The organism is Pseudomonas sp. BJP69, assembly GCF_007633355.1.
GTDB classification, from domain to species: domain Bacteria; phylum Pseudomonadota; class Gammaproteobacteria; order Pseudomonadales; family Pseudomonadaceae; genus Aquipseudomonas; species Aquipseudomonas juntendi.
In genome coordinates this window covers 1,435,356-1,660,212 of the sequence record NZ_CP041933.1, presented here as the reverse complement: position 1 = coordinate 1,660,212, position 224,857 = coordinate 1,435,356, and the positions used below count along the sequence as shown (strand labels likewise).

214 protein-coding genes, 7 tRNA genes and 5 pseudogenes (2 of these 226 only partly in view) are annotated in these 224,857 nt (G+C 62.9%); 93 read left to right on the top strand and 133 right to left on the bottom strand.

Going from position 1 to position 224,857, the window contains the following annotated elements; translation table 11 throughout:
• The 18 genes from fliD to FPB55_RS07665 all read right to left on the bottom strand — a co-directional run.
• On the bottom strand, positions 1-331 hold the beginning of the coding sequence (gene fliD / locus FPB55_RS07755) for a flagellar filament capping protein FliD (RefSeq protein WP_144187915.1). 1,058 nt of this gene lie to the left of the window's left edge; the window shows 331 of its 1,389 coding nt (coding positions 1-331); its start codon is at positions 329-331; the stop codon falls past the left edge of the window.
• Between the two features lie 83 nt (positions 332-414).
• The gene (locus tag FPB55_RS07750; RefSeq protein WP_054881824.1) at positions 415-765 is read right to left on the bottom strand and encodes a flagellar protein FlaG; all 351 of its coding nucleotides are present in this window, start codon (positions 763-765) and stop codon (positions 415-417) included.
• Between the two features lie 76 nt (positions 766-841).
• Entirely contained in the window at positions 842-2,314 is a 1,473-nt protein-coding gene (locus FPB55_RS07745) for a flagellin (RefSeq protein ID WP_054881823.1), read from the bottom strand.
• 404 nt (positions 2,315-2,718) lie between these two features.
• Positions 2,719-3,648, bottom strand: coding sequence for a ketoacyl-ACP synthase III (locus FPB55_RS07740; RefSeq protein ID WP_054881822.1), 930 nt, complete (start codon positions 3,646-3,648; stop codon positions 2,719-2,721).
• Between the two features lie 351 nt (positions 3,649-3,999).
• Positions 4,000-5,562, bottom strand: a complete 1,563-nt coding sequence (locus FPB55_RS07730) for a flagellar hook-associated protein 3 (protein ID WP_144187913.1) — start codon at positions 5,560-5,562, stop codon at positions 4,000-4,002.
• A gap of 13 nt (positions 5,563-5,575) precedes the next feature.
• Entirely contained in the window at positions 5,576-7,618 is a 2,043-nt protein-coding gene (gene flgK, locus FPB55_RS07725) for a flagellar hook-associated protein FlgK (protein ID WP_054881820.1), read from the bottom strand.
• A gap of 12 nt (positions 7,619-7,630) precedes the next feature.
• Positions 7,631-8,785, bottom strand: a complete 1,155-nt coding sequence (flgJ, locus tag FPB55_RS07720; protein WP_009684237.1) for a flagellar assembly peptidoglycan hydrolase FlgJ — start codon at positions 8,783-8,785, stop codon at positions 7,631-7,633.
• 11 nt (positions 8,786-8,796) lie between these two features.
• A complete protein-coding gene (locus tag FPB55_RS07715; RefSeq protein ID WP_161891729.1) occupies positions 8,797-9,912 on the bottom strand; it encodes a flagellar basal body P-ring protein FlgI in 1,116 nt (371 codons plus the stop codon).
• A gap of 6 nt (positions 9,913-9,918) precedes the next feature.
• Positions 9,919-10,614: a flagellar basal body L-ring protein FlgH gene (flgH, locus tag FPB55_RS07710; protein WP_029887007.1), complete on the bottom strand. Its 696-nt coding sequence runs from the start codon at positions 10,612-10,614 to the stop codon at positions 9,919-9,921.
• A 45-nt stretch (positions 10,615-10,659) separates the two neighbouring features.
• The gene (gene flgG, locus FPB55_RS07705) at positions 10,660-11,445 is read right to left on the bottom strand and encodes a flagellar basal-body rod protein FlgG (protein ID WP_009684240.1); all 786 of its coding nucleotides are present in this window, start codon (positions 11,443-11,445) and stop codon (positions 10,660-10,662) included.
• Positions 11,446-11,492: 47 nt separating this feature from the next.
• Positions 11,493-12,233 carry a flagellar basal body rod protein FlgF gene (locus FPB55_RS07700; RefSeq protein ID WP_009684241.1) on the bottom strand — a complete coding sequence of 247 codons (741 nt, stop codon included), beginning with the start codon at positions 12,231-12,233 and terminating at the stop codon, positions 11,493-11,495.
• Positions 12,234-12,393: 160 nt separating this feature from the next.
• The gene (locus tag FPB55_RS07695; RefSeq protein ID WP_054881819.1) at positions 12,394-12,576 is read right to left on the bottom strand and encodes a hypothetical protein; all 183 of its coding nucleotides are present in this window, start codon (positions 12,574-12,576) and stop codon (positions 12,394-12,396) included.
• A 132-nt stretch (positions 12,577-12,708) separates the two neighbouring features.
• Positions 12,709-14,031 carry a flagellar hook protein FlgE gene (flgE, locus tag FPB55_RS07690; RefSeq protein WP_009684243.1) on the bottom strand — a complete coding sequence of 441 codons (1,323 nt, stop codon included), beginning with the start codon at positions 14,029-14,031 and terminating at the stop codon, positions 12,709-12,711.
• A gap of 28 nt (positions 14,032-14,059) precedes the next feature.
• A complete protein-coding gene (gene flgD / locus FPB55_RS07685) occupies positions 14,060-14,761 on the bottom strand; it encodes a flagellar hook assembly protein FlgD (RefSeq protein WP_009684244.1) in 702 nt (233 codons plus the stop codon).
• 12 nt (positions 14,762-14,773) lie between these two features.
• Positions 14,774-15,217 (bottom strand): flagellar basal body rod protein FlgC, encoded by a 444-nt coding sequence (gene flgC / locus FPB55_RS07680; protein ID WP_025340101.1) that lies wholly within the window; start codon positions 15,215-15,217, stop codon positions 14,774-14,776.
• Between the two features lie 2 nt (positions 15,218-15,219).
• On the bottom strand, positions 15,220-15,630 hold the full coding sequence (flgB, locus tag FPB55_RS07675) for a flagellar basal body rod protein FlgB (protein ID WP_009684247.1): 411 nt from the start codon (positions 15,628-15,630) through the stop codon (positions 15,220-15,222).
• 324 nt (positions 15,631-15,954) lie between these two features.
• Positions 15,955-16,782 (bottom strand): protein-glutamate O-methyltransferase CheR, encoded by an 828-nt coding sequence (gene cheR / locus FPB55_RS07670; RefSeq protein WP_009684248.1) that lies wholly within the window; start codon positions 16,780-16,782, stop codon positions 15,955-15,957.
• A gap of 49 nt (positions 16,783-16,831) precedes the next feature.
• On the bottom strand, positions 16,832-17,761 hold the full coding sequence (locus FPB55_RS07665; RefSeq protein ID WP_009684249.1) for a chemotaxis protein CheV: 930 nt from the start codon (positions 17,759-17,761) through the stop codon (positions 16,832-16,834).
• Positions 17,762-17,838: 77 nt separating this feature from the next.
• Here FPB55_RS07665 and flgA point away from each other — a divergent pair, with 77 nt between their 5' ends.
• The 4 genes from flgA (at position 17,839) to FPB55_RS07645 (ending at position 20,409) form a co-directional block, all read left to right on the top strand.
• The gene (gene flgA / locus FPB55_RS07660) at positions 17,839-18,591 is read left to right on the top strand and encodes a flagellar basal body P-ring formation chaperone FlgA (protein ID WP_029887005.1); all 753 of its coding nucleotides are present in this window, start codon (positions 17,839-17,841) and stop codon (positions 18,589-18,591) included.
• 163 nt (positions 18,592-18,754) lie between these two features.
• Positions 18,755-19,069, top strand: coding sequence for a flagellar biosynthesis anti-sigma factor FlgM (gene flgM, locus FPB55_RS07655; RefSeq protein WP_144187911.1), 315 nt, complete (start codon positions 18,755-18,757; stop codon positions 19,067-19,069).
• Positions 19,070-19,118: 49 nt separating this feature from the next.
• Positions 19,119-19,586, top strand: coding sequence for a flagellar protein FlgN (locus tag FPB55_RS07650; RefSeq protein WP_144187909.1), 468 nt, complete (start codon positions 19,119-19,121; stop codon positions 19,584-19,586).
• A gap of 79 nt (positions 19,587-19,665) precedes the next feature.
• Positions 19,666-20,409 (top strand): flagellar brake protein, encoded by a 744-nt coding sequence (locus FPB55_RS07645; protein WP_009684253.1) that lies wholly within the window; start codon positions 19,666-19,668, stop codon positions 20,407-20,409.
• Between the two features lie 171 nt (positions 20,410-20,580).
• On the opposite strand, the gene FPB55_RS07635 is transcribed toward FPB55_RS07645, so the two are convergent.
• Positions 20,581-21,921, bottom strand: coding sequence for an MFS transporter (locus FPB55_RS07635; protein WP_054904782.1), 1,341 nt, complete (start codon positions 21,919-21,921; stop codon positions 20,581-20,583).
• Between the two features lie 230 nt (positions 21,922-22,151).
• On the bottom strand, positions 22,152-22,637 hold the full coding sequence (gene bkdR, locus FPB55_RS07630; protein WP_003254485.1) for a Bkd operon transcriptional regulator BkdR: 486 nt from the start codon (positions 22,635-22,637) through the stop codon (positions 22,152-22,154).
• 198 nt (positions 22,638-22,835) lie between these two features.
• On the opposite strand from bkdR, the gene FPB55_RS07625 reads away from it, so the two are divergent.
• From FPB55_RS07625 to lpdA, 4 genes are read left to right on the top strand one after another with little or no spacing between them, the layout of a single operon-like run.
• The gene (locus tag FPB55_RS07625) at positions 22,836-24,068 is read left to right on the top strand and encodes a 3-methyl-2-oxobutanoate dehydrogenase (2-methylpropanoyl-transferring) subunit alpha (protein ID WP_029887003.1); all 1,233 of its coding nucleotides are present in this window, start codon (positions 22,836-22,838) and stop codon (positions 24,066-24,068) included.
• Between the two features lies 1 nt (position 24,069).
• Entirely contained in the window at positions 24,070-25,128 is a 1,059-nt protein-coding gene (locus FPB55_RS07620) for an alpha-ketoacid dehydrogenase subunit beta (RefSeq protein ID WP_009684256.1), read from the top strand.
• Positions 25,129-26,388: a dihydrolipoamide acetyltransferase family protein gene (locus tag FPB55_RS07615; protein ID WP_054904781.1), complete on the top strand. Its 1,260-nt coding sequence runs from the start codon at positions 25,129-25,131 to the stop codon at positions 26,386-26,388.
• A 2-nt stretch (positions 26,389-26,390) separates the two neighbouring features.
• Positions 26,391-27,770: a dihydrolipoyl dehydrogenase gene (gene lpdA / locus FPB55_RS07610; RefSeq protein WP_144187907.1), complete on the top strand. Its 1,380-nt coding sequence runs from the start codon at positions 26,391-26,393 to the stop codon at positions 27,768-27,770.
• 82 nt (positions 27,771-27,852) lie between these two features.
• Here the strand turns inward: lpdA and FPB55_RS07605 are convergent, their stop codons facing one another.
• The 3 genes from FPB55_RS07605 to phnN all read right to left on the bottom strand — a co-directional run bounded on the left by FPB55_RS07605 (position 27,853) and on the right by phnN (position 29,849).
• The gene (locus FPB55_RS07605) at positions 27,853-28,851 is read right to left on the bottom strand and encodes a sensor domain-containing diguanylate cyclase (RefSeq protein WP_054881816.1); all 999 of its coding nucleotides are present in this window, start codon (positions 28,849-28,851) and stop codon (positions 27,853-27,855) included.
• 216 nt (positions 28,852-29,067) lie between these two features.
• A tRNA-Arg gene (locus FPB55_RS07600) sits at positions 29,068-29,144 on the bottom strand.
• Positions 29,145-29,252: 108 nt separating this feature from the next.
• A complete protein-coding gene (gene phnN, locus FPB55_RS07595) occupies positions 29,253-29,849 on the bottom strand; it encodes a phosphonate metabolism protein/1,5-bisphosphokinase (PRPP-forming) PhnN (protein WP_029887000.1) in 597 nt (198 codons plus the stop codon).
• A gap of 346 nt (positions 29,850-30,195) precedes the next feature.
• Here phnN and FPB55_RS07590 point away from each other — a divergent pair, with 346 nt between their 5' ends.
• Positions 30,196-30,522: an Arc family DNA-binding protein gene (locus FPB55_RS07590; protein WP_009681471.1), complete on the top strand. Its 327-nt coding sequence runs from the start codon at positions 30,196-30,198 to the stop codon at positions 30,520-30,522.
• A gap of 212 nt (positions 30,523-30,734) precedes the next feature.
• On the opposite strand, the gene mgtE is transcribed toward FPB55_RS07590, so the two are convergent.
• From mgtE to alaS, 9 genes are all read right to left on the bottom strand, one after another.
• On the bottom strand, positions 30,735-32,177 hold the full coding sequence (mgtE, locus tag FPB55_RS07585) for a magnesium transporter (RefSeq protein ID WP_009681472.1): 1,443 nt from the start codon (positions 32,175-32,177) through the stop codon (positions 30,735-30,737).
• 420 nt (positions 32,178-32,597) lie between these two features.
• Positions 32,598-32,674, bottom strand: a tRNA-Arg gene (locus tag FPB55_RS07580).
• Between the two features lie 72 nt (positions 32,675-32,746).
• Positions 32,747-32,823, bottom strand: a tRNA-Arg gene (locus FPB55_RS07575).
• 72 nt (positions 32,824-32,895) lie between these two features.
• Positions 32,896-32,972, bottom strand: a tRNA-Arg gene (locus tag FPB55_RS07570).
• A gap of 71 nt (positions 32,973-33,043) precedes the next feature.
• Positions 33,044-33,120, bottom strand: a tRNA-Arg gene (locus tag FPB55_RS07565).
• A 106-nt stretch (positions 33,121-33,226) separates the two neighbouring features.
• Positions 33,227-33,317, bottom strand: a tRNA-Ser gene (locus FPB55_RS07560).
• 72 nt (positions 33,318-33,389) lie between these two features.
• On the bottom strand, positions 33,390-33,578 hold the full coding sequence (csrA, locus tag FPB55_RS07555) for a carbon storage regulator CsrA (RefSeq protein WP_003254503.1): 189 nt from the start codon (positions 33,576-33,578) through the stop codon (positions 33,390-33,392).
• Positions 33,579-33,743: 165 nt separating this feature from the next.
• Complete coding sequence (locus FPB55_RS07550) at positions 33,744-34,979, bottom strand: aspartate kinase (RefSeq protein ID WP_009681473.1); 1,236 nt, start codon at positions 34,977-34,979, stop codon at positions 33,744-33,746.
• 145 nt (positions 34,980-35,124) lie between these two features.
• On the bottom strand, positions 35,125-37,749 hold the full coding sequence (gene alaS / locus FPB55_RS07545; RefSeq protein WP_009681474.1) for an alanine--tRNA ligase: 2,625 nt from the start codon (positions 37,747-37,749) through the stop codon (positions 35,125-35,127).
• A 136-nt stretch (positions 37,750-37,885) separates the two neighbouring features.
• Here alaS and FPB55_RS07540 point away from each other — a divergent pair, with 136 nt between their 5' ends.
• A complete protein-coding gene (locus FPB55_RS07540) occupies positions 37,886-39,292 on the top strand; it encodes a M91 family zinc metallopeptidase (protein ID WP_225785746.1) in 1,407 nt (468 codons plus the stop codon).
• A gap of 8 nt (positions 39,293-39,300) precedes the next feature.
• Here the strand turns inward: FPB55_RS07540 and astE are convergent, their stop codons facing one another.
• From astE to acs, 13 genes are all read right to left on the bottom strand, one after another.
• Positions 39,301-40,308 (bottom strand): succinylglutamate desuccinylase, encoded by a 1,008-nt coding sequence (gene astE / locus FPB55_RS07535; protein WP_009681476.1) that lies wholly within the window; start codon positions 40,306-40,308, stop codon positions 39,301-39,303.
• Between the two features lie 10 nt (positions 40,309-40,318).
• A complete protein-coding gene (locus tag FPB55_RS07530; RefSeq protein ID WP_009681477.1) occupies positions 40,319-40,609 on the bottom strand; it encodes a hypothetical protein in 291 nt (96 codons plus the stop codon).
• Positions 40,610-40,622: 13 nt separating this feature from the next.
• Positions 40,623-41,972 carry an N-succinylarginine dihydrolase gene (astB, locus tag FPB55_RS07525; RefSeq protein WP_144187905.1) on the bottom strand — a complete coding sequence of 450 codons (1,350 nt, stop codon included), beginning with the start codon at positions 41,970-41,972 and terminating at the stop codon, positions 40,623-40,625.
• A gap of 23 nt (positions 41,973-41,995) precedes the next feature.
• Positions 41,996-43,459, bottom strand: a complete 1,464-nt coding sequence (gene astD, locus FPB55_RS07520; RefSeq protein WP_115293602.1) for a succinylglutamate-semialdehyde dehydrogenase — start codon at positions 43,457-43,459, stop codon at positions 41,996-41,998.
• Positions 43,460-43,462: 3 nt separating this feature from the next.
• On the bottom strand, positions 43,463-44,488 hold the full coding sequence (gene astA / locus FPB55_RS07515) for an arginine N-succinyltransferase (protein WP_029887201.1): 1,026 nt from the start codon (positions 44,486-44,488) through the stop codon (positions 43,463-43,465).
• Between the two features lie 78 nt (positions 44,489-44,566).
• Complete coding sequence (gene aruF / locus FPB55_RS07510; RefSeq protein ID WP_009681482.1) at positions 44,567-45,586, bottom strand: arginine/ornithine succinyltransferase subunit alpha; 1,020 nt, start codon at positions 45,584-45,586, stop codon at positions 44,567-44,569.
• A 135-nt stretch (positions 45,587-45,721) separates the two neighbouring features.
• Positions 45,722-46,942 (bottom strand): aspartate aminotransferase family protein, encoded by a 1,221-nt coding sequence (locus FPB55_RS07505; protein ID WP_054881942.1) that lies wholly within the window; start codon positions 46,940-46,942, stop codon positions 45,722-45,724.
• A gap of 372 nt (positions 46,943-47,314) precedes the next feature.
• On the bottom strand, positions 47,315-48,295 hold the full coding sequence (argR, locus tag FPB55_RS07500; RefSeq protein WP_009681484.1) for a transcriptional regulator ArgR: 981 nt from the start codon (positions 48,293-48,295) through the stop codon (positions 47,315-47,317).
• 98 nt (positions 48,296-48,393) lie between these two features.
• Positions 48,394-49,158: an ATP-binding cassette domain-containing protein gene (locus FPB55_RS07495; protein WP_009681485.1), complete on the bottom strand. Its 765-nt coding sequence runs from the start codon at positions 49,156-49,158 to the stop codon at positions 48,394-48,396.
• A gap of 22 nt (positions 49,159-49,180) precedes the next feature.
• On the bottom strand, positions 49,181-49,879 hold the full coding sequence (locus FPB55_RS07490) for an ABC transporter permease (RefSeq protein WP_144187903.1): 699 nt from the start codon (positions 49,877-49,879) through the stop codon (positions 49,181-49,183).
• Positions 49,876-50,565 (bottom strand): ABC transporter permease, encoded by a 690-nt coding sequence (locus tag FPB55_RS07485; RefSeq protein WP_054881940.1) that lies wholly within the window; start codon positions 50,563-50,565, stop codon positions 49,876-49,878. The genes FPB55_RS07490 and FPB55_RS07485 overlap by 4 nt, the downstream gene beginning before the upstream one ends.
• Positions 50,566-50,652: 87 nt before the next feature.
• On the bottom strand, positions 50,653-51,438 hold the full coding sequence (locus FPB55_RS07480) for an ABC transporter substrate-binding protein (RefSeq protein WP_009681488.1): 786 nt from the start codon (positions 51,436-51,438) through the stop codon (positions 50,653-50,655).
• Between the two features lie 536 nt (positions 51,439-51,974).
• Positions 51,975-53,936: an acetate--CoA ligase gene (gene acs / locus FPB55_RS07475; protein WP_009681489.1), complete on the bottom strand. Its 1,962-nt coding sequence runs from the start codon at positions 53,934-53,936 to the stop codon at positions 51,975-51,977.
• A gap of 397 nt (positions 53,937-54,333) precedes the next feature.
• On the opposite strand from acs, the gene FPB55_RS07470 reads away from it, so the two are divergent.
• Complete coding sequence (locus tag FPB55_RS07470; RefSeq protein WP_009681490.1) at positions 54,334-54,588, top strand: DUF2790 domain-containing protein; 255 nt, start codon at positions 54,334-54,336, stop codon at positions 54,586-54,588.
• An 83-nt stretch (positions 54,589-54,671) separates the two neighbouring features.
• Here the strand turns inward: FPB55_RS07470 and FPB55_RS07465 are convergent, their stop codons facing one another.
• Complete coding sequence (locus tag FPB55_RS07465) at positions 54,672-56,231, bottom strand: sigma-54-dependent transcriptional regulator (protein WP_144187901.1); 1,560 nt, start codon at positions 56,229-56,231, stop codon at positions 54,672-54,674.
• A 254-nt stretch (positions 56,232-56,485) separates the two neighbouring features.
• Here FPB55_RS07465 and phhA point away from each other — a divergent pair, with 254 nt between their 5' ends.
• The 4 genes from phhA to FPB55_RS07450 all read left to right on the top strand — a co-directional run bounded on the left by phhA (position 56,486) and on the right by FPB55_RS07450 (position 59,322).
• The gene (gene phhA / locus FPB55_RS07460; RefSeq protein WP_009681492.1) at positions 56,486-57,274 is read left to right on the top strand and encodes a phenylalanine 4-monooxygenase; all 789 of its coding nucleotides are present in this window, start codon (positions 56,486-56,488) and stop codon (positions 57,272-57,274) included.
• A 39-nt stretch (positions 57,275-57,313) separates the two neighbouring features.
• Positions 57,314-57,670, top strand: a complete 357-nt coding sequence (locus tag FPB55_RS07455) for a 4a-hydroxytetrahydrobiopterin dehydratase (protein ID WP_009681493.1) — start codon at positions 57,314-57,316, stop codon at positions 57,668-57,670.
• A gap of 245 nt (positions 57,671-57,915) precedes the next feature.
• Complete coding sequence (locus FPB55_RS26825; RefSeq protein ID WP_009681494.1) at positions 57,916-58,044, top strand: hypothetical protein; 129 nt, start codon at positions 57,916-57,918, stop codon at positions 58,042-58,044.
• Between the two features lie 90 nt (positions 58,045-58,134).
• Positions 58,135-59,322, top strand: coding sequence for an MFS transporter (locus FPB55_RS07450; protein ID WP_054881938.1), 1,188 nt, complete (start codon positions 58,135-58,137; stop codon positions 59,320-59,322).
• A gap of 44 nt (positions 59,323-59,366) precedes the next feature.
• On the opposite strand, the gene FPB55_RS07445 is transcribed toward FPB55_RS07450, so the two are convergent.
• Positions 59,367-62,387 (bottom strand): FAD-binding and (Fe-S)-binding domain-containing protein, encoded by a 3,021-nt coding sequence (locus tag FPB55_RS07445; protein ID WP_009681496.1) that lies wholly within the window; start codon positions 62,385-62,387, stop codon positions 59,367-59,369.
• A gap of 151 nt (positions 62,388-62,538) precedes the next feature.
• Between FPB55_RS07445 and FPB55_RS07440 the strand changes: the two genes are divergently transcribed.
• The 3 genes from FPB55_RS07440 (at position 62,539) to FPB55_RS07435 (ending at position 65,694) form a co-directional block, all read left to right on the top strand.
• Positions 62,539-63,423 (top strand): LysR substrate-binding domain-containing protein, encoded by an 885-nt coding sequence (locus tag FPB55_RS07440; protein ID WP_054881936.1) that lies wholly within the window; start codon positions 62,539-62,541, stop codon positions 63,421-63,423.
• Between the two features lie 1,069 nt (positions 63,424-64,492).
• The gene (locus tag FPB55_RS26505; RefSeq protein ID WP_009685034.1) at positions 64,493-64,852 is read left to right on the top strand and encodes a transposase; all 360 of its coding nucleotides are present in this window, start codon (positions 64,493-64,495) and stop codon (positions 64,850-64,852) included.
• Positions 64,849-65,694: an IS3 family transposase gene (locus FPB55_RS07435; protein ID WP_033690846.1), complete on the top strand. Its 846-nt coding sequence runs from the start codon at positions 64,849-64,851 to the stop codon at positions 65,692-65,694. The genes FPB55_RS26505 and FPB55_RS07435 overlap by 4 nt, the downstream gene beginning before the upstream one ends.
• A gap of 121 nt (positions 65,695-65,815) precedes the next feature.
• Here the strand turns inward: FPB55_RS07435 and FPB55_RS07430 are convergent, their stop codons facing one another.
• Positions 65,816-67,234, bottom strand: a complete 1,419-nt coding sequence (locus tag FPB55_RS07430) for an amino acid permease (protein WP_165944134.1) — start codon at positions 67,232-67,234, stop codon at positions 65,816-65,818.
• Between FPB55_RS07430 and FPB55_RS26185 the strand changes: the two genes are divergently transcribed.
• Positions 67,233-67,565, top strand: coding sequence for a hypothetical protein (locus FPB55_RS26185; RefSeq protein WP_155273767.1), 333 nt, complete (start codon positions 67,233-67,235; stop codon positions 67,563-67,565). The two genes, FPB55_RS07430 and FPB55_RS26185, sit on opposite strands and share 2 nt — an antisense overlap.
• Positions 67,566-67,907: 342 nt before the next feature.
• Here FPB55_RS26185 and rluB read toward each other — a convergent pair whose 3' ends face one another.
• The 5 genes from rluB to FPB55_RS07405 form a co-directional block, all read right to left on the bottom strand.
• Positions 67,908-68,975: a 23S rRNA pseudouridine(2605) synthase RluB gene (gene rluB / locus FPB55_RS07425; RefSeq protein WP_009683647.1), complete on the bottom strand. Its 1,068-nt coding sequence runs from the start codon at positions 68,973-68,975 to the stop codon at positions 67,908-67,910.
• Positions 68,976-69,160: 185 nt separating this feature from the next.
• Entirely contained in the window at positions 69,161-69,931 is a 771-nt protein-coding gene (gene scpB / locus FPB55_RS07420) for an SMC-Scp complex subunit ScpB (protein WP_009683648.1), read from the bottom strand.
• Positions 69,918-70,643: a ScpA family protein gene (locus FPB55_RS07415; RefSeq protein ID WP_177433821.1), complete on the bottom strand. Its 726-nt coding sequence runs from the start codon at positions 70,641-70,643 to the stop codon at positions 69,918-69,920. Before FPB55_RS07415 ends, scpB begins: the two co-directional genes overlap by 14 nt.
• A 125-nt stretch (positions 70,644-70,768) precedes the next feature.
• Entirely contained in the window at positions 70,769-71,398 is a 630-nt protein-coding gene (locus FPB55_RS07410; RefSeq protein ID WP_054881895.1) for an L-threonylcarbamoyladenylate synthase, read from the bottom strand.
• 13 nt (positions 71,399-71,411) lie between these two features.
• A complete protein-coding gene (locus FPB55_RS07405; RefSeq protein ID WP_029887819.1) occupies positions 71,412-72,272 on the bottom strand; it encodes a PHP domain-containing protein in 861 nt (286 codons plus the stop codon).
• 67 nt (positions 72,273-72,339) lie between these two features.
• On the opposite strand from FPB55_RS07405, the gene FPB55_RS07400 reads away from it, so the two are divergent.
• From FPB55_RS07400 to FPB55_RS07380, 5 genes are all read left to right on the top strand, one after another.
• Positions 72,340-72,933: a septation protein A gene (locus FPB55_RS07400; RefSeq protein ID WP_029887818.1), complete on the top strand. Its 594-nt coding sequence runs from the start codon at positions 72,340-72,342 to the stop codon at positions 72,931-72,933.
• Position 72,934: 1 nt separating this feature from the next.
• Entirely contained in the window at positions 72,935-73,234 is a 300-nt protein-coding gene (locus tag FPB55_RS07395; RefSeq protein WP_009683653.1) for a YciI family protein, read from the top strand.
• Positions 73,235-73,359: 125 nt separating this feature from the next.
• The gene (locus FPB55_RS07390; RefSeq protein WP_029887817.1) at positions 73,360-74,037 is read left to right on the top strand and encodes a response regulator transcription factor; all 678 of its coding nucleotides are present in this window, start codon (positions 73,360-73,362) and stop codon (positions 74,035-74,037) included.
• Positions 74,038-74,253: 216 nt separating this feature from the next.
• Entirely contained in the window at positions 74,254-74,670 is a 417-nt protein-coding gene (locus tag FPB55_RS07385; RefSeq protein WP_009683655.1) for a hypothetical protein, read from the top strand.
• 59 nt (positions 74,671-74,729) lie between these two features.
• On the top strand, positions 74,730-76,067 hold the full coding sequence (locus FPB55_RS07380) for a HAMP domain-containing sensor histidine kinase (protein WP_054881892.1): 1,338 nt from the start codon (positions 74,730-74,732) through the stop codon (positions 76,065-76,067).
• 56 nt (positions 76,068-76,123) lie between these two features.
• On the opposite strand, the gene FPB55_RS07375 is transcribed toward FPB55_RS07380, so the two are convergent.
• Positions 76,124-76,681 carry an NAD(P)H nitroreductase gene (locus FPB55_RS07375; RefSeq protein WP_144187899.1) on the bottom strand — a complete coding sequence of 186 codons (558 nt, stop codon included), beginning with the start codon at positions 76,679-76,681 and terminating at the stop codon, positions 76,124-76,126.
• 171 nt (positions 76,682-76,852) lie between these two features.
• Between FPB55_RS07375 and FPB55_RS07370 the strand changes: the two genes are divergently transcribed.
• A complete protein-coding gene (locus FPB55_RS07370) occupies positions 76,853-78,307 on the top strand; it encodes a TrkH family potassium uptake protein (RefSeq protein ID WP_054881891.1) in 1,455 nt (484 codons plus the stop codon).
• Here FPB55_RS07370 and FPB55_RS07365 read toward each other — a convergent pair.
• Entirely contained in the window at positions 78,261-79,325 is a 1,065-nt protein-coding gene (locus FPB55_RS07365) for an AraC family transcriptional regulator (protein ID WP_144187897.1), read from the bottom strand. The two genes, FPB55_RS07370 and FPB55_RS07365, sit on opposite strands and share 47 nt — an antisense overlap.
• Before the next feature lie 152 nt (positions 79,326-79,477).
• Here FPB55_RS07365 and FPB55_RS07360 point away from each other — a divergent pair, with 152 nt between their 5' ends.
• Together FPB55_RS07360 and FPB55_RS07355 are read left to right on the top strand one after the other, a co-directional pair.
• Entirely contained in the window at positions 79,478-79,789 is a 312-nt protein-coding gene (locus FPB55_RS07360; RefSeq protein WP_009683661.1) for a DUF962 domain-containing protein, read from the top strand.
• An 89-nt stretch (positions 79,790-79,878) separates the two neighbouring features.
• On the top strand, positions 79,879-80,763 hold the full coding sequence (locus tag FPB55_RS07355) for a DMT family transporter (protein ID WP_125855406.1): 885 nt from the start codon (positions 79,879-79,881) through the stop codon (positions 80,761-80,763).
• Position 80,764: 1 nt separating this feature from the next.
• Here FPB55_RS07355 and FPB55_RS07350 read toward each other — a convergent pair whose 3' ends face one another.
• Positions 80,765-81,046 carry a SelT/SelW/SelH family protein gene (locus FPB55_RS07350; RefSeq protein ID WP_144187895.1) on the bottom strand — a complete coding sequence of 94 codons (282 nt, stop codon included), beginning with the start codon at positions 81,044-81,046 and terminating at the stop codon, positions 80,765-80,767.
• Positions 81,047-81,113: 67 nt separating this feature from the next.
• On the opposite strand from FPB55_RS07350, the gene FPB55_RS07345 reads away from it, so the two are divergent.
• A complete protein-coding gene (locus tag FPB55_RS07345; protein ID WP_144187893.1) occupies positions 81,114-83,300 on the top strand; it encodes a patatin-like phospholipase family protein in 2,187 nt (728 codons plus the stop codon).
• A gap of 80 nt (positions 83,301-83,380) precedes the next feature.
• Here FPB55_RS07345 and FPB55_RS07340 read toward each other — a convergent pair whose 3' ends face one another.
• The gene (locus FPB55_RS07340; protein WP_009683666.1) at positions 83,381-83,818 is read right to left on the bottom strand and encodes a MarR family transcriptional regulator; all 438 of its coding nucleotides are present in this window, start codon (positions 83,816-83,818) and stop codon (positions 83,381-83,383) included.
• A 150-nt stretch (positions 83,819-83,968) separates the two neighbouring features.
• Entirely contained in the window at positions 83,969-86,116 is a 2,148-nt protein-coding gene (recQ, locus tag FPB55_RS07335) for a DNA helicase RecQ (RefSeq protein WP_054881887.1), read from the bottom strand.
• Between the two features lie 241 nt (positions 86,117-86,357).
• Here recQ and FPB55_RS07330 point away from each other — a divergent pair, with 241 nt between their 5' ends.
• From FPB55_RS07330 to FPB55_RS07320, 3 genes are all read left to right on the top strand, one after another.
• A complete protein-coding gene (locus FPB55_RS07330) occupies positions 86,358-86,945 on the top strand; it encodes a YecA family protein (protein ID WP_009683669.1) in 588 nt (195 codons plus the stop codon).
• A 7-nt stretch (positions 86,946-86,952) separates the two neighbouring features.
• The gene (locus FPB55_RS07325; RefSeq protein WP_009683670.1) at positions 86,953-87,318 is read left to right on the top strand and encodes a YbaN family protein; all 366 of its coding nucleotides are present in this window, start codon (positions 86,953-86,955) and stop codon (positions 87,316-87,318) included.
• A gap of 310 nt (positions 87,319-87,628) precedes the next feature.
• On the top strand, positions 87,629-88,987 hold the full coding sequence (locus tag FPB55_RS07320; RefSeq protein WP_009683671.1) for a TolC family outer membrane protein: 1,359 nt from the start codon (positions 87,629-87,631) through the stop codon (positions 88,985-88,987).
• A 143-nt stretch (positions 88,988-89,130) separates the two neighbouring features.
• Here FPB55_RS07320 and FPB55_RS07315 read toward each other — a convergent pair whose 3' ends face one another.
• The 3 genes from FPB55_RS07315 to FPB55_RS07305 all read right to left on the bottom strand — a co-directional run bounded on the left by FPB55_RS07315 (position 89,131) and on the right by FPB55_RS07305 (position 92,422).
• A complete protein-coding gene (locus FPB55_RS07315; RefSeq protein ID WP_144187891.1) occupies positions 89,131-89,730 on the bottom strand; it encodes a DTW domain-containing protein in 600 nt (199 codons plus the stop codon).
• A 94-nt stretch (positions 89,731-89,824) separates the two neighbouring features.
• On the bottom strand, positions 89,825-91,390 hold the full coding sequence (locus FPB55_RS07310; RefSeq protein ID WP_009683673.1) for a PAS domain-containing methyl-accepting chemotaxis protein: 1,566 nt from the start codon (positions 91,388-91,390) through the stop codon (positions 89,825-89,827).
• A gap of 138 nt (positions 91,391-91,528) precedes the next feature.
• Positions 91,529-92,422 carry a LysR family transcriptional regulator gene (locus FPB55_RS07305; RefSeq protein WP_054881883.1) on the bottom strand — a complete coding sequence of 298 codons (894 nt, stop codon included), beginning with the start codon at positions 92,420-92,422 and terminating at the stop codon, positions 91,529-91,531.
• 223 nt (positions 92,423-92,645) lie between these two features.
• Between FPB55_RS07305 and speB the strand changes: the two genes are divergently transcribed.
• Together speB and FPB55_RS07295 are read left to right on the top strand one after the other, a co-directional pair.
• On the top strand, positions 92,646-93,596 hold the full coding sequence (speB, locus tag FPB55_RS07300) for an agmatinase (protein ID WP_054881882.1): 951 nt from the start codon (positions 92,646-92,648) through the stop codon (positions 93,594-93,596).
• Between the two features lie 105 nt (positions 93,597-93,701).
• Positions 93,702-95,081: a sodium:solute symporter gene (locus FPB55_RS07295; RefSeq protein WP_054914019.1), complete on the top strand. Its 1,380-nt coding sequence runs from the start codon at positions 93,702-93,704 to the stop codon at positions 95,079-95,081.
• A gap of 129 nt (positions 95,082-95,210) precedes the next feature.
• On the opposite strand, the gene FPB55_RS26820 is transcribed toward FPB55_RS07295, so the two are convergent.
• The 3 genes from FPB55_RS26820 to FPB55_RS07285 form a co-directional block, all read right to left on the bottom strand.
• Positions 95,211-95,339 carry a PA1414 family protein gene (locus tag FPB55_RS26820; RefSeq protein WP_009683677.1) on the bottom strand — a complete coding sequence of 43 codons (129 nt, stop codon included), beginning with the start codon at positions 95,337-95,339 and terminating at the stop codon, positions 95,211-95,213.
• Positions 95,340-95,525: 186 nt separating this feature from the next.
• On the bottom strand, positions 95,526-96,452 hold the full coding sequence (locus FPB55_RS07290; RefSeq protein WP_144187889.1) for a DMT family transporter: 927 nt from the start codon (positions 96,450-96,452) through the stop codon (positions 95,526-95,528).
• Between the two features lie 106 nt (positions 96,453-96,558).
• Positions 96,559-96,954: a hypothetical protein gene (locus FPB55_RS07285; protein ID WP_009683679.1), complete on the bottom strand. Its 396-nt coding sequence runs from the start codon at positions 96,952-96,954 to the stop codon at positions 96,559-96,561.
• Between the two features lie 188 nt (positions 96,955-97,142).
• On the opposite strand from FPB55_RS07285, the gene FPB55_RS07280 reads away from it, so the two are divergent.
• The 3 genes from FPB55_RS07280 to FPB55_RS07270 all read left to right on the top strand — a co-directional run bounded on the left by FPB55_RS07280 (position 97,143) and on the right by FPB55_RS07270 (position 98,188).
• Positions 97,143-97,448, top strand: coding sequence for a type II toxin-antitoxin system RelE/ParE family toxin (locus FPB55_RS07280; RefSeq protein ID WP_144189605.1), 306 nt, complete (start codon positions 97,143-97,145; stop codon positions 97,446-97,448).
• Entirely contained in the window at positions 97,429-97,722 is a 294-nt protein-coding gene (locus tag FPB55_RS07275) for an addiction module antidote protein (RefSeq protein ID WP_009683681.1), read from the top strand. The genes FPB55_RS07280 and FPB55_RS07275 overlap by 20 nt, the downstream gene beginning before the upstream one ends.
• Before the next feature lie 190 nt (positions 97,723-97,912).
• Complete coding sequence (locus FPB55_RS07270; RefSeq protein ID WP_054914022.1) at positions 97,913-98,188, top strand: hypothetical protein; 276 nt, start codon at positions 97,913-97,915, stop codon at positions 98,186-98,188.
• A gap of 375 nt (positions 98,189-98,563) precedes the next feature.
• Here FPB55_RS07270 and FPB55_RS07265 read toward each other — a convergent pair whose 3' ends face one another.
• Positions 98,564-99,925: a DEAD/DEAH box helicase gene (locus FPB55_RS07265; RefSeq protein WP_144187887.1), complete on the bottom strand. Its 1,362-nt coding sequence runs from the start codon at positions 99,923-99,925 to the stop codon at positions 98,564-98,566.
• 103 nt (positions 99,926-100,028) lie between these two features.
• On the opposite strand from FPB55_RS07265, the gene FPB55_RS07260 reads away from it, so the two are divergent.
• Positions 100,029-101,330, top strand: a complete 1,302-nt coding sequence (locus FPB55_RS07260) for a mechanosensitive ion channel family protein (protein ID WP_009683094.1) — start codon at positions 100,029-100,031, stop codon at positions 101,328-101,330.
• A gap of 79 nt (positions 101,331-101,409) precedes the next feature.
• Here FPB55_RS07260 and arfB read toward each other — a convergent pair whose 3' ends face one another.
• The 4 genes from arfB to FPB55_RS07240 all read right to left on the bottom strand — a co-directional run bounded on the left by arfB (position 101,410) and on the right by FPB55_RS07240 (position 103,948).
• A complete protein-coding gene (gene arfB, locus FPB55_RS07255) occupies positions 101,410-101,823 on the bottom strand; it encodes an alternative ribosome rescue aminoacyl-tRNA hydrolase ArfB (protein WP_009683095.1) in 414 nt (137 codons plus the stop codon).
• 1 nt (position 101,824) lies between these two features.
• Positions 101,825-102,700: a carboxylate/amino acid/amine transporter gene (locus FPB55_RS07250; RefSeq protein ID WP_064314548.1), complete on the bottom strand. Its 876-nt coding sequence runs from the start codon at positions 102,698-102,700 to the stop codon at positions 101,825-101,827.
• Between the two features lie 223 nt (positions 102,701-102,923).
• Complete coding sequence (locus tag FPB55_RS07245; RefSeq protein ID WP_009683098.1) at positions 102,924-103,523, bottom strand: FMN-dependent NADH-azoreductase; 600 nt, start codon at positions 103,521-103,523, stop codon at positions 102,924-102,926.
• Between the two features lie 110 nt (positions 103,524-103,633).
• On the bottom strand, positions 103,634-103,948 hold the full coding sequence (locus tag FPB55_RS07240; RefSeq protein ID WP_009683099.1) for a hypothetical protein: 315 nt from the start codon (positions 103,946-103,948) through the stop codon (positions 103,634-103,636).
• Between the two features lie 48 nt (positions 103,949-103,996).
• On the opposite strand from FPB55_RS07240, the gene FPB55_RS07235 reads away from it, so the two are divergent.
• The 4 genes from FPB55_RS07235 (at position 103,997) to FPB55_RS07220 (ending at position 108,193) form a co-directional block, all read left to right on the top strand.
• Complete coding sequence (locus FPB55_RS07235; RefSeq protein ID WP_115293586.1) at positions 103,997-104,920, top strand: LysR family transcriptional regulator; 924 nt, start codon at positions 103,997-103,999, stop codon at positions 104,918-104,920.
• 13 nt (positions 104,921-104,933) lie between these two features.
• On the top strand, positions 104,934-105,746 hold the full coding sequence (locus FPB55_RS07230) for an alpha/beta hydrolase (RefSeq protein WP_009683101.1): 813 nt from the start codon (positions 104,934-104,936) through the stop codon (positions 105,744-105,746).
• Positions 105,740-106,297: a peptidylprolyl isomerase A gene (locus tag FPB55_RS07225; protein ID WP_009683102.1), complete on the top strand. Its 558-nt coding sequence runs from the start codon at positions 105,740-105,742 to the stop codon at positions 106,295-106,297. Before FPB55_RS07230 ends, FPB55_RS07225 begins: the two co-directional genes overlap by 7 nt.
• 63 nt (positions 106,298-106,360) lie before the next feature.
• On the top strand, positions 106,361-108,193 hold the full coding sequence (locus tag FPB55_RS07220) for an ABC transporter ATP-binding protein (RefSeq protein WP_054882187.1): 1,833 nt from the start codon (positions 106,361-106,363) through the stop codon (positions 108,191-108,193).
• A 412-nt stretch (positions 108,194-108,605) separates the two neighbouring features.
• Here the strand turns inward: FPB55_RS07220 and FPB55_RS07215 are convergent, their stop codons facing one another.
• Entirely contained in the window at positions 108,606-109,733 is a 1,128-nt protein-coding gene (locus tag FPB55_RS07215) for a GNAT family N-acetyltransferase (protein ID WP_009686754.1), read from the bottom strand.
• Between the two features lie 262 nt (positions 109,734-109,995).
• On the opposite strand from FPB55_RS07215, the gene FPB55_RS07210 reads away from it, so the two are divergent.
• Positions 109,996-111,240 (top strand): putative porin, encoded by a 1,245-nt coding sequence (locus tag FPB55_RS07210; RefSeq protein WP_033691274.1) that lies wholly within the window; start codon positions 109,996-109,998, stop codon positions 111,238-111,240.
• Between the two features lie 164 nt (positions 111,241-111,404).
• Here the strand turns inward: FPB55_RS07210 and FPB55_RS07205 are convergent, their stop codons facing one another.
• Together FPB55_RS07205 and hrpA are read right to left on the bottom strand one after the other, a co-directional pair.
• Entirely contained in the window at positions 111,405-112,526 is a 1,122-nt protein-coding gene (locus FPB55_RS07205) for a beta-ketoacyl-ACP synthase III (protein ID WP_009686756.1), read from the bottom strand.
• A 156-nt stretch (positions 112,527-112,682) separates the two neighbouring features.
• Complete coding sequence (hrpA, locus tag FPB55_RS07200) at positions 112,683-116,588, bottom strand: ATP-dependent RNA helicase HrpA (RefSeq protein ID WP_144187885.1); 3,906 nt, start codon at positions 116,586-116,588, stop codon at positions 112,683-112,685.
• A 320-nt stretch (positions 116,589-116,908) separates the two neighbouring features.
• Here hrpA and FPB55_RS26180 point away from each other — a divergent pair, with 320 nt between their 5' ends.
• The 3 genes from FPB55_RS26180 to FPB55_RS07190 all read left to right on the top strand — a co-directional run bounded on the left by FPB55_RS26180 (position 116,909) and on the right by FPB55_RS07190 (position 119,856).
• A complete protein-coding gene (locus tag FPB55_RS26180) occupies positions 116,909-117,073 on the top strand; it encodes a hypothetical protein (protein WP_009686760.1) in 165 nt (54 codons plus the stop codon).
• Positions 117,074-117,158: 85 nt separating this feature from the next.
• A complete protein-coding gene (locus FPB55_RS07195; RefSeq protein WP_144187883.1) occupies positions 117,159-118,523 on the top strand; it encodes a glutamine synthetase family protein in 1,365 nt (454 codons plus the stop codon).
• 25 nt (positions 118,524-118,548) lie between these two features.
• Positions 118,549-119,856 (top strand): FAD-binding oxidoreductase, encoded by a 1,308-nt coding sequence (locus tag FPB55_RS07190; protein ID WP_029885384.1) that lies wholly within the window; start codon positions 118,549-118,551, stop codon positions 119,854-119,856.
• Positions 119,857-120,006: 150 nt separating this feature from the next.
• On the opposite strand, the gene fadD1 is transcribed toward FPB55_RS07190, so the two are convergent.
• Both fadD1 and fadD2 read right to left on the bottom strand, forming a co-directional pair.
• The gene (fadD1, locus tag FPB55_RS07185) at positions 120,007-121,704 is read right to left on the bottom strand and encodes a long-chain-fatty-acid--CoA ligase FadD1 (RefSeq protein ID WP_115293580.1); all 1,698 of its coding nucleotides are present in this window, start codon (positions 121,702-121,704) and stop codon (positions 120,007-120,009) included.
• Positions 121,705-122,010: 306 nt separating this feature from the next.
• Complete coding sequence (fadD2, locus tag FPB55_RS07180) at positions 122,011-123,699, bottom strand: long-chain-fatty-acid--CoA ligase FadD2 (RefSeq protein WP_125920310.1); 1,689 nt, start codon at positions 123,697-123,699, stop codon at positions 122,011-122,013.
• 219 nt (positions 123,700-123,918) lie between these two features.
• Here fadD2 and FPB55_RS07175 point away from each other — a divergent pair, with 219 nt between their 5' ends.
• Positions 123,919-124,863, top strand: a complete 945-nt coding sequence (locus FPB55_RS07175; RefSeq protein ID WP_029885386.1) for an alpha/beta hydrolase — start codon at positions 123,919-123,921, stop codon at positions 124,861-124,863.
• A 34-nt stretch (positions 124,864-124,897) separates the two neighbouring features.
• Complete coding sequence (locus tag FPB55_RS07170) at positions 124,898-125,368, top strand: MaoC family dehydratase (RefSeq protein ID WP_009686767.1); 471 nt, start codon at positions 124,898-124,900, stop codon at positions 125,366-125,368.
• A 57-nt stretch (positions 125,369-125,425) separates the two neighbouring features.
• On the opposite strand, the gene FPB55_RS07165 is transcribed toward FPB55_RS07170, so the two are convergent.
• Together FPB55_RS07165 and FPB55_RS07160 are read right to left on the bottom strand one after the other, a co-directional pair.
• Positions 125,426-125,911, bottom strand: a complete 486-nt coding sequence (locus tag FPB55_RS07165; protein ID WP_009686768.1) for an SRPBCC family protein — start codon at positions 125,909-125,911, stop codon at positions 125,426-125,428.
• Positions 125,912-126,098: 187 nt separating this feature from the next.
• Positions 126,099-126,356 (bottom strand): DUF2790 domain-containing protein, encoded by a 258-nt coding sequence (locus tag FPB55_RS07160; RefSeq protein WP_009686769.1) that lies wholly within the window; start codon positions 126,354-126,356, stop codon positions 126,099-126,101.
• Between the two features lie 316 nt (positions 126,357-126,672).
• Here FPB55_RS07160 and FPB55_RS07155 point away from each other — a divergent pair, with 316 nt between their 5' ends.
• Positions 126,673-127,077 carry a GNAT family N-acetyltransferase gene (locus FPB55_RS07155; RefSeq protein ID WP_256673377.1) on the top strand — a complete coding sequence of 135 codons (405 nt, stop codon included), beginning with the start codon at positions 126,673-126,675 and terminating at the stop codon, positions 127,075-127,077.
• Here FPB55_RS07155 and def read toward each other — a convergent pair.
• From def to FPB55_RS07140, 3 genes are all read right to left on the bottom strand, one after another.
• On the bottom strand, positions 127,032-127,568 hold the full coding sequence (def, locus tag FPB55_RS07150) for a peptide deformylase (RefSeq protein WP_054881623.1): 537 nt from the start codon (positions 127,566-127,568) through the stop codon (positions 127,032-127,034). The two genes, FPB55_RS07155 and def, sit on opposite strands and share 46 nt — an antisense overlap.
• On the bottom strand, positions 127,565-128,524 hold the full coding sequence (locus FPB55_RS07145; protein WP_009686772.1) for a YihY/virulence factor BrkB family protein: 960 nt from the start codon (positions 128,522-128,524) through the stop codon (positions 127,565-127,567). The genes def and FPB55_RS07145 overlap by 4 nt, the downstream gene beginning before the upstream one ends.
• Positions 128,525-128,676: 152 nt before the next feature.
• On the bottom strand, positions 128,677-128,856 hold the full coding sequence (locus tag FPB55_RS07140; RefSeq protein ID WP_029885390.1) for a CsbD family protein: 180 nt from the start codon (positions 128,854-128,856) through the stop codon (positions 128,677-128,679).
• 140 nt (positions 128,857-128,996) lie between these two features.
• Here FPB55_RS07140 and FPB55_RS26890 point away from each other — a divergent pair.
• Both FPB55_RS26890 and FPB55_RS07130 read left to right on the top strand, forming a co-directional pair.
• A pseudogene (locus tag FPB55_RS26890) lies at positions 128,997-129,979 on the top strand (hypothetical protein).
• A 164-nt stretch (positions 129,980-130,143) separates the two neighbouring features.
• On the top strand, positions 130,144-130,524 hold the full coding sequence (locus FPB55_RS07130; RefSeq protein ID WP_009686775.1) for a hypothetical protein: 381 nt from the start codon (positions 130,144-130,146) through the stop codon (positions 130,522-130,524).
• Here the strand turns inward: FPB55_RS07130 and FPB55_RS07125 are convergent, their stop codons facing one another.
• Positions 130,525-131,361 carry a S1-like domain-containing RNA-binding protein gene (locus FPB55_RS07125; protein WP_009686776.1) on the bottom strand — a complete coding sequence of 279 codons (837 nt, stop codon included), beginning with the start codon at positions 131,359-131,361 and terminating at the stop codon, positions 130,525-130,527.
• 130 nt (positions 131,362-131,491) lie between these two features.
• Here FPB55_RS07125 and FPB55_RS07120 point away from each other — a divergent pair, with 130 nt between their 5' ends.
• Positions 131,492-132,355 (top strand): DUF6279 family lipoprotein, encoded by an 864-nt coding sequence (locus FPB55_RS07120; RefSeq protein ID WP_115293577.1) that lies wholly within the window; start codon positions 131,492-131,494, stop codon positions 132,353-132,355.
• A 32-nt stretch (positions 132,356-132,387) separates the two neighbouring features.
• Here the strand turns inward: FPB55_RS07120 and aceK are convergent, their stop codons facing one another.
• Complete coding sequence (aceK, locus tag FPB55_RS07115; protein ID WP_144187881.1) at positions 132,388-134,103, bottom strand: bifunctional isocitrate dehydrogenase kinase/phosphatase; 1,716 nt, start codon at positions 134,101-134,103, stop codon at positions 132,388-132,390.
• Positions 134,104-134,247: 144 nt separating this feature from the next.
• Here aceK and FPB55_RS07110 point away from each other — a divergent pair, with 144 nt between their 5' ends.
• Together FPB55_RS07110 and FPB55_RS07105 are read left to right on the top strand one after the other, a co-directional pair.
• Positions 134,248-135,123: a DMT family transporter gene (locus FPB55_RS07110; RefSeq protein ID WP_054881626.1), complete on the top strand. Its 876-nt coding sequence runs from the start codon at positions 134,248-134,250 to the stop codon at positions 135,121-135,123.
• A 13-nt stretch (positions 135,124-135,136) separates the two neighbouring features.
• Positions 135,137-135,595 carry a DUF4265 domain-containing protein gene (locus FPB55_RS07105; RefSeq protein ID WP_115293575.1) on the top strand — a complete coding sequence of 153 codons (459 nt, stop codon included), beginning with the start codon at positions 135,137-135,139 and terminating at the stop codon, positions 135,593-135,595.
• 3 nt (positions 135,596-135,598) lie between these two features.
• On the opposite strand, the gene FPB55_RS07100 is transcribed toward FPB55_RS07105, so the two are convergent.
• The 4 genes from FPB55_RS07100 to cysK form a co-directional block, all read right to left on the bottom strand.
• A complete protein-coding gene (locus FPB55_RS07100; protein WP_144187879.1) occupies positions 135,599-136,480 on the bottom strand; it encodes a DMT family transporter in 882 nt (293 codons plus the stop codon).
• Between the two features lie 115 nt (positions 136,481-136,595).
• Complete coding sequence (locus FPB55_RS26175) at positions 136,596-136,757, bottom strand: hypothetical protein (RefSeq protein ID WP_009686782.1); 162 nt, start codon at positions 136,755-136,757, stop codon at positions 136,596-136,598.
• A 127-nt stretch (positions 136,758-136,884) separates the two neighbouring features.
• Positions 136,885-137,820: an aspartyl/asparaginyl beta-hydroxylase domain-containing protein gene (locus FPB55_RS07090; protein WP_009686783.1), complete on the bottom strand. Its 936-nt coding sequence runs from the start codon at positions 137,818-137,820 to the stop codon at positions 136,885-136,887.
• A 172-nt stretch (positions 137,821-137,992) separates the two neighbouring features.
• Positions 137,993-138,967, bottom strand: coding sequence for a cysteine synthase A (cysK, locus tag FPB55_RS07085; RefSeq protein ID WP_009686784.1), 975 nt, complete (start codon positions 138,965-138,967; stop codon positions 137,993-137,995).
• Positions 138,968-139,100: 133 nt separating this feature from the next.
• On the opposite strand from cysK, the gene FPB55_RS07080 reads away from it, so the two are divergent.
• The 3 genes from FPB55_RS07080 (at position 139,101) to FPB55_RS07070 (ending at position 142,433) form a co-directional block, all read left to right on the top strand.
• Positions 139,101-140,174, top strand: a complete 1,074-nt coding sequence (locus tag FPB55_RS07080; RefSeq protein ID WP_144187877.1) for a DUF748 domain-containing protein — start codon at positions 139,101-139,103, stop codon at positions 140,172-140,174.
• A gap of 221 nt (positions 140,175-140,395) precedes the next feature.
• Entirely contained in the window at positions 140,396-141,241 is an 846-nt protein-coding gene (locus FPB55_RS07075) for a MoxR family ATPase (protein WP_009686786.1), read from the top strand.
• 13 nt (positions 141,242-141,254) lie between these two features.
• Positions 141,255-142,433, top strand: a complete 1,179-nt coding sequence (locus FPB55_RS07070; RefSeq protein WP_009686787.1) for a VWA domain-containing protein — start codon at positions 141,255-141,257, stop codon at positions 142,431-142,433.
• Positions 142,434-142,550: 117 nt separating this feature from the next.
• Here FPB55_RS07070 and FPB55_RS07065 read toward each other — a convergent pair whose 3' ends face one another.
• From FPB55_RS07065 to FPB55_RS07055, 3 genes are read right to left on the bottom strand one after another with little or no spacing between them, the layout of a single operon-like run.
• Positions 142,551-143,468: a biotin-dependent carboxyltransferase family protein gene (locus FPB55_RS07065; RefSeq protein ID WP_144187875.1), complete on the bottom strand. Its 918-nt coding sequence runs from the start codon at positions 143,466-143,468 to the stop codon at positions 142,551-142,553.
• On the bottom strand, positions 143,465-144,151 hold the full coding sequence (gene pxpB, locus FPB55_RS07060; RefSeq protein ID WP_125855098.1) for a 5-oxoprolinase subunit PxpB: 687 nt from the start codon (positions 144,149-144,151) through the stop codon (positions 143,465-143,467). The genes FPB55_RS07065 and pxpB overlap by 4 nt, the downstream gene beginning before the upstream one ends.
• Complete coding sequence (locus FPB55_RS07055; protein ID WP_125855099.1) at positions 144,151-144,927, bottom strand: 5-oxoprolinase subunit PxpA; 777 nt, start codon at positions 144,925-144,927, stop codon at positions 144,151-144,153. Before FPB55_RS07055 ends, pxpB begins: the two co-directional genes overlap by 1 nt.
• A gap of 260 nt (positions 144,928-145,187) precedes the next feature.
• Here FPB55_RS07055 and FPB55_RS07050 point away from each other — a divergent pair, with 260 nt between their 5' ends.
• Both FPB55_RS07050 and FPB55_RS07045 read left to right on the top strand, forming a co-directional pair.
• Complete coding sequence (locus tag FPB55_RS07050) at positions 145,188-145,673, top strand: Hcp family type VI secretion system effector (protein WP_054881630.1); 486 nt, start codon at positions 145,188-145,190, stop codon at positions 145,671-145,673.
• 104 nt (positions 145,674-145,777) lie between these two features.
• Positions 145,778-146,386, top strand: a complete 609-nt coding sequence (locus FPB55_RS07045; RefSeq protein ID WP_158622672.1) for a DUF4225 domain-containing protein — start codon at positions 145,778-145,780, stop codon at positions 146,384-146,386.
• A gap of 345 nt (positions 146,387-146,731) precedes the next feature.
• Here FPB55_RS07045 and FPB55_RS07040 read toward each other — a convergent pair whose 3' ends face one another.
• From FPB55_RS07040 to FPB55_RS07030, 3 genes are read right to left on the bottom strand one after another with little or no spacing between them, the layout of a single operon-like run.
• Positions 146,732-147,253: a DUF2937 family protein gene (locus FPB55_RS07040; RefSeq protein WP_144187873.1), complete on the bottom strand. Its 522-nt coding sequence runs from the start codon at positions 147,251-147,253 to the stop codon at positions 146,732-146,734.
• A gap of 9 nt (positions 147,254-147,262) precedes the next feature.
• Positions 147,263-148,036 carry a class II glutamine amidotransferase gene (locus FPB55_RS07035; protein ID WP_054881632.1) on the bottom strand — a complete coding sequence of 258 codons (774 nt, stop codon included), beginning with the start codon at positions 148,034-148,036 and terminating at the stop codon, positions 147,263-147,265.
• Positions 148,037-148,050: 14 nt separating this feature from the next.
• Positions 148,051-148,548: a hypothetical protein gene (locus FPB55_RS07030; RefSeq protein ID WP_009686795.1), complete on the bottom strand. Its 498-nt coding sequence runs from the start codon at positions 148,546-148,548 to the stop codon at positions 148,051-148,053.
• A gap of 122 nt (positions 148,549-148,670) precedes the next feature.
• Here FPB55_RS07030 and FPB55_RS07025 point away from each other — a divergent pair, with 122 nt between their 5' ends.
• Positions 148,671-150,713, top strand: a complete 2,043-nt coding sequence (locus FPB55_RS07025; protein ID WP_115293568.1) for a S9 family peptidase — start codon at positions 148,671-148,673, stop codon at positions 150,711-150,713.
• 288 nt (positions 150,714-151,001) lie between these two features.
• Here FPB55_RS07025 and FPB55_RS07020 read toward each other — a convergent pair whose 3' ends face one another.
• Positions 151,002-151,280 (bottom strand): hypothetical protein, encoded by a 279-nt coding sequence (locus tag FPB55_RS07020; RefSeq protein ID WP_054881634.1) that lies wholly within the window; start codon positions 151,278-151,280, stop codon positions 151,002-151,004.
• A gap of 132 nt (positions 151,281-151,412) precedes the next feature.
• On the opposite strand from FPB55_RS07020, the gene FPB55_RS07015 reads away from it, so the two are divergent.
• Together FPB55_RS07015 and FPB55_RS07010 are read left to right on the top strand one after the other, a co-directional pair.
• Entirely contained in the window at positions 151,413-151,784 is a 372-nt protein-coding gene (locus FPB55_RS07015) for a YajD family HNH nuclease (protein ID WP_009686798.1), read from the top strand.
• Between the two features lie 73 nt (positions 151,785-151,857).
• A complete protein-coding gene (locus FPB55_RS07010; protein WP_009686799.1) occupies positions 151,858-152,328 on the top strand; it encodes an RNA methyltransferase in 471 nt (156 codons plus the stop codon).
• Positions 152,329-152,347: 19 nt separating this feature from the next.
• Here FPB55_RS07010 and FPB55_RS07005 read toward each other — a convergent pair.
• Positions 152,348-152,527: pseudogene (locus tag FPB55_RS07005) on the bottom strand (aldehyde dehydrogenase family protein); the annotation flags it as partial.
• Positions 152,527-152,703: pseudogene (locus FPB55_RS07000) on the bottom strand (GntR family transcriptional regulator); the annotation flags it as partial. The pseudogenes FPB55_RS07000 and FPB55_RS07005, both read right to left, overlap by 1 nt.
• A gap of 251 nt (positions 152,704-152,954) precedes the next feature.
• Between FPB55_RS07000 and FPB55_RS06995 the strand changes: the two are divergent.
• On the top strand, positions 152,955-153,293 hold the full coding sequence (locus FPB55_RS06995) for a YgaP-like transmembrane domain (RefSeq protein ID WP_144187871.1): 339 nt from the start codon (positions 152,955-152,957) through the stop codon (positions 153,291-153,293).
• Positions 153,294-153,413: 120 nt separating this feature from the next.
• Here FPB55_RS06995 and FPB55_RS06990 read toward each other — a convergent pair whose 3' ends face one another.
• Together FPB55_RS06990 and FPB55_RS06985 are read right to left on the bottom strand one after the other, a co-directional pair.
• Positions 153,414-154,622, bottom strand: a complete 1,209-nt coding sequence (locus FPB55_RS06990; protein WP_054881635.1) for a hypothetical protein — start codon at positions 154,620-154,622, stop codon at positions 153,414-153,416.
• A gap of 40 nt (positions 154,623-154,662) precedes the next feature.
• Positions 154,663-155,112, bottom strand: a complete 450-nt coding sequence (locus FPB55_RS06985; protein WP_009686804.1) for a YcgN family cysteine cluster protein — start codon at positions 155,110-155,112, stop codon at positions 154,663-154,665.
• Between the two features lie 143 nt (positions 155,113-155,255).
• Here FPB55_RS06985 and FPB55_RS06980 point away from each other — a divergent pair, with 143 nt between their 5' ends.
• On the top strand, positions 155,256-155,849 hold the full coding sequence (locus FPB55_RS06980; protein WP_009686805.1) for a nitroreductase family protein: 594 nt from the start codon (positions 155,256-155,258) through the stop codon (positions 155,847-155,849).
• 68 nt (positions 155,850-155,917) lie between these two features.
• Here FPB55_RS06980 and FPB55_RS06975 read toward each other — a convergent pair whose 3' ends face one another.
• From FPB55_RS06975 to FPB55_RS06960, 4 genes are all read right to left on the bottom strand, one after another.
• A complete protein-coding gene (locus tag FPB55_RS06975; RefSeq protein ID WP_144187869.1) occupies positions 155,918-156,850 on the bottom strand; it encodes a D-2-hydroxyacid dehydrogenase in 933 nt (310 codons plus the stop codon).
• 2 nt (positions 156,851-156,852) lie between these two features.
• Positions 156,853-157,146 (bottom strand): YcgL domain-containing protein, encoded by a 294-nt coding sequence (locus tag FPB55_RS06970; RefSeq protein ID WP_009686808.1) that lies wholly within the window; start codon positions 157,144-157,146, stop codon positions 156,853-156,855.
• Complete coding sequence (rnd, locus tag FPB55_RS06965; protein WP_054881637.1) at positions 157,143-158,276, bottom strand: ribonuclease D; 1,134 nt, start codon at positions 158,274-158,276, stop codon at positions 157,143-157,145. Before rnd ends, FPB55_RS06970 begins: the two co-directional genes overlap by 4 nt.
• 112 nt (positions 158,277-158,388) lie before the next feature.
• Positions 158,389-160,026 (bottom strand): phosphoethanolamine--lipid A transferase, encoded by a 1,638-nt coding sequence (locus tag FPB55_RS06960; RefSeq protein WP_054881638.1) that lies wholly within the window; start codon positions 160,024-160,026, stop codon positions 158,389-158,391.
• A gap of 252 nt (positions 160,027-160,278) precedes the next feature.
• Here FPB55_RS06960 and FPB55_RS06955 point away from each other — a divergent pair, with 252 nt between their 5' ends.
• Positions 160,279-160,515, top strand: coding sequence for a YdcH family protein (locus FPB55_RS06955; RefSeq protein WP_029886178.1), 237 nt, complete (start codon positions 160,279-160,281; stop codon positions 160,513-160,515).
• 126 nt (positions 160,516-160,641) lie between these two features.
• Here FPB55_RS06955 and FPB55_RS06950 read toward each other — a convergent pair whose 3' ends face one another.
• On the bottom strand, positions 160,642-161,823 hold the full coding sequence (locus FPB55_RS06950) for an aminotransferase class I/II-fold pyridoxal phosphate-dependent enzyme (RefSeq protein ID WP_125855104.1): 1,182 nt from the start codon (positions 161,821-161,823) through the stop codon (positions 160,642-160,644).
• A gap of 92 nt (positions 161,824-161,915) precedes the next feature.
• Between FPB55_RS06950 and FPB55_RS06945 the strand changes: the two genes are divergently transcribed.
• Complete coding sequence (locus tag FPB55_RS06945; RefSeq protein WP_009686813.1) at positions 161,916-162,377, top strand: Lrp/AsnC family transcriptional regulator; 462 nt, start codon at positions 161,916-161,918, stop codon at positions 162,375-162,377.
• 370 nt (positions 162,378-162,747) lie between these two features.
• Here FPB55_RS06945 and FPB55_RS06940 read toward each other — a convergent pair whose 3' ends face one another.
• Positions 162,748-165,078: an FdhF/YdeP family oxidoreductase gene (locus tag FPB55_RS06940; RefSeq protein ID WP_144187867.1), complete on the bottom strand. Its 2,331-nt coding sequence runs from the start codon at positions 165,076-165,078 to the stop codon at positions 162,748-162,750.
• A gap of 236 nt (positions 165,079-165,314) precedes the next feature.
• Between FPB55_RS06940 and moaA the strand changes: the two genes are divergently transcribed.
• On the top strand, positions 165,315-166,319 hold the full coding sequence (moaA, locus tag FPB55_RS06935) for a GTP 3',8-cyclase MoaA (RefSeq protein WP_009686815.1): 1,005 nt from the start codon (positions 165,315-165,317) through the stop codon (positions 166,317-166,319).
• Positions 166,320-166,339: 20 nt separating this feature from the next.
• Positions 166,340-167,239, top strand: a complete 900-nt coding sequence (locus tag FPB55_RS06930) for a bestrophin family protein (protein ID WP_144187865.1) — start codon at positions 166,340-166,342, stop codon at positions 167,237-167,239.
• Positions 167,240-167,683: 444 nt separating this feature from the next.
• On the opposite strand, the gene moaB is transcribed toward FPB55_RS06930, so the two are convergent.
• Entirely contained in the window at positions 167,684-168,223 is a 540-nt protein-coding gene (moaB, locus tag FPB55_RS06925) for a molybdenum cofactor biosynthesis protein B (protein ID WP_009681692.1), read from the bottom strand.
• Positions 168,224-168,849: 626 nt separating this feature from the next.
• Here moaB and FPB55_RS06920 point away from each other — a divergent pair.
• Complete coding sequence (locus FPB55_RS06920) at positions 168,850-169,737, top strand: LysR family transcriptional regulator (protein WP_144187863.1); 888 nt, start codon at positions 168,850-168,852, stop codon at positions 169,735-169,737.
• Here FPB55_RS06920 and FPB55_RS06915 read toward each other — a convergent pair.
• A complete protein-coding gene (locus FPB55_RS06915; RefSeq protein ID WP_144187861.1) occupies positions 169,725-170,507 on the bottom strand; it encodes an AraC family transcriptional regulator in 783 nt (260 codons plus the stop codon). The two genes, FPB55_RS06920 and FPB55_RS06915, sit on opposite strands and share 13 nt — an antisense overlap.
• A gap of 376 nt (positions 170,508-170,883) precedes the next feature.
• On the opposite strand from FPB55_RS06915, the gene FPB55_RS06905 reads away from it, so the two are divergent.
• The 5 genes from FPB55_RS06905 (at position 170,884) to FPB55_RS06885 (ending at position 177,487) form a co-directional block, all read left to right on the top strand.
• Positions 170,884-172,500, top strand: coding sequence for an APC family permease (locus FPB55_RS06905; protein ID WP_144187859.1), 1,617 nt, complete (start codon positions 170,884-170,886; stop codon positions 172,498-172,500).
• 86 nt (positions 172,501-172,586) lie between these two features.
• Entirely contained in the window at positions 172,587-173,513 is a 927-nt protein-coding gene (locus FPB55_RS06900; protein WP_144187857.1) for a 4-hydroxyproline epimerase, read from the top strand.
• Between the two features lie 44 nt (positions 173,514-173,557).
• Entirely contained in the window at positions 173,558-174,505 is a 948-nt protein-coding gene (locus FPB55_RS06895; protein WP_009683314.1) for a dihydrodipicolinate synthase family protein, read from the top strand.
• Between the two features lie 145 nt (positions 174,506-174,650).
• A complete protein-coding gene (locus FPB55_RS06890) occupies positions 174,651-176,228 on the top strand; it encodes an aldehyde dehydrogenase (NADP(+)) (protein ID WP_144187855.1) in 1,578 nt (525 codons plus the stop codon).
• A 2-nt stretch (positions 176,229-176,230) separates the two neighbouring features.
• Entirely contained in the window at positions 176,231-177,487 is a 1,257-nt protein-coding gene (locus FPB55_RS06885) for an FAD-dependent oxidoreductase (RefSeq protein ID WP_029886569.1), read from the top strand.
• Positions 177,488-177,758: 271 nt separating this feature from the next.
• Here FPB55_RS06885 and xenA read toward each other — a convergent pair whose 3' ends face one another.
• Complete coding sequence (xenA, locus tag FPB55_RS06880; protein ID WP_029886570.1) at positions 177,759-178,850, bottom strand: xenobiotic reductase XenA; 1,092 nt, start codon at positions 178,848-178,850, stop codon at positions 177,759-177,761.
• A gap of 49 nt (positions 178,851-178,899) precedes the next feature.
• On the opposite strand from xenA, the gene FPB55_RS06875 reads away from it, so the two are divergent.
• The gene (locus FPB55_RS06875) at positions 178,900-179,235 is read left to right on the top strand and encodes a helix-turn-helix domain-containing protein (RefSeq protein WP_029886571.1); all 336 of its coding nucleotides are present in this window, start codon (positions 178,900-178,902) and stop codon (positions 179,233-179,235) included.
• A gap of 90 nt (positions 179,236-179,325) precedes the next feature.
• Here FPB55_RS06875 and mqo read toward each other — a convergent pair whose 3' ends face one another.
• Positions 179,326-180,963 (bottom strand): malate dehydrogenase (quinone), encoded by a 1,638-nt coding sequence (gene mqo / locus FPB55_RS06870; protein ID WP_009681756.1) that lies wholly within the window; start codon positions 180,961-180,963, stop codon positions 179,326-179,328.
• A gap of 266 nt (positions 180,964-181,229) precedes the next feature.
• On the opposite strand from mqo, the pseudogene FPB55_RS06865 reads away from it, so the two are divergent.
• Positions 181,230-181,451: pseudogene (locus tag FPB55_RS06865) on the top strand (iron dicitrate transport regulator FecR); the annotation flags it as partial.
• A gap of 247 nt (positions 181,452-181,698) precedes the next feature.
• Positions 181,699-183,706: pseudogene (locus FPB55_RS06860) on the top strand (TonB-dependent receptor).
• 91 nt (positions 183,707-183,797) lie between these two features.
• Here FPB55_RS06860 and FPB55_RS06855 read toward each other — a convergent pair.
• The 9 genes from FPB55_RS06855 to dapA all read right to left on the bottom strand — a co-directional run bounded on the left by FPB55_RS06855 (position 183,798) and on the right by dapA (position 192,261).
• Positions 183,798-183,989, bottom strand: a complete 192-nt coding sequence (locus FPB55_RS06855; protein ID WP_003254720.1) for a YhfL family protein — start codon at positions 183,987-183,989, stop codon at positions 183,798-183,800.
• A gap of 113 nt (positions 183,990-184,102) precedes the next feature.
• On the bottom strand, positions 184,103-185,311 hold the full coding sequence (locus FPB55_RS06850) for a hypothetical protein (RefSeq protein WP_144187853.1): 1,209 nt from the start codon (positions 185,309-185,311) through the stop codon (positions 184,103-184,105).
• A gap of 10 nt (positions 185,312-185,321) precedes the next feature.
• Positions 185,322-187,124 (bottom strand): hypothetical protein, encoded by a 1,803-nt coding sequence (locus FPB55_RS06845; protein WP_144187851.1) that lies wholly within the window; start codon positions 187,122-187,124, stop codon positions 185,322-185,324.
• A gap of 7 nt (positions 187,125-187,131) precedes the next feature.
• A complete protein-coding gene (locus FPB55_RS06840) occupies positions 187,132-187,992 on the bottom strand; it encodes an SH3 domain-containing protein (RefSeq protein ID WP_009681801.1) in 861 nt (286 codons plus the stop codon).
• A gap of 563 nt (positions 187,993-188,555) precedes the next feature.
• Positions 188,556-188,645 (bottom strand) — tRNA-Ser (locus tag FPB55_RS06830).
• 91 nt (positions 188,646-188,736) lie between these two features.
• Positions 188,737-189,447 (bottom strand): phosphoribosylaminoimidazolesuccinocarboxamide synthase, encoded by a 711-nt coding sequence (gene purC, locus FPB55_RS06825; RefSeq protein WP_004375217.1) that lies wholly within the window; start codon positions 189,445-189,447, stop codon positions 188,737-188,739.
• Between the two features lie 30 nt (positions 189,448-189,477).
• Complete coding sequence (locus FPB55_RS06820; RefSeq protein ID WP_009682009.1) at positions 189,478-190,236, bottom strand: MBL fold metallo-hydrolase; 759 nt, start codon at positions 190,234-190,236, stop codon at positions 189,478-189,480.
• On the bottom strand, positions 190,237-191,358 hold the full coding sequence (gene bamC, locus FPB55_RS06815; protein ID WP_009682010.1) for an outer membrane protein assembly factor BamC: 1,122 nt from the start codon (positions 191,356-191,358) through the stop codon (positions 190,237-190,239).
• A 15-nt stretch (positions 191,359-191,373) separates the two neighbouring features.
• Positions 191,374-192,261: a 4-hydroxy-tetrahydrodipicolinate synthase gene (gene dapA / locus FPB55_RS06810; protein WP_009682011.1), complete on the bottom strand. Its 888-nt coding sequence runs from the start codon at positions 192,259-192,261 to the stop codon at positions 191,374-191,376.
• A gap of 259 nt (positions 192,262-192,520) precedes the next feature.
• Here dapA and FPB55_RS06805 point away from each other — a divergent pair, with 259 nt between their 5' ends.
• Together FPB55_RS06805 and FPB55_RS06800 are read left to right on the top strand one after the other, a co-directional pair.
• Complete coding sequence (locus FPB55_RS06805) at positions 192,521-193,081, top strand: glycine cleavage system protein R (RefSeq protein ID WP_009682012.1); 561 nt, start codon at positions 192,521-192,523, stop codon at positions 193,079-193,081.
• A gap of 10 nt (positions 193,082-193,091) precedes the next feature.
• Positions 193,092-193,565 carry a peroxiredoxin gene (locus FPB55_RS06800; protein ID WP_009682013.1) on the top strand — a complete coding sequence of 158 codons (474 nt, stop codon included), beginning with the start codon at positions 193,092-193,094 and terminating at the stop codon, positions 193,563-193,565.
• A gap of 160 nt (positions 193,566-193,725) precedes the next feature.
• Here the strand turns inward: FPB55_RS06800 and FPB55_RS06795 are convergent, their stop codons facing one another.
• Together FPB55_RS06795 and FPB55_RS06790 are read right to left on the bottom strand one after the other, a co-directional pair.
• A complete protein-coding gene (locus FPB55_RS06795; RefSeq protein WP_029887111.1) occupies positions 193,726-194,796 on the bottom strand; it encodes an AI-2E family transporter in 1,071 nt (356 codons plus the stop codon).
• A 20-nt stretch (positions 194,797-194,816) separates the two neighbouring features.
• A complete protein-coding gene (locus FPB55_RS06790; RefSeq protein ID WP_009682015.1) occupies positions 194,817-195,056 on the bottom strand; it encodes a sulfurtransferase TusA family protein in 240 nt (79 codons plus the stop codon).
• A gap of 123 nt (positions 195,057-195,179) precedes the next feature.
• Here FPB55_RS06790 and FPB55_RS06785 point away from each other — a divergent pair, with 123 nt between their 5' ends.
• Positions 195,180-196,616, top strand: a complete 1,437-nt coding sequence (locus FPB55_RS06785; protein ID WP_029887110.1) for a M48 family metalloprotease — start codon at positions 195,180-195,182, stop codon at positions 196,614-196,616.
• A 54-nt stretch (positions 196,617-196,670) separates the two neighbouring features.
• On the opposite strand, the gene FPB55_RS06780 is transcribed toward FPB55_RS06785, so the two are convergent.
• Complete coding sequence (locus FPB55_RS06780) at positions 196,671-197,402, bottom strand: amidotransferase (RefSeq protein ID WP_029887109.1); 732 nt, start codon at positions 197,400-197,402, stop codon at positions 196,671-196,673.
• A 218-nt stretch (positions 197,403-197,620) separates the two neighbouring features.
• On the opposite strand from FPB55_RS06780, the gene FPB55_RS06775 reads away from it, so the two are divergent.
• Both FPB55_RS06775 and FPB55_RS06770 read left to right on the top strand, forming a co-directional pair.
• The gene (locus FPB55_RS06775) at positions 197,621-197,863 is read left to right on the top strand and encodes a hypothetical protein (protein WP_144187849.1); all 243 of its coding nucleotides are present in this window, start codon (positions 197,621-197,623) and stop codon (positions 197,861-197,863) included.
• A 66-nt stretch (positions 197,864-197,929) separates the two neighbouring features.
• Positions 197,930-198,730: a cytochrome c gene (locus tag FPB55_RS06770; protein WP_144187847.1), complete on the top strand. Its 801-nt coding sequence runs from the start codon at positions 197,930-197,932 to the stop codon at positions 198,728-198,730.
• A gap of 68 nt (positions 198,731-198,798) precedes the next feature.
• Here the strand turns inward: FPB55_RS06770 and FPB55_RS06765 are convergent, their stop codons facing one another.
• From FPB55_RS06765 to FPB55_RS06750, 4 genes are all read right to left on the bottom strand, one after another.
• A complete protein-coding gene (locus tag FPB55_RS06765) occupies positions 198,799-199,128 on the bottom strand; it encodes a ribonuclease E inhibitor RraB (protein WP_054881731.1) in 330 nt (109 codons plus the stop codon).
• A 177-nt stretch (positions 199,129-199,305) separates the two neighbouring features.
• Positions 199,306-199,542, bottom strand: coding sequence for a hypothetical protein (locus FPB55_RS06760; protein WP_009682021.1), 237 nt, complete (start codon positions 199,540-199,542; stop codon positions 199,306-199,308).
• Positions 199,543-199,742: 200 nt separating this feature from the next.
• Positions 199,743-201,800, bottom strand: coding sequence for an LTA synthase family protein (locus FPB55_RS06755; RefSeq protein ID WP_115293549.1), 2,058 nt, complete (start codon positions 201,798-201,800; stop codon positions 199,743-199,745).
• A 261-nt stretch (positions 201,801-202,061) separates the two neighbouring features.
• Positions 202,062-202,253 (bottom strand): PLD nuclease N-terminal domain-containing protein, encoded by a 192-nt coding sequence (locus FPB55_RS06750; protein WP_009683250.1) that lies wholly within the window; start codon positions 202,251-202,253, stop codon positions 202,062-202,064.
• Positions 202,254-202,379: 126 nt separating this feature from the next.
• Here FPB55_RS06750 and FPB55_RS06745 point away from each other — a divergent pair, with 126 nt between their 5' ends.
• Entirely contained in the window at positions 202,380-203,318 is a 939-nt protein-coding gene (locus FPB55_RS06745; protein WP_144187845.1) for a ZIP family metal transporter, read from the top strand.
• Between the two features lie 554 nt (positions 203,319-203,872).
• Here FPB55_RS06745 and FPB55_RS06740 read toward each other — a convergent pair.
• Positions 203,873-204,403 (bottom strand): hypothetical protein, encoded by a 531-nt coding sequence (locus FPB55_RS06740; protein WP_125855613.1) that lies wholly within the window; start codon positions 204,401-204,403, stop codon positions 203,873-203,875.
• A gap of 58 nt (positions 204,404-204,461) precedes the next feature.
• Complete coding sequence (locus FPB55_RS06735; protein ID WP_054881728.1) at positions 204,462-204,986, bottom strand: ankyrin repeat domain-containing protein; 525 nt, start codon at positions 204,984-204,986, stop codon at positions 204,462-204,464.
• Positions 204,987-205,252: 266 nt separating this feature from the next.
• On the opposite strand from FPB55_RS06735, the gene FPB55_RS06725 reads away from it, so the two are divergent.
• On the top strand, positions 205,253-205,525 hold the full coding sequence (locus FPB55_RS06725; protein ID WP_009683246.1) for a DUF3509 domain-containing protein: 273 nt from the start codon (positions 205,253-205,255) through the stop codon (positions 205,523-205,525).
• A 105-nt stretch (positions 205,526-205,630) separates the two neighbouring features.
• Here FPB55_RS06725 and FPB55_RS06720 read toward each other — a convergent pair whose 3' ends face one another.
• The 3 genes from FPB55_RS06720 to aroC all read right to left on the bottom strand — a co-directional run bounded on the left by FPB55_RS06720 (position 205,631) and on the right by aroC (position 208,878).
• On the bottom strand, positions 205,631-206,167 hold the full coding sequence (locus FPB55_RS06720; RefSeq protein WP_070085750.1) for an oxidase: 537 nt from the start codon (positions 206,165-206,167) through the stop codon (positions 205,631-205,633).
• Positions 206,167-207,321 (bottom strand): MFS transporter, encoded by a 1,155-nt coding sequence (locus FPB55_RS06715; protein ID WP_054890616.1) that lies wholly within the window; start codon positions 207,319-207,321, stop codon positions 206,167-206,169. Before FPB55_RS06715 ends, FPB55_RS06720 begins: the two co-directional genes overlap by 1 nt.
• 465 nt (positions 207,322-207,786) lie before the next feature.
• Positions 207,787-208,878 (bottom strand): chorismate synthase, encoded by a 1,092-nt coding sequence (aroC, locus tag FPB55_RS06710; RefSeq protein WP_029887408.1) that lies wholly within the window; start codon positions 208,876-208,878, stop codon positions 207,787-207,789.
• 210 nt (positions 208,879-209,088) lie between these two features.
• Here aroC and FPB55_RS06705 point away from each other — a divergent pair, with 210 nt between their 5' ends.
• Positions 209,089-210,051, top strand: coding sequence for an alpha/beta hydrolase (locus FPB55_RS06705; protein ID WP_054890590.1), 963 nt, complete (start codon positions 209,089-209,091; stop codon positions 210,049-210,051).
• 64 nt (positions 210,052-210,115) lie between these two features.
• On the top strand, positions 210,116-210,898 hold the full coding sequence (locus FPB55_RS06700; RefSeq protein ID WP_144187843.1) for a hypothetical protein: 783 nt from the start codon (positions 210,116-210,118) through the stop codon (positions 210,896-210,898).
• Between the two features lie 90 nt (positions 210,899-210,988).
• On the opposite strand, the gene prmB is transcribed toward FPB55_RS06700, so the two are convergent.
• Positions 210,989-211,897 carry a 50S ribosomal protein L3 N(5)-glutamine methyltransferase gene (gene prmB, locus FPB55_RS06695; RefSeq protein ID WP_009683238.1) on the bottom strand — a complete coding sequence of 303 codons (909 nt, stop codon included), beginning with the start codon at positions 211,895-211,897 and terminating at the stop codon, positions 210,989-210,991.
• Positions 211,898-212,076: 179 nt separating this feature from the next.
• On the opposite strand from prmB, the gene FPB55_RS06690 reads away from it, so the two are divergent.
• From FPB55_RS06690 to FPB55_RS06670, 5 genes are all read left to right on the top strand, one after another.
• Positions 212,077-212,667 (top strand): cysteine hydrolase family protein, encoded by a 591-nt coding sequence (locus tag FPB55_RS06690; RefSeq protein ID WP_009683237.1) that lies wholly within the window; start codon positions 212,077-212,079, stop codon positions 212,665-212,667.
• A gap of 85 nt (positions 212,668-212,752) precedes the next feature.
• Positions 212,753-213,073 (top strand): hypothetical protein, encoded by a 321-nt coding sequence (locus FPB55_RS06685; RefSeq protein ID WP_009683236.1) that lies wholly within the window; start codon positions 212,753-212,755, stop codon positions 213,071-213,073.
• A gap of 66 nt (positions 213,074-213,139) precedes the next feature.
• Positions 213,140-213,700, top strand: coding sequence for a Smr/MutS family protein (locus FPB55_RS06680; protein ID WP_009683235.1), 561 nt, complete (start codon positions 213,140-213,142; stop codon positions 213,698-213,700).
• A gap of 69 nt (positions 213,701-213,769) precedes the next feature.
• A complete protein-coding gene (gene folE, locus FPB55_RS06675) occupies positions 213,770-214,315 on the top strand; it encodes a GTP cyclohydrolase I FolE (RefSeq protein WP_009683234.1) in 546 nt (181 codons plus the stop codon).
• A 59-nt stretch (positions 214,316-214,374) separates the two neighbouring features.
• Complete coding sequence (locus tag FPB55_RS06670) at positions 214,375-214,746, top strand: glutaredoxin (protein WP_125855607.1); 372 nt, start codon at positions 214,375-214,377, stop codon at positions 214,744-214,746.
• Between the two features lie 455 nt (positions 214,747-215,201).
• Here the strand turns inward: FPB55_RS06670 and FPB55_RS06665 are convergent, their stop codons facing one another.
• On the bottom strand, positions 215,202-215,804 hold the full coding sequence (locus tag FPB55_RS06665; RefSeq protein ID WP_054890623.1) for a glutathione S-transferase family protein: 603 nt from the start codon (positions 215,802-215,804) through the stop codon (positions 215,202-215,204).
• Between the two features lie 144 nt (positions 215,805-215,948).
• On the opposite strand from FPB55_RS06665, the gene FPB55_RS06660 reads away from it, so the two are divergent.
• Complete coding sequence (locus FPB55_RS06660) at positions 215,949-217,139, top strand: benzoate/H(+) symporter BenE family transporter (RefSeq protein WP_029887246.1); 1,191 nt, start codon at positions 215,949-215,951, stop codon at positions 217,137-217,139.
• Between the two features lie 81 nt (positions 217,140-217,220).
• Here the strand turns inward: FPB55_RS06660 and FPB55_RS06655 are convergent.
• The 3 genes from FPB55_RS06655 to FPB55_RS06645 all read right to left on the bottom strand — a co-directional run bounded on the left by FPB55_RS06655 (position 217,221) and on the right by FPB55_RS06645 (position 221,821).
• Positions 217,221-218,581 (bottom strand): IS3 family transposase gene (locus FPB55_RS06655; protein WP_225786126.1). Its coding sequence is split into 2 segments (ribosomal slippage): positions 217,221-218,113 and positions 218,113-218,581, totalling 1,362 coding nucleotides; the frame shifts between segments, so codons are not numbered across the junction.
• Positions 218,582-218,978: 397 nt separating this feature from the next.
• A complete protein-coding gene (locus tag FPB55_RS06650; protein WP_009685944.1) occupies positions 218,979-220,919 on the bottom strand; it encodes a methyl-accepting chemotaxis protein in 1,941 nt (646 codons plus the stop codon).
• A gap of 140 nt (positions 220,920-221,059) precedes the next feature.
• A complete protein-coding gene (locus tag FPB55_RS06645) occupies positions 221,060-221,821 on the bottom strand; it encodes an SDR family oxidoreductase (protein ID WP_144187841.1) in 762 nt (253 codons plus the stop codon).
• 177 nt (positions 221,822-221,998) lie between these two features.
• Here FPB55_RS06645 and FPB55_RS06640 point away from each other — a divergent pair, with 177 nt between their 5' ends.
• A complete protein-coding gene (locus tag FPB55_RS06640) occupies positions 221,999-223,000 on the top strand; it encodes an NADP-dependent oxidoreductase (RefSeq protein ID WP_144187839.1) in 1,002 nt (333 codons plus the stop codon).
• A 315-nt stretch (positions 223,001-223,315) separates the two neighbouring features.
• Positions 223,316-224,206 (top strand): glycosyltransferase, encoded by an 891-nt coding sequence (locus tag FPB55_RS06635; protein ID WP_029887676.1) that lies wholly within the window; start codon positions 223,316-223,318, stop codon positions 224,204-224,206.
• On the opposite strand, the gene FPB55_RS06630 is transcribed toward FPB55_RS06635, so the two are convergent.
• Positions 224,203-224,857, bottom strand: the 3' portion of a protein-coding gene (locus FPB55_RS06630) for an O-antigen ligase family protein (protein ID WP_054890038.1). 542 nt of this gene lie beyond the right edge of the window; 655 of the gene's 1,197 nt are visible here — the last part of the coding sequence; the start codon falls outside the window, past its right edge; it ends in the stop codon at positions 224,203-224,205. The genes FPB55_RS06635 and FPB55_RS06630 overlap by 4 nt on opposite strands.

Genomic DNA, 224,857 nt, shown 5'->3' with positions numbered 1-224,857 from the left:
ACACCTTCGACGCGGTCGCCAGCTTGTCCACTATCAGCTTGAACGAGCCGTTGGCAGCCCCCGTGCCCATGGTCACGGTAGCGACCTTCTCATCCGAAGACTTCAGGCTCAGGCCACCAAAGCTGTTGGTGTCGGTCATGTTGGTCAAGGCGCCGCGGAACGCATCCAGGGCCGCCTGAATCTTGCCGATCGAGGACAACGTGGTGGTTGCCTTCAGCGTTTGGGTATTGATCTGCGCCTGCTTGGGCGCTTTTTGCGCGGCCACCAGGGATTCGACGATCGCCTGGGTATCGATGCCCGAGCCAATACCGCTGACTGTTGTACCTGCCATCATTGCTCTCCTTGTTCAGTAGCTGCCGAATCCCTGGCGGAAAAATCCATCAATTCATCAACAGCAACAAAAATCGTGCCAGCCTATACCTGATCATCGAACAGCAGGCTGCTGGCTTCACTGAGGCTTTGCGCCAGTTTCAGCGCAAGTTCCGACGGAAGTTGCCGGATCACCTCGCCGGACTGGGTGGCAATTACCTTGACCACTACCCGACCGGTGGAATCATCAATGGAAAAGTCCAGCTGGCGCTGGCTCGACTGGACGAAATCACGAATCTCGCCAACCGCCTTTTCCAGGTCTTCGAGCGAGTGCGGCTGTTTTTCGGGGGCAGCTACTTCCTGCACTTTGGCAGGTGCAGCAGGATCGCGATCAGCTACTGGCGCCTGGGGTAACACAGACGGATACACCTGGCTCAGCTTGACACTCATGTCCATGTTTCGAAATCCTCATGTCAAAAACGGCAAAAGGGCACGTAAACGCGCCCTTTCACCCTTTACTCAGGCGCCTGAATTACTGGAGCAGTTTCAGGACCGAGGACGGCAGCTGGTTGGCCTGCGACAGGATCGCAGTCGAAGCCTGCTGCAGGGTCTGCTGCTTGGTCAGCTCGGCAGTTTCCGAAGCGAAGTCCACGTCCTGCACGGTGGAACGGGCAGCGGTGGAGTTCTTCTGGATGTTCTGCAGGTTGTCGACGGTGGTCTGCAGACGGTTCTGGGTAGCACCCAGGCCCGAACGGACGCTGTCGATGGAGCCGATGGCCTTGTCGATAACTGCCAATGCGTTTTGGGCAGTGGTGGCATCAGTCACGTTAGTTTCAGAAATGGAGGTCTTCTGAGAAGTAACAGATGCGCCAGTATCGAACAAGCCGGTAACACCCGCTCCGGTGAGAGAGTAGCCCTTGGCAGAATCTAGAGAAATTGCGCCAGTCACTACAGTTTTGCCGGTAACAGGAGGAGTAGCTGTAGCATCAGCCTCCTGCATCTTGATAGCTGCGGTGCCGTACTTACCATCGCCGCCTTTGACGTTCATAGTCAAAGCATCTACAGAGCCTTTATCTGCAGCACTGAATTCGATGTTCTCACCGGTATCCGATTTAATCGACAGCGAACCACCTTTGGATTCGTCATAGTTCACGCTGATGCCCAGCTTAGCAGCGTTAGACTTCAGTTGATCGGCCAGGCTAGCGGTGTCAGTCACACCGACAAACTCTACAGTCTGTCCACCAACAGTCATCGAGAAATTGGCCGATGGATCCGTTGTGGTGAATTTAGTTGTATCTACAGCAAACTTAACCTCGGTGCTTGCGGTTGCAGTCAAGCCCCCGATCGCGCCGTTCAGGCTAGCCGCAACGGCCTTGGCGGAGTCGCCAGCTTTGATTGCAACGTCGGTATTCTGACCATTACCGGTCACTGTAATAGTGTTTGCCTCCAAGCCCGTCGGGCTTGCAGTAACGGCAAGACTTTTGATCTGCTGCGAACCAATGCTCTTGGCCGAAACGTTGTCCAGGGTCAGGTTGATGGTTTCGTTGGCGTTGGCGCCGACCTGGATGGCCTTGGTGCCGTACGAACCGTCCAGCAGCTTCTGGCCACCGAAGGTGGTGGTATCGGAAATACGGTTCAGCTCAGCGGTCAGAGCCTGATATTCATCGTTGTTCGACTTGCGGTCTTCGGCGCTCAGCGAGCCAGTAGCCGAGGACAGGGCCAGGGTACGCATTTTTTGCAGAATGTCGGTCGAAGCCTGCATCGCGCCTTCAGCGGTCTGGGCGATCGAGATGCCGTCGTTGGCATTCTTCACAGCCTGACCCAGGCCGTTGATCTGGCTGGTCAGACGGTTGGCGATCTGCAGGCCGGCAGCGTCGTCTTTAGCGCTGTTGATACGCAGACCCGAGGACAGACGCTGCATCGAAGTGGTCTGGGCGTTGCTCGCCTTGGTCAGGTTGCCCTGGGTGGTGATCGACGCAATGTTGGTGTTTACAGTTAAAGCCATGACGAAATCCTCGTTGGATGGGTACTGCGGCTTCCGGCCTTGGCAACCGCCGGATTGGCCTAGAGAACCTTCGTAATAGTTATCGTCGGGTGCGCGAGTTGCTTGAGGGTTTTTTCGAAAAAAAAATGCTGGCAGGAGGCCAGCCCTGAGAAATCAAGGGGTTAAGGGCGGTTTATTGGCGTCAAATTCCGCTGCTGAACTGGCTTAATGGCATTGCCAGCCCCCTCCCCTGTGGGAGCGGGCGCGCCCGCGAACACCGGCGATGCCGGTGCCATCCACCGAGTTGATTTTTTCGCGGGCATGCCCGCTCCCACAGGGACCTGGTGAGGCCCGTGCCTGTTGGTTCAGGAATAAAAAAAGCGCCGGGCGGTGGCCGCCGGGCGCTTTTGGGAACGGACTGAGGGTCAGTCGCGATAGAGAATGGCCGAGCCCCACGACAGGCCTACGCCAAAGCCGCTGATCGCCACGCGCTTCCAGCTGCCATCGAGCATGTGCTTCTGCAGCAGCAGTGGCACGCTGGACGACACAGTGTTGCCGGTTTCGAGCATGTCCTTGACGAACTTCTCGGGGTGCTGCTCTTCGAAACGGCGCGCGACCGCGTCGACAATCGCCGCGCTACCCTGGTGGATGCAGAAGGCGTCGATATCCGATGACTGCAGGCCGCTGGCGTCCAGCAACTCATGCAGGTGCGCCGGCACCTTGATCAAGGCGAAGTTGAATACCTGGCGGCCGTTCATGAAGAACTTGCCATCGCTGACCTTGAGGTGTTCAGCGCCGGACCCGTCGGTGCCGAAACGCGCCTGGCCCAACTTCCAGACCGCGTCTTCGCCCATCCAGGTGGCCGTGGCGGCGTCGCCAAACAGCATGGTGGTGTTACGGTCTTCCGGGTCGACGATCTTCGAGTAAGGGTCGGCGGTGATCAGCAAGCCATTCTTCAGCCCTGCCGCTTCCATGAAGCCCTTGATCGCATACAAGCCATACACATAGCCCGAGCAGCCCAGCGACACATCGAACGCCGCTACCCGGGTAGACAGGCCCAGCTTGCTCTGAACGATGGCAGCGGTGTGCGGCAGGCCTTCTTCGTCACCGTTCTGGGTAACCACGATCAACGCATCGATCGACTGCGGATCCAGGTCAGGGTTGCTGGCGAACAGGGCCTGGGCGGCTTCTACGCACAGGTCGGAGGTTTCCTGTTCTGCGGCCTTGCGCGGCAGGAAAGAGGCGCCGATCTTGCCGAACATGAACTCTTCGTCCTTGCCGAACTTCGCACCCTGGACATAGTTGTCCAGGCCAGCGGTAGGCACGTAACTCGCGATGCTTTTGATGCCAATCATTCTGGCTTCCCAATGAAAACAGCCAAAGACCACCACTCGATGAATTGAGGGCGCCAAATACCGGCAGCGCTCGCCTGCGCACCGGTAACAAAATGCTGCAACAGCTGCTGCATAGAATACAGGGAAGATGACCGTTTTGACTCATTGGTCACATTGAAATGCTACGAAAGCCTTGCAGAGGGTGCGGGGACTGGGTTTTCGCGGGCATAAAAGCTGGGGCCGCTTTGCGCCCCTTCGCGGGCTTGCCCGCTCCCACAGGTTTTGCGCGTGCTTGAAGGCCTGCGAATGCCCTGTGGGAGCGGGCAAGCCCGCGAAGGGCCGCAAAGCGGCCCCAGCGATCGAAAAGCCAGCTTAGAGTTTGTTGAACAGGCTCAACTGCGAGATGCGCGAGAAGGCCAGCTGCGAGGCCTCCAGCATGGCCTGCTGCAAGGTCAGGGTAATGGCAGCCTGCGACATGTCGGTGTTGCCGATGGCGTTCTGGGTCGTCTTGTTGGCCAGGCCCAGGCTGGTGTTCTCCTGCCGCTGGATCTCCAGCGAGTTACCACGAGCACCAATCGAGCCACGGGTAATATCGACCTGCTCGCGGGCACTGGCCAGGTTGGCGATGGCCGAGGCAGCCGCGTCTTTCAGTGCGTTGGCTTCGCCCGTGCCGGTGACCGGGGTATCCAGGGCAGCACGCAACTGGCTGATGGTTTCCAGCACGTTCTGGTTCTGGTGGGTATTGGCGGTGATCGCGAATTGGTCACCGGCCTCTGGCGAGCCGGACATCTCGTAGGTCACCCCGGCCACCGTCAGCGAAGGCGCCGTGAAGGTGCCGCTGGCAATCGCCTTGCTATCGGCGGTCAATGGCTGGGCGTACAGCTCATAGGCGCCGGGGCCGGTGAACTTGATCACCGCACCATTGCTGGGGAAGGTACTGCGGTAGGCGGTTTCATCGGTAACGCTGCTGCCGGTGATCTGGGCGCTGGAGCTGTTGCTACCGTTGCGGGTGGCATTGAACGAGTCCGGACGCGCTTCCAGCGAGAACTCACGCCCCGCCACGGCCGCATCGGCATCGGCGCCCTCTTCCAGGGTGACGGTGATTTCGAACTCAACGCCACGCAGGGCAATCTTGTTGGCACCCTCGGTGTTGCTGTCGAAGGTCCCGTTGGTGGCAGTTTCGGAGGTGATGTCCCTGCCGCTGGCGTCGGTGATGGTGTACTGGGTCGCGCTGGTGAAGGTCAGCTTGTAGGGCTGGCCCGCCGTGAAGCTGTTGTTGTAGGTGGTGCTCGATGTCAACAGCCCCGACGATACGCCGACCACGTGGTCGTCGGTGGCGGGCACCAGCAAGCTCGACTGGGTGCGGCTTTTGTTGCTGGCCGAGTCGAAGATGCTGAAACCGGTGTCGTTGGTGGCCAGGTTCAGGGTATCGGAGACCTGCAGGCTGAGCTGGGTCTGGTCACCGTGGTAGCTGTAGGTACCATCGGAATTACGAACGTAAGGCGGCGTGGTGCTTTTCGAGCCGCCGAACATGTAGTCGCCATTGGCGTCGCGCGAGTTGAGCAGGCCGAAGATGTTGGCTTCGATTTCCTTCAACTCGGTACTGATGGCCACGCGATCGGAGTCGGTGACGCCGGCGCCACCGGCGCGGATCGCCAACTCGCTGGCGCGCTGCATCGCATCGTTGATGGTGGAGAGCACGCTCTCTTCCTGCAGCAGCGCATTGCTGACCGTATTGATGTTGCCGCTGTACTGGTCCAGCAACGACTGCTGCTGTTGCAGCAGCAACAGGCGCGCAGCACCGACCGGGTCATCAGCCGCTGTCTGGATGCGGATACCCGAAGTCACCTGGTCGTTGGTCTTGTTCATGCTGGAGAAGTTCTTGGAGTAGCTACTGGCGCTGGCCTCATAGAACTGAGCAGTGGAAATACGCACGATAGTCTACTCCTTACAAAGCGTTGATCAGGGTGCTGAAGGTTTCTTGCGCCGCCTTGATGATCTGCGAAGACGCCGTGTAGTAATGCTGGAACTTGACCAGGCTGGCCGCTTCGTCATCCAGGTTGACCCCGGACACCGCGCTGCGGCTTTCGCTGGCGGACTTGAGCACCGCTTCGGTGGCGGTGGTGTCGATGGACGCCTGGTTGGCCTTGGCCCCCACGCGCTCGACCAGCGAGGCGTAGGCAGACGTGAAGCTGGTACCGCCACCCGAGCCGGTATTGACCGTCGACTTGGTCTGCAGCTCCAGGAGCGCCGTGGCATTGCGGTTATCCGCCTTGCCGTCGGCATTGAACGACAGGGTAAAGCTGTCGTTGGCGGCAGGGCTGCCGCCGATGGTGGTCTCGACACTGAAGGTACGCGGGTTGCCGCTGCCATCCAGAATCGGGTTGCCCGAACCATCCAGCATTGGCACCGCGATGGACAGCTTGTTGTCCTGCCCTGGCACCACACTGCCCGTGCCGATCTGGGTGCCCTTGGCATCGAACAGCTTGTAGCCCTGCGAACCGCTACTGGCGGCGTCGAACACCACGCGCACCGGCATCGAGTCGCGAATCGACTGCTGGATCAACGCGGTGTCGGCACCGCCGTAAATGTCCAGCGCTTCACCCAGCGTCGGCTGGGTGATGGTGCCGGTGCCGCTGTTGCCACTGCCCGCGTTGGCACTGATCGGCCCGGCGAAAGCCAGCTTGTTGGCGTCGGTCAGGGTGGTGGTGATGCTACCGGCAGCGGCACGGGTCGGGATGACCTTGAAGCTGTCGCCGGCCGCCAGGCCACCGCCTTTCAACGCCAGGCTGAACCCGTCGATCACCGGCGCCGGGTCGGCATTGAGGTCAAAGCTGCCCATGTCGGTACCGTCGGAGCGGCGCACGCTGTACTGGTTGGCGCTGGTGAACTTCACTTCGTAGTCGTAGGTGGTCAGTGCCCCGCTGTCGGCGATGGTGACATCCAGGTTGCCGGAGCCGGCACTGTTGTTCGACGACGCGAGGCTGCGCTGGGCAATGGCGGTGGCACTGTTGATGCTGGAAAACAGCGAGCTGCCGAACTGGCCATTGGCATCCAGGCCCTGCCCCAACTGGCTGTTGATGCTGTCGGCGACCACCAGGGCAACACGGCCGAGCTCGTTCATCGACGGCGTCAGCACATCCTGGCGATAGCGCAGCAAACCGCCGATGGCGCCACCAGAAATCACCGAGGTCACGTCCGAGCTGAACGAGTCATAGTTGATACGCAGGCCAACCTGGCTCTTGTCGGCCACCCCCGGCTCCACCGACAAGGTATTGGCCTTGGTGCCGGTAACCAGCGACTGGCCACTGCCCAGGTACACGTCGTAGTTGCCGTCGCGCTCCTGCACCGTCACCCCCACCAGCTCATTGAGCTGGCGTACCGCTTCACCGCGCGCATCCAGCAGGCTGTTGGGGGTGTTGCCAGAGGCACTGGCCGCCGTGATCTGCTTGTTGTACTCGGCAATGCTGGCGGTGAGCTTGTTCACCTGCCCGGCCATGGTATCGAGCTGGGAGTTGATCGTGGCGTTCTGCTGGGACAACTGGGTGCTCACCGCGTTGAACCGGTTGCTCAGGGTTTGCGCCTGAGTCAGCAACAGCTGCCGCGAGGCGACATCACCCGGCTTGGCTGCGGCCGTCTGCATGGCCGCGAAAAATGCCGTAAGCACCGAGCTGATACCCGTGTCACGGTCGGCCAACAGTTTGTCGACACTGGTGATCTGGTCCTGAAAGGTGGCCGAGTCCGCCTGCAGCGAGGTGGCCGTCTGCAGTTGGTTGTCCAGGTAGGAGCTGTAGATGCGGCGCACATCGGCCAGCGTGGTGCCGGTGCCCAGGAACCCCGCGCCGATGTTGTGCGAAGGCCCCGCAGCCTGCAGCGTCTGCTGGCGCGAATAGCCACTGGTCGCGGCGTTGGCGATGTTGTTACTGGTTACCGACAATGCCGCCTGGCTGGCATTCAGGCCACTCAGGCCAATCGAAATCAGGCTCGACATGCTTTAGTCCTTTTATAAATTCGTGGTTCTGCCAGCCATGGCGTATTGCGGGGTTGACTGCATTTGCTGGGCGATGCTGATGATCTTGCGCGCATAGCCCGGGTCGGTCGCATAACCTGCCTTTTGCAGCTCTCTTGCAAACTGCTCTGGGTTATCGGCCGAATCCAGTGCACCTTGATAGCGGGAATTACTCTGCAACAAGGTCACCAGGTCGTGGAAGCTGTCCTGGTACGAGTCGTAGCTGCGGAACGCTGCGGTTTCCTTGACGAACTGGCCATCGCGGAACTCGCTGGTGATCGCGCGCGCCTGCTCGCCCTGCCAGTTGCCGGTGGCCTTGATGCCAAACAGGTTGTGGCTGCTGCTGCCGTCGCTATTGCGCATGACCGATTTGCCCCAACCGGTTTCCAGTGCAGCCTGGGCCACCAGGTAGCGCGGGTCGATGCCGATGCGCTTGGCTGCCTGCTCAGCCATCGGCAGCATGGTGGCGACGAATTCGTCGCTGTCGGCAAAGGCTTTTTTCGGTGCCAGTGGCGGCTGGGCCACGGCGCGACCGACAATGCGCAGCCCCGAGTCCGGCACGGCGAAAGCCTTGGCCACTTGCTGGCCTTCACGCGCCGGCACGGCAGCAGCGTTGGCAGTAGCCGCCGAGGGCACGATACCGGCCAGCAGGCGGTCGGTGAGCTTGCTGGGCAGGGCCAGGCGCCGCGAATTGAGCGCAGCCACGTCGTTGCGGGCGCTGGCCGGCGGGGTGGCATGTGCCGGCTCTGCCACCTTGTTGCCCCACAAGGCCGGGCCTGCGTTATCCACCCGCGGGAATGGGCTGGTGTTGATCGAAGCGCTGCGGCCCTTGGTCAGCTGGCGCACCAGCACGTCCTGCAAGCCGATGCCGCCCCCCTCGCGGGACATGCTTACGGCCAGTTGCTGGTCGTACATGTCTCGGTACTGCTTGACCGTTTCGGTGTTCATCGGGTTGTCGTCAGCCAGCACATCGCTGGCCTTGCGCGAGGCCTTGAGCATTTCGCTGATGAATAGCGACTCGAACTCCTGGGCCACCTTGCGCACATTGGCTTCGCTGTCGCGGTCACCCTGCTTGAGCGCGTTGAGGCGGTTGAGGTCGGTGTAGGCGCCGCTGTCGGCACTACCGGAAACCAGGCTTTTGCTGTTCATTGGCGGCGGCCTCAGATCACGATCAGGTCGGCTTGCAGGGCGCCGGCCTGTTTCAGGGCTTCGAGAATGGCCATGAGGTCACCGGGCGCTGCGCCCACCTGGTTCACCGCGCGGACGATTTCATCCAGCGTGGTGCCTGGGCCGAACTTGAACATCGGCTTGGCCTCCTGCTCCGCATTGACCCGCGAGCGTGGCACCACGGCAGTCTGGCCGTTGGAGAGCGGGCCCGGCTGGCTGACGATCGGGTCTTCGGTAATGGTCACGGTCAGGCTGCCGTGGGTCACCGCCGCTGGCGAAACCTTCACGTTCTGGCCAATGACGATGGTACCGGTACGCGAATTGATGATGACTTTGGCCACCGCCTGGCCGGGATCGATTTCCAGGTTTTCCAGGACCGACAGGTAGTCCACGCGCTGGCTTGGGTCCATCGGCGCACTGACCCGCACCGAGCCACCGTCCACCGCCTGGGCCACACCCGGGCCCAGCAGGTCGTTGACTTTGTCGACGATACGTTTGGCAGTGGTGAAATCGGGGCGGTTCAGGTTCAAGGTCAGGGTATTGCCCTGGTTGAAGCCGCTTGGCACGGCCCGCTCCACGCTGGCACCACCTGGAATCCTACCCGCCGACGGAACGTTGACGGTGATCTTCGAGCCGTCGCGGCCCTCGGCGTCGAAGCCGCCGACCACCAGGTTGCCCTGGGCGATGGCGTAGACGTTACCGTCAATCCCCTTGAGCGGGGTCATCAGCAGGCTGCCGCCGCGTAGGCTCTTCGAGTTACCGATCGAGGACACGGTAATGTCGACCACCTGGCCCGGCTTGGCGAACGGCGGCAAGTCGGCATGCACCGACACGGCAGCGACGTTTTTCAACTGCACGTTGCCGGAGCCTGGCGGCACCTTGATGCCGAACTGCGACAGCATGTTGTTGAAGGTTTGCAGGGTAAACGGGGTCTGGGTGGTCTGGTCACCCGTACCGTTCAGGCCAACCACCAGGCCATAGCCAATCAACTGGTTGGAGCGCACGCCAGAAATACTGGCGATATCCTTCAGGCGCTCGGCCTGGGCCACACAGGCACAGGACAGGAGCAGGGTTGCGGCAATCAGCTGCCTCACGTTGAACATGGTCATCCGTACTCAGAAAGGCCAAAGCGGGCTGAGGAAGAAGCGGTCCAGCCAACCAGGCTGGCTGGCATCGGCGAACGAGCCGGTACCGGAATAGGTAATGCGCGCGTCGGCCACACGGGTGGACGGTACGGTGTTATCGGTGGCGATGTCGTCGGCACGGACCATGCCGGCAATACGCACCAACTCTTCGCCGGTGTTCAGGGTCAGCCACTTTTCACCGCGCACAGCGATGATGCCGTTGGGCAGTACTTCGGCCACCGTTACGGTGATCGAGCCGGTCAGGGTGTTGCCCTGGGTCGCCTTGCTATCGCCCTTGGTGGCGCGGTCACCGCTGTAGCCCGCCTCCAGCGAGAGGTCGCCGCCGCCAAACGGGTTGTTGGTGTTCGGTGTGCCACCGAACAGCGACGTCAGGCCGATATTGGTCTTGCTGTTCTTGGCAATCTGCGACCCGGCGTTCTTGCTGGCCGAGGTTTTCTCGTTGAGGGTGATGGTGATGATGTCACCCACCCGGAACGCCTTGCGGTCGCTGTAAAGGTTCTGCTCGAAACCGGCCTGGTAGATCGAACCGTTGTTGGCCGCTGCCGGCAATGGGGTGCGCGGCAACACCGGCGCATAGTACGGGTCGTTGGGCTTGGGCGTCGGCGCGACGCAACCTGCCAGCAACACCGCCCCCCCCAGGGCGAAAACGGACAACAGACGATTCATGACGCTTACCTCACGGGCACGGGTGTAACGAAAGTACAAGGCGGCTTAGAGCTGCTGGGTAACGAACGACAGCATCTGGTCGGCGGTGGAGATGACCTTGGAGTTCATCTCGTAGGCGCGCTGGGTGGTGATCATGTTCACCAGCTCTTCCACGGTGCTGACGTTGGAGTTTTCCAAGGTCTGCTGCTGGGTTGTGCCGAAACCGTTCAGCCCCGGGGTGCCGACTTGCGGCGCGCCACTGGCGGCGGTTTCCAGGAACAGGTTGTCGCCAATTGCTTGCAGGCCGGCCGGGTTGATGAAGTCGGCGGTCTGGATGTTGCCGATCACCTGCGCAGCCGGGTTGCCGGCCGTGGTGATCGAGACAGTGCCGTCGGTGCCCACGGTGAAGGTCTGAGCATCGTTGGGCACGACAATCGCGGGTTCCAGGGCATAGCCGTTGGCGGTAACGATCTGGCCGTCGGAATTGAGGTGGAAGGTACCGTCACGGGTATAGGAAACGGTGCCATCCGGCTGCAGGATCTGGAAGAAGCCACGCCCGTTGACCGCCATGTCCAGCGGGTTTTCGGTAGTTTGCAGGCTGCCGGCGACGAAGCTTTTCTGGGTACCGACAATGCGCACACCTGTACCTACCTGCAGGCCCGAGGGTAGCTCGCTGTCCTGGGTAGACTGGGCGCCAGGCTGGCGTTTCACCTGGTAGAGCAGGTCGGCGAATTCGGCACGATCACGCTTGAAGCCGGTGGTCGAGACGTTGGCCAGGTTGTTGGAAATGACCGTCAGGTTGGTGTCCTGTGCGGACAGGCCGGTTTTAGCGACCCAAAGAGCCGGAAGCATGTAATTTCTCCTCGTGCGCCTGTTTTACGGCACGCGTTCAAAAGTGATTAGCCGATTTGCAAAACCCGAGCCATGGCTTCGTCGCCTTCCTTGGCCGTGTTCATCATCTTGACGTGCAGTTCGAACTGGCGTGACAACGCCAGCACCGAGGTCATTTCCTCGACCGCGTTGACGTTGCTGCCTTCCAGAAAGCCCGACACGACCCGTACATTCACGTCGGCATCGGCCGGCTGGCCAGACGTGGTGTGGATCAAGCCGTCCAGGCCCTTCTTCAGGCCCTTGATGTCGGGGTTGACCAGCTTGATGCGGTCAACCTCGGCAATCACCCGCGGGTCTTCGCCCATGGAGCGGATACTGAGGGTGCCATCAGCGCCGACCTCCACCTTCTGCTCGGGCGGTACGGCGATCGGGCCACCGTTGCCGATCACCGGCATGCCATTGCCGGCGCGCAGCACGCCAAGGGCATCGATGTTCAAGCTACCGGTGCGCACATAGGCTTCGCTGCCGTCGGGGGCCTGTACCGCGATGAAACCGTTGCCGGTCACCGCCACGTCCAGGTCACGGCCGGTTTCCACCAGGGGCCCCTGGGTGAAATCGGTCGCAGGCCGTTCGGTCATGGCGAATGCGCGCGCCGGGAAGCTGTCACCGAACACCGGCATCGAGCGGGCCTGTTCCAGGTCGCGCTGAAAACCATTGGTGGAAACGTTCGCCAGGTTGTTGGCGTGGGCCTTCTGCGCCAGCGCGTTCTGGCTGGCACCGGTCATGGCCACATAAAGCAACTTGTCCACAGTATCTCCTTCTGCGCGTCGCTGCCGCGCTGTCACTGGGCAGGTTCAAAGCAATAATCGAACCAAGTCTGAAACAGCCGGTTTACGGGGCTTGCAGCGTGCCACGGGGCAGTAACCGTCAGTTTGTCGGCGGATAATTGCCGCCTGCGGCAAGGTAGGCTCAATGGCTGCGGCAAGCTGCGTTGTTGTAGGGGCCGGCATGGCGTACCCAGCCCTTGCCCGGGTTGTGGGGCACACACAGGTAGCGGCCGGTGACCAGGCTTTGCCATAAGTAGAACGGGGCGGGAGCGGCCGAAAGCGGCAAAGCCATGGCCAGCAGGGCTATCAGCATTAGCCTTGTCATGAGCGTCAACCTTTCAGAATGTGGGACCGCCTTGCGGCCCATCGCGATAAAAGGCTGCGCCTCCAGGGAATCGCGATCACCTGTAGGCGCAGCCTTTTGTCGCGCAGGGCTGCTGTGCAGCCCCAGGCATCATCAAGTCATCTGGATGATGGTCTGCATGATGGTGCTTTCGGTGGAAATGGTCTTGGCGTTGGCCTGGTAGTTGCTCTGCGCCTTGATCAGGTTGACCAGCTCGCCGGTCAGGTCGACGTTGGAATCTTCCAACGCGCCACCCGTAATCTGACCCAAAGTACCGGTATCAGGGGCGCCGATCACCGGCACGCCCGAGGCGTAGGATTCCTTCCAGTTGGTGCCGCCAATCGGCGTCAGGCCTTGCAGGTTGGCGAAATTGGCAATCGCCACCTGGCCGATCACCTTGTCCTTGCCGTTGGTGAAGCTGGCGAACAGGTAGCCGTTCTGGTCGATACTCAACCCGGACAGCTCGCCTGTGGCGAAGCCGTCCTGGGTCTTGGCGATTTCAGCGGATGAGGCGTTGTACTGGGTGGCGCCGAGCATGTCCAGCTTGACGCCATCGGCGTTGGCGACGGCGCCATTGGCCGACCACTCGCCAGCGGCATTTTTCTGCGCCGGAATCCAGTCGTTGAGCTGGAAGATCTTGTCTTCACCAATGCTCAGGCCGCCGACCACGTCACCCGCAGCCATGGCGTCCTTGTCCAGCGTGCCATCGGACTTGAACGGCACGGCGTTGACCAAGGGCGTGGTAGAAGCCGGGTTAGCCGGGTTGCGCCCATCGATGGTGGTGTGCATGGACCAGGTATTGGTAACGTCGTCCTTGATGAAGTACTGATTCATCTGGTGTTCGTTGCCCTGGCTGTCATACACCGGGGTATTGAAGGTGAAGTTGTAGGAACTGGCGTTGGTCGGATCGAACGGCGTGACCGACGGGGCGGTGGCACCCGAGTTGAGGTTGATCTTCTCGGTGATGAGGCTGGTCGGCTTCGGCGTCAGGTTGGACGTGTCGATTTGCAGGTCGGTCAGAACACCCTGGATGATCTTGCCGTCCTCACCGACCGCATAGCCCTGCAGGTTTGCCCCGCCGGCATTGACCACATAGCCTTCCTTATCGCTGTAGAACGCGCCGGCACGGGTGTAGATCTTCGAACCGTTGTCATTCAGGGCGAAGAAACCGTTGCCATCGATGGCCATGTCCAGCGCCTGGCCGGTGGCATTGATGTTGCCCGGGGTGAACAGCTGGGAAACCGCGGCGGTCTTGACGCCGGTGCCGATCACGCTCTTGCCGGCACTGGTACCCCGAATGGAGTTGGAGTACTGGTCGGCGAACTCGGCACGCGACGATTTGAAACCGGTGGTGGCGACGTTGGCAATGTTGTTGCCGGTAACGTTAAGGGCCTTGTTCGCTGCATAGAGGCCGCTAAGGCCGATGTTGAAAGACATGTGTAACTCCTGTCGTTTTGCTCAGGCCCTAGATGCCGATGCTTTGAATTTTGGAAAGCGCAACACTGCCCAGCCCGGCCAGGTTGAGCATCATTTCCGATCCGTTGGTACCCATGGTCACGCTGGTCACCGACGCTGGCAGGTTGGTGGTCATGCTGGTGGCCTGGCCATCGATCGAGGCCGTGGCCTTGAAGGTATAGGTCCCGGCAGCCGCGACTTCACCGTCATCGTCCAGGCCGTCCCAGGTAAAGTCGATACTGCCGGCTTTCTGGGTACCCAGGTCGATGGTCCGCACCAGCTTGTCGTCCTTGTCGTAGATGCCCACCGAAGTCGAAGTACTGGACGAGGTCAGGTTGACCGAACCTCGCAGGTCCTTGCTGGTGTCGACAACGGCTTTGTCGGTCTGCACGACCACATTGCGCCCCACCAGGGAAGAAGCCTGCAGGGCTTGGGAAGACTGCAGCCCAGCGGCGATGTAGGTCACTGCATCATTGAGCGACTGCATGCTTTCCAGGCTGCTGAACTGCGCCAACTGGGCGACGAACTCGCCGTTTTCCTGCGGGTCGAGCGGGTTCTGGTTCTGCATCTGGGTTACCAGCAACTGCAGAAACGCATCCTTGCCCAGTGCACTGCCGGCAGCACCGGTTGAGCTGTCGGTTTTCGACGTCTGCTTCTGCAGCGAGGTGAGGTACGCGCTGCCAGCGTCTGTCGTGGAATTGGTGGTGGTCATGTCGGCTTCCTATCACTGCCCCAGGGTCAGCACTTTCTGCATCATGCTCTTGGCCGTGTTCATCAGCTCGGCGTTGGTCTGGAACGCGCGGCTGGCCGAGATCATGTCAGCCATCTCCTCGACCACGTTGACGTTCGGGTAGTAGACATAGCCGTCCTTGTTCGCCGCCGGGTGGTTCGGCTCGTAGCGGGCTTCAAGGTTGCTCTGGTCTTCGACGATGCCCTTTACCTGCACGCCCTGCCCGGCTTCACCCTGGTCCTCGAACAGCGACTGGCTGCCGCCAGCCTGTGCATCTTGGAAGGTCGTGGCGAACACCGGATGGCGAGCGCGGTAGGTCTGGTCGATGCTCGACGAGACTGTCTCGGCGTTGGCGATGTTGGAAGCGACGGTGTTCAGGCGCGTGTTCTGCGCGCTCATGCCGCTACCGGCAATATTGAAGACACTGGAAAGGGACATGGTCATTCTCCCCGCAGGGCGGAAACCAGCCCTTTGAATTTACTGTTGAGCAAGGTGAAGCTGGCCTGGAAGCCAATGGCGTTTTCGGTGTAGTTCGACTGCTCGATCTGCGCGTCGACGGTGTTCTGGTCGATCGAAGGCTGCAGCGGCGTGCGGTATTTGAGCGTGTCGTCAGCAGCGACGGCCAGGCCTTCGGCTTCGATGTGCCGGCTGTTGGTCCGCTCCATGGCAAAGCGGCCACTTTGCTGCTTGCTGGTTTCGGCGGCGAGCACCGAAGAGAAGTCCATGTCACGCGCCTTGTAGTTGGGCGTGTCGGCGTTGGCAATGTTGTTGGCCAACACTTCGGCGCGCTGGGCGCGGAAGCCCAGGGCCTTTTCGTGAATGCCAAGCGCCTTGTCGAAACTGATGCTCATATCGGGGAAACCTTCAGAGGTTGACCGGAGTTTTGTTGAGCAAGCTATAGCAAGGGCTGTGCCAACCCCCCCTGCCCCCCGAAAATATAGGGTATGCGCGCGGCATGCTGTCAGCGTGATGCCAGAAAAGCGGCAAAGGCCTTCCGCCTTTGGCAGTGAAAGCGGCAATTGCCGGTTGGCAAAAGCGGCAAAACAAAAATTTGACGTCAGGGTTTTCCTGAGCCGGCCTCTTCGCGGGCATGCCCGCTCCCACAGGGGCCATGCAAGCCTGAAGGCGGTACAGGCAAACAAAAAGGCCGGCAACTTTCGTCGCCGGCCTTCTGCTTACTTGGCCTGGTAGATAATCCCCGGGCTGCATTGCACCATCTGGTAATGGTCCGGCAACCCGTTCAACGCCTCCGAGGCGCCGAGGAACAAGTAGCCACCCGGCTTCAGCGTGCTGTGGATACGCAGCAGGATGTCGCGCTTCACCTGCGCCGAGAAGTAGATCAACACGTTGCGGCAGAACACGATGTCGAACTTGCCCAGGCTGGCATAGCTGTCGAGCAGGTTGAAGGCACGAAACTCGACGCGGCTGCGGATCGCCGGCTTGACCGCCCAGCGCCCAGGCCCCTTGGGGTCGAAATAACGCTGCAGGCGCTCCTGGGACAAACCGCGGGCAATCGCCAGGCTGTCGTACTCACCGGTCTTGCAGTTGGTCAGCATGGTACCGGAGAGGTCGGTAGCCACGATTTGCGCACCCATCTTCAGCTGGCCGAGGTTGCTGCGCTCGAACTCGTCAATGGCCATCGAGATGGAATACGGCTCCTGGCCCGACGAGCAGGCGGCGGACCACATGCGCAGCCGCTGCCCAGGGTTGTTGCGAATGAACTCGGGGATAACCTTGTTCTTCAGCACTTCGAACGGATAGGTGTCGCGAAACCACAAGGTCTCGTTGGTGGTCATGGCATCGACCACCTGCTCGCGCAGGCCGCCGCGCGGCTGGGTCTGGATGCGCTGCACCAGCTCACCCAGGCTCTTGATGCCCTGTTGCTCCATCAGCTTGTTGAGACGGCTGGAAACCAGGTACTGCTTATTTTCCCCCAGCAGGATGCCACAGGCTTTCTCCAGGAAGACCCGGAACTGTTCGAAATCCAAATTACCCGTAGACACTACTGCCGCCTCTTTTCAATCACTGGTGCCAGGGCTTGCCCCGGCTGCTTCAATGCGCTGCCTTGATCCGGTCGACCACCCGCTGGGCCAGGTCGTCCGGCTTGAACTTGGCCAGGAAGTCATCAGCGCCGACCTTCTTGACCATCGCCTGGTTGAACACCCCGGAAAGCGAAGTATGCAGGCAGATGTGCAGTTTTTGCATGCGCGGGTCACTGCGAATTTCCGCGGTAAGCGTATAGCCGTCCATTTCCGGCATTTCAATGTCGGAGATCATCATCAGGAACTCCTCTTCCGGCTTCTTGCCCTCCTCTACCAGCTGGCGCAGGTAGTTCAAGGCCTGGCGGCCGTCATTGAGCGCCACCACTTCCACCCCGACGGTCTGCAGGCAGCGGCTGACCTGCTTGCGTGCCACCGACGAATCGTCGACGGTCAGCACCCGCAGCAGCACGGCCTTGTCCTGCACCTCGGCATCGACCACCCCGGCCGATACCGATTCGGAAGAAGGTGCCACCTCGGCCAGCACTTTCTCCACGTCGATGATCTCGACCATGCGGTTATCCACCCGGGTGACGGCGGTCAGGTAGTGGTCCCGGCCGGTACCCTTGGGTGGTGGGTGGATCTCTTCCCAGTTCATGTTGACGATGCGTTCGACCGAATGCACCAGAAAGCCCTGGGTCTTGGTGTTGTACTCGGTGATGATCACGAAACTCTTGCGCGTGTCTTCCTGCAGCGGTCGCAGCCCGGTCGCCATCGACAAGTCGAGGATCGGGATGGTCGCCCCACGAATGTTGGCCACCCCGCGCACCACCGGGTGCGCCTTGGGCAGCAGGGTCAGCGCAGGGCATTGCAGCACTTCCCTGACCTTGAATACGTTGATGCCGTAAAGCTGTTCGCCATTGAGGCGGAACAGCAGCAACTCCAGGCGATTCTGCCCCACCAGCTGCGTGCGCTGGTTGACCGAATCCATCACACCCGCCATGCCAGACTCCTTAACATTTCAGCCTTACGTTGCAACTCGAACAGTGAGTCGGCACGGGCTTTGCTTTTTTGAGCGTCATGTACACGAAAACGACATTTTTCCGACGATTGACGCGCCTGCTGACTGGCTCGCTGGCCACGCTGTGCCTGCTGATGCCCGGCGTTCGCACGCTAGCGGACGCGTTCACCTTGCCTGAACAGCTTATCGGTGTCACCCAAGGGTTTCTTGAATTTACCGTCGAAGATTATCTGACCAGTACCCAGACCGCCGGCCGCTATGAAATCGAGGTCAGCTCGCTGGACCCGCGCCTGCGCATGCCGTTGTGCAGCCAGCAACTGGACGCCTCGCTGGAAAGCCCCGCGCAGCCACTGGGCCGGGTGACCGTGCGGGTGCGCTGCAATGGCGCCGCGCCGTGGACGGTATTCGTTCCCGCCACGGTGCGGCTGTTCCGCGACGTGGTGGTGGTAACCCGCCCGCTCAAGCGTGACAACGTCGTTGGTGAAGGCGACGTGGCCCTGCGCGAACGGGATGTCGGCACCCTGGGCCAGGGCTTCCTCAGCGAACTAGACCAAGCCGTGGGCATGAAGATGCTGCGCCCCACGGTGATCGACCAGGTGCTCACCCCGCAGCACCTGGAGCAGGCCGAGGTGGTGCGCAAGGGTGATCAGGTGGTCATCGTGGCGCGCAGCGGTAGCCTGAGCGTGCGCATGCCAGGCGAAGCCCTGAGCAAGGGCGGCCTCAGCGAGCAGATAAGGGTACGCAACCTCAATTCGAAACGGGTGGTCAAGGCCAGGGTCACCGGCCCTGGCCAGGTCGAGGTCAGCATGTAGACCAATCGCCAGAAGGCGCTGGCGGTGCGGAACCGCATTTCCTAAACTGTGTCAGAAAACGGGTGGCGAGCTTGCTGACAGGCGGCAACGCATTTGTGCCTAAAGTTTCTATCGGGTTGGCCGAAAACAAGGCAAGCGTCCAAATACCCAGAGGTTTCTGATCATGGTCATCGACTTCAGTCGTTTGAATAACTCTCCGTCCGTCACGGGCGGCGTGCGCGGTAACAGCGCCACCGGCGGCGCCGAAAAACCGGCAGCCAGCCAGGAAGCGGTGAAAGACACCGGCGCCAGCGGAGAAGCGGTACACCTCAGCCAAGAGGCCCAGCAGTTGCAGAAGATCAGCGACAAGCTGCGCGACGAACCGGTGGTCAACAGCGCCCGTGTGGCTCAGTTGAAACAGGCTATCGCCGACGGCAGCTACCAGGTCGATGCCGGCCGGGTCGCCAGCAAACTGCTTGATTTCGAAGCCCAGCGCTGACCGAGCGGCGCGCTGACTTCACGGACGCTAGAAAAGCCAAGAGTTAGCCATGCACGACACCACTTTGCTGCAACTGATCGAAGATGACATTGCCCCGATGCAGGAACTGCTAGACCTTCTGCACAAGGAAGCGATCGCCCTGCACGGCCGCGACATGCCGCTGCTGGAGCAGATCCTGGCGCGCAAGCAGTCGCTGATCATCTTGCTCGAACAGCATGGCCAGCGCCGCAGCCAGTTGCTTGCCAGCCTGGGGCTGAGTGCCGATCGCAGCGGCGTGCAGGCCATGGCCGCGCAGTCGCCGCACGGTGATGTGCTGTTGCAGCGGCTGGATATGCTGGCGCAACTGATGGATGAGTGCCAACAGATCAACCAGACCAATGGCCGTATCATCCAGGTGCAGCAACACGTCACCAATAACCAGATCCGCATCCTTCAAGGCGGCGATTCACCGTCGCTGTACAATAGCCGTGGCGGCACATCGCTGCTGAGCAAGCCACGCGCCCTCAGCCAAGTCTGATTTTTCTATCAAGGCACGGAACATACTGGCAAAATGCCGTTACTTGCGTGAGTCGCTTTTGCCTGGAGAACGATAAGCCGTGTTCAATGAATCAGATGCCCCGCAACCGCCAAAGGTGCTGAGCACCCCTTTGGAGATTGCGGCCAACTTGCGGCAACTGCAAGAAAGCCACGACCCGCTGATCATCACCTTCCATGACCGCAGCCACCGCTTCCAGAGCTACGTGACGCACGTGGACCGTGAAAGCAACACCCTGGCGCTGGATGAAATGATCCCCCGTGACGGCGAGAAGTTCATCGAGAGCGGTGAACACTTCCGTGTCGAAGGCTTCCACGACGGCGTGCGTATTGCCTGGGAATGCAACCACGCACTGAAGATCAGCGAAGTCAACGGCCACCGCTGCTACAGCGGCCCCTTGCCAGTCGAGATGACCTACCACCAGCGCCGCAATGCCTTCCGCGCCGCGCTTAAGCTGTCGCAACTGGTCGACGTGATCCTTGACGGTACCCACCTCAAAGGCAACGGTGCCCTGCGCGGCAAGCTGCTGGACATCTCCGCCACCGGCTGCAAACTGCGCTTCGAGGGCGATGTCGAAAGCCGCCTGCAACTGGGCCAGGTGTATGAGCGCTTCAAGGCGGGTAACCCGCTGGGCCTGGTCGACACCATGGTCGAGCTGCGCCACCTGCATTACGAAGAGCGCATCAACACCACCTTTGCCGGCGTACGCTTCCACAACCTCAGCGGCCCGGCACAGCGCAAGGTCGAGAGTTTCGTGTACCAGCTGCAGCGTGAGGCGCGGCGGTTCGACAAAGACGACTACTGACCGTCGGCTGGTTGAAGCAGAAACGCCACCTTTCGAGGTGGCGTTTTCGTTTGTGTTTCTCCAGTGCTGGCCCCTTCGCGGGCTCGCCCGCTCCCACAGGTATTGCACTGCCCTTGAGGCTGGCGGTGACCCTGTGGGAGCGGGCAAGCCCGCGAAGAGGCCAGCACAGGCTTACACTGACTTGCTCGCGTCTTCAGCCTCGGGCGCCTGTTGCTCGGCCCCCTTCTCTTCCGCCTCGGTATCCTCTGCCGCCACCGGTGCCTGCATTACATCCTGCACGGTCTGCTCATCCACGCGCGGGTCCAGGGCCGCCGACAATGGCGAACCGGCCGCCGGCATCGCCACGTGACCAAGCGGTGCGTCCTGCACCTGGTGTAAGCCGGTAACCGCCTTCGGCCGGATGCGCCACACCAGCACCAGCGCAAAGAACACGAAGAAGGCATACAGCATCTGCGCGCCCAGCACCTTCATCAGCACGCCAGCCGCCAATGGCCCGATACAGGCGCCAACGCCGTAAGTCACCAGCAGCATCGCGGTCAACGACACCCGCCGCTCACTTTCCACGTGGTCGTTGGAAAACGCCACCGCCAGCGGATACAGGCAGAACTGCAACAGCGAAATCACGAAGCCGATGCCGAACAGCAACTCCAGCGGCACGCTGGGCAGTACCGCCAACGGCGCTGCCGCCAGTGCCAGGCCCACCGCCACGCTGCGGATCAGTACCGCCCGGTCGTAACGGTCGGACAACCAGCCCAGCGGCCACTGCACCAGCAGGCCGGCAAAGATGCAGCTACCCATGAACAAACCGATCTGCTCCGTACTCATGCCCTGGCTGGAGGCATACAACGGCGCCAGGCCGTAGAACGAACCCACGATCAGCCCCGAGCCGAGCACGGTGCTGAGCGACTGCGGCACGCGCTTGATGAAGAATTTCGGCTCCATCGGGGCCGGGCGCAAGGGTGCCGGGTGAATACGCCGGGTCATGGCCACCGGCACCAGGCACAGGGCAAAGCACATAGCCACCAGCATCAGTAATTCCGGGCCAAGCGCCGGGTGCACCACCAAAATCAGCTGGCCGAGCACCAGGCCCAGGTACGAGGCAATCATGTACCCGCTGAACACCGCGCCGCGGTGCTTCACATCCGCCTGCTCGTTGAGCCAACTCTCGATGACCATGTACTGGCACATCATGCCCAGGCCAACAATCATGCGCAGGCCGACCCACGCCGGCAGCCAGTCGGTCAGGCCATGGCCGAGCACCGCCGCGCCAACGATGCCGGCGCAGGTGGCATAGGCACGTATGTGCCCGACCCGACCGATCAGCCGGTGGCCGACCTTGCCGCCCACTGCCAGGCCAAAGTAGTTGGCCGCCATCAAGGCACCGACCCACAGGCTGTCGACGTGGTCGGCAGCCAGGCGCAAGGCGAGGTAGGTACTGAGCAGACCCGAGCCGATCAACATCATCAGCGCGGCGAAATACAACGACTGAAACGGCTTCCATACATTTCGCATAGGTACCGAGGAGCTCCCTGGTCAGGTGGCGGGCTGCTAGCAGCATAAGGGCAAAACCCGCTCGGCGCAGGCCCCCTTGAGCGATTTGCCGCCATGGCGGCGTGTCCGGTGCAGGTGGTGTCGCGATCAGGCTGGTACTGCCAGCACGCGCTGTTTGGCACGGCTGCTGGCGACCTAGCCTTCGATGAATTCGCAGTTCAACAGTTCCCACGCCAACGGCGCTGCATGGCTCACTCGCGCAAGGTCATGCCATTGGCTGGCAGCGGCAGGGCGGTTTTATAGCGCACCTGCTTCAGGGCAAAACTCGAGCGAATATTGGCCACCCCCGGCAACCGGGTCAGGTAATCGAGAAACCGCTCCAGCGCCTGGATGCTTGGCAGCAGTACCCGCAGCAGGTAGTCCGGGTCACCGGTCATCAGGTAGCACTCCATCACCTCGGGTCGCTCGGCGATTTCTTCCTCGAAGCGATGCAGCGACTGCTCCACCTGTTTCTCCAGGCTGACATGAATGAACACGTTCACATCCAGCCCCAGCACTTCGGGCGACAACAACGTCACCTGCTGCCGAATCACGCCAAGCTCTTCCATGGCCCGCACCCGGTTGAAACAGGGCGTGGGCGACAGGTTCACCGAGCGTGCCAGCTCGGCGTTGGTGATGCGGGCGTTCTCCTGCAGGCTGTTGAGAATGCCGATATCGGTACGATCGAGTTTGCGCATGAGACAAAATCACCGGTTTTTTTTGGTTATACGGAATGTTTATCTGCCGCGCACAGCAAAGGCAATCAACTTGAGAGAAAAATTCTCCTGCCGGGCCACTAAGATGTAGGTGACGCTGACCTGCCAGTCACAAGCCGGCACTCAGCGGCGGCCGCTTCAAAGCTCACAAAAACAAATACCCGAGCGAGCGTAAAAAGCATGAACGAGTACGCCCCCCTGCGTTTGCATGTGCCCGAGCCCACCGGCCGGCCAGGCTGCCAGACCGATTTTTCCTACCTGCGCCTGAACGACGCAGGTCAAGCCCGCAAGCCTCCTGTGGATGTCGATGCTGCCGACACCGCCGACCTTTCCTACAGCCTGGTCCGCGTCCTTGACGAGCAAGGTAACGCTCAGGGCCCGTGGGCTGCAGACATCGACCCGCAGGTCCTGCGCCAGGGCATGCGCGCCATGCTCAAGACCCGGGTGTTCGACAGCCGCATGGTGGTTGCCCAGCGCCAGAAGAAGATGTCTTTCTACATGCAGAGCCTGGGCGAGGAAGCCATCGGCAGCGGCCAGGCACTGGCATTGAACCGCACCGACATGTGCTTCCCCACCTACCGCCAGCAAAGCATCCTGATGGCCCGCGACGTGTCACTGGTGGACATGATCTGCCAGTTGCTGTCCAACGAGCGCGATCCGCTCAAGGGCCGCCAGCTGCCGATCATGTACTCGGTACGCGAGGCCGGCTTCTTCACCATCAGCGGCAACCTGGCCACCCAGTTCGTGCAAGCCGTCGGCTGGGCGATGGCCTCGGCGATCAAGGGCGATACCAAGATCGCCTCGGCGTGGATCGGCGACGGCGCCACCGCCGAGTCGGACTTCCACACCGCCCTGACCTTCGCTCACGTGTACCGGGCGCCGGTCATTCTCAACGTGGTCAACAACCAGTGGGCCATCTCGACCTTCCAGGCCATTGCCGGTGGCGAATCGACCACCTTCGCCGGCCGCGGCGTGGGCTGCGGCATCGCCTCGCTGAGGGTCGACGGCAACGACTTCGTCGCGGTGTATGCCGCCTCGCGCTGGGCCGCCGAACGCGCGCGCCGTGGCATGGGCCCCAGCCTGATCGAGTGGGTCACCTACCGCGCCGGCCCGCACTCGACCTCTGACGACCCGTCCAAGTACCGCCCCGCCGATGACTGGAGCCACTTCCCGCTGGGTGACCCGATCGCCCGGCTTAAGCAGCACCTGATCAAGATCGGCCACTGGTCCGAAGAAGAACACCAGGCCACCACCGCCGAATTTGAAGCGGCGGTGATCGCCGCGCAGAAAGAGGCCGAGCAATACGGCACCCTGGCCAACGGTCATATCCCGAGCGCTGCCTCGATGTTCGAGGACGTGTACAAAGAAATGCCCGACCACCTGCGCCGCCAACGCCAGGAACTGGGGGTTTGACATGAACGACCACAACAACAGCATCAACCCGGAAACCGCCATGGCCACCACCACCATGACCATGATCCAGGCCCTGCGCTCGGCCATGGATGTCATGCTTGAACGCGACGACAATGTAGTGGTGTACGGCCAGGACGTCGGCTACTTTGGCGGCGTGTTCCGCTGCACCGAGGGCCTGCAGGCCAAGTACGGCAAGTCGCGCGTATTCGACGCGCCGATCTCCGAGAGTGGTATCGTCGGCACCGCGGTAGGCATGGGCGCCTACGGTTTGCGCCCGGTGGTGGAAATCCAGTTTGCCGACTACTTCTACCCTGCCTCTGACCAGATCGTTTCCGAAATGGCCCGCCTGCGTTACCGCTCGGCCGGTGAATTCATCGCCCCGCTGACCCTGCGCATGCCCTGCGGCGGCGGCATTTACGGTGGCCAGACCCACAGCCAGAGCCCGGAAGCCATGTTCACCCAGGTGTGCGGCCTGCGTACGGTCATGCCATCGAACCCGTACGACGCCAAGGGCCTGCTGATCGCCTCGATCGAATGCGACGACCCGGTGATTTTCCTGGAGCCCAAGCGCCTGTACAACGGCCCGTTCGACGGCCACCACGACCGCCCCGTGACACCCTGGTCGAAACACCCGCACAGTGCCGTGCCCGACGGCTACTACAGCGTACCGCTGGACAAGGCCGCCATTGCCCGGCCAGGCAATGACGTGACCGTGTTGACGTACGGCACCACCGTGTACGTCGCCCAGGTGGCAGCCGAAGAGAGCGGCGTCGATGCCGAAGTGATCGACCTGCGCAGCCTCTGGCCGCTGGACCTCGAGGCCATTGTCACATCGGTGAAAAAAACCGGCCGCTGCGTGGTAGTGCACGAGGCCACCCGCACCTGTGGCTTTGGTGCCGAACTGGTGTCGCTGGTGCAGGAGCACTGCTTCCACCACCTGGAGGCGCCAATCGAGCGTGTCACCGGCTGGGACACCCCCTACCCTCACGCACAGGAATGGGCTTACTTCCCTGGGCCTTCGCGGGTAGGCGCGGCATTGAAAAAGGTCATGGAGGTCTGAATGGGCACGCACGTCATCAAGATGCCGGACATTGGCGAAGGCATTGCGCAGGTCGAGTTGGTGGAATGGTTCGTCAAGGTCGGCGACACCATCGCCGAAGACCAGGTGGTGGCCGATGTCATGACCGACAAGGCAACTGTGGAAATCCCTTCGCCGGTCAGTGGCAAAGTATTGGCCTTGGGCGGCCAACCCGGGGAAGTGATGGCGGTCGGCAGCGAGCTGATCCGCATCGAGGTGGAAGGCAGCGGTAACCATGTGGATGTGCCGCAGGCCAAACAGGTGGAAACTGCAGCTGCGCCGGCAGCGCCGCAGGAACCCGTTAAACCGGTCGCCTGCCAGGCACCGGCCAACCATGAAACCGCGCCCATCGTGCCGCGTCAGCCGGGCGACAAGCCGCTGGCTTCGCCCGCCGTGCGCAAGCGCGCCCTGGATGCGGGTATCGAACTGCGCTACGTGCATGGCAGCGGCCCGGCCGGGCGCATTCTGCACGAAGACCTCGACGCCTTCATGAGCAAGCCGCAAAGCAGCACTGGGCAGGCGCCGAATGGCTATGCCAAGCGCACCGACAGCCAGCAGGTGCCGGTGATCGGCCTGCGCCGCAAGATTGCCCAGCGCATGCAGGACGCCAAGCGCCGGGTCGCGCACTTCAGCTACGTGGAAGAAATCGACGTCACGGCCCTCGAAGCCCTGCGCCAGCAACTCAACAGCAAGCACGGCGACAGCCGCGGCAAACTCACCCTGCTGCCGTTCCTGGTGCGTGCGCTGGTGGTGGCGCTGCGTGATTTCCCGCAGATCAACGCGACCTACGACGACGAAGCGCAGGTCATCACCCGCCATGGTGCGGTGCATGTCGGCATCGCTACGCAAGGGGACAACGGGCTGATGGTGCCGGTGCTGCGCCACGCCGAAGCAGGCAGCCTGTGGGCCAACGCCAGCGAGATCACACGCCTGGCCCATGCCGCGCGCAACAACAAGGCCAACCGCGAAGAACTGTCCGGTTCGACCATCACCCTGACCAGCCTCGGAGCGCTGGGCGGTATCGTCAGCACGCCCGTGGTGAACACGCCGGAGGTGGCGATCGTCGGCGTCAACCGCATGGTCGAGCGGCCGGTGGTGATCGACGGCCAGATCGTCGTGCGCAAGATGATGAACCTGTCCAGCTCGTTCGACCACCGGGTGGTCGATGGCATGGACGCCGCCCTGTTCATCCAGGCCGTGCGTGGCCTGCTCGAACAACCTGCCTGCCTGTTCGTGGAGTGATCATGCAACAAACCCTACAAACCACCTTGCTGATCATCGGCGGCGGCCCTGGCGGCTATGTCGCGGCCATCCGCGCCGGGCAACTGGGCATACCCACGGTGCTGGTCGAGGGCCAGGCGCTGGGCGGCACTTGCCTGAACATCGGCTGCATCCCGTCCAAGGCACTGATCCACGTGGCCGAGCAGTACCACCAGGCCACCCGCTACACCGAAGCCTCGCCGCTGGGCATCAGCGTGGCTTCGGCGCGCCTGGACATCGGCCAGAGCGTGTCCTGGAAGGACGGCATCGTCGACCGCCTGACCACCGGGGTCGCCGCCTTGCTGAAAAAAAACGGAGTCAAGGTTGTGCATGGCTGGGCCAAGCTGCTCGACGGCAAGCAGGTCGAGGTCGATGGCCAACGTATCCAGTGCGAACACCTGCTACTGGCCACCGGCTCCAGCAGCGTTGAACTGCCGATGCTGCCGCTGGGTGGCGCGGTCATTTCCTCCACCGAAGCGCTGGCACCCAAAGCCCTGCCCCAACACCTGGTGGTGGTGGGCGGTGGTTACATCGGCCTGGAGCTGGGTATCGCCTATCGCAAACTGGGCGCGCGGGTCAGCGTGGTGGAAGCGCGCGAGCGCATTATGCCGACTTACGACACTGAACTGACGGCACCGGTGGCCGAGTCGCTGAAAAAGCTGGGCATCGCCTTGCACCTGGGCCATACCGTCGAGGGTTACCGAGATGGCTGCCTGCTGGCCAATGATGGCCAGGGTGGGCAGTTGCGCCTGGAGGCTGACCAGGTACTGGTGGCGGTCGGCCGCCGACCACGCACCCGCGGCTTCAACCTGGAATGCCTGGACCTGAAGATGAACGGCGCCGGCATCGCCATCGACGAGCGCTGCCAGACCAGCATGCACAATGTCTGGGCCATCGGTGACGTGGCTGGCGAGCCGATGCTGGCGCATCGGGCCATGGCCCAAGGCGAGATGGTGGCCGAGATCATCGCCGGCAAAACCCGCCGTTTCGAGCCGGCAGCCATTGCCGCCGTGTGCTTCACCGACCCGGAAGTGGTGGTAGTCGGCAAAACCCCGGAGCAGGCCAGCCAGCAGGGCCTGGACTGCATCGTCGCGCAGTTCCCGTTTGCTGCCAATGGCCGGGCCATGAGCCTGGAGTCGAAAAGCGGTTTCGTGCGCGTGGTGGCGCGCCGTGACAACCATCTGATCGTGGGTTGGCAGGCGGTTGGCGTGGCCGTTTCCGAGCTGTCCACGGCGTTTGCCCAGTCGCTGGAGATGGGCGCATGCCTGGAGGATGTGGCCGGTACCATCCATGCCCACCCGACACTGGGTGAGGCGGTACAGGAAGCGGCACTGCGCGCCTTGGGGCACGCCCTGCATATCTGACACTGAAGCGGCCAAGGCCGATTTGGCCCGCTGCGCCGTGAGGCGCCGCGGGTCTTTTTTTTACTCACGGGGTCGGCACAGGCTACTCGGCTATGGCGTTCTTGCCATTGCCCTTGGCCCGGTACAGCGCCTGGTCCGCCCGCGCCAGCAGCTCGACCTGGTCTTCCCCGCCGCGCCGCTGTACCACGCCGTAGCTCATGGTCAGCTGGCAGTCGCCCACCGGCTCCAGCTGCTGTACGGCCTGGCGCAGGCGCGTTGCCACGTCCAACGCTTCGCTCAGGGCGGTCTGCGGCAGCACGATGATGAACTCGTCACCCCCCCAACGCGCCAACAGGTCAAAATCACGCAGGCAGCTGCGCAGGTTTTCCGCCACCTGCACCAATGCCCTGTCACCCTGCGCGTGGCCATAGCGGTCATTGATCGGCTTGAAATCATCCATGTCCATGGCAATCAGCGACAACGGCTGGCGAAAGCGCTGAGCGCGCTGACACTCCAGTTGCAGCTCCTTTTCCAGACGGTAGCGACTGGCGACGCGGGTCAGGGCATCGCGTTCGGCCAGCTCGCGGTTTTCATCCAGCTGGCGCTGCAACTGCTGGTTGACCCAGGACAATTCGCGGGTGCGTTCGGCAACCAGGCTCTCCAGTGATTGGTTCTTCTGTTGCAGCTGCGCAACCAGGCGCTTGCCAGCGTCAATGTTGCGGTGCGCACCGAGCATGCGTGCCACCGAGCCATCGGCGTTGCGGTCGATGATGTAGCCAGTGTCCTCGATCCACAGGTAACTGCCATCCTGGCAGCGGCAACGGTACTCGATAAGGTAACGCTCGGTGCGCTGCTCGATGTAGGCCTCGAAATGCGCCATCACCCGGGGGTAGTCTTCGGGATGGATCACACTTTCCCAGGTGAATACCGAGTTGGCCTTGGAATGGTTGGCATAGCCCAGCATGGCGTACCAACCGGGGTTGCGATAAACGTAGCCGGTGTTGGCGTTCCAGTCCCAGATGCCATCGCTGACCAACTCGAACAAGGTGTGCAACTGCTGCTCGCTGAAGCCGGGGGGCGCCGGCCTGGTTTCCTGATTCATGCGCTCTCCCTGATGCCCAGCAACTGCGTGCCCATCAAGGGGCTGCCGACATTATGTGTTTGCCGCAGGCGGCAAGATCATGTCTGTCAGTGGCAAGCATAAGCCTGGCGCTGGGAGACCGGAAGAGATCCAACGGCGTATATTTTTACCGGCCATGACGGCCTGATCGGGGGCAAGCCTCAGGGCTTTGGAGAGGTAGGCAAACAGAGGGGGAAATGGCGTCCCAGGCAGGAATTGAACCTGCAACCTTCCCCTTAGGAGGGGGATGCTCTATCCAATTGAGCTACTGAGACGCAAACACCGGCAGCGAGCGCTGCACAGCGGGACGGCGAGCATGTTAACCAGCATGCCAGCGTTTGTCATGCCTGTACCGGGCTTTTTCGCGTAATCCTTTTCTGGCACTACGTTGCCCCGGGCAGCACGCCCGTTTCGCGCAGCAGTGTGAACAGGCCGGCGACGGCTGTTTCCAGGCGGTTGGAATTGTCCAGCACATGCACGGTGGGGTCGCTGGTGTGCTGTAAACGTGCATTACGGGCCAGGCGCTGCTCGATTTGCGCCGCCGTTTCCCGCCCGCGGGCCAACAAGCGCTCGCGCAGCACTTCGGGGCTGACTTCGACCAGCACCGCCAACAGGTCCGGGTAACGCGCACGGGCTTCGGCCAAATAGGCGCGCGAGCCATTGACCAGCACCGGCCTGCCCGCCTGCAGCCAGGCGTCCACCTGCACCGCAATGCCATAGTCCAGCCCATTGGCCTGCCAATGCATGGCGAACGCGCCCTGCGCGAGCAGGGCCGCAAATTGCTGCGGGGTAACGCCATGGGCCGCTTCGCCCCGCGCTTCTGCCGAGCGGGTAATGACCCTGCGGGCGATTTCCACGCCGGCGGCAGCCAGTTGCTCACGGGAAGCTTCCAGGATGGAATCCTTCCCGGACCCTGACGGGCCCATCAAAAATATCAGCCGCCCTGCCCCTGATCGGCGGTCGCTTGCGTCATGTTGCATAGCCACTATGCTCTATGGAGGGAACCCGGCGCATTCTAGGGGTTTTCCTGGTCTTTTGCTGTTTTTTACCAGTTTTTGACGGCAAAAGGCTGACGGTCAGGCGAGCCGGAGCATGTAAAACTTTTCAAACCAGTACTCATTTCTGATAATTGGTACTGGCACAAAGCCTTTACCCGGCTCACTATTTGTCACAGAATTGACGCCAAGGAAACGGCGACCTTGAGGCAAGATGAGCATCCAATTTTCACTGACGGTTGAACATTTTGTCGCCACGACGGTCGTATTTTCACCCCCGTGCGGCCAATTTGAGAACCGCTTCCCCTGAACCAAAATCCGGTCAATTTATATGCGCCCAATGAAACAGGCTATTTATTCGAGCCGCACCGCTGACAAGTTCGTCGTCCGCCTGCCAGACGGAATGCGTGAGCGCATTGCCGAGGTAGCGCGCAACCATCACCGCAGCATGAACTCCGAAATCATCGCACGCCTGGAGCAGAGCCTTATCCAGGAAGGCGCGTTGGGTGACGAGCTGAGCATGCGCCTGGACAGCCCGGAGCTGTCCCTGCATGAACGCGAGTTGCTGCAACGTTTCCGTCAGCTGTCCCACCGCCAGCAAAACGCCTTGGTTGCGCTGATCGCGCACGATGCAGAGATGGCAGCCGACGCTTCCTGAAGGTTGCCAGCGGATACAAAAAAGCCAGCGTCAGCTGGCTTTTTTGTGGGTCACTACAGGGAATTCGCCCCCGGTAGGAGCGGCCTTGTGTCGCGATGGGGCGCGCAGCGGCCCCGGGTTCTGGCGTCACAGCCGACATTGCCGGGGCCGCGCTGCGACCCTTTCGCGACACAAGGCCGCTCCTACAGGGATCGCGTAAGGCAAGAAAGGGGTTACAGCAAGAATAGCGTCGCCAGCCCCAGGAAGATGAAGAACCCGCCACTGTCGGTCACAGCCGTGATCATCACACTCGCGCCCATCGCCGGGTCCCGCCCCAGTCGCGCAAGGGTCATCGGGATAAGCACGCCCATCAGCGCGGCCAGCAACAGGTTGAGGGTCATCGCTGCGGTCATCACCACCCCCAATGACCAGCTGCCATACAGCCAGAAAGCCACCGCACCGATCACCCCGCCCCACACCAGGCCGTTGATCAGCGATACCGCCAGCTCTTTACGCATCAAACGGCTGGTATTGCCGGGCGACACCTGATCCAGCGCCATGGCACGGACGATCATGGTGATGGTCTGGTTACCGGAGTTGCCACCAATACCGGCAACGATCGGCATCAACGCGGCCAAGGCTACCAGTTTTTCAATCGAACCCTCGAACACGCCGATCACCCGCGAAGCCAGAAACGCGGTGATCAGGTTGATCGCCAGCCAGGCCCAGCGGTTGCGGAACGAACGCCAGACCGAGGCGAAGATGTCCTCTTCTTCGCGCAGACCGGCCATGTTGAGGACTTCGCTCTCGCTTTCCTCACGAATCAGGTCGACCATTTCGTCGATGGTCAAACGGCCGATCAGGCGCTCGCTCTTGTCGACCACCGGCGCCGATACCAGGTCGTAACGCTCAAAGGCCTGCGCGGCATCGTAGGCATCTTCCTCGGGCTGGAAAGACACGGGGTCGGTCGCCATGACCTCCGCGACTTTCTTCTCCGGGTCGTTGACCAACAGGCGCTTGATCGGCAACACCCCTTTGAGGATGCCGTCGTAATCGACCACGAACAGTTTGTCGGTATGGTTGGGCAGTTCTTTGAGGCGGCGCAGGTAGCGCAGCACCACTTCCAGGCTGACGTCTTCGCGGATGGTGACCATCTCGAAGTCCATCAGCGCACCGACCTGCTCCTCGTCGTAGCTCAGCGCGGAACGCACCCGCTCGCGTTGCTGGGCATCCAGCGTTTCCATCAGCTCGTGGACAACGTCACGCGGCAACTCAGGCGCCAGGTCAGCCAGTTCGTCGGCGTCCATTTCCTTGGCCGCCGCCAGCAGCTCGTGGTCGTCCATGTCGGCAATCAGCGACTGACGTACGGAGTCGGAGACTTCGAGCAGGATGTCGCCGTCGCGATCCGAGCGCACCAGCTGCCAGACCGTCAGGCGGTCTTCCAGGGGCAAGGCTTCGAGGATGTAGGCGACGTCGGCGGGGTGAAGGTCATCGAGCTTGCGCTGCAACTCGACGAGGTTCTGGCGGTGGACCAGGTTCTCGACCAGGTCGTTGTGCGCACCTTCCTGGCGGTGGGTCAGGTCTTCGACCACACGCTGGCGCTGCAGCAACTCGATCACCTGGGCTAGGCGATCCTGCAGGCTGTCCTGTGCTTTTTTTACTTCTACTTCGGTCATAGGCGAACTCCACTCCCAGCAGCGGAGCACGCCGGGAGAATCAATCGGTCAGATCTTTCGGTATGAATCGTGTTAGCGAGTAACTACTGGGTAAGTCCATGGTGGTTTTCCACAAGCCCCGGCGGGGCTGACGGGCGCAATCATACACTGCTAAAGCTGTCAGATCGCTTAAATTTTTGGCTAGAACAATCGTTTGCGCGATAAAGCTGGGACAACGCACGAAGCCAACAGTGCGACGGTTGTCACGGGTACGAAAGCACATTGAATTTCGCATATGTCGCGGCAGTGCGGCCTTGGGGCTGCGAAGCGCCACGGCCACGGCACAACCTTTACAGGAAAGCTTAGATGGCCATGGTCGACAATTCTGTGACACGCAGAAACAAAAAGCCCGCTCTGTTGAGCGGGCTTTTTGATGGGGTATGGCGGACTCAGCAGGATTCGAACCTGCGACCGCTCGGTTCGTAGCCGAGTACTCTATCCAGCTGAGCTATGAGTCCGTAATGGTAGTTTTAGACCAGATTACCACTGGTTGACTGAAGTAGCCTTGCAAGCAAAACCACTTCAAAAAGTGGCGGACTCAGCAGGATTCGAACCTGCGACCGCTCGGTTCGTAGCCGAGTACTCTATCCAGCTGAGCTATGAGTCCGCGATTGGCAGTTTTAGACCAGATACCGCTGGTTGACTGAAGCAGCCTTGCAAGCAAAACCACTTCAAAAAGTGGCGGACTCAGCAGGATTCGAACCTGCGACCGCTCGGTTCGTAGCCGAGTACTCTATCCAGCTGAGCTATGAGTCCGCGATTGGCAGTTTTAGACCAGATACCGCTGGTTGATTGAAGCAGCCTTGAAAACAAAGCCACTTCAAAAGTGGCGGACTCAGCAGGATTCGAACCTGCGACCGCTCGGTTCGTAGCCGAGTACTCTATCCAGCTGAGCTATGAGTCCGTGTCTTGCCGCGCATTATAGGTCGCTGAAACATTTTTGCAAGAACGTTTTCGTTTAAAATCAACTACTTAGCGTTCCTACCCGTTACAGCGCCCTACGCAAATAATGGCGGTGAAGGGGGGATTCGAACCCCCGATACCCTTATGAGGTATACTCCCTTAGCAGGGGAGCGCCTTCGGCCACTCGGCCACCTCACCGCAACACGAGGCGAATATTAAAGAACCTCTTTCACCTTTGCAACCCTTTTTTTGAAAAAAACTTCAAAAAAATTAAAGGCTTGGCTCTTCATCCTTCTCTTTCTTGATCCGCAGGTAGATTTCCTCGCGGTGAACAGCCACTTCCTTCGGCGCGCTAACGCCTATACGTACCTGGTTGCCCTTCACGCCGAGCACCGTCACGGTAATCTCGCCGTCTCCAATGATCAGGCTCTCGGCGCACCGACGAGTCAGAATCAACATAGCTTTCTCCTTACGCAAAACATTCAGGGGTAACAGTCTTGGGGTCAGGGCCGGCCGCGGACGACGACCAGCCCGGTCGCACGCTGCACAGGGCAGGACAGGGCCTGCGCAGCGAGCAGAAACACGAAGGGCGCGGCTGGTGCCGCGCCCTTGCAGTGCAGCGCCTTACTCGCCCTGTCGGGCAGGGGCGTCAAGCTCGAACGCGGTGTGCAGCGCGCGCACGGCCAGCTCCAGGTACTTTTCTTCGATCACGACCGAAACCTTGATCTCGGAGGTGGAGATCATCTGGATGTTGATGCTCTCCTTGGCCAGCGCCTCGAACATGCGGCTGGCAACCCCGGCGTGCGAGCGCATGCCGACGCCAACGATGGAGACCTTGGCGATCTTGGTGTCGCCGATCACTTCGCGGGCACCGATTTCGCGGGCGGTGTTTTCCAGCACGCTCTGCGCCTTCTCGTACTCGTTGCGGTGCACGGTGAAGGTGAAGTCGGTGGTGTTATCGTGGGCAACGTTCTGCACGATCATGTCCACTTCGATGTTCGAAGCACTGATCGGGCCGAGGATCTTGAAGGCCACGCCCGGGGTGTCCGGCACGCCGCGAATGGTCAGCTTGGCTTCATCACGGTTGAAGGCGATACCGGAAATGATCGGCTGTTCCATGGATTCCTCTTCATCAATGGTAATGAGGGTACCCGGACCCTCCTTGAAGCTGTGCAGCACGCGCAGCGGAACGTTGTACTTGCCGGCGAACTCCACCGAACGGATCTGCAGCACCTTGGAACCGAGGCTGGCCATTTCCAGCATCTCTTCGAAGGTGATCTTCTCCAGGCGACGGGCCTGCGGCACTACGCGCGGGTCGGTGGTGTAGACGCCATCCACATCGGTGTAGATCTGGCACTCGTCAGCTTTCAGCGCCGCCGCCAGGGCCACGCCGGTGGTGTCGGAGCCGCCGCGACCGAGGGTGGTGATGCTGCCGTGCTCGTCGACCCCCTGGAAGCCCGCAACCACGACCACGCGGCCTTCCTTGAGGTCGGCACGAATCTTGTGGTCGTCGATTTGCAGGATGCGCGCCTTGTTGTGCGCGCTGTCAGTGAGAATGCGCACCTGGTTGCCGGTGTAGGACACCGCTGGCACACCACGCTTGATCAAGGCCATGGTCAGCAAGGCAATGGTCACCTGCTCCCCGGTCGACACGATCACGTCCAGTTCACGCGGAACCGGCTGATCGGTGATCTGCTTGGCCAGGTCGATCAGGCGATTGGTTTCACCGCTCATGGCCGACAGCACGACGACCAGGTCGTCGCCCGCTTCACGGTGTTTCTTGACCTTATCGGCTACCTGCTCGATCCGCTCGATGGAACCGACAGAGGTGCCGCCAAATTTCTGTACGATCAACGCCATTTCAATGGTGCCTCAGCCCATACAGGGCCCCAAAAAACAATCCAACATGAAGGGGTGGCGGAAGTGGCCGGTGACGCTGCTGCCTGCCCCCGGGTGCGGCACCCGGGGGCTTCGCACCCGCCACTGAACCGCCTACCCCTTCATCTCAAAGTCCCTGCTCTGCGAATGGCACGGCCAGCGCCAGGGCCTTGTCCAGCGCAGCGACGTCGACGCCACCGCCCTGGGCCATGTCCGGACGGCCACCGCCTTTGCCACCCACCGCCGCAGCGGCTTGCTTCATCAGATCGCCAGCCTTGAGTTGGCTGGAGAGGTCCTTGGTCACGCCGGCCACCAACACGACCTTGCCCTCATGCTCGCTGCCCAGCAGGATCACTGCGTGGCCGAGCTTGTTCTTCAACTGATCGACCAGGGCCAGCAGGGCCTTGCCATCCTGCCCATCCAGGCGGGCGGCGAGGACCTTGGCACCCTTGACCTCAACAGCCGCGTTGGAGAGATCGTCCCCTGCGGCGCTGGCGGCCTTGGCCTGCAGCTGTTCCAACTGCTTCTCCAGCTGACGGTTGCGCTCAAGCACAGCCGACAACTTGTCGATCAGGTTGTCACGGTTACCCTTGACCAGTTGCGCGGCTTCCTTGACCTGCTCTTCGGCAGCGTTCAGGTAGGCCAGCGCAGCGGCGCCGGTGACTGCTTCGATACGGCGTACGCCAGAGGCCACGCCGCCTTCGCTGATGATCTTGAACAGGCTGATGTCACCGGTACGCTTGGCGTGGATACCGCCACACAGCTCTACCGAGAAATCGCCACCCATGGTCAGCACGCGCACGGTATCGCCGTATTTCTCACCGAACAGCGCCATGGCACCTTTGGCCTTGGCGGTTTCGATGTCGGTCAGTTCGGTCTCGACCGGCGTGTTCTTGCGCACTTCGCGGTTGACGATGTCTTCCAGCTGCTTGAGCTGCTCCGGCTTCACCGCTTCGAAGTGGCTGAAGTCGAAACGCAGGCGCTGGCTGTCGACCAGCGAGCCCTTCTGTTGCACGTGCTCGCCCAGCACCTGACGCAACGCTTCGTGCAGCAGGTGGGTAGCCGAGTGGTTCAGCGAGGTGGCGTGCTGAACGTCTGCATCGACCTTGGCCTCCACCGGCGCACCGATCAGCAGCGCACCGCTGGTGACCACACCGTGGTGCAGGAAGGCCCCGCCGGTCTTGGTGGTATCACGTACGTCGAAGCGTGCAGCACCCGCCTGCAGGTACCCGCTGTCACCCACCTGGCCGCCGGACTCGGCGTAGAACGGCGTGCGGTCCAGCACCACTACGCCCTGCTCGCCCACCCCCAGCTGGTCGACCGATTGGCCGTCCTTGTACAGGGCGATGATCTTGCCCTGGCCTTCGGTTGCGTCGTAACCGAGGAACTCGGTGGCGCTGTCGACCTTGACCAGGCTGTTGTAGTCCATGCCGAAGGCGCTGGCAGAACGGGCGCGCTCACGCTGGGCGTCCATTTCACGCTCGAAGCCGGCTTCGTCGATGGTCAACTCGCGCTCACGGGCAATGTCGGCCGTCAGGTCCATCGGGAAACCGTAGGTGTCATACAGCTTGAACACCACATCGCCGGGTACCACGGCGCCTTGCAACTGGGCCAGATCTTGCTCGAGGATGCGCAGGCCCTGCTCCAGGGTCTTGGCGAACTGCTCTTCTTCGGCCTTGAGCACGCGCTCGATGTGCGCTTGCTGGCTGGTCAGCTCGGGGAAGGCTTCGCCCATTTCGGCCACCAGGGCAGCAACGATCTGGTAGAAGAAGCTGCCCTTGGCGCCCAGCTTGTTACCGTGGCGGCAAGCGCGGCGGATGATGCGACGCAGTACATAGCCACGGCCTTCGTTGGATGGCAGCACGCCGTCGGCAATCAGGAAGCCGCAGGAGCGGATGTGGTCGGCCACCACTTTCAGCGAAGCCTGGCCGTCATTGCTGCAACCGATGGCCTTGGCCGCCGCTGCCAGCAGGTTCTGGAACAGGTCGATCTCGTAGTTGGAGTGCACGTGCTGCAGCACGGCGCTGACACGCTCCAGGCCCATGCCGGTGTCCACCGACGGCGCTGGCAGCGGGTGCAGCACGCCATCGGCAGTGCGGTTGAACTGCATGAAGACGTTGTTCCAGATCTCGATGTAGCGGTCACCGTCTTCTTCCGGCGAACCAGGCGGGCCACCCCAGATGTCCGGGCCGTGGTCGTAGAAGATCTCGGTGCATGGGCCGCACGGGCCAGTATCGCCCATGGTCCAGAAGTTGTCGGATGCGTAGGGGGCGCCCTTGTTGTCACCGATGCGCACCATGCGCTCGGCAGGCACGCCGACTTCCTTGGTCCAGATGTCGTAGGCTTCGTCGTCGGTGGCGTAGACCGTGACCCAGAGCTTTTCCTTGGGCAGGTTCAGCCATTTTTCCGAGGTCAGGAAGGTCCAGGCGAAGGTGATGGCGTCGCGCTTGAAGTAGTCGCCGAAGCTGAAGTTGCCCAGCATTTCGAAGAACGTGTGGTGACGCGCGGTGTAACCGACGTTTTCCAGGTCGTTGTGCTTGCCGCCCGCGCGCACGCACTTCTGGCTGCTGACCGCACGGGTATAGGCACGCTTCTCGGCACCGAGGAAGCAGTCCTTGAACTGGTTCATGCCTGCGTTGGTGAACAGCAGGGTGGGGTCGTTGTTCGGGATCAGCGAACTGGAGGCAACTCGGGTATGGCCCTGCTCTTCGAAGAAGCGAAGGAAGGCTTCACGGATTTCTGCGCTTTTCATAGGTTCTTCCACGGAAACGGCGGCCGTTTGGGCTAATACGTCGAATCGACGAAACGACGGCAAAGGGCGCCATTATAGCCAGCCTGAACAGGAGATACAGTGTGTTTGTACACCAGAACGGCATTGCGCGGATGAAATGCCGTTCATCGACACTGTCAAGGTCGCCTGGCAGCGCTGCACGGCCACGCTGGCGGTACATAAGCAACACCTGGGCACCCAGCCCAAAGGGGATGCTGCGCCTTTCTTCTCGATACCGGAATGCGCCATGCCTGAGCTGAACCTGTCCAAACTGCACTCGGACCCACACCCGCTCCCCCACCCTACGCCATTGATCAATGCCAGCCCCGTCTATTACCTCGACGATCGACAGGCTGGCAGCCACCACACCGCATTCATCAACAAGGACCACCCCCAGCAGCAGACAGAGGTGAAGTACATCCAGGCTGATGGCAATGTGCGTATCACCCTGGAACGCGCCTATGCGCTGGGGCGACGCTACCGTCGCCTGGCGCCCAGCACCGAGCTGCTGGTGTTCAATGTCGCCCCGCGCGCCACAGGTTCGGACGCACGGCAAAAACGCGTGCAGATCGCGACCCACGACTGCTTGCTGGAAGTCACGGTCAACGGCGCGGTATTCATGGTCGCCCAGCATACCGCTGAAGCCATTGCCATTCGCCTGACCGATGGCGGGCACCAGGTGGTCATTACCGGGCAGGTCCGCAAGCCGGTACTGATCGACATGATCGGCAGCGGCAACAGCATCGAGACAGGGGCCGGCATGGTGCACATCGATGCGCACACCGGCACGCACCAGGTAGTCGTCGGTAGCGGCCCTGTCCTGATCGACAAAGGCAATGCGGTGGTCAATGTCACCGGCCACTGCCTGCTTGGCCAGGCCAATTCCAGCACCGTGCTCTACCGCAACACGGCGTACGATGCGCACCTGGCCCAGCCTGTAGCGGCCGAGCATCAGGCGCTAGGCCGCATCGGTGTGCAAGTGACGGGTGATGAGGCGTTCCGCCAGGCGGTAGAAGATGCGCTGGTGCTGATGCGCAAATTGCCGTGCGGCCAAGCACTGCTGGCAGGCCTGGACAACAAGGCCGGGCATACCGGAAAACCGATCAGGGTGAGCGAAGCGGCCAGGCAACAGTTCACTTGCTACACGCCCAGCGATGACGAGCAGGACGAAGACGAAGGCCACTTCATCATCAACGAAAACCAGAGCAGCTGGGGCTACAGCGGTGGCATGCTGGCCTACAACCCGAACTGGTCGACGGCAACCCAATTGCCGCTGCTGGACCTGTACCGCTGCCTGTGCCAGGGCTGGAATTCCATGACCGGCACCGTGTTCCCAGGCCAGACAGAGGTTCAGGGCACTTACGGCGCCTACCCGGTAGACAACCTGTTACTGCAAAGCATCGGCTTGCCCACCGACTGCAGATTCAACTTTGGGGGCGCTACTGCGCTTAACACCAACCCCGCCGCTTTCACTGAAAACGGATTACGCCAGGCACTGCAACTGGAACTGCGCACGCAACTGTAAGCAACGCCTCAGCTCAACCGCTGCCCTGCATCGGGCACGATCAGAAGCCCTGCCCTGAGGCCATTCTTGACCTTGGGGTTGGGGAAGATGATGCGCGCGCCCTCTTCCTCGACCACCCAACGCATCTCGGCCAGGTCTTCAGCCAGCAGGTAACCTTTGCTCAGTTCGGAAAAATTCTCGATATCCGCCGGCAGGTGCAGGTGAAAGCTGTCGCTGTGCTTGATGATTTCGCGGGAGACACTGAACAGCTGCAGGCCTTCCAGCGAGTCTTCGTCTTCGGGTTCTTCAGCCGTGATGATCCTGATCAGGCGGTCTTCGAGCTTGTCGAGGTTGACTTGCTCGTTCTGGCCGAACGGGCGGGCCTTGCCCAGCTCCAGGGTGAACGCTTCAGCCTCCAGCTGTTCGTAGGTAAAGGCGCTGAAGGTGATGGAAGGCTTGCTTTGCAGCAATACCGCCTGCATGCCCGCCGCTGCCAGGCGTGCCAGTTGGCGACGAGAGTGCTGGCGCCCCTCTTTATAGGGGTACAAGGCAAACTGCTCGATCTTCGAACCGCGGATGGCAGTATGCAGATCGTAATGCAGGCGGCTGCGCCCCGGCTTGCTGAAGAACACCCGGGCGAACTGCTCGAGCTCGGCCGCACGCAACGCCTCGAAACCGCTGGACAGCTCGTGGCGCCCGTTGAACAGGCGGTTGATGTCCTGTTCGATGAAACGCTCACCCTTGCGCATCGCCACCGGGTTGCCGAACAGGAACAACACCCGCGCCTTGGGCTTGATCGACCCGTCGGCCACGCCATGCAGCAGCCGTTCGAGCAACTCGATCGGCGCTGTCTCGTTACCATGAATACCGGCAGACAACAGCAAGTCCAGGCCGCAATCCTCGCTGTCGGGTGGGCGCACTTCGAGCGCCCCCTCCCCTAGCCAGCGCAAACGCGTGCCCTTGGTGGTCACTTGGGTCTTCTCGGCCGGTTCGTGATCGGTGAGGGTCAGCTCAAGCAATTTACCAAGGGCGAGCATAGGAACTTCCTTAGTGGGTGTGGCCGCAGTCGGGGCCATGGACGTGATCGTCGTCTTCGCCAAGCTCTGCAGGTTCCATTTCCAGCTGCAGGCTGACCAGGTTGGTGGCCATGGGCCGCAGCAGCAGGTTGGCGTACTCGGCGTCGCCTTCCTCGACATCCACACCGATCAACAGCTGGCCGCGGCCATCCTGCTGGATCCACACTTCCTTGCCTTGCCAAACCACGGCAAAACGGGTGCAGGAGGTTTCGAGCTGGGTGCCGTCTTCATCTTCGAGGATCAGGCGCAGGGCGTCGGTCATTACAATTCTCTCTTCAAGGTTGGCGTTGGAACGGGTACACCGAGCCCAACTTCAGAATCTGGGTCAATTCATCCAGTGCGCTACGGCACTCCACCAGCAGTTGCGGGTCGGCCAGGTCCGCCTCGACCAGGCGATCACGGTAGTGCTTGTCGACCCATTGCAGCAGGGTGTCGTACAGCGGGGCGGTCATGATAACGCCTTGGTTGACCGCCGCCAGTTCCGTTTCATTCAAGGCCACGCGCAAACGCAGGCAAGCCGGGCCACCGCCGTTCTGCATGCTCTGCTTGAGGTCGAACACCTTGACCTCCTTCACCGGGCCGCCCTGGCGGGTCAACTGCCCAAGGTACGCCCAGACGCGTTCATTGTTGCGGCACTCTTCCGGCACCACCAGCAGCATGGAGCCGTCGTCACGGCTGAGCAACTGGCTGTTGAACAGGTAGGAACGCACTGCATCCTCTACCGCCACTGCCGAGCGCGGCACGCAGATGGCCTGGAAACGGCCGCCCTTGCTGGCCAGTTTAGCGCGCAACTGGCCCAGTACCGTGTCAGTCTCGAGGAAAGCGTCCTCGTGGTAGAACAGCACCTCGCCATTGCCCACCGCAATCACGTCATTGTGGAACACGCCCTGGTCGATCACCGCCGGGTTCTGTTGAGCGTAGACCACCCCGTCCTCATGCAGGCCATGCAAACGGGCCACGGCCTGCGAGGCCTCCAGGGTCTGCCGGGCGGGGTATTTCTGCGGTGCCGGGTAACGGCTGTCGAATGCACTGCGGCCGTAGACGAAGAACTCCACGCCAGCCTCCCCATAGGCGCGGCAGAAGCGCGTATGGTTGGCAGCGCCCTCATCACCGAACTGCGCCACGGCAGGCAACGCCGGGTGGTGGGCGAAACGTTGTTCGTCGTTGAACATCGCGGCCAGCACGCGGCTGGTGGTCGGGTGCTCGATGCTGCGGTGGTATTTGCAATTGAGGTTGGCGGCAGTGAAGTGCACGCGGCCATCGGCGGTGTCGGCACTGGGGCTGACCGTGGCAGCGTTGGCCACCCACATGCTCGAAGCCGAACAGGTGGCCACCAGCAACGGCATGGCCTCTTTGGCAGCGCGCTGGATCACGTCGGCATCGCTGCCGCTGAAGCCCAGACGGCGGAGCGCGGCCACATCCGGGCGCTCCTGCGGCGCCAGCACCCCTTGCTTGAAGCCCATGTCGGCCAATGCCTTCATCTTCGCCAGGCCCTGGCGTGCAGCTTCGCGCGGGCTGGAGCCTTGCTGGCTGTTGCTTTGCGAAGCCACGTTACCGTAGGACAGGCCGCCGTAGTTGTGGGTAGGCCCCACCAGGCCATCAAAATTCACTTCATAGGATTTCATCGGCAAGGCTCCGTGACCTGTTGTTATAGGGTGACGCCCGGCGTAAGGGTGGCCGGCAAGGCAAGGCTGGCAGTCTCCAGCGAAGCCACGGGGTAAGCGCAATAGTCGGCCGCGTAATAGGCACTGGCGCGATGGTTGCCACTGGCGCCGACGCCACCGAAGGGTGCGCTGCTGGCTGCACCGGTCAGTTGCTTGTTCCAGTTGACGATGCCGGCGCGGCTGCGCAGCCAGAAATGCTGGTAGCGGGCGCGCGAATCGGACAGCAAGCCGGCAGCCAGGCCGTACTGGGTGTTGTTGGCTTCATCGATGGCCGCATCGAAATCGGCATAGCGGACCACTTGCAGCAGCGGCCCGAAGAACTCTTCATCCGGGCGCTGCGCCACGTCGCTGACATCGATGATGCCAGGGGTAAGCAATGCGGCATCGGCTTGCGGCTGCGTCATTTCCAGCAGTTTCACCCCGCCCTTGGCGGCCAGTTCGGCCTGGGCAGCCAGCAGCGCCTGCGCGGCCTGCAGCGAAATCACCGAGCCCATGAACGGTGCCGGCTGTTCATCGAACGCCCCCACCGTGATGGTTCTGCACACCTCGACCAGGCGCGCGAGCAGCGCATCGCCCCAGGCACCCTGGGGCACCAGCAGGCGACGTGCGCAGGTGCAGCGCTGGCCGGCGGAAATGAACGCCGACTGAATGATGGTGTAAACCGCAGCGTCGAGGTCCTTGACCTCGTCTACCAGCAATGGGTTGTTGCCGCCCATTTCCAGCGCCAGGATCTTGTCTGGGCGCCCGGCAAACTGCTGGTGCAACAGGTTGCCAGTGCGGCTGGAACCGGTAAAGAACACGCCATCGATACCTGGGTCGCCAGCCAGTGCCACGCCGGTTTCACGCCCGCCCTGAACCAGGTTCAGCACACCCGCCGGCAGGCCGGCGGCGATCCAGCAGTGCACCGTCAGTTCCGCCACCTTGGGGGTCAGCTCACTCGGTTTGAACACCACGCAGTTGCCCGCCAGCAGCGCCGGAACGATATGCCCGTTCGGCAGGTGGCCTGGGAAGTTGTAAGGGCCGAACACCGCGACCACACCATGGGGCTTGTGCCGCAGCACTGCCGTAGCATCGGCCAGCGGGCCGCTCTTTTCACCGGTACGCTCGCGGTAACTTTGTACGGAAATGGCCACCTTGTTGATCATGCTGGTCACTTCGGTGGCCGACTCCCACAGCGGTTTGCCGGTTTCCTCGCCAATGCACTGGGCCATGGCTTCGGCATGCGCCTTCAACTGTGCGGCAAATTGCTCCAGCACACCGATGCGCGCGTCCAGGCTCAGTTGCGCCCAGGCTGGGAACGCCTGGCGCGCAGCCTTTACGGCGGCGCCGACCTGGCTGGCGTCGGCGCCCTGCCCCTGCCAGATCACGGCCTGGGTGACCGGGTTCAGCGATTGCAGGGGCTCGCCCTGGCCGGCCTGCCAATTGCCGGCGATGTAGTGCGTGGTCATTTATTAGCCCTCCCGGCTCGCCGACATGGGCACAGCGCGCACATTGTCGCCAGCGCCCATGCGCAGGCGTTTGGCGGTCAGCGGGTCGACCACCAGGGTTCCGGCGGCCAGACGCGCAGGTGCAGCGGTGATACGGCAGTCGTCGCGCTTGCGGTTGTGGATGATGTAGGGGGTGGCGTCATCGCCCGGCGTGCCAACCGCCAGCACCAGCGTCTGGCTGTCGCGCACGGCGCGGATCCTGCCGGTGTCACACTCGATGGCGGGGCCGGCGTCGAAAATGTCGACATAGCCCTGGTAAGTGAAACCTTCCTGCTTGAGCATGGCCAGTGCCGGCTCGGTGTCCTTGTGCACACGGCCGATCACGTTGCGCGCCGCGTCTGACAGGAAGCAGGTGTACAGCGGGAACTTCGGCATCAGCTCGGCGATGAACGACTTGTTGCCCACGCCGGTCAGGTAGTCCGCCTGGCTGAACTCCATCTTGAAGAAGTGCCGGCCCAGGCTTTCCCAGAACGGCGAACGCCCCTGCTCATCCGACATGCCGCGCATTTCGGCGATGATCTTCTTGCCGAACAACTCGGGGAACTCGGCAATGAACAGCATGCGCGCCCGCGACAGCAAGCGGCCGTTGAGCCCGGCACGGTAGTCGCTGCGCAGGAACAGCGAGCACAGCTCGGAGTTGCCGGTCAGGTCGTTGGCCAGAAACAGCGTAGGGATTTCGCGGTAGATCTTCAGCTCCTGCGAGGCGCTGACGGTCAGGCCGACCCGGTAGTTGTACCAAGGCTCGCGCAAGCCAACGGCACCGGCGATGGCACTGATGCCTACCACCAGGCCTTCGTCGTTTTCCAGCACGAACAGGTAGTCGGTGTCGCCGCGCTCGGCCTCGCCCCGAAAGCTCTTTTCCGCCCAACCTACGCGATGCTCCAGGCGCTCTTCGTTGGCCGGCAGCGTGGTCAGCCCGGTGGTGCCGGTGCTGCGTGCCAATTCGATCAACGCAGGCAAATCGCTGCTGCGTACAGGACGAACGATCATGCTATCTCCTTGTGCGGCGGCATGGGCCGGCGCGAAACTCTGCTAACGCATCAATCCCGAAACGCCTGTTGCCAGGCCTCAGGCCGCCACCAGGCGCACGCTGGCGCCCTCGCCCACGCCCAGCGCCTCGGCTGCTGCAACGCTCAGGCTGACCGGCTTGCCGGGCACCCAATCCAGCTCCAGCAGCACTGCCCGGTAGTCCTGCAACAGGCCGTTGCACACCAGGTACGGGCGCCCGCCCTTGGTTGGCACGTCGTCGATTTTCACTGGGGCCACCCGGCTCTGGGCGATCGAGCGGATGCCCGAGGTACGCGCATGCAGGGTTGGGCCGCCGTCGAATATGTCGATGTAGTGCTCGGTCTCGAAGCCCTCACGCATGAGGATGTCGAAGGTGATCTGCGCCCGCGGGTGCACCTGGCCCATGGCTTCCTGCGCCAGGTCTGGCAGCAGCGGCACGTAGATCGGGTAGTGCGGCATGAGTTCGGCGAGAAAGGTGCGGCTCTTCAGGCCGCACAGGCGCTCGGCATCGGCATAGTTGAGGTCGAAGAAATTGCGCCCAATGGCGTCCCAGAACGGCGATTCGCCCTTTTCGTCGCTGTAACCGACGATCTCGGTCACCACCGAGTCAGCGAAGCGTTCCGGGTGCGCAGCCATGAACAGCAGGCGGCCGCGGGAATTGAGTTCGGCCCAGCCGCTGTTCACCAGCTCTGGCAACACGTAGAAACTGGTCAGCAGGCTGTTGCCGGTCAGGTCATGGCACAGCGAGAGCACGTGGATCTTGTTGTGGATCTTCAGCTCGCGCGAGGCGTGCACGAAGGTCTCGTTGCGAAAACTGTAGAACGGCTCGGAATAGCCAGCCGAGGCCACGATGGCCGAGCAGCCGGCGAGCTTGCCGGTTTCGCTGTCTTCGAGCACGAAGAAGTAGCTTTCCTCGCCATTGAAGCTGACCTCCGCGGCGAAGGACGTCTCGGAGGCGGCAATCTTGTCGCCCAGGCGAGCAGAGTCGTCCGGCAGCGAGGTGACACCAATGGGGCTGTCGGCAGCCATGCGCTGCACTTCGTTCAGGTCAGCCATTTGCGCGGGGCGCATCACCAGCATGGTGTCACTCCTTTGGAATACGGGCCGCTCATGGCGGCACGGAAAAACGGCAGGCGCATGGGCACCTGCTGTGGAATCGCAAATCGCCGGCCTGGTACAACCTTGGCTGCGGCCGGCGAAGGGACCGCAGGCGGATCAGCCTTGGGTCAGCGTGGCAACGGCGCGCTCGAAGCGGTCCAGGCCTGCATCGATATCGGCGTCTTCAACCACCAGGCTTGGCGCGAAGCGGACCACGTCCGGACCGGCCTGCAGCACCATCACGCCTTCTTTCTCGGCGGCATTGAGTACGTCCTTGGCCTTGCCTTGCCAGGCCTCGGCCAACACGCAACCCAGCAGCAGGCCAACACCACGCACCTGGCTGAACAGGCTGTACTTCTGCCCGATCTGCTCCAGGCGGGCCTTGAACCGCGCGTGCTTGGCCTTGATGCCGGCCAGGGTTTCCGGGGTGTTGACCACGTCCAGCACCGCGCAGGCAACCGCGCAGCCCAGCGGGTTGCCGCCGTAGGTGGTGCCGTGGGTGCCCACAGCCAGGTGCTTGGCCAGCTCGGTGGTGGTCAGCATGGCGCCGATCGGGAAGCCACCGCCCAGGCTCTTGGCGCTGGTGAGGATATCCGGGGTCACGCCGTAGTGCTGGTAGGCATACAGCGAGCCGGTACGGCCCACACCCGTCTGCACTTCGTCGAAGATCAGCAGGGCATTGTGCTCGTCACACAGCTTGCGAGCGCCTTCCAGGTAAGCCTTGTCGGCCGGCACCACGCCGCTCTCACCCTGGATCGGCTCGATCACCACGGCGCACGTCTTGTCGGAAATCTGTGCCTTCAACGCTTCCAGGTCGTTGTACGGCACGTGGCTGATGCCGGTGATCTTCGGGCCGAAGCCATCGGAGTACTTCGGCTGGCCGCCGACGCTGACGGTAAACAGGGTACGACCGTGGAAACTGTTCACGGTGGCGATGATTTCGTGCTTTTCAGGGCCGAAGCGGTCATGGGCAACCCGGCGGGCCAGCTTGAAGGCAGCCTCGTTGGCCTCGGCGCCGGAGTTGCAGAAGAACGCACGGTCGGCAAAGGTGGCGCTTACCAGCTTGTGGGCCAGGCGCAGTGCCGGTTCGTTGGTGAATACGTTGGAGACGTGCCAGAGGGTGTTGGCCTGCTCGGTCAGGGCCTTGACCAGCGCCGGGTGGCAGTGGCCCAGGGCGTTTACCGCGATGCCGCCGGCAAAGTCGATCAACTCGCGACCGGACTGGTCCCAGACACGGGAACCCTCGCCTCGCACAGGAATGAAGGCCGCCGGAGAATAGTTGGGGACCATGACCTGGTCGAAATCGGCACGTTGCACCGGGGCTTGCTCAACGGACATCTGAGTCTCCTGAAGAGGAACGCTGGCCTGGAAGTGGCGAGCGATGGGGGGGATTGTAAGGACTGATCTGCGCCTGTCCTTGCGGCCAAGCGACAACTTGTTACAGCGCAAAACCCAGTTTTAGCAAGGTTTTCGGCAATGCGACAAACACTGTCGCAATCGCGCAGTGTACGGGAGAGAGGGGGCTGGGTGAACGGGTGTTCACCTGGAGATGAAGGAGTAGAAGGTGCAAGCCGATATTTTTATGCCGTAGCGGGTGTGAGGCGTTGGTATCGCGCCGTGGCGGGTGCATGGCGTTGTTCTAGTAGCGCGGCGCACGATATCCGCCCCACCATCACCCTCAAGGCATACACCCCGGCCCCAACCGAGCTATCAACCCTTTTCAGCCGGCGCCGAACTCAACTCGAACGGGCTGCTGCTACGCCGCTGGTTACGGTCTTCCCGCGGCGTAGCACCAAAGAAATTGCGGTACGCACTGGAAAAATGCGGCCCCGACGAGAAACCACAGGAAAGCCCGATCTGGATGATCGATTTGCTGGTCTGCATCAGCATCTGCCGCGCCTTGTTCAGCCGCAGCTCCAGGTAGTACTGGCTCGGCACGCGGTTCAGGTACTGCTTGAAAATGCGCTCCAACTGCCGGCGCGAGACGCATACGTGCTGGGCAATTTCGTCGGTGGTCAGCGGTTCTTCGATATTGGCTTCCATCAGCAACACCGCCTGGGTCAGCTTGGGGTGGCTGGAGCCGAGACGATTCTGCAGCGGAATACGTTGGCGCTCGCCCCCCTCGCGGATACGCTCGACCACCAGTTCCTCCGACACCGCACCGGCAAGCTCGGCGCCGTGATCGCGGGCCAGCACCGCCAGCAGCAGGTCGGTAACGGCCATGCCGCCGCACGCCGTGAGGCGGTCACGATCCCAGTCAAACAGGTGGCTGGTGGCGATGACCCTGGGGAAGCGCTCGGCAAAATCATCCTGCCAACGCCAGTGCACGGCAGCCCGGTAACCATCGAGCAAACCCAGCATCGCCAGCGGGTACACACCGGCTGCAAGCCCCCCGATCATGCAGCCGCTGCGCGCCAGCTGCTTGAGCGCGGCCGACAACGCAGCCCCTACCGCCACGGGTGGCTCGTCTGCCAGCAGGAACAGCTTGTGACAACCTTCCAGGCCACCGTTCCAGGGCTCGCCTGGCAGGCGCCAGGCACCTTCCGGCGCAGGCTCGGCCTGCAGGAACGACAGTTCGTAGACCACGTCCGGATGCACCCGCTGCGCCACCTGCAACACTTCCTCGGCCAGTGCCAGGGTCAAGGGCCTGGTGCTGGGCCAGATGAGAAAACCGATTCGCTGGGTGGTCATAAGGTACGGTCCGAAACCTGAGGTCGTTCGAGTCTGTGCGCCGGGTCAGGCCGCGCTCGCCGCGCAGCATGCCCTATTCTGGTGCAAAAATGCAGCTTTTACTTCAGGCTGCCGGAGAGGAACTGCTTCAGGCGTTCCGACTGCGGGTTGGCCAGCACTTCACGCGGGCAGCCGGTCTCTTCCACCAGCCCCTTGTGCAAGAACACCAACTGGTTGGACACCTCGCGGGCAAAGCCCATTTCGTGGGTGACCACGACCATGGTCCGGCCTTCCTGGGCCAGCGCCTGCATTACCTTCAGCACATCGCCGACCAGCTCGGGGTCGAGTGCCGAGGTCGGCTCGTCGAACAGCATAACCTCCGGCTCCACCGCCAGGGCGCGGGCAATTGCCACACGTTGTTGCTCCCCGCCAGACATGTGCCCCGGGAAGGCGTCCTTGCGGTGGGCGACACCCACCTTGGCCAGGTAGTGCTCGGCCTTTTCCAGGGCTTCCTTGCGGTTCACGCCCAACACATGCACCGGCGCCTCGATGATGTTCTCCAGCGCGGTCATGTGCGACCACAGGTTGAAATGCTGAAACACCATCGACAGCCGCGAGCGCATGCGCTGCAACTGACGCGGGTCTGCGGCCTTCAGCGCGCCGTCCTTGCCAGCGACCAGCCTGAGCTCTTCGTTGTTGAGCAGGATCTTGCCGGCGTGCGGCTGCTCCAGCAGGTTGATGCAACGCAGGAAGGTCGACTTGCCCGAACCGCTGGAGCCGATGATGCTGATGACGTCGCCGGCCTTGGCCGCCAGCGACACGCCCTTGAGTACTTCATGGCTGCCGTAGCGCTTGTGCAGGTCTTGGACTTCGAGTTTGTACATGCTGTCGATTCTCACAAAGCGGTCAGTGCTTGCGTGGCGCCAGGTAGCCGAGCCAGCGGCGTTCGGCCATCTTGAACAGGCGCACCAGGATGAAGGTCAGGCACAGGTAGAACACGCCCGCCGTGATATAGGCCTCGAAAGGCAGATAGTACTGCGCATTGACCGTGCGTGCGGCGCCGGTTATGTCGATCAGGGTGACGATCGACGCCAGGCTGGTGGTCTGCAGCATCATGATCACTTCGTTGCTGTACTGCGGCAGCGCCCGGCGCAGGGCCGAAGGCAGCAGGATGCGGCGGTACATCTTAATGCGTGACATGCCCACGGCCTTGGCCGCCTCGATCTCGCCATGCGGCGTGGCCTTGAGGCTGCCGGCGATGATTTCTGCGGTGTAGGCACTGGTGTTGATGCCGAACGCCAGGCACGCACAGAAGGTGGCGCTGGACAACAGCGGCCAGACGACACTGTCGCGCACCGCTTCGAACTGGGCCAGGCCGTAGTAGATCAGAAACAGCTGCACCAGCATCGGCGTCCCGCGGATCACATAGGTATAGAGCCAGGCGGTGAAGTTGACCACCGGCTGCCGCGACACCCGCATCAAGCCCAACGGAATAGCCCCCAGCAAGCCGAAGAACAACGAAATGGCCAGCAGCTTGAGGGTGGTCAGCAGGCCGCCGAAGTACATCGGCAACGCCTCCCAGATGACGTTGTAGTCGAAGATCATAGTTCAGCCACCTTGACGCCCACCGAGTAGCGGCGCTCCAGAAACTTCAGGGCCAGCAGCGAAACACTGGTCAGCACCAGGTACAACGCGGCCACCGCCAGGAAGAAGGTGAACGGCTCGCGCGTGGCGTCGGCCGCCTGTTTGGCCTTGAACATCATGTCCTGCAGGCCGACCACCGAAATCAGCGCGGTGGCTTTGGTCAGCACCAGCCAGTTGTTGGTGAAACCAGGAATCGCCAGGCGGATCATTTGCGGAACCTGGATACGGAAGAACACCTGGCGCGCGCTCATGCCATAGGCGAACCCCGCCTCGGCCTGCCCCTTGGGAATGCCGAGGAAGGCGCCGCGGAAGGTTTCCGACAGGTAGGCACCGAAGATGAAGCCCAGGGTACCGATACCCGCGATCAGCGGGTTGAGGTCGATGTAGTCTTCGTAGCCGAGCAGCGGCGCCACCCGGTTGATGATGTCTTGCCCGCCGTAGAAGATCAGCAGGATCAGGACCAGGTCCGGAATGCCACGGATGACCGTGGAATACAGGTCGCCAAGCCAGGCCAGCCAGCGCACCGGCGACAAGCGCAGCGCCACACCGATCAGGCCGAGCACGATGGCCAGGGCCATCGACGACAGGGCAAGCTGCAGCGTCAGCCACGCCCCGTCGAGGATGACTGCCCCGTAGCCTTTCAACATGATGAGGTCCTCGACCTAGAGAATGAAAAATGGTGCAAACCTCAGAGCCTCTGCTGTTTGCACCATTGCACAGGTAAACCCGACGTCTTAGTTCGAGTCTGGACCGTAGATGTCGAAGTTGAAGTACTTCTTCTCGATTTCCTGGTACTTGCCGTTGGCGCGGATGGCGTCGATGGCCTTGTTGATGCGCTCGCGGTTGGCGTCGTCGCCCTTGCGTACGGCAATGCCGATACCGTCACCGAAGTACTTGGCGTCGGTGAAGGCCGGGCCTACGAAGGCAAAGCCCTTGCCGGCGTCGGTTTTCAGGAAACCGTCTTCCAGCAGGGTGGCGTCAGCCACGGTGCCATCGAGGCGACCGGCTGCCACGTCCAGGTAGATTTCGTTCTGGGTGCCGTAAGGCACGACGGTGGCACCTTTGGCGCCCAGCACTTCCTTGGCGAAGCGGTCGTGGATCGAGCCGCGCTGTACGCCGATCTTCTTGCCCTTGAGTTCGTCCAGGCTGTCGCTGACGGTGGTGCCTTCCTTCATGACCAGGCGCGCCGGCGTCAGGTAGTAGCGCTTGGTGAAGTCGACCGACTTCTTGCGGTCTTCGGTGATCGACATCGACGACAGGATGGCGTCGATCTTGCGCACCTTCAGCGCCGGAATCAGGCCATCGAATTCTTGCTCGACCCAGGTGCACTTGGCCTTCATCTCTTCGCACAAGGCGTTGCCGATGTCGTAGTCGAAGCCAGCGATGCTGCCGTCGGGCTGTTTGAAGGCGAAAGGTGGGTATGCGGCCTCGATGCCGATTTTCAACGGCTTTTCATCGGCCTGCGACACCAGGGAAAACACGGACAGCGCCAGGGCGCCAAGCAGTGCAAGCTTCTTCATCAGGTAACTCCATCGGTACGGGGCAATACAAGGCAGATCACGGCTGCCCGATATGCGAATGAGTACAACGCGAGCCGCGCAGGGTTCGACCAAGGCCGCATACCACGAGCGAGTGTGTGGCATTCTAACGACAGCCCGGTAGTCGATATTTCTTCAAAGCGACAACTACTTATAGAAGCGCCTGAAACCGCCGCGGGCGATGTTGACAGCCATTGCAAAATATGCAAAAGCGCAAGAAATAGAACCTATAGAACTAGCAATTCCTGGGCCTATTATTGGCAAAGCCTCGAATTACGGCAAGTGGGGCGAGCGGCACGGCTGCAAATGCCATGAAGCTGCACTGGAATGGGCCGGTTTTGTTTCCGCGCGCCCCGCCATTGTGCGGCACCGGTGACAGAACGGTTACCGATGATTGTCGGGTAACAGTAAAGCAAAAACCCCGCCGGTTGCCCGGGCAGGGTTTCTGTAGGAGCGGCCTTGCGTCGCGATGGGTCGCAAAGCGGCCCCTGTCATTCAGCGCACACGCCGGCCCGCCATCACGCCGAAGCCAGGCTCATCGCCTTGTGGGTATCGATCAGGTGCTGCACCACCCCCGGGTCGGCCAGGGTCGAGATATCGCCCAACGCATCGTACTCACCGGTAGCAATCTTGCGCAGGATGCGGCGCATGATCTTGCCGGAGCGGGTCTTGGGCAACCCGGGCGCCCACTGGATCACATCCGGGGAAGCGATAGGGCCGATCTCCTTGCGCACCCAGTTCTTCAATTCCAGGCGCAACTGCTCGCTGGCCTCGACACCCGCATTGAGGGTGACATACACGTAAATGCCCTGCCCCTTGATGTCGTGCGGCACACCCACCACTGCAGCTTCGGCCACCTTGGCGTGCGCCACCATGGCACTCTCGATCTCGGCCGTGCCCATGCGGTGGCCCGACACGTTGAGCACGTCATCCACGCGACCGGTGATCCAGTAGTAACCGTCCTCGTCCCGGCGCGCGCCGTCGCCGGTGAAGTACATGCCGCGGAAGGTCTTGAAATAGGTATCCACGAAACGGTCGTGGTCGCCATACAGCGAACGCGACTGGCCAGGCCAGGAATCGAGGATCACCAGGTTGCCCTCGGCCGCACCGTCGATCAGGTTGCCCAGGTTGTCCACCAGTGCCGGCACCACGCCGAAGAACGGCCGGGTCGCAGACCCTGGTTTCAGGCCGGTGGCACCCGGCAGCGGGCTGATCAGGATGCCGCCGGTTTCGGTCTGCCACCAGGTGTCGACGATCGGGCAGCGTTCCTTGCCCACGGCCTTGTAGTACCAGCTCCACGCTTCCGGGTTGATCGGCTCGCCCACCGACCCCAGCAGGCGGAGGCTGGAGCCATCGGCCCCGGCTACAGCGGCCTGCCCTTCGGCCATCATGGCGCGGATGGCGGTTGGTGCGGTGTAGAGGATGTTGACCTTGTGCTTGTCGATGATCTTCGACACCCGGGTGATGTCCGGGTAGTTCGGCACGCCCTCGAACAGCAAGGTGGTGGCGCCGTTGGCCAGCGGGCCGTAGACGATATAGCTGTGGCCAGTGACCCAGCCCACGTCCGCGGTGCACCAGTACACCTCACCGGGGCGGTAGTCGAACACGCGCTCATGGGTCAGCGCGGCATATACCAGGTAACCGCCCGTGGTGTGCAGCACCCCTTTTGGCTTGCCGGTGGAACCCGAGGTGTACAGGATGAACAGCGCCTCTTCGGCGCCCATTTCTTTCGGCGCGCAATGGCTGGAAGCCACCTTCATCAGGTCTTCGTACCAGATGTCGCGGTGCTGGTGCCAGGCGATGTCGCCACCGGTGCGCTTGCACACGATGATTTTCTGCACGCTGTTGGTTTCAGGGTTGGTCAACGCCAGGTCGACGTTGGCCTTGAGTGGGGTACGACGACCACCGCGCAGGCCCTCGTCGGCAGTGATCACCACCTTGGACTTGCAGTCGATGATCCGGCCGGCCAGCGCCTCGGGCGAGAAGCCGCCGAACACCACCGAATGGATCGCCCCGATGCGTGCACAGGCCAGCATGGCGACCACGGCTTCGGGGATCATCGGCATGTAGATGGTGACCACGTCACCACGGTGCACGTCCTGGCCACGCAGGGCGTTGGCAAACTTGCAGACCTGCTCGTGCAGTTCGCGGTAGGTAATGTTGCGGTGCTCGGAAGGGTCGTCACCTTCCCAGATGATCGCCAGCTGGTCGCCGCGCTCTTCGAGGTGACGGTCCAGGCAGTTGGAGGAAACGTTCAGAGTGCCGTCGGCGAACCATTTGATATCGACGTGGTGGTCGTCGAACGAGGTCTGCTTGACCTTGGTGAACGGCTTGATCCAGTCGATACGCTGGGCCTGCTCGCGCCAGAAGCCGTCCGGGTTGATCACCGATTGCTGGTACATGGCCTTGTAAGTGGCCTCGTCGGTCAGCGTAGTGGCCGCAACCTCGGGACGAACGGGATACAGTGGAGCCGCACTCATCTGTGTTACCTCGGTGTAATAGTTGTTTTTGTATGGGACCGTTTGTAACTGTACCAGAGCAACAAAAGCCATTCGACGTTGGTAGTAATTTGGTACGGCCGTACCGGCAGAAGGCTCTGGCGCAGGCCTTACAGCTTGCCTGGCATGCCGCTGAACGCACGGACCGATGGATTGTTACAGATTCTGTTAAAAGACTTTATCAAAACACCCCCTGTTTCGGCCCGGGTGGCGGCCATAAAATTCACTTCGCCAGCAACGGCAAGGCGATTAACAACTGGTAACAGCCCCCACGAAGGCGCACGTTGATCTCCCTTTATCTGGTTAGTTGAAACTTGATGTACACGCGGCGCCACAAGCGCCGCGCGCCCCCTCACGACCTTAGACAGGTATATTTGAAATGAAAGCTTTACTGGTATTGGTACTGGGTAGTCTTTGCGGCGCGGCACTGGCCGATGAAGCCAAAGATGCCGAGCAGATTCCGGTTGAACAATACAGTTACTCTCAGCACCTGGACATCGCCCGCGTCATTTCCATGAGCGAAGTGCCCAATGTGTGCGAAGTCGTGCCAGCGCGCATGACCTACGAGGACTCCCAAGGGCAGAAGCATATCCTCGAATACCGCGTGATGGGGAACGGCTGCTCTAACGGGTGAAGATCTTGAATCGGGGCCCTGCGGGGCCCCTTCGCGACACAATACCTGTAACTTTAAAGCAGTGCCAAAGTTGTTGCCCGCCCCTAATCGCCCGACTTGTTAAGTGAATAATCTCTCAACTTGTTGGCAATGGTGGTATGTGAAACACCCAATCTTTTTCCCAGTGCCCGGCTACTGGAAAACTCGCCCATCAAACTTTCCAGCACCGCTTTTTCAAAGCGCCCGACGATCTGCGAAAGATCCCCTTCCAGCGAAAAATCACCCAGCGGTTGGCGCACGCCATAATCCGGCAAACGAATATGCTCGCTCTTGACCACGCCGCCTTCGCATAATGAAACCGCCTGGAACAAAACGTTCTCCAACTGCCTTACATTACCCGGCCAATGATACTGCCCAAGTTTGTCCATGGCTGCCGGCGCCAAACGTGGCAAGGCGCAGCCGATCTGCCGGCTGGCCTGATCAATAAAATGCTGCACCAGCCCTTCCAGGCCATCCATGCACTCGCGCAAAGGCGGAATGTGCAGCGACAATACGTTGAGGCGGTGATACAAGTCCTGGCGGAATTCACCACGGGCACACAATTCGGACAAGTCCACCTGGGTGGCGCAGATCACCCGTACATCCAGGTATACCTCTTCATCGCTGCCGACCCGGCGGAAGCACCCGTCCTGCAGGAAGCGCAGCAGCTTGACCTGCAGGCGCGGGCTCATCTCCCCCACCCCGTCAAGGAACAAGGTGCCCCCCGCAGTCAGTTCCAGTAACCCAAGCTTGCCCTCGGCCCGCGCCCCTTCGAATGCCCCCGGGCCATAGCCGAACAGCTCGGTCTCGGCCATCGACTCTGGCAACCCGGCACAGTTGAGTGCCATCAATGGCGACTGCCCGCGCGGGCTGGCCAGGTGGCACGCCCGCGCCAGCAGCTCCTTGCCGGTGCCGGTCTCGCCCTCGATCAGCAACGGCGCATCCAGCGGCGCCATGCGCCGCGCTTCACGCACCACGGCTGCCATCACCCGCGAACTCTGGAAGATGCTGTCGAACCCCCGCAACTCCTGCTTGCGCACGTTGTAGATGCGCTCGCCAATGCGGTCGGCACGGTGCAGGGTAAGCACGGCACCAGCAAGCGCCTCGCTCTCGTCATGCTCGGACTGCAGCGGCGCGATATCGGCCAGGAACACATCACCCTTGACCTGGATGCGCAGGCCGTTGATACGCGACTTGTTGGCCCGCACCAGCTCCGGCAAGTCGAAATCTTCGACGTAGCGGGCCAATGGCATGCCCGGCACCTCGTCCACGCGTACCCCCAACAGCTGCGCTGCGGCACGGTTGGCCGCAACGATGCTGCCGCCCATGTCTACCGACAGCACCGGGAAGTCCAGGGCCCCCAGTAGCGCATTCAGCTCCATGTGCCGGCGCTCGCTGGGCATCAGCCCCACGCGCTTTACGCCGAACACCCCGGCAATGGCCTCGAACTTCGGGCGCAGGGCCTGGAACTGCAAATTGACCAGGTTCGGGCAGTGCAGGTAGATGGCGTTGCCATGGTCACCCCCCACCTCGCCGCGCAGCACGTTGATGCCGTACCCGACCAGCAGGTTGAGGATGTCCCGCAGGATGCCAATGCGATTCTGGCAGTGCACTTTGATACGCATGAGGGCTCTCGCAACGCCGATGTTTTTCAACACAGCGCAGAAAATTCGTAAAGATAAGCTGACAAAAACCGAACAAACGCCAGCCGAATACGGCGTATTTTCCGCGCTCTCGTGAAATTTGTAAAATTTTCGTTACGATCTTCACCCCGTGAGGGATTTCAACGCAGCCAGGCCCCCGTGCAAAGCGGTGAGCAAAAGCCTAATGCTTGGGTATGTGCCGTACATAACAAGAAAGCCCTCACCAGGAGAGCCCTATGAAACAGACGCACTACGTGGCCCGCGAGCCCGATGCGCATGGTTTTATCGATTATCCCCAGCAAGAGCACGCTGTGTGGAATACCCTGATCACTCGCCAGCTGAAGGTGATCGAAGGCCGCGCGTGCCAGGAATACCTCGACGGTATCGAGCAACTCAACCTACCCCATGAGCGCATTCCGCAGCTGGGTGAAATCAACAAGGTGCTGGGCGCCACCACCGGTTGGCAGGTGGCTCGGGTACCTGCCCTGATCCCTTTCCAGACCTTTTTCGAGCTGCTGGCCAGCAAGCGCTTCCCGGTCGCGACCTTCATTCGCACTCCGCAGGAGTTGGACTACCTGCAGGAACCAGACATCTTCCACGAGATCTTTGGCCACTGCCCGCTGCTGACCAACCCCTGGTTCGCTGAATTCACCCACACCTATGGCAAGCTGGGCCTGGCCGCGACCAAGGAACAACGGGTGTACCTGGCCCGCCTGTACTGGATGACCATCGAATTCGGCCTGATGGAAACCGCCCAAGGCTGCAAAATCTACGGTGGCGGCATTCTTTCATCGCCCAAAGAGACCGTATATTGCTTGTCTGGTGAACCCGAGCACCAGGCCTTCGACCCCGTCGAAGCCATGCGTACACCGTACCGCATCGACATCCTGCAGCCCCTGTACTTCGTGCTGCCGAACATGAAGCGCCTGTTCGACCTGGCCCACGAGGACATCATGGGCATGGTCCACACCGCCATGCAGCTGGGCCTGCATGCGCCTAAATTTCCACCCAAGGTTGCTGCCTGAGCGACCTTGCCGATAACAACTCGAAGCGGAAACTATTCCATGAATGCCTTGAACCAAGCCCACTGCGAAGCCTGCCGCGCCGACGCGCCGAAAGTCACCGACGAAGAGCTGGCAGAACTGATTCGCGAGATCCCGGACTGGAACATCGAAGTACGTGACGGCCATATGGAGCTGGAGCGCGTCTTCCTGTTCAAGAACTTCAAGCACGCCTTGGCGTTCACCAATGCCGTTGGCGAAATCGCCGAAGCCGAAGGCCACCACCCTGGGCTGCTGACTGAGTGGGGCAAGGTGACCGTGACCTGGTGGAGCCACTCGATCAAGGGCCTGCACCGCAACGACTTCATCATGTGTGCGCGCACCGACAAGGTGGCGGAATCGGCTGAAGGCCGCAAGTAAAGCCGCGGCTGCCCCTCTGACACCGGCAAGGCCGCTGCCCTGCGCCCACCCCTGCCTGGCGGGCGAACGCGCCACAAAGCCGCCGTTTTTCGGCCAGATGTTGTGCGCTGTTCGCCCGCAAACCCGACCGGCGAGCGGGAAAAAAACCAAACTGTCATCCAGACTTGTGTATCCTGCCCCAGCTTTGCAAAGCTTCAAACGCGCCTGGCGCAGACTTTTCACTCACACTTGCGAGGAACGACGAGATGCATGAGATCCCGAATCTTCCCTTCCCAAGCCTGAACCCAGAAGAGCCAACCGTGACCGCCCACGCCGAACCGGCAGCTGCCGTCGAGCAGGATGGTGACGATCAATCCAGCGCTGACCAGGACTAACTGCGCATCCCCGACTGTGTGAAAACGGCTGACCTGCGGGCCACCCCCGTCAGCACGTTTTCACACCGTCCAGAACCCATGTAGGCCCTCATGCCCGACTCACCCCGCCCCCTTGCGGTCACCCTGCAAGTCGTCTCCATCGTTCTGTTCACCTTCATTGGCTACCTGAACATCGGCATTCCGCTGGCCGTACTGCCCGGCTACGTACACAACGACCTGGGTTTCAGTACCGTCGTCGCCGGCCTGGTGATCAGCGTGCAGTACCTGGCGACCCTGCTCAGCCGCCCTGCCGCCAGCCGCATCATCGACAACCATGGCAGCAAGAAAGCCGTGATCTACGGCCTTGCCGGCTGCGGCATCAGCGGCGTGTTCATGCTGGCCTGCGCCTTCCTGACCCACCTGCCCGGGTGGAGCCTGGCCTGCCTGCTGGCTGGCCGACTGGTGCTGGGCAGCGCCGAAAGCCTGGTGGGTTCGGGCTCGATAGGCTGGGGCATCGGCCGGGTCGGGGCTGCCAACACGGCCAAAGTGATTTCCTGGAACGGCATTGCCAGCTACGGCGCCCTGGCCATCGGCGCGCCGCTGGGCGTACTGATGGTCAAGGGCCTTGGGCTGTGGAGCATGGGCCTGAGCATCATCCTGCTGTGCGCGGTAGGCCTGCTGCTGGCCTGGCCCAAACAGGCTGCGCCCATCGTCCATGGCGTGCGCCTGCCGTTCCTGAGCGTGCTGGGCAAAGTCTTCCCGCATGGCTCGGGGCTGGCCCTGGGCTCGATCGGCTTTGGCACCATCGCCACCTTCATCACCCTGTATTACGCCAGCCAGGGCTGGGCCAACGCCGCACTGACACTGAGCCTGTTCGGTGCCAGCTTCATCAGTGCTCGCCTGCTGTTCGGCAACCTGATCAACCGGATTGGCGGGTTTCGCGTGGCCATTGCCTGCCTGGCGGTAGAAACGCTGGGGCTGCTGATGCTGTGGTTGGCGCCCAGCGCAGAGCTGGCGCTAGCAGGGGCAGCACTGAGCGGGTTTGGCTTTTCGCTGGTATTCCCGGCGCTGGGCGTTGAGGCAGTGAACCAGGTCTCGGCGGCCAACCGCGGGGCGGCGGTGGGGGCGTATTCGCTGTTCATCGACTTGTCGCTGGGGGTAACCGGGCCTCTGGTGGGCGCAGTGGCGGCCGGGTTCGGGTTTGCCTCGATGTTTCTGTTTGCCGCCGCCGCTGCGGCCTGTGGGTTGCTGCTGAGCCTGTATCTGTATCGGCAGGCTCAACAGGCCCGGGCGCGGTAAAACGAAGCCGCGCTGGGCTGCAAGGCAGCCCGCGCCGCTGAAGGTCAGCGCTGAGCGTACTGCAACACCACTTCCAGCGGGTGGCGCATCTGGCGTTCGGTCATGCGCTTGACTTGGCTGCGGCACGAGTACCCGGTAGCCAAAGGTTCGCCCTCCTTGTCCAGCTTGGTGGCCCAGCTTTGCTCGAAGATGGTCCGCGAGGTTTCCTGGTTGCGCGCCTCATGCCCGTAGGTACCGGACATACCGCAGCAACCAGTGGCCTCGGTCACCAGCTTCAGCCCCAAACGGGCAAACACCTGCTCCCATTGGCGGGTACTGGCCGGCACGTTGGTCTTCTCGGTGCAGTGCGCCATCAGGCGGAAGTTGCCCGGCGCGGTCGGTGCCTGTTCGGGCAGCACATTCATCAGCCATTCCTGCGGCAGCAGCACCTGCGGGCAACCGTCCATGCCCGGCACCTTCTGATACTCCTGGCGGTACACCAGGGTCATGGCCGGGTCCAGGCCCACCAGCGGCACGCCGCAATCGGCCAGGGCCTTGAGCTGGCTGGCATTGCGGATCGCCGCCTTGGCGAATGCACCGAGGAACCCCTGCACATGCAGCGGCTTGCCGTTGGCGCTATATGGCGCCAGGAACACCCGGTGGCCCAGGCGGTTGGCCAGGTCGATGAACGCCGAAAGCAACGGCGTTTCGAAGTAACGGGTGAAGGCATCCTGCACCAGCACGATGCTGCGCTCGCGCTGGGCCGGGGTCAGTTCGCGCAGCGCCGGCACCGTGGCCACGCCAACCCGGCAGCGGGTCAGGGTGGCCTGGAAGTTGAAGCGGCTGATCAAAGGGCTGTCGACCATGCCGACCTTTTCGGCCAGCAGCCTGCTCACCCATTTCGACCCCATTACCGCGTTGTACAGCCCCGGTGCGTGTGCCAGGTAGGGGATGGTGAACTCCAGCGAGCCGATCAGGTAGTCGCGCAGCGGGCGCTGATAACGGCCGTGGTACAGCTCGAGAAAGCGCGAGCGGAAGTCCGGCACGTTGACCTTGATCGGGCACTGCCCAGCGCAGGACTTGCACGCCAGGCAGCCGGCCATGGCGTCATACACCTCATGGGAGAAGTCGGCCTGGCCCTGGTTGCGTGCGCGGTTGTTGCGCAGGCGCGCCGGCAGGCCCTTGAGCCACGAGACCTTGTTACGCGCCGCAGCCAGCACGTCGATGTTCGCTTCGCCCTGCAGGCGCAGCCATTCGCGCATCAGCGAGGCACGGCCCTTGGGCGAGTGCTGGCGCTCACGGGTGGCTTTCCATGAGGGGCACATGGCGTCGTTGGGGTCGTAGTTGTAGCAGGCACCGTTGCCGTTGCAGTGCACGGCGCTGCCGAAGTCTTGCCAGACCCGTTCGTCGATGCTGCGGTCCAGGTCGCCGCGCAGGGTCACGCCATCGACCTTGGTCAGGCCTTCGGCGCTGTCGGGCGGCGTGCAGATCTTGCCCGGGTTCAGCTGGTTATGCGGGTCGAAGGCGCCCTTCAGGCGCTGCAGTGCTGGGTACAGTTCGCCGAAATACTCCGGCACGTACTCCGAACGTAGGCCCTTGCCATGCTCGCCCCACAACAGGCCGCCATAGCGTTTGGTCAGTGCCGCCACCGCATCGGAAATCGGCTTGACCAGCGCGGCCTGGGCCGGGTCTTTCATGTCCAGCGCGGGGCGTACGTGCAGCACGCCGGCATCCACGTGGCCGAACATGCCGTAGGCCAGGCCGTAACCATCGAGCAAGGCCCGGAAATCGGCGATGTAGTCGGCCAGTTGCTCCGGCGGCACCGCGGTGTCCTCGACGAAAGGTTGCGGGCGCACCTCGCCCTCGACGTTACCCAGCAGGCCCACCGAGCGCTTGCGCATGGTGTAGACACGGGTGACGGCCTCGGAACCCTCGGCCAGCGTGTGGCCCAGGCGCTCGACACTGGTGTCGCTCTGCAGGTGCTGGAGGAACGCCTGCACCTTGGCATTGACCTGCGCTGGCTCGTCCCCGCAGAACTCCACCAGGTTGATGCCCAGGGTCGGCCGCTCGGGGTCGGCCGGGAAGTATTCGGCAACGCTGTGCCAGACGATATCCTTCATCGCCAGCATGAGCACCTTGGAGTCCACGGTTTCGATGGACAGCGGCTTGTGCGCCATCAGCGCGTTGGCGTCGCGCAGGGCATCCATGAAGCTGGTGTAGCGCACATTGACCAGTACCGCGTACTTGGGGATCGGCAGCACATTGAGCTTGGCTTCGACCACATACCCAAGCGAGCCCTCGGCACCGCACAGCACGCTATTGAGGTTGAAACGGCCCTGTTCGTCGCGCAGGTGCGCCAGGTCGTAGCCGGTCAGGCAGCGGTTGAGCTTGGGGAAGGTGCGCTCGATCAGGTCGCCCTGGGTTTGCTGGATGTCCCGCGCCATGCGGTACACCTCGCCCACCCGGCCAGGCGCGGCACAGGCCTGCTCCAGCGCGGCCTCATCGATCGGCAGGCTGTGCAGGCGCTCGCCACCGAGCAGCACGCTGTGCAACTCCAGTACGTGGTCGCGGGTTTTGCCATAAGTACAGCTGCCCTGGCCGCTGGCGTCGGTGTTGATCATGCCGCCGACGGTGGCGCGGTTGGACGTGGACAGCTCAGGGGCGAAGAACAGCCCGTACGGCTTGAGCGCAGCATTGAGCTGGTCCTTCACGGTGCCGGCCTGCACCCGCACCCAGCGCTCCTCGACATTGATTTCGAGGATGTTGTTCATGTGCCGCGACAGGTCGACGACGATACCATCGGTCAGCGACTGGCCGTTGGTGCCGGTGCCCCCGCCGCGCGGGGTGAGCTTGACGTGCCGAAAGCGTGCTTCGGCCATCAGCGTGGCCACGCGCGCCACATCGTCGGCATCCAGCGGGAACACCGCAGCCTGCGGCAGGCGCTGATAGATCGAGTTGTCGGTGGCCAACACCGTGCGGGTCGCGTAGTCGGCGCTGATCTGGCCACGGAAGCCGCTGTTGCGCAGGGCTTCGAGGAATTCTGGGTAGTTGGCGCTGGGTGCAACGGTTGGCAGCTGGGCGATCATCGAAGGATGGCCTCTTGATATTGGCTATTCACGGGATTCCTGTCGCCCCGGCATGGGTCAAACCAGGCGGGGGTGACGTATAAGCCAATGTTCCTGTAGTTTGCGCTCAGGGGCAAACGGATAATCCTGCCGCTATCAATGACTTTTATGAATGAATTACCGCCACCTGACTCCGTCCATGTCGCTGCTGCTGGCATTCGAGGCCGCCGCCCGGCATGAAAGCTACACCCGCGCCGCTGCCGAACTGTCACTGACCCAGAGCGCGGTCAGCCGGCAGGTGCAGGCACTGGAACAACAATTGGGCCTGACCCTGTTCCGCCGTGAAGGGCGCCAGGTGCAGCTGACCGATGTCGGCCGGCTGTACCAGGGCGAGCTCAGCGAGGCGCTGGGGCGCATCCGCAGCGCCACCCTGCAAGCGTTGGCTTACCAGTCCGGGGTCGGCACCTTGCGCCTGGCCACCCTGCCCACCTTCGGCTCCAAATGGCTGTTGCCGCGCTTGCATGCGTTCTACAGCGCGCACCCAGGCATGCTGGTGCACATTCATTCACGCATCGAAGCCATCAATTTCGAAACCAGCGAGATCGATGCCGCCATTGGCGTGGCCAGCCACGACCTGCCCGGGCTGGTCTGCCATCGCCTGCATGCCGAGGAACTGGTGGTGATCGTACCGCCGCAGGCCAGCGCCGACCGCCAGGGCTGGAGCCACGCCAGCATCAGCGAAGAGGTGCTGCTGAACGTGGCCAACAACCCGCATGCCTGGGGCGAGTGGTTTTCCCACCATGGCCTGCCGCACCGGGCGATGCGCCTGGGGCCGAGTTTCGAGCTCACCTCGCACCTGATCCAGGCCGTGCGCGCCGGGATCGGCATCGGGCTGGTACCGCGCATTCTCGTGGAAGAAGAACTGGCCAAGGGTGAACTGCACAGCCCCGGAACAGCTTTTGCCAGCCAGCGCAGTTACTACCTGATCTACCCGCCGAGGAATGAGGCATTACCGTCGTTGCGGGCGTTCAGGGGGTGGTTGCTGGAGCAGATCTGAGTCCTGCCTCGACCGCATAGGCCCCAAGCCCTGTGCAGTACCTGTGGGAGATTCTATGGTTTCTGGCAAGGGTAGCCGCTGCATCTTCAGTGCCTGTGAGATCGAGCGCCGCCCGCGCGGCGCGATCGCGAGCTGCGCTCGCTCCTACGTTTGTTTCGGGCCAGTAACGCCTGTGACAGGCACGCGCGGCCGCCTTGTTTGTACGGCGCGATATTGAGGCATGCGCCAAGGCGTTCGCGCGCGAATCCCACAGGAATAATTGGCCCGAAACAAACGTAGGAGCGAGCGCAGCTCGCGATGCGCCGCGCGGGCGGCGCTCGCTCTAACAGGCGCTGCATATCTTCTGACAAACACCTGTCAGCCCTGATGCGATCCCTGTGGGAGATTCCATGGTTCCTGGCAAGGGTAGCCGCTGCATCTTCAGTGCCTGTGAGATCGAGCGCCGCCCGCGCGGCGCATCGCGAGCTGCGCTCGCTCCTACGTTTGTTTCGGGCCAGTAACGCCTGTGACAGGCGCGCGCGGCCGCCTTGTTTGTACGGCGCGATATTGAGGCATGCGCCAAGGCGTTCGCGCGCGAATCCCACAGGAATAATTGGCCCGAAACAAACGTAGGAGCGAGCGCAGCTCGCGATTGCGCCGCGCGGGCGGCGCTCGCTCTAACAGGCGCTGCATATCTTCTGACAAACACCTGTCAGCCCTGATGCGATCCCTGTGGGAGATTCTATGGTTCCTGGCAAGGGTAGCCGGAGCATCTTCAGCGCCTGTGAGATCGAGCGCCGCCCGCGCGGCGCATCGCGAGCTGCGCTCGCTCCTACGTTTGTTTCGGGCCAGTAACCCCTGTTCCAGATGCGCGCGGCCGCTTTGTTCGTACGACGCGACTTTGAGGCATGCACCAAGGCGTTCGCGCGCTAATCCCACAGGAATAATTGGCCCGAAACAAACGTAGGAGCGAGCGCAGCTCGCGATGCGCCGCGCGGGCGGCGCTCGCTCTAACAGGCGCTGCATACCTTGTGGCAAACACCTGTCAGCCCTGATGCGATCCCTGTGGGAGCTGGCTTGAACTGGCCTAATGATTTTGGACATCTTCATCGGGCGCTATGATGGCGCCCAATTGGAGGCAAAATCAGTGCGTAAATCTTACTCAAGAGAATACAAAGTCCAAGCTGCCGAAATGGTGCTGGACGGTGGCCAGTCAGTCCCCGAAGTCTGCGCGGCCCTTGGGCTTGGGCCTACGGCGTTGCGTCGTTGGGTTGAGCAGGTGCGTGAAGAGCGAGCCGGCAAGGTTCCAGCTGGAGCCAAAGCGATCACTCCCGAGCAGCAACGAATTGAAGAACTCGAAGCGCTGGTTCGGCAAAAAGATCGGGATATCGAAATCCTAAAAAAGGCCAGTGCTCTTCTGCTTCGGGACTCCAAAGATCGTTCTCGCTGATCAACGAGCTGAGTGAGCAATACCCTGTTATCGACTGCTGCCGCGTGCTTGGGGTCAAGCGCAGCAGCTTCTACGCGTGGCGCAAACGCCAAGGGCGTGAAAACCCGGCCAGGGATGCTCTGCGTCTGCTTGCGGTTAAGCACTTCAACGCGTCACGAAGTGCCTCTGGCTCGCGAACGCTGGTGCAGGAATTGCGGCGTGAGGGCCATGAAGTCGGGCGATTCAAGGTGCGCGCGTTGATGCGAGAAGCTGGCCTGAAATGCAAGCAGCGCAGGCCGCACCGGTATCGGTCATCGGGCGCGGAAGCACTGATCGCGGAGAATCAGCTGAAGCGTAATTTCAAAGTTTCGACAATCAATGAGGTTTGGTGTGGCGATGTGACTTACATTCAGGTTGGCAGGCGCTGGTTGTACCTGGCCGCCGTGATTGATCTTTATGCCCGCCGAGTAGTGGGTTGGGCGTTCTCGATGATTGCAGATGCCAATTTGGCTTGTAACGCCTTGCGCATGGCAGCTGAGTCGCGAGGTAGGCCAGCGGGTGTAATGTTTCATTCAGACCAGGGCTGTCAGTACGCCAGCCATAAATTCAGAGCCACGCTCGATGAGTACAACTTGAACCAGAGCATGAGCCATCGAGGCCAATGCTGGGATAACGCTGCCATGGAGCGGTTCTTCGGAGCGTTGAAGTCAGAGTGGATGCCCGCAGGGGGCTACGAGACCGAAGCGCAGGCACGAGTAGATATCCAGGCTTATCTGATGCGCTACAACCTCAAGCGTCTCCACAGCTACAACGGCTATGAAACGCCGGTAGCCATGGAGGAAAAGCTCAAGATAGCGGTATGAACCTTAACCGGTGTCCAAAATTACTTGACCAGTTCAGCTTGCCGGCGATAGGGCCCAAACAGGCAATAAAAAACCCGAAGCCAGTCCCCCGGCTTCGGGTTTCTCTATTTCCTGCAGACCCTTACTTGGCTACGGTTCCAGCAACCCCACCGGTATTCAGCCGCCGACGTGGCTTGACCATGTACACCACGAACATCGCAAACAGCCAGATCGGGATCGCGTACACCGACACCTGAATGCCTGGAATCATCAGCATGATGCCGAGAATCAGCACCACGAAGGCCAGCACCACATAGTTGCCATAGGGGTACCACAGCGCCTTGAACAGCGGCTTCTGGCCGCTACGGTCAAGGTGCTGGCGGAATTTCAGGTGCGAATAACTGATCATCGCCCAGTTGATCACCAGGGTAGCCACCACCAGCGACATCAGCAGTTCCAGGGCATTTTGCGGCATCAGGTAGTTGAGCAGCACGGCCACGAAGGTCACCGCTGCCGACACCAGAATCGAGCGCACCGGCACGCCGCGTTTGTCGACCTTGGCCAGCGCTGCCGGGGCATCGCCCTGCTCCGCCATGCCCAGCAGCATGCGGGCATTGCAGTAGGTGCCGCTGTTGTACACCGACAGCGCGGCCGTCAGCACCACGAAATTCAGCAGGTTGGCGGCCACGTCACTGCCCAGCAGCGAAAACACCTGCACGAATGGGCTGCTGCCATAACTGCCGCCCGAGGCGTCGATGCTGGCCACCAGGTTGTCCCACGGGGTCAGCGACAGCAGCACCACCAACGCACCCACGTAGAAGATCAGGATACGGTAGATGACCTGGTTGATCGCCTTGGGGATCACGGTCTTGGGCTTGTCGGCCTCGGCAGCGGTGAACCCGAGCATTTCCAGGCCACCGAACGAGAACATGATGAAGGCCAGGGCCATGACCAGGCCGCTGACGCCATTGGGGAAGAACCCGCCGTGCGACCACAGGTTGGCGACGGTGGCCTCCGGGCCGCCGCTGCCGCTGGTCAGCAGGTAGGCGCCCAGTCCGATCATGCTGACGATGGCGACCACCTTGATGATGGCGAACCAGAATTCGGCTTCACCGAAGAACTTCACGTTCATCAGGTTGATGGCGTTGATCAGCACGAAGAAGGCGGCTGCGGTAACCCAGGTCGGGATTTCCGGCCACCAGTAGTGGACATACTTGCCAACCGCCGACAGCTCCGACATGCCCACCAGGATGTACAGCACCCAGCAGTTCCAGCCAGACAGGAAACCGGCGAAGCCGCCCCAGTAGGTGTGGGCAAAATGGCTGAATGAGCCGGCCACCGGCTCCTCGACGATCATCTCGCCAAGCTGGCGCATGATCATGAAGGCGATGAAGCCGCAGATGGCGTAACCGAGGATCATCGACGGGCCGGCGGATTTCATCACGCCTGCCGAGCCGAGGAACAGGCCGGTACCAATTGCGCCGCCAAGGGCGATCAACTGGATGTGACGGTTCTTCAGGCCCCGCTTGAGCTCGCCTGAATGCATGTTTTGTCCACTCATGAACGAAGTCACCTGCATTGTTTTTATCTGTGACGGAATCGGACCCACCGCGCTCGTGGCGCAGCGGAATGGGCAAGGTGGTTACCTTGGGTTTCTCGACCTCAGGTGCCGCCGGGGCGGGTCAACCAGGCGTGATCAAGAGTGCGCGGTACGCAAGGGGGTCACAGGTAAAACGCGGCGCACTGTATACCCCTGCAAACGCGCAGGCGTCAACGCGTTGCATCCTTTCCTCGGGAAAAAACGCAGCGATCCTGTGGTATGGGCCTTCAAAGGCGGAGTGATCGGCGTACATGGCGCCTCCATTTGTTGTTTTGTCAGCCAGGCGCTGTGAACCGGCTGTTGCACACGGCAATAGCGGCTATAACACCGTGGGCAAGGGGGTTTGGGCAAGGGTGGTGGGGATTGGCGCGGGGGGCTTGCAGCGTTGGCAGCGGCAAGTTTTTTTGACAGGCCGGGGCGTATCCCGAAACACGAACGGAAATCGGCTGACTTTGTACACCTTTCTTTACAGGCTGGTTCGCGGACTTGCCAGTCGTCCGAAAAATTCTTTTGCTTCAGTGCCTTGGGGCTGCTTTGCGGCCCTTCGCGGGCACGCCCGCTCCCACATCTTGAGTGGGAGCGGGCGTGCCCGCGAAGGGCCGCAAAGCGGCCCCAAATTACTTAATTGGGCCACTCAGCCACGCGGTTTGCCACGGCCACGGCCGGCAGGCTTGTCACCTTCAGGCTTGGCTGGGCGCTTGCGCATTTCGCTTGGGCGCTCGGCCACGGCGCTGCCGCGGTTGCCTTTGCGTGGCGCTTCTTCACGCGGCTGGCGTGCCGGGCGCTCGCCAGCGGCAGCACCTTCGTGGGCCGGGCGCAGGTTGCGCACGCGCTCGCCACGGCCCAGCGGGCGGGACGATTTGCGCTGCAGTCGCTCCATCTTGTCCTTGGCCTTGAGGTTCAAGGCAGGCAGCGCAACCGGCTGCAAGCCGACTTCAGCGGCCAGGATGTCGATTTCGCCCTGGGACATTTCCCGCCAGCGGCCCATCGGCAGGTCGGAGTTGAGGAACACCGGGCCGAAGCGCACGCGCTTCAGGCGGCTGACCACCATGCCCTGGGATTCCCACAGGCGACGCACCTCGCGGTTACGGCCTTCCATCACCACGCAGTGGTACCAGTGGTTGAAACCTTCGCCACCGGGTGCCTTCTGGATGTCGGTGAACTTGGCCGGGCCGTCTTCGAGCATTACACCGGCCTTCAGGCGCTCGATCATCTCGTCATCGACTTCACCACGCACACGCACCGCGTACTCGCGGTCCATCTCGTAGGACGGGTGCATCAGGCGGTTGGCCAGTTCACCGTCGGTGGTGAACAGCAGCAGGCCGGTGGTGTTGATGTCGAGTCGGCCAATGTTGATCCAACGGCCTTCTTTTGGCCGCGGCAGGCGATCGAACACGGTCGGGCGGCCTTCCGGGTCGTCACGGGTGCAGATCTCGCCATCGGGTTTGTTGTACATGATCACCCGGCGGGTGGCCTCGGCGGCCTCCTCGCGCTTGATCAGCTTGCCGTCAACGGCAATGGCATCGTGCAGGTCGACGCGTTGGCCGAGGGTAGCCGCGACGCCGTTGACCTTGATCCGGCCCTGGCTGATCCAGGCCTCGACGTCACGGCGCGAGCCCACGCCGATGCGGGCCAGCACTTTTTGCAGTTTTTCGCCGGACGGCGGGGTAATTGCGGTGTCTTGCAGGTCTTGCTCACTCATCTGGGCACCTCCCGGTGTAGGAATGACAAAGGGTTTCTGGCGACGAATGCGCCAAAAGGCCGCGCATCATACGCGGTTCGGTGGGGGAACGCACTGCAGGTTAGAAGGTTTTGCGGGGGCAGCGAGAGGTTTCTGCCTAACGGTGAGGTGCTTGCCGGGCGGGGCCGCTACAGGCAACCGCACGATCAGGGCTGCAGCTTGCCCTCTTCTTCCACCGCGGCCTCAGGTGCTTGCCCACGCAAATCGTCAAAGTCGGTCTTCAGCCCTTCTTCCATGGCATCCAGCTCCACCAGCAAGCTGCGGAAGCTGGTTTCCTCCTTCGGCTCGTCAACCGCGTCCTGCTCGCCCAGGCTGGCATCAGCCAGGGCCTGCAGGTGCGCCGGTACCGGTGCATCATCCGGGTCGAGCAGCGGCTCAGGCTGCAGCTCGCGCAACTCGGCCAACGCCGGCAACTGCTCCAGGCTCTTGAGGTTGAAGTGGTCCAGGAACGCCTTGGTGGTGGCGAACATCGCCGGCCGGCCGGGCACCTCGCGGTAGCCCACCACGCGTATCCACTCGCGCTCCATCAGGGTCTTGATGATATTGCTGTTCACCGCCACCCCGCGCACATCCTCGATCTCGCCACGGGTGATCGGCTGGCGATAGGCGATCAACGCCAGGGTTTCCAGCAAGGCACGCGAATAGCGCTGCGGGCGCTCTTCCCACAAGCGGCCGACCCAAGGGGCGTAGGCTTCGCGAATTTGCAGGCGGTAGCCGCTGGCCACCTCCGTGAGCTCGAAAGCGCGGCCGTTGCACGACTTGCCCAGCACCTCCAGCGCCTGCCTGAAAACCTTGGGTTCGGGGCGCTCGGCTTCCTCGAACAACTCGAACAGACGCTCCAGTGATTGCGGTTTGCCCGACGCCAGCAGGAAGGCTTCGATCAGCGACGCCAGGTCGCGAGGTTCATTCAGGTTCATCGGGTTCTTCAACAAGCGCCGGGCGAAGCCGCACGTGGATGGCGGCGAAGGGTTCATTCTGCACCAGTTCGATCAGCGCTTCCTTCACCAGTTCGAGAATCGCCATGAAGGTGACCACTACCCCCAGCTTGCCCTCGTCGTGCCCGAACAGCTCGACGAACGGCACGAAAGCACCGCCCTTGAGGCGCTCCAGCACCTGGCTCATGCGCTCGCGGGTGGACAGCGTTTCACGGCTGATCTGGTGGCTCTCGAACAGGTCGTTGCGCCGCATCACCTCGGCCATGGACACCAGCAGCTCTTCCAGGCTGACCTGCGGCAACAGCTTGCGCACCTTGGCCTGCGGCGCATCCAGGCGCGGCACCCGCACCTCACGGCCAACCCGTGGCAACGCGTCGATGCCTTCGGCTGCGGCCTTGAAACGCTCGTACTCCTGCAGCCGGCGGATCAACTCGGCGCGCGGGTCACCCTCCTCTTCCTCGGCCTCAGCCGAGCGCGGCAGCAGCATGCGCGACTTGATCTCGGCAAGCATGGCCGCCATTACCAGGTATTCGGCGGCCAGTTCCAGGCGCACGCTTTTCATCAGCTCCACATAGCCCATGTACTGGCGGGTGATTTCAGCCACGGGGATGTCGAGGATGTCGATGTTCTGCTTGCGGATCAGGTACAGCAACAGGTCCAGCGGCCCTTCGAAGGCTTCCAGGATGACTTCCAGGGCGTCTGGCGGGATGTACAGGTCCAGCGGCATCTCGGTCAGGGCTTCGCCGTAGACCAAGGCCAGTTGCAACTGCCGCGGCTCGTCGACCTGCGTGGCCGGCGCCTCGGGCGCTTGCAGCTGGCTCACGCGCTGGCCATGAACGGCGCAGGGTCGCCGCAGCCTTCTCGAATCAGCTCAGGTTCGTCGCCGGAAAGGTCGATGATGGTCGACGCCTTGAGGTCACCGTAGCCGCCATCGATCACCAGGTCGACATGGTGCTCCAGGCGCTCACGAATTTCGTAAGGGTCGGTCATCGGCTCGTTATCGCCAGGCAGGATCAGGCTCACGCTCATCAGCGGCTCGCCCAGCTCAGCCAGCAACGCCAGGGTAATGGCGTGGTCTGGTACCCGCAGGCCGATGGTGCGGCGTTTTTCGTGCAGCAGCAGGCGGGGCACTTCGCGGGTGCCGTTGAGGATGAAGGTGTACGGCCCAGGCACGTGCGCCTTGAGCAGGCGGAAGGTGCCGGTATCGACCTTGGCATACAACCCCAGCTGCGACATGTCGCAGCACATCAGGGTGAAGTTGTGGGTCTTGTCCAGGCCGCGCAGGCGCCGGACGCGCTCGATGGCCGCCTTGTCGCCGATCTGGCAACCCAACGCATAGGCCGAATCGGTGGGGTACACCACCACGCCCCCCTTGCGGATGATCTCTACCGCCTGGCGGATCAGCCGCGGCTGGGGGTTCTCCGGATGAATCTGGAAAAATTGGCTCACGTAGTCGTCCTGTTCATACCGTAATAGGCTGTTCATGGCTGAATCGGCGCCACAAAGGCGGCAGGTCCTCGGGCAAAGGCCGGTAGGCACCGATCTCGCCCCAGGTGCCGGGGCCGTGGAAGTCACTGCCAGCGCTTGCCAGCAGGCCGAACTCACGGGTAAGGATGGACAGGGTGCCCACCTGCTCGGCAGGCATCATCCCGTTGACCACTTCAAGCGCCTGCCCACCTGCCTGAATATAGTCGGCAATCAGCCGCCTGCGCTTGCTGCGGGTCAGGTCGTAGTGCATGGGATGCGCCAGGCTTACCCAGGCTTTGGACTGGCGCAGCGTGGCAACGGTTTCATCAAGGGTGGGCCAATGCTGCTTGACGTCGCCCAGCTTGCCCGCCCCCAGCCACTTGCGAAACGCCTCGCCGCGGTCCTTGACGTGCCCGGCACGCACCAGGTATTCGGCAAAGTGCGGGCGCGCCGGTGCGTTGCCGCTGTCGCCCAGCTCGTGCTGCACGGCGCGGGCGCCGTCGAGGGTGCCTGGCATGCCCTTGGCGGCCAACCGCTTGTCGATTTCTTCGGCGCGCAGCCAGCGGCCGCGGTGCAACGCTTCGATCGCCGCCAGCAATGGCGGCGCATCAAGCGGGAAGTCGTAGCCCAGCACGTGAATGGTGGCGCCCCCCCAGGTGCACGAAAGCTCGACCCCGCTGACCCAGCGCATGCCCCGCTCAACGCAGGCCAGGCGCGCTTCGGGCAGGCCTTCGAGGGTGTCATGGTCGGTCAGGGCCAGCGTTTGCACCCCGTGCTCATGGGCCCGGGCGACCAGCGCCGTGGGCGACAGGGCGCCGTCGGAGGCCGTGCTGTGACAGTGCAGATCAACATTCATGGAGGAGCGCTTTCGCTGGAATCGATGTTTGTTATTATGCCGTCACATCCCGATTCTGGCTGCCATTGTGAAACAATTCATCGATTTCATCCCGCTGTTGCTGTTCTTCATCGTGTACAAGCTGGACCCACGCCCGCTTGAAGTCGCTGGCCACAGCTTCGAATTCGGTGGCATCTACAGTGCCACGGCCATGCTGATCGTCAGCTCGCTGGTGGTGTACGGCGCGCTGTTCCTGCGCCAGCGCAAGCTGGAAAAGGGCCAGTGGCTGACCCTGGTGGCCTGCCTGGTGTTCGGCGGCCTGACCCTGACCTTCCACAGCGAAACCTTCCTCAAGTGGAAGGCGCCGGTGGTCAACTGGCTGTTCGCCCTGGGCTTTGCCGGCAGCCACTTCATCGGTGACCGGGTGCTGATCAAACGCATCATGGGCCACGCCCTCACCCTCCCGGATGCCATCTGGACGCGCTTGAACCTGGCCTGGATCGCGTTCTTCCTGTTCTGTGGTGCGGCCAACCTGTTCGTCGCCTTCACCTTCCAGGACTTCTGGGTGGACTTCAAGGTGTTCGGCAGCCTGGGCATGACCGTGATCTTCCTGGTGGCGCAAGGCGTGTACCTGTCGCGCCACCTGCACGACGACCCTTCTACCTCCAAACCCAAGGATTGACATGCTCTACGCCATCATTGCCAGCGACGTCGCGAACTCCCTGGAAAAGCGCCTTGCTGCCCGCCCGGCGCACATCGAACGCCTGCAGCAGCTCAAGGCCGAAGGCCGCGTGGTGCTGGCCGGTCCACACCCGGCCATCGACAGCAACGACCCGGGCGACGCCGGCTTCAGCGGCAGCCTGATCGTCGCCGAGTTTGCCTCGCTGGCCGAAGCCCAGGCCTGGGCCGATGCCGACCCGTACATTGCCGCAGGGGTGTACGACAAGGTCGTGGTCAAGCCGTTCAAGCAAGTGCTGCCTTGACCTGACCGCTCCATGCCCGCGAAGTGGCCAGGCGATAGCTGCCGTTATACGCAAGCCATCAGTCTGCGGTATCTTTGCCACTGGCGGGCCGCAGAGCCGCCGTCAATGGTGGAATCGAGTGAGTCATGAGCGAGCTGTTACTGATTGATGATGACCAGGAACTGTGCGAGCTGCTGTGCAGCTGGCTGACCCAGGAAGGGTTTTCCGTACGTGCCTGCCACGACGGGCAGAGTGCACGCCAGGCCTTGGCCGAGCATGCACCTGCGGCCGTGGTGCTGGATGTCATGTTGCCCGACGGCAGCGGCCTGGAGTTGCTCAAACAACTGCGCAGCGAGCACGCCGAACTGCCGGTGCTGATGCTGTCGGCCCGTGGCGAGCCGCTTGACCGTATTCTTGGCCTGGAACTGGGTGCCGACGATTACCTGGCCAAACCGTGCGACCCACGCGAGCTTACCGCGCGCCTGCGTGCAGTACTGCGCCGCAGCCACCCCGTTGCCGCCACCAGCCAGCTGGAGCTGGGCGACCTGGTCTATAGCCCAGCCCGCGGCGTGGCCAGCATCGATGGCCGGGAAATGACCCTGACCTTGTCCGAAAGCCGCATACTTGAAGCGCTGCTGCGCCAGCCTGGCGAGCCGCTGGACAAACAGGAACTGGCGCAGATCGGCCTGGGCCGCAAGCTCACCCTCTACGACCGCAGCCTGGACATGCACGTCAGCAACCTGCGCAAGAAGATCGGCCCGCATGCCGATGGCCGGCCACGCATCGTCGCCCTGCGCAGCCGCGGCTATTACTACTGCCTGTGAGCAGCTGCAAGCTGCAAGCTGCAAGAAAGAGCAGAATCGCGATCGGCTTCACTTGTAGCTTTAAGCTTGTAGCTTGTAGCTTGTAGCTTGCCGCTTGCCGCTTGCCGCTTGCAGCTGTTCTTTACCCAGCCTTTACCATCCACTGACTGCGCTTGACGGTGATCTCCCTAGACTGTGCTCATCCGGTAACCACCGGCCTATGAAAGGAGAGACACCATGCGCAAGACCCTTATCGCCCTGATGTTCGCCGCCGCCCTGCCGACCGTAGCCATGGCCATGCCTGACGGCGGCCCACGTCACGACGGCCCGCATCACCGCGGTGAAGCGGCCTTCCAGCAACTGGACCTGAGCCGTGACCAGCGCCAGCAGATCGGCAAGCTGATGGGCGAGCAAATGCAGCAGCGCCGAGACATTACCGAGCGTTACCTGGCCAAACTGCCGGCTGCCGACCAGAAAGCCATGAAGGACGAACTGCAAGCCAGCCGCGCCAAGACCGACACCGCCGTGCGCAACCTGCTCAAGCCAGACCAGCAGAAGAAGTTCGACGAACTGCAAAAGGAACGCGCTGCCAAGAAAGCCGAGTGGCAGGAGTTCCAGGCCTGGAAAGCTGAAAAAGCCAAAAAGGCCCAGTAAGCTGTCAGCCCGATGCCCGGCTCGCCCCAGCGCGAGCCGGGCTTTTTCTGTTTTAGGAGGTGCTCTTGCGTTCACTGTTCTGGCGCATCCTGGCCAGCTTCTGGTTGGCCATCACCCTGGTTGCAGGCCTGTCGATCTTGCTTGGGCACATGCTCAACCAGGACGCCTGGATCCTCAGCCGCCACCCCGGCCTGAACACGCTGGCCAGCCAGTGGGCCAGGCACTACGAGCAGGAGGGCGTGAATGCCGCGCAGCAGTTCCTGGAACAACGCAAGGACCGCTACAAGATCGACGTGCAGGTGCTCGATGACAGTGGTGACGCGGTGGTGCCCGGCACGTTCCCGCGCCGGGCAGCAGCCTTCGAGGCACGCCAGCACAACGACCAGCGCCGCCTGCCATGGCGCCGGCTGACCGAGGAATACACCAGCCCCGACACCGGCCAGACCTACCTGCTGATCTACCGCATCCCCCACCCGGCGCTGGATGAGTGGCACCGGGACAGCCTGATGTGGCCACTCAGCGCACTGGGCATCGCCCTGGTGGTGTTGACCCTGTTCAGCCTGCTGGTCACGCTGTCCATCACGCGCCCGTTGAGCCGCCTGCGCAGCGCTGTGCACGACCTGGGCCAGAGTACCTATCAGCAGAACAGCCTGGCGCGCCTGGCAGCCCGGCGTGACGAATTCGGCGTGCTGGCCAACGACTTCAACAAAATGGGTGCGCGCCTGCAAAGCACCCTCGCCAGCCAGCGCCAATTGCTGCGCGACGTGTCCCACGAACTGCGCTCACCGTTGGCCAGGCTGCGCATTGCCCTGGCCTTGGCCGAACGCGCCGAGCCCGAACAGCGCCAGGCCCTGTGGCCGCGCCTGACCCGCGAGTGCGACCGGCTGGAAGACCTGATCAGCGAAATACTCACCCTGGCCCGCGTGGATGCCGAACAGGCCCACGCCGAAGCGGTGGACCTCAATGCCTTGCTGGGCAGTGTGCGCAAGGACGCCCTGCTCGGCGCGCCCGACCAGGACGTGCGCCTGGAGGCGCAACCGGGGCTGGTCTTGCAAGGTTGGCCGACACTGATCGAGCGGGCCGTGGACAACCTGCTGCGCAACGCCCTGCGCTTCAACCCGGCAGGCCAGCCCATTGAAGTCAGTGCCGTGCGTGATCAGGCGCGGGTGGTGATCTGTGTGCGCGACCATGGCCCGGGTGCAGCCCCGGAGCACCTCGCCCAGCTGGGTGAGCCGTTCTTCCGCGCACCGGGGCAGGAGGCCCCAGGGCACGGCCTGGGGTTGGCGATTGCGCGCAAGGCGGCGGAGCGGCATGGCGGCAGCCTGGTACTGCACAACCACCCGCAGGGCGGCTTTGTCGCCCGGCTTGAACTGCCTGTGCAAACCGCTTCAGCGTAAGGCTGCCAGGGCCGTGTACGTTCAGGGCTGCAGCGCAGCCCTTGCTCGCGCCCGCGTCACTCGCCCCAGCCCGTGACGAAATCAGCGGTGGCCAGCACCGGCGCGGTCCGTGGCTCGGTCATTGGCGTGCCGACGTACAGGTAGCCGATCAGTTCCTCGTTCTCCGCCAGCCCCAGCCCCTTGTGCACATGCGCGTCGAAGGCCATGTCCCCGGTGCGCCACACGGCGCCGATGCCCTGCGCATGGGCAGCGATCAGGATGCCATGTGCCGCACAGCCCGCCGCCAGGCGCTGCTCGGACTTGGGCACCTTGAAGTGGTCCTGCAAGCTGGCCACCACCACGATCAGCAACGGTGCGCGCAGCGGCATGGCGCGGGCTTTGTCCAGCGCAGCCTGGGTGGCTTCACCCTTGTGCTGCACCGCTTCGGCGAACAGCTCGCCCAGCCTCTCGCGGCCCTGCCTTTCGATGGTCAGGAACCGCCAAGGCCGCAGTTGGCCGTGGTCCGGCGCCCGCAGGGCAGCCTGGAACAGCGCCTCGCGCTGGGCGGCATTGGGCGCTGGGTCGGTCAGGCGTGGCACGGAAACACGGTTGAGCAATGCGTCGAGAGCCTCCATCGGCTACCCTCCTGGCAGTGGAATGTGCGGCCATTCTCAAGCTGCATGCCCTAAGCTGCAAGCTGCAAGCTGCAGCACGCCAGCTTTTCGTGCAGCGTGCCGCGCCTGGCTTGCAGCGGCCCGGCCCATAGGTAGAATGGCGCCCTTCCGTTTCGAGTCAGAGCAGATCACATGGCGTTGCCGACCTTAAGGATCATTGGTTTCATCATCGGCATCTTCCTGATCACCCTGGCTGTGGGCATGGCCGTGCCCATGGCGACCCTGGTGATATTCGAACGCACCGGCGACATGCCGTCGTTCCTGTGGTCCAGCCTGATCACCTTCATTGCCGGGCTGGCCATGGTGCTGCAAGGGCGACCCGAGCATGTGCACCTGCGGCCACGCGACATGTACCTGCTGACGGTCTGCAGCTGGCTGGTGGTCTGCGTGTTCGCCGCCCTGCCCTTCCTGCTGACCCAGCACATCAGCTACACCGACGCCTTCTTCGAAAGCATGTCGGGCATCACCGCCACCGGCGCCACCGTGCTCAGCGGGCTCGACAGCATGTCGCCAGGCATCCTGATGTGGCGCTCGATGCTGCACTGGCTGGGCGGTATCGGCTTCATCGCCATGGCGGTGGCCATCCTGCCGCTGCTGCGCATTGGTGGCATGCGCCTGTTCCAGACCGAGTCTTCCGACCGCTCCGAAAAGGTCATGCCGCGCTCGCACATGGTCGCCAAGTCGATCGTGGGGGTGTACGTCGGCTTCTCGATCCTTGGCGCGCTGGCTTTCTGGTGGGCCGGCATGAGCCCATTCGATGCCATCAACCACGCCATGTCGGCGATTTCCACCGGTGGTTTTTCCACCTCCGACCAGTCCCTGGCGAAATGGGACATTCCCGCCGTGCACTGGGTGGCAGTGGTGGTAATGATCATGGGCAGCCTGCCGTTCACCCTGTACGTGGCCACCCTGCGCGGCAACCGCAGGGCGCTGCTCCGCGACCAGCAGGTGCAGGGCTTGCTGGGCATGCTGCTGGTCACCTGGCTGGTTCTGGGCACCTGGTACTGGTACAGCACCAACCTGCACTGGCTGGACGCGCTGCGCCACGTGGCGCTGAATGTGACCTCGGTCGTCACCACCACCGGTTTCGCCCTGGGTGACTACAGCCTGTGGGGCAACTTTTCGCTGATGCTGTTCTTCTACCTGGGGTTCGTCGGCGGCTGCTCCGGCTCGACCGCGGGCGGGATCAAGATCTTCCGCTTCCAGGTCGCCTACATCCTGCTCAAGGCCAGCCTCAACCAACTGATCCACCCGCGTGCGGTGATCAAGCAGAAGTACAACGGCCACCGCCTCGATGAAGATATCGTGCGTTCGATTCTCACGTTCTCGTTCTTCTTCGCCATCACCATCTGCGTCATGGCGCTGCTGCTGTCGCTGCTGGGGGTGGACTGGATGACCGCCCTGACCGGCGCTGCCGGTACGGTCTCCGGGGTGGGGCCTGGCCTGGGTGAAGTGATCGGGCCGTCAGGCAACTACGCCACGCTGCCAGACGCAGCCAAGTGGATCCTGGCTGCCGGCATGCTGCTTGGCCGGCTGGAAATCATAACCGTGCTAGTGTTGTGCATGCCGGCGTTCTGGCGTCACTGAGCCCTTCGCCCACGGCGCCGAGCCGGGCGCGGTACTCACTGGGCGTGGTATCGAACCACCGGCGGAACGCGCGGTAGAAGTTGCTGGGGTCGGCGAAGCCCAGCAGGTAGGCGGTTTCCAGCAGGGTCATGCCCGGCTGGGCCAGGTACTGTTCGGCCAGTTCGCGCCGGGTGTCGTCGAGCAACGCCTGGAAGCTGGTGCCCTCTTCCTGCAGCCGCCGCTGCAGGGTGCGCTGCGACAAGTGCAAAGCCTGCGCCAGGGTCTCACGCTTGGGCTCCCCCTGCGGCAAGATGCGGCACAGCACCTGGCGCACCCGGTGGGTCACGCGGCTTTCGGAAAACCGCGCCAGGTACTCCCCGGCAAACCGGTCGTGCAGCACTGCCATGGCTTCATTGGCCGTGGGCAAGGGTGCCTCCATGTCGGCCCGCTCGAACACCAGCGCGTCATACGGCGCGTCGAAGATCAGCGGCGAATGGAACGCCACCTTGTACGGCTCGATATTCCTGGGTTGCGGCCCCTGCACCAAAACCCGGCGTGGCTGCACCGGGCGGCCGCTCAGCCATTTGCACAGCGCCAGCGCACAGGCCAACGACGCTTCGGCACTGTGCCGGGTGGGCGGCAGATGGTCGCCGTGCACGGTGAGGATCAACGAGTAGCCCTCGGGACCCAGCACGAAACTGAGATCGGAGCTTTCGGCGATGATGCGCTGATAGCGTACCAGCCGCTCGAACCCCTCGGCCAAGGTGCGGCTGGACATCAGCGCATAGCCCACCACGTGAAACGAGGCCGGGCGTACCACACGCGCCATGTTCAGGCCAATGGCCTCGTTGCCGGACAGTTCCACTGCCAATTGCCACAGCCGGGTCATGGAGTCTTGGGGGAAACGCGCGTCGGGATCGTCGAGGGCGGCGAAATCCAGCCCCAACTGCTTGAACATGGCCCGGCAGTCCAGCCCTTCCAGCTCGAGTGCCTTTACAATCCCTGATGCCCAACTGGCTGACGTGGTTCTTTCGCTCATGACAGGCTTCTTTCCTGACCGCTCCTGCGGTGAACCCCAAGGATACTCAATTGGCGCCTATTGTCACTGGTAGGCCCTGCCAATCACTCTAGACTCGAATGAGGCTCCACGCCGTGCATCTTGTCCAGACGTATCAACCCCGGAGCACTGCCATGAACCGCACAGCGCAGTTTCGCAGTTTTGCCGAGTTCTACCCGTATTACCTGGGTGAGCACAGCAACCCCACCTGCCGCCGCCTGCATTTTGTCGGCACCAGCCTGGTGATCGCCCTGCTGGCCTATACCATCGGCAGCGGCAAATGGCTGTTGCTGCTGGCCGTGCCGCTGTTCGGCTACGGCTTTGCCTGGGTGGGGCATTTCTTTTTTGAAAAGAACCGGCCGGCGACATTCACCTACCCGTTCTACAGCCTTGCCGGTGACTTCGTGATGTTCCGCGACATTCTGCTCGGCAAGCTCAGGCTGTAAGCAGCGCGCCTGCGCCCGCCGCCACCCGGTCCTCGCCATCCACGGCTTCAGGCACAATGGCCGCTTGCCTTGCGAGGATGCCCCCTGTCATGAACCACCGCACCGCCCTCGGCGCCCTGCATATCGGCGCGCTGTTCTTTGGCCTGACCGGCGTATTCGGCAAGCTGGCAGCCAGCGCCAGCCCGGTGATCATCGTGTTCGGCCGCGCCGCTTTCGCCGTGCTCGCTCTGGCGCTGTTCGCCAGTGTCACCGGCCCTGGCTGGCAACGCCTGAACGGTCAGGATGCGCGCCGCCTGTTGCTCGGCGGGGTGCTGCTGGCCGGCCACTGGGTCAGCTTCTTCATCGCCGTCAAGGTCGGCGGCGTGGCCATCGCCACCCTCGGCTTCGCCAGTTTCCCGGCCTTTACCGTGCTGCTCGAAGGGCTGCTGTTCCGCGAGCGCATCCGCCGCAACGAAGCGCTGCTGGTGCTGCTGGTCAGCCTCGGCCTGGTACTGGTCACGCCAGCCTTCGATCTGGCCAGCGAAGCGACCGGCGGCCTGCTGTGGGCCCTGTTCTCGGGCCTGCTGTTCTCACTGCTGTCCCTGACCAACCGCGCAGGCTCTGGTCGCTTGCCTGCGGTGCAGGCAGCACTGTGGCAAAACCTGGTGGTGGGCCTGTGCCTACTGGCATTCGCTGCCCCTGGGCTGAGCGCGGTCGCGCCGGTGGACTGGCTGTGGATCGGCCTGCTCGGCATTTTCTGCACCGGCGTGGCGCACAGCCTGTTCGTCGCCAGCCTGGCGGTCATCAAGGCCCGGACTGCCGCCGTGGTGTTCGGCATGGAGCCGGTCTACGGCATTGCCGTAGCCTGGCTGGTGTTTGCCGAGACCCCCACGGTGCGCATGCTGCTGGGCGGCGCACTGATCATCCTCGCCATCGTGCTGTCCAGCCGCCTGGCCGCCGAGCCAGCGCAGCGGCCGCTGGCCGAGGGCGGGTGACTCAGCGGTCGTTGTGGCCCAGGTCGCGCTGGGGGTCGATCTGGTCACGCACCCGCTGCTTCAGCATCTTGGCCTCGGGGAAGCCGCCGTCGGCCTTGCGCTCCCAAATCTGCACGCCGTTGCAGGTGATGCGGAAAATACCGCCGGTACCCGGTTCCAGCACCACCCGGCCGAGGTCGTCGGCAAACGTGCTGAGCAACTCCTGGGCCAGCCACGCGGCCCGCAGCAGCCACTGGCACTGGGTGCAATAATTGATGACGATTTCCGGCTTGTGGTCGGCCATGTTGAGATAACTCCAGCTGAGGGGCGGCTTATACTAGCGGTCTTTGACCCACGGTTTGAGACCCACGATGCGCCGTTTGCTGTTCTGCTTGCTGTTCACCCTCACCTCGCTTACAGCAACCGCCGCCGAACCGGCACGGCCCAAGGTCGGCCTGGTGCTGTCGGGCGGCGCGGCCCGTGGCCTGGCGCACATCGGCGTGCTCAAGGCGCTGGAGGAGCAGGGTGTACGCATCGACGCCATTGCTGGCACCAGCATGGGGGCTGTAGTCGGCGGGCTGTACGCCTCGGGCTACAGTGTCGAAGAGCTGGAACACCTCGCCACCACCCTCGACTGGCAGCAGGCGCTGTCTGACAGCCCACCCCGCGAGGACGTGCCATTCCGGCGCAAGCAGGATGACCGCGATTTTCTGGTCAAGCAAAAGCTCAGTTTTCGCGACGACGGCAGCCTGGGCCTGCCGCTGGGGGTGATTCAAGGCCAGAACCTGTCGTTGCTGCTGGAAAGCAAGTTGGCGCACACCGCCGACACGCGCGATTTCGACAAACTGCCCATCCCCTTCCGCGCCGTGGCCACCGACATCGCCAGTGGCGAAAAAGTGGTATTCCGCCGCGGCCACCTGCCGCAGGTGATCCGCGCCAGCATGTCGATCCCGGCCGTGTTCGCCCCGGTCGAACTGGACGGCCGCCTGCTGGTGGACGGCGGCATGGTCGACAATATTCCGCTCGACGTGGCACGCGACATGGGGGTGGACCTGGCCATCGTGGTGGATATCGGTACGCCGCTGCGCGACCGCAAGCAGTTGCTGACCGTGGTCGATGTGCTGAACCAATCCATCACGCTGACAACCCGGCGCAACTCGGAAGAGCAACTGGCCAGCCTGCGCCGCGACGATATCCTCATCCAACCGCCGCTGGCAGCCTACGGCGTGACCGACTTCGGCCGCGCGCGGGACATGATCGACGCCGGCTACCGCGCGACCCGCCTGCTCGACGCGCGCCTGGCCGCGCTGCGCCACCCAGACGCCAGCACCAGCCTGGCCGTGGCCCGTTCACCGCGCCAACGCACGCCCATCATCACCGCCATCAAAATCGAGAACGACGCCAAGGTCAGTGACGATGTGATCCGTTCGTACATTCGCCAGCCCATCAATGCCCCGCTGGAGCTTGGCCGCCTGGAGACCGACATGGGCACGCTGTACGGCCTGGACTACTTCGACCGGGTGCAGTACCGCGTGGTACACAAGGGCGATGAAAACACCCTGGTGATCAACGCCCGCGGCCGCCGCGGCGGCACCGACTACTTGCGCCTGGGGCTGAACCTGTCGGACGACCTGCGCGGCGACAGCGCCTTCAACCTGGGCGCCAGCTACCGGGTCAACGGCATCAACAGCCTGGGTGCCGAGTGGCTGACCCGCGGCCAGATCGGCGACCAGCAAGCGCTGTACAGCGAGTTCTACCAACCGCTGGATGTCGGCTCACGCTACTTCGTCGCCCCCTACCTGGACTTCGGCTCACAGAACATCGAGGCCACCCTCGACAACGACCCGATCGCCGAGTACCGCCTGGAGCGCTATGGCTTTGGCCTGAACGTGGGCCGGCAGATCGGCAACAGCGGCGAAGTGCGCCTGGGGGTTGGCAAGGCCTGGGGCGAGGCCGAGGTGCGCATTGGCGACCAGGACTTGCCCAAGGTCAGTTTCAACGAAGGCTTCTACGAGCTGAAGTACTCGTTCGACACCCTCGACAACGTGTATTTCCCACACCATGGCGAAGACATCGGCCTGACCTTGCGCAAGTACGACAAGTCGCTGGATTCCGACCAGGATTACCGGCAATGGCTGTTCAACCTCGACAAGGCCATCAGCAGCGGCCCGAACACCTTCGTGCTGGGCGGCCGCTACGGGCGCACGCTGGATGCCACCGAAGTGGTGACCTCCAGCTTCGTGCTGGGCGGGGCGCGGGAGCTGTCGGGCTTCCGCCAGGACTCGGTGTCGGGCCAGAACATGAGCCTGATGCGGGTGGTCTACTACCGCCGGCTGACGCCACGGGCTTATGTGCCGCTGGACTTCCCGTTGTACATCGGCGGTTCGCTGGAGCGCGGGCGGGCGTGGAACAACGACAATGCGTTCGACAGTGGCTACATCAATGCGGCGAGTATTTTCCTCGGGCTGGAAACGCCGCTGGGGCCGTTGAATTTCACCTATGGCACCAACAGTGCGCATGAGCAGGCGGTGTACCTGAACCTGGGGAATACCTTCTAGGCAGCACGTACAGGGCCCGGGCGTCGGGCCCGCCACGCCGAGCGGGCGGGCCGGCGAAAGGCTGCAGGGCAGCCCTTGCCTCAGGATTTTTCCAGGTTGCCCAGAATCTTGGCATGCACCCGCATGCACACCTGCAGGTCGGCTTCATCCACCCCGCTGAACAGTTCGATGCGCAACTGGTTGGCGATGGTCTCGATCTGTTCGATCAGCGGCTTGGCCGGCGGGCACAACACGATCTTCTTCGCCCGCCGGTCTTCCAGCACCGCCTGGCGGCGTACAAGCCCCTGGGCCTCCAGGCTATCGAGCAGACGCGCCAGGGTCGGGCCTTCGACACCCACACTCTGGGCCAGCTCACGCTGGGTCGGGGCGTCTTGGAAACGGGCCAGGTGCAGCAACACCAGCCAGCGCGCCTGCGACAGATTGAGCCCGGCCAGGCGGCGATCCAGTTCGGCACGCCAACCCCGGGACATCTGGGCCAGTTGCATGCCGAAGCGGTGTTGGTTGTCGGTTAGAGGCATAGGTAACTCATCGAGTAGATCTAATTATTAGGCAGCTAACCATGCCCGGCCCCATCAGGCAAGGCTCGGCCAGGGTGACGTGGGCGAAAATCGTCAAAAAGCATGACAAAGGTCAGCAGATGGCGCTTGTGCCTGCGAACAGGCGCAGGCTTACAGCTCGAACTCGGCTGCCAGTGCCGCGCGTACGCAATACAGCACCCCTTCCGGCACTCGCCCGGTAAACAGCGGGGCGATGGTCGCAACCGGCGGCAGCTCGCCCTCGCCATCGAGGAAGGCGTCCTGCACCTCCATCAGCAGGTCTTCTGGCAAGTCCAGCGCCTGGTCCAGGCTGAGCTCCTGGCGCCCCAGGGCCTCGGCCAGCAAGCTGTACACATTCTTTTCGCTGCAGTTGAGCTGCCCGGCGATTTGCGCTGGAGTCATGCCCGCGCGGGCCAGGCTGACCAGTTCATGGCGCAGGTCGAGCACCACCTTCGGCGCCTCGCGGGTGCCGCCGCTGTCGTTCAGTACCTCAAGGAATGCCTGGCCATAGCGCTCCAGTTTGCGCGCGCCCACGCCACTGACCTGGGCCATGTCGCTGAGGCTGACCGGCTGGCTGCGCAACATTTCCAGCAACGTGGAGTCGGGGAAGATGACGTACGGCGGTACGCTGTGTTCTTCGGCCAGCTTGCGCCGCAAGGTGCGCAACGCCTCCCACAGTTCCCGCTCTTCGGCCCGCACCAGTTGGCTGGCCGGGCTGCCGCCACTGGACGACGCGCTTTTGGCAGTGATCTGCGGCTTGAGGTCACGGCGCAGTTGCAAGGTGACCTCGCCACGCAACAGAGGCCGGCAGCTGTCGGACAAGCGCAGGCCGCCGTAGCCTTCCAAGTCGATGTCGACTAGCCCGCGCGCCACCAACTGGCGGAACAGCGAACGCCATTCGGCTTCGGCCAGGCCTTTGCCCACGCCGAAAACCGACAGCTTTTCATGGCCGAAATTGCGCACCTTTTCGGTGTCCTTGCCCAGCAACACGTCGACCAGGTGGCCCACACCATAGCGCTGGCCGGTGCGAAACACCGCCGACAGGGCCTGGCGCGCCGGCTCGGTAGCATCCCAGGTCTGGACGTTGTCGACGCAGTTGTCACAGTGCCCGCACGGCTGCTCGAGAATTTCATCGAAGTAGGCCAGCAGCGACTGGCGGCGGCAGCGGGTTTCTTCGCACAGCGCCAGCATGGCATCGAGCTTATGCTGCTCGATGCGTTTGTGGCGTTCGTCCCCTTCGGAGTTCTGCAGCATCTGCTTGAGCATGACCATGTCCTGCAGGCCATAAGCCATCCAGGCATCGGACGGCAGGCCGTCTCGCCCGGCACGGCCGGTTTCCTGGTAGTAGGCCTCAAGCGACTTGGGCAGGTCGAGGTGGGCCACGAAGCGTACGTTGGGTTTGTCGATACCCATGCCGAACGCGATGGTGGCGACCATGATCAGCCCCTCTTCGTTGAGGAAGCGGTGCTGGTTGGCGGCGCGGGTTTCGGCCGCCAGGCCGGCATGGTAGGGCAGCGCCGGGAAGCCCTGCTGGCAAAGGAAGGCGGCGGTTTCGTCGACCTTCTTGCGCGACAGGCAATAAACGATGCCGGCGTTGCCACGGCGCTCGGCAAGGAACGCCATCAATTGTTTGCGCGGCGCTTCCTTGGGCACGATGCGGTAGAAGATGTTCGGCCGGTCGAAGCTCGACAGGAAGCGCTCTGCGCCCTGCAAGTGCAGGCGCTGAACGATTTCTTCGCGGGTACGCATGTCGGCGGTGGCGGTAAGGGCAATGCGCGGAACATGCGGGAACAGTTCGGCCAACTGGCCCAGTTGCAGGTATTCGGGGCGGAAGTCATGGCCCCATTGCGAAACGCAGTGGGCTTCGTCGATGGCGAACAGCGAGATATCCAGGTCGCGCAGGAAGTCGAGCATGCGCGGTTGCACCAGGCGTTCGGGTGCCAGGTACAGCATTTTCACTTCGCCACGGCGCAGGCGCCCGGCCAGGTCGCGCTGCTGCTCGGCCGTGAGCGTGGAGTTCAGGGCGGCTGCGGCTACGCCCAGCTCGTCAAGCGTGGCGACCTGGTCGTCCATCAGCGCGATCAGCGGCGAGACCACCACGGTCAGGCCTGGGCGCAGCAGGCCCGGCACCTGGAAACACAACGACTTGCCGCCGCCAGTCGGCATCAGCACCAGGGCATCGCCACCATTGGCCACGCATTCGATGATCGCTGCCTGGCGCCCTCGGAAACTGTCGTAGCCAAAGATGTCCTTGAGAACGCGCTGAGCCTGTTCGAGCATGTGCAACTCCAAATCGCCGTACCACCCTGCACACAGGCTGGACGAAAAACCCGCCCCGCACACGCCAAATGCGTAAGCGGTTTTTGCCAGGCTGGCAGTAAAACCGCGCCTGGATGAAAATCGCGGAGTATACCGCAGCACCGCCCCGCGCAGGGCACCACCGCGATAGACGTTCCTTTGCCCCGCTGCCGCCGCAAGGTGCTAGAATTCGTTATCGTTTATTCCCCAAGGTAGCCCTGTAATGTCCTTCGCCGAGCAACTGACCCGCCTGCAAGCCTTCCTCGACGCCGACGAGCTGCACGAAGAAGCGCTGGACTATGTCGCCGCCCACGGCTACCTCACCGCGCTGTCGATCAACGCCGAAGACGTGCCCGAACGCGAGTGGATCGACGCCCTGTTCGCCGAAGAGCCGCACTACAGCAGCGAAGCCCAGCGCACCGAAATCGAGGCGACCCTGGTGGCACTCAAGGCCCACATTGCCCGTCAGCTGGCCAGCGACGATGAATTCGAACTGCCCTGCGACCTCGACCTGACTGACGAGCCGGACGATTCCGACCTGCGCGGCTGGTGCATCGGTTTCATGGAAGGCGTGTTCCTGCGCGAAGAGGCCTGGTTCGAGAATGCAGAAGAGGAAGTCAGCGAAATGTTGCTGCCAATCATGGTGGGTTCGGGCCTGTTCGACGAGCAGCCGGAGTTCGCCGACATCGCCAGCAACGCCAACCTGCAGGACGACATGATCGTGCAAATTCCCGAAGCGCTGACGGCACTGTTCCTGCTGCTGCACGCACCTGACGAAAAGCCGGCGCTGCTCAAGCCACGCCACCACTAAGCCAGCTGTGCGCTACCTGCTGCTGGCCATCGGCTGGCTCAGCGTCGCACTGGGGGTGTTGGGGATATTCCTGCCGGTATTGCCTACCACCCCGTTTCTTCTGTTGGCGGCCGCCTGCTTCGCTCGCAGCTCGCCACGCTTTCACCACTGGCTGGTCCACCACCCGAAACTGGGGCCGTGGATTCGCGACTACCTCAGTGGTGAAGGCATCCCCCTCAAAGGCAAGGTCTATGCTATTGGCCTGATGTGGGCCAGCATCGGGCTGTCCTGCTACCTGGTGCCGCTGTTCTGGGCCCGCGCCTTCATGTTGACCAGCGCCGTGCTGGTAAGCCTTTACATCCTCAAGCAAAAAACCTTGCACAGGCCAAAGTGACAATAATTTGTCGCCAAATATCACTTTCGCCTAACCCGCCCAGTATTTAGCCAAATTCGTTCTGGAACCGCCTGAAGGCCTTGAGAATATTGGCTTTACCGATATTTGACACACCACCTGAGGGCTGCAAAAAAAGCCCCTGTTAGACATTTAAGGTATTTAATGTCATTTTGATATGAATAAATCTTCTTATCTATCGCGATGAATGTACTTAGCTGTCAGGTTAAAAACCTGCAACACTATACGCGGTAAATAATCGTCATTTTTTTGGCGAGCAGCAGGACCAAATTCAAGATCAGGGAGATGTACCATGCGCGTTTTGAACCCCATCACCACCGCATTACTGTTGGCCCTGGCGAGTGCCAACGTGCAGGCGATGTCGATCACCGAAGCCGTCCAAAGCGCCGTGGACTATCACCCACAGGTCAGCTCCAACCGTAACAGCAAGCTGTCGGCCGATGAGGACGTGAAATTCGCGCGTGGTGGCTACTTCCCTACCGTTGACCTGGTCGCGGGCTACGGCCGCCAGCGCTCGGACAACACCACAACCCGTGCCGCGGGTAACCACAACAAAGAAACCCTGAACTACACCCAGTCCGAGCTGCGCCTGCGGCAGATGATCTTCGACGGCTTCAACACCGCGAACGAAGTGGGCCGGACCGAAGCGGTTTCCACCTCGCGTGCCTACTACACCCAGGCGGTTGCGCAGGATGTCGCCCTGCGTGCGATCGAGGTGTACCTGGAGGTACTCAAGCGCCGTGAACTGGTGGCCCTGGCCAGGAACAACCTGCAAGCCCACCTGCGGGTCAACGACCAGATCGGCCTGCGTAACGAGCGTGGCGTTGGCAGCACGGCCGACCTTGACCAGTCCCGCGCCCGCCGCGCCCTGGCAGAAAACAACCTGGACACCGCCGAAGTGGACCTGGCCGACGCCGAGGCCAACTTCTTCAGCGTGATCGGGCGCATGCCAGACGAGCTGGAAAGCCCGCCCACCATCAAGGCCGAGGTGCCTGCCACGCTTGAAGAGGCCCGTGATGGCATGCGCCAGAACAACCCCTACATCAAGTCGGCCCAGGCTGATGTAAATGCGGCCGAGCAGCAGTACGAGGTTGGCAAGTCGACCTTCTACCCACGCTTCGACGCCATTCTGGCCACCGGTGCCAACAACAACACCGGCGGCGAGAAAGGCCACAACAACAACGACTGGCAAGCCGGCGTGGAGATGAACTACAACCTGTTCCGCGGCGGCAGTGACAAGGCTCGCCTGCAATCCGACGCGCACAAGATCAACCAGGCCCTGGACATCCGCAACAACGCCCTGCGCGAGTTGACCGAAAACCTGAGCCTGGCGTGGAACGCCATGAACAACGCCAGCAAGCAGCTGCCGACCGCGCGTGAATACGCCGAAACCACCAAGCGCGTGCGCGCCGCCTACCAGGACCAGTTCGGCCTGGGCCAACGCACCCTGCTGGACGTGCTCGACAGTGAAAACGAACTGTACAACGCCGACCGTCGCTACACTGAAGTGCGCTACACCGAAGAGTACTCGCGCTACCGGGTGCTGGCGACCATGGGTGAATTGCTCAGCAAGCAGCGTATTTCGCTGCCGCCAGAGGCGCTGGCCGCGACCGAAGTCCGTACCGAGGCACGCTTGCCCGAGATGCGTTGATCGGGCTTGAGATTGCTGGGGCCGCTGTGCGGCCCATCGCGACACAAGGCAGATCCTACACAGATCGTGCATGCCAATGGCGGGTGCGATGGCCTGTAGGAGCGGCCTTGTGTCGCGATGGGCTGCGCAGCAGCCCCCTGCCCTCACTCGGTGCCATGGTTACGCTGGAACGTCTCCTCGCCCATGGCCCTGATCTGCCCCTCTATCAAGGCCTCGAACGGTGCCAGCAGCGCATCGAAGCAGGCCGGTTGCTCCAGTGCATTCAGCGCCCCCACCACGGCCTCGATGGTCGACAACGCTCCCGCCTCCGGCGCCTTGCGCAAGCGATAGCGTGAAGCGGCCACCTGCCCCAAGGTCACCCTCGGCAACCCCTCCAGCAGCGGATTCAAGTACAGCAGCTTGCGCGCCTTGCGCCAGGTGCCGTCGGGCACGATCAGCAGCAAGGGTTGCTCGTCCACTGGGCCGTAGGCAGCCAGGGGCTGCGCTTCAGCGCCCGGGAACAACAGCGCCGGGCGGTAATCAGGGGTTGCCAGCAGCGCTGGCAGATCGTCGAATACCTCCCCCACCCGCAGCTCGGCATTGCTCAGGCCAAGCGCAGCCAACCGTGCGGTATTCAGGGCGTGGGCGCTTTCACTGGGGTGCTGCAGCAAGATCACACGGGTTCGGCTGCCTAGCGCAGGGATCAGCAAGCAAAGGCAATGATCAAGCGGGCGCTGGCAGCGTTCGCAACGGGGTCTGGGCATGAAGGTCTCCTTGGCGGGGGTATTTTGCCACAGAACCCTGGCCCGGCTGGCGGGCCTTGCCCTATGCCCTGGCCGCAAGGCGACCACGGCAACCTCAACGGTTGAAGCGCTCCGCCAGGCTGTGCAGGTACTCCGCCATGCGCTCGAGGTCCTGGCTGATTTCTGCCCCCTGGCGCGCCTGCCCGGCACTTTGATCGCACAGCTGGGCAATGCGCACGATCTGCTGGTTGATGTCTTCAGCCACGTGGCTTTGCTGCTCCGATGCCGTGGCCATCTGCTGGCTCATGCCGGTGATGCGGCTCACCGCCTGGGCTATGCCGCTCAACGCCGCCTGCACTGCCTCGACACTGTGCACGCTGTCACGCGAGATCTGCTCGCCACGGCTGGCAGTACTCACTGCGCGCTCTGCCCCGGCCCGCAACGAGGCGATGATCTGGTGGATTTCCTGGGTGGAGGTGCGGGTACGTTGGGCCAATGAGCGTACTTCATCGGCCACCACGGCAAACCCGCGGCCCTGCTCGCCGGCCCGCGCCGCTTCAATGGCGGCGTTGAGCGCCAGCAGGTTGGTTTGTTCGGCGATCGAGGTGATCACATCCACCACGCTGCCGATCGACTGGGTCTGTTCCGCCAGGGCGTTCACCGCCTGGCCAATGTCATTGACTGCATCGCTCATGCTGCCCATGGCCTTCAGGCTCTGCAGCGCCAGCTCGCTGCCCTGCTGCGCCAGCTGGTCGGCATCGCCTGCGGCATGCGCCGTGCTCTGCACGTTATGCGTAACCTCCTGGATGGTCGCCGCCATCTGCGCGATGGCGGTGGCCGATTGGTCGGTCTCGCTGCGCTGGCGGTCGAGCATCTGCGCCTGCGCGCCCGACAGGTCGGAAGATTGCGCAGCGCGTGATTTTACCCCGACCCCGGCGTCTACCAGGCGCGTGAGCGCGGTCTGCAGGCGGGCTTCTTCACTGATGATGGCAAGGTCCAGCTGGCCCCGCAGCCCCGGGTTGTCGCTATAGGTCAGCGCCACCAGCGGGCTGGTGAACGCCTTGGGGTGCTCGGCCAGCGTGCGGCGGATGGCCTGGTTCTGACGGTGCTCGACCAGGTACCAGGCTACCAGCAGTACAACCATCAACACCCCTAGCGCGGCATAGGGTGGCAACCACAGGTACCCCGCCGCCGACACCAGGCCGGCGCCGAGCCATGGCCAGCCCTGGCGCAGGCCATGGCCCAGGCGCGCCGCCCACGATACCGGCCGGCGGCCGGCACGCAGGCGTGCGTACAACGCCTCGGCACGGCGGATCTGCTCACGGGTCGGTACCGAACGCACCGACTCGTAGCCGCTGATGCGGCCCTGTTCGTAGACTGCCGTCACGTAGGCACTGACCCAGTAGTAATCGCCGTTTTTTGCCCGGTTCTTGACCACGCCCATCCACGGCTTGCCTTGCTTGATGGTGTCCCACATATGGCCGAACACCGCCGGCGGCATGTCTGGGTGACGCACCAGGTTGTGCGGCTGGCCCACCAGCTCGTCGTAGGTGAACCCGCTGATCGCCACGAAGGCGTCGTTGCAATACGTGATGCGGCTGTTCAAGTCGGTGGTGGAAATCAGCCGTTGTTCACTGGGGAATGTTCTTTCGTGTTCAGTGACTGGCAAATTCATGCGCATCGTCGGGCGATCCTTGCAGGATGAAAAGAAGGGAAATCATCAGCGCAAGTTGATATGTAGCAGAGCGCTATGAGGTTAGCGGCACACGTGTGCAGGAATTTAGCGGCCTGCCGACAGAATGTATGAACATTCTGTTTATCAGCCTACGTTGAGCTGGCTTTTCAGCAGGTCGCGGAAGGTCTGGATCAACGGTTCGCGGCTGCGCCCACGCCGGATGATCAACGAGAACGGTGCCTGGTAACCGAACGTCGCCGGAGACAACACGCGCAAGTCGCCTTTGTCGACCCAGGCCTGGGCGTAGTGCTCGGGCAGGTAGCCGATGTAGGCGCCCGACAGAATCAGGATCAACTGCGCCTCCATGCTCTCAACCGTCGCCGCGCTGTGCTTGAAACCATGCCGGGCCAGCTCGGCCTGGCTCCAGTAGCCGCGCCCGACCATGCGCTGCTGGGTCACCACCTGCTCGGGAATGCGCCGCTCGCTGTACAAAGGGTGGCGGCTGCTGCAGTACAGCCAGTGCTGCTCGCGGTACAGCGGCTGGTACAGCAGGCCACTCATGCGTGAAGAAAACGCGCCAATTGCCAGGTCCAGGCGGTTGTCCTGCACCCCCAACTGCAGCTCGTAAGGGCTGGACACCGACAAGTGCAGGTGCACGGCCGGGTGCTCCTGGCTGTAGGCACCAATGGCTTCAGCCAGCGGCAGGGCGCGATCACCCACCGTGGAGTCGATCACCCCCAGGTTGAGGGTGCCGCGCAGTTCGCCCTTCAGGGCCGCCGCGTATTGCTCGAACCCGTCCAGTTCGGCCAACAGGCGCAGGGTTTCCTGGTGAAACAGCTCACCCTTGCTGGTCAGGCTGAAACCGCCCCGGCCACGGTGGCAAAGCACGATACCCAGGGCACCCTCCAGCTGGCTCATGTAGGTGCTGATGGCCGAAGTCGACAGGTTCAGCTCACGCTGGGCGTTGGCGAAACCCTGGTGGCGCACCACGCTGATGAAGATACGCAGCAGTTTCAGGTCGGGCAAAGTCGAGGCCATGGGGCAACGGTTCCACAGGGTGTTTGCGCGCAGTCTAACCGCTGCGCCGGGCTTTAGTTCAGAAATTCCTGAACTAAGTATTTGTCGGTAGCGATTCTTCCATGGCACTACCTTGCGCAGACTGGCCGAAATGTCCCTGCCCGCTGGCGAAACACGAACTGGAAAGCGCGCAGCGGCACAGGTTCGAACAAACAGAACAATCGACCGACTGATGAGGCCCACCGTGGACAAGACTCTTCACCAACCACTGGGCGGCAACGAAATGCCGCGTTTCGGCGGCATCGCCACCATGCTCCGCCTCCCCCACCTGCAAAGCGCCGAAGGCCTGGACGCAGCCTTCATTGGTGTGCCGCTGGACATCGGCACCTCGCTGCGCTCCGGCACGCGCTTCGGCCCCCGGCAAATCCGCGCCGAATCGGTGATGATCCGCCCGTACAACATGGCCACCGGCGCCGCCCCGTTCGACTCCCTGTCGGTCGCCGACATAGGCGATGTGGCCATCAACACCTTCAACCTGCTGGACGCCGTGCGCATCATCGAAGAGGCCTACGACCAGGTCGTCGAGCACAATGTGATTCCCCTGACCCTGGGCGGTGACCACACCATCACCTTGCCGATCCTGCGGGCGCTGCACAAGAAGTACGGCAAGATCGGCCTGGTGCACATCGACGCCCACGCCGACGTCAACGACCACATGTTCGGCGAGAAGATCGCCCACGGCACCACCTTCCGCCGGGCGGTGGAAGAAGGCCTGCTCGACTGCGAGCGCGTGGTGCAGATCGGCCTGCGCGCCCAGGGTTATACCGCCGACGACTTCAACTGGAGCCGCCGCCAGGGCTTCCGCGTGGTTCAGGCCGAAGAGTGCTGGCACAAGTCGCTGGAGCCCTTGATGGCCGAAGTGCGGGAAAAAGTCGGCGGCGGCCCGGTTTACCTGTCGTTCGACATCGACGGCATCGATCCGGCCTGGGCACCTGGTACCGGCACCCCGGAAATCGGCGGCTTGACCACCATCCAGGCAATGGAGATCATTCGCGGCTGCCATGGCCTGGACCTGATCGGTTGTGACCTTGTCGAAGTCTCCCCGCCTTATGACACCACCGGCAATACCTCGTTGCTCGGCGCCAACCTGCTGTTCGAAATGCTCTGCGTACTGCCGGGTGTAGTCCGCCGCTAATGTGGTCGGGCCACCGAGGCCCGCCAACACCAGAAGACCACCGGGCGCCGTGCGAACGCCCGCGTGGCCGATCTCGCCATAATAAAGATAATCGGGAGACCCCCAATGGCCTTGGACATCATAGTTGTAATGCTTTACACCGCAGGCATGCTCGGGCTTGGCTGGTATGGCATGCGACGCGCGAAAACCCATGAAGACTACCTGGTCGCCGGGCGCAACCTGGGCCCGATGTTGTACATGGGCACCATGGCCACCACCGTGCTGGGTGGCGCCTCCACCGTGGGTACCGTGCGCCTGGGCTACGTTCACGGCATTTCCGGCTTCTGGCTGTGCGCCGCGCTGGGCCTGGGCATCATCGCCATCAACTTGTTTCTGGCCAAGCCGCTGCTACGCCTGCGCATCTTCACCGTGACCCAGGTGCTGGAACAGCGCTACAACCCGACCGCGCGCCAAGCCAGCGCGGTGATCATGCTGGCGTACGCGCTGATGATCGGCGTGACATCCACCCTGGCCATGGCCACCGTGCTGCAAGTGCTGCTGGACCTGCCGTTCTGGGCCGCGCTGCTGCTGGGCGGGGGTGTGGTGGTGGTGTACTCGACCATTGGCGGCATGTGGTCGCTGACCCTGACCGATATCGTGCAGTTCGTGATCAAGACCGTGGGCCTGATGTTCATCCTGTTGCCGGTGTGCCTGTACAAGGCCGGCGGCTGGGACACCCTGGTGGCCAAGTTGCCGGCGGCCAGCTTCCAGCTGACCACCATCGGCTGGGATACCATCATCACCTACTTCCTGATCTACTTCTTCGGCATCCTGATTGGCCAGGATATCTGGCAGCGGGTGTTCACCGCCCGTGACGAAAAGGTCTGCCAGCGTGCCGGCACCACCGCCGGGGTGTATTGCGTGCTGTATGGCCTGGCCTGTGCCGTGATCGGCATGGCCGCTCATGTATTGATGCCCGACCTGGCCAACCCGAACAATGCCTTCGCCGAAATGATCAAGACCACGCTGCCTGATGGCATCCGCGGCCTGCTGATGGCAGCGGCGCTGGCGGCCATGATGTCGACCGCCAGCGCAGGCCTGCTGGCGGCCTCGACCACCATCACCGAAGACCTGCTACCCAAGCTGCGTGGCGGCAAGCAGTCCAGCCTGGGTATCAGCCGCCTTTTCACTTTGCTGACCGGCTTGGTGGTACTGGGTATCGCGTTGATGGTGAACGACGTGATCAGCGCCCTGACCCTGGCTTACAACCTGCTGGTGGGCGGCATGCTGATTCCGCTGATTGGCGCCATTTTCTGGAAACGCGCCACCACCGCCGGCGCCATCGCCAGCATGTCGCTAGGCTTTGCGACTGCCCTGTTGTTCATGTTCAAGGACGGGCTGGAGGCGAATACGCCGATCTACTACAGCCTCGCGATTGGCCTGGTGAGCTTTGTGGTGGTGAGCCTGCTGTCGCGTAAACCGGTGGCAGCGGTAAAGCTGGCCTGACCTTCGGCCTGCACTGGCCCTATCGCTGACCCGCCTACAGGGCCAGCGATGGGCCCAGAGCAGGCAAGCCAATTGCCCAGAAGCAAAAAGGCCGCAGCCCCCACCCAGGTGCTGCGGCCTTTGCTTGTATCAGCGACGACGCGGTTGGCGCTTGCGCTGCTCTTCATCAGTCGGGATCGGCACCGGCTGCAAGGGTGGTGGAATCAGCCCCAAGGCGACCGCCAGGTCGTGGAGCCAGTTGGACAGTGGTTTATTCATAATGCCCCCTTGACGGGTCAGCCTCACGGCGAATCAATCCTGCAATGTTTCATACAGATCATAGCCCGATGTCCTGTATTACGCATGCCTCTGCTCTCACAGATAGGGGCCATTCTGACGCGGATCAAGCCATAGCGGCGCATTCCGACGACTGGTTAATCGTTTCGCTTTGTTGCAAGCGTTCCACTACCCCACCCACTTGCGCAGTTGCTGCTTAACCCAAGGTTCGGCACTTACCAGAATCACCCCCAGCAGCACCATCACCGCACCGCCCACAAAATGCGCGGTCAGCGGCTCGTCCAGCAGCAAGACCCCAAAGGTTACGCCGAACAGAGGGGTGATGAAGGAAAACACCGCCAGGTTCGATGCCAGGTATTTGCGCAGTAGCCAGAACCAGGTCAGGTAGCTGACGAACGACACTACAACCCCCTGGAACAGCACGCTACCCATGGCCAAAGGCGTGAGCGACACCTCGCCGATCTGCCCGCTGAGCAGGGCAATCAGCAACAATCCGGCAAACCCCACCGCCAGTTGATAGAACAAGGTCAGGGTCGCCGGCGCTTCCGACAGGCGTGAGCAGCGCACCACCACCGTGGTGGCGCCCCAGGCCAGCCCGGCGATCACGCCAAACGCATCGCCCAGCAAGGTGCGGGCATCCATGTGCTCGAACGACATGCCTCCGGCAAAGGCCATGGCAATGCCGCCGAAGGCCAGCAGGATGCCAAGCCATTGCAACAGGCGCAGGCGTTCACTGGCCAGGCGCAGGTGCAACCCCAACGCGGTGAAGACTGGCGCCGTATAAAGAAACACCGACATGTGCGCCGCCGAGGTCAGTTTCAGGCCCTCGGCAATGAACAGGAACTCGATACCGAACAAAGCACCCGCGACCAAACCCGGGCGCCAGGTGCTACCGACCTGCTCCCAGTTGCCACGCCAGCACAGCATCAGGCCCACCAACACCGCGGCGATACCGTTACGCAATGCCGCCTGCATCACCGGGGCGATGTCCACGGCGGCGGTCTTGATCAGCACCTGCTGGCAGCCCCAGATCAGGCACAGGCCCAACATGACCTGGAAGGCAAAGGCGTCTGGGTTCTTGCGGGCAGCATTCATGGGCGGGCCTTTGAGGTGAACGTAGGCATGGGGAGCAACTCGGCAGCGTTCAGAAGCTACCGATTATCGGGTTTTCATGGCCACCCATGCCAGCCTCAAAACGACCTCAAGCGATTTGCGCTTTTGCCGATACCTGTTCGAAGGTGGTCTCGTCCAGCGCATCCTCCTGATCATCCAGCACCTGGCGCGGGTGCTCGAAGCCAGGGATGCTGCTGTCGATCAGGCTCATCAGCCGCGAGCCGCGCTCGGTCAGCACGAAGTTCTCGCCGTTGCCACCGTCTTCCTCAGGCCGGCTTTCGATAAAGCCACGCTCGAACAACAGCTTTTCATATTCACAGGCACGGGTTTTCAAGTGATCCAGGTCACCCACCGGCTCACCTTTGGCGGCCAGCGCGGCAGCGTGCTGCTCGGCGTAGGGGCGTGGCGTGAAGCTGTGACCGGCGCCGTTCTGCACCTCGTGCAGCAAGCGTTCGATCAGGTCCCAGTCGTAGGTGGTGCTCATGGCTACGGGCTCCTGCTGTGGACGAGAGGGTTACACAGGTTGGGACTCGGGGCTGAGACGCGGTGTTCCGAGAAAAATGAGAGTGGATGCAAATAGCAGGTGCGAAGCGAGCCATTGCGCAATGCGCAGAAACCATTTGCTGGCGAATCGTCTGTAGTTTATAAACTACATTAATTCGATGAAAAAAAATCGAATCCAGCAGTTTCAGACATTGGGTGAGCGGGCTCCGGGATGTTAGCGCCAGAACGCGAATCATTGCTCGGATCAACCGATTGATGGAGGGCCTGCCTGGCGATGTATCACCGGTTGGCCACGGCGTCAGTGAACTCAGGGTCCACTATGGGCCCGGCTACCGCGTATATTTCCACCAGGCGGGCAGTACGTTCGTCATTCTTTTGTGCGGCGGCGATAAAAGCAGCCAACAACGGGACATCAAAGCAGCCCACCATATTCTGCGTTCGTGGAGGATGCAAAATGACACAAACCTTCTCTGAATTCGATCCCGCCGAATACCTCACCACTCCTGAAGCAATCGCCGTGTTCATGACTGACGCCCTGGAGACCGGGGATGCCAGCTATGTCGCCAAAGCTGTCGGCGTAGTAGCGCGTGCCAAAGGCATGAGCGAGCTGGCAAAAGACACAGGGCTATCTCGTGAACAGCTTTACCGGTCGTTCAGCGAGCATGGCAACCCAACCCTCAAATCGTTCCTGACCGTGATGAAAGCATTGGGTATACACATGACAGCGCGTCCTCACATCGCAGGCTGACCCACTGCCTCTCCAGTGATCTGGGTAGTACCCGACCTCGATACATTTGTCAGAAGAGGCGCAGCACCGTTGGTGGCGGCATTTCAGAAACAGAATGCTTCCATCATGAAAGACCCACTGATCGTGAGCACTGAACTTCCCAGCACCCACAAGCTTCCACCGTGCATAACCATTGCTGGAGGGAGGAAGGATGAAACAGCTGCTATCCATTATGGGCTGCGCCACCGCTTTGCTGTGCGCCAGCCCCGCCTGGGCCTGCACACCGGAAGAAGCGACGCAGAAACGTGAAGAGCTGGCCGGGCTGGTCACCCAACTGACCGAGCAGAACCCGCAAAAGGCGAAGGAAATCAATGAAGAGCTGCAGGGGATGGACCTGAGGACGGCGAGCCAAGACTTGCCCGACAAGTGTCAGTTGATTGACCAGCGGATCAAGGAGTTGAAGGTAGCGGAGCAGAAGGCTGAGTGATGGGGTGTTTCCAATGGCCCTATCGCTGGCAAGGGTAGCCGCTGCATCTTCAGTGCCTGTGAGAACGAGCGCCGCCCGCGCGGCGCATCGCGAGCTGCGCTCGCTCCTACGTTTGTTTCTGGCCAGTAACCCCTGTGCCAGGTGCGCGCGACCGCCTGGTTCATACGGCGCGACATTGAGGCATGCGCCAAAGGGTTCGCGCGCAAATCCCACAGGCATAATTGGCCCGAAACAAACGTAGGAGCGAGCGCAGCTCGCGATGCGCCGCGCGGGCGGCGCTCGATCTCACAGGCACTGCATATATTGTGGCGACCACCTGTCAGCCCTGATGCAATCCCTGTGGGGCTTGCCGGCGATTGGGCCATTGAGCGCTATTTATTCGGCAGCAGGCTTACGCTTCTTCAGCGGCGCCAGGCCATCGGCGCTGGCCAGTGGCGCGTTGGCCTTCGGCTTGGCGGTAGGCTTGCGCTTGGCGGCCGCCTTCTTGTCGCCGGTTTTTTTCTCGATCTTTTTCTTCTTGCTCCCGGCCGCCTTGCCCGAGGCCTTGACCTTCTTCGGCCCGGTGTAGGTGCCCTTCACTTCCTTGATGACGCGGCGCTCGAACTGCTGCTTGAGGTAGCGCTCGATGCTGGACATCAGGTTCCAGTCATTGTGGGTGATCAGCGAGATTGCCAACCCTTCACCACCGGCACGCCCGGTACGGCCCACGCGGTGCACGTACTCGTCGCCGCTGCGCGGCATGTCGAAGTTGATCACCAGATCGAGACCGTCGATGTCCAGGCCACGGGCCGCCACGTCGGTGGCCACCAGCACCTTGGAGCTGCCCTGCTTGAAACGTTCGATGGCCAGCTTGCGGTCCCTCTGATCCTTCTCGCCGTGCAGTACGAAGGCCTTCACCTCCTTGGCCACCAGGTGGCCGTAGATACGGTCGGCCAGGGCGCGGGTATTGGTGAAGATGATTGCCTTGTCGAAGGTTTCATTGGCCAGCAGCCACTGCACGATCTGCTCTTTGTGCTGATCGTGGTCGGCCGTGATGATCTGCTGGCGAGTGCCTTCGGCCAACTGCGAGACACTGTTGAGCATCAGGTGCTCCGGGTCTTTCAGCACCTTGCCGATGATGTCGCGCAGGGCCGCACCGCCGGTGGTGGCCGAGAACAGCAGGGTCTGCTCACGGTTCTCGCACTCCTTGCACAGGCGCTCCATGTCTTCGGCGAAGCCCATGTCGAGCATGCGGTCGGCTTCGTCGAGGATCAGCACCTGCACGTGGGACAGGTCGAGGTTGCCGGCGTTGAGTTGCTCGAGCAAACGGCCCGGCGTGCCGATCAGCACGTCCGGCACCTTGCGCAGCATGGCGGCCTGTTCCTTGAAGTCTTCACCGCCGGTGACCAGGCCCGCCTTGATGTAGGTGAACTGCGAGAACAGCTGCACCTGCTTCAGGGTTTGCTGAGCCAGTTCGCGGGTAGGCAGCAGGATCAGCGAACGGATTTCGACGCGCCCGCCTTTCAGGTCGACCAGGCGGTTGAGCAGCGGCAGCACGAAAGCTGCCGTCTTGCCGCTGCCGGTCTGCGCGGTCACGCGCAGGTCACGCCCTTGCAGGGCCAAGGGGATGGCCGCGGCCTGCACCGGGGTTGGCTCGACAAATTTAAGCTCGGCCACGGCTTTAAGCAGGCGTTCATGCAGGGCGAATTGGGAGAACACGGAGGTAACCTCAGGCAAGTGCGGGAAATTCAGTTGCATAGGGTAACGTTTTCTGCCGCCTTAGCCGAATTTCTTTTGGCAACTTTGTCGCCATCCGCGCTCTAATGGCACCTCGTTTCGCAACAAGACTGTATGCAAGCCCATGGATATCCAACAAATCTGGCGCGATTCCCTCGACCTGTGGGGCACCCTCGACCAACACCCCATGCTGCACGCGGCCATCGGCCTGGCGGTACTACTGCTCATCTCCCTGGTCATCGGCCGCCTGGCACGCTTCCTGATGCTGCACGGCGCGCGCCTGCTGGCACGCCAGCCGGCACTCAAGTGGCTGGACGACCTGCGTCACAACAAGGTCTTCCACCGCCTGGCGCAGACCACCCCGTCACTGGTGGTGCAGTTTGGCCTGAAACTGGTACCGGAGCTGTCCGATACCGCCCAGCACTTCCTGGGCAACGTCGCCCTGGCGTTCACCCTGCTGTTCATGACCATGGCGCTGTCGTGCCTGCTGGATGCCCTGCTCGACATCTATGCGCGCACCGAACACGCCCGCACCCGCTCGATCAAGGGTTATGTGCAGCTGGCCAAGATGATGCTGTGGATCTTCGCCTCGATCGTCATCGTCGCCACCCTGATCGACCGCTCGCCCCTGCTGCTGCTGTCGGGCCTGGGCGCCATGTCGGCGGTGCTGCTGTTGGTCTACAAGGACACCCTGCTGTCGTTCGTCGCCAGCGTGCAGTTGACCAGCAACGACATGCTGCATGTCGGTGACTGGATCGAAATGCCCCAGGTTGGCGCCGATGGCGACGTGGTGGACATTACCCTGCATACGGTGAAGGTGCAGAACTTCGACAAGACCATTGTCTCCGTGCCCACCTGGCGCCTGATGAGCGAGTCGTTCCGCAACTACCGCGGCATGCAGCAATCCGGCGGCCGGCGGATCAAGCGCAGCCTGTTCATCGACGCCGCAGGTGTACGCTTCCTCACTCGCGAGGAGGAACAGCGCCTGTCCCAGGTCAGCCTGCTGGGCGACTACCTGGCCGGCAAACGCCAGGAGCTGCAAAGCTGGAACGAAGCGCTGGGCCCTGTGGCCGAACTGTCGGCCAACCGGCGCAAGCTGACCAATATCGGCACCTTCCGCGCGTTTGCCCTGGCCTATCTGAAAAACCACCCCAATGTGCACCCGAACATGACCTGCATGGTGCGGCAGATGCAGACCACCGCCGAGGGCGTGCCGCTGGAAATCTACTGCTTTACCACCACCACGGTGTGGGCGGACTACGAGCGCATCCAGGGGGATATCTTCGATTACCTGCTGGCGGTGTTGCCGGAGTTCGGCTTGAGCCTGTATCAGCAGCCGAGTGGTAACGACATGCGCGTGGGGTTGGCCGGGCGCACGGCGGCAGAGCCGATGCCGCGACGCCTTGAAGAAATGAGCGAGGCTTGAGATTGCGGGGGCTGCTGCGCAGCCCATCGCGACACAAGGCCGCTCCTACAAGGGCGCGCAGCCATGCAAGCCTACGGCCTTAGAAGTCCACCTTGCCCCGCCCCGCCTTGACCGTACTGCGCCTGGCCTTCCCTTCGAGCCGGCGGGTCTTCGAGCCGAGGGTGGGCTTGGTGGGGCGGCGTTTCTTTTCGGTCTTGCCGGCAGCGATGATCAACTCGGCAAGGCGTGCCAAGGCATCCGCGCGGTTCTGCTCCTGGGTACGGAACTGCTGGGCCTTGATGATCAATACGCCATCGCCGGTAATGCGGCTGTCCCGTAGCGCCAGCAGCCGCTCCTTGTAAAACGCGGGCAGCGATGAGGCGCGTATGTCGAAGCGCAGGTGCACCGCGCTGGACACCTTGTTGACGTTCTGCCCACCCGCGCCTTGGGCACGGATGTAGCTCAGCTCGATGTCCGTATCCGGCAGTTGCACACCGTTGGAGAGGGTCAGCATGTCAGGCCTTGCCAGCCAGCGGCGCTCGCCCACGGCCACCCAGGCGGCTCAGCCATACCGAAGCGATGATGATCGCACCGCCAATGAACAGCCGCCCCAGTGGCTCGTGCTGGTTCCAGATCAGCAGGTTGAGCAGCAGCCCCACAGGCACATGCAGGTTGTTCATCACCGCCAGGGTAGCGCCGGATACCAGGCACGCACCCTTGTTCCACCAGTACAGGCCCAGCGCCGTCGGGCACAACCCGAGGAACAGCAACACCAGCCATTGCACATCGGTACTCGGCAGGTGCTGGGCATTGCCGAACAGCAGGAAGGCCGGCAGCACCACCAGCAGGGCGCCGAGGTAGAAGTAGCCAAAACGGGTGTAGTGCGGCAGGTCGCTGGGGTTGCGTGCGACCAGGTGGCGGTACAGCACCTGGCCGGCGGCGTAGGTGAAGTTGGCCAACTGCAGCAGCAGGAAACCGGTAAAGAACTCACCGCTGATGCTGTCGAAGCGGATCACCGCCGCGCCAGCCACGGCCACCAGTGCCGCCAGCAATGCCCACGGGTTGAAACGCCGGTTCATGGCATCTTCGATCAGGGTTACATGCAATGGCGTGAGGATGGTGAACAGCAGCACTTCCGGCACCGTGAGCACGCGAAAGCTCAGGTACAGGCAGACGTAGGTGATGCCGTACTGCAACGCACCGATCAGCAGCATCGAGCGCATGAAGCGCGGCTCGACCTGGCGCCAGCGGGTCAGCGGCAGGAACACCAGGCCGGCCAGCAGCACCCGCGCGAGCACGGCGAAGTAGCTGTCGACGTGCCCGGCCAGGTACTCGCCGATCAGGCTGAAGGAAAACGCCTGGATCAGCGCGACGATTATCAGGTAGCCCATGGTTGTCTCTCGTGAATCAAGGCGGCGACCTTAGCGGGTTGCAGGCTTTGTGATCAACCATGAGGAATGTGGGGGCTGTGCCGGCCTGTTCGCGGGCTTGCCCGCGAACAGGCCGGCACAGCCATCCACAAAACACCAGGCATAAAAAAGCCCGGCCACCAAGGCCGGGCAGGTACACCCAAAGGAGCAAAAACAGGTGTCAGGGTTGGGAATTCGATAACGCTCAGGCCACCGCCGCCAGTTTGGCCTTGGCCTGGTTGAGGCCCTTTTCGTGGAACTCGCCGCTCATGTTCAGGCCCTCGGCATGGATGAAGTCGACATCGTGAATACCGATGAAGGCCATCACCTGCCGCAGATACGGTTCCTGGTGGTCGCTGCTGGCACCGGCATGGATGCCGCCACGGGCGGTCAGGACAATGGCGCGCTTGCCGGTCAGCAGACCTTGCGGGCCAGTCGGGGTGTACTTGAAGGTGATGCCGGCACGCAACACATGGTCCAGCCACGCCTTCAGGGTGCTGGGGATGGTGAAGTTGTACATGGGGGCAGCCATTACCAGCACATCGGCCGCCAGCAATTCGTCGGTCAGTTCGTTGGAGCGGGCCAGGGCCTCCAGCTCGGCAACGCTGCGCTGCGCTTCGGGCTTCATCCAGCCGCCCAGCAGGTTGGCATCCAGGTGCGGCACCGGGTTCAGCGCCAGGTCGCGCAGCGTGATCTGATCGGCCGGGTGGGCAGCTTGCCAGTGCGCAATGAAGTCCTGGGTCAGCTGGCGGGAAACGGAATCCTGCTGGCGGGCGCTGCTTTCGATGATCAGTACGTGGGCCATGGGCGGTGCCTCCATCGGCAAAAAGGTTGCGATTCGATGGAGGTAAGATTAAGGCTTGACCTATCGATAAAAAAGCGTAAAAAGTGGGTTCAACCTATCGATTAATCAGTTTATTCCGCACTGCATTGCACGGCGATGCGCAGCTTGATGATCTGCCGGTTGAATTTGGCCGTGACGTCGGCGCTTTTCCCGGCCGCTACGTTCACCCGGCGCACCCGTGGCGCCTCCGGGCCATTACGGAAGGTCACCTTGCAGGCCGCCGCGACCTGCCCATAGTTGTTCAGGGTAATGGCGCCGATGTCGTAGGCGGTGTCGTAGGCGGTGTAGTCGAGCTTGACCCCGTCCAGGTGCTTGTCCACATCGATGGGATAAGCCATGGCCCCGAGGGGCAGGCACATCAATATTGCCGCACAACATTTCTTCATGGCCGCTCTCCTTGCAAAGAGCGCAGCTTAGGACAACAGGAGCGAAAGATGAAAGCGCCGCGCGTAACCCTTGACCAGTGGCGGACCCTGCAAGCAGTGGTCGACCATGGCGGGTTTGCCCAGGCCGCGGAGGCCCTGCACCGCTCGCAATCTTCGGTCAGCTACACCGTGGCCCGCATGCAGGAACAACTGGGCGTGCCCTTGTTGCGCATCGACGGCCGCAAGGCGGTGCTGACCGAAGCCGGCAGTGTGCTGCTGCGCCGCTCGCGCCACCTGGTCAAGCAGGCCAGCCAGCTCGAGGACCTGGCCCACCACATGGAGCAGGGCTGGGAGGCCGAAGTACGCCTGGTGGTCGACGCCGCCTACCCCAGCGCCCGGCTGGTCCGCGCGCTGGCCGCCTTCATGCCGCAAAGCCGTGGCTGCCGCGTGCGCCTGCGTGAAGAAGTGCTGTCGGGCGTGGAAGAAGTGATGCACGAAGGCATCGCCGACCTGGCCATCAGCAGCTACAGCATCGGCGGCTACCTGGGCGCCGAGCTGAGTGCCGTGGAGTTCGTTGCCGTTGCCCACCCCGAACACAGCTTGCACCGCATGGGCCGTGAACTGACCTTCCAGGACCTGGAAAGCCAGCTGCAAGTGGTGATCCGCGACTCTGGCCGGGCCCAGCCACGCGACGTTGGCTGGCTGGGTGCCGAACAGCGCTGGACCGTCGGTAGCCTGGGCACCGCCGCCACCTTCGTCAGCAGCGGCCTGGGCTTTGCCTGGCTGCCCCGGCACATGATCGAGCGTGAGCTGCGCGAAGGCGTACTCAAGCCATTGCCGCTGGACCAGGGTGGCAGCCGCCACCCACTGTTCTACCTTTATTCAAGCAAGGAAAAGACCCTGGGCCCGGCCACGCAGATTCTCATCGATTTGCTGCGCAACTTCGACACTGCGCCGCTGGACGTGCCCTTCGCAGCCCCCCCGCAAGCTTGAAAGGACCGCGCCCATGGCCTACTTCGAACACGAAGGATGCACGCTGCATTATCAGGAATACGGCCAAGGCCAACCCCTGGTGTTGTTGCATGGGCTCGGCTCCAGCAGCCAGGACTGGGAGCTTCAGGTGCCCGTGCTCAGCCAGCACTACCGGGTGATCCTCATGGACATCCGTGGCCACGGCCGCTCCGACAAGCCACAGGACGGCTACCACATTGCAACCTTCAGTGCCGACCTGCTGGCCCTGCTCGAACACCTGCACACCGGCCCGGTGCACTTCGTTGGCCTGTCGATGGGCGGCATGGTCGGCTTCCAGTTTGCCGTCGACCACCCTCAGTGGCTGCGCAGCCTGTGCATCGTCAACAGTGCCCCCGAGGTCAAGCGCCGCAGCCGCAGCGACTGGTTGTGGTGGCTCAAGCGCTGGGGCCTGGCACGCGTCCTGAGTGTCGAAACCGTGGGCAAAGGCCTGGCCGAACGGCTGTTCCCCAAACCCGAGCAGGCCGCGCTGCGGCAGAAAATGGCCCAGCGCTGGGCGCGCAACGACAAGCGCGCCTACCTCAAAAGCTTCGATGCCATCGTCGACTGGGGCGTGCAGGAACGCATCGGCCAGATCCAGTGTCCTACCCTGGTGATTGCCGCCGACCACGATTACACGCCGATACAACTGAAACAACGCTATGTCGCCCTGATCCCCAACGCCAGGCTGGTCGTCGTCGACGATTCCCGGCACGCTACCCCCCTCGATCAACCCGAGGTCTTCAACCAGACCCTGCTGCAGTTCCTCGCAGCCGCTTCCACCCCTCAAGGATCTTTGAGCCCATGCTGAAAAAACTCCTGCTCACCGCCTGCTCACTCGCCTTCGCCACCAGCGTCATGGCCTCCGACAAGACCCCGCACGTGCTGCTGGACACCAGCTTCGGCCAGGTCGAAATCGAGCTGAACGCCGAGAAGGCACCGGTCAGCACGAAGAACTTCCTGCAGTACGTCGACAGCGGCTTCTACAACAACACCATTTTCCACCGGGTAATCCCCGGCTTCATGGTCCAGGGTGGCGGCTTTACCGAGCAGATGGTGCAGAAAGACACCAAGGACCCGATCAAGAACGAAGCCAGCAATGGCTTGCAGAACACCCGCGGCACCCTGTCGATGGCACGCACCTCCAACCCCAACTCGGCTACCAGCCAGTTCTTCATCAATGTCGCCGACAACGATTTCCTCAACCCGGGCCGCGATGCCGGTTACGCCGTGTTCGGCAAGGTAACCAAAGGCATGGAGGTGGTCGACCAGATCGTCAACTCGCCCACTACCGTGAAGAAAGGCATGCGCGATGTGCCGGCTGACCCGGTGTTCATCAAGTCGGCCAAACGTATCGACTGACCGCAGGCTGCACAGGGACGTGCAACCGCCTGAAGGCAGGCTGGAACAGGAGTGTCGCTACCCATGCTGTACCGTCGTTTCGAGCAACTGATCGACATCTTCCGCGAAGCACCCAGCGAGTCGCCGCCGAGCACCGTGTGGGCGTTCTACCTGTATTACCTGCGCCAGGTCTGGCCCAGCTTCCTGGCGCTGCTGGTAGTCGGCCTGTTCGCCTCGCTGATCGAGGTAGCGATGTTCAGCTACCTCAGCCGCATCATCGACCTGGCCCAGGGCACACCCAACGTCAATTTCTTCAGTGAGCACAAGGGCGAGCTGGCCTGGATGCTGGTCGTGATCCTGCTGCTGCGGCCGCTGTTCTTCGGCCTGCACGACCTGCTGGTGCACCAGACCATCAACCCCGGCATGACCAGCCTGATCCGCTGGCAAAACCACAGCTACGTGCTCAAGCAGAGCCTGAACTTCTTCCAGAGCGACTTTGCCGGGCGCATTGCCCAACGCATCATGCAAACCGGCAACTCGCTGCGTGATTCCGCCGTGCAGGCGGTGGACGCGCTGTGGCATGTGCTGATCTACGCCGTTACCTCGCTGGTGCTGTTCGCCGAGGCCGACTGGCGCCTGATGCTGCCACTGCTGCTGTGGATCGTCGGCTACATCGGCGCGCTGTGCTACTTCGTACCCCGGGTGAAAGAGCGCTCGGTGATCTCATCCGACGCCCGCTCCAAACTGATGGGGCGTATCGTGGACGGCTATACCAACATCGCCACGTTGAAGCTGTTCGCCCACACCGATCACGAGCAGCAGTACGCGCGCGAAGCGATCCGCGAACAGACCGAGAAAACCCAGCTGGCCTCGCGGGTGGTTACCAGCATGGACGTGGTCATCACCACCCTTAACGGCCTGCTGGTGGTCAGCACCACCGGCCTGGCGCTGTGGCTGTGGAGCCAATCGCTGATAACCGTCGGCGCCATTGCCCTGGCCACGGGCCTGGTGATCCGCATCGTCAACATGTCCGGCTGGATCATGTGGGTGGTCAACGGCATCTTCGAAAACATCGGCATGGTCCAGGATGGCCTGCAGACCATCGCCCAGCCTGTCACCGTCACCGACCGGCCCAACGCCCCGGCCCTGAAAGTCAGCCGTGGCGCGGTACGTTTCGACAATGTCGACTTTCATTACGGCAAGGCCGGCAACGTGATCGAAGGCCTGAACCTGGACATCCGCCCCGGCGAGAAAATCGGCTTGATCGGCCCTTCCGGGGCTGGCAAGTCGACCCTGGTCAACCTGCTGCTACGGCTGTACGACGTGCAGGGCGGGCGCATCCTGATCGACGGCCAGGACATTGCCGAAGTCAGCCAAGCCAGCCTGCGCGCGCAGATCGGCATGATCACCCAGGACACCTCGTTGCTGCACCGTTCCATCCGCGACAACCTGCTGTACGGCCGCCCCGGCGCCAGCGATGCCGAACTTCAGGAAGCCGTGCACCGGGCCCGGGCCGACGAGTTCATCCCACAGCTCTCGGATGCCCAGGGCCGCAGCGGTTTCGATGCCCATGTGGGCGAACGCGGGGTCAAGTTGTCGGGCGGCCAGCGCCAGCGTATCGCGATTGCCCGGGTACTGCTGAAGAATGCGCCGATCCTGATCATGGACGAAGCCACGTCGGCGCTGGACTCAGAGGTCGAGGCAGCAATCCAGGAAAGCCTGGAGACGCTGATGCAGGGCAAGACGGTGATCGCCATTGCCCACCGGCTTTCCACCATTGCCCGGATGGACCGGCTGGTGGTGCTGGACAAAGGCCGCATTGTCGAACTTGGCAGCCACAGTGAACTGCTGCAACAGCAGGGGCTGTATGCCCGGTTGTGGCACCACCAGACCGGGGGGTTTGTCGGGGTTGACTGACGCCTGTAATGGCCCTATCGCCGGCAAGCCGAAGGGATCGCATGGGGCTGACAGGTGTTTGCCACAAGTTATGCAGCGCCTGTGAGATCGAGCGCCGCCCGCGCGGCGCATCGCGAGCTGCGCTCGCTCCTACGTTTGTTTCGGGCCAATGATGCCTGTGGGATTTGTGCGCGACCGCCTTGGCGCACGGCTCGATATCGCGTCGTGCGAACAAGGCGGTCGCGCGCGCCTCTTACAGGGGTTACTGGCCCGAAACAAACGTAGGAGCGAGCGCAGCTCGCGATGCGCCGCGCGGGCGGCGCTCGATCTCACAGGCACTGCATATCTTGTGGCGACCACCTGTCAGCCCTGATGCAATCCCTGTGGGAGCTGGCAAGCCAGCGATAGGGCCATTACCAGCAATACAAGCTTCTCAGTCCCGCCGGTAAGGCAACATCCCCCGCGCCTCCTCGGCATACCCCTTCACCCCTTCCCGCTCCTGCACCAGAAAATCCCCCACCGCCCGCCGCAACCCAGGGTGCAGCAGGTAATGCCACGACCGCGTCAGCACCGGCTCAAACCCTCGAATCAGCTTGTGTTCACCTTGCGCACCAGCATCGAAGCGCTGCAAACCTTCGGCAATGGCGAAGTCCATGCCCTGGTAGAAACAGGTTTCGAAATGCAGCCGGTCGAATTCGTCCAGGCAACCCCAATAACGGCCAAACAAGCTGTCACCCCCCACCAGGCTCAAGGCCATGGCCACATCCCGCCCGCCCTGGCGTGCCATCACCACCCGTAGCGCCTCGGGCATGCGCTCGGCAAGCAGGCTGAAGAACGCACGGGTCAGGTAGGGCGCACGGCGCCGTACGGCATAGGTGTTGGCGTAGCAGCGGAACACGAAGTCCCATTGCGCCTCGTCCAGTTCATTGCCCTGGTACCACCGAAAATCGATGCCCTGCCCCGCCACCTGCTCGCGCTCCTTGCGCATCTGCTTACGCTTGCGCGAGCTGAGGCTGTCGAGAAAGTCCTGAAAATCGCGGTAGCCGCGGTTTTGCCAGTGAAACTGGCAGCCCAGGCGCTCCAGCCAGCCCGGCAGGCCGGCCAACTGCTGGTCCAGCGCCGCATCGGTGAAATTGATGTGGGCACCCGACAGCCCGCCCTTGCCCAGGTACTCAGGTAACGCCTGCAGCAACAGCAGCCCATCGGCCGGGTCGTCGGCCAGCAAACGCGGGCCGCTGACCGGGCTGAACGGGACCGCCCCCAGCAACTTGGGGTAATAGGCAATGCCGGCCCGCTCACAGGCATCGGCCCAACCGTGGTCGAACACGTACTCGCCAAACGAATGCCACTTGCGGTAGGCCGGCAACAGCGCCCGCACCTGCCCGTCACGCTCCAGCACCAAGTGCTCGGCAGCCCACCCCGTCTGGGGAGCAACGCTGGCGCTGTCCTCCATGGCGCTGAGAAAGCCGTGGCGCAGGAAGGGTTGGCCGGCAGGCACCAAGGCATCCCAGGTGGCCGCCGGAAGATCACGCAAATGGGCAAGGCTGTACAGGCTGGTCACGGTTTTGGCTCGCAGTCGGGAGGCGTTCAGTATCCCCAACCCAGGCGCGTCACTCAAATGATGAACGCCAGGCCGCCCCTTTTCTTCTCACTTACTTAACAACAGTGCCACTAATCAGACATTAATCTGTCACCGCCCCTCGCAATACTTGCGCCTGTTTTCCGGAACACCAGAACCTGTCTATTCAGGCCCTTTCCGGAAACATGCCAACACAGGGGCAGGCGCTTGAGCCTCCCCCATTTTTTTCAGTAGGGAGAACCTTATGCGTCTTGTTTCTACACTTACCGGAATGAGCCTCACCGGCATGATGCTGGCCCTGAGCGCCCCGGCCAGTGCTGCTGTCGACGCCAAGCTGCTCGAAATGCTGCGCGCCAACGGCTCGATCAACCAGGCGCAGTACAATGAACTGCAAGGCGATCTGGCAAAAGAAACCAAGGAAAAGGCCGACCAGAAAGCTCAGTCCGAACGTATGAGCGCCTTTGAACAAAAAGTGGCATGGGCCGCCAAGACCCAGATCAAGGGCGATGTGCGCCTGCGTTACGAAGACGTCAACGTCGACAACCCGATCTCCCGAAGTGGCAACCAGGACCGTGAGCGCGTACGTGCCCGTGTCGGCTTCTACAGCGAGATCAACCCGCAAGTCGACGCCGGCGTGCGTGTGGCCACCGGCAGCAGCGCCGATGCCCGCTCGACCAACCAGAGCCTGGACAACTACTTCGAGAAGAAATCGCTGTGGGTCGACCTGGCCTACCTCGACTGGCACCCGACTGCCGTGCCCAACCTGCACCTGATCGGCGGCAAGATGAACCAGCCGTGGGTCAGCATGGGCGATATCATCTGGGACAGCGACATCAACCCGGAAGGTGTGGCAGCTACCTACAAGATGAACGTTGGCCCGGCTGAAGTCTTCGGCAGCCTTGGTCACTACAACCTGAAAGACAACGTCGATGGCGACGGCGTGCAGTTCAAGCATGACGCGCAGCTGTACGCAGGCCAGCTGGGCACCAGGTTCAACGCAGCCGACACCGTCAAGGTGACCGTGGGCGGCAGCATCTACGGCTACGACAACGACAAGGCTTCGGCCGCCCTGGCCTCGCTGGGCAACACCACCAACGAGTTCAACCTGGTGGAAGGCTTCGGTCAGGTCGACTTCACCGGCTTTGCCATACCGCTGTCTGCCTACGGCCAGTTCGTCAAGAATACCGAAAGCACCGACGGCAAGGACAAAGCCTGGCTGGCCGGTCTGAAGAGCAAGATCGGCGCCTGGAGCCTGGACTACAACTACCGCGACGTGCAGCGTAACGGTGTGGTCAGCCTGTTCACCGACTCTGACTTCGGTGCCGGCTTCACAGGTTCGCGTGGCCACAAGTTCAAGGTCGGTTATGAAATCGACAAGAACTTCGGCGTAGGTGCAACCTACCTGATGGCCAAGACCGACTACTCCAACCTGCCCAACAGCAATGCGGACGTGGATACCCTGCAGCTAGACCTGGAAGCCAAGTTCTAAACACGCAACAGCGGGGAATGCCGACCCCATCCGGCGTTTCCCGCTTTTTTTTGCCTGTGAAATAGCTGGGGCTGCTTTGCAGCCCATCGCGACACAAGGCCGCTCCTACAGGGGAATGCGCCCTTTGCAGGTCGGCCCCGGCTATCTCGGATCAGACCAGGCAATCAGCGCTTGCGCAGGATCACGCTGCCAATCGAATACCCCGCACCGAACGAGCTCAACACCCCCAGGGCGCCCTTGGCCAGGTCATCCTGGTACAGGTGGAAGGCAATGACGGAGCCGGCCGAGCTGGTATTGGCGTAACGGTCCAGAATCACCGGGGCGTCTTCCTCGGCCACTTCTCGCCCCAGCAGCTTCTTGACGATCAGGTGGTTCATGCTGAGGTTGGCCTGGTGCAACCAGAAGCGCTTCACATCGCTAGGGTTCAGGCCGTTTTCCTGCAGGTGCTCACCGATCAGTTCGGCCACTTTCGGGCACACCTCGCGGAACACCTTGCGGCCTTCCTGGATGAACAGCTTGTCCGCAGCGCCCTGCCCCTCTTCCGCCGCACGGTTGAGGAAGCCGAAATTGTTGCGGATATTGTTGGAGAATTCGGTCCACAGCTTGCTGCTGACGATATCGAACTGGTGCGCCGAGCTGGCCTTGTCGGCGCGCTCGAGCACCACGGCGGTGGCCGCATCACCGAAGATGAAGTGGCTGTCGCGGTCACGGAAGTTCAAGTGCCCGGTGCACACCTCGGGGTTGACCATCAGTACTGCACGCGCCTGGCCCAGGGCCACGCTGTTGGCTGCGGTCTGGATGCCGAAGGTGGCCGAGGAACAGGCTACGTTCATGTCGAAGGCAAAGCCCTGAATGCCCAGGGCCTGCTGCACTTCGATGGCGATGGCCGGGTACGGGCGCTGCAGGTTGGAGCAGGCGACGATCACGCCGTCGATATCGGCAGCCGTGCGGCCCGCACGCTGCAAGGCCTGGTGGGCAGCGGCCACGGCCATTTCGCAAAGCACCGAGGGTTCGTCGTTGGAACGCTCCGGCAGGCGCGGCTTCATGCGCTGCGGGTCGAGGATGCCGGCCTTGTCCATGACGAAGCGGCTCTTGATGCCCGAGGCCTTTTCGATGAACGCAGCATCCGACAAGGGCGCCGCTTCGACTTCGCCACGCTCGATGGCGGCGGCGTTGTCCTGGTTGAACTGCTGGGACCAGGCGTTGAAGGAGGCCACCAGTTCTTCGTTGGAAATACTCTGGGCCGGGGTGTACAGGCCGGTGCCGCTGATCACGACGTTATGCACGGTCGTTCCTCTGTTCGAAGGCCATCGCCACGGGGGCGCTGGCGGGAATAGGACAGCCTAGTGGCACTTTAGTGCCAAGTTAGGGGCGAGGGGCTCACCCGCGAAGGGCCGCCAGGCGGCCCCAAATTGCATCAATACTGCCACAACTGTGGAAGTTTAGCCTTCCACCTGGCCCCACTGCTTGCTCAATCTTTTGTCAGAAATTGGCACTTTGGTGCCCAGTTGCTGAGCGAACAGTGACACCCGGTATTCCTCCAGCCACCAACGGTACAGGGTCAGTTGCTCATCGCGCTTGCCCTCTTGGGCATGCTTGTCGGCGCGGGCCTTGTACTGCGCCCACAGGTTGGCCAGCTCGCCGCTCCATACCCGGTCCTTCTGCACCTGCGCACCGAGTTTCTCCAGGCGCAGTTCCACTGCCTTGAGGTAACGCGGCAGTTCCTTGAACCAGGTGGCCGGGGTTTCACGCACGAACCCTGGGTACACCAGGTTGCCCAACTGCTGCTTGATGTCATTCAGCGCCACGGCCTGGCTGAGGTCGATCTTGCCCTTGAAGCGCTTCTGCAGGCCGTGCCACAGCTTCAACACTTCCAGCGTCTGCCGGGCCAGGCGCTCGGCGTGCTCGGCCCAACTGCCGCGCTTGCGTTCGGCCAGCCCCGCCAAGGCCGCACCCTCGCGTGGCAAGGGGTGTTCACCCTCGAGGATGCAGCTGTCCAGGCTGGCCAGCAAAATGTCCTCGATCAGCGCTTCGACACGCCCCAGCTCGCGGTACAGCAGGCCCAGTTCGGTCAGCCCCGGCAGCTTGCCCCGCAGAAACTTGGCCGGCTCGGCCAGTTGCTGCAGCAGCAGCCGCTGCAAGGCACGGCGGTGCTGGAACTCGGCTTCGGCCTGGGTCGAGAAGCGGCCTTCGCGCACCGTGCCGTTTTCGTCCACCAATGCCGGGTAGACCGTCATCGACAAGCCGGCGATCTTTTGCTGGGTGGTCTGGGCCACGGGGCTGAAGGCCTTGGCCTGCACCGGCTTTTCGGCGTCAGCCGTACGCGGTACGGCCAACGCGGCCTGGCTGGCGGCGGCAAAACGGGCAGTCAGCTCGGCCAGGTCGCGGCCCTCGCCCAGGAACTTGCCCTGGCCGTCGACCACCTCGATATTCATGCGCAGGTGGCCCTCGACCAGGCTCACCGACTCGGCCCAGGCTTCGTCGGCTACACGCACGCCGGTCATGCGCAGCAATTCCTGGCCCAGGGCCTGGGGCAAGGCCCCCTGGGCGAACGGCATGCGTGCCAGCGACGCCTTGACGAAGTCGGGCACCGGCACGAAGTTCTTGCGCAGGGCCTTGGGCAGGTTGCGTACCAGCGCCACGCACTTGGCTTCGAGCAGGCCCGGCACCAGCCACTCGAGGCGTTCACCCGGCAGGTTCGGCAACAACGGCGCAGGCACGCGCACAGTCACGCCATCGCGCGGGTGCCCCGGTTCAAAGTGATAGGTCAGCGGCAGGCGCAGTTCGCCCACCTGCAGGCTGTCGGGGTACTGGGCCGCCGTGACCTCACTGGCCTCACGCGCCAGCACGTCCTCTTCGCGCATGATCAGCAGGTTGGCGTCCTTCTGGCTGCCCATGCGGTACCAGGCATCGAAGGTGGCGGTCTGGTGAATCTCTTCGGGCAGGCGCGCCTCGTAGAACGCATACAGCGTTTCTTCATCGGCGAGAATATCGCGCCGACGCGCTTTGGCCTCCAGTTCATCAAGCTGCTCCAGCAGGCGCTTGTTGGCCGCCAGGCATTTGGCCCGGGACTGGATCTCGCCGCCTACCAGGCCCTCGCGGATGAACAGCTCACGCGAGGTGGCCGGGTCGATCGGGCCAAAGTGCACCGGGCGCCGCCCGACCAGAATCAGGCCGTACAAGGTGATCTGCTCATAGGCCACGACCTGCCCGCGCTTTTTCTCCCAGTGCGGCTCGAAGTGGTTCTTCTTGACCAGGTGGCCGGCCAGCGGCTCGATCCAGTCCGGTTCGATCCGGGCCACCACGCGTGCATACAACTTGGTGGTTTCGACCAACTCGGCGGCCATCACCCACTGCGGGCGCTTACGCCCCAGGCCCGACGACGGGTGTACCCAGAAGCGCCGTTGGCGAGCCCCCTGGTAGTCGCCCTCTTCGGTTTTATGGCCGATCTGGCTGAGCAGGCCGCTGAGGATGGCCTTGTGAAACTTCTGGTAGTCGGACGGTTCCTTGTTCACCGTCAGTTGCAGGTCACGGCAAATCAATGCCAGCTGGCGATGGGCATCGCGCCATTCGCGCAGGCGCAGGTAATTGAGAAAGTGCTTGCGGCACCAGTTGCGCAACGGGTTGGCGGTCAGCGCCTGGCGCTGTTCTTCAAAGCCGCGCCACAAATTCACCAACGCGGCGAAGTCGGAGTCCACATCCTTCCATTGCGCGTGCGCCTGGTCCGCCGCCTGCTGGCGCTCGGGCGGGCGTTCCCGCGGGTCCTGCACCGACAACGCACTGGTGACGATCAATACTTCCTGCAAGCTACCCTGGCGTGCGCCCTCCAGTAGCATGCGGCCCAGCCGCGGGTCGATGGGCAGGCGCGCCAACTGGCGGCCGATTGGCGTCAGCTGGTTCTCGCGGTTGACCGCCGACAGTTCCTGCAACAGGTTGAAGCCGTCGCTGATGGCCTTGCCATCTGGCGGCTCGATGAACGGGAACGCGTCAATGGCACCCAGGCGCAGGTGCAGCATTTGCAGAATCACCGCCGCCAGGTTGGTACGCAGGATTTCCGGGTCGGTGAACGCAGGCCGGCTGTTGAAATCCTCTTCGCTGTACAAGCGCACGCAAATGCCCGGCTCAACCCGGCCGCAACGGCCTTTACGCTGGTTGGCACTGGCCTGCGACACCGCCTCGATGGGCAGGCGCTGAACCTTGGCGCGGTAGCTGTAGCGGCTGATGCGCGCAGTACCGGTGTCGATCACATAGCGAATGCCCGGCACGGTCAGCGAGGTTTCGGCGACGTTGGTGGCCAGCACCACCCGGCGCCCGGTGTGCGGCTGGAAGATGCGCTGCTGCTCGGCCGGCGACAGGCGCGCGTAAAGCGGCAGAATCTCGGTATGGCGCAGTTGCGCCTTGCGCAGGATCTCGGCGGCATCGCGGATTTCCCGCTCGCCCGGCAGGAAGATCAACACGTCGCCAGGGCCTTTGCCTTGGCTGCGCTCATGCTGGGCCAGCTCGTCGAGGGTGGCGAGAATCGCCTGGTCGACCGTCAGGTCGTCCTCGATCTGGTTGCCCTCTTCGTCCTGCTCGCTGGTCAGCGGGCGGTACCAGGTTTCCACCGGGAAGGTGCGGCCAGACACCTCGATGATCGGCGCATTGTCGAAGTGTTTGGAGAAGCGCTCTAGGTCGATGGTCGCCGAGGTGATGATCAGCTTCAGTTCGGGCCGGCGGTGCAGCAAGGTCTTCAGGTAGCCGAGCAGGAAGTCGATGTTCAGGCTGCGCTCGTGGGCTTCGTCGACGATGATCGTGTCGTAGCGTTCGAGAAAGCGGTCATGCTGGGTTTCGGCCAGCAGGATGCCGTCGGTCATCAGCTTGACCAGGGTGTTGGCGTCGCTCTGGTCTTCGAAACGGACTTGGTAGCCGACCAACCCACCCAGCGGCGTACCCAGCTCTTCGGCCACCCGCGCCGCCACGCTGCGCGCGGCAATGCGCCGTGGCTGGGTGTGGGCAATCAGGCCATGGCTGCCACGGCCCAGTTCCAGGCAGATCTTCGGCAACTGCGTGGTCTTGCCCGAACCGGTTTCACCGGCGATCACCAGCACCTGGTGTTCGGCGAGGGCCTTCTTGATTTCGTCGCGTTTGGCGGCGATCGGCAGGCTGTCGTCGTAACGCACGACCGGCACGCTCTGCTGGCGCGCGGTAACCTGGGCACAAGAAGCCTGGACCTTGTCCACCCACTGCGCCAGCTTGGCCTCGTCTGGGCGCTTGCGCAGCTCATGCAATTGCCGCCGCAAGCGGTGGCGGTCGGCAATCATGGCGTGGTCGAGGTTGTGCAGCAATTTGTCGATGGCGTGGTCAGTCATGGGGCTTTTTAATGATGCAGGTGAGCCTGCTTTTTCATGATCGGCATTCTGAGGATGCGCGATTGTCGCAGATTTGCGCCTGTTTTGCTGTCCAGGCTGGCGCGCACCGTGTAGGAGCGGCCTTGCGTCGCGATGGGCTGCGCAGCAGCCTCGTGGTTTTGTGCCGGGGCGCAGATTTGGGGGCTGCTACCGCAGCCCATCGCGACGCAAGGCCGCTCCTACAAGGGATCGCACAGTGGCTGAAAGTTTAGCAAGTCCTTATGTGAAGGTTGCCATTCACTGCTTTAATCACCCTTACGCCGCATGTGAGTATCAAAACCATGACGCCCGCCCAGCCCATCGCCCCACCGTTGCCGCGCCCTTCGCTACCGAAGGCCCGCAGCCGTGCCGGGGAAAACCCGCTGGTGCACATCATCCTCGCCTTCTGGGCCTTGTGGCACTGCCGCCACGCCCGCCCGCCGGATACCGCCCTCACGCCGTTGTGACCAAACCCGGCCAGCCTCTGGCCGTTTGCCCCAGCCGGGCCGCCCGCCAGTGCGGTGGCCCTGCGCAGCCGTGAGCGAACCCAACATGCATTTTGCCCCCGTAGAGCACGCCACCCGTTTTCTGGCCGACAACCCTGATATCGAGTTGTTCGAGCTGTTCATTCTCGACGCCAACGGCGTACCCCGCGGCAAGCTGCTGCACCGCGACGAGTTGCTGGCCGTGTACCAGAGCGGCCGGCCGCTACCCAGTACCATTCTCGGCCTGACCCTGAACGGCGACGATGTGGAAAACTCTGGGCTGGTCTGGGATGTGGGTGATATCGACTGCCGCGCCTACCCGCTCGAGGGCAGCCTGACAAGGTTGCCCTGGCGCCGGGTGCCGACCGCCGCGGTGCAGGTGAGCATGCACCCGAGCGAGGGGTTGCCTGCCAGCATCGCCGACCCGCGCCACGTGCTGCTGCGCACCATCGAGGCGCTGAAGGCCGACGGCTACCACCCGGTGATGGCCTGCGAACTGGAGTTCTACCTGCTTGACCAGCAGCGCGACGCCCGGGGCCGCCCACAGCCCGCACTGGACAACGACGGCGGACGCCCGCGCAGCACCCAGGTATACGGCCTGCGCGAACTGGAACAGATCGAGCCGTTTCTCGCCGATCTGTATGCCGCCTGCAAAGCCCAGGGCATCCCGGCCCGCACGGCCATTTCCGAATACGCCCCCGGCCAGGTGGAAATCACCCTGGAGCACGGTGACGCACTGCAGGCCATGGACCAGGCGGTACGCTACAAGCGCCTGGTCAAGGGCGTGGCCCATGCCCACGGCAAGCAGGCCTGCTTCATGGCCAAGCCATTCGCGCACCTGGCGGGTACTGGCATGCACATGCACCTGAGCCTGGCTGACCACGCCGGCACCAATCTGTTCGCCAGCGATGACAAGGCTGGCACGCCGCTGCTGCGCCAGGCAGTCGCCGGCATGCTGCGCCACCTGCGCGAATCACTGCTGCTGTTCTGCCCCAACGCCAATTCGTTCCGCCGCTTCCAGGCCAACAGTTATGCACCACTGGCACCCACCTGGGGCGTGGACAACCGCACCGTGAGCCTGCGCGTACCCGGTGGCCCGGCCAACAGCCGGCATGTGGAGCACCGCATCTGCGGCGCCGATGCCAACCCCTACCTGGCGGCGGCGGCGATCCTGGCAGCCAGCCACCGTGGCATTCGCGAACAGCTGGACCCAGGGGCACCGGTGCAAGGCAACGGTTATGCCCAGGCCACCGAACACCTGCCCACCGACTGGCTGACGGCGCTCGACGCCTTGCAGCAATCGGCTTGGGCCCGCGAAGCATTGGGCGAGGACTTCCTCGGCGTGTACCTGAAGGTCAAGCGCGCCGAGTACCGCCAGTTCATGGCCGAAGTCAGCGAACAGGACTGGCGCTGGTACCTGCACCAGGCCTGAGCCCCTCAACACTCAAGGAACACCCATGAACGCAGCATTGCACAAAGGCCCGGCGCAGCGCGCGCCGTCCTACTACAGCGCCACCCTCAACGACCCTACCGAGTACCCGCAACTCAAGGGCACGGTGCAGGTGGATGTGGCAATCATCGGCGGCGGCTTTACCGGCGTGGCCACGGCAGTCGAGCTGGCCGAGCGCGGCCTCAAGGTGGCCATCGTCGAAACCAACCGTATAGGCTGGGGTGCCAGCGGCCGTAACGGTGGCCAAGTCACTGGCAGCCTGTCGGGCGACGAAGCCATGCGCTCACAGATGCGCAACCACCTGGGCGCCGAGGTCGATGACTTCATCTGGCACCTGCGCTGGCGTGGCCACCAGGTAATCGAGCAGCGCGTAGCGCGCTACGGCATCGACTGTGACCTCAAGCGTGGCCATCTGCATGCCGCCATGAAACCCTCGCACATGAACGAGCTGCGCGCGTTCGAGGCCGAAGCGCAACGCCGGGGCATGGGCGAGCAGGTTCAAATGCTCGACCGCGCGGCAGTGGCTGAGCACCTGCAGAGCCCACTGTACATGGGCGCCTTGAAGAACCTGCGCAACCTGCACCTGCACCCGCTCAACCTGTGCCTGGGTGAGGCCCGCGCCGCACATGGCCTGGGCGCACTGGTGTTCGAGAATTCCGAAGTGCTGGACATCGTGCATGGCCCGCGCCCGGCGGTGGTTACCGCCCACGGCCGGGTCGAGGCACGCCAGGTGATGCTGGCCGGCGATGTGTACCACAAGCTGGAAAAGCGCCAACTCAAGGGCAAGATATTCCCGGCCATGGGCGGGATCGTCACCACCGCGCCACTGGGCGAACTGGCCGAGCAGATCAACCCCCACGACCTGGCGGTGTACGACTGCCGCTTCGTGCTCGACTATTACCGCCTGACAGCCGACAAGCGCCTGCTGTTCGGTGGCGGCGCCAACTACTCCGGCCGTGACTCGCGGGATATCGAAGGCGAGCTGCGGCCATGCATCGAACGCACGTTCCCGGCATTGAAGGGCGTGCCGATCGAGTTCCAGTGGAGCTGCGCCATGGGCATCGTGGTCAACCGCATTCCACAGCTGGGCAAGCTGTCGGACAACGTGTGGTATTGCCAGGGGTATTCCGGGCACGGCATCGCCACCAGCCACATCATGGGCGAGATCATGGCCGAGGCGTTGACCGGTACGCTCGAGCAGTTCGACACCTTCGCCCAGTGCAAGCATGTGCGGGTGCCGATGGGGGACTTGCTGGGCAACCCGCTGCTGGCGGCCGGCATGTGGTATTACCAGATGCTGGAAAAACTGCGCTGAGCCCAGAACCCACGCCCTCGCTGTAGGAGCGGCCTTGTGTCGCGATGGGCCGCAAAGCGGCCCTTGGATCTTGGCATGGGTGCTGAAATGGACGGGGCCGCTTCGCGGCCCATCGCGACACAAGGCCGCTCCTACAGGGGCCGCGCAGGGTCAGGCGATCTTCTTCAAGCCCTGCTTCTTCAGCTCTTCATCACGCAGCTCGCGGCGCAGGATCTTGCCCACGTTGGTGGTCGGCAACGCATCGCGGAACTCGATATGGCGCGGCACCTTGTAGCCGGTCACGTTGGCACGCATGTGCTCCATCACCTGCTCCTTGGTCACGGTCATGCCCGGCTTGACCACGATGAACACCTTGATCACTTCGCCCGACTTCTCGTCCGGCACCCCGATGGCCGCGCACTGCAACACGCCAGGCAAACCGGCGAGCACATCTTCCAGCTCGTTGGGGTACACATTGAAGCCGGAGACCAGGATCATGTCCTTCTTGCGGTCGACGATACGCATGTAGCCGTCAGGCTGGATCAAGGCGATGTCGCCGGTCTTCAGCCAACCCTGGTTGTCGAGGATCTCGGCAGTGGCCTCTTCGCGCTGCCAATAGCCCTTCATGACCTGCGGGCCCTTGATGCACAGTTCGCCGACTTCGCCCAACGGCAACTCGTTGCCGGCCTCGTCGATTACCTTGCACAGGGTCGACGGCACCGGAATACCAATGGTACCGACCTGGTTCGCTTCGGCAGGGTTGACCGTGGCCACCGGGCTGGTTTCCGTCATGCCGTAGCCTTCGCAGATGGCGCAACCGGTCACCGCCTTCCAGCGCTCGGCCACGCTCAACTGCAGGGCCATGCCGCCCGACAAGGTGATTTTCAACGCCGAGAAGTCCAGGGCACGGAACCCATCGTTGTTGCACAGGGCAACGAACAGGGTGTTCAGGCCGACAAAGCCGGTGAACTTCCACTTACCCAGTTCCTTGACCATCGCCGGCAGGTCACGCGGGTTGCTGATCAACACGTTGTGGTTGCCGATCAGCATCATCGCCATGCAATGGAAGGTGAACGCGTAGATGTGGTACAGCGGCAGCGGGGTGATGAGAATTTCACAGCCTTCGTGCAGGTTCGAGCCCATCAGCGCCCGGCACTGCAGCATGTTGGCCACCAGGTTGCGGTGGGTCAGCATGGCACCCTTGGCCACGCCAGTGGTGCCGCCGGTGTACTGCAGCACCGCCACATCGTTGGCCTGCGGGTTGGCCTCGGTTACCGGCTGGCCCTTGCCCAGTGCCAGCGCAGCGTTGAAACGCACGGCCTGCGGCAGGTGGTAGGCCGGCACCATCTTCTTCACGTACTTGATCACGCTGTTGATCAGCACGCGCTTGACCGGCGGCAACAGGTCGGCCACTTCGGTGACGATGACGTGCCGGACCTGGGTCTTGGGCACTACTTTCTCAGCCAGGTGGGCCATGTTGGCCAGGCACACCAAGGCCTTGGCGCCAGAGTCGTTGAACTGGTGTTCCATTTCCCGCGCGGTGTACAGCGGGTTGGTGTTGACCACGATCAGCCCGGCGCGTATGGCACCGAACACCGCGACAGGGTATTGCAGGACATTGGGCAGTTGCACGGCAATGCGATCACCCGGCTTGAGGTCGGTATGCTGCTGCAACCAGGCGGCAAAAGCCCCCGACAGCGCATACAACTCGCCATAAGTGATAGTCTTGCCCAGGTTGCTAAAGGCCGGTTTGTCGGCAAAGCGTTGGCAGGATTGCTTGAGTACTGCCTGGATATTGGGGAATTCGTCAGGATTGATTTCCGCCGTAATCCCGGCTGGGTACTTATCCTTCCAAAAATGTTCGATCATGGAAGCCCACTCCTTCAGCAACAGCGAAGTTCGATTCACGCGTCGATGCGCTTATTATTGATATGAGATGACGGTTCGTTGCAAACCGGATCATCTGAAAGCGGGCCGAGAGTAACAGCTTTGCCTGGGGTCGCCTAGAGGCCAAAACGGGCCTTACGGTCACAAAAATGACTCAATGAACAATTTAGGTCATTTTTAGAGTATTTAGCTTAAAGTGGCAAGCTACAAGCTTCAAGCGGCAAGATAGAGCGTGCCAAAGGCTCTGATTCACCGCTTGTAGCTTGTAGCTTGTAGCTTGCCGCTGACTCAAGCGATATCCCGCAGCTCCCTGCGCAGAATCTTGCCCACCGGGGTCATCGGCAGTGACTCACGCAGCACGATGTGCTTGGGCACCTTGTAGCCGGTGAAGTTGGCCTTGCAGTAGGCCTTGAGCTCATCCACGCTCAACCCCCCCTCGCGCGGCACCACGAACAGCTTCACCGCCTCGCCGGAACGCTCGTCGGGCACGCCGATGGCCGCGCAGTTGGCGACCTGCGGGTGGCCCATCACCACGTCTTCGATCTCGTTGGGGTACACGTTGAAACCCGAGACGATGATCATGTCCTTCTTGCGGTCGACGATCCGCGTGAAGCCGTCGGGGTCGATCACGGCGATATCACCGGTTTTGAACCAACCGTCCGCATCCAGGGCCTGGGCGGTGGCCTCAGGTTGCTGCCAGTAGCCCTTCATCACCTGCGGCCCCTTGATGCACAACTCGCCACGCTCGCCCAACGGCAGCTCGTTGCCGTCATCATCGATGACCTTGAAGGCGGTACCGGCCACCGGGATGCCCACCGTACCCAGCCGGGCCAACTGGCCGTAGGGGTTGGTGCTGGCCACCGGCGAGGTTTCGGTCAGGCCATAGCCTTCGACAATGCGGCAGCCGGTAAGCGCCTCCCAGCGTTCGGCAGTGGCCTTGACCAGCGCCGTGCCACCGGAGTTGGTAACTTTCAGTGCCGAGAAATCCAGCCGGCGAAAACCCGGGTGATCCATCAGCGCCACGAACAGGGTGTTGAGCCCGAGCAATGCAGAGAAACGCCACTTGCCCAGCTCCTTGATGAAGCCGGGAATATCCCGCGGGTTGGTGATCAGCACGTTGTGGTTGCCGGTGACCATCATGCACATGCAGTTCGCGGTGAACGCGTAGATGTGGTACAGCGGCAGCGGCGCGATCATCACCTCCTGGCCATCCTTGAGCAGCTTCTGCCCGTCCGGGCCGTGCTGCGAAAAGCACGCCAGCACCTGCAGCATGTTGGCCACCAGGTTGCCGTGGGTGAGCATGGCGCCTTTGGCCAGCCCGGTGGTGCCGCCGGTGTACTGCAGCACGGCGATGTCGTCCAGGCTCTGCGGCACCGGTTGCGGCGACAGGCCGCGCCCCTGGCGCAGCACCTGCTTGAACGAGAGTGCCTGGGGCAAGTGGTAGGCCGGCACCATCTTTTTCAGCTTGTCGACCACCGTGTTGATCAACCAGCCCTTGGCAGTGGGCAGCAGGTCGCCCATTTTCGCTTCGATCAGGTACTCGATGCCGGTGTCGGGCAACACGGCCTGCACCCGCTTGCCGAACATGTTCAGGTAGACCAACGCCCGCGCCCCGCTGTCATTGAACTGGTGGCGCATCTCGCGCTCGGTGTACAGCGGGTTGGTATTGACCACGATCAGCCCGGCACGCATGGCCCCGAACACGGCGATCGGGTACTGCAGCACGTTGGGCATCTGCACCGCGATACGGTCGCCCGGCTGCAGGTCGGTGTGCTGCTGCAACCAGGCGGCAAACGCGGCTGAATGTCGCTCCAGTTGCGCGTAGGTCAGGGTCACGCCCAGGTTGCTGAATGCCGGGCGGTCGGCAAAGCGCTTGCAAGAGCGCTCGAACACCTCGACCACCGAGGCATAGGCATTGATGTCGATGGTGGAAGGCACGCCCGCCGGGCGCTTGTCATTCCAGAAGTCGGCTTGCATTTATTATTGTTCCTCTGCCTGGACCTGCACTGCGTCCTTGGATCCTTGACCTGGTCGCCAACCGGCAAACAGGCGTTGCTTCGACGTTAGCAGGTAAGCCCGGGGTGGCCTATACGCCAAGTGCCGCCATTAACATTGTGAATCTTATTTGTGCCCTTCCTGCAATCGGGCCGGGTGTGCATACACTGTTCCGGTACCCCATGCGCACAAGGAGCCGCCATGCCCCACGACGCCTTCTGGCTGCCCGTCAGCGAGCACTGCCGCCTGTACGTGCACCAATGGCTGCCAGCCACGCCAGTGAAAGCCGTAGTCTTGCTGGCCCATGGCATGGCCGAGCATGCCGGGCGCTACCAGCGCCTGGGCCTGGCCCTGGCCGCGGCTGGCTTTGCCGTGTTCGCCGCTGACCAGCGTGGCCACGGGCGTAGCGCCGAGCACGGCAGCCTGGGCCTGTTCAGCCGCCATCATGGCTGGAATGCCGTGGTCGACGACCTCGGCCGGCTGGCCCAGTACATTGGCCAACACTACCCGGGCACACCGCTGTTCCTGTTCGGCCACAGCATGGGCAGCTATATCGCCCAGGCTTACCTGCTGCACCACAGTGCCAGCCTGCACGGGGCGATCCTGAGCGGTTCCAACTACCAGCCTGCCGCGCTGTACCGCATGGCCCGGCTGGTGGCGCGGCTGGAGGCCTGGCGCCAGGGGCCGCTGGGCAAAAGTGCGGTGATCGAATGGCTGTCCTTCGGCGCGTTCAACAAGGCCTTCAAGCCCAACCGCACGGCATTCGACTGGCTCAGCCGCGACCCGGCCGAGGTCGACCGCTACGTCAACGACCCGCTGTGCGGCTTTCGGTGCAGCAACCAGCTGTGGCTGGACCTGCTGCAAGGCTTGGCGCAGATCAGCCAGCCGGGTAACCTCGCACAGATCGATCCGAACCTGCCGATACTGATAATGGGTGGGGAATGTGATCCGGTCAGTGCCGGCAAGCGTCTCACCCATCTGGCCGACGCCCTGCGCGCCACCGGCAATCGACATGTACAGCTACGCGTCTATCCTGAAGCGCGGCATGAAGTACTCAACGAAACCAACCGTAACGAGGTCACTGCCGACATTGTCGGCTGGCTTGAACAGGCACTGGCCATTGATCGGCCTGTGCGCAGTGAATGACAGCCACCCTCGCCTACCGCTCAAGGAAACCCCGATGTCCCAGGTCACCAACACGCCTTACGAAGCCCTCGAAGTAGGCCAGAAGGCGCAATACCAGAAGTCCGTCGAAGAGCGCGACATCCAGCTGTTCGCGGCGATGTCCGGTGACCACAACCCGGTGCACCTGGACGCCGAGTTTGCGGCCAAGAGCATGTTCCGCGAACGCATTGCCCACGGCATGTTCAGCGGCGCGTTGATCAGTGCGGCAGTGGCCTGCACCCTGCCAGGCCCTGGCACCATCTACCTGGGCCAGCAGATGAGCTTCCAGAAGCCGGTGAAGATTGGCGACACGCTCACCGTACGCCTGGAAATTCTGGAAAAACTGCCCAAGTTCAAAGTGCGCATCGCGACCAATGTGTACAACCAGAACGATGAGCTGGTGGTGCAGGGCGAAGCGGAGATCCTGGCGCCACGCAAGCAGCAGACCGTGGAACTGGTATCGCCACCGAATTTCGTTGCCAGCTGAGCATAGCGCTGGCACTACCGGCCCTGCGGCGGGCGAATGCCCGCCCCCAGGCAACCATCAGTCTGGCATCCGCTGGGTGACCAACTCCACCAGGCGGTCCAGGCTCTCACCCCAGCCCTGGTAGAACCCCATGTCCTCGTGGGCCTTGCAATCGGCAGCATTCCAGTGCCAGGCCCGGGCGGTATAACGGGTTTTGCCCCGTTCCTCGTCCAGGCTGATCACGGCGGTCATGAACGCCTTGTTCGACGGTACCCAGCCGGGGCCAAACGCATCGGTGAACACCAGGCGCCGCGGTGCCGCAATTTCCAGGAACACGCCCTGGGTGGGGTACTCGCTGCCATCCGGCGCCCGCATCAAGGTGCGGAACAGGCCGCCGGGCCACAATTGCATCTCGCATTCCGGGGTGCTCATGCCATGCGGCCCCCACCATTGCCTTAGCCACTCGGGCTCGGTCCAGGCGCGGAACACTTTGGCCGGTGGGGCGTCGATCAGGCGACTGATCAACAACTCATGTTGCGCTTGCGCAGCAGGGGCAAGGCTCATCGGGTGTTGTCTCCGTGGCAGTCAGGGTGGCAGTTCACACAGCAAGGCTGTGCGAATTCCCCACGTCCACCATAGACCAGGCCCGCCCCACGAGGGTGGCCCGCCGAGCAGCGGCTCAGTGCGTTTGGCGATAACGGCCCACGGCGTTCGAGCGCCGCGCGGGGGCGCTCGAACCTCCTGTAGCCGGTCAACCCTGCTGGCAGCCCTCGCCCATGGCACGGTACTGGATGGTATGCACCTGGCCGTGGTGGTCTTCATAGGTCATGGTGGCAGGCACCACTTCGCAGACATTGGGAATGGTCGACAGGTCGATTACCCGCTTGATATCCAGGTTCATCGAGTAGTCGTACTGCTGGGCCACTGGCTGGGTGGAGACGGGCTTGGCCTCATCGGCGAGGGCGAACGAGGACATACCGACCAATGCAAGAATCAGTAATGGTTTCATGGTGTTTTGCCTTTTGAGCATTCAAGCTGATCGATTGACTTCTAATGCCGTTTCCGGCGCGGAGAAGTTGCCATCTACGGTGAAGATGGCACGAAGTACCGATCCCGCTTCGTACTGCAGGGGGGATGCCTGAAATTCTACGCCTGGCCGTTAATAGTTGAACCCCGAACTCGGATATTCACTCTTGCCGAATTTGCAACAATCTGCGACAAGATAGCCGCAAAGCATTACGCCAGAGCCTCTGCTCTGTACTCAGGGGAAATTCGCCATTTCTGAACACTTAACCTGCTCGACACTTGCAGATACAGAACGCCGGCTGCTGGACCACTTTTACCGGCAACAAGGCTCGCGCATGCGCGCGGCAAGCGATGCGCAGTTGTGGGTAGCCAGGGGGCCGGGGATCATTGCCGGGCTGAGCCTGGCCAGGGTAACCGGGGGTTTCTGGCTGACCGGCCTGTTCGTCGACCCGCAACGGCGCCAGCAAGGGATAGCCGGCAAACTGGTGAAGGCGGCGCTGGCCCAGGCTGACGGGCCAACCTGGCTGTTTTGCCACCCCGACCTGCTGGCGTTCTATCAACGCCTGGGTTTCGAACTGGCGCAGTGCCTGCCCGACACCCTGCATGGCCGCTTGCAACGTTACCAGCGCAGCAAACGCCTGGTGGCCCTGCAGCAGGGTCAGTCGTCGCCTGCTTCCAGCCCTGGGAACAACACGTCGGTGTAGCCGAACTTGGTAAAGTCCTGGATCCGCGATGGGTACAAACGCCCGATCAGGTGGTCGCACTCATGCTGCACCACCCGCGCGTGGAAGCCTTCGGCAAAGCGGCGGATCGCGTTGCCCTGTGGGTCGATGCCCTCATAGCAAATGTGCTTGAAGCGTGGTACCACGCCGCGCAAGCCGGGCACCGACAGGCAGCCTTCCCAACCGTCTTCCAGTTCAGTGGAAGTCGGGGTGATGACCGGGTTCAGCAGGATGGTCTGCGGCACCGCTTCGGCGTCCGGGTACCGCTCGCTGCGTTCAAAGCCGAAAATCACCAGCTGCAGGTCGATGCCTACCTGCGGCGCGGCCAGGCCCACGCCGCCGACATGGCGCATGGTTTCAAACATGTCGTCGATCAGTTGCTGCAGCTCGCCGCTGCCCAGCAGCTGCGCGGGCACTGGCGCGGCGACGCGCAGCAGGCGCTCGTCGCCCATCTTGAGAATGTCACGGATCATCGGGGGTTGGGCTCGGAAGTCTGCGCCTGGCCCGAAGTGGGGTGCTCATGGCCCAGAACACTGATGGTCTGCGCAGGCGCGTGCTCGTCGAAATCCTTTTCACCGGGGTTTTTGCCCTCGGCCGACATGTGCTCGATCACCGCATTCATTTCGGCGCCCAGCAACAGCACGGCAGCCGAGATGTAGAAATACAGCAACAGCACGATGATTGCACCAATGCTGCCGTACATGGCGTTGTAGTCCGCGAAGGTTTTCACATAGTAGGCAAAGCCCAGCGACGCGATGATCCACACCACCACCGCCAGCACCGAGCCCGGCGTGATGAAGCGGAACTTCTGTTTCACATCAGGCATTACGTAGTAGATCAACGCGACCGCCACCATCAGCAGAAAGACGATCACCGGCCAGCGCAACACCGTCCACAAGGTGACGATGAACTCCTGCATGCCGATCTGGGCGGCGATCCACTCCATGACTTGCGGGCCCAGCACCATCAGCGCGGCGGCTGCCAGCAGCATGCCGGCCAGGCCCACGGTGTAGAAAATGGATAACGGGATGCGCTTCCAAACCGGCCGGCCCTCGGGCACATCATAGGCGGCGTTCATGGCGCTCATCATCAGGCGCACACCGGCCGATGCGGTCCACAAGGCGATCACGATACCAACCGACAACAGCCCGCCCTTGGATTGCTGTAACTGGTCGATTACCGGGTTCACCTGCTCCAGGGCCTGGGGTGGCAATACCAGCTCCGATTGCAGGCGCAACCAGGAGAAAAAGTCGGGCAGGTGCAAAAAGCCGATCAGGGCAATCAGGAACAGCAAGAATGGGAATAGCGAGAACAGCGCCTGGTAGGCCAGCGCCGACGCATAGGTGGACATCTCGTCATCGAGAAATTCCTTGACGGTGCGCGCCAGCACGCGGTGCAAAGGCAGGCCCTGCAGGGCGGAAAAAATCATAGCGTCTCCTTTCGCCGCTTGATCGAATCAACACACAAGTCTAATAGACCGTGCCGATGCTGTGCTGCTCCCAGTCGCGATTGAAGAAATTGGCGGCAAAAGTAACGGCCTCTTCGCACGCATGCGAAGAGGCCGACACAGGCTTGCTCAGATCACGGTTTTTTTACCGCGTCTTTCACATCGCCCTTCACTTGCTGCGCCTCGCCTTTGAGCTCTTGCGCCTTGCCCTCGGCACGCAGCTTGTCGTTGTCGGTCACCTTGCCGACACCTTGTTTCACGTTGCCCATCGCCTCATTGGCCAGGCCTTTGACTTTGTCTTTAGTACCGCTCATGGCAAAACTCCTGCAAATGGAGACACGTGTACAGTGTCGACAAAAGGTGGACCCAGCACCCAGCGCAAGAGTTTCAACGAATTTTCACCCCGCAAGCCAAGCGGTCAATCTACGGGCGAATACCGCACCATACCCGGCCCATGCGTCTGATGCCCGCAGTGCTGGCCTTGCTGCCACTGCTGCCCCTGTCCACCCTGGCCACCGCTGCCGCCAGCCCTGAAACCCTGCGTGTCGAGCGTTACACCGACGACGGCAACCCCGGCACCCTGCGCTGGGCCATTGAAACCAGTAACCGGAACCCCGGCCATTACCGTATCGACATCGCCGCCGTGGGCAAGCCACCTTATGTGATCCGCCCCAGCCACGCGCTGCCGGAAATCAAAGGCCCGGTCAGCATCACCGGGCTGGCCTGGGCACGCGAGGGTCAGTACATTGCCATCGACGGCTCCGCCTACATCAAGGACCAGGGTGTTCGCACCTGCCCCGGCGCCCTGCCCGGATCGGGGTCAGCGTCACCGGTGAGGGCAACATCCTCGACGGCAACCTGATCCACGGCAACCGCATCGGCGTGGCCCTGCGCCCGGAGCCTGAGGTAACTACCACACGCCTCAGCGGGAACCGTATCTGGGCCAACAGCCAGGATATCCGCCGCTGCCAGGCGGGCGGCTCATGCGTACCCGGGCAGCGCACCGGGGCCATCGTGTTTGGCGTGCCAGCCCAGGCACACGCCTTGTATGTGGGCTCACGCGGGGTTGGCGCCGACCTGCCGAAGCAGGACCAGGCACTTATCTGCAACGCCAAGGGCGAGCCCAAGCCGTGCCAGCCGCTGCCCAACCACAATCAGCCGGCACCACGGCTGCTGGCGCTGGAAGGCAATGTGCTGCGCGGTGAAGTTCAGGGGCCGGCATCGAGCCTGCTGCGCGTTGAGTTCTTCGGCAATGCCCAGGCCGACGCCACCGAGGCCGAGCACTACCTTGGCGAAGTGCAGGTGAACAGTGACGCACAAGGGCAGGCACGGTTTGCCCAGGCGCTGGACGACATCGCTGGGTTGCGCAGCTTCACCGCGACCGTGACCACCGCTGACGGGGCGACCTCCGAGCTGAGCCTGCCGCTTCGTCGCTGACGCACCGCCAGGGCCGGCTGATGGCGGGGGTGGGGCGCAACCCAAGGCAGCGCCCGTGCCCCCCACCTGGCGCGCCCGCAGCAGGCACAACCATCAAACCTTGCCCCGCCCCGTGGCACCCCTCACAATGCAGGCCTTCATAGCGTCAACCCGCAGGAACCTGCATGAAACTCGACAAACCCGCCGCCATCGCCCGGCGCAACCAAGCACTGGCCCGCCCTGTGCTGAACAGCAGCAACACTCTGTTCGCCATTCTGGACAACAAACGCAACCTGTGGTGGTTCGAAGTGCCGGTGGCGCTGCTGGGCAAGGGCCAGGCCGACTGGGTCAACCTGCTGCTGCACACCCCGCAAACCGACGAGCTGCAGCACCTGAAAGTGCCGACCAACTTCCTCAAGGCCCACCTGGAGCAGATGGAAGTGCGCAAGCCTGGCAAGCGCCGCTCGACCATCAGCCTGGCGCTGAGCGCCGACCGCGACTCGCTGCTGCGCGACACCCGCCCAGGTGGCGAGCAGCTGGATTTCCGCAACTTCGTTCAGGCCTGATCAGGCCTTTTCGATCCGGTCGTCATGGATGACGATCAAGCCCTGCTTGAACAAGCCGCCAATGGCTTTCTTGAAGTTGCCCTTGCTGACATTGAACAGCTTGCTGATCAACGCCGGGTCGCTCTTGTCACACACCCCCAGCACCCCGCCTTCGGCCTCCAGGCGCGCCATGATCTGCTCCTGCAGGCTGTCGGCCAGGGCGGCGCCCACCGGCTGCAGGCTGAGGGCGATCTTGCCGTCGTGGCGCAGTTCCTTGATGAAACCCTTCTCGTGCATGCCCGAGCGCAGGAACTTGAACACTTCGTTCTTGTGGATCAGGCCCCAGTGGCGGTTGTTGATGATGGCCTTGAAGCCCATCGGCGTTTCGCCAGCCACCAACAGCTCAACCGGCTGCCCGACCTTGTAATCGGCCGGGGCCACGTCGAGGTAGCGGTCCAGGCGGGAAGTGGCGGTGATGCGGCGGGTGCGCTTGTCGAGGTACACGTGCACCACGCAGTAGTCGCCGATCTTCAACGGCCGCGCCTCTTCCGAGTACGGCATCAACAGGTCCTTGGACAAGCCCCAGTCGAGGAAGATGCCGGCACCGTTGATGTCCTTGACCTTGAGGCTGGCAAACTCACCGACCTGCACCTTGGGCTTCTCGGTGGTCGCAATCAGCTGGTCTTCGCTGTCCAGGTAGATGAACACGTTCAACCAGTCATCGACTTCGGTTTCGGCGTTTTTCGGGATATAGCGCCCGGGCAGCAGGATCTCGCCATCGGCGCCGCCGTCCAGGTACAGACCGAAGTCCACGTGTTTCACGATTTGCAAACTGTTGTAACGCCCAAGCAGAGCCATTTCCGATGATCCTCATAACAAGGCGGCTATTCTACACCTGAAGCCAGCGCGCCGCCCGACCGCTGATGCAGTGGAACCGCCGTGCCCCCCTCGCGTCTACCGTCTGGCCAGCCACTGCAAGGAACAGCACATGCCTTCACGCCTGTCCAAAGCCCTGCTCATCGCCCTTGGATTCGCCCTGGCCCTAGGCGCCTGCAGCCGCATGGACCTGGCCTACCGCAACCTCGATCGCCTGGTGCCGTGGTCGCTGGGCGACTACCTGGACATGAACGGCAGGCAAAAGGCCTTGCTCGACGACCGCCTCAAGCAACACCTGGCCTGGCACTGCAAGACCCAGCTACCGGGCTACCTCGACTGGCTGGAGCGGGTCCGCGCCATGGTCGCCGACAACCAGGTGACCGACCAGGCGCTGCAGCAACGCACCCGCGAAGCGCGCCAGGCGATTGGCCGTGTGGCCGAGGAAATCACCCCTTCGGCGACCGAGTTGTTGCGCGGCATGAGCGACAGCCAAGTGGCCGAAATGCGTGAAGCGTTCCGCGACGACATCGCCGAGCGGCAAAAAGAGTACGTCGATACCCCGCTGGCCGAGCAGGTCAGCGAGCGCAGCGCGCGTATGGAAAAACGCCTGACCGCCTGGTTTGGCCCACTGTCCGCGGTGCAGAAGCAACGCGTACAAGCCTGGTCAGCAGCGCTGGGCGACCAGAACCGCGAATGGATCGCCAACCGCGCCCACTGGCAGCAACAGCTGCTGCTGGCGATGAACCAACGCAACGACGCCAGCTTCGAGCCGCGCCTGGCGACCTTGTTGCAGCACAAGGAAAGCCTGTGGACGCCGGAATACCGCGCTGCCTTCCAGAACACCGAACAACAGGCGCGCAGCCTGTTGGTAGACCTGGTGCAGCAAAGTAGCGTGCAGCAGCGGCAGTTGCTGCAAGCGCGGTTGGCCAAGGTGCGCGACCACTTCAGTGAGCTGAAGTGCCTGAAGAGTGCCTGAAGGCGTGAGGGGCTTGGCCTGCAACACCGCCATCAGCGCCCCTTGCGCCGATACGGGAACACGTCGATCACCTTCCCCTCGCCAATGGCCGCCTGCAGGCCCTTCCAGTAATCCGCGTCATACAGCTCGCCGTGCAAGCGGCTGAATAAGCGTCGCTGGCCCATGTCGGCAAACAGAAACGGCGGGAACTCTTCGGGGAACACATCGTGCGGCCCGATCGAATACCACGGCTCGCCCGACAGCTCGTCTTCCGGATACCGCGGTGGCGGTATGTGGCGGAAATTCACCTCGGTCAGAAAGCAGATTTCGTCATAGTCATAGAACACCACCCGCCCATGCCGGGTGACGCCAAAGTTCTTCAACAGCATGTCACCGGGAAAAATGTTCGCTGCCGCCAGTTGCTTGATGGCCAGGCCGTAGTCTTCCAGCGCCGCCAGCACCTGGCCTTCGCCCGCGCGCTCCAGGTACAGGTTCAACGGGGTCATGCGCCGCTCGGTCCAGCAGTGGCGCACCAGCACCGTGTCGCCCTCCAGGGCCACGGTCGAGGGCGCCACTTCGAGCAACTCGGCCAGGCAATCGGGCTCGAATTTGCTGCGTGGGAAACGAAAGTCGGCGAACTCCTGGGTATCGGCCATGCGCCCTACCCGGTCCACGCTTTTTACCAGCCGGTACTTGTCGATCACCGTGGCGCGGTCAACGGTTTTCGACGGTGAAAAGCGGTCTTTGATCACCTTGAACACGGTGTTGAAACCCGGCAGGGTGAACACACTCATGACCATGCCGCGCACCCCCGGCGCCATGACGAAGCGGTCATCGCTGTTGGCCAGGTGGTTGATCAAGGCCCGGTAGAACTCCGACTTGCCTTGCTTGTAGAAACCGATCGACGTGTACAGCTCGGCAATATGCTTGCCCGGCAGAATGCGCTTGAGAAAATGCACGAACTCGGCCGGCACCGGCACATCGGCCATGAAGTAGGAGCGGGTGAACGAGAAGATGATCGACACCTCGGCTTCGTCGGTGATCAACCCGTCCACCTCGATGCCATGGCCCTCGCGGTGCAGCAAGGGAATCACCAAGGGCCATTGCTCATCGCGGTTGTACAGGCGGCCCACCAGGTAGGCACCTTTGTTGCGGTACAGCACGGGCACGAACAGCTCCACCGCCAGCTCCGGGTCCTTGCAAACCCAGTCGGGCAGGCAGTCGCGCACCTGCGCTTCCAGCCGTGCCAGGTCACCCTCCAGGTCACCGTAGGCGACATCGAACGGGTAGTCGGCGAAGATCGCCTGCAGCATTCCCTTCAGGCTACCGCCCAGCGCATAGGTACGGGTTTGCGCGGCGCGCTCGCGCCCGCGCAGCGACGGCCGGGTGGTGTGGATGAACATGCAGCCATCACTGATCTGGTCGTGGCTGAACAGGCTGCAGAACAGCGAGTTGTACCAGGTCTCGGCCAACTCATCGTCCAGCCGGGGGTCGATTTGCTGGATGTAGGCGTGTTTGGCCAGCGGCCACTGCGCCACGTCCAGCAACACCGGCGCGGGGAAGGCCTGGCGCAGCCAGCCGTTGACCTCGGCGACTTTTTCTTCATACAGGCTGATGCGCGCAGCCGCGGCCTGCTGGATTTCCTGCCAGCGCGCCTGTTCGAAGCGCTGGCGGGCGCCGAAGGTGATGCGCTGGAAGTGGTCACGGTAATCGTCGAAGCCGGCCAGGATGGTGCGGGCGATTTCGACAGCGGGCCAGGGTTGGGGCATGCCGGGCACCTCATGGGTGAATGAGTTACACAGCTTAGTCGGCCTGATGCAAAAGCGGGCCAGGTTCACTGCGCAAGAAAGCACAAGTATCGCCCCGCCCCCTCGCGTACACTCGCGCCCCTGCCCTGCCCTCCGGAGACCGTTGTGAGCCCGATTGCCCTAACCCGCCTGCTGACCCTTGCTGCCGTCTGGGGGGCGAGTTTCCTGTTCATGCGCATTATCGCCCCCGAGCTGGGCACGGTGCCGACCGCGTTCTTTCGCGTCTCGATCGCCTGCCTGGGCCTGGTCGCCATCGTCGCCGCCAGCCGCGTGCGCTGGGACTTCCAGGGCAAGCTCGGGGCCTGCCTGGTACTGGGCATGATCAACTCCGGCATCCCGGCAACCTTCTATTCCGTAGCTGCCCAGGTGCTGCCAGCCGGTTACTCGGCGATCTTCAACGCCACCACGCCACTGATGGGCGTGCTGATCGGCGTGCTGTGCTTCCGTGAACCGATGACGTTGGCCAAGCTCTGCGGCATTTTCCTTGGCCTGCTCGGTGTCGGCATCCTCAGCGGGGCCGGGCCGGTGGCCCTGGACATGGCCCTGCTGCAAGGCGCCCTGGCGTGCCTGGCAGCTACCACCTGCTACGGCTTTGCCGGGTTCCTCGCGCGGCGCTGGGTCAGCGGCCTGGATAGCCGCCTGTCGGCGCTGGGCAGCATGCTCGGCGCTACGCTGATGCTCAGCCCGCTGTTCGCCTGGAGTGCCCTCTGCCAGCCGCCCGCCAGCTGGGGCGGCTGGCAGGTCTGGCTGTCGCTGCTCGGCCTGGGCCTGCTGTGCACGGCATTCGCCTATATCCTGTACTTCCGTCTGCTGGCAGAAATAGGCCCGGTAAAGGCCAGCACCGTGACCTTCCTGATCCCGGTGTTCGGCGTGCTATGGGGCGCATGGCTGCTGGACGAGCCGCTGTCGCTGGCGCACCTGTATGGCGGCCTGCTGATTGCTGTGGCCTTGTGGCTGGTACTGCGCCCGGCGCGCAATTGACCGGGAGAACGGCATGAGCCCAACCTGCAAGAAGGTGCTGTTCCGCCTGGAACAGGACGCCAACGGCTACCCACCGGCCTCGGTCGAAGGCCTTTGGGCCAAGGCTGTGGAAGGCGGCCATGCCGTGGACAACATCCCCTTTCATGTGTACGGCATCGCGCCGGGTGACCTTATCGGCACCTATGAAGAAGACGGCCAGACCTGGTTCGCCGAACTGCGCCAAAGCAGCGGCACCTCGGTGTTCCGGGTGCTGGTCAAGCCCCCGGAAACCCTCGATCAGGTTCGCGCTGCCTTGCAGGATTTCGGCTGCGCCTGTGAAACCGAGCAGTCGGTAAGACTGCTGGCCGTGGCAGTACCGCAAAAGCGCTCAATCGACACCCTGCTCTACTACCTGCTCACCCAGCGCGAAGCCGGGCTGCTGGACTTCGAGGAAGGCGTACTCCGGCACGCCATCCCCGCCGAGTTCCGCTAGGGCTCAGGCCTTGGCCAGGCGCTTGGCAGGCTTGCGGAACACGAACAGCAGGCCGACCACGATCAACCCCATGCCCAGCAGGCTGAGCGGCGCCAGGCGGTTGCCGAAGATCAGCAAGTCCATCACCGCGGTCACCGCCGGCACCAGGTAGAACAGGCTGGTGACGTTGACCAGGTTACCCTTGGCGATCAGCCGATACAGCAGCAAGGTGGCCAGCAGCGAAACCACCAGGCCCATCCACAGCAAGGCCGCCACGAAACCCCCGGTCCACTGCACCTGTAAGGGTTGCAAGGGTGCGAACAGCGCGCACAGGGCAAAGCCGGCCAGGTACTGCAGCGGCAGCGTGCCCATGGGGTTGTCGGTGATGCGTTTTTGCAGGATCGAACCGCAGGTCATGCTGGCCAGCGCCAGCAGGGCGAACAGCATGCCCGCCAGCGACACCCCACCCAGGTTGAGCCCCTGGTACACCACCATGATCAAGCCGCTCAAGCCCAGCCCCAGGCCGAACAGGCGGCTGATCGAACGCTGGCGCTCCATCAGCACGATGGTGAGGATCGGTTGCACGCCCATGACCGTGGCCATGATGCCTGGCGTGACGTGGGTGTCGAGGGCCAGCAGATAGAAGATCTGATAAGCCCCGAGCAACACGCAGCCAGTGCCCAGGGCACGCAGCATGGCGCCCTTACGGCGTGGCCAGCGCAGCCCCAGCAACGGCCCGATCAGCAACAGGCCCGCCAGGGCCAAGGCAGAGCGCAGCAGCAGGAAGGCGAACGGGCTGGCATGCGCCAGGCCAAGTTTGGAAACGATCGCCCCGCTGCTCCACAACAGGACGAACAGGCTGGTAGTGGCCGCCGAGGCCACGGATGCTTTGTTGAAAAAGGACATGTATTGCCACCTGATGATAGGCAGATAAGCCAAGCGGACGGCCTGCGCTAAAGCGCACTAAGTAGCCGGCCGGGTTCAGTGGGTTACGTGTGCGAAGGGACTCGGCCGAAGCCGATCAGCCCAACACGACCACGCAGCATGGCGGAGCTACGCCGCCTACGGCGCCACTGACAGGTGGTGGGTAATGACTGACCATGGCCGGCTGCTGGCTGCCACGCACGACCATGCCCGCGACTGGCGCGATGGCAAAGCTGGTGGTTGAGGGCTTGGCGGGCATGATTCAGGCTTCAGGGAAGGAAGTGTTGTGGAGAATAGCGGTGAACCCACGATTGGGCAATAGCGGGCGCCAGTGTGAGGTGAGCTGGCCTGTGCGCGGGTGAACCCGCGCACAGGCCAGCCTGCGCTCAGAACAACCAGCGGTAAAGCAGATAAGCCACGACCACCGCCAGCACCGGGCGCAAGACCCGGTAGGCCTTGGGGTTGGCCCGCTTGAACTGCTTCACATGGGTGCTGAGCTTGTTGGAGAAGCGCTTGCTCCAGGCATACGCCTGGTTGATGCCGCCCACCCGCTCGTCGTCGGTGTTCTGTGGCGCGGTGGCGCGGCCCAGGAAGGCACTGACCTTGCGGTTGATGCGGGTCATCAGCGGGCTGCTCAACGGCCGCTCGATGTCGCAGAACAGGATCACCCGGGTCACATCGGTCTCGTTTTTTACCCAGTGCACGTAGGTTTCATCGAACATCACGTCTTCGCCGTCCCGCCAGGCGTATTCCTGCCCATCGACGTAAATGCGGCAGGCGTCGGAGTTCGGCGTGGACAGGCCCAGGTGGTAACGCAATGAACCGGCGAATGGGTCGCGGTGCGGGTTCAGGTGGCTACCGCCAGGCAGCAGGGCGAACATCGCACCCTTGACGTTGGGAATGCTGCTGACCAGTTCTACGGTTTTCGGGCACAGCGCCTCGGCCGATGGCAGCGGCTTGTCGTACCACTTCAGGTAAAACCGCTTCCAGCCCTTCTTGAAGAACGAACCGAAGCCGGCGTCATTGTCCTTTTCGGCGGCGCGGATATAGCCCTCGTCGAACAGGCGCATGGCCTCTTCGCGGATTTCCTGCCAGTTGTCTTTGAGCACATCCAGTTCCGGGAAGCGCTGGCGGTCCAGGTAGGGTTTGGACGGCACCCCGGAAAACAGGTACATCAAGGCGTTGTAGGGGGCGAACAGCGCCGAATGGTTGACGAACTGGCGCAACACCGGCAGACGGGCCTTGCCGCGCAGGTGCACGAACAGCACGCTGCCGAAGAACACCAGCAAGACACCCGCCTTGGCTGCAAAGGATAAGGTCATGCATCACTCCTAGGGGAAGAAACAGGGCTGCGCGGCCTGCTCTCCTGAAAATCATCCTGCCATCATAAACCGATCCCGCCGCGGTACAAACCACCCGGGCGGGATCGTGTCGATGAAGATTGTGCAGTCAACCAGGCCGCCGAACATTGAGCCCGGTCAGCGGCATGGCCGGTTACTGCTGGTTTTCCTGGTCGCTGAACATGTCGCTGAACAGCATGCTCGACAAATAACGCTCGCCGGAATCGGGCAGCACCACGACGATGGTCTTGCCTTGCATTTCCGGTTTTTCCGCCAGGCGCACGGCCGCCGCCATGGCTGCGCCGCAAGAAATGCCGCAGAGAATGCCCTCTTCCTGCATCAGGCGAATGGCCATGGCCTTGGCCTCTTCGTCGGCCACCGTCAGCACCTGGTCGACAATCGACAGGTCGAGGTTTTTCGGTACGAAGCCAGCCCCGATGCCCTGGATCTTGTGTGGGCTGGGCTTGAGCTCTTCGCCGGCCAGGGTCTGGGTGATCAGTGGCGAAGCCTCTGGCTCCACGGCCACCGACAGGATCGCCTTGCCCTGGGTATGCTTGATGTAGCGCGACACACCGGTGATGGTGCCGCCCGTGCCCACCCCCGCCACCAGCACGTCCACCGCGCCGTCGGTGTCGTTCCAGATTTCCGGGCCCGTGGTTTTTTCGTGGATGGCGGGGTTGGCCGGGTTCTCGAACTGGCCTGGCAGGAAGTACTGCGCCGGGTCTGAGGCCACGATTTCGTTGGCCTTGTCGATGGCGCCCTTCATGCCTTTGGCCGGCTCGGTCAGCACCAGTTCGGCGCCCAGCGCCTTCAGCACCTTGCGCCGTTCGAGGCTCATCGACGCGGGCATGGTCAGCATCAGCTTGTAGCCACGCGCGGCGGCAACGAAGGCCAGGCCGATACCGGTGTTGCCCGAGGTGGGCTCGACTATGGTCATGCCCGGCTTGAGCCGGCCGCTGCTTTCGGCATCCCAGACCATGTTCGCGCCAATGCGGCACTTGACCGAGTAGCCCGGGTTGCGCCCCTCGATCTTGGCCAGGATGGTCACGCCACGCGGGGCGATCCGGTTGATCTGCACCAGCGGCGTGTTGCCGATGGAATGGGCGTTGTCTGCAAAGATACGGCTCATGGCAGGGGTCCTTGGCATGAAAGCGAGCAGGAAAAGACCTCAAGGGTAAGCCCCGGCCGTAGGCCCGTAAAGCCTGTTCGAACTCAACCGGGCGCATTGCGGTCCACCGCACATCCTCCTGGGAGACACCCCGATGAAAGCCCGTTATCGCTGGCCGCTGATCGGCCTGGCCAGCCTGGTGGCGCTGCTGGTGGCGTTGCACCTGGCGCTGCCCTACCTGGTACGCGACTACCTCAACGACAAGCTGGCCGACATGGGCGACTACCGTGGCCACGTGGCCGACGTGGACCTGGCCTGGTGGCGCGGGGCCTATCGGATCAACGGCCTGCGGATCGTCAAGACCAGCGGCAAGGTGCCAGTGCCGCTGCTGGATGCACCGGTTATCGACCTGGCGGTCAGCTGGCACTCGCTGATCTACGACAAGGCCGTGGTGGCGAAAGTGATCTTCGAGCAGCCCGAACTGAACTTCGTCGACGGCGGCAACAAGCAGGCCTCGCAGACCGGCCAGGGCACCGATTGGCGGCAACAACTGGAAAAGCTGCTGCCGATTACCCTCGATGAAGTGCATATCGACAATGGCACCCTGACCTTTCGCAATTTCAATTCCAGCCCTCCGGTCAATCTCAAGGCAACCCGGCTGGACGCCACCATCAGCAACCTGACCAACGTGCGCGACAAGCAAGGCCGGCGCGACGCCAGCTTCGAGGGCACGGCGCTGATCGCCGGCAATGCCAAGGTCGAAAGCAGCGCCACCTTCGACCCGTTCAGTGACTTCGATGACTTCGAATTTCGCCTGCGTGCCACCGGCATAGAACTGCGCAACCTGAATGACTTCGCCAGTGCCTACGGCAAGTTCGACTTCAGCGCAGGGCATGGTGACGTGGTCATCGAGGCGCAGGCGGAAAACGGCCGCCTCAATGGCTACATCAAACCCCTGCTGCGTGACGTGGACGTGTTCGACTGGCAGCAGGATGTCGAGAACAAGGACAAAGGCTTCTTCCGCTCGGTGTGGGAGGCCCTGGTGGGCGCCTCCGAGACGGTGCTGAAGAACCAGCCGAAAAACCAGTTCGCCACCCGGGTGGAGCTCAGCGGCAGCGTGCACAAGCAGAACATCAGCGCCTTCGAGGCCTTCCTGCAGATCCTGCGCAACGGCTTCATCCAGGCGTTCAATGCACGCTATGAGCAACCGGCGCCGAAGTCCGACTGAAACAGTGTGACGGGGCATTCAGGGACTGAATACCCGGTCCGCGTTTGCAGCTGCCCGGGCCCGCGTTATAGTCGCTAACAAATCGAAAACAGGTGTTGGGCCATTCGCGGGCACGCCCGCTCCCACAGGTACTTCCGCAGATTCAGAAGTTTGTGCAATTCCTGTGGGAGCGGGCGTGCCCGCGAAGAGGCCGGCACAGGCTTACAACAGAGGACAGCCCCATGAAGTTCGAAGGCACCCGCGACTACGTCGCCACAGACGACCTGAAACTGGCGGTAAACGCGGCCATCACCCTCGAACGCCCGCTGTTGGTCAAGGGCGAACCCGGCACCGGCAAGACCATGCTCGCCGAGCAATTGGCAGCTTCGTTCGGCGCGCGCCTGATCACCTGGCACATCAAGTCCACCACCAAGGCGCACCAGGGCCTCTACGAGTACGACGCGGTCAGCCGCCTGCGCGACTCGCAGCTGGGCGTGGACAAGGTCCATGACGTGCGCAACTACCTGAAGAAGGGCAAACTGTGGGAGGCCTTCGAGGCCGAGGAGCGGGTCATCCTGCTGATCGACGAAATCGACAAGGCCGACATCGAGTTCCCCAACGACCTGTTGCAGGAACTGGACAAGATGGAGTTCTACGTTTACGAAATCGACGAGACCATCAAGGCCCGGCAGCGCCCGATCATCATCATTACCTCGAACAACGAAAAGGAGCTGCCCGACGCCTTCCTGCGCCGCTGCTTCTTCCACTACATCGCCTTCCCCGACCGCAGCACCCTGCAGCAGATCGTCGACGTGCACTACCCGAACATCAGCCAGGCGCTGGTCAGCGAGGCCCTGGACGTGTTCTTCGACGTACGCAAGGTGCCTGGCCTGAAGAAAAAGCCTTCCACCTCCGAGCTGGTCGACTGGCTCAAGCTGCTGATGGCCGACAACATCGGTGAAGCGGTGCTGCGTGAACGCGACCCGACCAAGGCGATCCCGCCGCTGGCCGGTGCGCTGGTGAAGAACGAGCAGGACGTGCAACTGCTCGAGCGCCTGGCCTTCATGAGCCGGCGCGGCAACCGCTGACAGGAGCCGGGCCATGCTGCTCAACCTGTTCAATGAAATGCGTGCGGCCAAGGTGCCGGTGTCGGTGCGTGAACTGCTCGACCTGCACCAGGCCTTGCAAAAGCACGTGGTGTTCGCCGACATGGACGAATTCTATTACCTCGCCCGCGCCATTCTGGTGAAAGACGAACGCCACTTCGACAAGTTCGACCGCGCCTTCGCCGCTTACTTCAAAGGCCTGGAAAACCTCGACCAGCACATCGAGGCGCTGATCCCGGAAGACTGGCTGCGCAAGGAGTTCGAGCGCTCGCTCAGCGACGAAGAACGCGCGCAAATCCAGTCGCTGGGTGGCCTGGACAAGCTCATCGAGGCCTTCAAGCAGCGCCTGGAAGAGCAGAAGGAGCGCCACGCCGGCGGCAACAAGTGGATTGGCACCGGCGGCACCAGCCCGTTCGGCTCGGGCGGCTACAACCCCGAGGGCATCCGCGTGGGCGAGGCTGGCAAACGCCAGGGCAAGGCGGTGAAGGTCTGGGACCAGCGCGAGTACAAGAACCTCGACGACCAGGTGGAACTGGGCACGCGCAACATCAAGCTGGCCCTGCGCCGGCTGCGCAAGTTCGCCCGTGAAGGCGCCGCCGAAGAGCTCGACATCGACGGCACCATCGACCACACCGCGCGCGATGCCGGGTTGCTGAACATCCAGATGCGCCCTGAGCGGCGCAACACCGTGAAGCTGCTGTTGCTGTTCGACATCGGTGGTTCCATGGACGCCCACGTCAAGGTGTGCGAAGAACTGTTCTCGGCCTGCAAGACCGAGTTCAAGCACCTGGAGTACTACTACTTCCACAACTGCGTGTACGAGTCGGTTTGGAAGAACAACCTGCGCCGCACCTCGGAGCGGTTTTCCACGTTCGATCTGCTGCACAAGTATGGCGACGACTACAAAGTGATCTTCGTTGGCGATGCGGCCATGGCGCCTTACGAAATCACCCAGCCCGGTGGCAGCGTGGAGCACTGGAACGAAGAAGCCGGGTATGTGTGGCTGCAGCGTTTCATGGAGAAATTCAGGAAGATCATCTGGATCAACCCCTACCCCCGGCAGGCTTGGGACTACACCGCCTCGACCCACCTGGTGCGGGAGTTGATCGAGGACAAGATGTACCCACTGACCTTGCAGGGGTTGGAGGAAGGGATGCGGTATCTCTCAAAGTGAGATAGAGAACGGGCTGCCACTTGCCAGCGTTCGAGGCTCTTCGCGGGCACGCCCGCTCCTACAGGTATGGCGCAGGCCTGTGTGGGAGCGGGCGTGCCCGCGAAAAGGCCCGCAGCCTTACAACCACCGGCCCAAGTATTGCTGCTGCTCCCGCCACGCCTCATCCTGCACCACCGCCCTGAACTTCACCTGCGCCCCCGGCATGCACTGCGCCAGTTGCGCCAGCGCCAGCGGCGTCAACGCCCCCAGCCGCGGGTAACCGCCAATGGTCTGCCGGTCATTGAGCAACACGATCGGTTGCCCGTCCGGCGGCACCTGCACCGCTCCCAGGGGAATGCCCTCGGAAATCATCGGCGCGCCCTGGTAGACCAACTGCGGCCCCAGTAGACGGATGCCCATGCGGTCGGCCCGGCTGTCCAGCGTCCAGTCACTGTTGAACGCCTCAAACAGGCTGGTACCACTGAAATCACCGAGCTGCGCGCCCATCACCAGGTCGAGCACAGGCTTGTGGTGATAGCGCGGGCGCAACGCATCCGGCACTTCACGAAGGGTTGCCGGCGTCCCCGCAAAAGCCAGCCGCTGGCCTTTACCAAGCGCAGCGCCCTGGCCGTCTGTACCGCCCAGCGCTTCGCGCACCACGGTGGCACAGCTGCCCAGCACCGCCTCGCCGCGAAACCCGCCAGGCGCCGCCAGGTACGCCCGAACGCCCTGCTTGGGCTGCTTCAGGGCCAAGCGCTGCCCCTTGCCCAAAGCAAAGCTGCGCCAGGGCGCTACCGGCTGATCATCAACTCGCGCATCCAGGTCGGCACCGGCCAGCGCCAGCACACAATCCTGCTGCGCCACCACACAGAAGCCACCCAGCGCGACCTCCACCACAGGTGCGGCCAGCGAATTGCCCAACAGCCAGTTGGCCCAGTACATCGCCACCCAGTCCAGCGCCCCGCCCTGGGTCACGCCCAAGTGCCGTACGCCGAAGCGCCCGGCGTCCTGCAACTGGCACAAGGCGTTGCTGGCCTCGATCGTCAACTGCTTCATCCTTGCGCCTCCACATCGCCGCCCAGGGCCAGAAACTCATCACGCGTAACCGCCACGAAGCGCACCCGGTCACCGGGTTGCAACAGGCTATAGCCCTCACGTTCATGGTCGAACAGGCGCACCGGGGTACGCCCGATCAGGTTCCAGCCCCCCGGCGACACCGCCGGGTACGCTGCCGTCTGGCGCTCGGCAATACCCACGCTGCCCGCCGCCACGCGCTTGCGCGGGGTGCTCAGGCGGGGGCTGGCCAGGCGTTCATCGACCAGGCCCATGAAGCCGAACCCGGGGGCGAAGCCCAAGGCAAAAACCGGGTACTCGCGCTCGCTGTGCAAGCGGGCCACTTCACCCTCGGTCAAGCCGCTGCGGGCAGCCAGTACAGGCAGCTCCGGGCCGACGCTGGCGTGGTACCACACCGGGATCTCGTGGCGCCGGCCACCACTGCCGGCGTCAGGCTGCAAACCGTCCAGGGCCTGGGCGATCAGCGCCCTCGCCTCAGCCGGCGGCAGGTCGAAGTGCACCATCAGCGTGGTGTACGACGGCACCAAGTCCAGCAGGTGCTGGCCGAACGCTGCGCGCAAGCACTGGCTGGCAGCAAGCACCCACGGCATGTTGGCCTCGTCGATACGCTCGAACAGGCGCACCATCAGGCTGTCGACCGCGACCACTTCGATACGCAGCTTCATCATCGCTCCATGGCATCGAGGGCTTGGCGAATCTGCCGCACCGCTGCTACCGAACTGTCGTTGTCGCCATGCACACACAGTGTGCTGGCCGCCAGCTTCAAGGCACTGCCATCGTTCGCCACCAGCGTATCGCCACGGGCCAGGCGCTCGGCCTGCTCCACCACACGCGCCGGGTCGTGATGCACGGCGCCGGACAGGCGCCGCGAGACCAGGTGGCCGCTGGCGGTATAGGCCCGGTCGGCGAATGCCTCGAACCACAGCGGCACGCCGATTTCATCCCCCAGCGCCTGGGCCGTACGGTTGTCGGCGGTGGCCATCAGCATCAGCGGCAGGTCGCTGCCGTAAGCCGCCACAGCTTCCAGCACGGTGCGCAGCTTGAGCGGGTCGGCCATCATGTCGTTGTACAGCGCGCCATGCGGCTTGATATAGGCCACACGGCCGCCGAGCACCTTGCAGATGCCCTCCAGTGCGCCGATCTGGTAGTGCAGCAAATCGCGAATTTCCTCGGGGCTGCAGGCCATGGACCGGCGCCCGAAGCCGACCAGGTCCGGGTAGGCCGGGTGGGCACCGATCGCCACCCCGTGCTCCAGTGCCAGGGCCACGGTGCGGCGCATGATGCCAGGGTCACCGGCATGGTAACCGCAGGCGATGTTGGCGCAGTCGATGTAGGGCATGACCTCGGCATCCAGGCCCATGCGCCAGCTGCCAAAACTTTCACCCATGTCGCAATTGAGTAGCAGGCGTTCCACCACGCGGCCTCCGTTGTTGTCGTGCATGTGCCTACCTTACCGCGTTTGCAGATGCTTGCTGCAAGCTTGCGCCAAGATCTCTAACGCAGATCCTGTAGTCAAACTCGGTCGAGTGATTGGGCATAGTAATCCTACAAGCACGCGTTGATACGCAGCGAACTGACGCGCTCCACAACGAGCGGAAATATTTGTTATCAATTGTCACCATAAAGATCAGAAGCGTCCTACATACATTTGCCCTCTGCGCACTCTAGCTTTTGAACCCTCACTGACAGGGAGTTGTAGATATGGCTATCCATGGATATATGACTATGACGGGCAGGCAACAAGGGCTGATCTCAGCGGGCTGCTCCACAACTGAATCCATCGGTAACCGATGCCAGAGTGCCCACCGTGATGAAATCATGGTGCTTTCGTTCAGTCATAGCCTTGCCAGCTTGGACAATACCAAGGCTGCAACTCATCGACCTGTTCTGATTACAAAGCATGTTGACAAATCGACGCCTCTACTCGCCCAAGCATTGACAAATCGCGAGATAGTAGAATGCAAGATCAATTTTTTTCGCAGAAACAACAATAGCGAGTATGAGCACTACTTTCAAATAACTCTGTCCGATGGGTTACTTGTGGACCACCGCATCGAGATGCCGCACTCCATCTTGCTCAACGACCAGGACCCACAGGAGTACCTTGCCATTCGCTATGGATTCGTCGGCTGGCATCATCTGGGAGCGAATACCAGTGGCTACGCGAATTGGGGCGAGGGGGTGTGAAGCCGCTTGACAGCAGCACACTCGCCAACTCCCCCGAAACATCCGAAGTCAATGACATGGCAAATCGCTTGACGCTATATGCACGCCACGTTGGGGTGCAATGCTTGAGTGACGAACGGCTTCGGGCCAAGTTTACCCAGGAAATATCACGTGCGGGGCAGGCAATCGTTACTGCGACTCAAGATGGCCGGCTATCGCCTGAAGAAGCGCAAAAGGCACTAACCAAGGAATATTCACTCCTTTTCGAACAAGCACTAGAATATAGCAAGCTGGTTGCGGGGGTTGCAGCCGGAGTACTTCAGATAGGTACCGGGGTTGCGGTGTGTAAATTGTCACTTGGGTTGGGCTGCACGCTTGGGGGGTTACCGCTGATACTCCATGGTGCCAACAACATTTACGAAAACGGGCGTAATATTGCTACCGGCCGAAATGACACCATTGGCCCAGTACGTAAAGGCTACCAGAGAATAGCTGAAATAGCAGGTGGACGCGCATCGCAAGGCAACATTGGGTACGGCGCTGTGGATATAGGTCTGTCAGCATTCGGCATGAGTCACATGATCCTAAAAACCGGCACATGGCGACTTTTCCGTTACATTGAAGCCGACAAAATTCGGGCTTACAGGGAGATGGGAAAAGGTTCGATCATGTTTGAAGTTGGAATAGACATGATGACGGGAGAGCAAATCCTGGTTGAGTGGGAAAAACAATGAATACCCTGTCTTTTTCAATAATGATCATAGGCAGCGTAGTCATTGCATTCACATTACGGCACCTGTGCTCCGGACGACATCTAGGTTATTCGCTGCTCTTTATCTGCTTTGCCTACAACGTGTTCTTCATAACGTATTATATGAGAGCAATCGAACAATCCTACTTCTTGTTTGTCGGCTACCAACCACTCTTACTGACGTCAAATCCAGCGTTAGGGTGGATGACTCTGTTTGGAATTTTCCTGCATTGCGGTGCGATGCCTAGCAAGCGAGTGCCTGGAAGAAAATGCCGTTAATCCTATAAGCGCAAAACTGGCGTGAACAGCGGCACCTGCGCGCCAGCACTCAGCGCCAGCTCTCTTTCACCACCCGACGCCGCCCCCCAAGGATCACCCAGCCAAGCCCCAGCAACAGGCTTTCGACCAAGAACGCCAGCACGAACCCTGCGCCAACACCCCAGCCGATGGCCTCGGGCACCAGCAGAATCTGGTAGCTGTAGCCGTTGAGGGTTTCTGCACGCAGCTGCGGGTCGGCCTGCACCAGCACATGCCAGGTGCGTGCGGCCCAAGGCCCTTGCAGGGCCTGCCACTCGTTCTCCAGCAACTGGTTGCGGATGATCAGGCTTTCGATGCTGTTGGCGTCACTGTTGAACACTGGGTCATCACTGCTGCGGTAGTGCCGTAGCAAGGCCTGCAGGTCGCTATTGAAAAAGCGCTCGGCCGTCTGCTTGAAGCCGTCCAGCGCCTCGCGCGACTCGTACAGGTGCGCCTCCACCCGCTGGCTGTAGTCTTTCACCAGCCCCGGCACCTGAATACCGGCCAACAGGCCGAAGGTGAACAGCAGCAACCGCAGGTAACTTCTGAACATGCAGCGTCCTTAGCTCTGGCCGTGCGCCACACATTCACCGTGCCGCCACAGGGCCCATTGACCCGGCGCGTAGCGCTGCCAGGTCTCGTTCTCGGTCAGGGCCTCGGTGGCAATCACCGTGACCACGTCGTTGGGGGTGGTTTGCGTATGGAAGTCGACGATCAGGTCGACATCCTTCAAGCGTGCCGCACCAAACGGCGCACGCCGGGTAATGTGCACCAGCTTGGTCGAACAGAAGCAGAACAGCCAGTCACCGTCGCTGAGCATGCAGTTGAACACGCCCTGCCCGCGGTAACCGGCACAGGCTTCGACCAGCACCGGCAACAGCTGTTCCACCGGCACCGGCTCGGGGAAGGCGCTGCGAATGCGGTTGAGCAGGTCGCAAAAGGCCGCTTCGCTGTCGGTATCGCCTACCGGCCGATAGAAACTGCCCAGGCCCTTGAAGGCGCCCAACTGGCCGTTGTGCGCAAAGCACCAGTTACGGCCCCACATTTCGCGCATGAAGGGGTGGGTGTTGGCCAGGCAGACCTTGCCGACGTTGGCCTGGCGGATATGACCAATGACCACTTCGCTCTTGATCGGGTAGCGCTGCACCAGGCTGGCTACCTCCGACTCGCTGCTGGCAGCCGGGTCCTGGAACAGGCGCAGGCCGCGCCCTTCATAGAAGCCGATGCCCCAGCCATCGCGGTGCGGGCCGGTGCGGCCACCGCGCTGCATCAGGCCGGTAAAACTGAAGACAATGTCGGTAGGGACGTTGGCACTCATGCCCAACAGTTCGCACATGGCTGTGTCTCCGCTTACAGACGGGGCTCGACCCGGCCATTTCCCCGGGGTGCCGCAGGTGGCGGGAGGTCACGGTAACGGTCGCTGCGCTCGGCGGCCAAAGGGGCCTGGGCGCCGAGCCGGTCATCTTCGGCCTGCTCGCGCTGGGCCGCTGCCTCAGCCTGGGCCCGCCGCTCGCGGGCGCGTTTTTCCAGCGGCCAGCGCAGCAATACGAAGAGGGCATACAAGGCAAAGGCGATCATGCCGTACATGGCAAAATCGGAAACTGCGCGCCAGGCATTGTTGCCAACCTTGAACGCCACATCCAGGGTGGTGATGGCGATGGCCGGGGCGAAGCTGTCCTTGACCGGGTCAACCACGGTCGGCGTCAGCAACAGCACCGCCAGCACCACGCGCAGGGGCTCGCGCAACCAGCGCCACATCCAGCCGGTCAGTTTGAAGCCCACCAGCAGGCAGCCCAAAGCGGCAACCGCGTACAGGCCCCAGGCCAAGGTGTAGTCGTTCTCGATCATGGTGTTCGTGCAAGCCAGGCAAAGAGGTGCCTATGATAAACACTTTTCCGGGCGCACACAGTGTTTGCCTGCGCCGGCCGCTTCGCAGCCGGGCCCAGGCCACCCCAACCAAGAGATCCTCGATGCCGACCAAGCCCCAACCGCCGATTGCCCATGCCGACCAGGCCGCCGACCCGTATGCCTGGCTGCAACAGCGCGACACTCCCGAGGTGCTCGCCTACCTGCAGGCCGAAAACGCCTACCAGCAAGCCTGCCTGGCCGACCAGGCGCCCCTGCGCGAGCAATTGTTCGAAGAGATCAAGGGCCGCATCCAGGAGACCGACCTGTCGCTGCCTTCACCCTGGGGGCCGTACCTGTACTACACCCGCACCACTGCTGGCGACGAATATCCGCGCCACTACCGCTGCCCACGCCCGGCCGACGACAGCAACACCGTCGATGAAAGCCAGGAACAGCTGTTGCTCGACCCCAACGCACTGGCCAACGGCGGCTTCCTGTCGCTGGGCGCGTTCAGTGTCAGTCCCGACCACCGGCTGCTAGCCTACAGCCTGGATACCAGTGGCGACGAGGTCTACAGCCTGTACGTGAAAGACCTCGCCAGCGGCTCGATCACCGCCCTGCCCTTTGAAGACTGCGACGGCAGCATGACCTGGGCCAACGACAGCCAGACACTGTTCTTCGCCGAGCTGGACGACACCCACCGGCCATGGCGCCTGTGCCGCCATACGCTGGGCAGCCCCGGTGCCGAGCGCGTGTTCGAGGAGCCCGACGGGCGCTTCTTCCTGCATTGCTACCGCACCAGTTCCGAGCGCCAGCTGGTGCTGCTGCTGAACAGCAAGACCACCAGCGAAGCCTGGGTGCTGAACGCCGAAACCCCACAGGCACCATTCGTTTGCCTGGCGCCACGTGTCGAGGGCCATGAATACTTCCCCGACCACGGCCAGCTCGACGGCGCGTGGTGCTGGTTTATCCGCACCAACCAGGACGGCATCAACTTCGCCCTGTATTACGCCCCGGCTACCGAGGTACCGGGCCGCCAGCAATGGCAGGCACTGGTGCCGCACCGCGAGGCAGTCATGCTTGAAGGGCTGAGCCTGAATGCCGGCGCACTCACCCTGAGCCTGCGCGAAGGCGGCCTGCCGATCATCGAAGTGCGCCCGCAAGGTCTGGCGGCCTACCGTGTCGAGCTGCCGGATGCCGCCTACAGCCTGTACGTGCAAGACAGCCTGGAGTTCGCCAGCCCCCGCCTGCGCCTGCGCTACGAAGCACTCAACCGCCCGGCCCAGGTGCGCCAGCTGGAGCTGGCCAGCGGCGCCCAGGTGGTGCTCAAGCAAACACCGGTACTGGGCGCCTTCGATGCCGACGACTATGTCAGCGAACGCTTGTGGGCGACTGCCGCCGACGGCACCCAGGTGCCGATCAGCCTGGTGCGCCGCCGCCAGGACCTGGGCCAGACCGTGCCGCTGTACCTGTACGGCTATGGCGCCTATGGCGAAAGCCTCGACCCGTGGTTCTCGCATGCACGCCTGAGCCTGCTGCAGCGCGGCGTGGCCTTCGCCATCGCCCATGTACGCGGTGGTGGCGAGCTGGGCGAAGCCTGGTACCGCGCCGGTAAGCAGGCGCACAAGCACAACACCTTCAGCGACTTCATCGCCTGTGCCGAACACCTGGTCGCCCAGGGCGTGACGGCGCCCGACCGGCTGGCCATCAGTGGTGGCAGTGCCGGTGGCCTGTTGATCGGCGCGGTGCTCAACCTGCGCCCCGAACTGTTCCGCTGTGCGGTCGCCGAGGTGCCGTTCGTCGACGTGCTCAACACCATGCTCGACCCCGACCTGCCGTTGACCGTGACCGAGTACGACGAGTGGGGCAACCCTGAGGAGCCGGAAGTGTATGCGCGGATCAAGGCTTATGCGCCCTACGAGAACGTGAAGGCCCAGGCCTACCCGGCGATGCTGGTGGTGGCGGGCTACAACGACAGCCGCGTGCAGTACTGGGAGGCGGCCAAGTGGGTGGCGCGGCTGCGCACGCGCAAGACCGATGACAACCTGCTGTTGCTCAAGACCGAGATGGGCGCCGGGCACGGCGGGATGAGCGGGCGGTATCAGGGGCTCAAGGATGTGGCGCTGGAGTATGCGTTCGTGTTTGGCGAATTGGGTATTGCTTGAGATTGCCGGGGCGCTTTGCGCCCCTTTCACGACACAAGGCCGCTCTCATAGAACAGTACATAACTTATTGATTTAGCGGGGTCTTTGTGGGAGCGGGCGTGCCCGCGAACACCGGCGTAGCCGGTGCCAGCCACCGCGCTGGATTCTTCGCGGGCACGCCCGCTCCCACACAGGCCGCGTCGCGGTTACGAATTGAGTTCTCTGCGCGACAGCGCAGCCCGTAGGGCTGTGTTATCTCCCACAGGGCACTGGCCCCCTAGTAATCCCACCGCCAACGCACCGCTGCAGTCAGTCATCATCCTGCGCCGGCTTCGCCGGCTCCGGCCGCAACCCCGGCAAGGGCTGATCCTTCGGCGGCCCGGGCACCGGCATCGGTGGCAGCAAAGGCGCACCCGGCTGGCTGTCATAAGCCTTGGGCGGCGTGCTCGGGGTAATCTGCGGGTAAGGCGTGGGCGTGGGCGTACCCGGCGCACCGGGCACCGGGTTCGCCAGCCGGGGCGGCGTACTGGCGGCATCGGCCATGGGCAGGCCCGCCAGCCACAGCACGGCTAGGATCGCGCGCAACATCAGTAACCTCCTGTCGGGAACCTTCCTACAGGCTACGCCTAAATCAACGCTTTCGCCTGTCCGCCCGCCCTGCAAGCGCGCTAGACTCAATGGCATAACCGTCACCTGCCTGATCAGAACAAAGGAAACACCATGAGCGCCTCCTCTTCCGCTGCCGCCACCGCGCGCCTGGACCGCATTCTTGCCGACGCCAAGCGTGACAAGGAAATGGGCTACCGCGACAAGGCCCTGAGAATGTACCCGCACGTGTGCGGCCGCTGCGCCCGCGAGTTCGCCGGCAAGCGCCTGAGCGAGCTGACCGTGCACCACCGCGACCACAACCACGACAACAACCCCCAGGACGGCTCGAACTGGGAGCTGCTGTGCCTGTACTGCCACGACAACGAGCATTCGCGCTACACCGACCAGCAGTACTTCAGCGAAGGCTCCACCAGCACCCCGAGCATCGCCAAGGCCACGCACAACCCGTTTGCCGGCCTGGCTGGCTTGCTGAAGAAAGACTGACCATCGATTCGCCCCCCGCTGCTACCGGGTAGCCCGTATAATCGCGCTTTTTTTTCGCGAAGGGCCCCGGTACGTGGCAAACAAACGATACAGCTGCATCGGCCTGTTCAACCCCAAGTCGCCGGAAAACGTCGGCTCGGTGATGCGCGCCGCGGGCTGCTACGGCGTCAACTCGGTGTTCTACACCGGCAAACGGTATGAGCGCGCCCGTGACTTCGTCACCGACACCAAGCGCGTGCACTACGACATCCCGCTGATCGGCATCGATGACCTGCAACGCATCATTCCGCTGGGCTGCACCCCGGTGGCGGTAGAACTGGTGGACGGCGCCCGGCCCCTGCCGGAATACACCCACCCGGACCGCGCCATCTACATCTTCGGCCCAGAAGACGGGTCGCTGAGCGAAGAAGTGCGCGGTTGGTGTGAAGAGACCATCTACATCCCGACCGAGGGCTGCATGAACCTGGCGGCGACGGTGAATGTGGTGCTGTACGACCGTATGGCCAAGGGGCTGAATACCCGGTCGGGGCCCAAATTCAAGTAAAAAGCCGCTCTTGCTCAGCTCACGAAGCGTTGATCCAGATGGTCTTCAGCTCCATGTATTGGTCATGGGCCCAGATGGACTTGTCGCGCCCACCAAAGCCAGACTCCTTGTAGCCACCGAACGGCGTGGTCACGTCACCTTCGCCGAAGCAGTTGACCGTGACCACCCCGGCGCGGATTTCACGCGACAGGCGCAGCGCAGTTCGATGTAGCCCTCGGCGGCGATCTGGCGCAGCAGTTCGCGCACGGGTGGGCGCGACAGGCCGAATTCGTCGCACAGGGCCAGTTCGTCCACTACCGCCCCCGGGGCCAGTTCCATGCTCAGGATCCGGCGGCGCAGCGCCTCGGCCAACACCGCCTTGCGGTCCGGTGGCACTTGCGCTTCGAGGGGCTGAACGGCTGAATCTGTCTGAGCCTTTGTTTTCAAGGCCTCCAGCGGTTTCGACAGCGGTGATTAAACACCCTTGAAGCTGCATTGCCAAACCGGACAAGGTATTCGCCATATACGACACAGCCAGCTGCTTTTCACCGTTTCAACCCCACCCTGGGCTCGCCGCCGGGCGATGCAACTGAACGCTGGCGTTGCCGTGCAGGTCAGCTGCTTACATTCCACAAGGAGGGTTTGCCATGCTCGATAGCCATTACGCTGCGTCATCGCAGCACAATGTTCATGGCCTGGAACGTGCCAGCTCACTGGCCGGTGGGGCGCTGATGTTCAGCAAAGGGCTGCGCCGTGGCGGCCTGGTTGGCTTGCTGCAGATGGCGGTGGGCGGCCTGGCCGTGGCGCGTGGGGTCAGCGGGCACTGCGCCACCAAGGCCTGGTGGCAGCGGCACCGGCAGGAGTATCAGCGCTTGCGCTCGGATATCGAGCGTAGCGCGGCGGACCTGGAGGCGTTGAAGGCCAGCGCCGAGGCGGCGACGCGCGGGGTGACGGTGACCGGGAAGGATCCGTTGGCTGGCGGTTGATTGATGCATTGCCTGTGCCGGCCTCTTCGCGGGCTTGCCCGCTCCCACAGGTGTTGCGCATGCCTTAACTTGCAGGAGCGGGCAAGCCCGCGAAAAGGCCGGCACAGGCAAGAAGAATTTCTAGCGCAACGCCTTGCTCTGCAACACCTCAGACCGCCGCCCCAGCACATTCTCGCTTATCTGCACGAACTCTTCGGTACTTACGCTCGGCAAGCGCATCAGCCCGCGCGCCACATCATCCAGCGAACGCTTGGCCTGGGTATGGATGCGGATTTCCTTGTCCAGCGCCTGCAGCAGCATCACCCCACGGGCGACCTGCGCCGGGGTGGCCTGTTCGCCACGCAGCCGGGTCACCTTCGCGCCCTGCTTGCTCAGGCGCGCCTGCCAGGCCTGGTAGCGGTCGTCGCTCACCCCGCCAGAGCGGCGCAGCAACTCGCCGGCGTAGTAATCGGTCAGGCTTTCCACCAACCAGTCATTGCCATCACGGGCGCGGATCTGGGCAAACAACTGCACCACCTCACGCAATAACGGGCTGCTGCCGTTCTCGCTGACCATCGGCCTGCCACTGTGCAGGTACACCGACCCCTGCGCCGCCATCGCCCCACGCCACATCCCGTCACGCGCGCCCACCAGCAACAGCTTCGGCGGGTTGCGCGGGAACACTGCCTGCAGTTGCGGCCAGACGAAGGTGAGCAAGGTCAGGCTGTCCATACGCCGCATGCCCTGCCCCACCGGCGCGGCCACGGTCACGTCGGTATCGCCCAGACGGGCGCGGCGGCTGCCCAGGTCACCGGCGAGCATCCAGCCAGTAGGGCGGTCGAACAGGCGCGATACATTGTCGATGCGGAACTTGTCCTGGCCGACGCGCGGCCAGGGCGTTTCGATGCTCTTCCAGCCCGCTGGCAGGTCGAAGGCCAGGCGCGCTACCAGCTCTGTTCCATCCTGCTGGTCGAGGCGCGCTGGCGGCACCAGCTGGTCGCCCAGGAACAACGCCCAGTGCGGGGTGATACGCGACGAAAATGCGCCACTGGCAAGCTTCTGGTCCAGGAGCACCCGGTAGCTGAGGCTGGTCTTGCCGGCAGCAGGCTGCCATACCCCCCGCTGACCGTTCAGTTGCCATTGGCCATCGGCCTGGAAGCCGCTGTAGGCCCCGGCCTTGCCCAGGTCGAAGTCAAGGCTGCGCACCGCGCTGCCGTCCGCCAGGGTCAGGCGAACTTCTGCCTGGCCGCTGGCAGGCAACAGGCGCACTTCGTAATCGAGATTGACTTTTTTCGCCCAGGCGGGCGCACTGGCCATCAGGCCCAACAGCAACAACAGCTGGCAACGCATACAGAAACTCCTTGTTCCCCGTGGCAGCGGGCCGCGCTGCTCAGCTGGCGCGGAAAATCAGGTGGTCTTCCCAGTCGTCTTCGTGCACATCCTGCTCCCTGAGCATACGCCCCGCCTGGGAAATGCGCTGTTCATGGACCTGTTGGCGGTCGCCACAGACCAGGTGGTGCCAGGCGGGCAAGTCCTTGCCCTCGCTGACCAAGCGGTAACCACAGGTACTGGGCAGCCAGGTGAACTGGTCGGCCTTGCCCGGGGTGAGCTGGATGCAATCCGGCACCTGGGCGAAGCGGTTGGGGTAGTCGCTGCACTGGCAGGTTTGCAGGTCCAGCAGCTTGCACGCGATACGGGTGTAATAGACGCTGTTGTCGTCCTCGTCCTCGAGCTTCTGCAGGCAGCACAGGCCGCACCCGTCGCACAGCGACTCCCACTCCTGAGCATTGAGTTGTTCGAGGGTCTTGCGCCGCCAGAACGGCGCGTTGTCAGCGATCATTACACGGTTACCTGCATTCATCTTGTGGTCGCGGCGCGCAGCGGCGCCAGTCTAGAGCCTGGCCTTGAGCAAAGCCAGGCCGCTTGTCAGTCGCTACGCGAAGCAGTAGCGTGCGCGTTTTCCGTCCGTTTGCAGGAGCCGCCATGAGCGCCAACCCCCGCGTTGCCGATTACGCCATCAACGAGCAGTTCATCAACCGCTGGTCGCCCCGCGCCTTCACCGCCGAACCGATCAGCGAAGAGACCCTGCTGAGTTTCCTCGAAGCTGCCCGCTGGGCACCGTCGGCGTACAACTCGCAGCCTTGGCGCTTCCTGTATGCCCGCCGTGACACCCCGAACTGGGAGCGCTACCTGAGCCTGCTGGTACCGTTCAACCGTAGCTGGGCGCAACAGGCGTCGGCGCTGGTGCTGGTGATGTCCAAGACCACCTTCGCCGCCCCGGGTGCCACCGAAGAAAAACCGGCACTGTGGCACACCTTCGACACCGGCTCCGCCTGGGGCCACCTGGCCCTGCAGGCCAGCATCAGTGGTTGGCATACCCACGGCATGGCCGGTTTCGACCAGGCGCTGGCGCGTCAGGAGCTGAAGATCCCTGAAGGCTACGAGCTGCATGCCATGGTGGCGATCGGCAAGCTCGGCGACAAGGCCAGCCTGGACGAAGCGCTGCAGGCGCGTGAAGTGCCCAGCCCGCGCAAGCCGCTGAGCGAGCTGGCGGCTGAGGGGGATTTCAGCCTGTAAGTTTTGGGTTGGCAGTACTGGCCTGTTCGCGGGTTCACCCGCGAACAGGCCGGCACAGGCCAAAGCAGTCAATAGCCCCTGGCGAAGTCCACTTCACCGCGCAACCCCTGCCCGGCTTCATACGCCCGCATATTCTCGACAAACAACCGCACCATCGCCGCCGGCGAGGTGGGCGCCGAGCTGTGCCCGGTCAACAACAAGCCCCAGGCCGTCCAGAACGGGTGCTGCCTGGGCAATGGCTCCTGGCGGCACACATCGATCACCGCCCCGGCCAGATGCCCCTCCTTCAACGCCGCTACCAGGTCGGCATCGACCACCGCCGCACCCCGCCCGGCATTGATGAACAGCGCCGTGGGCTGGAAGCACTTGAACAGTGCGGCGTTGTACAGGTCGTGGGTAGCCGGGGTATCCGGCAGCAGGTTGAGCACGTAGTCGACCTGGCCAACCATGCGCGGCAGGTCGGCCAGCGCCGCCACTTCAACGAACGGTGCCTGCTCGCGGGCGTTGCTGGCAACGCCGTACAGCACCACGCCAAACGGCTGCAGGAACTCGGCCACGCGCTGGCCGATGTCGCCGGTGCCCACGATCAGCACCCTGCGCCCTTCCAGCGTGCGCCCCGGGCGGTCGTCCCAGCGCCGCTCGACCTGGCTGACCAGGCGCGACAGCACCTCGCGCTCATGGCCAAGCATGTAGGTGAGCATGTACTCGGCCATTACCTGGCCGAAAATGCCCACCGCTCGGGTCAGGCGATAGTCACGCGGCAAGCCGTCGGCCAGCAACGGTGTGATGCCGGCCCAGGTCGACTGCAGCCAGCGCGGTTGGTGGCCCTGGCGCAGCAAGCTCGCCAGCAGGTCGGGCTGGCCCAGCCACACCGGGCAACGCGGCGCCTGGCGGGCCAGTTCGGCCGAGTCGCCACTGGTCAGGATTTCCAGTTCAGGCGCGGCTGCGCGCAAAAGCGCGGCGTAGCGGGCATGGTCATGCTCGGCAATCAGTACGCGCATGTTCAGGCCGGGTCGTTGCGGCGCAGCAGCTCTTCGGGCAGGTGCTCGATGTACTCGTCATCCGGCGGTGGCATCTGCAGGTGGTAGCCCTGGTTGTCGAGGTTCTCCAACACCTTGGTGATGTCTTCGCGGGCCAGCTTGCGTTCCGGGCTGAGCACCAGGTCGAAGGCATGCACGGGGGTGCCGAAGAACGGCAGCAGGCCTTCTGGCACGCGCTCAAGGCCGTCAGCCTTGAGCACGTACAGGTACATTTCGTTCTTGCGGGGGCTCTTGTAGATGGAGCAAATGCGTTTCATCGGGTCTCTCCGGCGCCTGCAAGGCTGTCCAGCAGGGCCTGGCCCATGCGCTCACGGCGCCAGCCGCGCAGCGAATCGGGCAATTGATAAGGGCCATTGGGGTAACCGCTCTTGAGCAGTGCCTCCAGGGCTTTTTTACGCAGCATCAGCTCAGGGGCAATGCCCAGGCGCTCGCCTTCGGCCTGGCCGATGGCGCGCAGCTGCTTGAGGATGCCGCTGGCTTCGATCGGCAGCGGTTCGGGCAAGGGCGCTGGCCACTGCTCGGCAGGCAGGCTGGCGGCGCGCTTGATCAGCTGGATAAGAAACTCACCGTCCTGACGAATGGTGCGCGGGTGCATCTCTTCGACCTTGGCCAGTGCCGACAGGTTGCTCGGCTGGTTCTTGGCGATGGGCCACAGCGAGTGTTCCTTGAGCACGCGGTTGCGGGGTACATCGCGGCTGCGGGCAGTACGCTCGCGCCAGGCGCACAGCTCACGCAGCACGGCCAACTGCTGGGGCGCCAGCTTCCAGGCCAGCTTGACGTCGCGGTACAAGGTGGCTGGCTCGACTTCGCGACGCAAGGCGGCGACCAGCTCGGCGCCATCCTCCAGCACCCAGGCGTATTTGTCGTCGCTAAGGCGCGGGCGCAGCACATTGTACAGCTCGGCCAGGTGCACGGCATCTTCGGCCGCGTAGCTGACCTGGGTGTCCGACAGCGGGCGCTGCAGCCAGTCGGAGCGGGTTTCGCCCTTGGGCAGGTCGATGCCCAGCACTTCCTGCACCAGGCGCGAGTAGCCCATGGAAAAGCCAAGGTTCAGGTAACCGGCGGCCAGCTGGGTGTCGAACAGCGGTTGTGGCAACTTGCCGGTCAGGCGCAACAGCACTTCGAGGTCTTCGCTGCAGGCATGCAGCACCTTGACCACACCGCTGTTTTCCAGCAGCTCGGCCAGGGGTTGCCAGTTGCCGATCAGCAGCGGGTCGATCAGGAAGGCCCGTTGGCCGTCGCCAATCTGGATCAGCCCGGCCTTCGGGTAAAAGGTGTCGACCCGCATGAACTCGGTATCGACGGCGACAAACGGCAGTTGCTGCCAGTCGCGGCAGTGTTCAGCCAGGCTCTGGTCGTCACATATCCAGTGAATTTCGATGGCCACAAGGCTCTCCCACTAACATTGGCGCGCAGTATATACGGCGCGGGCACTGCTGGTGAAACCCGGGCCATCCTTGATATCGATCAATGGTGCGTTTGCACGCAGGGTGTAGGCGTCAGCGCTTGGCCGTCAGCCACGGGCGGCAACTGGCGAACATGTCCAGCGACCGTTGGTAGACCTCGGTGTGTACCTGCAGCAGGCCAAGCATCGAGTGGAACAGGTTGTCTTGCGACAGCGGGGCGTCGCTGAGCTTGGCCAGGCAGTCGGTATCGAGGCCGAAGTCCTCCTTGTAGCTGTCGGAGAACCAGGTCAGCAGCGGAACGTGCTTCTGCTGCTCGGGGGCGATGGCGTACGGTGTGCCGTGCAGGAACAGGTTGTACTCACCCAGCGACTCGCCATGGTCGGACAGGTAGATCATCGCCGTGTCCACCTTGTCCTGCTTGCTGCGCAGGGTGTCGATCAACGAGGCCAGGACCTTGTCGGTGTAGGCCAGGGTGTTGTCGTAGCCGTTGATGATTTGCTGTTCGCTGCACTGGTTCAGGGCGTTGCTCTGGCACACCGGGCTGAAACGCTCGCCGCCTTCGGGGTAGCGCTTGAAGTACTCGGGGCCATGGCTGCCCATCTGGTGCAGCACCAGCACGGTGTCCTTGTCGAGGTTGTCGATCAGCGCATCCAGGCCTTGCAACAGGATCTGGTCATGGCATTCACCGCCGGCGCACAGTTGCGGGTCCTTGAGGTTGCTGACATCGATGAACTGCACGCGATCGCAAGTGCCCTTGCAACCCGACTGGTTGTCCCGCCACTGCACGGCAAGGCCGGCACGCTGGAGGATGTCCAGCAGCCCTTCGCGGTTCTTGGCGACACTGGCGTCGTAGTCCTTGCGCTGCATGCCAGAGAACATGCACGGTACCGAAACCGCCGTTTCCGTGCCGCACGAATGCACGTCGGAGAACGCCAGCAGGCCCTGTTCCTTGGCCAGGTTCGGCGTGGTATCGCGGCCATAGCCCAAGACACCGAAGTGGTCTGCCCGGGCACTTTCCCCGACCACCAGCACGGTCAGCGATTTGCGCTCATGTTTCTGCCAGGCCACATCACGCTTGGCATCTTGGCCGTAAGGCTGGAACGGCCGCGCTGCGGTACCAACCCGTTCGCCGACATAACCAATGGAGGCGCCCACGATATTGCTTGGGGTCAGCATCAGGCGCAGTTCGTGGTGGTTGCGAAGCAGCGACGACAGCCCTTGGTAGTTGACCAGCGCCACCGAACCCAGCGCCACCACGCAGGCACCACTCACCAGCAGCTTGCCAAGCAGTTCGCGCTGCCAGCGGCGGTAGGCGATCTGCGCCTTGCACACCAGCACCGAAGGCAACACCCCCAGCAGCAGGATGTAAGCGGCAAACTTGAACGACATCAGGTCGCGCACTTCCGCCACATTGGTTTCGGCCATGTTGCGGAACATGCCCGCATCAATAAGTACGCCGTACTGGTTCATGAAGTAAGCCACGCCGGCGCCACTGATGAACAAGACCACAAGTAACGGCTTCAACACATAACGGAAGGCAAATAAAGTGAGTACCAGGTTGAACGCGAACAGCATCAGCACGGCGAACGCCAGAATCAGCCACAACCCCGACAGGCCGGGGGGCACGACCGCTTGCAGATGCTCCCAAAGGAACATGTTGAAGCCGATCAGCAGGTACAGGCTGGCCAGCAGCGTGACCCATTCAGTCCGCAGGGATTTGAAATTGAGCATCAGTGTTCGCAATCAAGAGTGGTTATCAACCCCACGGCCCGACGGCACTGTGGGAAAGTTGGGCGAACTCTAGAAAGCGCACCATCAATTTTTTGTGAAAAAGTCGGTAACAATTTAGTGATGGCGAGGCTTTTGCCCGTTAATGCGGTTTTCTTCAGCTGCCGTTCAGCCTGCAGCCCGTGAACGGCTTGCGCAAAGACGGCTATCCTCAGTGGTCAGGACCCAATCGACAAACCTGACAGAGGTGAAGAAATGCCAGTTCCGCATGATCTGCTCGCTGACCTGCACATTACCGCTGAGAAGTTCCAGGCACTGATGGACAACGACCAGGCGCTGCATGCACTGCACAAGGAATACAACGCCAAGGACAAGGAGGTGGTGGCCGCCGAAGGCAACGGCACCAACGACGACGCCGTCAACCGCCTGCGCAAGGAGCGGTTGCTGATCAAGGACAAGATCGAACGGATCATTCATCCGCCCAAATCCTGACCGAGCATTTTCTTTGAATTCACCGGCCCTATCGCCGGCAAGCCGGCTCCCACAGGGGTCCCACAGTGCTGCGAACCTGTGATGCACCTGTGGGAGCCGGCTTGCCGGCGATAGGGCCGCAAGCCCTCACACAGCAACCAGCGCTTTCAACGCCCCATCCAGGTCTTCGATCAGGTCGCGGTAATCCTCGATCCCCACCGACAGCCGCAGCAGGTTCTCGCTGATGCCCATCACGCCCTTCTGCTCCGGGCTCAGCGAGCAGTGGGACATGCTCCACGAGTGGTTGATCATGCTCTCCACCCCGCCCAGCGAGTCGGCCAATACAAAGATCTGCAGCGCCTCGACCAGGCGGTTGAGCGCGGGGCGGTCGCCCTTGACCTTCATCGCCACCACCGCGCCGCCACTGCGCATCTGGCGCTTGCACAGTTCATGCTGCGGGTGGCTTTCCAGCCCGGGGTAATACACCTGCTCCACCTGCGCGTGGTTTTCCAGAAAGCGCGCCACCTGCAGGGCATTGGCGCACTGGCGCTCCATGCGCACATCCAGGGTCTTCAGGCCACGCAGGGCCAGGTAGCAGTCGAACGGCCCCTGCACCGCGCCGATGGCCATGCTGATGCGGCGCAGGCGCGCCAGCAGCGCGTCATTGGCCGCGACCACCACCCCGCCAGTCAGGTCGGAGTGGCCGCCAATGTATTTGCTGGCCGAGTGCATCACCAGGTCCACCCCCAGGTTGATCGGGCGCTGGTTCCACGGCGAGCAGAAGGTGTTGTCGATGCAGGTGAGGATGCCCTTGGCCCGCGCCAGGTCGCACACCGCCTTGATGTCGACCAGGTGCAACAACGGGTTGGTCGGCGACTCGATCCAGATCAACTGGGTTTCGGGCTTGATCGCCGCGGCCACCGCGCCCAGGTCGTTGAGGTCGACATAGGTGGTGGTCAGGCCTGAAGTACGGCTGCGGTAGTCTTCCAGGATACGGAAGGTGCCCCCGTACACGCCGTTCATCACGACCACGTGGGCATCCTTGGGCAGCAGCTCCAGGACCGTGGCGGTGGCATTCACCCCCGAGGCGCAGGCCACGGCACCCACGCCCTCTTCCAGCGCGGCTACGCAGGTTTCGTAGGCATGCCGGGTGGGGTTGCCCACGCGGCTGTAGGAGTACTCCGGCTTGTCGTCGAGGCTGCGTTTGGTGAACGAGCTGGCGGTGACGATGGCCGGGAAAATGGCATTGTCGGCAACACTGAACTGCTCGCCAGCGTGAATGGCACGGGTGGCGAAATTGCGCGGCTTGTCGGACATGGTCAGGCCCATCGGCAGAATGAAAGCTGCCACTATGGCACAAGCCAAATCGCCTGGCCTTGGGGTAACCTGTGAAATATTTTCCGGCACGGCCAGCACGCGATATGGACAGCTTCGACCAGCACATTCTTACCCTGCTTCAGCGCGATGCCTCGATGTCGCTCAAGGACCTGGCCGAAGCCGTCAATCTGTCCACCACCCCGTGCTGGAAGCGGGTCAAGCGCCTGGAAGAAGAAGGCTACATACTCGGCCGTGTCGCCCTGCTGGCCCCTGAACGGCTAGGGCTGGGGCTGACGGTGTTCGTCCAGCTCAAGACCCAGCGCCACGACAGCGCCTGGCTGGCGCAGTTTGCCGCGACCGTGACCGGGTTCGAGGAGGTGATGGAGTGCTACCGCATGTCTGGCGACTGGGACTACATGTTGCGGGTGGTGGTGGGGGATATTGCGGCGTATGACCGGTTTTACAAAAAGCTGATTACCAGCACCGAGGGGTTGTCGAACATTACCTCCAGTTTTGCCATGGAGCAGATGAAGTACACCACGGCTTTCCCGGTGAACCGTGGCTGATGGCTGTGGGGCATATTGCCGGTAAGGCGCACAGGGATTGCATCAGGGCTGACAGGTGGTTGCCAGGCGATATGCAGCGCCTGGGAGATCGAGCGCCGCCCGCGCGGCGCATCGCGAGCTTTGCTCGCTCCTACGTTTGTTTCGGGCCAATTATGCCTGGGGGATTGGCGCGCGAACGCTTTGGCGCATGCCTCAATATTGTGCCGGACAAACAAGGCGGTCGCGCGCACCTGGCACATGGGTTACTGGCCCGAAACAAACGTAGGAGCGAGCAAAGCTCGCGATGCGCCGCGCGGGCGGCGCTCGATCTCACAGGCGCTGAAGATCCTGCGCCTACCCCCGCCCGCGACAGGGCCCTTGCAGCCGCCCGTCAATCCGAGGCCAGCACCGCCGCAATCCGGTTCCCGGCCTTGGCCTTCTCCAGCTTGATCGCCACAAACTTCGAGGTCGGGGTGTACGTCCCCTCGCCATAACTCTCCAGCGGCACCAGCGGGTTGGTCTCGGGGTAGTAAGCCGCCGCCTGCCCTTGCGGCACGTCATACGCCACCAGGCGGAACCCCGACACCCGCCGCTCCACACCATCCTCCCACAGCGACACCAGGTCCACGTGCTCGCCCGGTTCGAAGCCCAGGCGGCGGATGTCGGCCTCGTTGACGAACACCACTTCGCGCAGGCCGAACACCCCACGGTAGCGGTCGTCCAGGCCATACAGGGTGGTGTTGTACTGGTCGTGCGAACGCAGGGTCTGCAAGATCAGGTCGGGCTTGTCCCCGCGGGCCAGCACCTTGGCGTTGACCAATCCCTCGGGCAGCGTGTGGGGCATGAAGCGCGCCTTGCCGGTGGCCGTGCGGAAGTTGCGCTCGGCAGCGTGGTTACCCAGGTGGAACCCGCCGGGGCTGTTCAAGCGCTCATTGAAACGCGCGAAGCCAGGGATGACGTCGGCAATCATGTCGCGGATGCGGTTGTAGTCGGCCACTGCATAGGTCCAGTCGATCGGCTGATTGCCCAGCGTGGCCTTGGCCATGCCGGCGATGATCCATGGCTCCGAACGCATGTGCGGCGAGCGCGGGCGCAACTGGCCATGGGAGAGGTGCACCATGCTGAAGGTGTCTTCCACGGTCACGCCCTGGGGCCCTGCGGCCTGCAGGTCGATTTCGGTACGGCCCAGGCATGGCAGGATCAGCGCGTCGCGGCCGGTGACCAGGTGCGAGCGGTTGAGCTTGGTGGAAATCTGCACGGTCAGCGCACACTTCTGCAGCGCGGCGTGGGTACGCGGTGTATCCGGGGTGGCTTGGGCAAAGTTGCCGCCCAGGGCGACGAACACCTTGGCCCGCCCCTCCTCCATGGCCTTGATCGCCAGCACCGCATTGTGCCCGTGGGCACGCGGCACACGGAAGCGGAAGCGTTTTTCCAGGGCGTCGAGCAGTGCTGCCCGGGGCTTCTCGTCGATGCCCATGGTGCGGTCGCCCTGCACGTTGCTGTGGCCGCGCACCGGCGACAGGCCAGCGCCGGGCTTGCCGACGTTGCCGCGCAGAAGCTGCAGGTTGACGATTTCCTGCACGGTGGCCACCGAATGGCGGTGCTGCGTCACGCCCATGGCCCAGCACATGATGACCCGCTCGGCCTTGCGGTACATACGCGCGGCCAGTTCGATCTCGGCCAAGGTCAGGCCAGACTGCTCAACGATGTGTTCCCACGCCGTGGCGTCGACCGCCGCCAGGTAGCCATCGATACCGCTGGTGTGCTCGGCGATGAAGGCGTGGTCGAACACCGGCGGTTCGCCCTTGGCCTGGGCCTCGCGTTCCCACTGCAACAGGAACTTGGCAATACCGCGCATGGCCGCCATGTCGCCCCCCAAGGCTGGGCGGAAGTACGCGCTGGAAGTCGGCTCGGAGCCATTGCTGAGCATTTCGAACGGGTGCTGCGGGTGCTGGAAACGCTCCAGGCCACGCTCTTTGAGCGGGTTGAAGCACACCACCTGGGCACCGCGCTTGACCGCTTCACGCAGCGGTTCGAGCATGCGCGGGTGGTTGGTGCCAGGGTTCTGGCCAATCACGAAAATGGCATCGGCCAGTTCCAGGTCGTGAAACACCACGGTGCCTTTGCCCACCCCCAGGGTTTCCGACATGCCCGAGCCGCTGGCTTCGTGGCACATGTTGGAGCAGTCCGGGAAATTGTTGGTGCCATAGGCACGCACGAACAGCTGGTAGAGAAACGCCGCTTCATTGCTGGCCCGGCCCGAGGTGTAGAACTCGGCTTCGTCCGGCGATTGCAGTGCGCGCAGGTGCCGGGCAACCAGCTCGAACGCTTCTGCCCAGGTGGTTTCCACGTAATGGTCGGTGGCTGCGTCATAGCGCATCGGGTGCGTCAGGCGGCCTTGGTACTCAAGCCAGTAGTCGGTCTGCTGCTTCAACGCGCTGACGCTGTACTTGGCAAAGAAGGCCGGGTCCACCGAGCGGCCGGTGGCTTCCCAGTTGACCGCCTTGGCGCCGTTTTCGCAGAACTTGACCATGTCGCTTTCCGGCGACTCGCCCCAGGCACAGCCAGGGCAATCGAAGCCGCCGTTCTGGTTGGTCTTGAGCATGGCCCGCAGGTTCTTGAAGGCGTTGTCACTGCCCAGCCAGCTCTTGGTCACGCTTTTCAGCGCCCCCCAGCCGGCGGCGGCGCCTTTGTAGTCCCTGATGTGTTCGTCCTGGCTCATGCGGTGAATCCTCACGCTTCGGTGCTTTGTTTCAGCCTATGGAGCGTGGGGCGGGGCGTCCAATCGAAAGATCTTACGGCGTGATAAGCGCTTTCGATCACGGCAGGCAGGCGACGCGCTGCCAGGCCGCATGATAGAGACCGTCGATCATGCAGTCGGACAAAGCAATTTGACGGCCCTGCGCCCAGGTTATAGCTTGGACAGAAATGCCCCCCTTCCCAGACGCGAGCGCGAACGTGGAACAGAACAGCCGGGCCCTGATCGACGGCTTCAACCGGAAAATCGACTACCTGCGGATGTCGGTCACCGACCGCTGCGACTTCCGTTGCGTGTACTGCATGGCCGAAGACATGCAGTTCCTGCCGCGCCAACAGATTCTCAGCCTGGAGGAACTGTTCCAGGTGGCCGAGCGCTTCGTCGCCCTCGGCACCCGCAAAATCCGCCTGACCGGCGGCGAACCCCTGGTGCGCCAGGGCATCGTCGACTTGTGCGGGCGCATCGCCGCCCTGCCCGGCCTGCGCGAACTGTGCCTGACCAGCAACGGCTCGCAGCTTGGCCGCCTGGCCCAGCCGCTGTTCGACGCGGGCGTTACACGCCTGAACATCAGCCTCGACAGCCTGGACGCCGACCGCTTCAAGCAACTGACCCGTACCGGCGACCTGCACCAGGTCATTGCCGGCATCGACGCAGCCCGGCAGGCCGGTTTCAAGCGCACCAAGCTCAACTGCGTGGTGCTCAAGGGCCGCAACGACCATGAACTGGTCGACCTGGTGCGCTTTGCCATCGACCGCGAGCTGGACATCACCTTCATCGAAGAAATGCCCCTGGGGGTGATCAGCGAGCATGAACGTGGCGAGTCGTTCTGCTCCAGCGATGAAGTACGGGCGCTGCTGGCTGAACAGTTCACCCTGGTCGAGTCCACCGAAACGTCGCAGGGGCCGGCCCGTTACTGGCGCCTGGCCGAAGCGGCCAACACCCGGGTCGGCTTCATTTCGCCGCACAGCCACAACTTCTGCGCCACCTGCAACCGCGTGCGCCTGACCGTCGAGGGCCGCTTGCTGCTGTGCCTGGGCAACGAGCATTCGGTAGACCTCAAGCACGTGCTGCGGGCCCACCCGGGCGACCCCGACCGCCTGGAAAAGGCGATCCGCGATTCGCTGCACCTGAAGCCCTACCGCCATCACTTCGAAGTCGGTGGCGACGTGCAGATCCTGCGTTTCATGAACATGACCGGCGGCTGAGCAGCTGCCTCTGGATTGCCATGATCGTCCACCCCGCACCCGATGTGTTGCGCGTGTTGTTCACCCTCAAGGGTTCGATCATCAAGCGCATTGCCCTGCGCTGCCTGATGGTCACCCTGCTGGCGGCACTGATCGTGCTGGTCGAGCGCCATTACCCGGCGTTTTTCTACCCGGTCAGCGCTACCCCATTCACCTTGCTGGGCCTGTCGCTGTCGATCTTCATGAGCTTTCGCAACAACGCCTGCTATGACCGTTGGTGGGAAGGGCGCAAGGCCTGGGGCAAGCTGATCATCGAAACCCGCTCGTTCGTGCGTGAGAGCGTGGTGATCGGCGATGAAGCACTACGCCGTGAGCTGCTGCGCAGCCTGTGCGGGTTTGCCCATGCGCTGAATGCGCGGTTGCGCAACGAAGACGACCTGGCTGCCGCCCGCCCATGGTTGCCCCGGCCCGAGGCGCTCAACCCGCACAACGTGTGCGACAGCATCCTGCGTGAGGTGGGCAGCCAATGCTCGCGGCTGGCCGAGCGACAACAGATCAGTGACTGGCGTTACAGCCTGCTGGAGCAGCGGCTGGTGGGGCTGACCGAGGTGCAGGCCACCTGCGAGCGGATCAAGGGCACGCCACTGCCGTTTCCCTACACACTGTTGTTGCACCGCACCATCTACATCTTCTGCCTGTTGTTGCCGTTTGCCCTGGCCGAGCCGCTGGGCTGGCTGGCGCCGCTGTTCACCACCATCGTGGGGTACACGTTCTTCGGGCTGGATGCGATTGGCAACGAACTGGAAGACCCGTTCGGGCGGGATGAGAATGACCTGCCTACCGATGCCATGGTGCGGACGGTGGAGAGGGATGTACTCGCGGGGTTGGGGGACCAGCAGTTGCCGCCGGCGTTGTTGCCGATGGGGCATGTGTTGAGCTAAGGGCCCTATCGCCGGCAAGCCAGCCCACAGGGATCGCCTTAGGGCTGACAGGTGTTTGCCACAAGGTATGGCAGCGCCTGTTAGAGCGAGCGCCGCCCGCGCGGCGCAATCGCGAGCTGCGCTCGCTCCTACGTTTGTTTCGGGCCAATTATTCCTGTGGGATTTGCGCGCGAACGCCTTGGTGCATGCCTCAATATCGCGCCGTACAAACAAGGCGGCCGCGCGCGCCTGTCACAGGCGTTACTGGCCCGAAACAAACGTAGGAGCGAGCGCAGCTCGCGATTGCGCCGCGCGGGCGGCGCTCGATCTCACAGGCGCTGAAGATGCTCCGGCTACCCTTGCCAGGAACCATAGAATCTCCCACAGGGACCACACAGATTTCAGAACCTGTGCAATACCTGTGGGAGCCGGCTTGCCGGCGATAGGGCCGGTACAGGCGAACGATCAGCCCCGGCTTGCACAGGCCTCGATGGGCAGCAGGTGCTTGACGAAGTTGCACGGCCGGTGCCGGGCATCCAGCTGCTCGGCCAGGATCCCCTCCCACGCAGTACGGCAAGCCCCGGTAGACCCCGGCAGGCAGCACACCAGCGTGCGGTTGGCCAGCCCGGCCAGCGCCCGGCTCTGCACGGTCGAGCTGCCGATATCCAGAATCGACAACGCGCGGAACAGCTCGCCAAAGCCATCGACATGTTTGTCCAGCAGGCACCCGACCGCCTCTGGCGTGCTGTCGCGGCCGGTAAAACCGGTACCGCCGGTGATCAGCACCACCTGCACCTGGTCATCGGCAATCCAGGTGGCCACCTGGGCGCGGATCTTGTACAGGTCGTCCTTGAGCAGCGCCCGTGCCACCAGGCGGTGGCCGACCTCTACCGAACGGCTGGCCAGCAGCTGCCCAGAGGTGTCGTTGTCATAGGAACGGGTGTCGCTGACAGTCAGCACGGCGATGTTCAGCGGTACGAAGACCGCATCGGGTTGGACGCGCACAACAGGAACTCCTTGAATGGCCTTGTCGCCACGCTAAGGGGATGCTCCGAGGGCGTCCAATCGATATGGCGAACCGTTCCATCGACAGGCTCTATCGCTGCCTGGAGGTAGCCTCAGCATCTTCAGCGCCTGTGAGACCGAGCGCCGCCCGCGCGGCGCATCGCGAGCTGCGCTCGCTCCTACGTTTGTTTCGGGCCAATTATGCCTGGGGGATTCGCGCGCGAACCCTTTGGCGCATGCCTCAATGTCGCGCCGTATGAAACAGCATCGCGAGCTGCGCTCGCTCCTACGTTTGTTTCGGGCCAATTATGCCTGTGGGATTTGCGCGCGAACCCTTTGGCGCATGCCTCAATGTCGCGCCGTATGAACCAGGCGGTCGCGCGCACCTGGCACAGGGGTTACTGGCCCGAAACAAACGTAGGAGCGAGCGCAGCTCGCGATGCGCCGCGCGGGCGGCGCTCGATCTCACCGGCCCTGCATTTCTTGTGACAAACACCTGTCAGCCCTGACGCGATCCCAGCGGAAGCTGGCTTGCCAGCGACAGGGCCCGCACAGGCACCATCAAACAATGGCCAGCCACCGCAGAGTTGGTTAAGGTCAACACACCCCGCATGCCAGGCACTTCCATGGACATCAAGCAGCTCAAGTTCCTCATCGCCCTCGACCAGACCCGCCACTTCGGCCAGGCGGCGGCGCTGTGCCATATCACCCAGCCGACGCTGTCCATGCGCCTGCGCAACCTGGAGGACGAACTGGACCTGGTGCTGGTCAAGCGTGGCCAGCGCTTCGAGGGCTTCACCGAGGCCGGTGAGCGCATTCTGGCCTGGGCCCGCACCCTGCTGGCCGCTCACGACGGCCTGCAGGCCGAAGCCGCCAGTTGCCGGGGCCAGGTGGTCGGCAGCCTGCGCCTGGGCACTGTGCCGCTGGCCAGTTTCAACCCCATGCACCTGCTGCTGCCGCTGCGGGAAAAATACCCGGAGCTGCACTTCCAGCTCAGTTCGCTGAGCTCGGAACAGGTCATCGACGGCCTTAGCCGCAACCAGCTCGATCTGGGCATCTGCTACCTGGACCAGGTCAACACCAGCTTCTTCGAAGTGATCGAGCTGGGCATCACCACCATGGGCCTGCTGCATGACACCCGGCACTTCCGGTTTGCCAGCGACAGCTTGCGCTGGGACGAACTCGGCGACATTCCGCTTGGGCTGCTGAGCAAAGGCATGCACTACCGCCAGTCACTGGACCTGAGCTTTCGCAGCCGTGGCCTGGAGCCCAATGCGGTGCTGGAAAGCGATTCGAGCTTCCAACTGATTCAGGCCATCAACACCGGCATATGCTGCGCGATCATGCCACTGGGCTGCGGCCTGGAAGACCTCAGCGAGCACTTGCGCATCCTGCCGGTGGCCGACGCCGCCATCCACAGCCCGGTCGGCCTGCTGCTGCGCCGCAGCGAGCCACGTTCGGCCATTGCCGAGCAGTGCTTTGCCGAGGCGCAGGCACTGTTTCAGGCGGGCTGATCGCTGGTCGCCTGGCGGTATTGGCGCGGCGTGAAGCCGGTCAGTTGCTTGAACTGGCGGCTGAAGGCGCTGTGGTCGGTGTAGCCGCAGCACATGGCAACCTCAGTGATCGGCAAGTCTGAATGCAGTAGGCGATGCGCGTGCTCCAGGCGCGCCTTGTGGATCATCTGCCGTGGCGTGAGGTGGAATACCCGTTTGCAATAGCGCTCCAGCTGGGCCACCGAAATGCCCGCGATGCGGGTCAGCTCGCGCATGCTTATCGGCTGGTGAAAATGCTGGCGGATATGTTCGTCCACCGCGGCCAGGCGCTGGTACGCAGGGTGGCTGTCGGCCGCTGACTGCAGGTCGACCGAGATGCCGACCAGGCCAATGATCTCACCCGCCTGGCTGTACAACGGGCGCTTGTGGGTCAAGCACCAGCCTGGCTCGCGGCTGCCGTACAGGTGCAGCTCCAGCTGGTCTTCCAGCACCAGGCCCTGCTTGAGCACACGGCGGTCCTGTTCGGTGTAGCCGGGGCCGAACTGCGCCGGAAACACTTCGGCGCTGGTCTTGCCCAGCAACGGTTGCAGGCGCTTCAGGCCACAGCGCTGGACCAAGGTGTTGTTGGCCAGCACGTAGCGGGCAGCCGGGTCCTTGATGAAGATCGCAGCGTTGGGGATGGCGTCGAGGATCGGCAGCAACAGCGAGACACCGGCCAGCAGGGCCTCGAGGGTGGCGGGACGGTGCTGGTCCAGGGAATGGTAGAGGGGTGCCAGGGGGGTGTCGGTCATCTGCTCGATCTCTGTTGGCTTTGTCGGCCCTTTCGCGGGCATGCCCGCTCCCACAGGTACCTCGCAAATCCCGAATCCTGTGCTGTACCTGTGGGAGCGGGCGAGCCCGCGAAGAGGCCGGCACTACTCACACATACCTACAGCCCTTATACGGTATGGCCTACAGCCTATTCCCCACCCTTGTGGCTGACCACTGCTTTTTCCCAACTGTGCCGATTTCGTCATGCCCCTTGCAGAAAACCATCAAGAACCGCCGCCCCGATCGGTCCACTCTATGCCCCACGCAAGCCGCCCAAGCCCTACAAGAACGCGGCCCGAACGCCGCACCTGGTGACATCAGACCTGCCTATCCAATAACCAACAAAAAGGCGAACCCATGTCAGGCAAATTCAAGAAACAGTTATCGCTGCTGGACCTCACCTTCATCGGCCTCGGCGCCATTTTCGGCTCCGGTTGGCTGTTCGCCGCCAGCCACGTTGCGGCCATCGCCGGCCCGGCCGGCATTCTCTCCTGGTTCCTCGGCGGCTTCGCCGTGCTGCTGCTGGGCATCGTGTACTGCGAACTGGGCGCCGCCCTGCCCCGCGCCGGTGGCGTGGTGCGCTACCCGGTGTACTCGCACGGCCCGCTGCTGGGCTACCTGATGGGCTTCATCACCCTGATCGCCTTCTCCAGCCTGATCGCCATCGAGGTGGTCGCCTCGCGCCAATATGCTGCCGCCTGGTTTCCCGAACTGACCAAGGCCGGCTCCAGTGACCCCACCGTGCTTGGCTGGCTGGTGCAGTTCGCCTTGCTGGGGCTGTTCTTCTTCCTCAACTACCGCAGCGTGAAAACCTTTGCCAAGGCCAACAACCTGATCAGCGTGTTCAAGTTCATCGTGCCGCTGCTGGTGATCGGCGTGCTGTTCACCTTCTTCAAGCCGCAGAACTTCACCGTGCAAGGCTTTGCCCCCTTCGGTTTGTCTGGCGTGGAGATGGCCGTATCGGCCGGTGGCATCATCTTCGCCTACCTGGGCCTGACACCGATCATTTCGGTGGCCAGCGAAGTGAAGAACCCACAGCGCACCATCCCGATTGCGCTGATCCTGTCGGTGCTGCTGTCCACCGCCATCTACGCCTTGCTGCAACTGGCCTTCCTCGGCAGCGTACCCACCGAAATGCTGGCCAACGGCTGGGCCAGCGTAACCAAGGAACTGGCCCTGCCCTACCGTGATATCGCCCTGGCACTGGGGGTGGGCTGGCTGGCCTACCTGGTGGTGGCCGACGCCGTGATCTCGCCCAGTGGCTGCGGCAACATCTACATGAACGCCACCCCACGGGTGATCTATGGCTGGGCGCAAACCGGCACCTTCTTCCGCTACTTCACCCGTATCGACGCCGAGTCCGGCATCCCGCGCCCGGCGCTGTGGCTGACCTTCGCGCTGTCGGTGTTCTGGACCCTGCCCTTCCCGTCGTGGGAGGCGCTGATCAACGTGGTGTCCGCAGCCCTGGTGCTGAGCTATGCCGTGGCCCCGGTCAGTGTCGCCGCGCTGCGCCGCAACGCCCCCGAGATGCCGCGCCCGTTCCGGGTCAAGGGCATGGCGGTGCTGGGCCCCCTGTCTTTCATCATCGCCGCACTGATCGTGTACTGGTCGGGCTGGAATACCGTGTCCTGGCTGCTGGCCCTGCAAATCGTGATGTTCGTGCTGTACCTGGTGTGCAAACGCTTCGTACCGACCCAGCACCTGACCCTGGCCCAGCAAGTGCGCAGCTCGGCGTGGCTGATCGGCTTCTACGCGGTGATCATCCTGCTGTCCTGGCTGGGCAGCTTCGGCGGCCTGGGCGTGCTTGGCCACCCATTCGACACGGTGGCGGTGGCTGTCAGTGCGCTGGGCATCTACTACTGGGGTGCCGCTACCGGCGTGCCTGCCCACCTGGTACGCCTTGAAGGCGAGGACGAAAGCGAAGCCAGCCAAGAGCCGCTGGCAGGCCAACGCCCGGCCGCGCTGGCGCGGTGAAGGGCTTTACCTGTGGGAGCTGGCTTGCCAGCGATGAGGCCCGCACCAGCAGCACATGACCATACAGATCAAACAGGGACAGGCCCATGAAACAGATACACGTCATCGACTCCCACACTGGCGGCGAACCTACCCGCCTGGTGATGCAGGGCTTCCCGCAACTGCACGGCCGCAGCATGGCCGAGCAGCGCGACGAACTGCGCGAGCTGCACGACCCGTGGCGCCGCGCCTGCCTGCTGGAGCCACGCGGCAACGATGTGCTGGTGGGCGCGCTGTACTGCCCGCCAGTGTCTGCCGACGCCACCTGCGGGGTGATCTTCTTCAACAACGCCGGTTACCTGAACATGTGCGGCCACGGCACCATCGGCCTGGTCGCTTCGCTGCAGCACCTGGGCCTGATCGCACCCGGCGTGCACAAGATCGACACCCCGGTCGGCCAGGTCAGCGCCACCTTGCATGAAGACGGCGCCGTCACTGTCGCCAACGTGCCCGCCTACCGCTACCGCCAGCACGTGGCGGTGGACGTACCCGGGCATGGCGTGGTGCATGGCGACATCGCCTGGGGTGGCAACTGGTTCTTCCTGGTTGCCGAACACGGCCAGCGCATTGAACTGGATAACCGCGAGGCCCTGACCGCGTACACCTGGGCCATGCTCAACGCCCTGCAAGCGCAAGGCATTACCGGCGAGCACGGCGCGCCCATCGACCACGTCGAGCTGTTTGCCGACGACGCCAACGCCGACAGCCGCAACTTCGTGATGTGCCCCGGCAAGGCCTACGACCGCTCGCCCTGCGGCACCGGCACCAGCGCCAAGCTGGCCTGCCTGGCGGCCGACGGCAAGCTGGCCGAGGGCCAGACCTGGGTGCAGGCCAGCATCACCGGCAGCCAGTTCCAGGGCCACTACCAGCGCGACGGCGAGCGGATTCGCCCGTTCATCACCGGCCGCGCCTACATGACCGCCGACAGCACCCTGCTGATCGACGAACAGGACCCATTCGCCTGGGGCATCTGAGCCCCGCCTTTTGACCCACCCGAATTTCGCCAGGAGTAACTTGCATGAACAACAACATCTTCACCGGCACCATGCCCGCCCTGATGACCCCGTGCACCGCCGAGCGCAAGCCGGACTTCGACGCGCTGGTGCGCAAAGGCCGTGAACTGATCGATGCCGGCATGAGCGCCGTGGTGTACTGCGGCTCGATGGGCGACTGGCCGCTGCTGACCGAGGCCCAGCGCCAGGAAGGCGTGGCACGCCTGGTGGGCGCCGGCATCCCGACCATCGTCGGCACTGGCGCGGTGAACACCCGCGAGGCGGTGGCGCATGCCGCCCACGCCGCCAAGGTTGGCGCCGCCGGGCTGATGGTCATCCCCCGCGTGCTTAGCCGCGGCGCCTCGCTGATCGCGCAAAAACACCACTTCTCGGCCATTCTCGCCGCGGCACCGAAGCTGCCGGCCGTGATCTACAACAGCCCCTACTACGGCTTTGCCACCCGCGCCGACCTGTTCTTCGAACTGCGCAGCGCATACCCCAACCTGATCGGTTTCAAGGAGTTCGGCGGTGGCGCCGACCTGCGCTACGCCGCCGAACACATCACCTCCAAGGACGATGACGTGACCCTGATGGTCGGCGTCGATACCCAGGTGGTGCATGGCTTCGTCAACTGCAACGCCACCGGTGCCATCACCGGCATCGGCAACGCCCTGCCGCGTGAAGTGCTGCAACTGGTAAGCCTGAGCAAGCAGGCGGCCAAGGGCGACGCCCGCGCCCGCCGCCTGGCGCGTGAGCTGGAAGCGGCGTTGGCGGTGCTGTCGTCGTTCGATGAAGGCTGCGACCTGGTGCTGTACTACAAGCATTTGATGGTGCTCAACGGCGATCGCGAGTACAGCCTGCATTTCAACGAGACCGACGCCCTGACCGACGCCCAGCGCAATTATGCCGAGCAGCAGTACGCCCTGTTCCGCACCTGGTACGCCAGCTGGTCGGCCGAGCAGAACCTGGCCTGACGTATGGCCTGCGCGGTCTCTTGCAGGAGCGGGCGTGCCCGCGAACACCGGCGCAGCCGGTGCCAGACACCGCGTCGCCTGCTTCGCGGGCAAGCCCGCTCCCACAATGAATCGCGCAGGCTTTTCAAATCCCCAAGGAGGCTCCATGACCCTTACAGGCAACCTGCTGATCGGCCACACCCCGGTAACCGGCACCCGCGCGGCGATCCACGCCGTCAACCCGGCAACCGGCCAGGCGCTGGAACCACCCTACTTCGGCGGTAGCGGCGAACAGGTGGCCCAAGCGTGCGCCCTGGCCTGGGCGGCGTTCGATGCCTACCGCGAAACCTCGCTGGAACAACGGGCCCACTTTCTCGAAACCATCGCCGCGCAGATCGAAGCGCTGGGTGATGCCCTGATCGACCGGGCCGTGGCCGAAACCGGCCTGCCCAAGGCGCGCATCCAGGGCGAACGCGGCCGTACCTGCACCCAGCTGCGCACCTTCGCCCGTGTCGTGCGCGCCGGTGAATGGCTGGATGTGCGCATCGACCAAGCCCTGCCCGAACGCCAGCCGCTGCCGCGCAGCGACCTGCGCCAGCGCCAGGTGGCCTTGGGGCCGGTGGCCGTGTTCGGCGCCAGCAACTTCCCCTTGGCCTTCTCGGTGGCCGGCGGTGACACCGCCTCGGCATTGGCTGCAGGCTGCCCGGTCGTGGTCAAGGCCCACAGCGCGCACCCCGGCACCAGCGAACTGGTCGGCCGGGCCCTGGCGCAGGCGGCGCAACAGTGCGGCTTGCCAGAAGGTGTGTTCTCGCTGCTGTACGGCGCCGGCCATGAAGTCGGCATCGCGCTGGTCAGCGACCCGCGCATCCAGGCGGTTGGCTTCACCGGCTCGCGCAGCGGTGGCATGGCGCTGCGCCAGGCTGCCCAGGCACGCCCGCAGCCGATCCCGGTGTATGCCGAAATGAGTTCGATCAATCCGGTGTTCCTGTGCAACGCGGCCCTGCAAGCCCGCGGCGAAGCACTGGCGCAAGGCTTTGTCGCGTCGCTGACCCAGGGCGCCGGCCAGTTCTGCACCAACCCGGGCCTGGTGATCGCCCGCCAAGGCCCGGCCTTGCAGCGTTTCATCAGTGCGGCCAGCCACCACCTGCAACAGGCGGCTGCGCAAACCATGCTCACCCCGGGCATTTTCAGTGCGTACCAGGCCGGCGTCGCGGCCCTGGCAGAGAACGCCAATGCCCAGCCTGCCGCCAGCGGCCAGGGCAGCACCGGCCCTAACCAGTGCCAGGCGCAACTGTTCGTCACCCAGGCCGAGGCCTTCCTTGCCGACCCGGCGTTGCAGGGCGAGGTGTTCGGCGCGGCCTCGTTGCTGGTCGCCTGCAGCAGCGATGCGCAGGTGCGCCAGGTTGCCGAGCACCTGGAGGGCCAATTGACCGCCACCCTGCACCTGGACGAAGCCGACATCGACAGCGCCCGCGCCCTGCTGCCCACCCTGGAACGCAAGGCCGGGCGGCTGTTGGTCAACGGCTGGCCGACCGGGGTCGAGGTGTGTGACGCAATGGTGCATGGCGGCCCGTTCCCGGCCACCACCGATGCGCGCACCACTTCGGTGGGTACAGCGGCGATCCTGCGTTTCCTGCGCCCAGTGTGCTACCAGGACTTCCCCGATGCGCTGCTGCCACAGGCCCTGCAACAGGCCAACCCGCTGCAACTGCGGCGCCTGCTGGACGGTAAACGGGAAGGCTGAGCATGCACGAAACCGCTGAAACCGATATCGCCGTGGTGGGCGCCGGCATCGTCGGCGTCGCCTGCGCCCTGCAACTGGCCCGTCAGGGCCGCCGGGTCACCCTACTCGACCGCCAGGCGCCCGGCCATGGCGCCTCGTTCGGCAATGCCGGGCACCTGGCGACCGAGCAAGTGTTCCCGATTGCCGACCTGTCGATCCTCAAGCGCCTGCCACGCATGCTGCTCGACCCCATGGGCCCGCTGCGGCTGGACTGGAAGTACCTGCCCAAGGCCATGCCGTGGTTCACCCGGCTGCTGCTTAATCTGCGCCCAGCGCCGTTCCAGCGCAGCGTGGCCGGCATTCGCCGGTTGAACGAAGCCAGCCTGGGGGCCTGGCAACAGCTGCTGGGCTCGATCGGGCGCAGCGAGCTGTTCCACGCAGCGGGCTCGCTGCTGGTGTTCGAGCGCCCCGAATCACGGCAGGCGCTGGCGGCGTTGCAGGCGCGCCTGCAACAGCAGGCCGTGCCGGTGGATTACTGGTCGGCACACGCCGTACGCGCAGCCGCGCCCCAGTTGAGCGAGTCGTTGCTTGGCGGGTTGTTTTTCCCCAGGACCGGGCATTTCATCGACCCCTACCGGGTGGTCTGCGCGTTGTTCGAGGCGGCCAAGGCCAGCGGCGTGCGCTTTGTACAAGCGCAGGTGGAGGGTGGCCACCTGCACAGCGGCGGGGTCAGCCTGGCCAGCGCCCAGGGCACGTTCAACGCCCGCCAGGTGCTGCTCAGTTGCGGTGCGCATTCGGCACGGCTCACCGCGGCCCTGACCGGCAAACGGGTGCCGCTGGACACCGAGCGTGGCTACCACCTGATGCTGCCTGGCGAACACCAGCGCCTGCCCTTTGCGGTCACTTCGCTGGAGCGCAAGTTCATCATGACCCCCATGGCCGAAGGCCTGCGCCTGGCGGGCACGGTGGAGTTCGCCGGGCTGGAGGCGCCGCCGAGCATGCAGCGGGCGTGGCAGTTGCACCGCTTGAGCAAAGGCTTGTTTCAGCAGGAGCTGAGTGTTGAAGGCGCCACGCCGTGGATGGGCTTTCGGCCTTCGCTGCCCGATTCACTGCCGGTGATCGACCGTGTGTGTGACGGGCGGGTGCTGTTGGCGTTCGGGCACCAACACCTAGGGTTGACCCAGGCGGCGGTCACGGCGCAATGGGTGGGGCGTTTGGCCGAGCGGGCTGGCGGGGCCGAGCTGGCGGCTTACCGGCTGGGCCGTTTTGGGAGATTCTAGGGGCTTGCCGATGGCATCACTCGGCGCGGCATCTTCAGGGTTTGGGAGATCGAGCGCCGCCCGCGCGGCGCATCGCGAGCTGGCGCTCGCTCCTACGTTTGTTTCTGGCCAATTATGCCTGTGGGTGTTGCGCGCGAACGCCTTGGTGTATGGCGCGATATCGCGTCGTACGAAAAGGCGGTCGCGTGCGCCTGACACAGGATGGACTGGCCCGAAACAAACGTAGGAGCGAGCGCCAGCTCGCGATGCGCCGCGCGGGCGGCGCTCGATATCAGCGATAACGCTCAAGCCAGTGCGCATAAGGCGCCGGCAAGGTCCAGGAGGCTTTTTCCACCCCCAGCTCCTTGGCCGCAAAGTAGGCCCAGTGCGGGTCGGCCAGGTGCGCGCGGCCTACCGACACCAGGTCCAGCTGGTTGGCCTGCAATGCCGCTTCGGCCAGTTGCGGGGTACCGAAACCCCACGCCGACGTCACCGGCAGCTTGGCTTCACGGCGCACACGCTCGGCAATCGGCCCCATGAACGCCGGCCCCCAAGGGATGTTGGTATCAGGGATGGTAAAGCCGACACTCACGCTCAGCAGGTCCAGGCCGCCAGCCTTGAACCGACGCGCCAACTCGATCGACTCTTCCAGGGTCTGCTCATCACGGCCGTCGTATTCCAGCACGCCAAAACGCGCCGTCAGCGGCAGGTTTTCTGGCCACACTTCACGTACTGCCGCCAGGGTTTCCAGCAGGAAGCGGCTGCGGTTGTCGAAACTGCCACCGTAGGCATCGGTACGCTTGTTGGAATGCTCGGAGAAGAAGCTCTGCCCCAGGTAGCCGTGGGCAAAGTGCAGTTCGATCCACTCGAAGCCTGCATCGCGTGCACGGCGGGCGGCATCGACGAAGTCCTGCTTGACCCGGGCGATGTCGTCCAGAGTCATGGCACGCGGCACTTTTGGCAGGTGTGCACCAAAGGCAATGGCCGACGGGGCAATGGTTTCCCAGCCGCGGGCATCGTCGGCGGCAATATGGTCGTCACCTTCCCAGGGCCGGTTGGCGCTGGCCTTGCGCCCGGCGTGGGCGATCTGGATGCCCGGTACCGAACCTGCTGCCTTGATCGCCTGTACCACCGGTACGAACGCCTGGGCATGGGCGTCGCTCCAGATGCCGGCGCAGCCGGGGGTAATGCGCCCCTCCGGTGCCACCGCCGTGGCTTCGACCACCAGCAAGCCGGCACCGCCACGGGCCATGCCGGCCAGGTGCACATGGTGCCAGTCGTTGATCATGCCGTCCTCGGCCATGTATTGGCACATCGGCGGAATGGCAATGCGGTTGCGCAGGGTGACGTCCTTGAGGGTGTAAGGTTGGAACAACGCGGACATGGGAAACTCCCGGGCTATATGGATACGATTGTTCGATCATAATCGAACTATGGCAATAATGGAAACCCCCGGTATCATGTGCAGCATGCGAGCCTATAAACATCCCAACCCTGAAGACCTGGTGCTGGAGCGCCTGCTGTACGCCCTGAGCGACCCCGTGCGCATGGGCATCGTGCGCCAGCTGGCCGGTGTGGCCGAAGCCACGTGCGGCGAACTGGACGGCGGCCGGCCCAAGTCGAGCATGTCCCACCACTTTCGCGTCTTGCGTGATGCGGGGTTGGTGCATACCCGCAATGTGGGCACAACCCATATGAATTCGCTGCGCAGCGAAATGCTGGAGGCCCGCTTCCCGGGGTTGCTGGCGTGCATTCTGCGCCAGCAGTAATACCTGCCCTGCGCCGCAAACAGCCCCGAACAGGCAACAAAAAAGCCACGAGGTCACCCCCGTGGCTTTCGGTCACAACCTGGCGGCCAATTACAGCGCCATGTCGTTCTCTGGCTTGCTTTCAACCGGTTGGCTTGGCGCAACGGTGGTACCGACGCTGGCGTCGATCACCGGTGGCTTCTCCAGTTGCAGTACTTCAGCGGTGTAGTTCCACTCTTTCTGGGTGGCCGCTGCCGAATCATTGAGCTTGGTGCCGTAGCTCGGAACGATCTGCTTGATCTTGGCCTGCCACTCTGGGGTAGCGACCTTCTCCTTGAACACGGTTTCCAGCACGTTGAGCATGATCGGCGCAGCGGTCGAGGCACCTGGCGAGGCGCCCAGCAGGCCTGCGATGGTGCGGTCTTCGGAGGCCACCACTTCGGTACCCAGCTTCAGCACACCACCCTTCTCGGCATCACGCTTGATGATCTGCACGCGCTGGCCGGCCTGCCACAGTTTCCAGTCTTCCTTCTTGGCGTTCGGGAAGTAGGTGCGCAGGGCTTCGAAGCGGTCGTCGTCAGACAGCATCAGCTGGCCAGCGAGGTACTCCACCAGCGGGTACTGCTCGATACCGACCTTGGTCATCGGCCACACGTTGTGGGGGGTGGTGGTGCTCAGCAGGTCCAGGTACGAACCGTTCTTCAGGAACTTGGTCGAGAAGGTGGCGAACGGGCCAAACAGGACCACGCGCTTGCCGTCCAGCACGCGGGTGTCCAGGTGCGGTACCGACATGGGTGGCGCGCCGGTCGAAGCAATACCGTAGGCCTTGGCCATGTGCTGCATGGCCACGGTCGGGTTCTCGGTCACCAGGAACGAGCCACCCACCGGGAAGCCTGCGTATTCCTTGGCTTCTGGAATGCCCGACTTCTGCAGCAGCTTCAGGGCACCACCGCCGGCACCGATGAACAGGAACTTGGCGTCGGTGGCCGACTCGGTACCGTCCTTCAGGTTCTTGTACTCGACGTGCCAGGAGCCGTCCTTGTTGCGGGTGATGTCCTGCACTTCGCTGGACAGCTTCAGGTCGAAGCCTTTCTGGGTTTGCAGGTGGCCAACGAACTGGCGGGTGATCTCGCCGAAGTTCACGTCGGTGCCGATTGGCGTCCAGGTCACGGCCAGCTTCTGGTTCGGGTCGCGGCCTTCCATCATCAGCGGGACCCACTTGGCGATCTGCGCGTGGTCCTCGGAGTACTGCATCGGGCGGAACAGCGGGCTGGCCTGCAGCGCGTCGTAACGCTTCTTCAGGAACTTGATGTTGTCATCGCCCCAGACGAAGCTCATGTGCGGGGTGGTGTTGATGAACGAATGCGGGTTCTTCAGCACGCCCTGGCGGACCTGCCACGACCAGAACTGACGGGAAATCTGGAAGGCCTCGTTGATTTCGATGGCCTTGGAGATATTGATGTTGCCGTCTTTGTCTTCCGGGGTGTAGTTCAGCTCGGCCAGCGCCGAGTGGCCGGTACCGGCGTTGTTCCAGCCGTTGGAGCTTTCTTCGGCCACGCCGTCCAGGCGCTCGACCATTTCCATCGACCAGCTTGGCTCCAGCTCGTGCAGCCACACGGCCAGGGTGGAGCTCATGATGCCGCCGCCGACCAGCAGTACGTCGACTTTCTTGGTTTCTGCGGCGTGCGCTTGCATGCAGCTTGCAGCGACAGCCAGACCCAGCAAGGTCTTGCCAGCTTTCTTGAACATTGATCAATTCCAGTCATAAGAACAGAGGGAGGGCCTGTGGCTGGCCCAAGTAAAGCGTGTTCTTCAGCGCAGGCTTGTTATTGATCATTGTTCAGCAGCTAGAGAACGAGAAAACGACCCTGCCTTTTGTCGAATTGACTGACTTGGCTGAATCGTTTTGCCGATTGTACTTGAAATGCCTGCACAAACAAATTGCAGCCCTTTGCGTCAAGGCGGCAGGTTGTCCCATGGCGCGCAGGCAAAACATCTTGCCGATTGCAGTTCAGCACAGACTGAACGCCGAAGGCATGCCCTTGGCGCATTTGCTGCAAACGCTCGGGCGCTATCGCCATGGGCACCTGGGCTGGCACCCGGAGGTGGCCACGTTGTCGGTGATGGAAGCGTTTCCGCTCAACGACACCGACCGGGCGCTGGAATTGCTGCAAGCGGCACTGCCGGTGCGGGTGCAGCGGTTGACGCCGTGGTGGGTCACAGTCGAGCCGGCTTGATACCTGAACACCTTTGAACCCAGCGCCTTGCATCGCGCTGGATTCTTCGCGGGCATGCCCGCTCCCACAGAGACAGCGTGAACGCGAAGCCGGCGCAGTACCTGTGGGAGCGGGCGAGCCCGCGAAGCAGGCGACGCGGTGTTCATCAGTTATGAAAAATAATGCCAAGCCAGTTCCCTTTTTCCAATCGCGTTCGGTTAACCCGGCATAGCCCGTCCAACTCACCTTACCGACTCCAGAGACCCGCATGCCGACGCCCTTCCAACCCGTGCTTCGCCTGGCGCTTGCCGCGCCCCTTTCGCTGTGTGCCGCCGCACCGCTGATGTTGCCGGCCAACCTGGCCCAGGCCGAACAGCCCGCCGAAACCCGCTTCGATATCGCCCCCGGCTCGCTGGCCAGCGCCCTCAACCAGTTCAGCAGCCAGGCCGGCATCTACCTGGCCGGCAGCAACGAGTTGGCCGCCGGCAAGCTCAGCCAGGGCCTGCAAGGCCGCTACAGCGTGGCCCAGGGCCTGGCCCGCCTGCTACAGGGCAGTGGCTTGCAAGCGGTTGCACAAGGCAACGCCGGCTATGTGCTGCAACCGCTGGCCGAGGGCAACGCCCTGCAACTGGACGCTACCGCGATCAATGCAGCCACCCTGCTGGTCAGCAACGGCCAGAGCGACACGGGTTACCGTGCGGTCGCCAGCAGCACGGCCAGCAAGACCAGCAGCGCCCTGGCCGATACCCCACGCTCTGTCTCGGTGGTGACCCGCCAGCGCCTGGACGACCAGCAGTCACAAACCCTCACCGAAGTGCTGGGCTATGTGCCGGGCATTTTCTCGCCGCCTTTCGCCGGCGGCGATGGCCAGGCCGGCGACCTGTTCTTCATCCGCGGCTTCAACGCTACCGATTACGGTTATGGCCTGCTGCGCGACGGCCTGCGGGTACAGGGCAACCGCTACGACACCAGCAGCGAACCCTATGGCCTGGAGCGCGTGGAGGTGTTCCGCGGGCCGACTTCGATCCTGTACGGTGAAAACGCCCCCGGCGGCGTGGTCAACCTGGTCAGCAAGCAGCCCACCGCCGAGCCCCGCGGGGAAGTGCAACTGAGCTACGGCTCGCACAACCGCCGCCAGCTGGGCGTGGACATTTCCGGGCCATTGACCGATGCGGGCAATGTACTGGGCCGCCTGGTGATGCTGGGCCGCAACGCCGATACCCAGGTCGACCACCAGCCCGACGACCGCCTGTACCTTGCCCCCTCGCTGACGCTGAATTTCGATGATGACAACAGCCTGACCGTGCTGGCCACCTATCAGCGCGACCGCACCCTGATGGAGCTGGGCTTCCCCGCCGCCGGTACCCTGCTGCACAACCCCAATGGCAAGATCGACAAGGACCAGTTGTCCGGCAACCCGGACTGGGACAACTTCGAGCGGGAAACCTGGAGCCTGGGTTACGCGTTCAGCCACCGCTTCAACGACACCTGGCAGTTCCGCCAGAACTCGCGCTACCTGCAGTCGCGCATCGACCGCCAGGAAATGTGGCCAGGCAACCTGAACGACAACGGCTTCGGCAGTACCCTCGGCAACACGGCCTACGACCGCTATAACAAGTCCATCGCCTACTCGCTGGACAACCAGTTCGAAGGCCACTTCACCCCCGGCGCCTTCGACCACACCGTGCTGGCAGGGCTGAGCCTGGACCGGGTCAACAGCCAATACCGCAACAAGGCAGGCACCCTCAACGCCGCGGCCGACATGAACTGCTGGGACAGCAAGTTCACCTGGCAAACCGGCGTGATGTACCAGTTCGACAATGGCCTGTCACCGTACGCCAGCTATGCCACCGCCTTCGCCCCGACCCAGCAGACCGAAAGCAGAAGCGGCCCACTCGACCCCACCACCAGCGAGCAGTACGAACTCGGCATCAAGTACGAACCCAAAGGCTGGAACACCGCCTTTACCGCATCGGTGTTCGACCTGCGCAAAAAGGACGATGTGCTCTACGACGCGGCCGTGGGTGACTACCGTCAGATCGGCGCCAGCCGCGCCAAGGGTGTGGAGCTTGAACTGAACAGCGACCTCAGCGAGCACGGGTGACGTAACCTTGGTCGACGCCAAGGTAGGCTACGCGATAGACGACAACTGGTCGGTAGAGGTGAACGCGCGCAACCTGTTCGACAAAGAGTACGTGGCCGGCTGCAATAACGCCGGGCGCTACTACTGGGGTGAAGAGCGCACCTTGCTCGGCACCGTTTCGCTGCGCTGGTAACCCTTGCCGGGAAAACAAAAACCCCCGGCCATTTGCATGACCGGGGGCATTGGATCACGCCGCAAGGGGCGCGATCAGGGTACCGCCAAGATTACTGCTGCTGAGGCAGTTTATCGATCGGGCCGCAGCCACCGATGATCTTGGAGATGGAAACCGAAGGGTGGAACAGGTAGTCGTAGGTGCAGTTTTTCGGTTGGTTGTAAACCTGGCCAGTGCAACCCGACAGCAGGGCAACACCCGAAACGACAGCAACGGCTACAGTGGCCTTGAACAGCTTTTTCATTACTAAGTCCTTTAAATGAAACATTTGCGGCCATCGTCTGATGGCGGCGGGATGATACAGAAACTGAGCATTGGATCCAAGTCGCAGGGTCTTAAATGCTCAGCCCTCCCCTATCAATCGGTTTCCAGCTGGTACGCCTTGCTCACGAACACTGCTGCGAACAGGCTCTTGCCTTCCTTGAAGGTGTAGGTTTCCTCGAACTGGCCGTCTTCGACCAGCTTCTGCCCGATGGCACATTCGGAGTCGCTGTGGTTCTTCGCCTTCGCGCCGAAATCACTGCTCCACGATGACAGCCCCACTTCCTGGCAGAATGCCGCGAACTTGGCCTTGGGAACCCGCTGCTGGTAATCGTTGAACGCCTGCTTGAGCGGCTTGAAGCCGCTGTAGCTCAAGGTGTAGTTCTCGACCTTGGCCTTGCGGGCAAAACCGCTCACCGCCTCCGCCAGCACCGCCTGGCCGGAATACGCGCTGTAGGCACCGATCACCATGGCACTCAGGGCGCCCTTGAGCTGGGTTTCAACATCGTCCAGCTCCGGCAGCGACTGGAACTCCGCCTTGCGCACGATCTCACCGACCTTGGAGCCGTCGTTGCGGTGGGTAACCACGAACGTCATCGAGCCTTCACCGTCGCTGGAGCGCTTGATGGTGAAGTCCAGGTCGACCGTGGTACCAAAGTCGCCGGTACTGCTGACCAGGAAGGCACCGGTCAGCGGCTGGCGCACGGCCATGTTGCCCCCCCAGTTGAAACTCGACGGGGCGGCGCGCCCGTTGGCGAGCAGCTCGGCCCGTGGCTGGATCTCGTCGCTGACATCGGCCACCAATACCACCTCGGCGCCCTTGGTGGCCACGAACGGGTTGCCCATCTGCATGCCCAGCAACTGCACATGGATACTGCCGTCCTTGCTGTCCCCGTCGTGAGCCAGCTTCAGCGCATCTGCCTTCAGGTACACGCCGGCCACATCACGGCTGGCGTTGAGCTGGTACTTGGCCCAACCGGCCAGGCCTTCCCCGGCCGCACTGCCCTGTACCGACTCCATCAGGCCTGACAGGCCGCGCATGAACTGCTGAGCCCCGTTGGTCTGTGCAGCGGCCACGCGGATCTCCGGGTCGGCCACAGTCAGGTTGCCGGAAAACGCCGAGTAGGAAATGTCGCCCTCGGACAAGACGTCTTCCAGGAAGTAGCGCTCCTTGAAGTCGTCGTAGTAGGCCATCGCAGCCTTCTTGCCCGAGCTGGAAAGCAGGGCATAGCCACCGCCGAGCACCAGCACCGCTGCGGCCACACCGCCCATCAGCAGCTGCTTCTTGTTCATCTGTTTGATCATGGTGTTTGCCTCACTGGACCATGGCGGAAGCGTTGTTCCAGTCGTTCACGTACTGTTGGGAGACCTCGGGGGTCCAGCTGAAATCGATGCCGGCGTTGGGGAATTCCTTGGCCAGTACGGCACCGAACGATACGCGGTCGGCACATTGTTCCTGCTTGCAGGCCTCTGGCTCGCCGGCGCTGTAGGCGCGGTAGGTGGGCACCGCGCGGCCGTCGTCCAGCGGGTAGTACGGCGTGGCGTTGGCCACTTGGGTTACGTACCAGCCCTCGCCGTATTCCTCGTCCGCGACCAGGCGGCCTTTGCTCGGGAAGTCGATGCTGTAGAAGTCGCCCTGCTTGCCGGTTACATGCACCATCATCGTCGCCACAGTGGCCGAGGTAGCCGGGTTCTGCTGCTCCAGTGGCGACGCGAAGCGCACCTTGATGCCGGCCATCTGCGCCAGTGCCTCGGTTTCACGCCCCTTGAACTCGCTCATGCCGTCCTGCAACTGTTGGTAGCGCTCCAGCACTCGGGTGTGCACGCGCGCCAGTTCCTGCTGGCGCTGGCGCAGCTCGCGCTGGCGTTGCTGCTCACGCTGTACCGCCCAGTTGGCACCGTCGCGCACATCGAAGAACAGGCCTTGGCGGTTGATGCCGATGCGGTTGCGGGTGATCTTCTGCGCGTCATTGCCCCAAAGGCTGTTGGTGATGGCCGAGATGTCCTTGACGATCAACAGGGTGGCCACATCGGTGGTGGACGGCGAGGCGGTCTTGACCAGGTCGAAGATCTCCAGCGCGGCCTCCTTGTACTTGGCCGGGTCCAGGGCAAATGATTCGTCCGGGGTGACCGCCACGTAGTACGGGTCGCTGCCGAACGGGCGCAATACGCCATAGCTGGAACGGCTGAAGGTCAGGTACACCTTCATCTGCCGGCCGGGGATCTCACCCACCAGGAATGCGGCCTGGTCTGCGTCGGCAGTCAGGTAGGAAACCGCCTTGTCCTTCACTGCGGCCTCCAGGCGCTTGGTGAAGATCAGGCCACTGGGGTGGGCATAGACCTTGTCCCAGTTATCGCCACGATAGGTACCCACCGCTTTCCAGCTGATTCTGTCGAAGCTGCCTTGGCCAAAGCCGGAGGCCGGGCACGGCATGGCCGGGGTGGTGCCGAACGACAGGGTGTCGCCTGCGCCGATGATCGACTTGCTCAGCACCCATTTGCAGCCGGCGCCGTCGGTTACCTGCATCAGGTTGGGGTTTGCCAGGACCACCGGGCGGCCAAAATCCGAGCTGGGGGCTGCGGCCACTGCTGGGGCTGGGGCCGCCGCGGGTGGTGCAGCAGGGGCTTGGGCGGGCGCAGCAGGCGCTGGTTCTGCCGCTACGGCGGGCGCCGGTGCCGGTTGTGCCGGCGCGGGGGCGGGTTCGGCGGCTGCCGGGGCCGCTGCCGGTTCCGGTACCGGTTCCGGTGCAGCAGGCGCCGGGGCGGCAACGGCAGGTGCAGCAGCCAGTGTCACCAGCCCCAGGTTGCTGGCATTGCCCGAGCCGCTGGCGTAAAGCTTGCCGTTGCCATCGACTGCCTTCCAACTCACCTTGGCGGTCGAGCAGTCCTTGGCAAACACGAACGGCAGCTTGCTCAGCAGGCCCGTCAGCAGTTCCTGGTTATCCCAGGCTGGGCGGCTGATGGTCAGGTCGACCTGGGGTTTGCACCAGGTGCTGGCATCGCCAGGCACTTCGACCTTGATGTTGTCTTTCTTGGAATAGGCCAGCTCATGGGCGAACGCTTGCGGTACCAGACCACAAACGCCGATCACAGCCAGCGCGAGCGCGTGCTTTTTCATGGAGTCCTCAGATCAGTTCCCAGGTGCCGTTGGCTTGTTTGCAGAAGGTGTTCTGCTCTTGTTCGGTCTTACCGTTTTGCGCCTTCAGGCTGACGGTGACCGGGCGGCAGGCCGCTTCGGCGGCAACGGTCTGGGTGGGCAGCGACTGCAGCGAGTCCAGGTCGAAGGCTTGGGTTTCCTTGCTGGCGGCAACGTCCAGCTCGTCCAGGTTTACCGCCGGGGTCACGCGCTTGGCCACGGCCTGCGCCTTGGGCTCCACGTAGTCCTTGTGCACGTAGCCCACGGTCACCCCCTTGCGCCCGACCAGGATCCAGTCGCCGGTGGCGCCCACTGCGGTGAACTCGGTGTGGTTCTTCAGGCTGCCGACCTTCTCGCCAGAGGCGTTCGGCGCGGCGCGTACGTTCAGGTTGTCGCTGGTGGTCACGTACGGTTCGTTGATCAGCTTCATCGACGGCACGGCCTGGATCTTGGGCGCGCGCTTGACCTCGACCTGCTTGGTCTTGGTGTATTCCTTGCCTGGCACGATCTGCGCGCTGGCACCAGAATGGTCGGACTTCCAGGTCACGGGCTGGGCGCTGGCCGTAGCCTGCTGCTGGCTCAGTACTTCCTGGGTACGCAACGCCAGGGCCTGCTGGTCCTTCTCATCGAGCATGTTGCCGATGCGGTTGCCGACGTAGGCGCCAATCCCACCCGCGATCAGCGCGGCGGCAATCTTGCCGTTGCCACTGCCCAAGGTCGACCCGATGGCAACGCCAGCCAGGCCACCGATTACCGTGCCCGCTTGCTCTTTGCTGATCCCGAGCTGTGCACAGGCCGTGGTAGAAGCGATGGCGACCGCCAGAAGGGACGCGACGAATTTCTTACGCAAGTGGAGCACTCCATTGTCGATGGGGCGCACAGCCGCGTACCGCAGCCAATGGCAGGCGGCGGCAGGCGAAGGTGTGCGTTGATTTGAGAGGGGGCGCGGCACTGGTCGCGAGCGGCAATTCAGCCGCCCGGCGCTGGGCAAAAAGGAAGACCAGTACGGCGCGAAGCATCCAACGAATCCATGTCAGAAAAAGTCATCGCCCAGCGCGCGTAATCATTACGGCGTTTGGCCTGGGCGTGAGTGGTGTAGTAGAGGGCCGCATTGTAGCCCAAGGTGCTATTGGCAGTTCAAGACAAAATGTTGCGGTCCTCAGCGTCGGCAGGACCGGCCCCTTCGCGGGCACGCCCGCTCCCACAGGTTTTCAGGTGCAGCACCGTCCCCTGTGGGAGCGGGCGTGCCCGCGAAGGGGCCAGCCCGGCAAACACGATTCCAGGGCAATAAAAACACTGCCCACCGACAACATCACAGAACCATTTTGCCTATGGCTGCCCTGATCCAAACCACCAAAACGACGAAGCCCCCGAAAACTTTAACGTTTTCGGGGGCTTCGGCTACTTCGCGTATGGCGGAGAGATAGGGATTTGAACCCTAGGTACTGTTGCCAGTACAACGGATTTCGAATCCGTCCCGTTCGACCACTCCGGCATCTCTCCAATGCCGCGCATCATACCAGCGTTCTTTTAAAACGCAAACCTTTTTTTAAAAAAAATCGCGTGGTATCAGGCGCTTGCGTGAACGCACCGCTTACAGCGGCACGCCCAGGCGCTTGGCAACTTCTTCGTAGGCCTCGATCACGTCGCCCAGGCCCTGGCGGAAGCGGTCCTTGTCCATCTTCTTGCGGGTTTCTTTGTCCCACAGGCGGCAACCGTCTGGGCTGAACTCGTCACCCAGCACGATCTGGCCGTGGAATACGCCGAATTCCAGCTTGAAGTCGACCAGCAGCAGGCCGGCGTCATCGAACAGCTTGCTCAGCACTTCGTTGACCTTCAACGACAGCTTTTTCATTTCTGCCAACTGCTCGGCGGTGCCCCAGCCGAACGCAACAACGTGGGACTCGTTGATGAACGGGTCGCCTTTCTCGTCGTTTTTCAGGAACAGCTCGAAGGTGGAGGGCTCCAGCTTGATGCCTTCTTCAACACCAAGGCGCTTGACCAGGCTGCCGGCCGCGTAGTTACGCACTACGCATTCGACCGGGATCATGTCCAGCTTCTTGACCAGGCACTCGTTGTCGCCCAGCAGCTTGTCGAACTGGGTCGGCACGCCGGCTTCTTCCAGCTTTTGCATGATGAAGGCATTGAACTTGTTGTTCACCATGCCTTTACGGTCGAGCTGTTCGATGCGCTTGCCGTCGAACGCCGACGTGTCGTTACGGAACAGCAGGATCAAGCGGTCGGCGTCATCGGTCTTGTAAACCGATTTGGCCTTGCCGCGGTAGAGTTCGTCGCGTTTTTCCATGATTGGGCTCCGCTTGCTTGAGGTGTTGGGCTAGGCGATTTCGCGCCAGTCGAGCCCGTGTTCCTGATTCGCCACCTGGAGCCAGTCCGGGTCGCACCCGAGGGTGTCGACGAAGCACTGGCGCGCCAGATGTGGCAGGTTGTTCTTGCTGCTGAGGTGGGCCAGCACCAGGTGCTGCAGGTTGTTCCAGCCCAACTCGTGCACCAGGCGCGCGGCCTGGTGATTGTTCAAATGCCCTTGCATGCCCCCTACCCGCCGCTTCAAGAACGCCGGGTAGTGACCGCGCGCCAGCAGGTCGCGGCAGTGGTTGGCCTCGATCAGCAGTGCATCCAGGCCTTGGTAGCGCTCCAGCAACAGCGCGTCGTACGAGCCCAGGTCGGTGAGCATGCCAAAACGGCGCTTGCCGTCACTGACCACATACTGCAAGGGCTCGTAGGCGTCGTGCTCTACCCGCGCGGCGTTCACTTGCAGGCTGCCGATATGCAGGCTTTGGCCACAGGCGAGAAAACCGGCCACCTCCACCGGCTTGCGCATGCCGCGCAAGGTGCCTTGGCTGAGGTAGACCGGTACATTGTAGCGCCGTGACAGCAAGCCGACCCCATGCACGTGGTCGGCATGTTCGTGGGTGACCAGCACCGCACTGAGTTGCGCCGGCGAAACCCCGAGCAGCGCCAGGCGCCGCTCGGTTTCGCGCAGGGAAAAGCCGCAATCGACCAGGATGAACGTGTCACCACTGGCGATCAGCGTGCCGTTCCCTTGGCTGCCGCTTCCGAGTACCGCGAAGCGCACTTAGCCCAGGTGGTCCTGAATGGCGCTCAGCACACGGCGAGCGACATCGGGCGGCGCCACGGTGTTGATGTTTTTCTCGACGGTGACCTGCACGCTTTCACCCACCTTGCTCAGGCGGACCTGGTAGCGCTCGGCACGGGCTTCACGCTCTTCCTTGGTGGGCTCGCTGCCGAACAGGCGGCCGAAGAAGCCCGGCTGGTTCTGCTTGTCTTCAGGCTTTTCCGACAGGTTGATGTAGTACAAGCCCAGGCTGCGGTTGATGTCCTCGACACGCCACTGGCCACCCTGCTCCAGGGCGCGGCCTACACCCGACCAGGCGCGGTCCAGGTCGGAGCCCAGGTAAAGTACCGGGTTACCGCTGCCGTCCTCGCTCAGGCTGACGCGGCTTGGCGCGTCGAAATCACGCTCAGCCAGCAGCGACACCGAACCGCCCTTCTCGGCGCTGCGGTTCATGCTGGCCAGCATTTCGTCGACCAGCAGGGCATCGGCGCCGGCATTGGCGGAGGTGGACGGGAACGCAGGCTCGGCGGTGCTGCCGGCCGGGCGCTCGACGCTGACCACATACACCTCGGAGGTGTTGCGTTGCACGCCAGGCTCCATGCGCACACGTACGCGCACTTCGCTGTCAGCGCTGCTGGCAGTGCTGGCAAGGCGCTGGCCGAGCGATGCCGACAGCTCGTCGAAGCGCTGCCAACTGGTGTTGAATTCACCGGTCTGCGGGCGCTCCTCGTCGATACGGAAGCCGTTGTCCTCGAAGAACTGGCGGGCCACCGGCCACACCTCGGCCGGCGAGTGCTGGGCCAGCACCCAACGGCTGCTGCCGCTGCGCTGCAGGCTGTAGTCGGTGACCTGGCCAGCGCCACCGGTCAACGGTTGCGGCCGCGGCACTTCGTACTCGCCCGTGACGTTGTCATCGGCGACGTTACGCGGAATTGGCAACAGCGGGTCGAGCCGCTTGACGTTGCTGGCGTCCGGCGGCAGCTGCATGGGCGCGGTAGGGTGCGCCTGCAGGTAGTCGCTGCCGCGGTCGCGGAAATAGCCATCCTCGCCCCACAGCCAGCCACACCCACTGGTGCTGGAGATAATCAGGGCAAGGGCAGAAAGACCAGCCAGTCGCTTCATGCGGTGTACTTCCTCTTAAACCAGTACGCCGGACTGGCGCAAGGCAGTACGGACTTTGTCGTGGCAACCTTCGCTGAGCCAGGTCAGCGGCAGGCGAATACCCTTTTTCATCAGGCCCATTTCAACGAGCGCCCACTTCACCGGGATGGGGTTGGCTTCGCAGAACAGCTCTTTGTGCAGTGGCATGAGTTTTTCGTTGATAGCGCGGGCCTTCTCGGCATCGCCCGCAAGGGCGGCCTCGCACATATCGGCCATTTCGCGCGGGGCGACGTTGGCGGTGACGGAGATGTTGCCCTTGCCGCCCATCAGGATCAACTCGACAGCGGTAGGGTCATCGCCAGACATGACGATGAAATCGCTGGCAACGCCTTCCAGGATGGCCTTGGCACGGGCCAGGTCGCCGGTGGCTTCCTTGATACCGATGATGTTCGGCACAGTCGACAGGCGGATCACGGTCTCGGCCTGCATGTCGCAGGAGGTGCGGCCCGGCACGTTGTAGAGGATCTGCGGGATGTCGACGGCTTCGGCAATGTGCTTGAAGTGCTGGTACAGGCCTTCTTGCGTTGGCTTGTTGTAGTACGGCACCACCAGCAGGCAGGCATCGGCGCCGGCATTCTTGGCGTTCTGGGTCAGGTGCACGGCTTCGGCAGTGGAGTTGGCACCGGTACCGGCGATGACCGGGATGGGCTTGTTGCTGCGCTTGACGCGCTCGACCACATGCTTGATGACCAGGATGTGCTCTTCGACATCGAGCGTGGCCGACTCACCGGTGGTGCCGACAGCGACGATCGCATGGGTGCCGTTTTCCAGGTGGAAGTCTACAAGTTTGTCGAGGCTGCCCCAGTCAACACGCCCTTGTGCATCCATGGGTGTGACCAATGCCACCATACTGCCCGCAATCATGTAACTGCTCCTGCCGGAAAAAGAGAGCGGTAATGGTACTGGGGGCATCGGCCTTGCACAAGCGAAGCAGGCGGGCGGAGCATTCCCCTCGGCGCCTTATTTCGCTACCCTTGATGCTTTGATCGGTGCAGCGCGGCCCGCCGGGCCGTCGACCTTGCTCCCGGCCAGCGTCCAAGACCTCGCATGCGAGCCCCGGGCCCTGCCGACTGGAGGCTTTCTCCCGTCCTGTACCGACCGCTCATCGCTTTAGGAATGCTGCATGTCCACCCCCACCGTCCGCGAACAATTCCTCGTCATCAGTGCCTTGGGGCCCAACCCCATGGAACTGGCCAACGTCCTCAGCCGCGCTGCCTTCGAAAACCGCTGCGCGGTGGTTACCTCGCGCCTGAGCCGCCACGGCGAAACCAGCGCCCTGGTGCTGCAGGTAGGCGGCAGCTGGGACGCCCTGGCCCGCCTTGAAGCCATGCTGCCAAGCCTGGGCAAGAAGCACGGCCTGACCCTGGACGTGGTGCGCAGCGCCGACCAGGAGGTACGCCCGCAGGCCCTGCCTTATGTGGCCTACGTCAGCGCCGCCTACCGCCCGGACATCATCAACGAGCTGTGCCAGTTCTTCCTCGACCACCGCGTCGAGCTGGAAGCCATGACGTGCGATACCTACCTGGCGCCGCAGACCGGCAGCAGCATGCTCAATGCCCAGTTCACCGTCATTTTGCCGGCCGGCACGCAAATCAGCTGGCTGCGTGACCAGTTCCTGGACTTTGCCGACGCCCTGAACCTCGATGCGCTGATCGAGCCATGGCGCCCACAGAACCCAATGTAAGGAAGCGATCATGGCTGTAGCACTCGACCAACCTGTAGCGCACTTCCAGGCCCAGGCCACCGGCGGGCAAACCGTGAGCCTGGCCGACCTCAAGGGCCGGCAGGTGGTGCTGTACTTCTACCCGAAGGACAGCACCCCGGGCTGCACCACCGAAGGCCAGGGCTTCCGCGACCAGCATGAAGCCTTTGCCGCGGCCAACACCGTGGTGTTCGGCGTGTCGCGTGACGGCCTGAAGTCGCACGAGAACTTCAAGGCCAAGCAAGGCTTCCCGTTCGAGCTGATCAGCGACAAGGACGAGGCCCTGTGCCAGCTGTTCGACGTGATCAAGCTGAAGAAGCTGTATGGCAAGGAGTACATGGGCGTCGATCGCAGCACCTTCCTGGTCGACAAGGACGGTGTGCTGCGCCAGGAATGGCGTGGGGTGAAGGTGCCCGGGCATGTGGATGCCGTGTTGGCAGCAGCTCAGGCACTGAACAAGGCTTGAGATCGTTGGGGGCGCTTTGCGCCCCTAACGCGACATGAGGCCGCTCCTACGCCGGGCGGGGGCGGCCGGCAGTACTGCGGGGCCGGGCCGGCATCATCGGAAATCGCGATGCCTGTAGGAGCGGCCTTGTGTCGCGATGGGCTGCAAAGCAGCCCCAAATTTACAGCATCGGTGACACAATAGGCTCCTGCCGCGGCCAGGCATCCAGCACAGCCTTGATCAGGGTCGCCAGCGGGATGGCGAAGAAGATCCCCCAGAACCCCCACAGCCCGCCAAACAACAACACCGCGCAAATGATCGCCACCGGGTGCAGGCTCACGGCCTCGGAAAACAGCAGCGGCACCAGCACGTTGCCATCCAGCGCCTGGATGATCGCGTACACCGTCATCAGGTAGATGAACTGATCGCCCCAGCCCCACTGGAACAGTGCAATCAGCGTGACCGGCACCGTTACCACTACCGCGCCCACATAGGGCACCACCACCGACAGCCCCACCAGCAACGCCAGCAGCGCAGCATAGTTGAGCCCAAGGCTGATGAACGCGATGTAGGTGGCAATGCCGCAGATCAGAATCTCGATGCCCTTGCCACGGATGTAGTTGGCGATCTGCCGGTTCATCTCGCTACCCACCCGGTTCAGCAGGGTGCGCTGGCGTGGCAGGTAGCCACTGACCCAGCGGCCGATGAGTTCGCGGTCCTTGAGGAAGAAGAACACCAAGATCGGCACCAGCACCAGGTAGATCATGGCATTGACCAGCAATGGCAGGCTGGACAGCGAGAAGGTCAGCGCCCATTGGCCAAATTTGCCGATTTCACCGCGCACCGATTCGATGGCATGCAGCACCTGCTCGTCCGACACCAGGTGCGGGTAACGCTCGGGCAACAACAGCAACAACGACTGCCACTTGCCGAGCATGCCCGGTAACTCGTTGAACAGGGTGATCAGCTGGTGCCACAACAGCGGCACCAACACCAGCATGAACAGCGCCAGCGCCCCCATGAACAGGGCAAATACCAGCATCACTGCCAACCGCGTGGGCACCCGCAAGCGCTCCAGGGCATTGACCAGGCCTTGCATGAGGAACGCCAGCACCATGCCCGCCAGCACCGGCGCGAGCATGCCACCCAGGGTTAGCACGGCCGTGAACGCCAGGAACAGCAAGACCGCCAGCACCACCGCTTCTTCATCGGAGAAGTAGCGCTGCACCCAGTCGCGAAGCACTTTGAACATTGACGATCCTTGGTAAAGACTCAGGCCTTGCGCAGCCAGTAGGTGTAGGTGCCGGCCTCGGCCGTTTCCTGCAGCAGGGTATGACCGGCCAACGTGGCGAAAGTGCGGAAGTCGCGCTGCGAGCCGGTGTCGGTGGCGATCACCTTGAGCACCGCGCCGCTGGCCAGGCGGTTGAGCTCCATCTTGGCCTTGAGTAGCGGCAAAGGGCAATTCAGCCCGCTGGCGTCGAGTACGGCGTCGCAGGTCAGGGTGTCACTCATTGCAGGGTCTCCAAAGGCATTGCCAGACTGCTTGTTGGCAGGGCTGCCTAGGATAGCGCCACTGGTCGCCAACGTGTGAGCCCGCTACAGTAGCTATCTTTGACACCGACGCGAGCTTCGTGCATGAAACTACTGCGCCCTACCCTGCTGACGCTGGCCTGCCTGTTGGCCCTCCCCGGCCATGCTGACGACCTGCCATCACTGGGTGACGCCAGCTCCGCGATCGTCTCGCCGCAGCAGGAACACCAGCTCGGCCGCGCCTGGCTGAGCCTGTTGCGCGGCCAGGTCAACCAGCTCAACGACCCGCAGCTCAAGGACTATGTCGAAACCAGCGTGTACAAGCTGGCCGAGACCAGCCAGCTGCAGGACCGGCGCCTGGAGTTCATCCTCATCGACAGCCGCGAGCTCAACGCCTTCGCTGCGCCCGGGGGCATTGTGGGGGTCAACGGCGGGCTGTTCCTCAACGCACAGACGGAAGGCGAATACGCCTCGGTGCTGGCGCACGAACTGGCGCACTTGTCGCAACGCCACTTCGCCCGCGGCGTCGAGGCCCAGCAACGCATGCAACTGCCGATGATGGCAGCGCTGCTGGCCGGGATCGTACTGGCGGCGGGGGGCGCTGGCGACGCCGGCATCGGCATGATCGCCGGCACCCAGGCGGCGGCCATTCAGGAGCAGCGCCGGTTCTCGCGGCAAAATGAACAGGAAGCGGACCGCATCGGCATCCTGAACCTGGAAAAGGCCGGCTACGACCCACGCAACATGCCAACCATGTTCGAGCGCCTGGCCCGCCAGTATCGCTATGACGCCAAGCCACCGGAGTTTCTGCTGACTCACCCGGTGACCGAGTCGCGGATCGCCGACACCCGCAACCGCGCCGACCAGGCGCCACCGGGCGGTATCGAAGACAGCGCACGCTACCAGCTGATTCGCGCCCGCGTGGCGCTTATCTACGAAGGCACCCCAGGGCTGGCGGCCAAGCGCTTCCGTGCCCAGCTCGACGAAGACCCCAAACTCGATGCTGCACGCTATGGCCTGGCCCTGGCGCAGATCAAGGGCGGCCAGCTGAACGAAGCGCGGGAAATGCTCAAGCCGCTACTGGCCAAAGCGCCCAACGACATCACCTACAACCTGGCGCAGATTGACCTGGACATCACCAACAACCGCCTGGCCGATGCCCAGCAGCGCGCCGAGCGCATGCAGCAGCTATACCCCGGCAACTACCCGCTGAAACAAGTGCGCGCCGATTTGCTGGTCAAGCTGAACAAGCCTGCCGAAGCCGAGAAAGTGCTGGACGAGCTGGTGAAAAGCCGGCCGGATGATCCGGACGTGTGGTACGACATGGCCGAGGTGCGCGGTTTGTCGGGCAATACCATCGGCTTGCACCGGGCGCGGGCAGAGTACTTCACCTTGGTGGGGGACTTTGACCAGGCGATCCAGCAGCTGGATTACGCCAAGCGCCGGGCCGGCGGGAATTTCCCGCTGGCTTCGCAGATTGACCAGCGCCAACGCGAGATCATGGAGCAGCAGCGCATGGTCCGGGACATGATGGGGCGCTGAGCCCCGGGGCGGCCGTGGGGCACGATCGGGCTGCTGTGCAGCAGCCCCCGGCCATTACGCCGCGTCGTGTTTGCTGACCGGCTGCTGGATGAACCGCAACATCCACTCGCCCACCAGGTCGCCCTGGTGCTCGCTGGCCAGGCTGGCCACCGCCTTCTGGTACACCTCGTCGCCCAGGTATTCCTGGCGCGCATCGAGCAGCGCGCGGGAGTAGTCGTGGACAAACTCCGGGTGGCCCTGGAAGCACAGCACCTGGTCGCGGATGTGATACGCCGCATTCGGGCAGAAATCGCTGGAGGCAATGACCGTGGCGCCTTCCGGCAGTTCGGTCACCTGGTCCTGGTGGCTGATCAGCAAGGTCAGCTCCGACACCTCAGGGTCCATCCACGGGGCGTGCGCCGCCAGCGAGTAGCGGTGAATGCCCACGCCCCAGCCCTTGTCGGCACGCTCGGCCTTGCCACCCAGGGTCAACGCCAGCAGCTGGTGGCCAAAACACACACCCAGCAATTTCTCGCCACGCGCGTAAAGCTTCAACAGGTAGGCCTTCAGCGTCTGGATCCAGGCATCGGTACCAAACGAGTCTGCCTTGCTGCCCGTGACCAGGTAGGCATCGAACACTTCGCTGTCGGCGGGGTAATCGCCGTTCATCACGTTGTACACACGAAACTCTGCGGCAATCGGCTGTCGCGAGAACAGCTGCTCGAACATCCTGCCGTAGCCCTGGTATTGCGCCGTCAATTCCGGCCGCAGAACATCGGTCTCAAGGATGCAGATGCGTAACGACATAGGATTAGTCCTGAACGACATGGGTGGGAATCTGCTGTAGAGCCTGACGCGAAAGGCACGTACAAGCAAGTAGGCGGCACTGACGAACGGTCACATTTTGTCGGCGCCCTATGGATGGCTGCGCCACCGTCTAGCGAGAGCATGCTAGCGAGATGGCACATGGCCTCATAGCCATGAGGCCTGAAAGTCTCGACTACTAGAACAAAGAGTTCTCGAACATGGATAACGCACGCCCTACTGTTGGTTGTATATCCACTCATAAAAGGCAGGCAGTTGCGGCGCCACACCACGCTACTGCGATCGACCCGAAGCGCGACAAGGAAGCCAACGGGTACTCAGGAATAACAACAAGAAGGCGGTCCGCCATGTTCAGACATTCGAAAATTCGCCAAGCCGGGCTTATTTTATTCGCTACTACATTGCTGCTGATCGTGCCGAACCTGACACGGTTGTTCGGCTGACTGCAGCAGTGGCGTCAACGGGCAGTGCGCAGGTAACCTGCTGGCCTCTTTGGTCGGAGTGTACCCATGCGCCATTGCCTTGCCCTGCTTGCGCTGCTGCTGAGCCTGCCACTGTCGGCGGCACAACTGCACCTTGAACTCGGCGCTACCCAGCGCCAGTGGAGCAGCGACGAACTGCTCAGCCACCCGCAAGCGCAGACCATCCGCATCGAGCAGGACGTAGCCTACAACAGCCCCATGCAGTACCGGGCGGTGCCGTTGGCTGCACTGTTGCCTGGCGTTACCGCCAGCGACCACCTGCAGGCGGTAGCGCTGGACGGTTTCGCCGCAGAAATGCCCGCTGCGCCGCTGTTGCAGAAAGGCCCGGCGCAGGCCTGGCTGGCCGTGGAAGACCCCAACCAACCTTGGCCACCGCTGGGTGCAGGCAAACCTGGCGCAGGGCCGTTCTACCTGGTGTGGACAGCAGCGCAGGCCGGCGGGATTCGCCCGGAGCAATGGCCATTCCAGATCGCAACCTTGCGCCAGCTCGCCCCGGTAGCGCAGCGGTACCCGGCATTGCTGCCCGACCCGACGCTACCCGCCGACAGCCCGGTACGCCAGGGCTTTGCCCTGTTCCAGCAAAACTGCATGGCCTGCCACCGCCTGAACGGTGCGGGGGATGCGCAGGTTGGGCCGGACTTGAATGTGCCGCACAACCCCACCGAATACTTTCAGCCGGGTTATTTGCGCATGTTGATCCGCGACCCGCAAAGCCTGCGGCAGTGGCCACAGGCGAAGATGCCGGGCTTTGCCGAAAGCGTGCTGAGCAACAAGGAGCTGGATGCGCTGCTGGGCTATTTGCAGCATATGGCCAAGCGCAAGCGTTAGTGGCTGCTTAGGGTAAACCCGCCCCTGCCTGGCGCGGGTGTGCCTGAGATGATGGCCACGCAGGGCTGCTAGGCCGTGAGCCGCTCGTGCTTGACCCCCCAACCCTCCACCTCGCCGCCATAGGGCGTCACCAACTGCTCGAAGGCCTCTTCAAAGTCGCCAATCCCGCAATAGGTGGCATACATGACCTTGCTCAGTTCCAGGTGCCAGCCACCGTCGCCCTCCTTCACCTGGGCATTGAGCGATTCGCCGCGAAACTGCCTGGCAGCACGGCGCGCCCCGGCTTCGTCGGGGAATACGGCATAGAACTCGATGGGGTGGATCTGGGTGAAGTCGAAACCGCCTGCTTTCATCTGGCGCAGGACGTTGCTGCTGATATCGTCGTTCTGGCTGCTCATGAAACGTCCTCCTGAATAATGCAATGGATAGACTTTCCGTGCTACTGCGCACCTGCCGGCAGCGGCCGGGCAGTACGAGCTGATGCAAGACGCGAATGTATGCGGTGCCAGCCCGCATAATAGGCGAGCACCTGCTGACAGCGTAGCGCCTGCCAAGGCACCACGCAAACGTGTAGGCTAGGGCTGTTCCTCAATGCTTTTGATCATTACGCCGCTGTGCTCACGAAGCCAGCGTGCGGTGGGGGAAATGCTGCGGTCCTGGAAGTCGTTGAGGTCCAGCTCGGCCATTACCGGAAACAGGTGAGAACGAATGGCCCTCGCCGCCTCTTCCTCGCTAGGACGATGCTCGGCTTTCAACACCAGAGTGGACGGTTCGCCCTTCTGGTCGGCAAAAATGACTTCCCACTCTTTCATCTAACGGACCCTCTGAGTCAAGGAACACAGGGTGTGTGTTACGCCTGAACAACTGACCTTGGGGCAGGGAGAATGTTCAGTAGGATGAAAGCGGCAGGCGCCGAAACGTGGGGCCCCCATCGCGACCCAGGGCCGCCCGCAGGGGTAGCGCCAGCACGAAGCTGGCGCAGCCACTGTGGCAGCGGGTGACCCGCGAGCTTTTACTTCGGCGTGCCGTGCACCACACCGGCGGTGTTGTCCAGCAGGCTCTTGGTGGCAGTCTGGATGTACGCTTCAAGCTGCTTGAGCAATTGCGGCTGGTCGGGGCTTTCGATCAGCTCGGCCTTGAACTCGCTGCCCAACTGGTAGCGGTACATGCGCGGGGTCATGTCCTTGGACTCGATCAGAATGCGGTCGCCCTGTACCAGGCCAACGATCTGTTCGCTGCCCGACGGCTTGATCATGCCCACGCCCTGGTCGCCCTCAGGCAGGTTGAGCAGGTCGCGCCCCCAGCACTGGTGGCGGGCCTTGCCACCCAGGCGGCCCATGATGGTCGGCACGATGTCGACCTGGGTGCCCACGGTGTGGTTGACCGCACCGAACTTCTCCTGAATGCCCGGGGCAATCAGCAGCAGCGGCACATTGAAGCGGCCCAGGTCCAGCTCGGTGACCTGCTGGTGGTTGCCGAAACCGTGGTCGCCAACGATCACGAACAGGGTGTCCTTGAAGTACGGCTCTTTGCGCGCCTTCTCGAAGAACTGGCCCAGCGCCCAGTCCGAATAACGCATGGCGGTCAGGTGCTCGTCCAGGCGGCCCTGGCCGGTCACCTTCTCGACGGGCAGGTCTTTGGGCAGCGCATACGGGGTGTGGTTGGACAGGGTCTGCAGCAACGCATAGATCGGCTTCTTGCCATCGTGCTTGGCCAGCTCCTCGTTGCCGCGGTCGAACATGTCCTGGTCGGACACGCCCCAGGTCGGGTCAGAGAACACCGGGTTGACGAAGTCGTTGCGGCCAATGAAGGTGGTCATGCCCTGGTTGCCGAAGAACCCGGACTGGTTGTCCCAGGCGAAGTCGCCGTTGTAGACGTAGACGTCGTCGTAGTCACGGGCGCTGAGCAGGGCTGGCAGGCCCGACAGCTTGTGGCCGCCTTCCGGGGTTTGCATCAGGTATTCGAAGCCCGGCAGGTTGGGGAAGCACGCCATGGTGGCGAACATGCCCTGGTGGGTGTGCGTGCCGTTGGAGAAGAAGCGGTCGAACAGCAGGCCCTCTTTGGCCAGCTTGTCGAAGTACGGGGTGATGTTGTTCGGGCTACCCAGCGCACCGACCGAGTGGCCGGCAAAGCTTTCCATCAGGATCACCACCACGTTCTTGACCGCCAGGGTGCGCTCGGCCGGCGGCAGGAAGTCGCGGCGCACGGCAGCTTCGTCGGCATCGACCAGGGTGTCGTTCGGGGTCAGCAATTGCTTGCGCACGGTTTCGGTGGCCAGGCCCTGCTCCAGTACCGGCTTCCAGATGTTGGCGCGGTCTTCGCCAAAGCGGCTCTTGGCGGCGTCGATCAGGGTCAGGGTGCCGTTCAGGCCCAGCTGGTTGACGAAGTTGGAGTCGGTGGTGAACGCATCGCCCCAGCGCATCGGCGGGCCTTGGCGCAGCGTGCCACGGGCGGCGACCACGGCCACCAGCAAGACCACCATGAACACGGCCAGGCGGTTGTACCACGGCGCCACGCGTTGTGCGCCCTGGCCCCGGGTGATGCGGTCGATGCCCTTGAACAGCAGGCTCAGCAGCCAGGTGCCGAAAGCCCAGGCCAACAGGTAGCGCACCACCGGGAAGCCGTACCAGAGCATGCTCAGTACGGTTTTCGGGTCTTCCTTGATGTACTGGAAGACCAGGCCGTTGAGGCGCTGGTGGAACTCGCGGTAGAAGTCCATTTCCATCAGGCCAAGGAACATCACCACGCTGGAGGTGAGTGTCAGCCAGAAACGGAACACCCCTCGCCGGGCCATGGCCCAGGGGCTGAGCATGGCCAGCAACAGCGGAATGCTGAGGTACACCACCACCCGCAGGTCGAAGCGCAAGCCATTGATGAAGCCTTCGGCGACGGTGGAGTAAGGGGTATCGCCGACCATATCGCTGTTGTAGACCAACAGCGCCAGGCGCACGAGGCTGAGCATCAGCATGATCACCAAGCCGCTGAGCAGCGTGTAGGCCAGGTGGGATTTCAGGGTGGGCGAGAACGGTGCTCGCGCGCCCCGTTGCTTCAAGGCGTCCGTGTTAGCCATGAATGGGAAGGTCCTAGGATTGCGGGTTGCGAAGAGGGCGTTGGCACTGGGCCAACGCAGCATTGTGCGGGTGCGGATTCTGTTTAAACCAATGTGAAAATTTTGTCACGGGGGTATTGCCGTTCATGTGGGCTGTAGGAGCGGCCTCGCGTCGCGATCGGGCGCAAAGCGGCCCCCAAAAATGTATGCCACCGTGCACGTTCAGGGCCGCTACGCGCCCCATCGCGACGCGAGGCCGCTCCTACAGGGGGCATGGAGCGGTCAGATCCGCACATTCCCCCGCGGCCCGGCGATGGCCCAGATCACCAGCCCCACCACGGGCAGCAGTGCGATCAGCAAAATCCACAACACCTTGCTGCCCACCTCGCTGCCGCTCTTGATCACGTTGAGGATGGCCCAGATGTCCAGCGCCAGAATGATCAGCCCAACCAGGCTGTTGAATGTCGACCCCATGCTTTGACTCCCTTTCAGAGGCTGTGCTGCACAGCATAGTCAGCTATCACGCCAATAGAAGGGAATCCTTGGCGGTGGCGGCAGGTCCCTGAGTAAACTGCCAGCAGCCATTGAACCGAGGTCCGCATGCCCGTCGCACAGCCGCAAAGCCCTACCCCACCCTCGCTGCGCAACGCCTGGCGCCAACAGGTCGTGAATGCCCCGTGGCTCAGCGCCGGAATGGCGCTAAGCCTGCTGGCGGTTTGTGCATTGCTGGCGGCCAGCTTCTGGAACGCGGTGAACGGCGACCATGCCGACAACCTGCACCTGGCGCTGCTGGGCGGGTTGTCCGGGTTCGGCGCCACGGCACTGGGGGCAGTGCTGGCGGTGGTGCTGCGCGATGTGAGCGCACGCACCCAGGACGTGATGCTGGGCTTCGCCGCCGGCATGATGCTGGCAGCCAGTTCGTTTTCGCTGATTCTGCCGGGGCTGGACGCCGCCCGCGAAATCACCGGCAGCGGCCCGGCGGCGGCGTTCACCGTGGTACTGGGCATGGGCCTGGGCGTGCTACTGATGCTGGGCCTGGACCGCTTCACCCCGCACGAGCATGAAAGCACCGGCCCGTGTGGCCCCGATGCCGAGCGCATCAACCGGGTGTGGCTGTTCGTGCTGGCGATTACCTTGCACAACCTGCCGGAGGGCATGGCGATTGGCGTGAGCTTTGCCAACGGCGACCTGAACATCGGCCTGCCGCTGACCAGCGCCATTGCCATCCAGGACATCCCCGAAGGCCTGGCCGTGGCGCTGGCCTTGCGCGCTACCGGCTTGTCGAACTTCAAGGCCGCACTGGTGGCGATTGGTTCGGGGCTGATGGAACCGCTGGGGGCGGTGATCGGGCTGGGTATCTCGACCGGCTTCGCCCTCGCCTACCCCATCAGCATGGGCCTGGCGGCGGGGGCGATGATCTTCGTGGTCAGCCACGAAGTGATTCCCGAAACCCACCGCAACGGGCACCAGACGGCGGCGACCCTGGGGTTGATGGGTGGGTTTGCGGTCATGATGTTTCTGGATACCGCGCTGGGCTGAAGTTTTGGGTTGGCTGTACAGGCTCTATCGCTGGCAAGCCAGCTCCCACGGGGATCGCATCAGGGCTGACAGGTGTTTGCCACAAGGTATGCAGCGCCTGTTAGAGCGAGCGCCGCCCGCGCGGCGCATCGCGAGCTGCGCTCGCTCCTACGTTTGTTTCGGGCCAATTATTCCTGTGGGATTTGCGCGCGAACGCCTTGGCGCATGCCTCAAAATCGCGTCGTACGAACAAGGCGGTCGCGCGCACCTGGCACAGGGGTTACTGGCCCGAAACAAACGTAGGAGCGAGCGCAGCTCGCGATGCGCCGCGCGGGCGGCGCTCAATCTCACAGGCACTGAAGATGCAGCGGCTACCCTTGCCAGGAACCATAGAATCTCCCACAGGGATCGCATCAGGGCTGACAGGTGTTTGCCACACGCGCTGAAGATGCAGTGGCGAGCACCTGGCATGATGCATTGCCAGAAACCATAGAGTCCCACAGGAGCAGCACTGGGTTCGAACGCTGTGGTGGTGCTGTGGGAACTGGCTTACGCGCCACAGGGGCCATCAGCCTTCAGACATGCACGGCAACTTTCAGGGCTTCAAGGGCTGGCTCGACCTTGATCCCCAGCTCCGCGCCCAGTTCCAGCACCCGCGCCAGGTCGTGCTGGCCCACCATCACCATCTGCAGCTCGTCATCCAGCAATTGGCTGAAGTTCAGTAGCACATAACCGCCGGCTTCCTTGTTCAGCGCGCCCATCTGCACCTGAATGCGGTTCAAGGCAGTCAGCGGCTCGGTGCGGGCCAGTTGTTTGGGCTTGAGGGTGAACGGCACGCTGCTGTCGAACGAGTCGCTGATCTGCTGGAACAGCGCCTGGTAGCTGTCGGCCTGGAACACCACGGTGTCCGGCAGGCTGCCCAGCACCACCCATTCGCCCAGCGGGATCGGGAAGGTGTCGTCGTAGTTGATATCAGGGTTGGCGGCGAGGAACGCGGCCGGGTCGGCGTAAGCCTGGGCGGCCTCGTCGGCGATGCGCTCGATGTCGGCCTCGCGCATGCAGCCAGCGCCAATGAGGCTGATGAATTCGAGCAACTGAGTTTTCATGAGGGGGGCCTGCGGCGGGTGAAAGTCGCCAAGGATAGCCGCAAATGCCCCCAGGCCGTTAGCCGGCCTGCACTTGCAGGCGTGCTGCGGTATCCACCGCGCCCATGGTGCGCGCGGCCATCAGCGCGGTGGCCCCGCGGGCGTCCTGGCGCGCCGGGTCGGCGCCCTCGGCCAACAGGTAATCGAGTATCTCGCAGCGGTTGAACATGGCCGCCAGCATCAGCGCCGTGCGCCCATCCTGGGCCGCTGCGTCTACCGGCACGCCGTGCTCGAGCAACAGGCGGATCATTGCCAGGTCACCCTTGAAGGCGGCACCGGCGATCGGCAACTGGCCGTTGTCGTTGGCAATCAGCGGGTCGGCGCCGTGGGCAAGCAGCACACGCACTGCGTCATGGTGACCGTGGTAGCTGGCCAGCATGACCAGGGTGTCCCCTTTGTGGTTACGCAGGTTGGCCGGCAGGCCGCTGGCGAGCAAGCGCTCGAGCATCTCGGCATCGCCCTGGCGGGCCCGTTCGAACACCTGCTCGGCAAAGGCTGCGGTTTCGTCATCGGTCATGGTGGCGTGTGCGGCTTGGCTGGTCATCGGGAACCTCCTTGCGTAAATGATTGCCCAAGTGTTTGTCAGGCACGCAATTGCGGTCAAAGGTTCATATTCTATTGCGCCGATAGCCACCGCCCGCTTCGTGCAAATTGCACTGTGCAAAATGCACGACCTTGCAAGCTGCACGGAAGCGCTTCTGCAAAAGCATTGTAAGCCACTGAATTTAAAGGAATTTTCATGAATTCAGATTCTGGCACGGTCACTGCAACTACCTACTCATGTCTGCCACACAACAGCCAGGAGTTGCTATGGACCTTATTCAGCAAAAATTCGTCTCGGTATTTTCGGCCTACGAAGTGACCACCCAGGCTCGCCCAGACGGCGGCGTGCTGCTGACCCTGCGTGCGGCTGATGGCAAAGTGACCCGACGCGTACTGACCTATGGGCAATTGCACAGCGCCGAGCAGCTGTCGTGGGCCATCAGTGCCATCCGCCGTGACCTGGCTGAGCAGGCCAGTGAACTGCCGGTGATCTCGATGTTGCAGAGCCAGCAACGGTTTGCCTTGCCGACCTACCGCTGAATGCTGTTGAGATAACTCAGCCCTATGGGCTGCGTTGTCGCGCAGAGAGCTTGTGTGGGAGCGGGCGTGCCCGCTCCCCACAAAGCGAAGAGGCCGGTGCAGGCATTACAACTCGTCAATGCCCAGAAATGCCCGCGCACTTAGATCCCCGGTAAACCTCGCCTGCGCACCCTGCTCGCTGCCATACAAACGCAAGGCCAGGCAGAACGGCGCCTCACCCAGCTCGACCCAGCGCCGCGTGCCAGCCGGCACGTGCAATTGATCCCCCTTCTCACACAACACCGAATACACCCACTCGCCCACCCGCAGCCCCACTTGCGCGCGCCCGCTGATCACGGCGAAGACCTCGTCGGCGTCATGCACGTGTTCATCGCGCACATCAACCTGCGTCGGGTCCTGGCCGTCACGGTTGAGCAGTACGAATGCCTTGCTGCCCTGCGCGGTCATCAGCTGGTCGAGGTACGCGCGGCACGCCGTCAACACCTCGTCCTGCGCACTGCCCGGGCGCACCCGCACACCAGGTTCGGCATGCTCAAAATGCACCCCGTGTTCAGCCAGGGTTGCGGCGATGTCATCGTGGTGGGTCAACACCTTGTGCGGCAATGCCGGGCTGGCGGTGTGGAAAACGCTGAGAATGCTCATCAGGGGCGGGTCCTGGTCGGTTGCGAACAAAGGCCAATGATAACGGCTGCAGCCAAGGCTGCGGCACTGGCCATACCAAAGGTGAAGCTGGGCCCCAGCAGTTTCCAGCTGTAACCCGAATACAACGCTCCCAACGCGCCGCCGGTACCCGACAGCGCGGCGTAGAAGGCTTGGCCCTGGCCCTGCTGGCGAGCGCCGAAGCTGGCCTGCACGAACGCGATGCTGGCGGCGTGGAAACAGCCGAACGTGGCCGCATGCAGCAGCTGGGCGAAAACCAGCACCGCCGGTTCGGCCGCCAAATTGCCCAACAGCAGCCAGCGCACGGCGGCCAGCAGGAAACTGGCCAGCAACACACGTTGCACGCTGAAACGGGCGAACAGGCGGCTCATGCCCATGAACATCAACACCTCGGCCACTACCCCCAGTGCCCACAGCAAACCGATGGCGCCACGGCTGTAGCCCAGGTGTTCCAGGTGCAGGGTAAGGAAGGTGTAGTACGGGCCGTGGCTGAGCTGCATCAGCGCCACGCAGGCATAGAAGGCGATCACCCCGGGCGCACGCAGTTGGCGCAGGAAGCCGCCGGCAGCGCTGCGCTCGCCCTGCTCCACCGGCTGGGCATTGGGCACCCACAGGCTGGCGGCGACGATACCGCCCATGATGATGACCAGCGCCAGCGGGTAGATGTCCAGGCTCAGCCACTCGAATACACGGCCCAACCCCACCACGGTGAGGATGAAGCCGATCGAGCCCCACAGGCGCACCTGGCTGTAGCGTGCCGTTTGCCCATGCAGGTGGGCCAGGGTGATGACCTCGAACTGCGGCAGTACCGCGTGCCAGAAGAACGCATGCAGGGCCATTACCAGCGCCAGCCAGGCGTAGCTTTTGCCGAAGAACACCAGGGAGAAGCTGGCCAGCGTGCACAGCGCACCCAGGCGCACGATCAGCAGGCGCTGACCACTGCGGTCGCCCAGCCAGCCCCACAGGTTGGGGGCAATGCAGCGCATCAGCATAGGGATGGCCACCAGCTCGCCGATGCGCGCCGGGCTAAAGCCCAGGTGGTCGAAGTAAAGGGCCAGGAACGGCGCGGTGGAACCGAGCAGGGCGAAATAGAACAGGTAGAAGCTGGACAGGCGCCAGTAAGGGATGGGTTGCATGAGGTGGCCTTGTTGGGGGCCTGTAGCGGCCCTATCGCTGGCAAGCCAGCTCCCACAGGGATCGCATCAGGGCTGACAGGTGTTTGTCAGAAGATATGCAGCGCCTGTGAGAGCGAGCGCCGCCCGCGCGGCGCATCGCGAGCTGCGCTCGCTCCTACGTTTGTTTCGGGCCAATTATGCCTGTGGGATTTGTGCGCGAACACCTTGGCGCATACCTCAATATCGCGCCGTACAAACAAGGCGGTCGCGCGCACCCGGCACAGGGGTTACTGGCCCGAAACAAACGTAGGAGCGAGCGCAGCTCGCGATGCGCCGCGCGGGCGGCGCTCGATCTCACAGGCACTGAAGATACTGCGGCTACCCTTGCCAAAAACCATAGAATCTCCCACAGGTGGCCCACAATGTTCTGGTTTGTGGTGACCCTGTGGGAGCTGGCTTGCCAGCGATGGGGCCGGTGCAGGCTGATCAGCGCTGGCCCAGCACCGGGGTAGTCACCTGCACATCGGCATTTTGGGCACGGTGGCGCAGCAGGTGGTCCATCAGGGCAATGGCCATCATCGCTTCGGCGATCGGCGTGGCACGAATACCCACGCACGGGTCGTGGCGGCCCTTGGTGATCACCTCGACCGGGTTGCCATCCACGTCGATGGAACGCCCCGGGGTGGTGATGCTGGACGTCGGCTTCAGCGCCAGGTGGGCCACGATGGGCTGCCCCGAGGAAATGCCACCCAGAATGCCGCCGGCATTGTTGCTGAGGAAGCCCTCAGGGGTCAGCTCGTCACGGTGCTCGGTGCCCCGCTGGGCCACGCTGGCGAAACCGGCGCCGATTTCAACGCCCTTGACCGCGTTGATGCTCATCAGCGCGTGGGCCAGTTCGGCGTCGAGGCGGTCGAAAATCGGCTCGCCCAGGCCAGGCATCACGCCTTCGGCAACCACGGTGATCTTGGCGCCCACCGAATCCTGGTCACGGCGCAGTTGGTCCATGTACGCCTCCAGCTCCGGCACCTTGTCTGGGTCGGGGCTGAAGAAGGCATTCTGCTCCACCGATTCCCAGGTTTTGAACGGGATTTCGATCGGCCCCAGCTGGCTCATGTAGCCGCGCACGGTGATGCCCTGGCTGGCCAGGAACTTCTTGGCGATGGCACCGGCGGCCACGCGCATGGCGGTTTCGCGGGCCGAGCTGCGGCCGCCGCCGCGGTAATCGCGCAGGCCGTACTTGTGGTGGTAGGTGTAGTCGGCGTGGGCCGGGCGGAACAGGTCCTTGATAGCGGAGTAGTCCTTCGACTTCTGGTCGGTGTTGCGGATCAACAGCCCAATCGAGCAACCGGTGGTGCGCCCTTCGAATACGCCGGACAGAATCTCCACCTCGTCGGCTTCCTGGCGCTGAGTGGTGTGCCGGCTGGTGCCGGGCTTGCGCCGGTCCAGGTCGTGCTGCAGGTCGGCGAGGGAAATTTCCAGGCCCGGTGGGCACCCGTCGACAATGGCGACCAACGCCGGGCCGTGGCTTTCGCCAGCGGTGGTGACAGTGAACAGCTTGCCGTAGGTATTGCCGGACATGGACGCTCCGCGAGATCTGCCTGAAATGGACGAAAGCGGCAGTATACAGATGGTTTGATCGCCTGTGCTGGCCCTTTCGCGGGCACGCCCGCTCCCACAGATATCACCCTGTGGGAGCGGGCGTGCCCGCGAAGAGGCCAAACCTGCCAAGCCCCCCAGAACCTTCCCCAAAACATTGGGTCAAACCCACATCTCCCCATGTAGTACCGCATGATGTCGCGCCTTGTCGCCTTGTTCCTCTTGCTGTGCACCGGCCTGGCCCAGGCCGCCGCACCCACCGTGCTGCAACGCCCCATCGACCTCGACACCGGCCAGGGCGTGCTGCACGGCAGTTTGCTGCTCCCGCAGCAAGCCACACCGCCGCCGGTGGTGCTGATCATTGCCGGCTCTGGCCCTACCGACCGTGACGGCAACAACCCAGCCTCGGGCAGGGTCGACAACCTCAAGCGCCTGGCCCTGCTGCTGGCCAACGAACACATTGCCAGCGTGCGCTACGACAAGCGTGGCGTGGCTGCCAGCCAGCCTGCCGCACCCGATGAGCGGGACTTGAGCGTGGAGCGCTATGTGGCCGACGTGGTCGCCTGGAGCCACAAGCTCAAGGCCGACCCACGCTTTGGCCCGCTGATCCTGATCGGCCACAGTGAAGGTGCGCTGATTGCCAGCCTGGCCGCCGAACAGGCCGGGGCCAGCGCCGTGATTACCCTGGCCGGCAGCGGCCGGCCAATGGCCGACGTATTGCGCGAGCAGCTGGCCCAGCGCCTGCCGCCGGCGCAACTGGCCGGTGGCAGCGCCCTGCTCGACCGCCTGCAGGCCGGGCAAACCAGCCTGGACGTGCCTGCACCGCTGCGCCAGGTGTTCCGCCCTAGTGTGCAGCCCTACCTGATTACCCTGTTCCGGCAAAACCCCGCCGCCGCCTTCGCCCGCCTGCCGATGCCGGCGCTGATCGTGCAGGGGCGCAACGATGTGCAGGTGGACGTGGCCGACGCCGAACGGCTCAAGGCAGCCAAGCCGGATGCGCAGTTGGTGTTGATCGACGGCATGAACCATATGCTGCGTATCAGCCCCAAAGACATGAGCCAGCAACGCGACAGCTACCTCAACCCTGAGTTGCCCCTGGCCCGCGAACTGGGTGAGCGAATCGTGACCTTCATCCAGCATTTGCCTTCGGCCTGAGGCAACGGCCTCAGGTCTGCGGCCTGCCTGCCGATACAGCAGGCATAGCCGAGGACCAGCCCCGATGACCATTGCCCCCGCCGCCGCAGAGCCGGCCGAAGAGCCCCAGGACAACCCCGCCCAGCCCTGGGCCGACCTGCCGGTCGAACACTTCCAGCTATTGCGCCTGGCCGCGCTGCCCACCGACCGCAGCACCGGCGCCCGGCCGCTGCGCTTTGTGCAGTTCGGCTATGCCGAGCGCCATGACAAGGCCCACAGCCTGCTGCGCATGGAGATCCAGTTGCCTGGGCAGAAGGTACACAAGGTACAGAACCGCCTGGACATACGCGTGGACCATGCCGAACGCCGGGTGCGTATCGGCAACGCCCAGGGCTTGCAGCTGGAGCCGGTCAACCGCGGCATCGGCCGCTTCCTGCTGGCCCAGGCCGCGCAGTGGTTGCAGCGCAAATGGTCGCATTACCAGGTCGAGGGCATGCCCCTGCCGAACAAAGACGCGCTGAACGAAGACTCACGCCTGCGCCGTGACCACTGCCTGCGTGGTGTGGGCATCGAGGTGGAGTACGAAGACGCCCAGCATCTGAAGGGCCGCACGGTGGAAATGCCTGTGGGGCAGTTGAAAGCAGCCTGGAGCAATGAACGGCTGCAACGGGTGGCTATCCTTGATGCGGCCAGCTTGCTGCAGCATGCAGACCAGCAGTTGCAGGAAAAAGACGCACAGCTGCGCGAGCGTGATGAGCGGGTGGCCAAGTACCAGCGTGAAGATGGCGGGCTGCGCTTTACCATTACGTGCCTGGTGGCGTTTGCGGTGTTTCAGGCGGGGCTGCTGATCTGGATCGCAACCCGTTAAGACCGCGTTGCCCGCCCCCACATGGATCGGTGATATACCTGTGGGAGCGGGCGTGCCCGCGAATGGGCTGCAAAGCAGCCCCGTTCGGAATCAGACGCGGCCCTTGAACAGCTCCTGGTGCTGGCGGCACTGCTCAGCGGTCAGCATGAACACCCCATGCCCGCCGCGCTCGAACTCCAGCCAGGCAAAGTCCACCTCGGGGTACAGCGCCTCCACATGCACTTGGCTGTTGCCCACTTCGACAATCAGCAAGCCTTTTTCGGTGAGGTGGTCGGCCGCTTCGGCCAGCATGCGCCGCACCAGGTCCAGCCCATCATTGCCACAGGCCAGGCCCAGCTCCGGCTCGTGGTGGTACTCGGCCGGCATGTCGTCGAAGTCTTCGGCGTCGACATACGGCGGGTTGGACAGGATCAGGTCGAAGCGCTGCCCCGGCAAGCCGGCAAAACCGTCGCCCTGCACGGTGTACACACGGGCGTCCAGGCCATGGCGCTCGATGTTCTGGTTGGCCACTTCAAGGGCCTGGAACGACAGGTCGGCCAGCACCACTTCGGCCTCGGGGAACACGTCGGCGGCGACGATGCCGATGCAGCCCGAACCGGTGCACAGGTCCAGAATGCGTGCCGGCTCGTTGGCCAACCACGGCTCGAAGCGCTTTTCGATCAGCTCGCCAATGGGTGAGCGCGGCACCAGCACGCGCTCGTCGACAATGAACGACATGCCGCAGAACCAGGCCTCGCCCAACAGGTAGGCAGTTGGCACGCGCTCTTCGATACGGCGCTTGAGCAGGTGCTGCAGGCGCACCCGCTCGTCGTCTTCGAGCATGCAGTCCAGGTAGCTGTCGGCCACCTCCCATGGCAGGTGCACCGCACCCAGCACCAGCAGACGGGCTTCGTCCCAGGCATTGTCGGCACCATGGCCGAAGAACAGGTCATGCTCATGGAAGCGGCTGACTGCCCAGCGGATGTAGTCGCGCAGGGTGCGCAGGCGGGATGTGATCACGGGGTACTCCTAATTCAGAACGGACAAAAGTCTAACAGCCTGGGGCACAGATTTGTTCCATCGCAGCGTTGCCGGGCTAGTCACAGGCCAGTAACCATGCCACTTGCGTTGTCAACCATTCCCATTGGCGCCAATGCAGGGGAGAATAGGTGCACAAAAGCCCTACCAAGGAGCCCTTGATGTCCGTTCCAACCACGATGTTCCGCCTCACTGGCCGCGATTACCCGCCGGCCAAGCTGAGCCACGCCAGCCTGATCATCATCGATGCGCAAAAGGAGTACCTCAGTGGGCCCCTGCAGTTGTCGGGCATGGACGAGGCCGTGGCCAACATCGCCAGGTTGCTCGACGCCGCGCGCAAAAGCGGCCGTCCGATCATCCATGTTCGCCACCTGGGCACGGTGGGTGGCCGTTTCGACCCACAGGGGCCCGCTGGCCAGTTCATTCCAGGGCTGGAGCCGCTGGAGGGCGAAATCGTCATCGAAAAGCGCATGCCCAATGCCTTCAAGAACACCAAGCTGCACGAAACGCTGCAGGAGCTGGGGCACCTGGACCTGATCGTGTGCGGTTTCATGAGCCATTCCAGCGTCAGCACCACCGTGCGCCGCGCCAAAGACTATGGTTACCGGTGCACACTGGTAGAAGACGCTTCGGCGACCCGCGACCTGGCGTTCAAGGATGGGGTCATACCGGCCGCGCAGATTCACCAGTGCGAAATGGCCGTGATGGCCGACAACTTCGCTTGCGTGGCCCCAACCGCCAGCCTGATCTGAGGCCCTGGCACGACCGCCCGGCAGCCGGGCGGAACCCAAGGGGCGGCGGCAGGTCGAATTCCGGATATCCACAGAGGAGAGCGGAATGAAGCTCAAAGGCAGTTTCGACGCCAAGCGCCTGCGCCCGCGCCAACCGCGTAACTGGGGCGCCCGCCTGGCGGCCGGGCTGTCCGCCCTGCTGGCGACCCTGGGCGTACTGCTGGCCATGGCCGGCATCGCCGGCTTGCTCGGCAACTACCCTGCCCTGCAGGAACTCAACGCCAACAAGGCGTTGTCCAGCATCGTTACCGTGGCTGGTTTGCTGCTGCTGTGGCTGGGCGTGCGCTTGTGGCGGCGCAGCCGCATTCGCCTGCGGCGCGGGCGTGAGCTGAACCTGTCGCCGCACTTGATGAAGAAGCATGATTGAGGGTTTTGTATTGGCTGCATAAAGCCCCCACAGTCGCGTAAACTACGCCGCCCACGTGGAGGCACCATGCAAGACGACGATTTTTCCCTGTTCAAGGCCGAAGTGCGCGGCGTAAAGCCGATCCGCCACGACCGCGCCGAAGTCGGCAAGCCCAAGGCCGACCGCCAGCAGCTGGCCGGCCTGCGCCAGGCGGCGACCGTTCGCAGTGACAAGGCGCTGGTCATCGACGGTATGTCTGACCAGTTCGTGATCGACGTGGGCGCCGAAGACGAACTGATGTGGCGCCGCGACGGCGTGCAGGAAACCCAGCTGCGCAAGCTGAAACTGGGGCAGATCCCGTTCGAGGGCAGCCTCGACCTGCATGGCATGACCGTGGAGAAGGCCCGCGAAACCCTGTGGGCCTTCATCGCCGAAGCCACCAAGCTGGAAGTGCGCTGCGTGCGCGTGACCCATGGCAAGGCTGCGCGCCTGGACGGCAAGCGGCCGATGATCAAAAGCCACGTCAACACCTGGCTGCGCCAGCACCCGCAGGTGCTTGGCTTTGCCTCGTGCAGTGCCCGCCACGGCGGCACCGGTGCCGTGTATGTGATGCTCAAGCGAACCATGCTCGAAGGCCGCGACGAGTAACGCCGCGCTTGCAGCGCCGCGCGCGCCGCCGTAACCTTCGTTTTTGCGATTTTTTCCCAAGGTAGATCCATGTCCCTGGAACAGAACTACACCGAGATCCTCAGCCAGCTTGGCGAGGACGTCTCCCGCGAGGGCCTGCTCGACACGCCCAAGCGGGCTGCAAAGGCGATGAAGTACCTTTGCCGCGGTTATGAGCAAACACTGGAAGAAGTGACCAACAACGCGTTGTTCAGCTCTGACAACAGCGAAATGGTACTGGTCCGGGACATCGAGCTGTATTCGATGTGCGAACACCACATGCTGCCGTTCATCGGCAAGGCGCACGTGGCCTACCTGCCCAAAGGCAAGGTGCTGGGCCTGTCGAAGGTCGCGCGCATCGTCGACATGTTCGCCCGCCGCCTGCAAATTCAGGAAAACCTCAGCCGCCAGGTGGCCGAGGCCATCCTGCAGGTTACCGGTGCCGCCGGCGTGGCCGTGGTGATAGAAGCCAAGCACATGTGCATGATGATGCGCGGTGTGGAAAAACAGAACTCGACCATGATCACCTCGGTGATGCTGGGCGAATTCCGCGACAACGCCGCCACCCGCAGCGAGTTCCTCAGCCTGATCAAGTAATTGGCTGCAGACCCCGAGCCGACCCTTGCAGGTCGGCTTTTGCATTTCAGGAGTTGCCCATGATCGTCAAAGCCCTGCGGGTTGGCCTCGGCCAAGTCATCGTGTTTGCAGACTGGGTCAGCCGCCCGGCCAAGCGCAAGCGCGACGCCGCCGCCCAGGCCCGCGTCGACCAGGCGGCCAAGGGCCTGGCGCTGTACCAGTTCCATGCCTGCCCGTTCTGCGTCAAGACCCGCCGCACCCTTCACCGCCTGAACGTACCGGTGGCGCTGCGTGATGCCAAGAACGACTCGGCGCACCGCCAGGCCCTGCAAGAAGGTGGCGGCCGGGTGAAAGTGCCGTGCCTGCGCATTGAAGAAGCGGGCAAGGTGACCTGGATGTATGAGTCCAAGGCCATCATTGCCTACCTGGATGAGCGGTTTGCCTCGGCCTGACAGGTTTCAGCTTTCCTGTACTGGCCCTATCGCCGGCAAGCCAGCTCCCACAGGGATCGCCTTAGGGCTGACAGGTGTTTGCCACAAGGTATGGCAGCGCCTGTTAGAGCGAGCGCCGCCCGCGCGGCGCAATCGCGAGCTGCGCTCGCTCCTACGTTTGTTTCGGGCCAATTATTCCTGTGGGATTCGCGCGCGAACGCCTTGGTGCATGCCTCAATATCGCGCCGTACAAACAAGGCGGCCGCGCGCGCCTGTCACAGGCGTTACTGGCCCGAAACAAACGTAGGAGCGAGCGCAGCTCGCGATTGCGCCGCGCGGGCGGCGCTCGATCTCACAGGCGCTGAAGATGCTCCGGCTACCCTTGCCAGGAACCATAGAATCTCCCACACAACAATACCTAACATATTGATTGTGGGAGCTGGCTTGCCAGCGATGGGGCCGGTACAGGTTAGCGGTCAACCCACCATCGGCACATGCCCTGGGTGGCTGGCAACCCGCGCCAGCCAGGCGCGAACGGCAGGGTAATCGGCCAGGTCGAACCCGCCCTGATGGGCCACATGGGTGTAGGCATACAACGCCACATCGGCAATCGAATACTGCTCACCGACCAGGTACGGGGTCATCTGCAGCTGGCGTTCCATCACCTTCAAGGCCTTGTAGCCGCCCTTGTGCAGCTTTTTGTATTCCTCCATACGCTCATCTGGCAGCCCCAGGTAAAACTGGATGAAACGCGCCACGGCAATGTACGGCTCGTGGCTGTACTGCTCGAAGAACTGCCACTGCAACACCTGGGTGCGCAGGCGCGGCTCGCTGGGCAGGAATGTACTGCCATCGGCCAGGAAATTGAGAATGGCGTTGGACTCCCACAGGTAAGTGCCGTCTTCCAGCTCCAGCACCGGCACCTTGCCATTGGGGTTCATCGCCAGAAACGCCGGCGTTTCGGTCTCGCCCTTGAGAATGTCCACCGGGTGCCATTCGTACGGCCGGCCCAGCAGGCTCAACATCAACTTGACCTTGTAGCAGTTACCCGACTGGTAGTCGCCATAAACCTTGTACATCGCCCCTCCCTGCAAAGCAGTTTTGCAATTGCGCCCAATAGTTGGCGACTGTACGGCTAAAAGCAATGGCCGCTGTATGGCAAGGATCCACCTTGCTGGCTGTAGTCTGAAAAAACTGCTTACACCTTTACAAGGACTTTGTTCATGACCAATGCCACTTCCGCACGCCTGCGGCCCCTGGCAGACAGCGCCCCGTCGGCGGTGGTCGCCGGCTTCATCGCCATGCTCACCGGTTATACCAGCTCGCTGGTGCTGATGTTCCAGGCCGGCCAGGCGGCCGGGCTGACCACTGCGCAGATCTCGTCGTGGATTTGGGCGCTGTCGATTGGCATGGCGGTGTGCAGTATCGGCCTGTCATTGCGCTACCGCACCCCCATCACCATTGCCTGGTCCACCCCCGGCGCAGCGCTGCTGATCACCAGCCTGGGCGGGGTCAGCTACGGCGAGGCCATTGGCGCCTACATCACCTGTGCGGTGCTGGTGCTGGTGTGCGGGCTGACCGGCAGCTTCGAGCGCCTGGTCAAACGCATTCCGGCGTCGCTGGCTTCGGCGTTGCTGGCGGGCATCCTGTTCAAGATCGGCAGCGAAATTTTCGTGGCGGCGCAGCACCGTACCCTGCTGGTGTTGGGCATGTTCTTCAGCTACCTGCTGGTCAAGCGGCTGTCGCCGCGCTACTGCGTGCTGGCGGCCTTGCTGGTGGGTACCGCACTGTCGGGCGCGCTGGGCCTGCTGGACTTCAGCGGCTTCCACCTGGAAGTGGCCAAGCCGGTGTGGACCACGCCGAGCTTCTCGCTGGCCGCCACCATCAGCATCGGCATTCCGCTGTTCGTGGTGGCCATGACTTCGCAGAACATGCCTGGCGTGGCCGTGCTGCGCGCCGACGGGTACCAGGTACCGGCCTCGCCACTGATCTCGGCTACCGGTTTTGCCTCGCTGCTGCTGGCGCCGTTTGGCTCGCACGGGGTCAACCTGGCGGCGATCAGCGCGGCCATCTGCACTGGGCCGCATGCCCATGAAGACCCCAGCAAACGCTACACCGCAGCGGTGTGGTGCGGGATTTTCTACGGCATCGCCGGGGTGTTCGGGGCGACCCTGGCAGCGCTGTTTGCCGCGTTGCCGAAAGAGCTGGTGCTGTCGATTGCGGCGCTGGCGCTGTTTGGCTCGATCATGAACGGGCTGACGGTTGCCATGAGCGAAGCGCGCGAGCGTGAGGCGGCGGTGATTACCTTCATGGTGACGGCGTCGGGGCTGACCCTGTTCTCCATCGGGTCGGCGTTCTGGGGGATTGTGGCGGGGGTTTTGGCCTTGGTGATTCTTAACCCGCGCAAGGCCTGAAGGTCATTATTGCCTGTACCGGCCCTATCGCTGGCAAGCCAGCTCCCACGGAGTGGACTGCCCCCAATAAGTTGGACAGTTTCAGCTAGCAGCCCCTGCAGCATGAGCCCTGTATTTCACAGGGCTCATGCCATTGAGCTTTAGCTTGATGCGGTCATGGTTGTAGTAGTGGATGTACTCATCCAGACCGGCTTTCAGTTCTTCAACGCTCTTGAAGCGCTGCGGGTAGAAAAATTCGGACTTAAGCGTACCAAAAAAGCTCTCCATAGCCGCATTATCCAAGCAGTTTCCTTTACGTGACATGCTCTGCTTCACCCCTTGCTCGGCCAGCTTGTGGCGGTACTGCGAGTGTTGGTAGTGCCAGCCTTGATCCGAGTGGAGTACCAGTTTCGGCTTGTTTCCCAGGCGCTTGAAGGCCTTGCCCAGCATGTTGGTGACCAGCCCAAGGCATGGCCTGCTGGCCACTTCGTAGGCCACAATTTCGGCGTTGTACAAGTCCATCACGGGGGAGAGGTAGACTTTTTCCTGAGCCACTTTGAACTCGGTCACATCGGTCACCCACTTCTGATTCGGGCGCTGCGCGATAAAGTTTCGCTCCAGCAGGTTGGGCGCGATGGTGCCGACGACACCCTTGTACGACCGATATTTTTTCGGCCGCACGAGTGAGCGAAGATCAAGCTCGATCATCAAACGCTCCACCACTTTTTTGTTAACCAAGGTCCCGCCATTGCGGATCACGATCGCAACGCGCCGGTAACCGTAAAGCCCTTTTTCCTCGTGATAGACACGCTGAATCATCTGCTTCAGAGCAGCATGCTTATCAGGTTTGGCCTGCGCTTGAAGCTGGTAATAGAACGTACTGCGCGGCAGATCCGCCAACTCCAGAACAGCGGCCAAGGGAAACCTGTCCTTGAGCGCAGACACGATCAGGGTTTTTTGGGCTGCCTTCGCTCCTGCTTCTTCAACTCTTCCAGCTTTTTTAGGTAAGCGTTCTCCATGCGCAGCCATTCAAGCTCAGCCAGCAACTGGTCGCGGCTTTTATCGGTGTCATCAGAGGTTGTGGGTTTGATGGGGTAAGGCTTTTTCGACATGGCAGCAGGTTTTCTTCTCTTGGGAGCAGGCGAAGCCGGACTTCCACTGTAGTACTGCCGCGCCCAAATGCCTATCTGCGAAGACTGACCAAGACCGAAATGGGCGGCGGTCTGGCGCAAGGAAAGCTGATGCTTGTGCATGTACTCAAGGACTGAGCGCTTATAGGTCGCACTGTACCGCTGGCCTGGTTTACGCAGACTGAACTGGCCATGTTTCTGGAAGCTGGAGACCCAGCGCCGCAGCAGGCTGAAGTCCACTGCAAGTCGCTGGGCTACTTTTCGGAAACCTTCACCACCCTCCAGGTAGGCATGAACGGCGGTAAGCTTGAATTGGTCTGAGTACTTGCTCATATGGACACCCCAAGAAATTGGATTGGTGTCCAACTTCTTGGGGGCAGTCCAGGGATCGCATCAGGGCTGACAGGTGTTTGCCACAAGGTATGCAGCGCCTGTTAGAGCGAGCGCCGCCCGCGCGGCGCATCGCGAGCTGCGCTCGCTCCTACGTTTGTTTCGGGCCAATTATTCCTGTGGGATTTGCGCGCGAACGCCTTGGCGCATGCCTCAAAAAATCGCGTCGTACGAACAAAGCGGCCGCGCGCATCTGGCACAGGGGTTACTGGCCCGAAACAAACGTAGGAGCGAGCGCAGCTCGCGATGCGCCGCGCGGGCGGCGCTCGATCTAACATGCGCTGAAGATGCTACGGCGAGCACCTGGCAACCCTGATGCCATCGCCAGAAACCACCTGGGCTACAACCTGAAATGCCCCACCATCCCCTTCAGGTCGGTGCCCAACTGCGCCAGCTCCACACTTGACCGGGCATTGTCCTGCATGGCCAAGGCCGCCTGGTCGGCACTGCCGCGGATCTGTGTGACGCTGCGGCTGATCTCTTCGGCCACCGAGCTCTGCTGCTCGGCTGCCGCGGCGATCTGCTGGTTCATCTGCTGAATCAGCGACACTGCCGCGGCAATGCTGCCCAGCGCACTTTCGGTGTGCAACGCGTCAGCCACCGCCATACGCACCAGTTCGGCACTGCCGCGGATCTGCGCCACCGACTGCTGCGCATTGCCGCGCAAGCTGGCCACCAGGGTCTCGATCTGCTCGGTGGACTGGCGGGTACGCTTGGCCAAGGCCCGCACTTCGTCGGCCACCACGGCAAAACCGCGCCCCTGCTCACCGGCCCGGGCGGCTTCGATGGCGGCGTTCAGCGCCAGCAGATTGGTTTGCTCGGCCACGCTCTTGATCACTTCCAGCACATCGCCAATGGTATGGATTTCGGCACTGAGGCTGTCGATGCCGGCACTGGCGGTTTCCGCCGCGGCGGCCAGCTGTTCGATGCGCTGCATGCTCTGGCGCACCACCTGCTGGCCCGAGCCGACCTTGGCGTCTGCCGACTCGGCCGCCTGGGCTGCTTCTTCGGCGTTGCGCGCCACATCGTGCACGGTGGCGGTCATCTGTTGCATGGCGGTGGCGACCTGTTCGGTTTCCTCTTTCTGGCTGCCCACCTCACGGTTGGTCTGTTCGGTCACCGCCGACAGCGCCTGGGCACTGCCTGCCAGTTGCTCGATGCCCTGCTGCAAGCCACTGACAATACCGGCCAGCCCCGCGGCCATCTGCTGCATGGCCTGCATCAACTGCCCCACTTCGTCACGCCGCGGCGCCTGAGCATCGAACGCCAGCTCGCCCGCAGCAATGCGCTGGGCGCGGGCGATCACATGCTTGAGCGGGCCGACCACCGCGCGGGTAATCAACCAGGCCGCCAGCACGCCGGCCAACAGCGCCAGCACCGTGGCCAGGCCAATGGCCAGGGCATTGCGCTGCAGCTCGCCCTGCAGTGCCTGCTCCTGCGCCAGGTAGGCCTGGTCGACGCGCCCGGTGACCTGCTCGGCACTGGCCTGCAACTGGTCCTTCAACCCTTGTTCACGGGCCAACTCGTCGGTGTATTCGTTGAGCTTTTCCGAGAAGCTGCCGATGTGCCCCGCCACTTCGCCCAGCACGCTCTGGTAACCGGCATCGGCGATGGCGCCCTGCAGCTGGCCGACCAGGCTGGCCGCCTCGACGGTTTGGGCAATGCGCTCTTTACTGACACCCTCTTCGCCCTTGCGGCTTTGCTCCAGGCGCACCCGCGCTTCGTCCATGGCCTGCAGCATCAGCCGCGACACCTGTGCCACCTGCCCGGCTTGCTCGAGAAACTCGCCGCCCTGCTGGCCTTGGGACTGCTTGAGGGTGTACACGCCATCGTCGGCCAGGCCGGCCTGCAGCACATCCAGGTTATTGGCCACGCTGGACACCGACCAGCTGGCCATGTCCAGCGCCAGCTCCTTGGCCTGCACCGCCTGCACGAAGGCCTCGAATGCCTGGCCGTAGGCCGCCAGGTCGGACTCTGCCGCCGTCAGCGCCGGCAGGGTACTGGCGCGCTCGGCCAGGCCCTTGAGGCCGCTGCGCAGCGCCTCGGCCTGTTTCAGGTCGGAACGCAGGGCAAATGCCTGTTCGTGCTGGCGCAAGCGCAGCAGGTCGGTATTGAACTGGGCCAGCTGGCGCAAGCTGTCGAAGCGCTGGCCCACGCTGTATAACGCCGCAACACCAATGGCCGCGACCGCCAGCGTCAGCAGCAGCACCAGGGCAAAGCCCAGCCCCAGTTTACGGGCCATGCCCAGGTTGGCCAGCACACCATGCTTGCTCGCGCCCATTGCCCATTCCCCTTGTGCTTGCGAGGTTAACCCGAAGGCCAAGGTTGGCAACGTTGCCTGCTGCTGAACAAGGGCCTGACGTCAGAATAGTGTCAAATAGCTATGTCTTGTCGCTTTTAGCTGCGCTGAAGTCGGTTTCATCAGATCGCTGTCGCCCCACCGTCCACGGTCAGGCAATGGCCAGTGGTGAACGCCGCGCCGTCGCTGCACAAGTAAAGCACCGCACTGGCAATTTCCTCCACCTTGCCAATGCGCCCGACCGGGTGCATGGCCGCGGCGAATTCAGCCTTGCGCGGGTCGGCTTCATAGGCGCGGCGGAACATGTCGGTGTCGATCACCGCCGGGCACACCGCGTTCACGCGGATGCCCTTCTTGGCGTACTCGATGGCCGCCGACTTGGTCAGGCCGATGACCGCATGCTTGCTGGCACTGTAGATGCTCATCTTCGGCGCCGCGCCCAGCCCTGCCACCGAAGCGGTATTCACGATCACCCCGCCGCCCTGGGCCAGCAGCAACGGCAGCTGGTACTTCATGCACAACCACACCCCCTTCACGTTCACGCCCATGATGGCGTCGAACTCGGCCTCGCTGCCGTCGGCCAGGCGATGCTGCTCGATCTCGATACCGGCGTTGTTGAAGGCGTAGTCGAGCCGGCCATAGGCAGCTATCAGCTCGTCGTGCAACTGACGCACCGATGCGTCACGGGTTACGTCGCAGGCAATGAACAGCGCCTGCCCCCCCGCTGCCTGGACAAGCGCTACGGTGGCTTCACCGCCGACCGTGTCGCGGTCGGCCACTACCACCTTCAAACCCTGCTGGGCGAACGCCAGGGCGGTTGCCCGGCCAATGCCGGCCGCCGCGCCGGTAACCAGGGCTACCTGGCCAGAAAAGGTCATGCTCATCGCGCGCTCCTGTGACGGTATGGTGGGGTTCAGAGCATAGTCAGGCGTTGTCTGGCGGGGCAGCATCATCACATGAGCATTTGGGCTGCCATGCTTGTCAGTGATATTAAGGACCTGTATTCATCAACAGGGTAGATTGAAGCCCTGTTTCCCTCCACTGCCTACAAGGACCCCGTCATGAGCCAAACCAACCGCCGCTTCCTGCTCGCCAAACGCCCGGTGGGTGCCGTGCGCCGAGACGACTTCAGCTACGAGACCGTACCTGCCGAGCAACCCGGCGAAGGCCAGGTGCTGGTGCGCAACCTGTACCTGTCGCTGGACCCCGCCATGCGCGGCTGGATGAACGAAGGCAAGTCCTACATTCCGCCGGTGGCCCTGGGCCAGGTGATGCGCGCGCTGGGCGTGGGCGAGGTAGTGGCCTCCAACCACCCGGACTTCAACCCCGGCGACCATGTAAGCGGCGCGCTGGGCGTGCAGGACTACTTCACCGGCGAGCCCCAGGGCCTGCACAAAATCGACCCCAACCTGGCGCCGCTGCCACGCTACCTGTCGGCGCTGGGCATGACCGGCATGACCGCCTACTTCGCCCTGCTGGAAGTGGGCCAGCCCAAGGCTGGCGACACCGTGGTGATTTCCGGCGCGGCCGGCGCGGTGGGCAGCATTGTCGGGCAGATTGCCAAAGTGAAGGGTTGCCGCGTGGTGGGCATTGCTGGCGGCGCCGAGAAGTGCCAGTACCTGAAGGACGAACTGGGCTTTGACGGGGTGATCGACTACAAGGCCGAAGACGTGCTGGCCGGTTTGAAGCGCGAATGCCCGAAAGGCGTGGACGTGTACTTCGACAACGTGGGCGGCGAGATTCTGGACGCCGTGCTGACGCGCATCAACTTCAAGGCACGCATCGTGATTTGCGGCGCCATCAGCCAGTACAACAACAAGGAAGCGGTGAAGGGCCCGGCCAACTACCTGGCATTGCTGGTGAACCGCGCGCGCATGGAAGGCTTTGTGGTGATGGACCACACCAAGGAGTACGGCAAGGCCGCACAGGAAATTGCCGGGTGGCTGGCCAACGGGCAGGTGAAAAGCAAGGAAGATGTGGTGGAGGGGCTGGAGACCTTCCCAGAGACCTTGCTGAAGCTGTTCAACGGTGAGAATTTCGGCAAGTTGGTCCTGAAGGTTTAACCCTACCCGAATGCGCAGCCCCCGGAAGTTGCGGCCTGGCTTCACGCCGGGCTGCGCAGCACAGCCCCCCCTCATTCCCGCACGCTCAGCAGGCGCCCGTGGCCCTGCTGGCGCCGCGAATTGCAGCACCCTTCGGCGTACGGGATTCACAGGTTGACCTTGCCTGTCCGATACCTGCCGTATCCCTTCGTTGCCCCTTCATTTAGAATGGGTAAAGCCTGAGCAAGACATTGGATTACCATCACTTCAGGCCTGGGCAAACAGGCAGTCTGCACCTAAGCGTCAGACAAAACGGATCAACGCTAGGGGTTTGAAATGTGTTCTGAGAATCACGCCGTTACTGACAATCCGTTGGTGACAGTGATCATCGCGTCTTACAACCATGCGCGCTACATCGAAGCCAGCATCATGAGCGTCATCAACCAGACCTACAGGAATATCGAGCTTCTGGTGATCGATGACGGTTCCAAGGACGACAGCCCCGCATTGCTCACGCGTTTGCAGCAGCAGCACGGTTTCTACCTACGCCTGCAGGCCAACCAGGGCCTGGCACGCACCCTCAACGATGCGATCGCGCAAGCCAAGGGCGACCTGATAGTGCCTTTTGGCTCTGACGACATCATGCTTGCGCACCGTATCGCCACCCAGGTGGCGTATATGCAGGGCAAGCCCGAGGTGGGAATTTGCTCAGCCAACATCGAAACCATCGACCAGGACGGCAAGGTGATGGGTGCCCGTGAGCAGCGCAACCGCAACCTGCCCTTCCGCCGCCTGGACTTCGACGACTTGTTCCTCGACCGCAAGCCAGGGCCCATGGCAGCCACTTTGATGCTGCGCCGTGAGGCCCTGGAAAAGGTAGGTGGCTTCAACCCGGATATCCGCCTGGAAGACGTTTACATCGAGTTGTCGATTGCTCGGGCCGGTTATTACATCGACGTGTTGGGTGAAGTACTGGCGCAGTACCGTGACCACCCTACCAATACCTTCAAGAACGGCCGCTTCATGGTTGATAACGTACTGCGAACCTTTGCAGTGTTCAGCGACCACCCGCAGTACGAGCAGGTTTGCATGAAATTCCGCAACTCCATGCTATTGAAGTACGCCAACCGGGACAAAGCGCTGAGCCGGGAAATGCTTGCGCAAATCCCGCTCAGGTACTGGAACCGCAAGACCCTGCGCGGGCTGTGGCGGTTGCTCTGGTCTTAAGTAACGCGGCCGCGCTGCCAATGGATCAGTGACTGCCCGTAGACCAGCGCCAACGGAATCCAGATCAGAAACCAATGCTCTTTCGGGCGTGACATGAATGCACTGCCTTCAGTCAGGCCCGAGACAAAGCCGAAGATCAGCCAGGTGGCAGCCAGCGTTACACCAGGGTGCTTGCGATAATTCCAGCAGAAGTACATGGCCAGGCTGTAGATCGTCATCCACAGCACCAAGCCCACCACCCCGCCTGAATACAGCACGCCCAACTCGATGTTATGGGGGTCGGCAAGCGTTTGCGCGAGGCCCGGAATAATCACGGTCATGGGCGTGTCGTAACCATGCCCCAGCCACGGATGCTCGCCAATCTGGCGCAGCGCCTCCAGCCAAATGGCCGGGCGATAGGACAAGCCCCGCTGCGTGATGGCCTCCGGGTAGACCAGCACCATGCCCAGCAGCGCGATCAACACCGCAGCCAGCGCCAACAGCCCGCGTTTACGGTCGCCGACAATAATCAGCCACGCCAATGCCGCGCCCAGGCCCATCAAAGGTGTCCGTGAACCTGTGGCTACTACCGTGGCGCCCAGGATCGCCAGCCACACCAGCGACATCGGGTCGAGCACGCGTTTTGCCTGGAACCAGTACGCCAGCCATACG

Excerpts from the sequence above, each read along its gene's own strand:
- FPB55_RS07750 (WP_054881824.1), bottom strand. The coding sequence starts at position 765 with ATGGACATGAGTGTCAAGCTGAGCCAGGTGTATCCGTCTGTGTTACCC.
- FPB55_RS07745 (WP_054881823.1), bottom strand. The coding sequence starts at position 2,314 with ATGGCTTTAACTGTAAACACCAACATTGCGTCGATCACCACCCAGGGC.
- FPB55_RS07740 (WP_054881822.1), bottom strand. The coding sequence starts at position 3,648 with ATGATTGGCATCAAAAGCATCGCGAGTTACGTGCCTACCGCTGGCCTG.
- flgK (WP_054881820.1), bottom strand. The coding sequence starts at position 7,618 with ATGTCGAGCCTGATTTCGATTGGCCTGAGTGGCCTGAATGCCAGCCAG.
- flgJ (WP_009684237.1), bottom strand. The coding sequence starts at position 8,785 with ATGAACAGCAAAAGCCTGGTTTCCGGTAGTGCCGACAGCGGCGCCTAC.
- FPB55_RS07715 (WP_161891729.1), bottom strand. The coding sequence starts at position 9,912 with ATGACCATGTTCAACGTGAGGCAGCTGATTGCCGCAACCCTGCTCCTG.
- flgH (WP_029887007.1), bottom strand. The coding sequence starts at position 10,614 with ATGAATCGTCTGTTGTCCGTTTTCGCCCTGGGGGGGGCGGTGTTGCTG.
- flgG (WP_009684240.1), bottom strand. The coding sequence starts at position 11,445 with ATGCTTCCGGCTCTTTGGGTCGCTAAAACCGGCCTGTCCGCACAGGAC.
- FPB55_RS07695 (WP_054881819.1), bottom strand. The coding sequence starts at position 12,576 with ATGACAAGGCTAATGCTGATAGCCCTGCTGGCCATGGCTTTGCCGCTT.
- flgE (WP_009684243.1), bottom strand. The coding sequence starts at position 14,031 with ATGTCTTTCAACATCGGCCTTAGCGGCCTCTATGCAGCGAACAAGGCC.
- flgD (WP_009684244.1), bottom strand. The coding sequence starts at position 14,761 with ATGACCACCACCAATTCCACGACAGACGCTGGCAGCGCGTACCTCACC.
- flgC (WP_025340101.1), bottom strand. The coding sequence starts at position 15,217 with ATGTCCCTTTCCAGTGTCTTCAATATTGCCGGTAGCGGCATGAGCGCG.
- flgB (WP_009684247.1), bottom strand. The coding sequence starts at position 15,630 with ATGAGCATCAGTTTCGACAAGGCGCTTGGCATTCACGAAAAGGCCCTG.
- FPB55_RS07665 (WP_009684249.1), bottom strand. The coding sequence starts at position 17,761 with ATGGCGGGTGTGATGGATTCGGTCAACCAGCGCACGCAGCTGGTGGGG.
- flgA (WP_029887005.1), top strand. The coding sequence starts at position 17,839 with ATGTACACGAAAACGACATTTTTCCGACGATTGACGCGCCTGCTGACT.
- flgM (WP_144187911.1), top strand. The coding sequence starts at position 18,755 with ATGGTCATCGACTTCAGTCGTTTGAATAACTCTCCGTCCGTCACGGGC.
- FPB55_RS07650 (WP_144187909.1), top strand. The coding sequence starts at position 19,119 with ATGCACGACACCACTTTGCTGCAACTGATCGAAGATGACATTGCCCCG.
- FPB55_RS07635 (WP_054904782.1), bottom strand. The coding sequence starts at position 21,921 with ATGCGAAATGTATGGAAGCCGTTTCAGTCGTTGTATTTCGCCGCGCTG.
- bkdR (WP_003254485.1), bottom strand. The coding sequence starts at position 22,637 with ATGCGCAAACTCGATCGTACCGATATCGGCATTCTCAACAGCCTGCAG.
- FPB55_RS07625 (WP_029887003.1), top strand. The coding sequence starts at position 22,836 with ATGAACGAGTACGCCCCCCTGCGTTTGCATGTGCCCGAGCCCACCGGC.
- FPB55_RS07620 (WP_009684256.1), top strand. The coding sequence starts at position 24,070 with ATGAACGACCACAACAACAGCATCAACCCGGAAACCGCCATGGCCACC.
- FPB55_RS07615 (WP_054904781.1), top strand. The coding sequence starts at position 25,129 with ATGGGCACGCACGTCATCAAGATGCCGGACATTGGCGAAGGCATTGCG.
- lpdA (WP_144187907.1), top strand. The coding sequence starts at position 26,391 with ATGCAACAAACCCTACAAACCACCTTGCTGATCATCGGCGGCGGCCCT.
- FPB55_RS07605 (WP_054881816.1), bottom strand. The coding sequence starts at position 28,851 with ATGAATCAGGAAACCAGGCCGGCGCCCCCCGGCTTCAGCGAGCAGCAG.
- phnN (WP_029887000.1), bottom strand. The coding sequence starts at position 29,849 with ATGCAACATGACGCAAGCGACCGCCGATCAGGGGCAGGGCGGCTGATA.
- FPB55_RS07590 (WP_009681471.1), top strand. The coding sequence starts at position 30,196 with ATGCGCCCAATGAAACAGGCTATTTATTCGAGCCGCACCGCTGACAAG.
- mgtE (WP_009681472.1), bottom strand. The coding sequence starts at position 32,177 with ATGACCGAAGTAGAAGTAAAAAAAGCACAGGACAGCCTGCAGGATCGC.
- csrA (WP_003254503.1), bottom strand. The coding sequence starts at position 33,578 with ATGTTGATTCTGACTCGTCGGTGCGCCGAGAGCCTGATCATTGGAGAC.
- FPB55_RS07550 (WP_009681473.1), bottom strand. The coding sequence starts at position 34,979 with ATGGCGTTGATCGTACAGAAATTTGGCGGCACCTCTGTCGGTTCCATC.
- alaS (WP_009681474.1), bottom strand. The coding sequence starts at position 37,749 with ATGAAAAGCGCAGAAATCCGTGAAGCCTTCCTTCGCTTCTTCGAAGAG.
- FPB55_RS07540 (WP_225785746.1), top strand. The coding sequence starts at position 37,886 with ATGCCGTTCATCGACACTGTCAAGGTCGCCTGGCAGCGCTGCACGGCC.
- astE (WP_009681476.1), bottom strand. The coding sequence starts at position 40,308 with ATGCTCGCCCTTGGTAAATTGCTTGAGCTGACCCTCACCGATCACGAA.
- FPB55_RS07530 (WP_009681477.1), bottom strand. The coding sequence starts at position 40,609 with ATGACCGACGCCCTGCGCCTGATCCTCGAAGATGAAGACGGCACCCAG.
- astB (WP_144187905.1), bottom strand. The coding sequence starts at position 41,972 with ATGAAATCCTATGAAGTGAATTTTGATGGCCTGGTGGGGCCTACCCAC.
- astD (WP_115293602.1), bottom strand. The coding sequence starts at position 43,459 with ATGACCACGCACTACATCGCCGGCAATTGGCAGGCCGGCCAGGGCGAG.
- astA (WP_029887201.1), bottom strand. The coding sequence starts at position 44,488 with ATGATCGTTCGTCCTGTACGCAGCAGCGATTTGCCTGCGTTGATCGAA.
- aruF (WP_009681482.1), bottom strand. The coding sequence starts at position 45,586 with ATGCTGGTGATGCGCCCCGCGCAAATGGCTGACCTGAACGAAGTGCAG.
- FPB55_RS07505 (WP_054881942.1), bottom strand. The coding sequence starts at position 46,942 with ATGTCCGTTGAGCAAGCCCCGGTGCAACGTGCCGATTTCGACCAGGTC.
- argR (WP_009681484.1), bottom strand. The coding sequence starts at position 48,295 with ATGACCACCCAGCGAATCGGTTTTCTCATCTGGCCCAGCACCAGGCCC.
- FPB55_RS07495 (WP_009681485.1), bottom strand. The coding sequence starts at position 49,158 with ATGTACAAACTCGAAGTCCAAGACCTGCACAAGCGCTACGGCAGCCAT.
- FPB55_RS07490 (WP_144187903.1), bottom strand. The coding sequence starts at position 49,879 with ATGATCTTCGACTACAACGTCATCTGGGAGGCGTTGCCGATGTACTTC.
- FPB55_RS07485 (WP_054881940.1), bottom strand. The coding sequence starts at position 50,565 with ATGTTGAAAGGCTACGGGGCAGTCATCCTCGACGGGGCGTGGCTGACG.
- FPB55_RS07480 (WP_009681488.1), bottom strand. The coding sequence starts at position 51,438 with ATGAAGAAGCTTGCACTGCTTGGCGCCCTGGCGCTGTCCGTGTTTTCC.
- acs (WP_009681489.1), bottom strand. The coding sequence starts at position 53,936 with ATGAGTGCGGCTCCACTGTATCCCGTTCGTCCCGAGGTTGCGGCCACT.
- FPB55_RS07470 (WP_009681490.1), top strand. The coding sequence starts at position 54,334 with ATGAAAGCTTTACTGGTATTGGTACTGGGTAGTCTTTGCGGCGCGGCA.
- FPB55_RS07465 (WP_144187901.1), bottom strand. The coding sequence starts at position 56,231 with ATGCGTATCAAAGTGCACTGCCAGAATCGCATTGGCATCCTGCGGGAC.
- phhA (WP_009681492.1), top strand. The coding sequence starts at position 56,486 with ATGAAACAGACGCACTACGTGGCCCGCGAGCCCGATGCGCATGGTTTT.
- FPB55_RS07455 (WP_009681493.1), top strand. The coding sequence starts at position 57,314 with ATGAATGCCTTGAACCAAGCCCACTGCGAAGCCTGCCGCGCCGACGCG.
- FPB55_RS26825 (WP_009681494.1), top strand. The coding sequence starts at position 57,916 with ATGCATGAGATCCCGAATCTTCCCTTCCCAAGCCTGAACCCAGAAGAG.
- FPB55_RS07450 (WP_054881938.1), top strand. The coding sequence starts at position 58,135 with ATGCCCGACTCACCCCGCCCCCTTGCGGTCACCCTGCAAGTCGTCTCC.
- FPB55_RS07445 (WP_009681496.1), bottom strand. The coding sequence starts at position 62,387 with ATGATCGCCCAGCTGCCAACCGTTGCACCCAGCGCCAACTACCCAGAA.
- FPB55_RS07440 (WP_054881936.1), top strand. The coding sequence starts at position 62,539 with ATGAATTACCGCCACCTGACTCCGTCCATGTCGCTGCTGCTGGCATTC.
- FPB55_RS26505 (WP_009685034.1), top strand. The coding sequence starts at position 64,493 with ATGATTTTGGACATCTTCATCGGGCGCTATGATGGCGCCCAATTGGAG.
- FPB55_RS26185 (WP_155273767.1), top strand. The coding sequence starts at position 67,233 with ATGAACGAAGTCACCTGCATTGTTTTTATCTGTGACGGAATCGGACCC.
- FPB55_RS07430 (WP_165944134.1), bottom strand. The coding sequence starts at position 67,234 with ATGAGTGGACAAAACATGCATTCAGGCGAGCTCAAGCGGGGCCTGAAG.
- rluB (WP_009683647.1), bottom strand. The coding sequence starts at position 68,975 with ATGAGTGAGCAAGACCTGCAAGACACCGCAATTACCCCGCCGTCCGGC.
- scpB (WP_009683648.1), bottom strand. The coding sequence starts at position 69,931 with ATGAACCTGAATGAACCTCGCGACCTGGCGTCGCTGATCGAAGCCTTC.
- FPB55_RS07405 (WP_029887819.1), bottom strand. The coding sequence starts at position 72,272 with ATGAATGTTGATCTGCACTGTCACAGCACGGCCTCCGACGGCGCCCTG.
- FPB55_RS07395 (WP_009683653.1), top strand. The coding sequence starts at position 72,935 with ATGCTCTACGCCATCATTGCCAGCGACGTCGCGAACTCCCTGGAAAAG.
- FPB55_RS07390 (WP_029887817.1), top strand. The coding sequence starts at position 73,360 with ATGAGCGAGCTGTTACTGATTGATGATGACCAGGAACTGTGCGAGCTG.
- FPB55_RS07385 (WP_009683655.1), top strand. The coding sequence starts at position 74,254 with ATGCGCAAGACCCTTATCGCCCTGATGTTCGCCGCCGCCCTGCCGACC.
- FPB55_RS07375 (WP_144187899.1), bottom strand. The coding sequence starts at position 76,681 with ATGGAGGCTCTCGACGCATTGCTCAACCGTGTTTCCGTGCCACGCCTG.
- FPB55_RS07370 (WP_054881891.1), top strand. The coding sequence starts at position 76,853 with ATGGCGTTGCCGACCTTAAGGATCATTGGTTTCATCATCGGCATCTTC.
- FPB55_RS07365 (WP_144187897.1), bottom strand. The coding sequence starts at position 79,325 with ATGAGCGAAAGAACCACGTCAGCCAGTTGGGCATCAGGGATTGTAAAG.
- FPB55_RS07360 (WP_009683661.1), top strand. The coding sequence starts at position 79,478 with ATGAACCGCACAGCGCAGTTTCGCAGTTTTGCCGAGTTCTACCCGTAT.
- FPB55_RS07355 (WP_125855406.1), top strand. The coding sequence starts at position 79,879 with ATGAACCACCGCACCGCCCTCGGCGCCCTGCATATCGGCGCGCTGTTC.
- FPB55_RS07350 (WP_144187895.1), bottom strand. The coding sequence starts at position 81,046 with ATGGCCGACCACAAGCCGGAAATCGTCATCAATTATTGCACCCAGTGC.
- FPB55_RS07345 (WP_144187893.1), top strand. The coding sequence starts at position 81,114 with ATGCGCCGTTTGCTGTTCTGCTTGCTGTTCACCCTCACCTCGCTTACA.
- FPB55_RS07340 (WP_009683666.1), bottom strand. The coding sequence starts at position 83,818 with ATGCCTCTAACCGACAACCAACACCGCTTCGGCATGCAACTGGCCCAG.
- recQ (WP_054881887.1), bottom strand. The coding sequence starts at position 86,116 with ATGCTCGAACAGGCTCAGCGCGTTCTCAAGGACATCTTTGGCTACGAC.
- FPB55_RS07330 (WP_009683669.1), top strand. The coding sequence starts at position 86,358 with ATGTCCTTCGCCGAGCAACTGACCCGCCTGCAAGCCTTCCTCGACGCC.
- FPB55_RS07320 (WP_009683671.1), top strand. The coding sequence starts at position 87,629 with ATGCGCGTTTTGAACCCCATCACCACCGCATTACTGTTGGCCCTGGCG.
- FPB55_RS07315 (WP_144187891.1), bottom strand. The coding sequence starts at position 89,730 with ATGCCCAGACCCCGTTGCGAACGCTGCCAGCGCCCGCTTGATCATTGC.
- FPB55_RS07310 (WP_009683673.1), bottom strand. The coding sequence starts at position 91,390 with ATGCGCATGAATTTGCCAGTCACTGAACACGAAAGAACATTCCCCAGT.
- FPB55_RS07305 (WP_054881883.1), bottom strand. The coding sequence starts at position 92,422 with ATGGCCTCGACTTTGCCCGACCTGAAACTGCTGCGTATCTTCATCAGC.
- FPB55_RS07295 (WP_054914019.1), top strand. The coding sequence starts at position 93,702 with ATGGCCTTGGACATCATAGTTGTAATGCTTTACACCGCAGGCATGCTC.
- FPB55_RS26820 (WP_009683677.1), bottom strand. The coding sequence starts at position 95,339 with ATGAATAAACCACTGTCCAACTGGCTCCACGACCTGGCGGTCGCCTTG.
- FPB55_RS07290 (WP_144187889.1), bottom strand. The coding sequence starts at position 96,452 with ATGAATGCTGCCCGCAAGAACCCAGACGCCTTTGCCTTCCAGGTCATG.
- FPB55_RS07285 (WP_009683679.1), bottom strand. The coding sequence starts at position 96,954 with ATGAGCACCACCTACGACTGGGACCTGATCGAACGCTTGCTGCACGAG.
- FPB55_RS07275 (WP_009683681.1), top strand. The coding sequence starts at position 97,429 with ATGACACAAACCTTCTCTGAATTCGATCCCGCCGAATACCTCACCACT.
- FPB55_RS07270 (WP_054914022.1), top strand. The coding sequence starts at position 97,913 with ATGAAACAGCTGCTATCCATTATGGGCTGCGCCACCGCTTTGCTGTGC.
- FPB55_RS07265 (WP_144187887.1), bottom strand. The coding sequence starts at position 99,925 with ATGCAACTGAATTTCCCGCACTTGCCTGAGGTTACCTCCGTGTTCTCC.
- FPB55_RS07260 (WP_009683094.1), top strand. The coding sequence starts at position 100,029 with ATGGATATCCAACAAATCTGGCGCGATTCCCTCGACCTGTGGGGCACC.
- arfB (WP_009683095.1), bottom strand. The coding sequence starts at position 101,823 with ATGCTGACCCTCTCCAACGGTGTGCAACTGCCGGATACGGACATCGAG.
- FPB55_RS07250 (WP_064314548.1), bottom strand. The coding sequence starts at position 102,700 with ATGGGCTACCTGATAATCGTCGCGCTGATCCAGGCGTTTTCCTTCAGC.
- FPB55_RS07245 (WP_009683098.1), bottom strand. The coding sequence starts at position 103,523 with ATGGCCCACGTACTGATCATCGAAAGCAGCGCCCGCCAGCAGGATTCC.
- FPB55_RS07240 (WP_009683099.1), bottom strand. The coding sequence starts at position 103,948 with ATGAAGAAATGTTGTGCGGCAATATTGATGTGCCTGCCCCTCGGGGCC.
- FPB55_RS07235 (WP_115293586.1), top strand. The coding sequence starts at position 103,997 with ATGAAAGCGCCGCGCGTAACCCTTGACCAGTGGCGGACCCTGCAAGCA.
- FPB55_RS07230 (WP_009683101.1), top strand. The coding sequence starts at position 104,934 with ATGGCCTACTTCGAACACGAAGGATGCACGCTGCATTATCAGGAATAC.
- FPB55_RS07225 (WP_009683102.1), top strand. The coding sequence starts at position 105,740 with ATGCTGAAAAAACTCCTGCTCACCGCCTGCTCACTCGCCTTCGCCACC.
- FPB55_RS07220 (WP_054882187.1), top strand. The coding sequence starts at position 106,361 with ATGCTGTACCGTCGTTTCGAGCAACTGATCGACATCTTCCGCGAAGCA.
- FPB55_RS07210 (WP_033691274.1), top strand. The coding sequence starts at position 109,996 with ATGCGTCTTGTTTCTACACTTACCGGAATGAGCCTCACCGGCATGATG.
- hrpA (WP_144187885.1), bottom strand. The coding sequence starts at position 116,588 with ATGACTGACCACGCCATCGACAAATTGCTGCACAACCTCGACCACGCC.
- FPB55_RS26180 (WP_009686760.1), top strand. The coding sequence starts at position 116,909 with ATGACGCCCGCCCAGCCCATCGCCCCACCGTTGCCGCGCCCTTCGCTA.
- FPB55_RS07195 (WP_144187883.1), top strand. The coding sequence starts at position 117,159 with ATGCATTTTGCCCCCGTAGAGCACGCCACCCGTTTTCTGGCCGACAAC.
- FPB55_RS07190 (WP_029885384.1), top strand. The coding sequence starts at position 118,549 with ATGAACGCAGCATTGCACAAAGGCCCGGCGCAGCGCGCGCCGTCCTAC.
- fadD1 (WP_115293580.1), bottom strand. The coding sequence starts at position 121,704 with ATGATCGAACATTTTTGGAAGGATAAGTACCCAGCCGGGATTACGGCG.
- fadD2 (WP_125920310.1), bottom strand. The coding sequence starts at position 123,699 with ATGCAAGCCGACTTCTGGAATGACAAGCGCCCGGCGGGCGTGCCTTCC.
- FPB55_RS07175 (WP_029885386.1), top strand. The coding sequence starts at position 123,919 with ATGCCCCACGACGCCTTCTGGCTGCCCGTCAGCGAGCACTGCCGCCTG.
- FPB55_RS07170 (WP_009686767.1), top strand. The coding sequence starts at position 124,898 with ATGTCCCAGGTCACCAACACGCCTTACGAAGCCCTCGAAGTAGGCCAG.
- FPB55_RS07165 (WP_009686768.1), bottom strand. The coding sequence starts at position 125,911 with ATGAGCCTTGCCCCTGCTGCGCAAGCGCAACATGAGTTGTTGATCAGT.
- FPB55_RS07160 (WP_009686769.1), bottom strand. The coding sequence starts at position 126,356 with ATGAAACCATTACTGATTCTTGCATTGGTCGGTATGTCCTCGTTCGCC.
- def (WP_054881623.1), bottom strand. The coding sequence starts at position 127,568 with ATGATCCGTGACATTCTCAAGATGGGCGACGAGCGCCTGCTGCGCGTC.
- FPB55_RS07145 (WP_009686772.1), bottom strand. The coding sequence starts at position 128,524 with ATGATTTTTTCCGCCCTGCAGGGCCTGCCTTTGCACCGCGTGCTGGCG.
- FPB55_RS07140 (WP_029885390.1), bottom strand. The coding sequence starts at position 128,856 with ATGAGCGGTACTAAAGACAAAGTCAAAGGCCTGGCCAATGAGGCGATG.
- FPB55_RS07130 (WP_009686775.1), top strand. The coding sequence starts at position 130,144 with ATGAAACTCGACAAACCCGCCGCCATCGCCCGGCGCAACCAAGCACTG.
- FPB55_RS07125 (WP_009686776.1), bottom strand. The coding sequence starts at position 131,361 with ATGGCTCTGCTTGGGCGTTACAACAGTTTGCAAATCGTGAAACACGTG.
- FPB55_RS07120 (WP_115293577.1), top strand. The coding sequence starts at position 131,492 with ATGCCTTCACGCCTGTCCAAAGCCCTGCTCATCGCCCTTGGATTCGCC.
- aceK (WP_144187881.1), bottom strand. The coding sequence starts at position 134,103 with ATGCCCCAACCCTGGCCCGCTGTCGAAATCGCCCGCACCATCCTGGCC.
- FPB55_RS07105 (WP_115293575.1), top strand. The coding sequence starts at position 135,137 with ATGAGCCCAACCTGCAAGAAGGTGCTGTTCCGCCTGGAACAGGACGCC.
- FPB55_RS07100 (WP_144187879.1), bottom strand. The coding sequence starts at position 136,480 with ATGTCCTTTTTCAACAAAGCATCCGTGGCCTCGGCGGCCACTACCAGC.
- FPB55_RS26175 (WP_009686782.1), bottom strand. The coding sequence starts at position 136,757 with ATGCCCGCCAAGCCCTCAACCACCAGCTTTGCCATCGCGCCAGTCGCG.
- FPB55_RS07090 (WP_009686783.1), bottom strand. The coding sequence starts at position 137,820 with ATGACCTTATCCTTTGCAGCCAAGGCGGGTGTCTTGCTGGTGTTCTTC.
- cysK (WP_009686784.1), bottom strand. The coding sequence starts at position 138,967 with ATGAGCCGTATCTTTGCAGACAACGCCCATTCCATCGGCAACACGCCG.
- FPB55_RS07080 (WP_144187877.1), top strand. The coding sequence starts at position 139,101 with ATGAAAGCCCGTTATCGCTGGCCGCTGATCGGCCTGGCCAGCCTGGTG.
- FPB55_RS07075 (WP_009686786.1), top strand. The coding sequence starts at position 140,396 with ATGAAGTTCGAAGGCACCCGCGACTACGTCGCCACAGACGACCTGAAA.
- FPB55_RS07070 (WP_009686787.1), top strand. The coding sequence starts at position 141,255 with ATGCTGCTCAACCTGTTCAATGAAATGCGTGCGGCCAAGGTGCCGGTG.
- FPB55_RS07065 (WP_144187875.1), bottom strand. The coding sequence starts at position 143,468 with ATGAAGCAGTTGACGATCGAGGCCAGCAACGCCTTGTGCCAGTTGCAG.
- pxpB (WP_125855098.1), bottom strand. The coding sequence starts at position 144,151 with ATGAAGCTGCGTATCGAAGTGGTCGCGGTCGACAGCCTGATGGTGCGC.
- FPB55_RS07055 (WP_125855099.1), bottom strand. The coding sequence starts at position 144,927 with ATGCACGACAACAACGGAGGCCGCGTGGTGGAACGCCTGCTACTCAAT.
- FPB55_RS07050 (WP_054881630.1), top strand. The coding sequence starts at position 145,188 with ATGGCTATCCATGGATATATGACTATGACGGGCAGGCAACAAGGGCTG.
- FPB55_RS07040 (WP_144187873.1), bottom strand. The coding sequence starts at position 147,253 with ATGTTCAGAAGTTACCTGCGGTTGCTGCTGTTCACCTTCGGCCTGTTG.
- FPB55_RS07035 (WP_054881632.1), bottom strand. The coding sequence starts at position 148,036 with ATGTGCGAACTGTTGGGCATGAGTGCCAACGTCCCTACCGACATTGTC.
- FPB55_RS07030 (WP_009686795.1), bottom strand. The coding sequence starts at position 148,548 with ATGATCGAGAACGACTACACCTTGGCCTGGGGCCTGTACGCGGTTGCC.
- FPB55_RS07025 (WP_115293568.1), top strand. The coding sequence starts at position 148,671 with ATGCCGACCAAGCCCCAACCGCCGATTGCCCATGCCGACCAGGCCGCC.
- FPB55_RS07020 (WP_054881634.1), bottom strand. The coding sequence starts at position 151,280 with ATGTTGCGCGCGATCCTAGCCGTGCTGTGGCTGGCGGGCCTGCCCATG.
- FPB55_RS07015 (WP_009686798.1), top strand. The coding sequence starts at position 151,413 with ATGAGCGCCTCCTCTTCCGCTGCCGCCACCGCGCGCCTGGACCGCATT.
- FPB55_RS06995 (WP_144187871.1), top strand. The coding sequence starts at position 152,955 with ATGCTCGATAGCCATTACGCTGCGTCATCGCAGCACAATGTTCATGGC.
- FPB55_RS06990 (WP_054881635.1), bottom strand. The coding sequence starts at position 154,622 with ATGCGTTGCCAGCTGTTGTTGCTGTTGGGCCTGATGGCCAGTGCGCCC.
- FPB55_RS06985 (WP_009686804.1), bottom strand. The coding sequence starts at position 155,112 with ATGATCGCTGACAACGCGCCGTTCTGGCGGCGCAAGACCCTCGAACAA.
- FPB55_RS06980 (WP_009686805.1), top strand. The coding sequence starts at position 155,256 with ATGAGCGCCAACCCCCGCGTTGCCGATTACGCCATCAACGAGCAGTTC.
- FPB55_RS06975 (WP_144187869.1), bottom strand. The coding sequence starts at position 156,850 with ATGCGCGTACTGATTGCCGAGCATGACCATGCCCGCTACGCCGCGCTT.
- FPB55_RS06970 (WP_009686808.1), bottom strand. The coding sequence starts at position 157,146 with ATGAAACGCATTTGCTCCATCTACAAGAGCCCCCGCAAGAACGAAATG.
- FPB55_RS06960 (WP_054881638.1), bottom strand. The coding sequence starts at position 160,026 with ATGCTCAATTTCAAATCCCTGCGGACTGAATGGGTCACGCTGCTGGCC.
- FPB55_RS06955 (WP_029886178.1), top strand. The coding sequence starts at position 160,279 with ATGCCAGTTCCGCATGATCTGCTCGCTGACCTGCACATTACCGCTGAG.
- FPB55_RS06950 (WP_125855104.1), bottom strand. The coding sequence starts at position 161,823 with ATGGGCCTGACCATGTCCGACAAGCCGCGCAATTTCGCCACCCGTGCC.
- FPB55_RS06945 (WP_009686813.1), top strand. The coding sequence starts at position 161,916 with ATGGACAGCTTCGACCAGCACATTCTTACCCTGCTTCAGCGCGATGCC.
- FPB55_RS06940 (WP_144187867.1), bottom strand. The coding sequence starts at position 165,078 with ATGAGCCAGGACGAACACATCAGGGACTACAAAGGCGCCGCCGCCGGC.
- FPB55_RS06930 (WP_144187865.1), top strand. The coding sequence starts at position 166,340 with ATGATCGTCCACCCCGCACCCGATGTGTTGCGCGTGTTGTTCACCCTC.
- FPB55_RS06920 (WP_144187863.1), top strand. The coding sequence starts at position 168,850 with ATGGACATCAAGCAGCTCAAGTTCCTCATCGCCCTCGACCAGACCCGC.
- FPB55_RS06915 (WP_144187861.1), bottom strand. The coding sequence starts at position 170,507 with ATGACCGACACCCCCCTGGCACCCCTCTACCATTCCCTGGACCAGCAC.
- FPB55_RS06905 (WP_144187859.1), top strand. The coding sequence starts at position 170,884 with ATGTCAGGCAAATTCAAGAAACAGTTATCGCTGCTGGACCTCACCTTC.
- FPB55_RS06900 (WP_144187857.1), top strand. The coding sequence starts at position 172,587 with ATGAAACAGATACACGTCATCGACTCCCACACTGGCGGCGAACCTACC.
- FPB55_RS06895 (WP_009683314.1), top strand. The coding sequence starts at position 173,558 with ATGAACAACAACATCTTCACCGGCACCATGCCCGCCCTGATGACCCCG.
- FPB55_RS06890 (WP_144187855.1), top strand. The coding sequence starts at position 174,651 with ATGACCCTTACAGGCAACCTGCTGATCGGCCACACCCCGGTAACCGGC.
- FPB55_RS06885 (WP_029886569.1), top strand. The coding sequence starts at position 176,231 with ATGCACGAAACCGCTGAAACCGATATCGCCGTGGTGGGCGCCGGCATC.
- xenA (WP_029886570.1), bottom strand. The coding sequence starts at position 178,850 with ATGTCCGCGTTGTTCCAACCTTACACCCTCAAGGACGTCACCCTGCGC.
- FPB55_RS06875 (WP_029886571.1), top strand. The coding sequence starts at position 178,900 with ATGGCAATAATGGAAACCCCCGGTATCATGTGCAGCATGCGAGCCTAT.
- mqo (WP_009681756.1), bottom strand. The coding sequence starts at position 180,963 with ATGTTCAAGAAAGCTGGCAAGACCTTGCTGGGTCTGGCTGTCGCTGCA.
- FPB55_RS06855 (WP_003254720.1), bottom strand. The coding sequence starts at position 183,989 with ATGAAAAAGCTGTTCAAGGCCACTGTAGCCGTTGCTGTCGTTTCGGGT.
- FPB55_RS06850 (WP_144187853.1), bottom strand. The coding sequence starts at position 185,311 with ATGATCAAACAGATGAACAAGAAGCAGCTGCTGATGGGCGGTGTGGCC.
- FPB55_RS06845 (WP_144187851.1), bottom strand. The coding sequence starts at position 187,124 with ATGAAAAAGCACGCGCTCGCGCTGGCTGTGATCGGCGTTTGTGGTCTG.
- purC (WP_004375217.1), bottom strand. The coding sequence starts at position 189,447 with ATGGAAAAACGCGACGAACTCTACCGCGGCAAGGCCAAATCGGTTTAC.
- bamC (WP_009682010.1), bottom strand. The coding sequence starts at position 191,358 with ATGAAGCGACTGGCTGGTCTTTCTGCCCTTGCCCTGATTATCTCCAGC.
- dapA (WP_009682011.1), bottom strand. The coding sequence starts at position 192,261 with ATGATTGCGGGCAGTATGGTGGCATTGGTCACACCCATGGATGCACAA.
- FPB55_RS06805 (WP_009682012.1), top strand. The coding sequence starts at position 192,521 with ATGTCCACCCCCACCGTCCGCGAACAATTCCTCGTCATCAGTGCCTTG.
- FPB55_RS06800 (WP_009682013.1), top strand. The coding sequence starts at position 193,092 with ATGGCTGTAGCACTCGACCAACCTGTAGCGCACTTCCAGGCCCAGGCC.
- FPB55_RS06795 (WP_029887111.1), bottom strand. The coding sequence starts at position 194,796 with ATGTTCAAAGTGCTTCGCGACTGGGTGCAGCGCTACTTCTCCGATGAA.
- FPB55_RS06790 (WP_009682015.1), bottom strand. The coding sequence starts at position 195,056 with ATGAGTGACACCCTGACCTGCGACGCCGTACTCGACGCCAGCGGGCTG.
- FPB55_RS06785 (WP_029887110.1), top strand. The coding sequence starts at position 195,180 with ATGAAACTACTGCGCCCTACCCTGCTGACGCTGGCCTGCCTGTTGGCC.
- FPB55_RS06780 (WP_029887109.1), bottom strand. The coding sequence starts at position 197,402 with ATGTCGTTACGCATCTGCATCCTTGAGACCGATGTTCTGCGGCCGGAA.
- FPB55_RS06775 (WP_144187849.1), top strand. The coding sequence starts at position 197,621 with ATGGATAACGCACGCCCTACTGTTGGTTGTATATCCACTCATAAAAGG.
- FPB55_RS06770 (WP_144187847.1), top strand. The coding sequence starts at position 197,930 with ATGCGCCATTGCCTTGCCCTGCTTGCGCTGCTGCTGAGCCTGCCACTG.
- FPB55_RS06765 (WP_054881731.1), bottom strand. The coding sequence starts at position 199,128 with ATGAGCAGCCAGAACGACGATATCAGCAGCAACGTCCTGCGCCAGATG.
- FPB55_RS06760 (WP_009682021.1), bottom strand. The coding sequence starts at position 199,542 with ATGAAAGAGTGGGAAGTCATTTTTGCCGACCAGAAGGGCGAACCGTCC.
- FPB55_RS06755 (WP_115293549.1), bottom strand. The coding sequence starts at position 201,800 with ATGGCTAACACGGACGCCTTGAAGCAACGGGGCGCGCGAGCACCGTTC.
- FPB55_RS06750 (WP_009683250.1), bottom strand. The coding sequence starts at position 202,253 with ATGGGGTCGACATTCAACAGCCTGGTTGGGCTGATCATTCTGGCGCTG.
- FPB55_RS06745 (WP_144187845.1), top strand. The coding sequence starts at position 202,380 with ATGCCCGTCGCACAGCCGCAAAGCCCTACCCCACCCTCGCTGCGCAAC.
- FPB55_RS06740 (WP_125855613.1), bottom strand. The coding sequence starts at position 204,403 with ATGAAAACTCAGTTGCTCGAATTCATCAGCCTCATTGGCGCTGGCTGC.
- FPB55_RS06735 (WP_054881728.1), bottom strand. The coding sequence starts at position 204,986 with ATGACCAGCCAAGCCGCACACGCCACCATGACCGATGACGAAACCGCA.
- FPB55_RS06725 (WP_009683246.1), top strand. The coding sequence starts at position 205,253 with ATGGACCTTATTCAGCAAAAATTCGTCTCGGTATTTTCGGCCTACGAA.
- FPB55_RS06720 (WP_070085750.1), bottom strand. The coding sequence starts at position 206,167 with ATGAGCATTCTCAGCGTTTTCCACACCGCCAGCCCGGCATTGCCGCAC.
- FPB55_RS06715 (WP_054890616.1), bottom strand. The coding sequence starts at position 207,321 with ATGCAACCCATCCCTTACTGGCGCCTGTCCAGCTTCTACCTGTTCTAT.
- aroC (WP_029887408.1), bottom strand. The coding sequence starts at position 208,878 with ATGTCCGGCAATACCTACGGCAAGCTGTTCACTGTCACCACCGCTGGC.
- FPB55_RS06705 (WP_054890590.1), top strand. The coding sequence starts at position 209,089 with ATGATGTCGCGCCTTGTCGCCTTGTTCCTCTTGCTGTGCACCGGCCTG.
- FPB55_RS06700 (WP_144187843.1), top strand. The coding sequence starts at position 210,116 with ATGACCATTGCCCCCGCCGCCGCAGAGCCGGCCGAAGAGCCCCAGGAC.
- FPB55_RS06690 (WP_009683237.1), top strand. The coding sequence starts at position 212,077 with ATGTCCGTTCCAACCACGATGTTCCGCCTCACTGGCCGCGATTACCCG.
- FPB55_RS06685 (WP_009683236.1), top strand. The coding sequence starts at position 212,753 with ATGAAGCTCAAAGGCAGTTTCGACGCCAAGCGCCTGCGCCCGCGCCAA.
- FPB55_RS06680 (WP_009683235.1), top strand. The coding sequence starts at position 213,140 with ATGCAAGACGACGATTTTTCCCTGTTCAAGGCCGAAGTGCGCGGCGTA.
- folE (WP_009683234.1), top strand. The coding sequence starts at position 213,770 with ATGTCCCTGGAACAGAACTACACCGAGATCCTCAGCCAGCTTGGCGAG.
- FPB55_RS06670 (WP_125855607.1), top strand. The coding sequence starts at position 214,375 with ATGATCGTCAAAGCCCTGCGGGTTGGCCTCGGCCAAGTCATCGTGTTT.
- FPB55_RS06665 (WP_054890623.1), bottom strand. The coding sequence starts at position 215,804 with ATGTACAAGGTTTATGGCGACTACCAGTCGGGTAACTGCTACAAGGTC.
- FPB55_RS06660 (WP_029887246.1), top strand. The coding sequence starts at position 215,949 with ATGACCAATGCCACTTCCGCACGCCTGCGGCCCCTGGCAGACAGCGCC.
- FPB55_RS06650 (WP_009685944.1), bottom strand. The coding sequence starts at position 220,919 with ATGGGCGCGAGCAAGCATGGTGTGCTGGCCAACCTGGGCATGGCCCGT.
- FPB55_RS06645 (WP_144187841.1), bottom strand. The coding sequence starts at position 221,821 with ATGAGCATGACCTTTTCTGGCCAGGTAGCCCTGGTTACCGGCGCGGCG.
- FPB55_RS06640 (WP_144187839.1), top strand. The coding sequence starts at position 221,999 with ATGAGCCAAACCAACCGCCGCTTCCTGCTCGCCAAACGCCCGGTGGGT.
- FPB55_RS06635 (WP_029887676.1), top strand. The coding sequence starts at position 223,316 with ATGTGTTCTGAGAATCACGCCGTTACTGACAATCCGTTGGTGACAGTG.